Source organism: Dyadobacter frigoris, from assembly GCF_005280585.1.
Lineage (GTDB): Bacteria > Bacteroidota > Bacteroidia > Cytophagales > Spirosomataceae > Dyadobacter > Dyadobacter frigoris.
In genome coordinates this window covers 519042-749727 of sequence record NZ_SZVO01000002.1, presented here as the reverse complement: position 1 = coordinate 749727, position 230686 = coordinate 519042, and the positions used below count along the sequence as shown (strand labels likewise).

The 230686-nt window shown below is 39.7% G+C and carries 188 protein-coding genes, 1 tRNA gene, 2 pseudogenes and 1 riboswitch (2 of these 192 only partly in view); of the genes and pseudogenes, 91 read left to right on the top strand and 100 right to left on the bottom strand.

Going from position 1 to position 230686, the window contains the following annotated elements; genetic code table 11:
- Positions 1 to 1875: the 3' portion of an ATP-binding response regulator gene (locus tag FDK13_RS06815; RefSeq protein WP_137339219.1), read on the top strand. 270 nt of this gene lie to the left of the window's left edge; 1875 of the gene's 2145 nt are visible here — the last part of the coding sequence; the start codon falls outside the window, past its left edge; it ends in the stop codon at positions 1873 to 1875.
- A gap of 80 nt (positions 1876 to 1955) precedes the next feature.
- Positions 1956 to 4745: a DUF5686 and carboxypeptidase regulatory-like domain-containing protein gene (locus FDK13_RS06810; RefSeq protein WP_137339218.1), complete on the top strand. Its 2790-nt coding sequence runs from the start codon at positions 1956 to 1958 to the stop codon at positions 4743 to 4745.
- Between the two features lie 30 nt (positions 4746 to 4775).
- On the opposite strand, the gene FDK13_RS06805 is transcribed toward FDK13_RS06810, so the two are convergent.
- From FDK13_RS06805 to hxlB, 4 genes are all read right to left on the bottom strand, one after another.
- Positions 4776 to 5897: an ATP-binding protein gene (locus FDK13_RS06805; protein ID WP_137339217.1), complete on the bottom strand. Its 1122-nt coding sequence runs from the start codon at positions 5895 to 5897 to the stop codon at positions 4776 to 4778.
- A gap of 96 nt (positions 5898 to 5993) precedes the next feature.
- Positions 5994 to 6203 carry an alkylphosphonate utilization protein gene (locus FDK13_RS06800; protein ID WP_137339216.1) on the bottom strand — a complete coding sequence of 70 codons (210 nt, stop codon included), beginning with the start codon at positions 6201 to 6203 and terminating at the stop codon, positions 5994 to 5996.
- Between the two features lie 174 nt (positions 6204 to 6377).
- Positions 6378 to 7007: a 3-hexulose-6-phosphate synthase gene (gene hxlA / locus FDK13_RS06795; protein ID WP_137339215.1), complete on the bottom strand. Its 630-nt coding sequence runs from the start codon at positions 7005 to 7007 to the stop codon at positions 6378 to 6380.
- Positions 7008 to 7053: 46 nt separating this feature from the next.
- Positions 7054 to 7638, bottom strand: coding sequence for a 6-phospho-3-hexuloisomerase (gene hxlB, locus FDK13_RS06790; protein ID WP_137339214.1), 585 nt, complete (start codon positions 7636 to 7638; stop codon positions 7054 to 7056).
- A 246-nt stretch (positions 7639 to 7884) separates the two neighbouring features.
- Between hxlB and FDK13_RS06785 the strand changes: the two genes are divergently transcribed.
- Positions 7885 to 8745 carry a helix-turn-helix domain-containing protein gene (locus FDK13_RS06785; RefSeq protein WP_137339213.1) on the top strand — a complete coding sequence of 287 codons (861 nt, stop codon included), beginning with the start codon at positions 7885 to 7887 and terminating at the stop codon, positions 8743 to 8745.
- 4 nt (positions 8746 to 8749) lie between these two features.
- Here the strand turns inward: FDK13_RS06785 and FDK13_RS06780 are convergent, their stop codons facing one another.
- The 5 genes from FDK13_RS06780 to FDK13_RS06760 all read right to left on the bottom strand — a co-directional run bounded on the left by FDK13_RS06780 (position 8750) and on the right by FDK13_RS06760 (position 14773).
- A complete protein-coding gene (locus FDK13_RS06780; RefSeq protein WP_137339212.1) occupies positions 8750 to 9088 on the bottom strand; it encodes a DUF6984 family protein in 339 nt (112 codons plus the stop codon).
- Between the two features lie 15 nt (positions 9089 to 9103).
- Positions 9104 to 10141 carry a hypothetical protein gene (locus tag FDK13_RS06775; RefSeq protein WP_137339211.1) on the bottom strand — a complete coding sequence of 346 codons (1038 nt, stop codon included), beginning with the start codon at positions 10139 to 10141 and terminating at the stop codon, positions 9104 to 9106.
- A gap of 218 nt (positions 10142 to 10359) precedes the next feature.
- The gene (locus FDK13_RS06770; RefSeq protein WP_229215926.1) at positions 10360 to 10602 is read right to left on the bottom strand and encodes a type II toxin-antitoxin system HicA family toxin; all 243 of its coding nucleotides are present in this window, start codon (positions 10600 to 10602) and stop codon (positions 10360 to 10362) included.
- Between the two features lie 30 nt (positions 10603 to 10632).
- Entirely contained in the window at positions 10633 to 10860 is a 228-nt protein-coding gene (locus FDK13_RS06765; protein ID WP_220417323.1) for a type II toxin-antitoxin system HicB family antitoxin, read from the bottom strand.
- 496 nt (positions 10861 to 11356) lie between these two features.
- On the bottom strand, positions 11357 to 14773 hold the full coding sequence (locus FDK13_RS06760) for a HEAT repeat domain-containing protein (protein WP_137339209.1): 3417 nt from the start codon (positions 14771 to 14773) through the stop codon (positions 11357 to 11359).
- Positions 14774 to 15031: 258 nt separating this feature from the next.
- On the opposite strand from FDK13_RS06760, the gene FDK13_RS06755 reads away from it, so the two are divergent.
- Positions 15032 to 15775, top strand: coding sequence for a class I SAM-dependent methyltransferase (locus FDK13_RS06755; protein ID WP_137339208.1), 744 nt, complete (start codon positions 15032 to 15034; stop codon positions 15773 to 15775).
- Between the two features lie 3 nt (positions 15776 to 15778).
- On the opposite strand, the gene FDK13_RS06750 is transcribed toward FDK13_RS06755, so the two are convergent.
- From FDK13_RS06750 to FDK13_RS06725, 6 genes are all read right to left on the bottom strand, one after another.
- Positions 15779 to 16291, bottom strand: a complete 513-nt coding sequence (locus FDK13_RS06750) for a DUF6691 family protein (protein ID WP_170982731.1) — start codon at positions 16289 to 16291, stop codon at positions 15779 to 15781.
- Positions 16292 to 16321: 30 nt separating this feature from the next.
- Entirely contained in the window at positions 16322 to 16897 is a 576-nt protein-coding gene (locus tag FDK13_RS06745) for a YeeE/YedE family protein (RefSeq protein WP_137339207.1), read from the bottom strand.
- 274 nt (positions 16898 to 17171) lie between these two features.
- Positions 17172 to 18554: an MBL fold metallo-hydrolase gene (locus FDK13_RS06740; RefSeq protein WP_137339304.1), complete on the bottom strand. Its 1383-nt coding sequence runs from the start codon at positions 18552 to 18554 to the stop codon at positions 17172 to 17174.
- 140 nt (positions 18555 to 18694) lie between these two features.
- Entirely contained in the window at positions 18695 to 19546 is an 852-nt protein-coding gene (locus FDK13_RS06735; RefSeq protein WP_229215925.1) for a sulfite exporter TauE/SafE family protein, read from the bottom strand.
- Positions 19547 to 19561: 15 nt separating this feature from the next.
- Entirely contained in the window at positions 19562 to 20209 is a 648-nt protein-coding gene (locus FDK13_RS06730; protein WP_137339206.1) for a Crp/Fnr family transcriptional regulator, read from the bottom strand.
- Positions 20210 to 20358: 149 nt separating this feature from the next.
- Positions 20359 to 21744, bottom strand: coding sequence for an MATE family efflux transporter (locus tag FDK13_RS06725; protein WP_137339205.1), 1386 nt, complete (start codon positions 21742 to 21744; stop codon positions 20359 to 20361).
- 343 nt (positions 21745 to 22087) lie between these two features.
- On the opposite strand from FDK13_RS06725, the gene hflX reads away from it, so the two are divergent.
- The 3 genes from hflX to FDK13_RS06710 all read left to right on the top strand — a co-directional run bounded on the left by hflX (position 22088) and on the right by FDK13_RS06710 (position 23982).
- Positions 22088 to 23338: a GTPase HflX gene (gene hflX, locus FDK13_RS06720; protein ID WP_137339204.1), complete on the top strand. Its 1251-nt coding sequence runs from the start codon at positions 22088 to 22090 to the stop codon at positions 23336 to 23338.
- A 78-nt stretch (positions 23339 to 23416) separates the two neighbouring features.
- A tRNA-Arg gene (locus tag FDK13_RS06715) sits at positions 23417 to 23488 on the top strand.
- Positions 23489 to 23691: 203 nt separating this feature from the next.
- Positions 23692 to 23982, top strand: coding sequence for a P-loop NTPase family protein (locus FDK13_RS06710; protein ID WP_137339203.1), 291 nt, complete (start codon positions 23692 to 23694; stop codon positions 23980 to 23982).
- 228 nt (positions 23983 to 24210) lie between these two features.
- Here FDK13_RS06710 and FDK13_RS06705 read toward each other — a convergent pair whose 3' ends face one another.
- A complete protein-coding gene (locus tag FDK13_RS06705) occupies positions 24211 to 24957 on the bottom strand; it encodes a LytR/AlgR family response regulator transcription factor (protein WP_137339202.1) in 747 nt (248 codons plus the stop codon).
- An 11-nt stretch (positions 24958 to 24968) separates the two neighbouring features.
- Positions 24969 to 26582, bottom strand: coding sequence for a sensor histidine kinase (locus FDK13_RS06700; protein WP_170982730.1), 1614 nt, complete (start codon positions 26580 to 26582; stop codon positions 24969 to 24971).
- A gap of 278 nt (positions 26583 to 26860) precedes the next feature.
- Here FDK13_RS06700 and FDK13_RS06695 point away from each other — a divergent pair, with 278 nt between their 5' ends.
- The 3 genes from FDK13_RS06695 (at position 26861) to FDK13_RS06685 (ending at position 30395) form a co-directional block, all read left to right on the top strand.
- A complete protein-coding gene (locus FDK13_RS06695) occupies positions 26861 to 27127 on the top strand; it encodes a hypothetical protein (protein WP_137339200.1) in 267 nt (88 codons plus the stop codon).
- Between the two features lie 53 nt (positions 27128 to 27180).
- The gene (locus FDK13_RS06690) at positions 27181 to 27381 is read left to right on the top strand and encodes a hypothetical protein (protein ID WP_137339199.1); all 201 of its coding nucleotides are present in this window, start codon (positions 27181 to 27183) and stop codon (positions 27379 to 27381) included.
- A 590-nt stretch (positions 27382 to 27971) separates the two neighbouring features.
- On the top strand, positions 27972 to 30395 hold the full coding sequence (locus FDK13_RS06685; protein WP_137339198.1) for an ABC transporter permease: 2424 nt from the start codon (positions 27972 to 27974) through the stop codon (positions 30393 to 30395).
- 738 nt (positions 30396 to 31133) lie between these two features.
- On the opposite strand, the gene FDK13_RS06680 is transcribed toward FDK13_RS06685, so the two are convergent.
- Both FDK13_RS06680 and FDK13_RS06675 read right to left on the bottom strand, forming a co-directional pair.
- Positions 31134 to 31892: an SDR family NAD(P)-dependent oxidoreductase gene (locus tag FDK13_RS06680; RefSeq protein ID WP_137339197.1), complete on the bottom strand. Its 759-nt coding sequence runs from the start codon at positions 31890 to 31892 to the stop codon at positions 31134 to 31136.
- A 112-nt stretch (positions 31893 to 32004) separates the two neighbouring features.
- Complete coding sequence (locus FDK13_RS06675) at positions 32005 to 32628, bottom strand: NADPH-dependent F420 reductase (protein WP_137339196.1); 624 nt, start codon at positions 32626 to 32628, stop codon at positions 32005 to 32007.
- A gap of 105 nt (positions 32629 to 32733) precedes the next feature.
- Here FDK13_RS06675 and FDK13_RS06670 point away from each other — a divergent pair, with 105 nt between their 5' ends.
- Complete coding sequence (locus FDK13_RS06670; RefSeq protein WP_137339195.1) at positions 32734 to 33114, top strand: winged helix-turn-helix transcriptional regulator; 381 nt, start codon at positions 32734 to 32736, stop codon at positions 33112 to 33114.
- Positions 33115 to 33683: 569 nt separating this feature from the next.
- The gene (locus FDK13_RS06655; protein WP_137339194.1) at positions 33684 to 34127 is read left to right on the top strand and encodes a carboxypeptidase-like regulatory domain-containing protein; all 444 of its coding nucleotides are present in this window, start codon (positions 33684 to 33686) and stop codon (positions 34125 to 34127) included.
- 329 nt (positions 34128 to 34456) lie between these two features.
- Here the strand turns inward: FDK13_RS06655 and FDK13_RS06650 are convergent, their stop codons facing one another.
- Both FDK13_RS06650 and FDK13_RS06645 read right to left on the bottom strand, forming a co-directional pair.
- Entirely contained in the window at positions 34457 to 35125 is a 669-nt protein-coding gene (locus tag FDK13_RS06650) for a hypothetical protein (protein ID WP_137339193.1), read from the bottom strand.
- Positions 35126 to 35229: 104 nt separating this feature from the next.
- Positions 35230 to 36306: a hypothetical protein gene (locus FDK13_RS06645; protein WP_137339192.1), complete on the bottom strand. Its 1077-nt coding sequence runs from the start codon at positions 36304 to 36306 to the stop codon at positions 35230 to 35232.
- Between the two features lie 410 nt (positions 36307 to 36716).
- On the opposite strand from FDK13_RS06645, the gene FDK13_RS36885 reads away from it, so the two are divergent.
- From FDK13_RS36885 to FDK13_RS06630, 4 genes are all read left to right on the top strand, one after another.
- Complete coding sequence (locus FDK13_RS36885) at positions 36717 to 37034, top strand: DUF3885 domain-containing protein (protein ID WP_445438710.1); 318 nt, start codon at positions 36717 to 36719, stop codon at positions 37032 to 37034.
- Between the two features lie 89 nt (positions 37035 to 37123).
- The gene (locus tag FDK13_RS06640) at positions 37124 to 37306 is read left to right on the top strand and encodes a DUF2442 domain-containing protein (RefSeq protein ID WP_137339191.1); all 183 of its coding nucleotides are present in this window, start codon (positions 37124 to 37126) and stop codon (positions 37304 to 37306) included.
- Positions 37307 to 38273: 967 nt separating this feature from the next.
- On the top strand, positions 38274 to 39080 hold the full coding sequence (locus FDK13_RS06635) for a hypothetical protein (protein WP_137339190.1): 807 nt from the start codon (positions 38274 to 38276) through the stop codon (positions 39078 to 39080).
- A 10-nt stretch (positions 39081 to 39090) separates the two neighbouring features.
- On the top strand, positions 39091 to 40635 hold the full coding sequence (locus FDK13_RS06630) for a hypothetical protein (RefSeq protein ID WP_137339189.1): 1545 nt from the start codon (positions 39091 to 39093) through the stop codon (positions 40633 to 40635).
- Positions 40636 to 40907: 272 nt separating this feature from the next.
- Here FDK13_RS06630 and FDK13_RS06625 read toward each other — a convergent pair whose 3' ends face one another.
- Entirely contained in the window at positions 40908 to 41327 is a 420-nt protein-coding gene (locus tag FDK13_RS06625; protein WP_137339188.1) for a hypothetical protein, read from the bottom strand.
- 193 nt (positions 41328 to 41520) lie between these two features.
- Positions 41521 to 42522 carry a zinc-dependent alcohol dehydrogenase family protein gene (locus tag FDK13_RS06620; protein WP_137339187.1) on the bottom strand — a complete coding sequence of 334 codons (1002 nt, stop codon included), beginning with the start codon at positions 42520 to 42522 and terminating at the stop codon, positions 41521 to 41523.
- A gap of 92 nt (positions 42523 to 42614) precedes the next feature.
- On the opposite strand from FDK13_RS06620, the gene FDK13_RS06615 reads away from it, so the two are divergent.
- From FDK13_RS06615 to FDK13_RS06570, 9 genes are all read left to right on the top strand, one after another.
- Entirely contained in the window at positions 42615 to 43445 is an 831-nt protein-coding gene (locus FDK13_RS06615; RefSeq protein ID WP_137339186.1) for an AraC family transcriptional regulator, read from the top strand.
- Positions 43446 to 43538: 93 nt separating this feature from the next.
- Positions 43539 to 43760 carry a type II toxin-antitoxin system HicB family antitoxin gene (locus FDK13_RS06610; RefSeq protein ID WP_137339185.1) on the top strand — a complete coding sequence of 74 codons (222 nt, stop codon included), beginning with the start codon at positions 43539 to 43541 and terminating at the stop codon, positions 43758 to 43760.
- Positions 43761 to 44047: 287 nt separating this feature from the next.
- Positions 44048 to 44614, top strand: a complete 567-nt coding sequence (locus tag FDK13_RS06600; RefSeq protein ID WP_137339184.1) for a hypothetical protein — start codon at positions 44048 to 44050, stop codon at positions 44612 to 44614.
- A 98-nt stretch (positions 44615 to 44712) separates the two neighbouring features.
- Positions 44713 to 45576, top strand: coding sequence for a hypothetical protein (locus tag FDK13_RS06595; RefSeq protein ID WP_137339183.1), 864 nt, complete (start codon positions 44713 to 44715; stop codon positions 45574 to 45576).
- Between the two features lie 96 nt (positions 45577 to 45672).
- Positions 45673 to 46458, top strand: coding sequence for a 3'(2'),5'-bisphosphate nucleotidase CysQ (gene cysQ / locus FDK13_RS06590; RefSeq protein ID WP_137339182.1), 786 nt, complete (start codon positions 45673 to 45675; stop codon positions 46456 to 46458).
- Positions 46459 to 46516: 58 nt separating this feature from the next.
- Positions 46517 to 47587 carry a DUF3500 domain-containing protein gene (locus tag FDK13_RS06585; protein WP_229215924.1) on the top strand — a complete coding sequence of 357 codons (1071 nt, stop codon included), beginning with the start codon at positions 46517 to 46519 and terminating at the stop codon, positions 47585 to 47587.
- A gap of 29 nt (positions 47588 to 47616) precedes the next feature.
- Positions 47617 to 49260: an alpha-glucan family phosphorylase gene (gene glgP / locus FDK13_RS06580; protein WP_170982729.1), complete on the top strand. Its 1644-nt coding sequence runs from the start codon at positions 47617 to 47619 to the stop codon at positions 49258 to 49260.
- A 173-nt stretch (positions 49261 to 49433) separates the two neighbouring features.
- On the top strand, positions 49434 to 50105 hold the full coding sequence (locus tag FDK13_RS06575) for a hypothetical protein (RefSeq protein ID WP_137339181.1): 672 nt from the start codon (positions 49434 to 49436) through the stop codon (positions 50103 to 50105).
- A 157-nt stretch (positions 50106 to 50262) separates the two neighbouring features.
- Positions 50263 to 51339, top strand: a complete 1077-nt coding sequence (locus FDK13_RS06570) for an isoaspartyl peptidase/L-asparaginase family protein (protein ID WP_137339180.1) — start codon at positions 50263 to 50265, stop codon at positions 51337 to 51339.
- An 88-nt stretch (positions 51340 to 51427) separates the two neighbouring features.
- Here the strand turns inward: FDK13_RS06570 and FDK13_RS06565 are convergent, their stop codons facing one another.
- The 4 genes from FDK13_RS06565 to FDK13_RS06550 all read right to left on the bottom strand — a co-directional run bounded on the left by FDK13_RS06565 (position 51428) and on the right by FDK13_RS06550 (position 55483).
- Complete coding sequence (locus FDK13_RS06565) at positions 51428 to 52369, bottom strand: SDR family oxidoreductase (RefSeq protein ID WP_137339179.1); 942 nt, start codon at positions 52367 to 52369, stop codon at positions 51428 to 51430.
- A gap of 197 nt (positions 52370 to 52566) precedes the next feature.
- Complete coding sequence (locus tag FDK13_RS06560) at positions 52567 to 53274, bottom strand: peptidylprolyl isomerase (protein WP_137339299.1); 708 nt, start codon at positions 53272 to 53274, stop codon at positions 52567 to 52569.
- Positions 53275 to 53280: 6 nt separating this feature from the next.
- Positions 53281 to 53874, bottom strand: a complete 594-nt coding sequence (locus FDK13_RS06555) for a hypothetical protein (protein ID WP_137339178.1) — start codon at positions 53872 to 53874, stop codon at positions 53281 to 53283.
- Between the two features lie 184 nt (positions 53875 to 54058).
- Positions 54059 to 55483, bottom strand: a complete 1425-nt coding sequence (locus FDK13_RS06550; protein WP_137339177.1) for a POTRA domain-containing protein — start codon at positions 55481 to 55483, stop codon at positions 54059 to 54061.
- 243 nt (positions 55484 to 55726) lie between these two features.
- On the opposite strand from FDK13_RS06550, the gene FDK13_RS06545 reads away from it, so the two are divergent.
- The 8 genes from FDK13_RS06545 (at position 55727) to FDK13_RS06510 (ending at position 71472) form a co-directional block, all read left to right on the top strand.
- Positions 55727 to 55933 (top strand): hypothetical protein, encoded by a 207-nt coding sequence (locus FDK13_RS06545; RefSeq protein ID WP_137339176.1) that lies wholly within the window; start codon positions 55727 to 55729, stop codon positions 55931 to 55933.
- A 96-nt stretch (positions 55934 to 56029) separates the two neighbouring features.
- On the top strand, positions 56030 to 59404 hold the full coding sequence (locus FDK13_RS06540) for a SusC/RagA family TonB-linked outer membrane protein (protein ID WP_137339175.1): 3375 nt from the start codon (positions 56030 to 56032) through the stop codon (positions 59402 to 59404).
- Positions 59405 to 59428: 24 nt separating this feature from the next.
- Positions 59429 to 61087 (top strand): SusD/RagB family nutrient-binding outer membrane lipoprotein, encoded by a 1659-nt coding sequence (locus FDK13_RS06535; protein ID WP_137339174.1) that lies wholly within the window; start codon positions 59429 to 59431, stop codon positions 61085 to 61087.
- 581 nt (positions 61088 to 61668) lie between these two features.
- Positions 61669 to 65127 (top strand): SusC/RagA family TonB-linked outer membrane protein, encoded by a 3459-nt coding sequence (locus tag FDK13_RS06530; RefSeq protein ID WP_137339173.1) that lies wholly within the window; start codon positions 61669 to 61671, stop codon positions 65125 to 65127.
- A gap of 22 nt (positions 65128 to 65149) precedes the next feature.
- The gene (locus FDK13_RS06525; protein ID WP_137339298.1) at positions 65150 to 66790 is read left to right on the top strand and encodes a SusD/RagB family nutrient-binding outer membrane lipoprotein; all 1641 of its coding nucleotides are present in this window, start codon (positions 65150 to 65152) and stop codon (positions 66788 to 66790) included.
- Between the two features lie 108 nt (positions 66791 to 66898).
- Positions 66899 to 68203 carry a hypothetical protein gene (locus FDK13_RS06520; protein ID WP_137339297.1) on the top strand — a complete coding sequence of 435 codons (1305 nt, stop codon included), beginning with the start codon at positions 66899 to 66901 and terminating at the stop codon, positions 68201 to 68203.
- A gap of 32 nt (positions 68204 to 68235) precedes the next feature.
- Positions 68236 to 69597, top strand: a complete 1362-nt coding sequence (locus FDK13_RS06515) for a PhoPQ-activated pathogenicity-related family protein (protein ID WP_137339172.1) — start codon at positions 68236 to 68238, stop codon at positions 69595 to 69597.
- Between the two features lie 87 nt (positions 69598 to 69684).
- Positions 69685 to 71472, top strand: coding sequence for a purple acid phosphatase family protein (locus FDK13_RS06510; protein ID WP_137339171.1), 1788 nt, complete (start codon positions 69685 to 69687; stop codon positions 71470 to 71472).
- Between the two features lie 14 nt (positions 71473 to 71486).
- On the opposite strand, the gene FDK13_RS06505 is transcribed toward FDK13_RS06510, so the two are convergent.
- The 7 genes from FDK13_RS06505 to FDK13_RS06475 form a co-directional block, all read right to left on the bottom strand.
- Positions 71487 to 72275, bottom strand: a complete 789-nt coding sequence (locus tag FDK13_RS06505) for a peptidase (protein WP_137339170.1) — start codon at positions 72273 to 72275, stop codon at positions 71487 to 71489.
- Between the two features lie 49 nt (positions 72276 to 72324).
- Positions 72325 to 72885 carry a methyltransferase family protein gene (locus tag FDK13_RS06500; RefSeq protein WP_137339169.1) on the bottom strand — a complete coding sequence of 187 codons (561 nt, stop codon included), beginning with the start codon at positions 72883 to 72885 and terminating at the stop codon, positions 72325 to 72327.
- 125 nt (positions 72886 to 73010) lie between these two features.
- The gene (locus FDK13_RS06495) at positions 73011 to 73346 is read right to left on the bottom strand and encodes a HepT-like ribonuclease domain-containing protein (protein ID WP_137339168.1); all 336 of its coding nucleotides are present in this window, start codon (positions 73344 to 73346) and stop codon (positions 73011 to 73013) included.
- Positions 73339 to 73629 carry a nucleotidyltransferase family protein gene (locus tag FDK13_RS06490; protein ID WP_137339167.1) on the bottom strand — a complete coding sequence of 97 codons (291 nt, stop codon included), beginning with the start codon at positions 73627 to 73629 and terminating at the stop codon, positions 73339 to 73341. The genes FDK13_RS06495 and FDK13_RS06490 overlap by 8 nt, the downstream gene beginning before the upstream one ends.
- Before the next feature lie 159 nt (positions 73630 to 73788).
- The gene (locus FDK13_RS06485; protein WP_137339166.1) at positions 73789 to 74241 is read right to left on the bottom strand and encodes a GNAT family N-acetyltransferase; all 453 of its coding nucleotides are present in this window, start codon (positions 74239 to 74241) and stop codon (positions 73789 to 73791) included.
- An 8-nt stretch (positions 74242 to 74249) separates the two neighbouring features.
- Positions 74250 to 74780, bottom strand: coding sequence for a GNAT family N-acetyltransferase (locus FDK13_RS06480; RefSeq protein WP_170982728.1), 531 nt, complete (start codon positions 74778 to 74780; stop codon positions 74250 to 74252).
- Between the two features lie 90 nt (positions 74781 to 74870).
- Entirely contained in the window at positions 74871 to 76157 is a 1287-nt protein-coding gene (locus FDK13_RS06475; protein WP_137339165.1) for a hypothetical protein, read from the bottom strand.
- A 155-nt stretch (positions 76158 to 76312) separates the two neighbouring features.
- On the opposite strand from FDK13_RS06475, the gene FDK13_RS06470 reads away from it, so the two are divergent.
- Positions 76313 to 77536 carry a DegT/DnrJ/EryC1/StrS family aminotransferase gene (locus FDK13_RS06470; protein ID WP_137339164.1) on the top strand — a complete coding sequence of 408 codons (1224 nt, stop codon included), beginning with the start codon at positions 76313 to 76315 and terminating at the stop codon, positions 77534 to 77536.
- Between the two features lie 3 nt (positions 77537 to 77539).
- On the opposite strand, the gene FDK13_RS06465 is transcribed toward FDK13_RS06470, so the two are convergent.
- The 3 genes from FDK13_RS06465 to FDK13_RS06455 form a co-directional block, all read right to left on the bottom strand.
- Entirely contained in the window at positions 77540 to 77974 is a 435-nt protein-coding gene (locus FDK13_RS06465; RefSeq protein WP_137339163.1) for a putative toxin-antitoxin system toxin component, PIN family, read from the bottom strand.
- Positions 77964 to 78185 carry a type II toxin-antitoxin system VapB15 family antitoxin gene (vap15, locus tag FDK13_RS06460; RefSeq protein ID WP_137339162.1) on the bottom strand — a complete coding sequence of 74 codons (222 nt, stop codon included), beginning with the start codon at positions 78183 to 78185 and terminating at the stop codon, positions 77964 to 77966. The genes FDK13_RS06465 and vap15 overlap by 11 nt, the downstream gene beginning before the upstream one ends.
- A gap of 64 nt (positions 78186 to 78249) precedes the next feature.
- Positions 78250 to 84222 carry an alpha-2-macroglobulin family protein gene (locus FDK13_RS06455; RefSeq protein ID WP_170982727.1) on the bottom strand — a complete coding sequence of 1991 codons (5973 nt, stop codon included), beginning with the start codon at positions 84220 to 84222 and terminating at the stop codon, positions 78250 to 78252.
- A 362-nt stretch (positions 84223 to 84584) separates the two neighbouring features.
- Here FDK13_RS06455 and FDK13_RS06450 point away from each other — a divergent pair, with 362 nt between their 5' ends.
- The gene (locus tag FDK13_RS06450; RefSeq protein WP_137339160.1) at positions 84585 to 85655 is read left to right on the top strand and encodes an efflux RND transporter periplasmic adaptor subunit; all 1071 of its coding nucleotides are present in this window, start codon (positions 84585 to 84587) and stop codon (positions 85653 to 85655) included.
- Positions 85656 to 85710: 55 nt separating this feature from the next.
- On the top strand, positions 85711 to 88824 hold the full coding sequence (locus FDK13_RS06445) for an efflux RND transporter permease subunit (RefSeq protein ID WP_137339159.1): 3114 nt from the start codon (positions 85711 to 85713) through the stop codon (positions 88822 to 88824).
- A 6-nt stretch (positions 88825 to 88830) separates the two neighbouring features.
- On the opposite strand, the gene FDK13_RS06440 is transcribed toward FDK13_RS06445, so the two are convergent.
- The 6 genes from FDK13_RS06440 to FDK13_RS06415 form a co-directional block, all read right to left on the bottom strand.
- Positions 88831 to 89229 (bottom strand): putative toxin-antitoxin system toxin component, PIN family, encoded by a 399-nt coding sequence (locus FDK13_RS06440; protein WP_137339158.1) that lies wholly within the window; start codon positions 89227 to 89229, stop codon positions 88831 to 88833.
- Complete coding sequence (locus tag FDK13_RS06435) at positions 89226 to 89456, bottom strand: DUF8507 family protein (RefSeq protein ID WP_137339157.1); 231 nt, start codon at positions 89454 to 89456, stop codon at positions 89226 to 89228. The genes FDK13_RS06440 and FDK13_RS06435 overlap by 4 nt, the downstream gene beginning before the upstream one ends.
- 49 nt (positions 89457 to 89505) lie before the next feature.
- Positions 89506 to 90609 (bottom strand): fatty acid desaturase family protein, encoded by a 1104-nt coding sequence (locus FDK13_RS06430; RefSeq protein WP_137339156.1) that lies wholly within the window; start codon positions 90607 to 90609, stop codon positions 89506 to 89508.
- A gap of 226 nt (positions 90610 to 90835) precedes the next feature.
- Complete coding sequence (gene metK, locus FDK13_RS06425) at positions 90836 to 92116, bottom strand: methionine adenosyltransferase (RefSeq protein ID WP_137339155.1); 1281 nt, start codon at positions 92114 to 92116, stop codon at positions 90836 to 90838.
- Between the two features lie 237 nt (positions 92117 to 92353).
- Positions 92354 to 93232 (bottom strand): lipoyl synthase, encoded by an 879-nt coding sequence (lipA, locus tag FDK13_RS06420; protein WP_137339154.1) that lies wholly within the window; start codon positions 93230 to 93232, stop codon positions 92354 to 92356.
- Between the two features lie 72 nt (positions 93233 to 93304).
- Entirely contained in the window at positions 93305 to 94069 is a 765-nt protein-coding gene (locus tag FDK13_RS06415) for a hypothetical protein (protein ID WP_137339153.1), read from the bottom strand.
- 282 nt (positions 94070 to 94351) lie between these two features.
- On the opposite strand from FDK13_RS06415, the gene FDK13_RS06410 reads away from it, so the two are divergent.
- Positions 94352 to 95626, top strand: coding sequence for a 3-deoxy-D-manno-octulosonic acid transferase (locus FDK13_RS06410; protein WP_137339152.1), 1275 nt, complete (start codon positions 94352 to 94354; stop codon positions 95624 to 95626).
- Between the two features lie 53 nt (positions 95627 to 95679).
- Here the strand turns inward: FDK13_RS06410 and FDK13_RS06405 are convergent, their stop codons facing one another.
- The gene (locus tag FDK13_RS06405; RefSeq protein WP_137339151.1) at positions 95680 to 96903 is read right to left on the bottom strand and encodes an ROK family transcriptional regulator; all 1224 of its coding nucleotides are present in this window, start codon (positions 96901 to 96903) and stop codon (positions 95680 to 95682) included.
- Between the two features lie 292 nt (positions 96904 to 97195).
- Here FDK13_RS06405 and rsgA point away from each other — a divergent pair, with 292 nt between their 5' ends.
- Together rsgA and mce are read left to right on the top strand one after the other, a co-directional pair.
- Positions 97196 to 98131: a ribosome small subunit-dependent GTPase A gene (gene rsgA, locus FDK13_RS06400; RefSeq protein WP_137339150.1), complete on the top strand. Its 936-nt coding sequence runs from the start codon at positions 97196 to 97198 to the stop codon at positions 98129 to 98131.
- 24 nt (positions 98132 to 98155) lie between these two features.
- Positions 98156 to 98569, top strand: coding sequence for a methylmalonyl-CoA epimerase (mce, locus tag FDK13_RS06395; protein ID WP_137339149.1), 414 nt, complete (start codon positions 98156 to 98158; stop codon positions 98567 to 98569).
- Between the two features lie 36 nt (positions 98570 to 98605).
- Here mce and tamL read toward each other — a convergent pair whose 3' ends face one another.
- From tamL to FDK13_RS06380, 3 genes are all read right to left on the bottom strand, one after another.
- Positions 98606 to 101059: a translocation and assembly module lipoprotein TamL gene (gene tamL, locus FDK13_RS06390; protein ID WP_137339148.1), complete on the bottom strand. Its 2454-nt coding sequence runs from the start codon at positions 101057 to 101059 to the stop codon at positions 98606 to 98608.
- On the bottom strand, positions 101049 to 105980 hold the full coding sequence (locus tag FDK13_RS06385; protein WP_137339147.1) for a translocation/assembly module TamB domain-containing protein: 4932 nt from the start codon (positions 105978 to 105980) through the stop codon (positions 101049 to 101051). Before FDK13_RS06385 ends, tamL begins: the two co-directional genes overlap by 11 nt.
- Before the next feature lie 140 nt (positions 105981 to 106120).
- Positions 106121 to 106837 carry a hypothetical protein gene (locus FDK13_RS06380; RefSeq protein WP_137339146.1) on the bottom strand — a complete coding sequence of 239 codons (717 nt, stop codon included), beginning with the start codon at positions 106835 to 106837 and terminating at the stop codon, positions 106121 to 106123.
- A gap of 11 nt (positions 106838 to 106848) precedes the next feature.
- Between FDK13_RS06380 and FDK13_RS06375 the strand changes: the two genes are divergently transcribed.
- On the top strand, positions 106849 to 107154 hold the full coding sequence (locus FDK13_RS06375; RefSeq protein ID WP_137339145.1) for a hypothetical protein: 306 nt from the start codon (positions 106849 to 106851) through the stop codon (positions 107152 to 107154).
- Positions 107155 to 107173: 19 nt separating this feature from the next.
- Here FDK13_RS06375 and FDK13_RS06370 read toward each other — a convergent pair whose 3' ends face one another.
- A complete protein-coding gene (locus tag FDK13_RS06370) occupies positions 107174 to 109603 on the bottom strand; it encodes a TonB-dependent receptor (protein WP_229215923.1) in 2430 nt (809 codons plus the stop codon).
- 239 nt (positions 109604 to 109842) lie between these two features.
- Here FDK13_RS06370 and FDK13_RS06365 point away from each other — a divergent pair, with 239 nt between their 5' ends.
- Together FDK13_RS06365 and FDK13_RS06360 are read left to right on the top strand one after the other, a co-directional pair.
- Positions 109843 to 111471: a beta-N-acetylhexosaminidase gene (locus FDK13_RS06365; RefSeq protein WP_137339144.1), complete on the top strand. Its 1629-nt coding sequence runs from the start codon at positions 109843 to 109845 to the stop codon at positions 111469 to 111471.
- Positions 111472 to 111561: 90 nt separating this feature from the next.
- Positions 111562 to 111786 carry a hypothetical protein gene (locus tag FDK13_RS06360; RefSeq protein ID WP_137339143.1) on the top strand — a complete coding sequence of 75 codons (225 nt, stop codon included), beginning with the start codon at positions 111562 to 111564 and terminating at the stop codon, positions 111784 to 111786.
- A 133-nt stretch (positions 111787 to 111919) separates the two neighbouring features.
- On the opposite strand, the gene FDK13_RS06355 is transcribed toward FDK13_RS06360, so the two are convergent.
- On the bottom strand, positions 111920 to 112576 hold the full coding sequence (locus tag FDK13_RS06355) for a tetratricopeptide repeat protein (RefSeq protein ID WP_137339142.1): 657 nt from the start codon (positions 112574 to 112576) through the stop codon (positions 111920 to 111922).
- A 190-nt stretch (positions 112577 to 112766) separates the two neighbouring features.
- Here FDK13_RS06355 and FDK13_RS06350 point away from each other — a divergent pair, with 190 nt between their 5' ends.
- The 7 genes from FDK13_RS06350 (at position 112767) to FDK13_RS06320 (ending at position 121958) form a co-directional block, all read left to right on the top strand.
- Positions 112767 to 113798: a quinone-dependent dihydroorotate dehydrogenase gene (locus FDK13_RS06350; RefSeq protein WP_137339141.1), complete on the top strand. Its 1032-nt coding sequence runs from the start codon at positions 112767 to 112769 to the stop codon at positions 113796 to 113798.
- A gap of 65 nt (positions 113799 to 113863) precedes the next feature.
- Positions 113864 to 116425 carry an FtsK/SpoIIIE family DNA translocase gene (locus FDK13_RS06345; RefSeq protein ID WP_137339140.1) on the top strand — a complete coding sequence of 854 codons (2562 nt, stop codon included), beginning with the start codon at positions 113864 to 113866 and terminating at the stop codon, positions 116423 to 116425.
- A 192-nt stretch (positions 116426 to 116617) separates the two neighbouring features.
- Positions 116618 to 117862, top strand: a complete 1245-nt coding sequence (locus tag FDK13_RS06340) for an alpha/beta hydrolase family protein (protein WP_137339139.1) — start codon at positions 116618 to 116620, stop codon at positions 117860 to 117862.
- Between the two features lie 36 nt (positions 117863 to 117898).
- Positions 117899 to 119149 (top strand): L-fucose:H+ symporter permease, encoded by a 1251-nt coding sequence (fucP, locus tag FDK13_RS06335; protein WP_137339138.1) that lies wholly within the window; start codon positions 117899 to 117901, stop codon positions 119147 to 119149.
- 6 nt (positions 119150 to 119155) lie between these two features.
- A complete protein-coding gene (locus FDK13_RS06330) occupies positions 119156 to 120055 on the top strand; it encodes an ROK family protein (RefSeq protein WP_137339137.1) in 900 nt (299 codons plus the stop codon).
- A 176-nt stretch (positions 120056 to 120231) separates the two neighbouring features.
- Positions 120232 to 120882 (top strand): outer membrane lipoprotein periplasmic chaperone LolA1, encoded by a 651-nt coding sequence (gene lolA1 / locus FDK13_RS06325; protein ID WP_137339136.1) that lies wholly within the window; start codon positions 120232 to 120234, stop codon positions 120880 to 120882.
- Positions 120883 to 121124: 242 nt separating this feature from the next.
- Positions 121125 to 121958, top strand: coding sequence for a mechanosensitive ion channel family protein (locus FDK13_RS06320; protein ID WP_229215922.1), 834 nt, complete (start codon positions 121125 to 121127; stop codon positions 121956 to 121958).
- Positions 121959 to 122325: 367 nt separating this feature from the next.
- Here FDK13_RS06320 and ahcY read toward each other — a convergent pair whose 3' ends face one another.
- The 5 genes and pseudogenes from ahcY to FDK13_RS06295 all read right to left on the bottom strand — a co-directional run bounded on the left by ahcY (position 122326) and on the right by FDK13_RS06295 (position 127503).
- On the bottom strand, positions 122326 to 123642 hold the full coding sequence (ahcY, locus tag FDK13_RS06315) for an adenosylhomocysteinase (protein WP_137339134.1): 1317 nt from the start codon (positions 123640 to 123642) through the stop codon (positions 122326 to 122328).
- A 370-nt stretch (positions 123643 to 124012) separates the two neighbouring features.
- Entirely contained in the window at positions 124013 to 124603 is a 591-nt protein-coding gene (locus FDK13_RS06310; protein ID WP_137339133.1) for a carboxymuconolactone decarboxylase family protein, read from the bottom strand.
- Positions 124604 to 124691: 88 nt separating this feature from the next.
- Entirely contained in the window at positions 124692 to 125243 is a 552-nt protein-coding gene (locus tag FDK13_RS06305; RefSeq protein ID WP_090332927.1) for a peroxiredoxin, read from the bottom strand.
- Positions 125244 to 125471: 228 nt separating this feature from the next.
- Positions 125472 to 125920: pseudogene (locus tag FDK13_RS36565) on the bottom strand (PIN domain-containing protein).
- 275 nt (positions 125921 to 126195) lie between these two features.
- The gene (locus tag FDK13_RS06295; RefSeq protein WP_137339132.1) at positions 126196 to 127503 is read right to left on the bottom strand and encodes a UDP-N-acetylmuramoyl-tripeptide--D-alanyl-D-alanine ligase; all 1308 of its coding nucleotides are present in this window, start codon (positions 127501 to 127503) and stop codon (positions 126196 to 126198) included.
- Positions 127504 to 127640: 137 nt separating this feature from the next.
- Between FDK13_RS06295 and FDK13_RS06290 the strand changes: the two genes are divergently transcribed.
- The 10 genes from FDK13_RS06290 to FDK13_RS36490 all read left to right on the top strand — a co-directional run bounded on the left by FDK13_RS06290 (position 127641) and on the right by FDK13_RS36490 (position 139496).
- Positions 127641 to 129866 (top strand): T9SS type A sorting domain-containing protein, encoded by a 2226-nt coding sequence (locus FDK13_RS06290; RefSeq protein ID WP_137339131.1) that lies wholly within the window; start codon positions 127641 to 127643, stop codon positions 129864 to 129866.
- Between the two features lie 271 nt (positions 129867 to 130137).
- Complete coding sequence (rhaT, locus tag FDK13_RS06285; RefSeq protein ID WP_137339130.1) at positions 130138 to 131220, top strand: L-rhamnose/proton symporter RhaT; 1083 nt, start codon at positions 130138 to 130140, stop codon at positions 131218 to 131220.
- A 14-nt stretch (positions 131221 to 131234) separates the two neighbouring features.
- Positions 131235 to 132488, top strand: coding sequence for a DUF6786 family protein (locus FDK13_RS06280; RefSeq protein ID WP_137339129.1), 1254 nt, complete (start codon positions 131235 to 131237; stop codon positions 132486 to 132488).
- A 48-nt stretch (positions 132489 to 132536) separates the two neighbouring features.
- Entirely contained in the window at positions 132537 to 133706 is a 1170-nt protein-coding gene (locus tag FDK13_RS06275; protein WP_137339128.1) for an FG-GAP repeat domain-containing protein, read from the top strand.
- Positions 133707 to 133745: 39 nt separating this feature from the next.
- Entirely contained in the window at positions 133746 to 134591 is an 846-nt protein-coding gene (locus tag FDK13_RS06270) for a sugar phosphate isomerase/epimerase family protein (RefSeq protein ID WP_137339127.1), read from the top strand.
- Positions 134592 to 134682: 91 nt separating this feature from the next.
- A riboswitch (SAM riboswitch) is annotated at positions 134683 to 134775 on the top strand.
- Between the two features lie 159 nt (positions 134776 to 134934).
- Complete coding sequence (locus FDK13_RS06265) at positions 134935 to 136179, top strand: peroxiredoxin family protein (protein ID WP_137339126.1); 1245 nt, start codon at positions 134935 to 134937, stop codon at positions 136177 to 136179.
- A 45-nt stretch (positions 136180 to 136224) separates the two neighbouring features.
- Complete coding sequence (locus FDK13_RS06260) at positions 136225 to 137415, top strand: cysteine desulfurase family protein (RefSeq protein ID WP_137339125.1); 1191 nt, start codon at positions 136225 to 136227, stop codon at positions 137413 to 137415.
- A 205-nt stretch (positions 137416 to 137620) separates the two neighbouring features.
- On the top strand, positions 137621 to 137899 hold the full coding sequence (locus FDK13_RS06255; RefSeq protein WP_137339124.1) for a hypothetical protein: 279 nt from the start codon (positions 137621 to 137623) through the stop codon (positions 137897 to 137899).
- Positions 137900 to 138078: 179 nt separating this feature from the next.
- Positions 138079 to 138579, top strand: a complete 501-nt coding sequence (locus FDK13_RS06250) for a GNAT family N-acetyltransferase (RefSeq protein ID WP_137339123.1) — start codon at positions 138079 to 138081, stop codon at positions 138577 to 138579.
- The gene (locus FDK13_RS36490) at positions 138576 to 139496 is read left to right on the top strand and encodes a bifunctional helix-turn-helix transcriptional regulator/GNAT family N-acetyltransferase (protein ID WP_220417322.1); all 921 of its coding nucleotides are present in this window, start codon (positions 138576 to 138578) and stop codon (positions 139494 to 139496) included. The genes FDK13_RS06250 and FDK13_RS36490 overlap by 4 nt, the downstream gene beginning before the upstream one ends.
- 70 nt (positions 139497 to 139566) lie before the next feature.
- Here FDK13_RS36490 and FDK13_RS06235 read toward each other — a convergent pair whose 3' ends face one another.
- Positions 139567 to 142491 (bottom strand): TonB-dependent receptor, encoded by a 2925-nt coding sequence (locus tag FDK13_RS06235; RefSeq protein ID WP_137339122.1) that lies wholly within the window; start codon positions 142489 to 142491, stop codon positions 139567 to 139569.
- 570 nt (positions 142492 to 143061) lie between these two features.
- Between FDK13_RS06235 and FDK13_RS06230 the strand changes: the two genes are divergently transcribed.
- Positions 143062 to 145083, top strand: coding sequence for a tetratricopeptide repeat-containing sensor histidine kinase (locus FDK13_RS06230; protein ID WP_170982726.1), 2022 nt, complete (start codon positions 143062 to 143064; stop codon positions 145081 to 145083).
- Between the two features lie 79 nt (positions 145084 to 145162).
- Here the strand turns inward: FDK13_RS06230 and FDK13_RS06225 are convergent, their stop codons facing one another.
- The 3 genes from FDK13_RS06225 to FDK13_RS06215 all read right to left on the bottom strand — a co-directional run bounded on the left by FDK13_RS06225 (position 145163) and on the right by FDK13_RS06215 (position 150488).
- On the bottom strand, positions 145163 to 146692 hold the full coding sequence (locus tag FDK13_RS06225) for a malate:quinone oxidoreductase (RefSeq protein WP_137339120.1): 1530 nt from the start codon (positions 146690 to 146692) through the stop codon (positions 145163 to 145165).
- A 301-nt stretch (positions 146693 to 146993) separates the two neighbouring features.
- The gene (locus FDK13_RS06220; RefSeq protein ID WP_137339119.1) at positions 146994 to 149492 is read right to left on the bottom strand and encodes a T9SS type A sorting domain-containing protein; all 2499 of its coding nucleotides are present in this window, start codon (positions 149490 to 149492) and stop codon (positions 146994 to 146996) included.
- A gap of 180 nt (positions 149493 to 149672) precedes the next feature.
- A complete protein-coding gene (locus tag FDK13_RS06215) occupies positions 149673 to 150488 on the bottom strand; it encodes a hypothetical protein (RefSeq protein ID WP_137339118.1) in 816 nt (271 codons plus the stop codon).
- A gap of 694 nt (positions 150489 to 151182) precedes the next feature.
- Between FDK13_RS06215 and FDK13_RS06210 the strand changes: the two genes are divergently transcribed.
- The gene (locus tag FDK13_RS06210; protein WP_137339117.1) at positions 151183 to 152415 is read left to right on the top strand and encodes a sensor histidine kinase; all 1233 of its coding nucleotides are present in this window, start codon (positions 151183 to 151185) and stop codon (positions 152413 to 152415) included.
- 17 nt (positions 152416 to 152432) lie between these two features.
- Entirely contained in the window at positions 152433 to 153068 is a 636-nt protein-coding gene (locus FDK13_RS06205; protein WP_229215921.1) for a response regulator transcription factor, read from the top strand.
- Between the two features lie 151 nt (positions 153069 to 153219).
- On the opposite strand, the gene acpP is transcribed toward FDK13_RS06205, so the two are convergent.
- Positions 153220 to 153453 (bottom strand): acyl carrier protein, encoded by a 234-nt coding sequence (gene acpP / locus FDK13_RS06200; protein ID WP_137339115.1) that lies wholly within the window; start codon positions 153451 to 153453, stop codon positions 153220 to 153222.
- Positions 153454 to 154152: 699 nt separating this feature from the next.
- Here acpP and FDK13_RS06195 point away from each other — a divergent pair.
- The 4 genes from FDK13_RS06195 to porU2 (FDK13_RS06180) all read left to right on the top strand — a co-directional run bounded on the left by FDK13_RS06195 (position 154153) and on the right by porU2 (FDK13_RS06180) (position 164180).
- The gene (locus FDK13_RS06195) at positions 154153 to 155205 is read left to right on the top strand and encodes an autotransporter outer membrane beta-barrel domain-containing protein (RefSeq protein ID WP_137339114.1); all 1053 of its coding nucleotides are present in this window, start codon (positions 154153 to 154155) and stop codon (positions 155203 to 155205) included.
- 37 nt (positions 155206 to 155242) lie between these two features.
- Positions 155243 to 157339: a S8 family serine peptidase gene (locus FDK13_RS06190; RefSeq protein WP_137339113.1), complete on the top strand. Its 2097-nt coding sequence runs from the start codon at positions 155243 to 155245 to the stop codon at positions 157337 to 157339.
- A gap of 414 nt (positions 157340 to 157753) precedes the next feature.
- A complete protein-coding gene (gene porU2, locus FDK13_RS06185; protein WP_137339112.1) occupies positions 157754 to 160744 on the top strand; it encodes a putative type IX secretion system sortase PorU2 in 2991 nt (996 codons plus the stop codon).
- Between the two features lie 115 nt (positions 160745 to 160859).
- On the top strand, positions 160860 to 164180 hold the full coding sequence (gene porU2 / locus FDK13_RS06180) for a putative type IX secretion system sortase PorU2 (protein ID WP_170982725.1): 3321 nt from the start codon (positions 160860 to 160862) through the stop codon (positions 164178 to 164180).
- A 4-nt stretch (positions 164181 to 164184) separates the two neighbouring features.
- Here the strand turns inward: porU2 (FDK13_RS06180) and FDK13_RS06175 are convergent, their stop codons facing one another.
- From FDK13_RS06175 to gcvT, 9 genes are all read right to left on the bottom strand, one after another.
- Positions 164185 to 166131 (bottom strand): asparagine synthase-related protein, encoded by a 1947-nt coding sequence (locus FDK13_RS06175; protein WP_137339110.1) that lies wholly within the window; start codon positions 166129 to 166131, stop codon positions 164185 to 164187.
- A gap of 69 nt (positions 166132 to 166200) precedes the next feature.
- Positions 166201 to 166344, bottom strand: coding sequence for a lasso RiPP family leader peptide-containing protein (locus FDK13_RS06170; RefSeq protein WP_137339109.1), 144 nt, complete (start codon positions 166342 to 166344; stop codon positions 166201 to 166203).
- A gap of 132 nt (positions 166345 to 166476) precedes the next feature.
- Positions 166477 to 167211 (bottom strand): hypothetical protein, encoded by a 735-nt coding sequence (locus FDK13_RS06165; protein ID WP_229215920.1) that lies wholly within the window; start codon positions 167209 to 167211, stop codon positions 166477 to 166479.
- Between the two features lie 33 nt (positions 167212 to 167244).
- Positions 167245 to 167991, bottom strand: coding sequence for a hypothetical protein (locus FDK13_RS06160; protein WP_137339108.1), 747 nt, complete (start codon positions 167989 to 167991; stop codon positions 167245 to 167247).
- Between the two features lie 64 nt (positions 167992 to 168055).
- On the bottom strand, positions 168056 to 168694 hold the full coding sequence (locus tag FDK13_RS06155; protein WP_137339107.1) for a uridine kinase family protein: 639 nt from the start codon (positions 168692 to 168694) through the stop codon (positions 168056 to 168058).
- 74 nt (positions 168695 to 168768) lie between these two features.
- Positions 168769 to 170574, bottom strand: coding sequence for a PorZ beta-propeller-like domain-containing protein (locus tag FDK13_RS06150; RefSeq protein ID WP_137339106.1), 1806 nt, complete (start codon positions 170572 to 170574; stop codon positions 168769 to 168771).
- Positions 170575 to 170603: 29 nt separating this feature from the next.
- The gene (locus FDK13_RS06145; RefSeq protein WP_137339105.1) at positions 170604 to 172481 is read right to left on the bottom strand and encodes a hypothetical protein; all 1878 of its coding nucleotides are present in this window, start codon (positions 172479 to 172481) and stop codon (positions 170604 to 170606) included.
- 43 nt (positions 172482 to 172524) lie between these two features.
- Complete coding sequence (locus FDK13_RS06140; protein WP_137339104.1) at positions 172525 to 173235, bottom strand: 2-phosphosulfolactate phosphatase; 711 nt, start codon at positions 173233 to 173235, stop codon at positions 172525 to 172527.
- 91 nt (positions 173236 to 173326) lie between these two features.
- Complete coding sequence (gcvT, locus tag FDK13_RS06135; protein WP_137339103.1) at positions 173327 to 174409, bottom strand: glycine cleavage system aminomethyltransferase GcvT; 1083 nt, start codon at positions 174407 to 174409, stop codon at positions 173327 to 173329.
- Between the two features lie 162 nt (positions 174410 to 174571).
- Here gcvT and FDK13_RS06130 point away from each other — a divergent pair, with 162 nt between their 5' ends.
- Positions 174572 to 175741, top strand: coding sequence for an FG-GAP repeat domain-containing protein (locus FDK13_RS06130; protein ID WP_137339102.1), 1170 nt, complete (start codon positions 174572 to 174574; stop codon positions 175739 to 175741).
- A 22-nt stretch (positions 175742 to 175763) separates the two neighbouring features.
- Here FDK13_RS06130 and FDK13_RS06125 read toward each other — a convergent pair whose 3' ends face one another.
- The 5 genes from FDK13_RS06125 to panD form a co-directional block, all read right to left on the bottom strand.
- On the bottom strand, positions 175764 to 176150 hold the full coding sequence (locus FDK13_RS06125) for a DUF5618 family protein (RefSeq protein ID WP_137339101.1): 387 nt from the start codon (positions 176148 to 176150) through the stop codon (positions 175764 to 175766).
- Between the two features lie 134 nt (positions 176151 to 176284).
- A complete protein-coding gene (locus FDK13_RS06120) occupies positions 176285 to 176965 on the bottom strand; it encodes a zinc metallopeptidase (protein ID WP_137339100.1) in 681 nt (226 codons plus the stop codon).
- A 96-nt stretch (positions 176966 to 177061) separates the two neighbouring features.
- Positions 177062 to 177547, bottom strand: a complete 486-nt coding sequence (gene rfaE2 / locus FDK13_RS06115) for a D-glycero-beta-D-manno-heptose 1-phosphate adenylyltransferase (RefSeq protein WP_137339099.1) — start codon at positions 177545 to 177547, stop codon at positions 177062 to 177064.
- Between the two features lie 35 nt (positions 177548 to 177582).
- The gene (locus tag FDK13_RS06110; protein WP_137339098.1) at positions 177583 to 178617 is read right to left on the bottom strand and encodes a lysylphosphatidylglycerol synthase transmembrane domain-containing protein; all 1035 of its coding nucleotides are present in this window, start codon (positions 178615 to 178617) and stop codon (positions 177583 to 177585) included.
- A gap of 48 nt (positions 178618 to 178665) precedes the next feature.
- On the bottom strand, positions 178666 to 179016 hold the full coding sequence (gene panD, locus FDK13_RS06105) for an aspartate 1-decarboxylase (RefSeq protein ID WP_137339097.1): 351 nt from the start codon (positions 179014 to 179016) through the stop codon (positions 178666 to 178668).
- 328 nt (positions 179017 to 179344) lie between these two features.
- On the opposite strand from panD, the gene FDK13_RS06100 reads away from it, so the two are divergent.
- Positions 179345 to 180817 carry a Gfo/Idh/MocA family protein gene (locus FDK13_RS06100; RefSeq protein ID WP_137339096.1) on the top strand — a complete coding sequence of 491 codons (1473 nt, stop codon included), beginning with the start codon at positions 179345 to 179347 and terminating at the stop codon, positions 180815 to 180817.
- Between the two features lie 66 nt (positions 180818 to 180883).
- Here FDK13_RS06100 and panC read toward each other — a convergent pair whose 3' ends face one another.
- Complete coding sequence (panC, locus tag FDK13_RS06095; protein ID WP_137339095.1) at positions 180884 to 181726, bottom strand: pantoate--beta-alanine ligase; 843 nt, start codon at positions 181724 to 181726, stop codon at positions 180884 to 180886.
- Positions 181727 to 181954: 228 nt separating this feature from the next.
- Between panC and FDK13_RS06090 the strand changes: the two genes are divergently transcribed.
- Positions 181955 to 182761, top strand: coding sequence for a glycogen/starch synthase (locus tag FDK13_RS06090; RefSeq protein WP_137339094.1), 807 nt, complete (start codon positions 181955 to 181957; stop codon positions 182759 to 182761).
- 308 nt (positions 182762 to 183069) lie between these two features.
- Positions 183070 to 184908 carry a glutamine--fructose-6-phosphate transaminase (isomerizing) gene (glmS, locus tag FDK13_RS06085; RefSeq protein ID WP_137339093.1) on the top strand — a complete coding sequence of 613 codons (1839 nt, stop codon included), beginning with the start codon at positions 183070 to 183072 and terminating at the stop codon, positions 184906 to 184908.
- 988 nt (positions 184909 to 185896) lie between these two features.
- Here glmS and FDK13_RS06080 read toward each other — a convergent pair.
- From FDK13_RS06080 to FDK13_RS06070, 3 genes are all read right to left on the bottom strand, one after another.
- Entirely contained in the window at positions 185897 to 186646 is a 750-nt protein-coding gene (locus FDK13_RS06080) for an SDR family oxidoreductase (protein ID WP_137339092.1), read from the bottom strand.
- Positions 186647 to 187292: 646 nt separating this feature from the next.
- Positions 187293 to 187529, bottom strand: coding sequence for a hypothetical protein (locus FDK13_RS06075; RefSeq protein ID WP_137339091.1), 237 nt, complete (start codon positions 187527 to 187529; stop codon positions 187293 to 187295).
- 95 nt (positions 187530 to 187624) lie between these two features.
- Positions 187625 to 188827: an acetyltransferase domain-containing protein gene (locus FDK13_RS06070; RefSeq protein ID WP_137339090.1), complete on the bottom strand. Its 1203-nt coding sequence runs from the start codon at positions 188825 to 188827 to the stop codon at positions 187625 to 187627.
- Between the two features lie 108 nt (positions 188828 to 188935).
- On the opposite strand from FDK13_RS06070, the gene FDK13_RS06065 reads away from it, so the two are divergent.
- Positions 188936 to 189367 carry a winged helix-turn-helix transcriptional regulator gene (locus tag FDK13_RS06065; protein WP_137339089.1) on the top strand — a complete coding sequence of 144 codons (432 nt, stop codon included), beginning with the start codon at positions 188936 to 188938 and terminating at the stop codon, positions 189365 to 189367.
- An 84-nt stretch (positions 189368 to 189451) separates the two neighbouring features.
- Here the strand turns inward: FDK13_RS06065 and FDK13_RS06060 are convergent, their stop codons facing one another.
- Positions 189452 to 189583, bottom strand: a complete 132-nt coding sequence (locus FDK13_RS06060; protein ID WP_170982724.1) for a winged helix-turn-helix transcriptional regulator — start codon at positions 189581 to 189583, stop codon at positions 189452 to 189454.
- Between the two features lie 385 nt (positions 189584 to 189968).
- Positions 189969 to 190946, bottom strand: a complete 978-nt coding sequence (locus FDK13_RS06055; RefSeq protein ID WP_137339087.1) for an alpha/beta hydrolase — start codon at positions 190944 to 190946, stop codon at positions 189969 to 189971.
- 959 nt (positions 190947 to 191905) lie between these two features.
- On the opposite strand from FDK13_RS06055, the gene FDK13_RS06050 reads away from it, so the two are divergent.
- Together FDK13_RS06050 and FDK13_RS06045 are read left to right on the top strand one after the other, a co-directional pair.
- Positions 191906 to 192379, top strand: a complete 474-nt coding sequence (locus FDK13_RS06050; protein WP_137339086.1) for a DinB family protein — start codon at positions 191906 to 191908, stop codon at positions 192377 to 192379.
- A 143-nt stretch (positions 192380 to 192522) separates the two neighbouring features.
- A complete protein-coding gene (locus FDK13_RS06045; RefSeq protein ID WP_137339085.1) occupies positions 192523 to 193995 on the top strand; it encodes a transposase in 1473 nt (490 codons plus the stop codon).
- 149 nt (positions 193996 to 194144) lie between these two features.
- Here FDK13_RS06045 and FDK13_RS06040 read toward each other — a convergent pair whose 3' ends face one another.
- The 7 genes from FDK13_RS06040 to FDK13_RS06010 form a co-directional block, all read right to left on the bottom strand.
- Entirely contained in the window at positions 194145 to 194741 is a 597-nt protein-coding gene (locus FDK13_RS06040) for a TetR/AcrR family transcriptional regulator (protein ID WP_137339084.1), read from the bottom strand.
- A 161-nt stretch (positions 194742 to 194902) separates the two neighbouring features.
- The gene (locus FDK13_RS06035) at positions 194903 to 195130 is read right to left on the bottom strand and encodes a hypothetical protein (RefSeq protein ID WP_137339083.1); all 228 of its coding nucleotides are present in this window, start codon (positions 195128 to 195130) and stop codon (positions 194903 to 194905) included.
- Positions 195066 to 195200: a TetR family transcriptional regulator gene (locus tag FDK13_RS36485; protein WP_310588125.1), complete on the bottom strand. Its 135-nt coding sequence runs from the start codon at positions 195198 to 195200 to the stop codon at positions 195066 to 195068. The genes FDK13_RS06035 and FDK13_RS36485 overlap by 65 nt, the downstream gene beginning before the upstream one ends.
- Before the next feature lie 118 nt (positions 195201 to 195318).
- A complete protein-coding gene (locus FDK13_RS06025) occupies positions 195319 to 195924 on the bottom strand; it encodes a TetR/AcrR family transcriptional regulator (protein WP_137339082.1) in 606 nt (201 codons plus the stop codon).
- Between the two features lie 550 nt (positions 195925 to 196474).
- Positions 196475 to 197041, bottom strand: a complete 567-nt coding sequence (locus tag FDK13_RS06020) for a hypothetical protein (protein WP_137339081.1) — start codon at positions 197039 to 197041, stop codon at positions 196475 to 196477.
- 189 nt (positions 197042 to 197230) lie between these two features.
- A complete protein-coding gene (locus tag FDK13_RS06015; protein ID WP_137339080.1) occupies positions 197231 to 197968 on the bottom strand; it encodes an SDR family oxidoreductase in 738 nt (245 codons plus the stop codon).
- A 192-nt stretch (positions 197969 to 198160) separates the two neighbouring features.
- Entirely contained in the window at positions 198161 to 198751 is a 591-nt protein-coding gene (locus FDK13_RS06010; protein WP_137339079.1) for a TetR/AcrR family transcriptional regulator, read from the bottom strand.
- A gap of 771 nt (positions 198752 to 199522) precedes the next feature.
- Between FDK13_RS06010 and FDK13_RS06005 the strand changes: the two genes are divergently transcribed.
- The 7 genes from FDK13_RS06005 to FDK13_RS36560 all read left to right on the top strand — a co-directional run bounded on the left by FDK13_RS06005 (position 199523) and on the right by FDK13_RS36560 (position 203028).
- On the top strand, positions 199523 to 199756 hold the full coding sequence (locus tag FDK13_RS06005) for a UDP-3-O-acyl-N-acetylglucosamine deacetylase (RefSeq protein WP_137339078.1): 234 nt from the start codon (positions 199523 to 199525) through the stop codon (positions 199754 to 199756).
- A 28-nt stretch (positions 199757 to 199784) separates the two neighbouring features.
- Positions 199785 to 200204 carry a hypothetical protein gene (locus FDK13_RS06000; protein WP_137339077.1) on the top strand — a complete coding sequence of 140 codons (420 nt, stop codon included), beginning with the start codon at positions 199785 to 199787 and terminating at the stop codon, positions 200202 to 200204.
- Positions 200201 to 200509, top strand: coding sequence for an IS66 family insertion sequence element accessory protein TnpA (gene tnpA / locus FDK13_RS05995; protein ID WP_137339076.1), 309 nt, complete (start codon positions 200201 to 200203; stop codon positions 200507 to 200509). The genes FDK13_RS06000 and tnpA overlap by 4 nt, the downstream gene beginning before the upstream one ends.
- A 1-nt stretch (position 200510) precedes the next feature.
- Positions 200511 to 200852: an IS66 family insertion sequence element accessory protein TnpB gene (gene tnpB, locus FDK13_RS05990; protein ID WP_137339075.1), complete on the top strand. Its 342-nt coding sequence runs from the start codon at positions 200511 to 200513 to the stop codon at positions 200850 to 200852.
- Between the two features lie 80 nt (positions 200853 to 200932).
- On the top strand, positions 200933 to 201955 hold the full coding sequence (gene tnpC, locus FDK13_RS05985; RefSeq protein WP_137339074.1) for an IS66 family transposase: 1023 nt from the start codon (positions 200933 to 200935) through the stop codon (positions 201953 to 201955).
- Between the two features lie 76 nt (positions 201956 to 202031).
- Positions 202032 to 202487, top strand: a complete 456-nt coding sequence (locus FDK13_RS36380; protein WP_137339073.1) for an IS66 family transposase — start codon at positions 202032 to 202034, stop codon at positions 202485 to 202487.
- 58 nt (positions 202488 to 202545) lie between these two features.
- Complete coding sequence (locus FDK13_RS36560; RefSeq protein WP_137339072.1) at positions 202546 to 203028, top strand: helix-turn-helix domain-containing protein; 483 nt, start codon at positions 202546 to 202548, stop codon at positions 203026 to 203028.
- Positions 203029 to 203219: 191 nt separating this feature from the next.
- Here FDK13_RS36560 and FDK13_RS05970 read toward each other — a convergent pair whose 3' ends face one another.
- Positions 203220 to 203486 carry an alpha/beta hydrolase fold domain-containing protein gene (locus FDK13_RS05970; RefSeq protein WP_310588124.1) on the bottom strand — a complete coding sequence of 89 codons (267 nt, stop codon included), beginning with the start codon at positions 203484 to 203486 and terminating at the stop codon, positions 203220 to 203222.
- A gap of 514 nt (positions 203487 to 204000) precedes the next feature.
- Positions 204001 to 204189 (bottom strand): annotated as a pseudogene (locus FDK13_RS36555) (IS3 family transposase); the annotation flags it as partial.
- A gap of 509 nt (positions 204190 to 204698) precedes the next feature.
- On the opposite strand from FDK13_RS36555, the gene FDK13_RS05960 reads away from it, so the two are divergent.
- The 4 genes from FDK13_RS05960 to FDK13_RS05945 all read left to right on the top strand — a co-directional run bounded on the left by FDK13_RS05960 (position 204699) and on the right by FDK13_RS05945 (position 207747).
- Positions 204699 to 205268, top strand: coding sequence for an IS110 family transposase (locus FDK13_RS05960; protein WP_137339071.1), 570 nt, complete (start codon positions 204699 to 204701; stop codon positions 205266 to 205268).
- 24 nt (positions 205269 to 205292) lie between these two features.
- Positions 205293 to 205760: a transposase gene (locus FDK13_RS05955; RefSeq protein WP_170982721.1), complete on the top strand. Its 468-nt coding sequence runs from the start codon at positions 205293 to 205295 to the stop codon at positions 205758 to 205760.
- 824 nt (positions 205761 to 206584) lie between these two features.
- On the top strand, positions 206585 to 206884 hold the full coding sequence (locus tag FDK13_RS05950) for a transposase (RefSeq protein ID WP_137339069.1): 300 nt from the start codon (positions 206585 to 206587) through the stop codon (positions 206882 to 206884).
- Complete coding sequence (locus FDK13_RS05945) at positions 206881 to 207747, top strand: IS3 family transposase (protein WP_229215934.1); 867 nt, start codon at positions 206881 to 206883, stop codon at positions 207745 to 207747. Before FDK13_RS05950 ends, FDK13_RS05945 begins: the two co-directional genes overlap by 4 nt.
- A gap of 181 nt (positions 207748 to 207928) precedes the next feature.
- Here the strand turns inward: FDK13_RS05945 and FDK13_RS05940 are convergent, their stop codons facing one another.
- The 7 genes from FDK13_RS05940 to FDK13_RS05910 all read right to left on the bottom strand — a co-directional run bounded on the left by FDK13_RS05940 (position 207929) and on the right by FDK13_RS05910 (position 221013).
- A complete protein-coding gene (locus tag FDK13_RS05940) occupies positions 207929 to 210721 on the bottom strand; it encodes a glycosyl hydrolase (protein ID WP_229215919.1) in 2793 nt (930 codons plus the stop codon).
- A gap of 177 nt (positions 210722 to 210898) precedes the next feature.
- Entirely contained in the window at positions 210899 to 211903 is a 1005-nt protein-coding gene (locus FDK13_RS05935; RefSeq protein WP_137339066.1) for a Gfo/Idh/MocA family protein, read from the bottom strand.
- A 95-nt stretch (positions 211904 to 211998) separates the two neighbouring features.
- Positions 211999 to 213786 (bottom strand): hypothetical protein, encoded by a 1788-nt coding sequence (locus FDK13_RS05930; protein WP_137339065.1) that lies wholly within the window; start codon positions 213784 to 213786, stop codon positions 211999 to 212001.
- A gap of 132 nt (positions 213787 to 213918) precedes the next feature.
- Positions 213919 to 215556 (bottom strand): RagB/SusD family nutrient uptake outer membrane protein, encoded by a 1638-nt coding sequence (locus FDK13_RS05925; protein WP_137339064.1) that lies wholly within the window; start codon positions 215554 to 215556, stop codon positions 213919 to 213921.
- Positions 215557 to 215565: 9 nt separating this feature from the next.
- Positions 215566 to 218898, bottom strand: a complete 3333-nt coding sequence (locus FDK13_RS05920) for a TonB-dependent receptor (protein WP_170982720.1) — start codon at positions 218896 to 218898, stop codon at positions 215566 to 215568.
- 243 nt (positions 218899 to 219141) lie between these two features.
- On the bottom strand, positions 219142 to 220344 hold the full coding sequence (locus tag FDK13_RS05915) for a FecR family protein (protein ID WP_137339062.1): 1203 nt from the start codon (positions 220342 to 220344) through the stop codon (positions 219142 to 219144).
- Between the two features lie 96 nt (positions 220345 to 220440).
- The gene (locus FDK13_RS05910; RefSeq protein WP_137339061.1) at positions 220441 to 221013 is read right to left on the bottom strand and encodes an RNA polymerase sigma factor; all 573 of its coding nucleotides are present in this window, start codon (positions 221011 to 221013) and stop codon (positions 220441 to 220443) included.
- A 321-nt stretch (positions 221014 to 221334) separates the two neighbouring features.
- Between FDK13_RS05910 and FDK13_RS05905 the strand changes: the two genes are divergently transcribed.
- Together FDK13_RS05905 and FDK13_RS35315 are read left to right on the top strand one after the other, a co-directional pair.
- Entirely contained in the window at positions 221335 to 221619 is a 285-nt protein-coding gene (locus FDK13_RS05905; RefSeq protein WP_137339060.1) for a YtxH domain-containing protein, read from the top strand.
- 36 nt (positions 221620 to 221655) lie between these two features.
- Complete coding sequence (locus tag FDK13_RS35315) at positions 221656 to 221808, top strand: hypothetical protein (RefSeq protein WP_170982719.1); 153 nt, start codon at positions 221656 to 221658, stop codon at positions 221806 to 221808.
- 142 nt (positions 221809 to 221950) lie between these two features.
- On the opposite strand, the gene FDK13_RS05900 is transcribed toward FDK13_RS35315, so the two are convergent.
- The 4 genes from FDK13_RS05900 to FDK13_RS05885 form a co-directional block, all read right to left on the bottom strand.
- Positions 221951 to 222358: a lipoyl protein ligase domain-containing protein gene (locus FDK13_RS05900; protein WP_137339059.1), complete on the bottom strand. Its 408-nt coding sequence runs from the start codon at positions 222356 to 222358 to the stop codon at positions 221951 to 221953.
- 48 nt (positions 222359 to 222406) lie between these two features.
- Positions 222407 to 222724, bottom strand: coding sequence for a hypothetical protein (locus tag FDK13_RS05895; protein WP_137339058.1), 318 nt, complete (start codon positions 222722 to 222724; stop codon positions 222407 to 222409).
- Positions 222725 to 223373: 649 nt separating this feature from the next.
- A complete protein-coding gene (locus tag FDK13_RS05890) occupies positions 223374 to 224639 on the bottom strand; it encodes a glutamate-5-semialdehyde dehydrogenase (protein WP_137339057.1) in 1266 nt (421 codons plus the stop codon).
- Between the two features lie 187 nt (positions 224640 to 224826).
- The gene (locus FDK13_RS05885; protein ID WP_310589947.1) at positions 224827 to 225078 is read right to left on the bottom strand and encodes a thioredoxin family protein; all 252 of its coding nucleotides are present in this window, start codon (positions 225076 to 225078) and stop codon (positions 224827 to 224829) included.
- 330 nt (positions 225079 to 225408) lie between these two features.
- On the opposite strand from FDK13_RS05885, the gene FDK13_RS05880 reads away from it, so the two are divergent.
- The 5 genes from FDK13_RS05880 to FDK13_RS05860 all read left to right on the top strand — a co-directional run bounded on the left by FDK13_RS05880 (position 225409) and on the right by FDK13_RS05860 (position 229597).
- Complete coding sequence (locus FDK13_RS05880) at positions 225409 to 226299, top strand: helix-turn-helix domain-containing protein (RefSeq protein WP_137339055.1); 891 nt, start codon at positions 225409 to 225411, stop codon at positions 226297 to 226299.
- A gap of 9 nt (positions 226300 to 226308) precedes the next feature.
- Positions 226309 to 227067 (top strand): SDR family NAD(P)-dependent oxidoreductase, encoded by a 759-nt coding sequence (locus FDK13_RS05875; RefSeq protein ID WP_137339054.1) that lies wholly within the window; start codon positions 226309 to 226311, stop codon positions 227065 to 227067.
- Positions 227068 to 227369: 302 nt separating this feature from the next.
- Entirely contained in the window at positions 227370 to 227978 is a 609-nt protein-coding gene (locus tag FDK13_RS05870) for a Crp/Fnr family transcriptional regulator (protein WP_137339053.1), read from the top strand.
- 651 nt (positions 227979 to 228629) lie between these two features.
- The gene (locus FDK13_RS05865; protein ID WP_137339052.1) at positions 228630 to 229190 is read left to right on the top strand and encodes a YeeE/YedE family protein; all 561 of its coding nucleotides are present in this window, start codon (positions 228630 to 228632) and stop codon (positions 229188 to 229190) included.
- A complete protein-coding gene (locus FDK13_RS05860) occupies positions 229187 to 229597 on the top strand; it encodes a DUF6691 family protein (RefSeq protein ID WP_229215918.1) in 411 nt (136 codons plus the stop codon). Before FDK13_RS05865 ends, FDK13_RS05860 begins: the two co-directional genes overlap by 4 nt.
- A gap of 282 nt (positions 229598 to 229879) precedes the next feature.
- Here FDK13_RS05860 and FDK13_RS05855 read toward each other — a convergent pair whose 3' ends face one another.
- Positions 229880 to 230686: the 3' portion of an MsnO8 family LLM class oxidoreductase gene (locus tag FDK13_RS05855; RefSeq protein ID WP_137339050.1), read on the bottom strand. The gene runs 198 nt beyond the window's last position; only the last 807 of its 1005 coding nucleotides appear in the window; its start codon lies off the right edge, out of view; it ends in the stop codon at positions 229880 to 229882.

Here is a 230686-nt window from a genome sequence, read left to right as displayed (position 1 = left end):
AAAACGGTTTCCTCAATTCTGGATGATTTTCAGGAAGAGAAGAAAAAGCAATCTTTTTTTAATAATTTATATCTCCCGCAACTTCTTGAAAATAAACAGATAAAAAATGAGGAATTTATCTATTTAAGGAAAATGGTTGATGATCTTATGCTGTTTCGTCCGGAACAGGAACAACCGGAAGTAAAGGTCACAATTCCGGTCGCCAAACCTTATATCGTCAAAACAACGACAAAGGTTGCCAAATCAGATTCCGTCACAATTGTTCCAAGGAAGAAAAATAAGAAATTATGGAGAAGACTGGTAGAGGCTGTTTCCAATAAAACTGCGGACAGCAGCGAGGTCAAAATTGCAGCTTTGCACACCACTACGACTTTTGCGGATTCTCTTGCATTAAATTCAAAAAAACGGGAAGTGATAAGTGTCTCGGTGCATGACAATTCTCTTGCAAAGGCGAGACACGAACTTAACCAGGCAGAACTCGAATTGCTGGTGATCAACAATCGAATTTTTTCTAATCTTCAATCGGCTTTAAAAGCGTTGAAAACGGAAGAAATTAAAGATGTTGAAACGTTGAGAAATTCGATATTGGTCCAGACATCCGACAACATGACGGAGCTCGATCAGTTGTGGTGGGGAAATGTCGCGATTGTGCTGATCCTGACGCTTATGATTCTGTGGAACATTTTGAGACTATATAAAAGCGAAAAGAAGATTCTTGAATACAGTATTTTGACCGTTGAATCGGCCAGGAAAAAAGGAGAATTTTTGTCACATGTGTCGCATGAAATTCGTACTCCTTTAAACTCAATTATTGGATTTTCACGCCAGATCGATTTTGAAAAACCAAAAGAAGATTTGCAAATGAAAATCAATGCGATTAAAAATTCCTCAGACGTACTGCTTATGCTGGTGAACGAGATCCTGGATTTCTCAAAATTTGAAAGTGGTAAAATAAAGCTTGTTGATCATAAGTTTTACCCGCTTGAAATGCTTGAAAATATAACCGGTATGTTGTCCGTGCTGGCTGTAAACAAGGAAATTCTGTTGCATAAGCAATTTGAAATCGACCAAAGTTTAATGCTTAGCGGCGATGATTTTCGCCTGAAACAGGTGGTTATCAATCTTATTACCAATGCAATAAAATTTACCCCGCAGAAAGGCGAAGTTCATATTTGGGCCAGCTTTGATAAGGTTAATGATCATCAGGGAACTTTGAAAATTTCTGTAACCGATTCTGGCGTGGGAATTGAGGATAAAAATTTGAAATTAATTTTTGAAGATTTTACCCAAATTGAATCCGCAGACGAACGGAACAGACAGCAGGGAACGGGTCTTGGATTACCAATTTGTAAGAGAATTGTCGATTTGTTTCAAGGAACTATCGGCGTACAAAGTGAACTTGGGAAAGGCTCTGTTTTTAAAATTGAAATTCCACTAGCTATGGCAGTTGAAAAAATAAAGGCTGAGGAAGACAGTGGCCTGACCGGTATCGGCAAACTTTTGAGAGATAAGAAGGTATTGATGGTTGATGATATCAAAATAAATCTATTGCTGCTGGGTAGAATTATGGATAAAAATGCAATTCGTTATGATCTGGCATCGGATGGAGAAGAAGCGTATCATTTATTCAACACAACGGATTACGACTTGATCATCACGGATGTTCAAATGCCTAAAATGGATGGCCTGCAACTAACAAAACTGGTTAGAAATGATAGTAATCTTTTGAAATCCGGAATCCCGATTATCGGCTATACCGGAAACGTCGCCGACGATGACCGCTCGCATTACCTGCGTATGGGGATGAATGATCTGTTGGGGAAACCGTTTACGGAAAGTGATCTTGTTGAAGTTCTTGAGAAAGTAATTTCATAATTATTTTTATATTCACGCAACTTGTTCTCTCAGTGGAACATCTTCTCAAAAGCCGTGAAAATATAATTAAAATTACTTCTATGCGCAATCGCTCTATTCTGATCATTTTTCTATTTTTTTCAATACTTCATCAGGTCGGTGCCCAAACCGGAACAGGTGTAAAAGGAATTATCAAAACCCAGAAAGGAGAACCTTTGCCATTTGCCGCTATCGTCGTAAAGGGAACTGAAATCAGCACCATTTCGAATGAAGAGGGGAAATATCAGCTCGATCTGAAGCCAGGTTATTACGAAGTTATTTTCCAATACTTAGGTTTTAAAACTGGTCAGAGATCATTAACCATTGAAAATAAAATGGAAACATTTGACCTGACGATGGAAGAACAGGCTTATAATCTGGGCGAAGTCAGGATTGGGAATAAGGGTGAAGATCCCGCATATACGATCATGAGGCGGGCCATCGCGAAAAGTCGTTATCATTTTTTACAGGTCGAAAGTTACACGGCCAAAGCGTATTCAAAATCGTCTTTCGTCATCACAGACTTACCGCTTGAATTTCTTTACAAAAAAGAATTGAAGGAAATTGAAAAAGAATCAAACTTCAAAAAAGGCGTTCCGATATTAAATGAAAGCGTTTCGGAAGTAACTTTTCGTCAGCCAAATTCCTACAAACAGCGTGTTATTGCAGCCCGAAACAGCCAGGATAATAATTTCGCAAATGCTAATCAATATTTCCTGACGAGTTTTTATCAGCCCGAAGTTGTGAAAGCAGTTTCGCCATTATCGCCGCGCGCTTTTGCTTATTATAAGTTTGAATATGAAGGAAGTTTCCGGGAAAATGGTGTTGAGATTAACAAAATAAAAGTCACGCCGCGTTCCTATGGCGAAGGCGTTTACAAGGGAACAATTTATATCACGGAAAATCTTTGGAGTATTTATAGCCTGAATCTGCAAACGGTTAATACGGGTTTTAATATTGAAATCAAACAGGTTTATAGTCCTGTACAAGGTGTTTGGATGCCTACAAATCAGCAGTTTCATGTGAATGGCGGGATTTACGGAATCAAAGGAAAAGGAGATCTGGTCATCTCTCAGACTTTTTCAAAGTTGAAAGTTAATCCTGCTTTTCAGGCTGATATTGTTGTGGTTGACGGGAAAAAAGAAAAGGAAGAAGCTAAGAAAGTCGGGCTGTCCAACCGTGAAATTAAAACCCAAAAACTGGAAGAAGTAGTTAGTAAACAGAAAGAATTTTCAGCGAAGAATCTGAAAAAGCTTATGAAGGAATATGAAAAACAGGATCTAAAAAAGAAGGAAGAAAAGGGCGAAGATATTGATCTGAATTTTACCAGAAACGATTCAACTTCTGTTGATTCTATGGCAAACAGAAGAAGTATGGCTTTCTGGGATTCAATCCGCTCCGTGCCGCTGACTATTGCGGAGGTGAAAAGTTATACTCGTTTGGACAGTCTGGTCATTATTAAAGAAGGAACTCAGGAGCAACGCGATAGCCTTAAAGTTTCCAAAGCAGATACGACAAAAAAGAAAAGTGGGGGAGGTTTTGGAAATTCAATTGGTGATATTTTTACCGGTCATACATTCCGTTTGGGCAAGAAAAGTCCGTGGCAGCTGGAATACGTGAGTCCACTTTACGGCTTGCAGGTTAATACAGTTGAAGGTTGGGTTTTGAACGGTGGAGGATTGAAATTGAGGTATAGGAAAGGTGCTCAACCCAAAAAGAATTCGGATGAAATTCATATATCCAACAATGGGGTTAAAAGAATTACGGTACTGGATCAAGGAACATGGACGTTTAGCGGACTGACGCGTTATTCCTTTGCACGGGAAAAATTATTTGCAACGGGAGGTGTGGATTATGCCTGGAAAAGGAATCTGCTTAATTTTTCGGGAGGAAAAACGGTATCGCAATTCAATCCGGAAAATCCGATGCATCCGATTTTGAACAGTTTGACAACTCTATTTCTGGAAAGGAATTTTATCAAAATCTATGAAAAGAATTTCGTTCGTCTTGATTTTAAAACAAACCAAAAAAATGAACATTTCGAGTTAAAAGCGAATGTTGAATATGCGGATCGCCAACCACTTTCGAACCTGGGAAAAACAAATCCATATCGCTGGATTGACTGGAATAAACGTTCTTTTACGTCAAATGATCCCTTTAATTCGGAATTGACAAATGATTCTGAAACGGCTACTGTTAATATGCAGCCACATCAGGCTTTGACTGTTGGTTTATCTGCGTATTACAAACCATGGCAGAAATATAAAATCAGAAAAGGAAAAACTACTTTTTATGACGATGACTCACCTAAACTTTCTGCTACTTACCGGAAAGGAATAAAAAATGCTTTTGGCAGCGACGTCGATTTTGATTTTGTACAGGTCGGAATTTCTCACGGATTTGATATTGGTATTCGCAGCAAGCTAAGTTATAAAGTGGCTGCAGGAGCATTTTTGAATGATAATGCAGTTCAGTTTCCAGATTTTCAACATTTTGCGGGGAATCAGTTTTTCTTCCAATATGGTGATCCGGTCGGGACTTTCAGGATGCTTGATTATTACCGGTACAGTACTTCCAAACGTTTTGTGGAAGCGCACGCATTGGCTGAATTACGCAAGTTTTTACTAACGCAAATTACCTGGTTCAGGGTGTTGGGAATTAAAGAAAATTTCTTCGCACATTATCTCGCAACGCCTGATTCAAACAATTATGGAGAATTGGGTTATGCCCTGGATGTCGGTATCCGCTTCCCGTTCCGTGTTGAAGTAGCCAACAGTTTTGAAGGTTTTAAATACAAACACACCGTTTTCCGGATTGGAACGACTATGAATTTTTCTTTGGGGAAGAAGTAGAAGTTTGATTTTGAAGAATTCGTTTTAATATCATAAAATGAATTCTTCAAAATTTTCTTTATGAATCACTTTAAACTCGCTACCTGGATAAGCATTTGAAAAGGTTTTGGAAAAAGAAGTTTTAGCATTTGGGTTCCATTTGAATTCGTAGGCCTTAAGTTTTCCATCAGAATCTTCTATGTAATCAATTTCAACCTGGTCCTTTGTGCGCCAGTAATAAGAATTCGCCCAAATTCCTTTATAATTTATAAATTTAATACGCTCGGAAATTATAAAATTCTCCCATAGAGCACCTATATCGGTTCTAAGTTCAGGTTGGCTGAAATTGGCTATGAGTGCATTGCGAATTCCATTGTCATAGAAGTAAATCTTTCGACTGCTTTTGAGCTCATTACGGAGGTTTCGGTTAAAAGTACTTAAACGAAATATTACAAAAACCTGCTCTAATAAATTGATGTATTTTTCTACCGTTTTGTTGTCCAACCCGCAAATTTGCCCTAATTCATTATAAGACACCTGCGAGCCCACCTGAAAAGCCAGCGCTTGTAATAACTTAAGAAGTCTGTCTGGTTTTTGGATATTTTCCCACATTAAAATATCCTTATATAAATAACTATCAGTAAGCTGTTTGAGGATTTCTTTTTCAGTACCGGGATGATTAACTATATCCGGGTAATATCCATAGATAAGTCGCTGTGGAAGCAGCCGCTTTTCTTCCAGCAGACCATGCTGCGTGACCATTTCACCAAAAGAAATTGGAAACATTTTATATTCCCATTTGCGACCGGTTAAAGGTTCGTTGACCTTATTTGCCAGTTCAAAAGCAGAACTCCCCGTTGCAATCAGCTGAATATCTTTGATATTATCAGGTATCAATTTTAGTTTCAAACCGATGTCGGAAATTCGTTGTGCTTCATCAATAATAATATTTCGATTATTACCGATGATACTTTTCAGTCGTGAAGAGGTTGTATTTTCGAAAAGAGCTTGTACATCAGGTTCGTCTCCGTTGAGCCAAAGCGTATCACCTGAGTTTTTGAATAAGGTTTTTAACAAAGTTGTTTTTCCAACTTGACGAGCGCCAAGAAGTATAATGGCTTTACCATCGTGCAATTTTGTTTTAATTTGTTCTTCAAGAATCCGCTTGATCATATATCCAATGAAAATTAAATATACAACTTTTTGGGAATGGATTCCTAAAAAGAGTTAACTTTTCAGGAATCCATTCCCAAAAAGTTAACTTTCTATTTACATTTTTTGCACAAACATCGTTTTCAAAACCATCACAGTTCTTTCCACTTTACCTTCAATTTCTTCTACGTCGTCAGTCAAACGAATATTTTTTACAACGGTTCCTCTTTTCAATGTGGTCGACGAACCCTTTACTTTTAAATCCTTAATCAGTTTTACAGAATCGCCTTCTGTAAGCAGCGTTCCATTACCATCTTTAACTTCCATGAATTTTTTTTTACTATTCGAATATTGCTCAATCTGCCGCAAAGGTAGAGAAAAGGACTAAGATTGATGGGTTTAGCTTTATTGTTAGGCAAAAACTGACGAAGATCATAAGTCGTAAAAACGCAAAAAAGCTGCTCCCGGATTGGGAACAGCTTTTTATCAAGACCTAAAATATTAAGCGTCTAGTGCTTCACGAAGTTCTTTCGCCGCTGCCGCCGGATCAGCCGCGCCATAAATAGCAGCACCTGCGACGGCAACTTTAACGCCGGAAGCTTTCACCGCAGCGATATTGCTCAACTTAACGCCACCAGCGATTGAAACCGGAACGCCTGCACGAGAAGCTTCGTCAATCAAAACCTGGATAGAATATCCTGGCTGCGCTTGTTCGTCCAAACCTGCGTGTAATTCAACAAATTCAACGCCCAAAGCGATAACTTCCTGAGCACGTTTCACGCGATCCAAAACGCCGATTGTATCTACTACAACGCCTTTCCCATGTTTCTTAGCAGATTTTACCGCGCCGATAATCGTTGCGTCACCTGTTGCTCCAAGGATTGTGATCAAGTCTGCCCCTGCGCCAAAAGCCATATCTGCTTCCAGTTCACCTGCGTCAGCTGTTTTGAAATCAGCGAAAACCAGTTTGTCCGGAAATGCTTTTTTCATCGCTGTAATCACGGCCAAACCTTCACTTTTGATCAAAGGTGTACCCAATTCAATGATATCAATATAAGGAGCAACCTTTGTTGCCAGTGCAATTGCGTCTTCTGTTGTTAATAAGTCTATTGCGACTTGTAATTTAACCATGATTGTATTGATTATTTAATGTAAGTTGTTGGTATTCAATGTAATATTATTCCAGATTGGCATGGCGTTTCCAAAGTTCTTCCGCCGCTGTTCCGTCCAGTTTCCATAAAGTCTGGATCACAGCGTCGGTGAGAAGTAATACAGATTGTTCGAATAAACTTCCTGCATATTGCTTGGAAATACTGCCGCCGTGATCTTGTTTTTGAGCAGCCGGAAGAATAGCCACATGGCTTGATAAGTTGGCCAATTGTGAATCCAGTGTTGTTGAAATCGTAATGACTTTCGCATGTGCCGAAACTGCTTTTTCTGCTGCTTTGACAATACTGCTGGTTGTACCTGAACCCGATCCAGCGATTAGCAAATCGTTTTTTCTGATCGCAGGCGTTGTCGTTTCGCCTACTACAAAAACCGTAAAACCCAAATGCATTAACCGCATCGCCGCTGCTTTTAAGGTTAATCCCGTTCTTCCTGCACCGACAATAAAAATCCGTTCAGCATTTTGAATAAAAGGAACCATATCGGCGATCTGACCAAAATCAATCTGATTTGCCAGCTTCTGATTTTCTTCCAGAATCATAGTCAGATTCGATCGAATATCAGTTGCTAAATCAATATTTATAGCTGTACTCATTGTTCAATTTTACTTTTCACTAAATGATAGTAATAAATCCTCTTTCATTATGTTAAAGAAAATCCTGTAAATCAAGGTCACAAAAGTACCTGCGATAAGTTGCGAAGACGTTATACAATCAGCGCGATATGTTGGACTATTTGCTAACGAATGATTTATCGATTGTAGAATTTGCTAATTTTGGTGTCTAATTCGGAATATGGTATCAAAGGATGAGAATTCCGAAGACGAGTAAAGTTGAAAGAAATGGAAGAAACCAAGCTAAGCGTTGAATTAAATAAAACGCTGATCTATATAAGAAATCTGGACAATTGTCCGCCAAGTTATCTCAATGATCCCAGCAGAAAGGAATTCTTTGAGATCGTTTGGCTTAAAAATGAAAACGCCCTTCACACAGTAAAAGGGGATGAATTATTAAAGGGAGACTGGATTTATCTGATTCCTCCTTACCGCGTACATCAGCTTAACAAAGCAGGCAAAAAGGGTATTTTGTTATCCTTCAAAAGAGATATTCTGGATGACGATGTAAAAGAATTTTTGCTGGATGTTTTCAAGATTTTCAACATTCAGGGAGAGTTTTCCTGTCTGCAGATCAGTGATGAAACGGCTGAGCAATTGGGAAAAGTGTATCAACTACTGGAAGAAGAATATCAGCGGGAAAATAATAGCCTTGTGATTATTAAAGCATTGTTGAAAGTATTTTTGCTTCAACTGGTTCGTATTAAAGAGCATAATTTTACCGTGCAGGATATTAACCAAAAACGGGTTTATGAATTTATGGTACTGCTTGAAATGAATTATCAGCAGGTAAGAAATACAGATTTTTATGCAGGGAAACTGGGGATCAGCTCGAAACGTTTAAATCAGATTTTAAAAGAAAAGTTGGATAAAACGGGCATGCAGTTAATTCACGACAGAATTATTTTAGAAGCAAAACGCCAGATTATCCATAGCGAAAATACAATTAAAGAAATTTCTTATGATCTGGGTTTTACGGACCGACCTTATTTCAGCCGCTTTTTTAAACAACATACAGGTTTGTCACCGGAACAATTTCAGAATGAAGCGAAGGCGCATATCGTTACCAAATTCAATACTTTATTCTGAGCAGCTACACATTACCTCTCAGAATAATTTTATCCGGCGTGGGATATTCCAGAAGTTTAGTGAAATCAACTTTCCAAAAATCAAGATCCAGTAAATGACCCTTCTCGTCTTTGGTTAACGTGATAACAACCGGAGTTTCGTCAGAATCGACATATTCAACCTGTATTAAGTCGCCGACGTAAGCGGAAACATCACCACCCAGACTGATACTTCCCATTTTTCCATCTTCATACTCGTCCACATATTCATCAACGGGATATTCTTCCGGATTTAGATTTAATTCTTTCAACAGAAATTCAATCAAATCTTTCTCATTCTGCCGGATTATTCTCTTCTCTCTCATTTTGCAATTTCAATATCAGGCTAACTTTTTATCCTTGTTTCTCCACTGTTCTGCTTTCTTCCCAACAAACCAGAAAGAGACCGCAAGTATAGCAAAGAAAATCCCTTTGTTGGTCCGGTCCCAGAAATATTCGAAGTAGCGGGTATAAATATTCAGTAGAAAAAATATAAGACAAGTATCTCTTAAAACATCATTTTTGACCTGAAACGCATAAGCGGTAAGTGCTCCCAAAACGACCGTATAACCAACAGCCCAATACCAAAGTGTTCCCTGTCGAATGACCGTCCAACGGCTCAGATCATCATAATTTCCAAAAATGGAAAGTGTCCAGGCAGCCAGAAGAAAAAGGAACAGACCGATGGAATAGGTGACCGGCGTAAAGGATTTGAGTAAACTTATTTTATCAACAACCCATGAAAGTGACCAGATGACAAATCCGAAAATAGTCATGTTTAACGGATAATTCATTCCTGCAAAACGCCAGTTGCCGCCTGTCCAAAAGTATGTCTGTGCACCCCACCAACCTGCAATTGTCAAAAGCATAACCGTCCATAAAAGCTGAGAATTCAGGTAAGCTGCGCTGATGAAATAAGCGACGGCTGCTATCAATAATGGTCTGGCATAATTGCCTTCGAAATAAGCGAAACTACGTGTCCAATATGCAATGGCGATGGCTACGCTTAAAATAATGGTGATTGTATATGTTTCGTTGCTGGCCTTTGCGGTCGGGTATTTTAGTTTCCTTCTTTTTGCTAAAACAATGAAAGCGACGGCTAAAAATGAAAATCCTATTCCGACAATGGTTTCTGAAAAACCCCATTTATTGCGCAACAATTCAATCCACTTTTCATCAATAACCAACGCGCCAAAAGCCAACAAACCGCAGGAGACCGCTGAAATAAAGGCATACCAGGTTATCGTATCCACGTTGGAATTACGAAGCTGATAGCTGTTGCGTAAATTCTCCGCAAGTTCCGGCGTGATCTTATTTGTTTCCTGCCAGAACTGAATTGCGTTGTTGAGAATAGTTGCGTCTTTCTTTTCTAATTCCATTAGTTGGTGATGAGGTTTACTTCAAAGCGTATTGTTCTTATTGAAATAGTGTTTTCAAATATACCTTTTTTAATTTTTTATTATCAATATCGTGCCTGTTGGAATGGGTTTGGTTTTATCTGAAATGGGATGGGTTGAAATAAAAAGAGAAGTCAACTTTTCAAAAGTTGACTTCTCTTGGGTACGCTCTTGACACAGTTAACGAAATGTTTATACACTTAGTTATTGAATAACAGTTTTTCAAGATATAGTTTGGATATTTCTAAATGATCCGCGATACTTTTAAGTATTTTATTAACAGTTCCTTCTCTCAAAGGTTTGTGATTTGGAATGGTTTCTGAATGAGCTCCATTCCGATTTGTTCTAATTCTTATGTGGCTTCCATTCTGGCGGACAGCGACATATCCAAATTGAGCAAGCCTTTTAATAAGGTCTTGCCCTGTTAAATTTTTAGGGATCATTATGTAGTGTGTGTAAATTCGAAGAAAATTCTAAATAACAAATACTTCGTCCTTTATAAAATGAAGGCGTACAGTTTTTGGCATATCCTCGGAATTCTCAAAGTGACATTCCAAAGCCTCCCTAATCATAGATTTAAGTTCTTCGATATTATCTCCCTCAGTTATAATTTGCTCATTATCATTAACTTTGGCTTCTGCAACAAAGCCCCCATCTTCTTCCTGTTCAACTATAAAAACTATTTCCTGCATATTTCTCATGTGTGAATGTATAATCAAATATACATTTTTAATGGCTTACTTTCAATAGTGTTGTTTGGCGGGACGCTATGCGATTTTATAGTAAGGGAAGAGCTGCAAATAAAATGAGGCTGTATCAAAAGTCTAATCTTCGATTTATAAGCGAAATTTTGTTTTGCTCAGTACAGGCTACGATTATTCCCCGTGCTTTGTGGTATAACAAAATTATCTGGCACTTGGGTTTTTACCACAAAGATTCACTAAGTTTTACACGAAGGGCACTAAGTGTAAAAAATATCACGTTGTATTTCCATTATTCTCGGAAAAATTAAAATACAAAGACAACCTTTGTACCTCTTTGTGTAAAACCGCGCGGCGTCCGCTTTGGGCGCTTTGTGTTTATTTTTTACCGCAGCACACATAGTTTTATTCAGAAACACCGAGCCAAATGTTATGTTATCAGATGTAATTTACTTTTTGATACAGCCTCTCGGGTATGCTCAAATATTTAAACCATCTATTTCAACCCAGACAAAAATTCAACAACATCCCGAACTTCTCTTTTGGACATAATTGAACCCATCGGAGGCATACTGGAAGGAACATTATCACGTTTTGCAATTCTTGCTACTGGTATTTTCAAAGGCTCAGCTTCGGAAGTTTTTAGTACCAGCTCATGCGTGTTTTCTTCCATAAGAATCCCCGCGGCTGTTTGTCCGTCTTTCAACGTTAACACCACCATTCCAAATCCAGGAGATAATCTTGCACTTGGCTCGATTAACGCTTGCAGGATTTGTTCTCTTGTCAGGGTTGAACCAATTTTGGAAAGTGATGGTCCAACTGCACCGCCTTGTCCACCGACGGAATGACAACGCGTACATTCAGCTTGTGAGCTCGTCATGAAATATCTGCGTCCCAGCATTGCATTTCCACCATAAAGTGATTCCTGATAATCTGCAACGGTTGTTCCGGTAGAGCGCATGGGAGCCATTTTGGCAATTAATATGCTTGATTTTGTAGAATCAACAGCTTCGCCAAGATCCAGCGCCAAAGTGTTTGGTAAATCTTTCGATGCCATTTTACTGATCAAGCCATCAAAAATTGTTTCGGTTTTGGCAACTGGTAATCCACCTAAAACGCGTAACATTTGCTGTTGCTCCTTGATACTTCCTTTCTCAAAAATCGTCTTGGAAATATCTGAAAGTGTTTCTTTTGACATGTTTACGCTGCTCACCAAAGCCAAAGCGGAGGTGCGGACGTCAGCATCCGGATCGGTCATACCTTTTTTCATAACCGTTTCCATTTCTGAATATTTCAGATCATGCAAAGCAGTTAACATAGCCGCTCTTACTTTTGGATCCTTGTTATTATCAAGGATTTTAGCCAGCGTGGCATTGTTATCAGAAATTCCCAGTTGACTTACCATTTGAGATGTTGCGATCAGAATGGCGGCATCGTCCTCTTGTAATAAAGTACTGATCTGAGGTTTTATTTTTGACTTTACAATTTCAGGATTTCTGGTAATTACTCCCCGGTAACGACCGTCAACACGATCCAGCACCGATGGATTGGCCCAACTTCCCAATGTCGCCAATGCTTCTGCTCTCAATTCGTTACTAACGTCTTTTCTTTTTGCAAAAGCAATCAGATTATCCAATTGCTCATCACCGCCCACGCGTAACGATGCGTTGATAGCGCGACGTAACAAAGGCTCCGAAGTAAATCTTTTCTCTTTCAAAATTGCTGCCAAAGCAGGTAAAGCCGGTTCGATAGACAAATCATCATTGATCGCACGAGCAGCTTCGGTTACAATATATTCGTCTTTATCTTGTAAAAACAAACTTACTTTATCGCTGCTCAACCGGCGTAGTACCAGAACCGCAGCAATGCGAAGAGATTTGTCAGGATTGTTAGCTAAGGCAACAATTGGTTCCACTTCGCCGATACGGGAAAGCGCCAAAACTGCCGCATGTCTCAAATAAAGATCTTCGTCTTTATTCGTTTTGATCATGTCAAGCAAGGCCGTAACCGCTTGTTTTTCCTTGATGCGGCCTAATGCATGTGCGCCGAAAAACTTAACACGGGGATTTTTGTCTGTTAACAAAGGAATTAATAACGGACCAGCTTCTGCAATTTTTGCATCGCCCAAAACTTTTGCAGCTTGGGCAACTATTTCTGAGTCTGAGTCTTTTAATAACGTAAATAAGGTATTAGCATACGCTTTGTCCTGCCTGGCTAATTGCCCAATGCCCCAGATTCCATGAATGCGTGCCAATTGACTTCCGGTTGCTGTAATCGCTTTGTTTAATTCCACAGCGCCTTTTGCACCACGCGAAGCTAATTCAAACTGTGCTTTCAAACGGATACGCATGTCCTGATTGGAAAGCAAAGTGTATAACATCGACTCGGGCTGTTTGGTATAATCCAGCTGCATCAAACGTTTTGTTTCAAGTCTTAATGCTTTCAGATCGTTTTTGCTGTCCGTCACATCCAGTCTCCAAACACGACCGTAGTTTTTGGTATCCCAGCCATTGATCCAGTCAGCCACGTAAAGTGCGCCATCCGGACCGAAGCGAATACCGGTTGGCAGAATACCATTCAGAATATTTTTTTCTCCGTCCAAAACGAATGAAGCACCTTTTGGTTTTAAGCCAAACGACCAGATTGGCGAACGAGCCGGGTTGCCGACAAATTCAACCAGGAAAAACTTGTTTTTCCATTCCGATCCCAAAGCTGTTCCCGGATTGTACTGCATTCCCGTTGGACCGTTGTGGAAATTCTGGATGGGAGGGATGATGTAAGCCGCCTGACCTTCCCAATGCGGAACGTATAACTTTTCATCCATCCAGACTTTATAGCTGTTGTTCTTTGGATCAGTATATTTTCCGTACTGCCAGTTGGAGCGCCAGCCAGCGTCAGAACCTTCAACCACGTGAACCAGACGTTCGCTTTCGCCAGGGTGGTCGCCGTCGTTATCAGAACTTATCAGGTTACCATATTCGTCAAAAACAAACTCATGCGTATTTCTCAAACCGCCTGCAAATACTTCGAAATCAGTTCCGTCCGGATTTGATCTTGCGATAATTCCTTCATTAGGACGTTTGAAATTCTCGCCTTCTTTGGTTGTAATGTTGGCTCCTATATCGCCAATGTTCCAATAGATTTTCCCATCCGGTCCTTCAATCGGATTCGACATACCGTGACCGCCAAATCCAATATGTACACCATAACCATGACTGATGGATGTTTTCTGATCCAAAATTCCATCACCATTGGTATCTTTCAGTCTCCATACATCCGGAGCAATAGCTATAAAAGTATCCTGTGCCCGAACCAGCAAACCTCCGGCTACGTCAGAAACTTCTTCAAAAAAATCGCTCAAAATCCGCATGGAAACGTCGGCGATACCGTCATTGTCGGTGTCTTCCAAACGCCATACTTCATCTTTTTCAACGGTAAGATCTTTCCAGTCGTGGGAACCATCGCCGTTCAAATCTTTAAGCCATTCGTTCTCCTTACTTTTTGCAGGATCAAATGTGCTGCGTAAAAACGCGCGACGATCTTCAACGGATTGTAGAGCAATTGAAGGCGTCATCCAGTTACGGTGACCGCGAATATCAAACTCTGAGTTTTTTTGTCTGTTCGTTCTGTTAAGATAAACCCTTCCCTTATCATCAATGGAAATGGCAACCGGATCAGGAGCCAGGGAATCTGATGCCCAAAGGTCAAGTTTTAATCCGTCAGCCAGTTTAATAACCGTATTATCCCGGATTTCCTTGGCTCGTGCTTTTCCAGTGGCGGCATCTTCCTTAATCACCATCGGTTTGCTGGAAATTTTGGTGGTTGAAGGAGTCATTTTCATACAGGAAACGACCACAATTGCAGTAAATGCCAGTATCGGAAGTGGTTTTCGTAAAAAGTTTTTAGGGGTCATCAGGTTGAATAACTGTTTGGTATGGAATGACGTCTTAGCCTTAAAAGACTAAATGTATATCGAAAAAGAGTTAAGAGGAAGAAATTCATATTTTTTACTGCTAAAAATCATTTAAACGCAGAGTTAGCGGAGTTTTTCGCAGAGTACGGTGAGTTTTTTTTAACTAATAAAATGAAACTCTCTAAACTCAGCGTATAACTCCCCAAACTCTGCGTTTAAAAATTAACTATTTTTGCGGAAATTAAATCGTTTAAGACATTGGCCTGGTATCATACATATTTTGAAGGTTTGCCGCAGAAGGCATGGAAGTTAAATCAGGACGAAGAATATACAGAATTTGAGGTCGATTTTTTACGTGATACGCTTGATTTAAAAGAGGGAAACAAAGTCCTGGATGTGATGGCTGGCTACGGTCGCCATGCTTTGCCGCTTGCCGATCAGGGAATGGAGCTTACCTGCGTTGATTTATCGACAGAATATTGTGAGGAATTACAAAAGATATCCGAGCAGGAAAATTTGCCTGTGGATGTGATTTGTGAAGATATTCTGGCGGTTGCATTTGGGGCCGGATCATTTGATGCTGCTTACTGTTTTGGAAATAGTTTCAGCTTTTTCCCTCGGGAGGATATGCAGAAATTTTTGCAAAAGATTTCTGATCTGTTAATTCCGGGAGGCCAGTTTGCTATTCATACAGAGAATCTTGCGGAAAGTATTTTCCCTAATTATCAGATTAGGAACTGGATGCCGGTTGAAGGAGATATCGTTTATCTTGCTCAAAATGAATATTTTCCCGAAGAAGGTTATATCGAAGCTGAGCAGACATTTATTTCAGGAACAGAAAAAGTTACTCATATTGTTCGCCAGCATATTTACACTCTGGCAGAGCTTGGTTTTATGTTCCAATCTGCCGGACTAAAAGTCGTTGGCGCTTTTGGAAATCTGGAAGCGGATCCTTTTATGTTAGGTGATGAACAGCTTTATCTGGTTGCCCGAAAATTTTAAAAATCAATGCGGGAGTCTGGAACGTAATAAACCATAAGTCCAGGTTCCTGCAATGGCGCTCAAAAGCGTAATTATTACAACCAGAAATCCACTTCCAATTTGTGCAAATAATGGCCCGGGACAAGCACCCGTAATTGCCCAGCCTAAGCCAAACAAAAATCCTCCGTAAATTTGTCCTTTGTTAAATTGTTTTGGAGGAATACTTACTTCTTCACCGCTGATAGTTTTGATATTAAATCGTTTAATGATTTGTAAAGAAATCAAACCCACTGCAACAGCCGATCCGATTACGCCATACATGTGGAAGGAATCTAACCGGAACATTTCCTGAATCCTGAACCAGGAAACGATTTCGGCTTTTACAAAAACGATTCCGAAAAATACACCGACGATCAGGTATTTTAAATTGCCGGTAAAACTTTCCGTTTTCGACTGCTGATTTGTACCGTCAAAACTATCCTCATTTTTATCTAAAAGCTCAATTTCCGAAGCAGAGCTATTTTTAATTGTTGCCATAAGTGGTAAATTAATTTCGTTGGTAAATATTTATCTGACCATGTCTAACAACCAGGGCAGCAAAATCCAGGTTGAAAAGAAGCCGCCAACCATAAAAAATATCGTGGCCACCAGTGAAGGCCATTGCAAATTGGCAAGTCCCATAATAGCATGTCCGGATGTGCAGCCACCTGCGTAACGGGTTCCAAATCCAACCAGAAATCCTCCTAAAACGAAGAAAATAAGTCCTTTTAAAGAGAGGATATTTTCAACAGAGAAGATATCAGCAGGCATTAAACCTGAAAAATCGGTAATGCCCAATTGCGTTAAACTGGCTTTTGTAGATTCCGCAACAATCAGAGAATCGGGATTTGTAAGGAGATAAGTAGCAACAAAACCACCCAATGTTATTCCTGCTACGAAGAATAAATTCCAGGCTTCCTTTTTCCAGTCATATTTGAAAAAAGAAATATTTGCCGGAATAACGGCGGCACAGATATGGCGCAAAGAAGAGGAAATACCGAAAGATTTATTGCCTAGTAAAAGCAAAACGGGAACTGTAAAACCAATAATCGGACCGGCAACGTACCAGGGCCAGGGTTTGCGGATGAGTTCGAAGATTTCCATATAAATGTTGTATGATGTTAATACCTTTTCTTGTTTTCGAGATTTAATCAAACCTACATATTAACAGGAGGCTCCTATGGGAGCCGGACATGTATTTTCGTCTTGGATACTATAAACAGGAAGCCCTTACCGGGCTGAATTTATAGAAATTTCTTAGTAATCAGCCCGATACGGGCTTCCTGTTTATAGAAATTATGGTTGAATAAGGATTGTCCGGCTCCTTAGGAGCCTCCTGTTCTGGCTACGAATTTGTTGAAACTCAATAATGTCAAAACTAATGCATAACCACTTTCGTCTTCTGAATCGCTCCAAAACCACCTTCAATATTCACCACATCATCAAATCCTCTCGATTTTAAAATGGAAGCAGCAATCATGGAACGGTAACCACCTGCACAATGCACGTAAAGTGTTTCATTTTTTGATAACGTTGTCATACTTTCATTGATCGTATCCAAAGGAATATTTTCTGCTCCATCAACATGTCCGGCTTCAAATTCATCCGGTTTTCTTACATCAACGACTTTAATATTTCCTTGTTTATATTGTTTTGCAAATTCTTCAGCAGGAAGTGACGTGATCGTATCAACTTCTTTTCCTGATTTTTGCCAAACATCAAATCCGCCATTTAAATAACCGATTGCGTAGTCATAACCAACTCTTGCCAGGCGTGTTACCACTTCTTCTTCACGCCCCGGATCGGTTACCAATAATATATTTTGCTTCAAATCCGGAATAAGCGCGCCAACCCAGGGAGCAAATCCACCGTCAATTCCGATGTTTATGGAATTTGGTATAAAACCCTTTGCAAAATCCTCCGGTTTTCGGGTATCCAAAATTAAGGCGCCGGTTTGATTGGCTTTTGTTTCAAATGCTTCCGGTGATAATGCGTGATCGCCTCGTTCCAAAACATCATCAATACTTTCATAACCATCGCGGTTCATTTTTACATTTTCCGGGAAATATTGAGGAGGTTCAGTTAATCCTGCTGTCACCTCTTTGATGAATTCCGCCTTCGTCATATCCGCACGAAGCGCATAATTGAATCTTTTCTGATTTCCCAGAGAATCGCTGGTTTCCTTACTCATACTTTTTCCACAAGCCGAACCAGCGCCGTGAGCCGGATAAACGGTTATGTCGTCAGGCAAAGTCATTATTTTTGAACGCAAACTATCGAACAGAATTCCGGCAAGATCGTCTCTTGTAATATCCCCATTCTGCGCCAGATCCGGCCTCCCTACATCACCGATAAAAAGGGTGTCACCACTAAAAAGTGCTATTTCTTTTCCGTTTTGGTCAGATAATAAATAACAGGAAGATTCCATCGTATGGCCCGGCGTATGCAGGACTTTTATCGTTATATCTCCTAATTTGAAGACTTCACTATCCACTGCAATATGCGCTTTAAAACCTGTGTTTGCCTTTGGCCCGTAAACAATTTCTGCTCCGGTTTTTTCTGCCAAATCAATATGGCCAGACACAAAATCGGCGTGAAAGTGAGTTTCAAAAACGTATTTAATCTTCACATTTGCCTTGGCCGCTTTTTCAATATAAGGCGCTACTTCACGCAAAGGATCAATTACTGCCGCTTCGCCATTGGAAGAAATAAAATAAGCTCCCTGAGCCAGACAGCCAGTATATATTTGTTCGATCTTCATCATAATAGTTCTGTTTTAAGGAAATCCTGATTAGAATCCCTCCTGGTTGTTTTTTACTAATACTCAAAATTCGAATAAAAGTTGATAGGAGTGGGTGATATTAGTCACATTGGAATGAAAAAATCCCGGACTTTACCACCTTAAAAAAGTAACTCTCTCAGGATAATATAAATTCCAATACAAAGGACAAACCATCCAAAGGAATTCTTCAGAGTAGCTGCAGAAAACTTTATGGACAAATAATTTCCGGCAAAAAAGCCAGAAACGGATAATGTAGTTATTTTTAATAGTAGGTTCCAGTCTGGATTTGCTGTAGATAATCCTGCAAAAAATCCGATCATGGATTGCACTCCAATAATGAGCAGGGATGTGCCAATGGCCTTTTTCATTGGAATCTTGTTCAATATGGTCAGTAAAGGAATAATCAGAAATCCTCCGCCTGCACCTGAAATTCCGGAAATCGTACCAACAGAAATTGCCTCGCAAAAAATTAATCCTAAATGTTTTTGCGGGTCACTTTTTATATTTTTCTCAACTTTTTCTTTTCTGAAAATCATTAATAAAGAAGCCGCGATCATGACGATCGCAAAAAATAACATGATCATTAACCGTCTTAAAATGATTACCGAATTAAATAAAATAATCTCTTCCGGAATCGCAGGCAGAATTACTTTTCTTGCAAAAATTACTGCCATAGCAGAAGGAATACCAAAAAGCAAAGCCATTTTAAAATCAATGGATTTTTCCCGATGCAAAGGAATAACACCAATCAAACTGGTAATGCCGACGATGAACAAAGAATATTCCGTTGCGTTTAACGGACTTACTGAGAATAAATAAACCAGAATCGGAACTGTCAGAATGGATCCTCCTCCTCCAATCATTCCTAACGATAAGCCTGCCAATATAGATGCCAGATAGCCAATAATCTCCATTTTTATTTCAATGATTTTGACAAATCTCGGCAGAGAAACGGTGTAAGTCTGTGACAAATATCACTGGCATAATTAATTTAACCATAAAATCGAATTTCTGTTGAGCTTAACCTTTTTATCAAGCTCCATTTTTTTTAATAAACGTGAAATAACCTCACGTGAAGAATTTAGATCCTGTGCAATTTCCTGATGTGTGATAGTAAGTTCGTTGCTTCCTTTTTGTTTAACCTGATTTTCGAGATAAAATTCCAGGCGCTCATCCATTCCTTTGAAAATGACATGGTCAAGCAAAAGCAGTAATTCATCAAACCGGTCGCGGTAGTTTTCCAAAACAAAATAATACCAGCTTTTGTAATTTTTCATCAGGTCATCAATGACAGGCACAGGAATCAAAATGGCCACTGTATCTTCAACGGCTTTGCCCAGAACCTGGCTTGTTTCCTGTTTTGCAGCACAAATGATGGATAAAGCACAAGCTTGTCCGGGATTTAGATGATAGATAAAAGCCTCTTCTCCATCCTCACCTTCACGATAAAGTTTAATAAGACCTTCTGCGATTAGTACCGTATGTTTAAAATATTGCCCCTGACGCATGATCAATTCCCCGGCGGGAAAATGTTTCAAAAGAGCAACTTCTTCAATTTTTTCTTTTAAAGCAGGTTCAAAAAAAGAGAAATGGGTATCGATGTATTGACGGATTTTTAAAGAATCTGAGGACATAGAAAATTGTTATATTGTTACTTCGGCAGTCGGCTATCAGCTTTCAGATGGTTTGCGCAGAAACTCAATGTTCATAAACCAGTTCAGGTATTCAACTGAATGATTAATAACTTTGTTCAATTTCATGATCTGAAAGCCGAAAGCCGGGGTTATATTTTCACCGTTTTCCATTTTCCCATTCTAAACCGCCAGATTCCCAGCAAAGCCAGAATAGATTCGGCAACGGGTACTGAAATAAATACGCCGATGGGACCGAGTGCAAAAAATATGGAAAGGAGATAAGCCAACGGAATTTCAATCAGCCAGAAACAGATCAGGTTTAAGATGGTTGGTGTTTTGGTATCGCCTGCACCGTTTAGTGATTGGATGATGACCATTCCGTAAGCATAAAAACCATAACCAAGACATAAAACCCGCAAAGCCAGTTTTCCGGTATGGATCACTTCAACATTTGGGCTGAACCAGCCAATGATTGTTTCGGCTCCTGCAAACATGAAAACGGAAAGTCCGACGAGGAAAAATAAATTATAAGATGCGCATTTCCATACTGATATTTCTGCACGTTCAGGTTTTTCTGCACCCAGGTTTTGTCCAACCAAAGTCGCAGCGGCATTGGCCAAACCCCAAGCCGGTAATAGGGTAAACATGATCACGCGAATTGCAATGGTGTAACCAGCCACGACATCGCTGCCAAATTCCGCCAGAATTCTGGTGAGGAAAATCCAGCTTGCGGAAGATACCAAAAACTGCCCTGTTCCGCCAGCGGCTACCTTTACCATACTAACTATTGTTTCTTTGTGCGGTTTCAAATCGGCCCAGGCAAATGCCAGCGCTTTGTTGACGCGGGTTAAAGAATATAATTGATAACCAACACCAATCGAACGGCCCAATGCGGTAGCAATGGCGGCACCTGCAACACCGAAAGCAGGAATAATTCCAAAGCCAAAGATCAGCGTCGGCCCTAAGATCATGTTTAATCCATTTGCGATGATCAACGAACGCATCGCAGTTGCAGCTGCACCGGCTCCACGCAAAGCACCACTTAGCGAATAAAGTAAAATGACAACTGGTGCACTGAGGAACTGGATTTGTGCAAAAATCGTCCCGGTTTCAATCACCTTTGGATCTGCTCCCATAATGCTTAATACATCACCGGCAAAAATAAAACCGGCTACGGCGATTGGTAAGGAAATTCCGAGCGAAATCAGTATAACCTGTCCTATTGCCACGCGCGCCTGTGCCATGTTCCCTTCGCCTATACGTCTGGCAATGGTTGCAGTTGCAGCCGTGCTAAGTCCTATCGCGACAGAATAAACCAGGGTAATGACCGATTCGGTAAGCCCAACGGTTGCTACCGCTTCAATACTTACTTTGGAAACAAAAAATATATCGACAACAGCAAAAAGGGATTCCATGACCATTTCCATGATCATGGGGACAGAAAGAAGGAAAATTGCCCGGTTGATGCTGCCATCCGTAAAACTTTCTTCGGACCCGCTTAAGGCCTGACGAAGTAGTTGAAACCACTTTTTCATGTATAAAAAGTAAAATTCTGATTAATAATAGAATATCCGCGTTTCGGAAACGCAGTATGAAATCCTGTAAAAGGATCAAAAAAGACGGAGTGGTTTAATTAACCGAGGATGAACACCAACATAGGCTTAGAGCGATTTTTCCAAAGATACAAAACTGTTTTTTGAATATTCAAATAAAAAACTGGAATACTATTTGGGGAAGTCGTAACTTCATGCCGTTTGAACCTGAACTTTTGAGGTTCGTAATCCGTTTTCAATTTACCCTTTGAGTAAAAAAAGGGATGCTTTTGCCACTGGGATAGCTCAGGAATGTGTGAAAGCCTGAACAAAAAATGTATCCTGAATGATCGATAAAAGTAAATTATTTTCAACTGCTGTTCAGCAGGAAACAGCTGTGCTGGTAGCTGTAAGTACACAAAAACAAACCACGGCAAAAACAAAAGAATACCTGGAAGAGCTGGACTTTCTGGCGGCGACTCTTGGTGTGAAAACATTGCACAAATTCACCCAGAACCTGGAAAGGGCTGATATTAAAACCTATGTAGGAAAAGGAAAGCTTGAAGAAATAAATACCTTCATTACGGCGAATCCGGTTGACATGGTTATTTTTGATGATGATCTTTCGCCTTCACAAGTACGTAACCTGGAAGTTGTATTTAAAGATATAAAAGTACTTGACAGAAGTCTTCTGATCCTGGATATTTTCGCGATGCGTGCTAAAACGGCACAATCAAAATTGCAGGTCGAACTTGCCCAGTACCAATATATGTACCCACGATTGACCCGGCTTTGGACTCACTTAAGTCGCCAGTCAGGGGCGGGTGTCGGTATGCGTGGTCCTGGTGAAACGGAACTTGAAACGGATAGACGTATTGTAAAAGACAGAATTGCGTTTTTGCAGGAAAAGCTTGAAAAAGTGGATCGCCAAAGCATGACAAGACGTAAGGAACGCGACCGTCTGGTGCGTGTTGCGATTGTGGGCTATACCAACGTGGGAAAATCAACGCTGATGCAGGCATTGTCCAAATCAGATGTTTTTGCAGAAAACAAGCTTTTTGCCACGGTAGATTCTACGGTACGGAAAGTGAATATGGAGAACATTCCTTTTCTTTTGACTGATACAGTCGGTTTTATCAGGAAATTGCCAACAACATTAATTGAGTCCTTTAAATCGACACTGGATGAAGTTCGTGAAGCTGATATTTTGCTGCATGTAGTTGACATTTCACATGAATCTTTTGAAGAACATCTGGAAGTTGTGAACAATACATTGGTGGAAATTGGCGCGGCGGATAAGCAGACGATTCTTGTTTTCAACAAAATTGACTTGTACAAACCAGCACCAAAGGCCGAAGAATGGGATGATGAAGGAAATATGGTTCCCGAAGAAGCTTTCACAGAAAGCGTCCTGGATCAGTTGAAGAAAAGCTACATAGCGCATAAAGCAGATCAGGTTATATTTATTTCTGCTGCCAAAAAGGAAAATATGGAAGAGTTGCGCAATACGCTATTTGCCGCGGTAAAAGCAAAACACTTCGCGATTTATCCAAATTGGCTTGATTTGGGATATTCTGCCGTACAATCAGAAGAATAATCACTTGTAATTGAATCGGATTTTTGCCAATTTTGCACCCCGATTGGTATTCATAGGAATATGGATACCAATTTGTTTGACTGCGTAGTTCAACGGATAGAATAGGAGTTTCCTAAACTCTAGATATGGGTTCGATTCCCGTCGCGGTCACAAAGTGTTTTTAAGTGGATGTAAATCTTAGATTTACATCCACTTTTTTGTTGAGAGACTAAGTATTTATCTTAGGATTTCGGGACTTTTTTAGGCTGTTAGGTTGATGGGTCTGTGGGGACACAGACCAAGGATTAGAAGAGAATAGAACAGCTATTGAAACTAATAAAGGATGAAGAGGCAATGTTTTTCTTTCGGATGAAATGTTTAAAGGGACCAACTCTGAGGATCGTCATAGAGGTGGGTTCTCATTAATTAAACAATTAAAGGATCTTAATGCCTTTGGAATTATTTCAACCCACGATTTGGAGTTAGTAAAATTGGCGGGAAGGTGCCATATTGTTAATAACCGCAGTTTTAATAGCGAGATTCAAGAAGGAGAAATGATTTTTAATTATGGTTTAGCAGAAGGTATATGTAATGACTTTAATGCAAGCGAATTAATGAGGAGAAGTGGGATTAACATTATTTTTACTATGGAAGAAGGGCGGTAACAATCCAAAAAATAATGACTGAATTTGGTTAATGGTTAACCGTAGATGACGTCCCGGTAATATAGCGCAACTCCTTTGGGAAAGTGTAAAGTAAAATCAGGACAACACACATGAAAAAATTGATAAAAATAAAAAAGTAAATGTACGTCGTGACCATGCAAAAGAAAAGATGCAGAAGTACGGCCGGCCAATTAAAAGAACTGGCAAAAAATAAGGAGAACATTCCCCTTATTTTTTGTTCATCATATTCTCTTCCAAAAGTTTAAAGAATTTTTCCCGATACGTTTCTCCCAACGGGACAGCCGTGTTTTTATTTAAGAAAATCTGATTTCCTTCTACATATTCTACTTGGTTTAAAGCAATAATGTACGACCGGTGAATGCGTGTAAAATAACTTTCAGACAAATATTCTTCCACCTCTTTCATCGTTGAAAGAGTTACCAGTCTTCCTGTTTTTGTGTAAATGCTGACGTAATTCCCCAAGCCTTCAATGTATAAAATATCATCAAAGCGGACTTTCATAATTTTGCTGTCGACCTTAATAAATACGTAATCCGAAGCAGTCACCGTCGGTACCGTTGCGACTGTAACGGGCAAAACCGAAGTCTCTTCTTTTGTCGTTAAAGCATCTTTTGCCTTCTGAACCGCTCTCAGGAAACGGTCAAATGGTACTGGTTTCAGTAAATAATCAACGACATCAAGCTCATATCCTTCCAGTGCATATTGACTGTAAGCCGTGGTAAGAATCACCTTGGCTCGCCCACGAAGGAGTTTTATAAATTCCAGACCGGAAAGCTCCGGCATATGGATATCCAGAAAAATAAGGTCAACGGGCTGTGTGTAAATTATTTCCAGTGCCTGAATTGGGTCGAGATAAGCGCCTGTTAATTCAAGAAATGGGGTTTTAGCAATATAATTTGTAAGAACATTGAGTGCTGCTTGTTCATCGTCAATTATCAGACAGCGTAAATTCATATTTTCAAAATTTAAAGAATAATGGTTAGTTCAGAAGCGTAAAATTCCGAATCATTCTGTATGGAAAGTATGTGTTTTCCAGGATATCCAAGCGCCAGCCTTCGTTTAATATTTTCAATTCCAATGCCAGTGGAATCTTCCTTTGGGCCGCTTCTTATTTTATTTTTCACAAAAAATACAAGCTTTTCCGAGTCCACTTTCAAATGGATTTGCAACGGAAATTCCTCCTGGTGCAGTTCTCCATATTTAAAGGCATTCTCAACAAAAGTGATCAAAAGCAACGGCATTATCCTGCGTATCTGTACTTGTCCCTGAACGCTAAAATCAATTTGCAGGTAATTCGAGAAACGGAGCTGGTTAAATTCTATGAAGTTATATAAATGTTCAATCTCGTCGACCAGTGAAACTTTCGCCTCATCGTTATTCTCCTGCAAACCATAACGCATCATTTTAGAAAGAAGCATGGTTGCACGCGCCAAATCATCCGATAGGGACAGGGATTGGGAATATAGAAAATTCAGGCTATTAAACAGAAAATGAGGATTGATCTGATATTTCAGCGATTGTAATCTGGCATCCAAAACCTCTTTTTCCAGCACTTTTTGTTTCAGCATTTCCTTCTGCCTACTTTCGGCCAGGTCCCGAAGGTCTTGCTGGTATTGTTCAGATTTTCTGGCATAACCATAAATAAAACTGATCAGCAAAATCACCAGGTCCCAGGAATTGGCAATACTCGCAACTCTTCCGAAAGCTCTACCCAATTTATATGCCGATGACTTTCCATCGGTTGGTATGGTTTGGAAAACATCAACTCCATTTAAAATAGAAGGCAGCCCAAAACCTTTTGTCAAAAGGAAAAACCAGATGATCTTAACGACGACCAAAATAACCCAAAGCGCCAGACTGCTTAGTAAGGCCAGGACAATCTTATTTTTTATCAATAAGCTGAAACTGGTTTTCAGGTTGATGTAAAAGAATATTACCGATGGTAAAACCATCAATAACGTTGTGCTCCATACAATGGGTTTGCCAGAAAAAATATTTGAAAATATCGTCAGAAAAAGCCAAAGCACCCAGCCCAGTACCAGCCAAACCATGTGTAGCCAGGAAAGGCTATACTTTTCGTTTTTCCACCAGCGGTCAAGTCTGAGCAGCCAGTGATTACGTCTGTGGTAATTTGCTATAATAACGTATAGCAGTAAAGTGAAGGGATTGACAACCATCATACCCATAATATAATCCCTGTTCATGGTAGAATCCCTATGCATGACGGATTTCTTGCCAGTACCCAATACCTCACCAACGTGAGCTGCCGATGCGCTATACTCACTTTCAGAAATGGTAAGTTTTGCCACCAAAAATGAGGAGGCTGAAAATAACAGTACGCCTGCAACAAAAAGTGCCCCGAACTTAATCCTTGAAATATGAAGACGCCGCACAGGAACAAGTACATGATAGGCAAAAAGATAAAGGGCCCAGTTTAAAAGCATGGTAACAGGCAGACCGATCGCATTCCATTGAGAAAAATATCCGGTGTAATCCCAGGCGCTAATTATAATGGCCGCCGTAAGAACGCCGAGGATAACACCTGTTTTGCTATTGGCAGGTAAAAGTTTGTTTATCATTCTATTAAAAATAGTTCGGCTTAAATGTAACATCGGTACTGTTAAGCCCTTAATTTTTATGACCAATACCTCAACTTAAATGACGAAGCCCGAAATCTGATTTAGAATCAGCCTAAACCTACTGCAAACGGCTTTACAGTATACTTTTCATCTTTCGTCATCCGATTAACCAGGTTGGTCACAACAAATTTCAACTGCACTTTTCATCCCACACCTTTGCAATGTCATCACGGACAACGATTCAAACAAATAATTATCATATAAACTTTTCAATCCCTATGAAAACTGCTTTAAAATTCTCTGCTCTGGTTCTTGTTTCTTTCCTTTTTGCCAGCTGTGCAGAAAAAGAAATCAATCCCGAATCTGTTTATTACTACCAATCTCCTGAATCTCCGTCCGGCAAACCAGGCGCAGGTAATGTTTTGGATATCGATTTGAAAATTACAGCACCGAGACACAAGGCCATGATCGGTCAGAATGGAAGTGTAAGTAGAAGTACTGAAAGAACACCAGACGATGAATCAGAGAATACACTAAACCAATAACAACACAGATTCCTCAAATTAAATCATTATCAACTCCCAAAAATTTGCAAATCATGTTATATATTCTATTTGTCATCAGTCTTTGTTTTGTTGTAATGGGTAAAAACTTCTTTTTTAAGATTTCAGATACCAACATATCCAAAACCTTAACCTGGGTGGGATCTCTCGGACTTGGTTTTATCATCGGGACCCAGTTTTATAACCACTTTACGGATTTCCTGTCAGGATATAATGAAGCCCGCAGTATGAAATAGAGGAAATAAATATTCAAGAGAACATGGTTGAAGCGCTAAGCGTTTCAACCATGTTCTTTTTGTAAAAAGAGCCGCATGGTCTTTTACGCGGTCCGCCGCGCGGTATTTTGGAAATGGTAAGGGGGGAACCGTTTATTCTCTCTAGATGAAGCAGGCCAGCTCTTTTATCAGACCGCATCCAGTTCGTCGGAGCATGAAGTACCCTATATAATCGATGGGTTGATGCACAACCGGGTCATCCACTCTGCCGCTCATTCCACGGCACCGGCCGCCCGGAGATACCGGTGGCTTTTCTGAAATCATATTTGCCATTACCGCCTTGCTCTGAATAGCTTTCAGGCCGCGGCTGGCCAAAATACATGAACACAATTACCTTCGATAGACGCGGTCACGACTTACCATGAATTAGGATATCAGGTCAAACCTGACTCAAAAATCAACTTCGAGTTTGTTATAGAGCATTGGGTGGAGATTTTTCATTGAATTAACTAATCAGTTAGTTTTTAAACTAACAAATAAGTTATACATTTAGCCCGTAGTAATTAGGAAAGGACTCAAATTCATTATCTGATCATTCATTCACGTTGGCTATGATACGGAATTACATCACAGTTGCCTGGCGTAATCTGCTGAAATATAAGGCTATTTCGTTCATCATGATTTTTGGATTAGCCTCTGGTATAGCTGCTTTCCTGTTAATTGCCCAGTACGTATTCTCTGAGTTTAGCTATGATGAATTCCATACCAATTCCGGTAACATCTATCGCATCCTACTGGATGATTACAAACAGGGCGTTCTGACCAATAGCAGTGCGGTCAGCTACCACGCTGAAGCTCCGGCCATAAAGGAAACCTTTCCTGAGGTAGAAAATTTCGTTCGGCTCCACCAGGCAGACGGCATGATCAGTTACCGGAAACCTACGGGCGAACTGGTCAGCTATCACGAGAAAAAAGCATTCTATGCCGACTCTTCTTTATTCAATGTATTTTCATTCCCGTTGCTAAAAGGTTCTGCCAATCAGGTGTTACGCCGACCTGAGTCGGTTGTGATTTCAGAAACGATGGCGCAAAAATATTTTGGTCAGGAAAATCCGATTGGCAAAACGCTTCAGTTAAGTACAGATTGGCAGGGAGGTGACTACGTAGTGGAAGGCATATTTGCTGATATTCCGGCAAATAGTCATATCCATTTCGATTTTGTTTTTTCCATCCGGAATCTGCTAAAAAATCAGCAGTTTGCCACTGGTGGCTGGTACTGGACTAATTTTTATACGTATCTGCTCCTGAAACCGGGCACCTCGCCAAAAGTATTGGAGGGCCGACTGTCCGGTATTATCGAAAAGCATATTGGTAAGCAACTGAAGAAATATAAGATCAGACAAACGTTCGTTTTACAACCCCTTCGTGCCATTCACTTATATTCCCAAACGGCCACAGAAGTCGAAGCAAACGGGAAAATTGTTATCGTTTATGTACTCATCCTCATTGCTTTACTGATTCTGGCTATTGGCTGGCTTAATTATATCAACCTATCCGCGGCGAGAGGTATTGAACGGGCAAAAGAAGTAGGACTCCGCAAAGCACTGGGGTCTGAAAAGGGACAATTGATGCAACAGTTTTTTGTTGAATCTCTGGGTATTAATCTGTTATCTGTCTTAATTGGATTTGGTCTTTTTTTACTGGCGCACATCATCTTTAAGGACTGGATTCAGGCTACCAATGGCTTTTCCATGGGTCAGAAACCCCTGTTTTGGATCGTATCCTTAACGGTAGTTTGTCTGGGGTTCTTTCTTTCCGGATTTTATCCCGCTTTTATCCTTTCCTCGTTCAAACCAATTGCCATTTTAAAAGGGTATTTGCCTAAACAAGCCGGTGGCGAATCGTTCCGTAAAACCTTAGTGGTGTTTCAGTTTACAGTTTCAATTTTCCTGATCATTGCCACGCTGGTCATTAATCAGCAGCTTAATTTCATGCAGAAGCAGGATTTAGGGATGAACATCGACCAGAAGCTCATCATTAAAGCCCCCAAATTGTTTCGAACGGATAGCTTTACCAATGACATTCGCTTTTTTAAGGATCGGATGCTAGCACAGACGGGTATACAGCAGATAACGACTTCCTCCGAAGTTCCGGGGCAGGAAATTTTCTGGACGGACGAATTGCAACGGTTCCATGAGGCTGCCGCCGATTATAAACTGTGCAGCATGTTGGCTGTTGACGAAGATTTTATTCCGACGTACAAAATCAAGTTGTTGGCGGGACGAAACTTCAATAAAGACTTAGTACTTGATAACGACGCGGTTATCATAAACAAAAGCGCGTTAAAGGCTTTTGGTTTCGCAACCGCCGAACAGGCACTCAATCAGGAAATTGGCAATGTACTACCCAAAAAGATTATCGGCGTCGTAAATGACTTCCATCAGCAATCCCTTAAAACGTCAAATCGTTCTATTATTTTTCAGCATATTCCCTGGAATAGCAGCTTTCTGACGATTGAGTTACGTAGCAATAATATACGGCAATCAATAGCGGTGCTCCAAAAAGCCTATCAGGAAGCCTTTCCTGGCAATGCGTTTGAGTTCTTTTTCTTAGATGATCATTTTCGGCAACAGTACGAATCGGATGAACGGGTAGCCACTTTGTTCAGTTGGTTCGCACTTGTAGCGATTAGTATTGCCTGTTTAGGTCTTTTGGGGCTAGCCATGTTCACGGCTAAAAATCGCATAAAGGAAATTGGTATTCGAAAAGTGCTCGGAGCCAGCGTTGGAAGTGTTGTCATGTTATTATCCAGGGATTTTCTTAAGCCAGTTGGTCTGGCTATGCTACTAGCGTCCCCCCTTGCCTGGTACGCTATGACTTGGTGGTTACAGGACTTTGCTTATAAAACTGACATCAAGTGGTGGACATTTGTGGCAGCAGGTGGGCTGGCTATAGGAATTGCCCTGGCAACCGTAAGTTTTCAAAGTGTCAAAGCCGCGTTGATGAATCCCGTCAAGAGCTTACGTAGCGAATAAGTTTGGGGTTTCCTTATGTTACCCTCGTTTAGATGGTTAAAGTTCATCACATAAAATGGTGGTTTTGAGAGACTTGATATGAGATCCATTGTTTTAAGAAATTAGCGTTTTGAGAGATGAATCTTTTTTGATGATTGTCAAGTCACCGCGGTCAGTTATTCATATACGCTTCAGCTGCTATAACGCAAAACCGATGTTAATAACACAGGCTTTTGTCGTTGGTTTAGTTTGTCAGTTAAACGTATTGTCCGAAAATTAAAAAGCCACGGATAACTGGTGTGAGGGCACTGAAAAAGCTACTCATTTATGAGTAATCCTTTAAAACGGATCAAGTAGAACCTGTTTTTACTTGATCCGTTTTTTATTTAAAAAAACTCTTAATTGGTTGATTAGGTTATCAATAAATTATCCATGCTTTGAAAATTAAGGAATTTACGGTTACTTTTTGTTTGTGGATACCTACGGGACTAGTTTAATCATTCTCTTCAGATTTACTGTAAAAATTGCCAATGCTCCCTTCATTTGCATATTTGTAATTCCGTAAGATATTGCCCGCCCATAGCCCGTTTTTTAATTAGAATTCCTAAAAGACTTTTTCAGTGCTCTCAACTGGTGTATCTGTGGCTTTTTGAGTTAAGAGTAGTGGTTATTGCTGATTTAGTTTAATGCGCAGTTGGTAGTACCACCGTCAACCAATAATTCCAACCCATTGTTCTTCATATTTTTGGGTGGATGGACTTAAAAGCCATACATACCACCCGAAACCGAAATTTGCTCGCCCGTAATCCAGGCTGCATCATCCGAAGCAAGAAATACGGCAGCTTTCGCAATATCTTCGGGCTGGCCCCTGCGACCAAGCGGGGTATTGGCAATAAACATTTTTTCATACTCACTACCGGCAGTTACACCTGCACTAGTTGCCCCCTCGGTTTCCGTAGCGCCCGGCAAAATCGAGTTGATACGAACGTTTTTTGCGCCCAATTCTTTCGATAAAGAAATGGTTATGGCATCTAATGCTGCTTTAGTTGCAGAGTACAAAGAGACTCCCGCCATCGGCGATTTGCTTGCACCCGAACTAATGTTGATGATATTGCCGCCCTTATCGCCAAACAGTTTTAAAGATGCCTGGATAGTAAGTATAGGACCCAAAACATTGACGTTGAAATGCTGATGAAAAGCTTCTGCCGATGCCTGTTCAACAGGTAAAAATTGCTGATAAACCGCGTTGTTGACCAAAATATCCAACGTGCCGAAAGTCTTCTTTGTTTCTTCAAAAAGCCTGGTTACATCGACTTCATTCGATACATCGGCCTGTACCGCAATGGCTATGCCGCCATTGTCGGTTATCTCCTTAACCACGCTATCTGCGCCTTCTTTACTTGAAGCATAATTTACAACAACCTTTGCGCCTTCGTGGGCCAAGTATTTCGCGATAGATGCACCTATTCCTTTTGAAGCACCGGTAACGATCGCTACTTTGTTTTTTAATTTACTCATTACGTTTATTAATTAGTGGTTGAGCGACAAACTCAGTTTAGTCGCTTTAATTAACCTGTGGTTCTCTTTGTCCACCAGGCAGAATCGCATTGAAATTTGCGATCACGATTCATCAGTCGAATTTGACCAAGTCTTTAAAGATCAGTTGACCCCAGTTTTTTCCGCGCGCCTGCACAAGCAGTCCGCCTTCCGAAAGCCCGCCAAGTTGGACGGGTGAAAAACCGAGATTGTCCGCCAGCGCACTAATCTGCGTTGCTGCGTCGTCATCGTCACTTGCCAGGAACACGACTCGCCTGCCACCCTGTACGGCCGGATCTTGTTCAAGGACGGCAGCGCCCAAATGGTTGAAGCCCTTAACCAGTTTTCCACCCGTAAAGGCCTGCGCGACGACCCTACCGGAAGGCTGCCCTCCCAGCTGCTCAGGGGACACGCCGTAAGCATTGGTCACATCGACGATGGTCTTCCCCTGCCAGGTGGGCAGCGCCTTCGCGACATCCGGGTGCGCGTCAAAACGCACTGCTAAAAAGATGATGTCTGCCTTAACGGCTTCCGTGAGTGTGGTGGGAATAATCGTGGGACCGATTGTGGCCGCATCGGATGCAAAGCGTTCCGGGGCGCGCGTTGTTGCAACGGATACCTCGATGCCTTTGCGGGCAAACGCTTTGGCCAGGGCCTGGCCGATCTTGCCGAAGCCAATTATTGCGTAGCTCCCTTCTTTTTTTTCTGATTTACTCATTTTTTAGCTACTTTTACATTTGTTTCACAAAGGAACTATCAATAGTTTATTTTTGAAACTATAATATTTTATTCTGGTTACTTGTAGGTAACTACAAATTTGAATATGAAAGACGACAGATTTTGCAATTCGAATTGCCCATTTACGAGAGCTATTGGCACCATTGGTAATAAATGGAAGCCGATCATTATAAATGTACTTGGAACCCGTACCCTGCGTTTTGGTCAGTTAGATGCCATCGTACCCCACATTTCAAGGAAAGTACTGACCGAACAGTTAAAAGAGTTGGAAGAAGATGGCTTATTGGAACGATTGGCCTTTAAGGAACTACCACCAAGGGTAGACTATAAGTTGTCTGAAAAAGGCTTAGCTTTTTTGCCAATTTTAGAAAATATAAAAGAATGGAATTTAAAATATGAAGTGGCTCTAATCCCCAAAGAGACTGATTACAAATGGAGTAAACGTCCCACAGACTGCTTGCCCTAAAAGACCGGAACTGGCCTATTACCAGTTATCTAAAGAAGGGGAAACCGGTAGCTGTTTATTACGAAACAGGTTTTGAGAATCTGTCTCATTTTTCTTCTGGTTTTTAAGAAAACGGGTCATGCTCCAACAGACTCATCAAGTGAACCGTAGTGGGGGATTTTACCCTGTTAAGATTTCGTATACAGCAGAAGCCTATGCCGACACGTTAACACCCATCATCTACGCCATGAAGGATTGGGGTTTAACCTATCGCAACAAAATTTCAGCGCAGCGCACTATGCGGGTGTGTTTGGTCGGTCTTTTATAACGTCGATTTCAAGTCCGAGAAAACGGAGGTTTTCGTTTAGTCTTGTTTTAATTCTATCACACCTTAGCTGTTTTTCCCGCTCTTTTGAAATTTCACGATTACTTTCATCTAAAATGACGTTCATTAATCTCTGACAGTTTTAATTTTCAAAATCAGAAACTGTTATGAAATTTTGCGTTCTTAGATATCTTGCCATTCGTTATAATTCTGCAATAGTAATCGTTATATCAATAGTTTTACAACTAACTTAAATTCAACGACAGTGAGAAATTTGTATATTTCAATCAAACGACCATTCATTAAAAAATCCCTCATAGCATTTGCATCAATATGCATCTCATTTGTAAGTTTCAAATGCTCTGACAAAGGAGATAATTTAACAACTATTTATGGCACTGTTACAGATCAAAATGGCAACTCTGTTGATAGTATATATCTACTTGTTAATGGAGCAATATTTACAAGGTATGATGAACTAAAAACAGTCTATACCGATTCTGCTGGGAAATATGAGTTATTGGTTGACCCACCTAAAAAATATTCGATCCTAACTGTAAACATCCCATTTTATTATATTGAAAATCCCAAATTCACGGTTCTTTATAAGGGGTTTAAAGTTAAAAAAGATAACGTAGGAACAAACGAATGCTGCTATGTCACGATAGGAGAAAAAACCAACTACGATTTTCAATTAATACCAAGATAAAGGGGCTTTGTAATAATACATTTCGTATCAAGTATAGGAGATTAAATCTCTTAAAGTTTCTGGAAATTTAACCTTCTTGTTAATGAGACCTCCTTACAATTATCTGAGACATGATATCTCTTGTGACAACAAATATCTTTTTGGCATCCTTATTATTGGTTCCAGTTGTTTTCCCTTTTTGATCGTATAAGTCGCCTGCCATCATCCCATCAGGATCAATGAAACGGATTGAATTGTTGTAAGTATATGAAGATCATCTTCTCGAAATTTCGCTTAAACGGTAGTTTCTATAAGACAAAAAAAGATTTCAATGTTTGTACAATTAAAATTTACTTTTTCAACCATTGACCATATTTGTAAAATTCATCCCCGATTTTCATCGAGTTAAAATCAACCGAAGAAGCAAAAATCCCATTAAAAACTGTATTGAAATTTCCGGTATCATAATACACCTCCAACCCCTCAATGTTTTGGCTATAAATGTCATAGGGAACAAACTTGTAACCGGGAAATTGCCTCTCAATATTGTTCTCCAAAAAAATAAAATTCTCTTTATACTCGCTTCCCGGAGATATTATAAGATAAGTTGGTTTCTGGAATGTCATCCAGTCTACGGTCACTGTATTTTTATCCATTCCGACAATGGTATAAAACGGTCCTAACACACTAATATAAAAATGAAGTTCTTTGGTACGTTTGTGGTTTTCATGCGTAAACGTTTCAAATTCAAGGTAACCACTATAAGAAGGCGCTTGTCCGTAAGTAGTATCCTCTATCTTCTTGCCAATATTGCTTTCCAATTCGAGTAAAAAATCAGTAAACTTTTTGTATTCACCTCCTTCAGAAAATTTTTTAGTGAGCAAATGCCCTAGTTCGATTAATCCGGGATAGGAAGAGAAAAAACCAGTTTCGTCCTTTTTGATGCTTAATGGGTAATTGCGTTTTATACAATCATAAATTTCCCAAAAATCGAATTTATTTGAATTAAAATAAAACATAGAATAAAGTTTAAAAAGAAAATCCGTTGTAAATTAATTACAAAACGGATTTTCTTTAAATTATTTACAATTTATTTAGACAGAAAATAACCAACGGTCAAATATTAGCCTAAAAAATAATTACCAAATAAATTCATTTGCTCTTCACGCTTATTTCTCGTGCTATTCAAGCAGTAATAGTTTCCAGTATTCGTCACCGTATTTTGACACCCCCCACTTGGAACAAACGATGCGCCTTGGTCAAATGAACGTAGTCCCTCTGTAATGTAAGATATTAATCTTGCCCTAATCTGGTTATGCTGGTATTCAATTGTACCATTGTTCAAAGCAATTTCAATCCTCTGACGTGCATTATTATACGCGTATGCAAACATTATACCGATCTGCTCATTAGTTCTTCCGTGAGTAGGGATTGTTACACAAGATGTAAAAAAATCTACATTGATAATTTGTTCAGTGCTAAAGTTTATGGCAGTAAGTCCTAATCCAGTTACGTTAGAGGATTTTGCAGCACCTGTTGTTGTCCAATTGGTTGGAGGGCATAATTTGCCTACATAGGGAAGTGGTGTCCCGCCTTCACCACCAGCGGGAGGCAAAGAGCCTATTCCTGAAGAAATGTCCTCACCAATAGTTCCATATCCAGTATTAGTTCCAAAGTCGAATGTTGGTACTTGTCCACCTTCACAAACAACATCCGTATGCATATACGAACAAACCTGATTAGTACACGAATACCAATCGACATAGGTACACATTTCGGTAGTTATTCTTGATTTACTATCTCCCTCAGAGAGAGTAATCTCGGTCACCTTATTATCACGGGTCACCTTGTAGCCTCGAATAAATTCACCTACGAGACTTTCGAATATTAGTAGACCTGAGTATCGTTCAAATTTAGTTGCCGTTAAATATTCTATGTCAGGTAATTTTGTCATGACTTCAAAATTGTACCCGGAATTAGTTTTAGTTGCAATAATATAGCTTGCATTACTATATGAAATTTTGGAGCTATCTGGCAGCTTAGCTGTAAATTCCTCCTTTAAATTGAATGGAATTACTAATCTTTCGATACCGTCAACTTGGACTTTTTTAACTGTTTTCCAAAAAACCTTTTTGTCTGCAACTCGTCTTTTCCAATCATTGGATTCTTTTCTGAGGCTTGTTTCATTTTTTAATGCCAAGGTTTCGTATGCGCTTCTTGCATCTTCGACATTTGGTGATTCTTTGGAAACATCTTGAATTAAATTTTTAGATGGCTCTTGATTTACTGTCGGATCTTAACATGAAACTATCAACTGGAAGGTAAAAAACACCGCAAAAATGTTTCTAATTAGTTTTGTTTTCATTTTAGAGAGATGTTTTTTTTTGTAATAATAATTTTACGTACGTATAGAACAAATATTACAATTGTTGTGAAAAGAAAAACCAATGGTTACATATTCCAAAATTTAGAAAATTTCATTAACGGTCAATTTTAATTACCGTTAATGAAATACATCGTAATTACTAACTAATCAGATAGTTTGCAAGATGAGAAAAGCACCGCTTGGCAATCCGGTAAATTATAAGCTGATGAAAAGAAAATGTTGCGATCACAGAGAAACTACTAGTCGTTGCAATTCTCAAACAACAGAAAGAAGCTTTTGATGATGCAGAAATTCTATACATCAAGTACGAGAATTATTCCTTGGGCAAGATTTTTCCGTTGGTACAGATGATCGCAGGGTTTGATCTTGGGTTTAAAAACACAATTAATATTTTATCTTATTTCTTGTCTTTTCAAAATCAACCTTTGTTGTTGAACTTATATGATGATCGAGGAATGGAATTATTAGCTCACGATGAACAACTGATTAATTCGGTTGGCGGCAAATTTGCTGATTATGTACTTCGGAGGGAAGCTGAATAATTAATCAAAAATTAAAGTGAGCTAGCCAGAACAGAAAATTTTGTCTCACAAAACGATGGAAAATGAGATAGCAAAAGTTTGGCTTCAGAATGGAGAAATATTTATTCAAACCGTATCTTGTGAAGAGAAGCCACTCTTTAAGTTGGTTTCCAAAATTACTTAATGCTTCTGATGAAGAAAGAGAAAATTTCGAATTGTCACTTTTCGGGATTCACTGGGAAAAGATTGATGAAGATTTAAGTTTTGAAGGTTTCTTTTCATTCTCGAAATAACAAGCGTAAAACATTCTCAAAAAGCCAACACATTGTTTTTTCGAATATTCCCTTAGGACGTGTTTCTTCTATTAACCAAGCGGTTTGATACTAAATTGCTACCGAGTGGTGAAATGAAATTTAAATTGTGTAGTACAGAGATTTATGCATTCCCGTATCGGTCACAAGGTCAGGCTTATTGTCTGGCCTTTTTTTATTTAAAACGGATAGGAGTTTCCTAAACTCGCGATATGGCCGGGTGGCCGGTGCCATTCAATTCCCGTCGCAGCGGTCACAACCATAGTCGTTGCTTTCCAGGTTGCCGATGAGGTTTCCTAATGAATTTATATTTTATTTCTTGTGACTAAAATGGAAAAGAAAAGTCTATAAAGAGGCAAAAGTCCATAGGTTAAATAGTTCAAAAAGGATCGGGGTTTCTCTAATCCTTTTTCGTGTTTGGATCAGGTCTATTAACAAAGTGAAGTCTTATTAAGCTTGATACGTCCCTGTTTGCCGGATGAAATTCTCTTTTTTAATATACGGCATTTTATTCAGGTCTTGCCGGGTTATAAACTCTTGATTTATATTCATATCAATTAGTTGATTACTAATTAATTGATCATCGAATTGGCTGCGATTTAAGCTTGTACTCAGATATGTCCTGCAATATCATAATGCACTCCGATTGGATTTAAACTAATCATAAACCATCGCCTTGTCTGTAGATCAACCATCTATATTAAAGGACTCAAAACGGAAAAAGGGCACCGAAACAGATCTGTTCCGGTACTTCTGGATTTACTGGTTTTCAAGGTCTGTTTCTGTTACCTATCCATCCATTAAATACGACTAACCAATTGATGAATTCGCTGAATTGTGAAACAATGCCGGACGACTGACATCGGGAGTACACGTGCTCAGCTCCCTTATTAAATGTTAAGCACCCCATAAGCTGAAAAGGGAAAAGAGTAGGCAAAAAAATAAGATTATGGCACTAGAATTAGAAATTCGGGATGGATCTCCCTGGTACTTAAGTCCTGATGTTTGGGTGGTTTCAGACCCTGCAGACGTGACTGAAAGTATGCCTGTTGCAGGTACCCCATGTTATTTAATGGCAAAAGTCCGAAATAATGGCCGGGATGCTGCCACTAATGCAACTGTCCGTTTTTATTGGGCAAATCCCTCAATAGGAGTTACCAGAAATACCGCTACACTGATTGGTCAGGCATTCGTGAGCCTGGCTGCCAATGATTTACAGGATGTATTATGCTTAACAGCATGGGTGCCTGAGTTTCTTAATGAGGGGCATGAGTGTATCCTGGCTGAGGCATTTCATAGCACCGATCCTTTACCGTTATCGACGGATTTTAATGTTTCAACCGATAGGCATGTCGCTCAGCGAAATTTATCAGTCCTGCTTGCTATGAATGGTATGTTTCATTTAAATTTTGAAATGCATAACAGTCTGCGAAAAGAACAACATTTTACAGCACTGATTAACCAGGTGCCGGTAGAAAAAGTTATGCACCACTTCCCAATGCTGGTAGAAAAGTATAAGCTCAAAGGGCGAAAAGAAGGGAAACTAGTCAAGGCCGCATTTACCGATACCAAATGTGCTGACGCGGACTTTAAGGAACACTCAGGGAATAAAGATAGCTTCAAATTAGGTCCATTTGGTAAGCAGAAAATGGCGATTACCGGAAAGATCGAAGGAGATTTTGCATTTGTACAGATAACGCAGCGTGCAGAAAAAAATGAAACGGGTGGATTGGGATTTTTAATTATCAACCAGTAATAAAACTATTATGATACCTATTACAGTTCAAAACAGGCCGTTTTCATCAGATTACATTACAGGGTTAATGTTACCTGATGGTATTTTTGAAGCTACACTGGGCAGGCAGCAATTAAATGCATATTTTAGTAACACCGGAGCTTCTACTCAGACAAATCTGAAAATCTATGTTGAAAGTACTTCACATCCGGGGATTATTATTACACCGTCTACGCATACAGTCGGCTCGCTGCTTGCAGGAGCATCATCCCTGCAAAGTTGGGAAGTAAATGTTGGCAATGCACCTGCGGGTAAGCACTATATCAGTTTTATTGCAGAAAATGCTTCCGGGCGATCTAGAATTATTAAACGCATTTTTATCACGAAAGTGTCGTTTAATGAGGCGAGTAATTCATTTTCTGCTGAAACACCGGAAGGGATTATAACAGTTACTATTAATGAACTTTGGACGTCGAAAGATGAATATGATAATTGTGATTGTAAAAAAGGAGGAAGAAAGTATAGTGAAAAAGCCATTTCCCAAACGATTATCAATGACGCTTTAAGTGCCTTGAAAAAGCTGGATATTAATGATTTTAAGGACTGTCCGCCGCAAACCCTATTAATCAAAAATATTAGTGCAGGCATTGTTTATAGTCCTGGCTTTACCGGTCAATATGGTGAGTTACCATATCAGGATCCCTGGTGGAAAACCCTTTTGGCAATATTGGCCGCCATTTTGTTTATTGCAGCTTTTGTTGTGGCAGCAGCTTTTGGAGTGGTAGTAACAGGTGGGGGAGCCGGTATCGCGATTTCAGCTGTCATTACGTGTTGTTCTGTTCCTTTCTTTGCAGCAGTGGGACTCGCCGTAGGAGCTCTTACAAGTGCTATATTATCGTCTGCTCTTGATAGCAGAGACCCATTCAGAAGAGGCCAGGATAATACGTTACCAGGCGCAGGTGAATTAACAATTGGTGAAGCACTAGAGTTTGAGATTGATTACATTGAACCTATTCAACTGGGAAAACCATATAAAATTGGAACGAAATGGAATTATTCAAGAATAACCAAAGATTCATCAGCCGTTGAACGTAGTTATAGTTATGAAGTTGCTGAAACGAATAGCAACATTCATGTACTCTCTAAATATGAGATTGATGCGCCTGATGTGGTTAAAGTCTACCTTCAAAAAGAAAAGCCATTTATTGTTCGGGCAAAATTTTATGATGAAAATGAAAAGTTGTTAAGAGGGCCGCAACTTTTTGTCAAGTGTTTTTTACAAAGAAAGTCCGATAATAAAATTATTTCCTTCATGCTTGAAGATAGCGGAAATGGCCCGGACGAAAAAGCCTCCGAGGGAACCTATACCGGAATCCATTATTTTTCACGACTGGATGATGGATATTGGAGGATGTACGTTATCGCTCAGGACGTAAATTATGCGGATGAAGATATGGCTCCTGATGACGCTGCCCAAATTATTGGAGGACAAGTACTAACACATCAATTAGAGGTTAATTATTCAGGTGGGACCTGTCCACTTGTGCCAGACGGAGAAGTTCACGTCATTGGTTAATCAACAGGAATGTACTGATTATATATTATCTTACTACTTCTTTTCAGGATCAATTCCTTAGAAAGCTTTCTAAGGAATTGATCCTGAAAATGTATTACTCAAAAACAGTTCTGTTTTTTTAAAGGGAAAAAAACCGGATTTAGTTAGAGTGCCATCGGCACGACCGACATTGTAGCCACGGAATTTATTCCGTGGGCAAATGATAACAAGTTATCAAAAATGCCATCGGCACGACCGATTTATAAATCAATTATTTTGTAAAAAAAACTCATTCAATCTTTATGTAATTCCGGATCAACACACTGCATTAACTTAATTCCTGAAATTTCTCTTGAATGAATCTCAGCATCAACCGGCCCTTTAAAATCCAGAACCGACAGCTTATTTTCACCTCGATAAATAAAAGAAACCGTTAAACAGGGTTGCCCGAGGTTAAAGGTTTTCGCTCCGGTTTCCGGATATGCTGCTATTAATTTTTCCAAAATCTCCTCGTTTACGAATTCCAGACATTTCAATATAAACTGGTCATATTCTCCGTCCCAGTTTAAATAAAGGAGGTAAGAATAATCATCCTTTATTTTAAAGTAAAAGTTAAATCGTCGGTGCTGGGCAAAATCACCGGAAAGTTGCAGTTCAGAAGATTCCGGAAAGTATGATTTTATCTCCTCACGTAAATAATCTATTGCGTTCATACTAGTAAGTTATTGTTTGTTCCGGTATTTGTCAATTATAACAAATATATTAATTGGGTATTGTATTTTCGAAGAATTATTAATATTAAAATTGAAAATATACAAAATTAAGGAAATTTTAATTTTGGTATGTGATAAAACCGGAAAATCCTCCGACTGAAATATCGAAGGATTTTCAATTATGGAAAAATTATTAAATTTCAATGACAACTTTTCCACTCGTCGTTCTATTTTCAATGGCTTGGTAAGCCACTTCGATGGTTTCTAATGTAAAAGTTTTAGGATCTAAAGTAGGCTTCAAAAGTCCGTTTTCGGCTAATCGGGTTGCTTCTTTTAAAATTTCTCCGTGATGTTTCCGGCCTTTTCCCGAGAGGAGAGGTAATAGCGTGAACACACCCGAATACGTTGCGCCGCGGAAAGATAGCGGAGCCAAACTGTGACTGCCCCAGCCCAGAATACTTACAACATGTCCTGTATAAACTTTCACTGCCTGAAATGATGCATCAAGCGTTGTTCCGCCCAGTGTATCAAAAATAATATCAAAACCTTCTCCTTTCGTGTGATTGTCAACATAGTCGGAAACGGTTTCAGTTTGATAATCAATCGCAGTAGCTCCAAGCTTATTTAAAATTGATTTCTGACTTTCGGAACCGGTAGCAAACACTTGGGCGCCAAAAGATTTTGCTATTTGTATAGCGATATGTCCCACGCCGCCTGCGCCGCCATGAATTAAAACGCTTTGAGCCGTGCCTACTTTTGCACGATCAACCAAGCCTTCCCAGGCTGTAATAAATGCTAATGGCAACGATGCTGCTTCTTTCATAGTCAGGTTTTTGGGTTTGATCGCCAGAAGATCCGGGTCTACGGAAGCGTATTCTGCCAAAGATCCCTGCACACCACCGATACCGCCTGTCAATCCATATACTTCATCTCCGGCTTTAAAGTTTTCAACATTTCGGCCGACTTTAACTACAATTCCCGCCATGTCCACACCGGGAATAGCTGGTAATTTTACTTTGGCGTGTCCTGCATTTCCTGATTTTATTTTCAGGTCAAGCGGGTTTATTCCGCTTGCTTTTATTTGTACCAAAACCTGATAATCGTCAACTGTTGGGATGCCGATTTCTTTTAAAATGTATGGAGCACCAAATTGTTCTAACACAAGTGCTTTCATATTTCTGGCTGAATTTTCCATGATTATTTTTATTTAAATTGACAGGACAAATTTTGCCGTTTTTATAAGTTAAAAAGGTGTAATTTTACATACCAAAGTTGTACATTTTTGTCATGAAGAAAGATGTCTTACATGAGCCATTTGAGCTGATCCTGAAAGAATTTCTGGATGTTTGTCCGCGTGGCGAACATGCTCACAGTTTTTTTGAAATTATTTACGTGGTTGCCGGGACTGGAATCCAATCCATAAATACGACTGAATTTGCTTATAAACCCGGACATCTGTTTTTAATTGCGCCAGAAGATTCCCATCGTTTTGATATAAAAACGCCGACGCAGTTTTTCTTCATCCGTTTCAATGATATTTATGTGCAGGCGAAAGAAACCGGTCCGTTGCAGCGGATGGAAATGATCTTGAAAAATGCCAGTCATGAACCGGGCTGTGCTTTAAAAAACGATGCGGATAAAAAGGTAGTCAGGTCTATTATGGAAGCGCTGATTGCGGAGCATGACAAAAAGGATTTGTATCATAAGGAGCTCATTTCTCAATATATCAATACGTTGCTGGTGATCATCGCCAGAAATATTATGGTTAGTCTTCCTTCTCAGATTGATGAACAAAGTGATAGCAAAGCAATAAAAATTCTCCAATATGTTCAGGCAAATATTTATAATCCGGAATTTTTGAAAGGTGAACATATCAGCCAGAAATTCGGAATCTCGGAAGCTTACATCGGCCGGTATTTCCAAAAACACATGAATGAGACGTTGCAGCAATTTGTTATGAACTACAAATTAAAGCTGATCGAAAACCGCCTGCAACATACGGATATGCAGATCACCGAAATCGCGAATGAATTTGGATTTACGGATAAGAGTCATTTAAATCGGATTTTTAAGAAGTATGTTGGGGTTAGTCCGGGGGAGTTTAGGGGAAAAAATTAATTAATGTTAAGAACTGATATTTTTAAAGATATTACTTTAAATTAAATTTAACTTTATCATATTTAACTACATATCAGCATCTGTTTTCTCATTATGAAATTAACAATATCAATCGTTAAAGGCGACGGAAAATTTATTGGTTCAATAAAGGAGATTCCTGCTGTCATTACTGAGGGCAGTTCAAAGCAAGAAGTTATGGAGAATTTAAAAGATGCATTAGAATTGTATCTGGAAGATCTAAAAGAGGAAGAAGATCCTGGTGATATTATTGAGAGAGAACGGTTAATTTTCTCTTATGTCGATCAAGAGGAATAAACTGATCCAACATTTAAACAAACATTCTTGCTATTTGCGCAGACATGGCGCAAAGCATGATATTTATATAAATGAAGCCAAAGGTATAACTACGTGTGTTCCCTGACATTCTGCGCTAGATTATGGGTTTTGCAAAACTATATGCAAATAACTAGAAATTGAGGAGATATAATTTCATTTATTTTCCAATAAGTCTTACACTTCTTCTGAACCCCAAAACCCCCATTTTACGTTAAATACCTACGCAGCCAAAACCATCTGCAAGCACTATTCAACGATTAAAAAATATGCAGGAGATTGAGCCATATTATAATTGGGAGAAGCATTATGTTGCCAGTCGGGATCGGAGGTCGCCGTTTTATGGCAGGACTTACAATCTTGATTATTACGAAAATGCAATTTATGGTTATTACATTCATCCGCTTTGGGATGAAATAGGTTCGGAGACACTTTATGTCAAAATCCTTTTCGCGGATTACAACAAACATTTTGCCATCATCGAACTTATGGGTGAGTGGAATGATGCGCTGCACAACGATATCATGTACCTGAAAAGACAGGTCGTTGAGCCGTTGATCGATGAGGGGATTAACCAGTTTATCCTGATGGGCGAGAATATTTTGAATTTTCATGGCAGCGAGGACGACTATTATGCCGAGTGGTTTGACGATGTAGAAGACGGCTGGATAGCGGCTGTGAATTTCAGGGACCATGTGGAAGAGGAATGGAAACGCTACCGGCTGGATTATTACCTGAACTTCGGCGGGACTTTACATATAGAGAATTGGCGTACGCTTCAGCCGGATATCTTTTATGAAATTGTTAAAAAATTGATCATTAGAAGGTTATCATAGTAAAAAGGTTTGCGTTTGTTTGCAACGTTCGGAACTCCTTTGTAGCTTACGCATTCAACCTTTTCTAACTTATTCAATCCAAACCAACACCCACAGTTATGGCAGCTAATGAAGAACCAACACCATCCGAAGGATCATTGGATAAAAAAATTGAAGACATCAAAGCAAAATCAACCGAATTGAAAGACGAAACTGCTGACGGCGTGGAGGAGATTGGAGAGGATGTGAAAGATGCAGCAAAATTGAAAGTGGAGGAAACAGCGGAGGAAAAGATAGCGGAAGTGAAAGCTGAAGCGGGTGATAAAGTCGAGGAAATAAAAGCTGCCGCCGAAGAAAAAGCAGAAGATGCGAAAGAAGTTGTTGCCGAGGTAAAAGAAGATGTATCAGCATCAGCCGAAGCTTATAAAGAAGTGGCAGAGGAAAAAATAGAAGAAGTGAAAACGGAATTGGCAGACGCTAAAATTGAAGCCTCTGACAAAGCCGAAGAACTGGCTGCCGAAGCGGGTGAGAAAGTAACAGAAGTCCAGGAAAAAGCGGAAGAAGTGAAATCCGGTTTTTCTGCCAAAGTAGAGCAATTGCAGAATGAAGTAGAATTGAATATTGCAGCTGGAAAAGTTAAGGCTGAGGAAGTTATTTCTGAGTTGCAGGGCCGGGCTGGTGCTTTGAAAGAAGAAGCTGCCGGTAAATTTGAAGACCTGAAAGAGGAAGCAGCTGAAAAGTTCGCTGATTTGAAAGAGGATGCGTCTGAAAAATTTGAAGATGCCAAAGTGATAGCTGCTGAGAAATATGAGGATGCAAAAGAAATTGCATCAGAAAAACTGGCGGAAGCGCAGGTAAAAGCGGCGGAATTAAAAGCAAAAGCGGAAGTTGAAATTGAAGAACTGAAAGTGGCGGCTTCTGAAAAATATGAAGAAACAAAAACGAAAGCCAAAGGTTTCTGGGCCAGGTTGTTTGGTAAATAAAAGATATTTTATTTGAAAGGATGCCTGTCTGAATTCTTTTCGGGCAGGCATTTTTTATTATATTCCTGAACTGAAATTTTTGAAACACATTACACTATGACACCAGATATCAATAAGTTGCTTGAAATAGCCAAAGACGCCGGAAAGGTTGTTCTGGACATTTATTACGATGCAGAGAAGTCGGAAGAGGTTGAATATAAGGCCGATCATTCGCCTTTGACATTGGCTGATCAGGCTTCTAATAATTTGATTGTATCGAGACTGGAAGTTTTAACGCCGGATATACCGATCATGTCCGAGGAAGAAATTCATGTTTCTTACGATGAACGTAAAAACTGGGAATACTTCTGGTGCGTGGATCCATTGGATGGAACGAAGGAATTTATTAACCGAAATGGCGAGTTTACGATTAATATAGCGCTCATTCACAATCGGGTACCGGTTTTAGGAATTATTTATATTCCTGTTACGGATACGATGTATTACGCAAATCAGGAAACGGGTGGATGGAAAATTGATTCTGACGGAATTAAAACGGCTTTGAAAGTTGATAAAAACAGTACCGACTGGATTTCTGTCGGAAGCCGCTCACATGCGGCGCCGGAAGAAACTGAGGTTTTGGCAAGATATCCGGTTGTGAAGAAAATCGCCATTGGCAGCTCTCTTAAATTTTGTCTGCTTGCCGAAGGTCTGGCGCATATTTATTTTCGTCAAAATCCGACGATGGAATGGGACACCGCTGCGGGACAGGCGATACTTACGTTGAGCGGAGGACAAATGACAACGTTAAATGGGGAGCCGTTTTTGTACAATAAGGTTTCGCTGGTAAACGGAAGTTTTATCTCCGGGGCGCAGTATGTCACGCTGCACGACGGAGAATAAAAGCAGTATATTCAATAGTCAGGGTTTCTTTTGTTTGAACTACAAAACATCAGAAACCATGAGATTTTTCAAACTGTGTTACAGGCTTAACTACTTTATTTTTCTTCCGGGTTTATTTTATAACCAGGCTTTTGCAGATTCGAAAGACAAACTGCTTTCAGAGAAAATGGTTGTCGTGGTAAATGAATTTGTAAAAGCACTGGACGCCGGACAAGTGAAAGAAGCCTGTGTTTCTTTTGAAGATACCATCCGGTTTGACTGGCATTATGTCCCAAGAACACGGAAAGGCCTGACGCTGAAAAATATGAATGAAACGCAGCGGGCGAAAGCTTTTGAAATGGTAAAGTTGGTCATGAGTGCGAATGGCTATCAAAAAACGATGGATATCGTTGATCTGGAAAATGTGCTGCGCGTGGTTGAAAAGCGCACTTCTAACGATACTTATCGTGATCCTGAAAATTATTCCTTCATGGTTTTTGGTACTCCGGATTTAAAACAACCCTGGGGATGGCGGATGGAGGGGCACCATGTTTCATTGCAATTTACTTCTGTTAATGGCGTCATTACATTTACGCCCGGTTTTATGGGTTCCAATCCGGGCAAGGTTTTAGCAGATGTTCCACAAAAGGGAAAGCGCATTTTGAAGGATGAACAGGATATTGCTTTTCAGTTACTTCATTCATTTTCAGATACTCAGAGGCAGAAAGTAATTTTATCGGAAAAGGCGCCCTGGGAAATCTTGTCTTTAAACAATCGCAGTAATTTGGTTGTGGTAAAGGCAGAAGGAATGGCGATGAAAGATATGACAACGGCTCAAAAAACTCTTTTTCAAGAGTTGATCGCTGTTTATCTGAATCGGTATCATGTGACTTTGAAAGATCAGCAAATGGTTAAATTGACAAAATCGGGGCTTGATGGCATACATTTTGCTTGGATGGGTAATGTGGATCCGGAAATAAAAGAAGGAGCGGGGTTTTATTATCGGATTCAGGGGCCGACAATCCTCATCGAATTTGATAATACGCAAAACAACGCAAACCATATTCACACCGTCGTGCGGGATCTGACCAACGATTTCGGCGAAGATTTACTTCGTTTGCATTATGAAAAAATGCACGCGAAGCCTTAGAAAATTTCTTTCATTTAAATTAGTGTTCAATGAATCAGCCATTTTCTGTGCCCTTTCAACATCCGTTCACACCGGATAAAAATTATACAAAATCAGTTGCATACTTTTCCATGGAATTTGCCCTCGATCAGGCTTTAAAATCTTATTCGGGAGGATTGGGTTTTCTGGCAGGCTCACATATGAAAAGCGTATATGCCCTCCGTCAGAATTTAATAGGTGTAGGAATGCTTTGGAAATACGGATATTACGACCAGGGACGCAAACGGGATAACAGCATGGAACCGCAGTTTCATGAAAAAATATATCACTTTTTAACCGATACCGGAATCAATTTCCAGATTCCAATTTTGGGGAAACAGGTTTGGGTTCGCGCCTATTACCTATCTCCGGAAGTTTTTAAAACGGCTCCCATGTTTTTCCTGACCACGGATGTAGATGGAAATGATGAAGAAATGCGGGCAATTTCTTATTCGCTATACGATTCGGACGTGACTATGAAAGTGGCTCAATGTATGGTGTTAGGAATAGGTGGAGCTAAATTGCTCGACGAATTAAAATACCAGCCGGACATTTACCATTTAAATGAAGCACATGCAGTTTCCGCGGCATTTTATCTATACCAGAAATATAAAAAACTGCCTGAATTAAAGAAGCGATTGGTTTTTACTACCCATACGCCGGAAGAAGCGGGAAATGAAAAACATGACATCAGTTTCCTGGAAAATTTAGGTTTTTTCTCAGGATTGAAAATGGATGTGGTCAGAAAAATTACCGGCATTAAGGATAATATTTTTAATCATTCGCTTGCTGCTTTACGTTTAAGTAAAAAAGCAAATGGTGTTTCAAAACTGCATGGAGAAGTTTCGCGTCAAATGTGGAAAAGCTATCCGGGAATTTGTGAAATAACACATATTACCAACGCTCAGAATAATACCTATTGGGTGGATGAGACGCTGGAAAAGGCAAGAATTAAAAAAGATTCAAAAGCGATTTCGGGTAGAAAAAAAGAACTTAAAAGTGTTCTTTTCAAAACGGTTGCGGATCAATGCGGGAAGATATTTGATCCGAATGTATTGACAATCGTTTGGGCCCGCAGATTTGCAGCTTACAAACGTCCGGATATTTTGACCTGGGATGTTGAGCGTTTTAAGAAGTTGCTTGACAATACCGATATGCCAATCCAGATTATCTGGGCGGGGAAACCGTATCCAAAAGATGAAGGTGCGATTAGTACATTCAACCATCTTTTTTACCTTAGTCACTATTTTGACAACATGGCGGTATTAACAGGTTATGAACTGGCGCTTTCCAAATTGTTAAAGGATGGTTCTGATGTTTGGCTGAACACACCGGTTGTAACCCGTGAAGCATCCGGAACCAGCGGGATGACTGCGGCAATGAATGCTTCCATCAACTTATCCACTTACGATGGCTGGATTTGTGAATTTGCAAAGGATGGAGAAAATTCTTTTATCGTGCCTGTGGCCGAAGGGGATGATATTAACAAGACTGATTGTGACAATTTCTTCGATTTGATTGAAAATAAAGTATTACCAACTTATTATAAGAATCAGAAGGAGTGGCAGCGGATCACTTTAAATAGCATGAATGATGTGAATGAGCCATTCAATTCTGATCGAATGGCTCGGGAGTATTATGAGAAGCTGTATTAAGATCCGGGTTTAAGGTTTCACGTAGTTAGGTAAGGAAAAGGGCAAAGGGTGCAGAGTTTAATCTTTGCGTTCTTTGCCCTTTTCCTTTTATTCAAATATGGAATAAATTATAATTATTTAAAGATAATGTGTAATATTAAAATTGATTGTACACGTCTAAATTTATGCTTCATATGAAGGAATATTCTTTTGAATACACTGATCAGAAATTCCTGATCATTCTGGTAGGAATTTTTTTAATTATGCTGACAGGACCAATACTTTTCTTAGGTTCGTTTATTCCTGTCGCAGGCGGATGGCTAGGTATAGGCATTGCCATTGGAGCTCCTTTTTTGGTGTTTGCACTCAATAAACGAAAACTAAATAAACAAGTTACGGCTTATTTATATGATACTTCTGTGCAATTGGATTTTGGGGATTATTCACAGCAAATTGATTTTAATAGCTTGAAATCGTATCAAATTGAAGATTACAACGGCATAACACTCCGATTGAAATTATCAAATAATAAAAAGATTGAGCTTACGGCAAGTAGCGGGTTCAGTGGATTTTTGCCAATGAAAATATTTTGCCAGGCTTTGGAGCAAAAAATCATTTTGAGTAATCGTAACAACTTTTCTCATGTGACGCGTATAACATCGGCCTTTGAAAACAAATGGATACTTGTGCTGATGATTACTTTAACTGCTATTTTTGTAATTGGTATAATAAATTCCTCTTTCAAAGATAAATTGTTTACGCCATCGCTTTATACATCCCTTGCCATCTTTGTCGGAATGTGGTTTACATATTTCCGGGCGAGACAAAAAAAGCGAAGACAGGAGCTTAATGCCAGCGAGAGTTAGTTATTTAAATTTCACGCAAAGGTGTAAAGGTAAAAAATGCAAAGGGCGCAGAGATTTAAAACTTTGCGGCCTTTGCGAAAACCTTTTTTGCTTTGCGTGAAAAAATAGCCGATACTTTCTAAATTTGAGCAAGTCAAATCCAAACCAATTCACTTCTATGAAATTCATTTCTTCAATACTTCTTTTCTTTTTTATATTTCAAACTTCTTTCGCCCAGGATTATTCTGGCAAAATCACACTTGTCATTCACGGCGGAGCAGGAACAATTACCCGTGCCAACATGACGCCTGAAAAAGAAAAAGCATACCGCGAAGTTCTGAATATTGCTTTACAAAAAGGTTATGCCGTTTTGAAACAAGGCGGAACTAGTGAAAAAGCGGTGGAAGCAGCGATTATGGTTATGGAAGATTCGCCGCTTTTCAATGCCGGCAAAGGAGCCGTTTTCACAAACGAAGGCAAAAATGAAATGGATGCGGCGATTATGGATGGCAAAACCTTAAAAGCAGGTGCTATTGCTGGTGTTACGACAATCAAAAATCCGATTCGTGGAGCAATTGCCGTGATGGAAAAATCTCCGCATGTATTGATGGCGGGAAAAGGAGCAGATTTATTTGCCAAAGAACAAGGTTTGGAAATCGTTGATCCATCTTATTTCTACACCGAAGCACGTTACAAAGCCTTGTTAAAAGCAAAAGAAGAAGAAAAAATTGAGCTTGATCATACAGAAAACATTAAAAAAGAAATTCAGAAAAAACCGAAAACCGGTTTTGTAAAAGACGAAGATCTGATTTTTACAGAAGGCAAGAAATATGGAACGGTCGGATGTGTGGCTTTGGATAAGTTTGGAAACTTAACAGCCGGTACATCAACAGGCGGCATGACCAACAAAAGATATGGACGTATCGGCGATGCACCAATCATTGGAGCAGGAACCTATGCGAACAATAATACCTGTGCAGTTTCAGCCACTGGTCACGGTGAGTTTTTTATTCGATCTGTGGTAGCTTATGATATTTCTGCTTTGATGGATTACAAAGGTATGTCTGTAAAAGATGCAGCGGATGAGGTTGTTATGAAAAAACTTGTGGAACGTGGCGGAGAAGGCGGCGTGATTGCGCTTGACAGAAATGGAAATTTTGCGATGCCTTTCAACAGTGAAGGAATGTACCGCGGTTATATTAAAGCTGATGGGAAAAGTGAAGTGATGATCTACAAAGACGAAGTCAAGAAATAACAAACGTTCGCCCCGATTTGCAATCGGGGCGGTTATGGTTTAGCGTTTGTAACGCGAATACAAAAATCAAACACAAAAATAAATCCCACTACTTAATCTGGCTTGCCAGCAAAGCAATCCCCTCAACAAAACTATGCGGTTTATAACCCAAAACCGATTCAGATTTTGTCAGATCAAATCCGGTTCTTGGCGGACGGCGAGCTGGTTGTGAAAATCCTGAACTATCCGTTTGAGAAATCAGTGATTTGTCCAGTTTGAAATAATCAGCAGTAATAATTGCCATTTCATATGGCGTGTAAAGTTCTTTTCCGGAAATATTAAATATCCCTTCTGCCTTTTGATCCGCGATTAAAAAGCAACCTGTCGCCAGGTCTTCCGCCAATGTCGGTGTGCGGAACTGGTCGGTTACTACTTTAATATTTTTACCTTCTTCAAGCGATTTTTTTACCCAAAGAATAATATTGCTGCGGCTCATGTCATGAGCAATGCCATAAACCAACACCGTGCGTGCAATGGCCCATTTTATATCAGAATGGATTACAGCTTTTTCAGCGGCATATTTGCTCCATCCATAAAAACTGACCGGATTTGGTTCTGCATCTTCTTTGTAAGGACCGGCAGCTCCATCGAATATAAAATCCGTAGAAACATGAACCAGGAAAACATCATGTCTTTTACAGGATGAAACCAGATATTCTACTGCATTGACATTCTGCTTCCAGCAAGCATCTTTCTCCGCTTCACACTGATCCACATTTGTCATAGCAGCCGTATGAATGATTACCTCAGGTTTTGTCAGCGCAATAACCGCTTCAACCTGCGCAGGATCTATTATGTCCATAGCGTGGTAAACATAGCCGTCATGAAATGGCAAACGATTTTCCCCGCGTGCCGTTGCAATAGTTTCGATAGAAGAATCTTTGATTAATAACTCAATCAATTTTTGTCCCAGAAGGCCGTTTGAACCGGTGATCAAAAAACGTTTTTTTGTTGTTGCCGAAGTAGAAATATCTTGTGAAGTAACCGTCATATCTGGATTGTAAGTGCTTGTTTGTAAGTATTATGGCTAAAATATATCTGTTTTTCATGACGAAGTGATATATGATTCTATCAAGTTTAGACGAAAAAGGGCAGATTTGTCACACAAAAAAGTCGCCGAAGATCTCTTAAAGGGACATCGGCGACTTGGAAATTTATCTATTAACCGGCACATTTGAATTATTGCTTTCAGCCTTCAAATGCGTAGCCATATTTTCTGGTAATTTTTTTCTTCCTCATCTTCTTAACGGAAACCTTCATTCTGATATCTTTATCGGGCCGGTCACGGTCATCTTTTGGTTGAATACTGATTTTATCAACAATGTCAATTCCATCAATAACCTGTCCAAAAACGGTATAAGCTCCGTCCAAATGTGGTGTTCCGCCTTCGGTTTCGTAAACCTTTCTTTGGGAATCTGTCAATTTTCTTGCCGCGCGGGCCGCTTGTTTGTCAAGATCAGATTTGTTCCATTTTTTGCCTTCAACAATATAGAACTGACATCCGCTTGATTCTTTTTTCGGGTTATTATCTCTCGCCGCTGCCAAAGCACCTCTGCGGTGAAAAAGTTTAGGGCTGATTTCCGCCGGGATTTTATATCCGTTATCACCTTTTCCCAATACTTCATCCGGTTTTGCATTACGGGAATTAGGATCACCGCCCTGAATCATAAAATCCTTGATAATCCGGTGAAAAAGCAAATCATTATAGAATTTGTCTTTGGAAAGTTTGATGAAATTTTCCTTATGTTTCGGTGTTTCATCAAATAAAATAAGACGCATCTTACCGAAATCAGTTGTAATCGTTACAAGATAATCTCTCTTTGATTTTTTTTGCGCAAAAGTATTAAATGCCGACAGGCAGAAAACTGTCAGCAAAATCAGGCGGTTAATTTTCATCATAAATTATTTAGCAGCAAGTACATTTTTATCCGGCGTAAACTGGAATTTCAGTCCATAATCTTTTCCTTCTGATACATCTTCCATACTTACGTGGATAGAGTTTTTGTTCCAGGTCACTGTTTTGCCGTTTTCTTTTGGAGCCTGATACGTTTCAGTGAAATAGCTTTTTCCTGCATTCCACAATTGTTTTGTAGCATCCGGGCTGTTCAAATAAACGTCGACGGTAATTTTGTTAACCTTTTTATCAGCCGTTAAGAAATACTGGACATCAATTGTTTCAAGTTTTTCCGTTTCCAAAGTATAACCGACATGATCGGCTACGTCTTCAAACATTTCAAAATTTTCAGTCGCTTTTACTTTCGATAAAGGATCTCCAAAAACAATGCCACGGAATGTCCCGGCAGGAGAATCTCCAATCACTTTTTCCAACAGAGCGGATTGGTCGCTGTTCAGTTCTTCGTGAGCAGGAGGAGTTATTGTTGTTGAATCGGTTACCTCAGCATCTTTTTCCTGACTGGTTTTTGTTTTGCAATTTTCCAACGTAAGTGCAAGAAGCACAATTGCCAAAAGGTTTCTAAGTAGTGTAAAGTGTTTCATTTTTTGCTTAAAGAAATATATACCGCAAATCTAACTATTATCAATTTCTTTTTTTTAACGTCATTTTAATTATCCGCTAAATATATTTTTAATATCTGAAAAAAACCGGGATTCTTAACCGGGACGGTAAAAAAGTGTGCCTTTATTGGAAGAAGAGGACTGGGGAATGTTTTCCGGTTCTGTACTAAAACTCCCGGCCAATGCTGAAAAAGAAACGGCGGTCTCCTTTTGCGTTGAAGGTTTGGTTGAAGCGCGCTACAATATTATAAAAGGTAACAACGTCCAGCCCGAGGCCGCCTCCATAAATGCCCTTATTACCAAGCGAGGTATTGCTAAACTGCGGATAATAATTTTTAACATAACCCGCGTCTGCAAAAGAATTGATATAAACGGCCAGCGGAAGGGTATTAAACTGGCGGATCGGAACCCAGGAGAAATGTTTTTGGGTTGAAAACAATTTGTATTTCAATTCATTTTTTATCAGGGCATAATCTTGTCCATCCACCACATACAATTCATAACCCCGCACCAGATCATTGCGATACCCCATACCGACAGTTTGTAAATATGGTTGTTTTTTAGGGACTGAAAAGCGTCCGCGAATTCCGGAATTTGCAAACCACCTGCCTCCTAAGGAAAAATATTGCTTGAAAGAACCGTAAACAAAAGCCTGATTGATTTCGTCAGAAGGTAAAAGCCCGATTTTGGAAAACTGGATTCCTCCGACTCTTCCGCGTAAGGCATATTGATAATTATCCCGTTTATCGTAGCTATAAGAATAGGTTAGCTGGAAATAAGTTTGCCGTGTTCTTCCTTTCAGAAAATAATTGGGATTTAATGCTGCAATCGTATCCCTTATCGATGTTCCGCTCCAACGCAGATCCAGCGAGTGGAAAGTGTAATATTTATTTCTCCGCGTTAAGGTCAGGAAGGTGTAAAACCGTTTTTTATTGATGTCTTCACTATTAAAATAATCCAGTTTATCTCTCCAGGTGCGGAAAGCCATTGTTTTATTGATTGAATAGGACGCGCCGACCGTGATTCCGGTTTTTTGGGCTTTATCGATATAGGGCAGGGAATATGAAACTTCAAATTTGGGAATAAAACCAAACTCCGCAACCAGCCGGAGCTTATCCGCACGGCCGGTAACATTTCCGTAACTCATATAAATACCATAAATAGTCCGGCTGAAATCCCGGTTCCTGTCATACCACCATTCATTAAAATTCCGGTCAGCGAGCTGGAAAACGGGCGTGGCTATAAAATACCAGCGCTCTTTTACCACAATCCGGATATCAGTCCTTACAGAATCTTCATTAGGTCTCAGAAGTAGTTCTGCCACAACAAATAAATTGGTATTAATCACCTTGCGCCGGTCGATTTCCAACGTTTCAGCCAGTCTGTCCTGACGGATTGTATCTCCGGATTTGATAGCCATTTCCCGCAGAATGATACGGTCCATCGTACGGTGGTTTCCTTCAACGGTGATATTTCCAATGATTACAGATGGCGTTTCATCTGCCGGAAGAACCTGGGCATAGGCCGGTCCGGCGAAAAGAAGGAATAAAAATAAAAAGTAAAAATTAAGTTCGCGTATTGTTTCCTTCATTCTTCTCTGCCCGTGTTTCAGTTTGAAACGATTTTTTGATTATAACCGTATGATTTACTTTCTCAAAATTACGCTTAAATCGGTTGGGATGTTGATATCAGGGTAAATAAACTGAATTGCCAGTAAAAAATACTGACTATTTCCACTGTTAACGAAAAGTTAACTTTTAAAAAAAAGAGGTTACAATAATAGTCTCTTCCTTCGGGCTTACAGTATCATACAACAACTAACCAGCTAATAAAAATGACACATTCCCGGGCTGAAAATTTGATCAACAAACTGATCGCAAACAAGATTTCAGGGGAAGAATTGGGTGAACTGCTGGAAGGTGTGAAAAATGAAGAAGAACAGCAAAAGTATTCCGATGCTCTTGAAATTTATTTCGACCGTCTCCTGAAAGAAAATGCAGGAAACCAGGAACTCAAAAATCAGGAGAAAACTAACCCGTGAAATTGTAATGAAAAACCAGTTAAAAAATCAATGCTTATTAAAAAACTCTATTAACCCTTTTATGCTTGTCTTTGTCCAATTATTATTCTAAAAGTTATGAATTCAAACTCTATTGCTCAGCGTGTGCTCAGACGATTATTTCTCCTGGTCCTTGTGGCCGGAGTTGGTATGTCGGCAGCCAGCGCACAAAATGTAGTTACAGGTAAGGTTACGTCCAAAGATGATGGCACTATAATGCCCGGGGTAAACATTATCCTGAAAGGCACACAGACAGGAACGACAACCACTGCAAACGGTACATATTCCATTGAGGTTTCCGGCGCCAATCCGGTTCTGGTATTTTCTTTTGTGGGATACAATCAGGAAGATGTTCCTGTCAATGGCCGCAGTACACTGGATTTTGTAATTACGCCAAGTGCTGAAAATTTGAAGGAAGTGGTTGTAACCGCCCTTGGCATTAGCCGTGAGAAAAAATCCCTTGCTTATTCTGTCGCTGAAGTTAAAAGCGAGGATCTTGTGAAGGCGTCTAACCCAAGTTTGATGAAATCACTGGATGGTAAAGTGAGCGGTGTGAATTTTACCAATTTGAGCAGTGATCCAACATCCTCGGTACTGGTTAATATTCGTGGAACAAGTACAATGCCAACCACGAGCCAAGGAGGAACGAACGTTTCATTGAACTCACAACCATTATATGTTATTGATGGTATTCAGGTAGGATCTCAATCTACGACTAATAAGGACGGTGTCGATTTTGGTAACATTCTTTCTCAGTTAAACCCGAACGATATCGCCTCTGTAACAATCCTGAAAGGTGGTAGCGCAGGTGCCTTGTACGGAGCTGAAGGTGGAAATGGTGTTGTGATGATCACAACAAAATCTGGTAGAGGTGGCAGAAAAGGGCTTGGTGTTTCTTATTCAACTTCTTTTTCTCAGGAAAAAGCTTATCAGTTTATCCAGGAGCAAAACCAATATGGCCAGGGCGAAAGAGCCAATGAATGGCAATATGATAATACTGATACCTGGGGTCCAAAACTGGATGGATCATTCTCGGCAGATTACTGGGATGTGAAAAATAAAAAATGGGCGAATGGTCCAATGACCTCTTCTAATGAAAACAGAGTGCAGGCCTATCTTCAGACGGGACATACATGGAACAATAGCGTAGCTGTTACCGGAAACTCGGACAGAGGTTCTTTCCGTTTGGGTATTTCAAATATGACGAACGTTGGTGTAATGCCAAACACAAAAACGGAGCAAAAATCTTTTACTTTGAACACAGATTATAATCTAAACAAAAAGTTAAAAGTATCCGTTAGTTCAAGCTACATTCATACTTATTCTCCGAACAAACAAAATACCACGGGTTCGAATAGTGTGTTGAACAATTTGCTTTTCAATTTGCCAACAAATTTGCAGCCATTATCCGATATGAAAGACTATTGGCTGACGGGTTTTGAAGGTGTCAAACAAAACGGTTCAATTATGAAAGATAACGGTGTGGACGTTGCCAATGATAACCCATGGTATACGACCTATGAAAAACTTCACCGTTTTACACGTGATAATTTCTTTGGAAAAATTCAGTTGAACTGGCAGCTTTCGGACAATTTCTCTCTTTTGGCAAGAACAGGGATGGAAAATGTGAAAGAAGCTTATGAGATGAGACAATCATGGGGTGCCAAAGGGGACGCTTTTGGCGGATACGTTACAGGAAATAATACCAGCATTGAAGCAAACTCGGATGTAATTCTTACTTACAACAAGAATTTTGGCAGACTTTCTGTCAATGCTTCTGCTGGTGGAAATTATCGTTTTAACAACACAACTAGTTCTGAAATTACAGGAGGCGATCTGAACTCCCCGGGATTATTCTCTGTGGCGAACATAAAATCAGGAACGCTTACTACTGCCGGGGAAAATAACTGGCCTTTCAGAACAACAAAATCTCAAAGTCTTTATGCAATGGCTACGGTAGGCTGGGATGATAAATTCTTCCTGGACGTAACCGGACGTAATGACTGGAAAGGTATTTTGCCAGAAGAAAAAATCCATTATTTCTATCCGTCAGCATCTTTGAGCTGGGTAGCTTCTGAATCTTTCCATTTTCCGGAAGTGTTTACTTTGGTAAAACCTCGTATCAACATTGCTGATGTGGGTAATGGTTTGGTAAAACAACGATCTGTTGATACCTACACGTACGATGCAAGTCCATGGGGATCTGCAAATACGGTAAGTTTGACAAGCTCACTGGTTGATCCTAACCTGAAAGCGCAGCATTCGATTACCAAAGAAGCTGGGATTGATCTGTGGTTGTTCAAGGGGCGCGTGAAATTTGATGGAACCTATTTTATCAAAACACAAAAAGATCAGATTGGTAATATAGCATTGGTACCGGGCACGGGTTATACAGGTTTACTGACCAATATTGGTGATGTAACCAACAAAGGATTTGAGGCAGGATTGAATTTGACTCCTATCAAAACAAAGGATTTCTCCTGGGATATTTCTACAAGTTTTACACATTACAAAGCGAAGATTACAAAATTGTCTGATCAATTTGCTCCAAACGGATATGTGTTTGCTGACTACGATGGTAAAACCAGAGTGAAAATCGCAAAAGGGGAAGAAATTGGAAATGTTTACGAGCAAAATCCGATCATGAGGGTTAAGGAAGGTCAGTACAAAGGTATGATGTTGCTGGATTCAGAAGAAGGAAAAGTGCAGCAGTCATCTGATGAAAGAGATCGTCAAAAACTGGCCAATTTTAATCCTGACTTTATTTTGGGTATAAACACAACGTTGCGTTACAAACAATTCAGCCTGGGGATTGTGGGAAGTTTGAGAAAAGGAGGGAAATATATTTCTGTAAACCAGCAATATCTTGAATCGAATGGTAGAGCAGAAACGACCCTAGGCTCTGGGCCCAACAATCCATACTGGGTAGGTGGCCGCGATGCGGCAAATGGCGGACTTCCATGGCCAGCAGTTGGTGCAAGTTCAATTGCGGCGATCAACGCCAATAATGATGGGAAACGTTCTTCATCGGTTCAGGATGCAAGTTACGTGAAAGGGGTTTTTGTTAATCCTAACCATACCGGTGATGCAGTTACAGATGCTGATTATATGGTAAATGGCGCTGATCTTAATAATACGTTCTACGATTTCCCTTACAATGGCTACGGCGATATCATCTGGAACTTTGCATCGACAAGAACATATAGCGCTACGAACTTTAAGCTGAGAGAATTATCATTTGCGTACTCCGTACCTGCTACGGTTACCAAAAAATATTTCCTTAACAACCTGATGTTGTCTGTTTATGGCAGAAACCTTTTCCAATGGAATGCTTCCGGCCGTCACGAGGATCCTGAATCTGCATTCTCAGGAGTTGGAACAAGTCAGGGAATTTTAAGAGCAACGTTGCCGAGCATCCGCTCTTACGGATTCAAGGTTTCGGTTGATTTTTAATTAATAACGTTCATTCAGAGAATTATGAAATCTATATTAAAAGTATTTTTAGTAACCACATTGATAGGATTTACTTCCTGTAGTGAGGACGAGTTGCGAACAGCTGATACATTGCAGCAGAAAGATGCCGTGGAGTCGGTTAATGACCCTTATTTACTGGCTTCTATTATCAAGAGAACCTCGCTTTTTTATCAGAAAATGGGTTTTGATACCAGAAAACTTCCGGCCGCTGTACAGCATATGGAAAGTAATTATCAAAGTTCCGACAATTACTATGACGGTTTTAAACTGGCTACTACGGATATGTATGATGCCATGGATATTCTTAAACTGATCGACGGTTCGATTACGCTTGCGCAAAAACGTGGTTCAAAGACGCATGAAGGGATTTTCAAAACATTCCGCGTGTTATTATTCTCTTTCATGACCGATTTTTACGGGGACGTGTATTATTCAGAGGCATTAAAAGCGAGAGAAGGTATTTTGTATCCTAAATATGATAAGGAGCAAGATATTTATACTGGTCTGCTGTCGGAACTGGATGCTGCGGGGACGTTAATTTCGGGTGGAACGGAAGAAGTTTCTACGTCTTATGACTTGATGTTTGCCGGTGACAAAACTAAATGGCAGAAATTTGCCAATTCTGTAAAATTGAGACTGTTAATGCGCGCATCTAATAAGTTAACAGATGCAGGTGCAAAAATTTCGGCTATTGCTGGTAACGTTTTGTCAGAATCTACGGAAAATGCATCGATCGCTTACATCGGAACAACAGGAGACGTTGGAAGTACGCCTGGTAATTCCTGGACGGGCGGTACCGTGAACTGGGGTTCTGTTGACGAATTTAACAAAAGAAGACCTTGTAAAACGTTGGTAGACAAACTTGCTGACCTAAGCGATCCACGGGCAGCCATCTGGTTTGCTCCTGTTGAAAGACCCTGGACGAGTGACAAAAGTCTTAATGGTGTTACGTTTTCAACAACGGATCCAAACGGTTACACTTATTCTTCAACCTGGGAATATATCGACCGTTCGAAAGCTGAGATTGCTGCATTGGCAACGAAGGATATCCTTTTGGATTCCAATAAAGTATACGTTGGCTTTGTAGCAGGTATGCAGGCCGACTGGAAAAATGGAAATGCCCATTACAATACAGCGGACGGTGGCGTAGTTGGAAATTTTAAAGTATCCAAGTTCTCTACCTTGTTCAGACAAAATAAAAGCCCTTTGCTTAAAGCACAGATCATGAACAGTGATGAAGTTCAGTTTTTGCTGGCAGAAGCCGCTGCAAAAGGATTAATCACCGGAAGTGCTGATACCTACTACCGCAAAGGAATTACAAATTCATTGCTCCGCTGGGGGGTTCCTCAGGCAACGATAACGACGTATCTGGCACAAAGCAAAATTGCTTTGCCAACCGATAAATCGGGGCAGCTTGCAAAAATCGCTGAGCAGAAATGGATTTCTTTGTTCCTTGTATCCTCAGAAGCTTACCTTGATTTACGTCGCACCAAATTGCCCGATATTTTCAAAAATGGCCGTTTAGGTAATTATACATTCCCGCTTCGTTACCGCTATCCTGGTAATGAACTTGGACAAAACAGAGACGCTTACGATCTTGGTGTATCGACTTTGTCGCCAGCCGTAGATGATCAGTTCTCTAAAATCTGGCTGCTGCAATAAGTGTCAGGTGTGCCGGAGTCTTGGCCAGAGACGTTTGTTGTCGGGGTTTGTCAGGAAATGGTCATTTGATTGTCAAGGATTGTTCCGAAAATGGCTGATTTTGATAATTGAATAGTAAAAAAATAAGAGTGTAATCCGGAAATGTGCTGAATTGTTATTTCAACCGTTTCCGGATTTTTTTAGGTCTTTTTAACCGTTTACTAAATTATTAGTTTTTTAGTTTTCCGGTAATAGTCCATTCATAGCGTTTCAAAGTAATATCAATGTTTCTTTCCTGCTAATTTCTGACGGGCTGATAATTCGTAATCGGATAGTTATTTCTTTCAAATTAGTATGCATACATAACAAATTCTTAACACAGAAAAATTTGATAATCGGATAGGTCATTTCTGATTATTTAAATAAAAGACTGACAGGTTTAGTCCCGGGCTTTCGCTTCATATTTATCAGGATACAATTTTAATTATCTAAACATTAGTCTATGGAAAAAGCCCTTTTACACTTTTTACGAAATAACCCAATCAAAAATTAGCAATCATTTACCCTTACGTCATGCTACTTAATTAAACCATCGAAAAATTATGAGATCAAATTTTATCAATTTTTATCTGCGGGTTTTTAAACGTCTGCTGATACTCGTAGCGCTGAGTCTCCCGTTTGGCCAAGTGGTCAGGGCCGGAGCTTTTGCGGGAAGCCTGAATGGGAATCCGGAAAAAAAGGCGGACAGAACGATCACCGGGAAGGTTTCCGGCCAGGATGGTGCAAGTATGCCGGGTGTCAACGTCGTATTGAAAGGTACTCAGCGGGGAACCAGTACAAACGCAGCCGGACAATATTCAATTGATGTGACAGGTGATAATCCTGTGCTGGTTTTTTCCTTTGTTGGTTATCTGTTGCAGGAGGTTCAGGTAAATAACCGCAGCGTTGTTGACGTTTCGTTGATTGCCAATACAGAAAATCTTAATGAGGTAACCGTAACGGCCTTAGGTATCAAACGCGAAGATAAGTCGCTGGGATATTCAGTAGGAAAAGTGGACGGTAAGGAATTCAACCGTGTTTCACAGGAAAACGTACTAAATGCTATGGCTGGAAAAGTGGCGGGTGTTGCCATCAGTTCTACCGGTGCAACGGGTTCTTCGGTGAGTATGGTTATCCGTGGTGCAAAATCTTTGAGTAATGATAATCAGCCTTTATTTGTAGTAGATGGAGTTCCGATTGCCAATACCTTAAATAACGTAACCGAGATTGGAACCGATAACAAAGTGGATTATGGCAATGCACTTTCCAGCATTAACCCGGATGATATTGAAAATGTTTCTATCCTGAAAGGCCCGAGTGCAGCCGCACTTTATGGTTCAAGAGCAGGAAATGGTGTTGTTTTGATCACAACAAAAAGTGGTTCAAAAGTAAAGAAAATGACGGTTACCCTTACTTCAAATACCGTTTTTGATAAACCATATAAATATTTGAAATGGCAGACAGAATTCGGATCGGGCCAATATTCAGCCATTCCAACTTCTATTACAAACAATCCATACAGTAATCCTTTTGGAAAACTGGTGGATGAAAGTATTACAGCAACTTATGGAGCAGCACTGGATAAAGGTTATGAAGCTGTACAATGGAACAGTCCTATCGGAGCAGACGGAAAACAGATTGCCATGCCGCTGGTTTCGCATAAAAACAACGTTAAGAATTTTGTACAAACTGGTATTACAACAACAAACGGTGTATCCATTTCCAACAGCACGGATATGGTAACGTATCGTTTGTCCTACGCCAATATGACAAACCGTGGTATTATTCCAAATTCAGATTTGTTCAGAAATAGTTTAAGCCTGAACACATCGGTTAAGGTTAGCCAGAAAGTGAGAGTGAGCAGTAATTTGGATTTTAGTCGTAACAATTCTAATAACCGCCCTGCCGGAAACAGAGGAACAAATCCACTTCAATGGGCTTACGGAGTTTCGCCGCATACGGATATCCGTGATTTGAAAGATTACTGGCTGCCGGGACAAGAAGGTTTGCAGCAACGCTCTCAATATAAAGGCGTTTTCAACAATCCTTATTTCCTTGCAAACGAGGTGAAAAACAGTTTTGTAAGAGACCGCGTTTTTGGAAATGTAAAAGCAGAATGGCAGATTACACCAGAATTGAGCATTTTTGGACGTTATTCTCTTGATACATATCAGGAAAAAAGACAAACAACAATTGCTAATAGTTATACCTCTGAGCCAAATGGAGCCTATGGTTTGACCAATATCGCAACGTTTGAAAGCAATACGGATTTCCTTGCCACCTATCATAAAACACTGAAAAGTTTCGCATTCTCAATATCTGCGGGTGCAAATGACAGAAATCAGAATGGCTCTACTGTGGCCAATTCTTCTACCAATGGTACGGGCCTGATTGTTCCGGGCGTTTTCACAATTCAGAATATTTTACCTGCAAACCTCACTTATAACAGCAGTTCTTACAAAAGATCAGTTTACAGTGCTTACGCATTGGCCAATTTGAGCTACAAGGAAATGGTGTATCTTGATATAACAGCCAGAAATGACTGGACAAGTACATTACCGGCCGCCAACAATTCTTATTTTTACCCTTCGGCATCTTTGAGTCTTTTGATCAATGAAATGATTCCGATGACGGATAAGATCAATATGCTGAAAATTAGAGGAGGTGTCGCACAAGTTGGTAATGATGCGAATCCTTATTCATTGTTAAGCACGCTGGGCAATGCCGGAACCTGGAATGGTGTTCCAAGACTTACTGTGCCCGGTAATCTTTTCAACCTGAACCTGAAACCGGAAATTTCTACCTCTTATGAAGTAGGAGCAGACCTGAATATGTTCCAGAACAGGTTACGTTTCGGTGCGACCTATTATATGGCCGAAAATAAAAACCAGATTTTAAGCACGAAACTACCTCCATCATCGGGTTATACCACAAAAAGTATCAACGCCGGACTTTTAGAAAGTAAAGGTATAGAATTGACTTTGGGCGGAACGCCTCTAAATAAAAACGGATGGCGCCTGGATGTCAATGCTAACCTTAGCAGGAACCGTACCACAATTAAAAGATTGTCGGATGACCTGCCGTATTTTACCTTATGGACAGATGCAAAAGGTGGTGCCTGGACTTATGTTGGCGAACAGGTTGGGGATATTTACGATGCGCAGGTTGTAACGGTAACAGACAAAACTTCGCCTTACTATGGTTATCCGATTCTGGATAAAACCGGTAAATGGCAGTCTGTGGATGCGATTAATACAAAAAATAAAATTGGCAATTTCAATCCTAAATTCACACTTGGCGGCCAGGTTTCACTTGCGTATAAGGGATTCAGTTTAAATATGACGTTTGACTGGCGTAATGGTGGAAGTTTTGTTTCACAAACCTATCGTTACGGTGAAGAAGATGGTCATTCACAACTTTTTTATGACAAGCTGATCAATCCAAACGGGCTGAGCGGTGATGCATTAAGAGATCACCTGGTAGCAAATCAGGAAAAACAGATCAAAATTAACGGAAACGTATTTCCACTTGTAGGAGGTCCAACACCGGATTATGGAAGTTTTCCGGTTAATTATAGCGGCATTCCTCTTCCTCATGGTGGAGTTTTCATTCCAGGTGTTATTGCGACAGGTTATGATGCAGCAGGAAATCCTACTGGCTATAAGGAAAATCTGGGTGGAACCGGAACACAATTTCTGCCACTAGCGGGCGCCACAACCTGGTCGTTCACACGTCCATTTACCTATGATGCTTCTTTTGTCAAATTGAGAGAAATATCGTTCGGATATGATCTGCCTGTGAATTTTGCGAAAAAGATTGGTATGCAAAGTGCCAATTTCTCGGTTTACAGCAGAAATATTATTCTTTGGACAAAAGCCAAAATTAACATTGATCCTGAAACAGCTTTTCAGGTTGAATCCGGTACACAAGGTTCTGGAAGCCAGTTTAAACAGGGAATTGAAAGATACAATGTTACGCCCTGGGTTATTCCTGTTGGATTTAAGCTTGGTTTAACTTTTTAAAAACGGTTCAAATTGATTCATGATGAAGACTACATATATAAAATCAATCGTACTGATGGTGTCAGTATTTCTTGCCTCTTCCTGTAAAGATTTAACGGAGGTGAACAAGAACCCAAACGGCGTGGACCCCACTTCGGCCAACCCAAATCTGGTACTTTCTACAGTGCTTACTGAAACCGGAAAACAGCTTGTAAGCCTGAATTATGACCAGATCATTGGCGGCCTGATGCAGCATACGCAAAAGGATGGATGGAGCGGTGATCACAACGATTACGACTGGGGGCAAACCAATACATGGAGCGGCTGGTATGCCATTCTTACCAATAACCAATATGTTTATGATCGCGCTGTGGAATTAAATTTTCCGCTGCAACAAGGCGTATCGCTGGTCATGAAGTCAATGGTTTTTGGTCTGATCACCGATCTTTGGGGCAATGCTCCCTATTCACATGCTTTAAAGGCATCGTTGGGTGGTTCTGAAAATATATTTCCGGCTTTTGACAGTCAGGAAGATATATACACCGGAATACTGGCAGATCTTGACAAAGCAAATACGCTTTTGTCAAAATCCAAAGCGGAATATAATAGCACGATCGCTACTCCGGATGTATATTATGCAGGTGATCCTGCCAAATGGAGAAAACTTGCCAATTCTTTGGCACTGAGATATTACATGCGGATTTCTGATAAAAAACCTGAGGTTGCCAAAGCCGGAATTGAGAAAATTGTTGGTAACGCAACACAATATCCAATCATGAATGTTGCGGCTGACGATGCAACAATGGGTTTTGCCGGAAACAGCAGCGCGGATTCATGGCCGGCCAACACAAGAGATGATGCAAGCGAAAGTAATTACAGAAGAATAAAAATGTGTAATACTTTGGTAAAAGCAATGCTTGGCGTAAATGATCCGCGCCTGGGTGTCTGGGCAAATAAAGTGCAGATTCCACTGGTTATCGATCCAACACTACCTGCGAAATCAGATGTAATTAAAAACGGAAAACGTTATTTGTCACCGGATAAAGTAGCCGGCATTCCAATCGATACCAATCAGAATTATGTTGGTTTGCCTGTTTCACTTTTATCGGGAGCAAGTTACAACATGAGCCCAACCGCTGCACAAGGTGCTGACAATCCGCATGTTTCCTGGTTAAATACGATGTATAAAGCCCCAAAAGGTGATTTGCTGAAAGCAAGATTAATGTCGGCTGCAGAGGTCCATTTTATTCTGGCCGAGGCTGCGCAAAAAGGATGGGCAGCCGGTGATGCGGAAACGCACTACAAAGCGGCGATTCAGGCTTCGTTTACAGCCTGGGGACTGGCAAGTTCTTATGCCGCTTACGTAGCACAGCCTGGCGTTGCATATAACAAAACACAGAAACAGATCATTGAGCAAAAATGGATTGCAAGCTGGACAGCCGCAAGTGAAGCCTGGTTTGATTATAAAAGAACGGGTTATCCTGTACTTCAAACCGGTCCACAGGGCAAAAGAGCTGTACTTCCGGTCAGGTTTTATTATATGCTTGATGAGAGAAATCTTAATAAAGCAAACGCTGACGATGCGATCAATAAGCTGGAATCAACAACTTATTCTGCGGCGGATGGGAAAAACAGTGCATGGTCAAAGCCGTGGGTAATTCAGGGTGCAGGCAAACCTTGGTAGAAATAATAGCAAAGGAATAGTACGGTGAGGTTTTAATCTGAGTATAACCTTTGGTGAATGTAAATAGAGGGCAGTGACGAGCTGCCCTCATTATTATTAAAGTTGATGATGAGAAAAGCATTTTTGATTTATCTGAGCCTTATTTTTCTAACAGTTTCGAGCTGTTTTGCCCAAAGTTTTAAGGCAGCAGGTGCCGTCAGAATCATTACGCCAAATCCGCTTTTGCCAGTTTTGGGAGGTATTGGAACACCAAAAAAATCAACCGAAAAAAATGGTGATCTGTTTGCCCGGGTTTTAGTTTTGGAAAAAGGTGCAACCCGAATTGCCATAGTCAATGTGGATAATCTGGGTTGGCCGGCTGCTTTGGGGAATAAATCCAGAGCGTTGATTAAAGGTATCGCTCCTGAAAATGTTTTGATAGGCGCTACGCATACTCATAGCGGGCCGGATGCTTATGCTTTTCCAAATGAAAAAGGTGAAACTTTTGCCGATTTGAATTATCTGGATTGGTGTACAAAACAGATCGCCGATGCAGTGAATGAAGCCGTCAAAAATCTGGAACCGGCTTCTTTGAAAATTGCAGTAGGAGAGGCAAAAGGGAAAATTGCTTATAATTATTATGCTGATCAGCTTTATGATCCGCGTTGCGGAGTCATTCAGGCGATTTCAAATTCAGGGAAAAACAAAGGAAAAGTTATTGCGACGTTGGTCAATTATGCAATTCACCCGGAAGTCATTGGCTCGGGAAGAGGGATTTTAAGTCCCGATCTCTGCGGGCCACTTTATGAAAGAATAGAATCTCAAACGGGTGGCATCGCTCTTTTTATGAATGGCGCGCAAGGGGGAATGGTCACAGCTGATAACCGGACGGAGGATAAAAAAGAAGCAAATAACTGGCAGGAATGCAAACGTATCGGTGAACTGCTGGCCGATGAGGCATTGCGAATTGTTAACACAGCAGAAATTCAGCAGAATCCCTCACTTTATTGTACTTCAAGAAAAATTGAATTTCCGGTGGATTCTGAGATTATGCGATACATTCTTAAAAATTCTCCTATCAAAAATGAAATGTCTGGTCCGAATAAAGTTTCAACACAACTGAATCTTTTGAACATCGGAACCGCCCAGATTTTAACGATTCCCGGGGAAGCACTTCCTAACATTGGCTATTATGTAAAACGGAAAATGAATACAAAATTACCATTTCTGTTTGGGTTGACGAATGACGCTTTTGGTTATATGCTGACAAAAGTAGATTTCAACAGTTTCAAGCGTTACGAGTATGTAAGCAGAACAAGCCTGGGAGAAATGACAGGCGAAATTTATATTGAACAAGCACTGAAACTGATTTCAGAAAGTCCTAAGCCGGAAGGTTTTGACACGAATATTGTACAAAGTAATGCTAACAAATAATTTTTAATTCAATAAACAAAACCTTCTGCGCAATGAGAAAGAATAGATTTGGTTTGGCCCTGAAAATACTTTTTATCCAATTAATTTTTACGTTTACCGTACAGGCACAAAAAGCAATAACACCGGAAACTGCCCTTCAAAGTTATCTTGACAATGGAGATAAATCATTAAAATGGGAATTGAAAGATACCTATACGCAAAATGATGTCACTTTTTATAATCTTCTTGTAACGTCGCAAAAGTGGCGTGAGTTTACGTGGACGCATCAAATGACAATCATGGTGCCGAAGGATAATAAATTTGACGGGGCATTGCTGTTCATAACCGGCGGATCCAATAAAGATGAACTTCCGAATTGGAATAATAAAAAAGATGACGATTTACTGGTAACACTTGGCGGGGTTGCCAAATCCAATAATGCTATTGTTACCTTATTAAAACAAACGCCAAACCAGCCATTTTTTGGAGATTTGACAGAGGATGCGTTGATTTCTTATACGCTGCATAATTTCAAAAAGGATAAGGATTATAGCTGGCCGTTACTTTTCCCAATGGTAAAAAGTGCTGTGCGCGCTATGGATGTTGTTCAGGAATTTTCAAAACAAAAACTGAAACATGAAGTAAATCGCTTTGTCGTTTCCGGCGCTTCAAAACGTGGCTGGACAACCTGGCTTACGGGCGCTAATGACAAACGGGTAGTTGCAATTGCCCCAATGGTAATTGACATTCTGAATATGCCTGTGAGCCTTGAATACCAGATAAAATCCTGGGGTGATTACAGCATCCAGATCGAGGATTATGTAAAACTTGGCATTCCGCAAAACAGTAAAACGCCGGATGGTGCGGCTATCACAACCATGATCGATCCGTATTCCTACCGTGCAAAACTGACGATGCCGAAATTAATTATCATGGGGACAAACGATGAATATTGGGTGGTGGATAATATTAAAAATTATCTGAAAGATATTCCGGGGAATAATATGCTGCACTATGTTCCGAATGCAGGCCACAACCTTGGCGGTGGAAAACAGGCTATGGAGGCTTTGAGCGCTTTTTTTGGTAATACGATGACAAAAAGCCCTTATCCGGTTTGCGAATGGAAAGAAACTGCGGATAAAAAGGGTGTAAATATTGCTGTAAAAGCCTCCGCGGATCCTTTGGTGGACGTAATTCTCTGGTCGGCGGACTCAAAAGACCAGGATATCAGAGACGATAAATGGACGAGTAAAAGTCTGGGTATCAAAAACAAAGCAAAAATTAATGTAAATCAGGCATTTCCCCCAAGTGGTTTCCGAGCATTTTATGTTGATTTGAAATACAAGGATGCTAATGGTGGTACATACACGGAAAGTACACGCGTTTTCCTTACTAATGATAAAGCAGTATTGTAATTTTTGGAAGTGAAAATACAGTAACAGCATCGTTTTTTAACGATGCTGTTACTTTTTTGATTATTAAACTAAACTTACCTTTTCGTTATGAAATCTCCTTTTACTCTTAAAAATATTGTTTTTTGCCTGCTGCTTTCTTTTATTTTTTTGTCATGCAAAAATGAAAAATCAACCGAACCCGGTACGGTAAAAACGGTAATAGATGAAGCCGTTACCAGGCTTTACAAAAATCTGAAACCTGCCCAGCTGGACACGATTTCGGAAAAATATATTATGACTTTTTTGAAAAAAGATGAGCTTCATACGCTGGCGACAAAGTTCTGGACTTTTGATGTAAACGTTCCGGTGACGGTTTCATTAATGAGAGATTCAGAACAGAAAGTAATACCATTCTGGATCGAAGAAAGCGGATTTAAAAAGACAGAAATGTTTGTCAAAAATGAAAGCTATACTTACGAAGTCTGGCAGAAAAATTTCGATGCTGGGAAAATTGAATTAGGTATTAACGGTTTTGATAAAAACCGGCCTGTCTATTTTATCAGCGTAGGCCCGCAGAAAAAAGGCGATGATTTAAAAATTACAAATATATTGCCTTCGGAATTTCCATTGATGACGATGAAAAAGGGCGGCTTTACGTACCACGACTGGGATAGTCTGATTTTGACAGAAATGCCGGAATCTCTGGTTGGACAAAAACTTTTTACAACTGTCCGTGGAAGAGCAAGAGAAGCCCATTTGGTGGGAGCGTTCAGAAAAACGTTGTTCCCTTCTTCCCAAAATCCTGACCAGATTATGCTGACATGGAGTGATGGTCCTAAAACATCGGTGAATGTTCAATGGAGAACGAATATGGAAGCGAAAGATGGCGTTGTGAAATATTGGAAGGATAAGTCTGCTGATACTTTGACATCAACCGCTACTGTATTTAAAATGGAAGACAGATTGCTGCAAAATGATCGTTATGTTAACCGTTTTACTGCAAAACTTACAGGTTTGAAATCGGGAACAAAATATCAGTATGTCGTGGGCTCGAAAACGGGAGAATGGTCAATTCCAGCAAGCTTTAAAACAGAATCACCTGTTAATGAAGGCTTTTCATTTATCTGGTTTGGAGATACGCACAAATCGCCGATCTGGGGAGATATGGCGCAGAAGGCTTTAAAACGACATCCTGAAATTTCCTTTTTTGACATCGCCGGAGATCTTGTCAGTACCGGTTTGAACCGTGATGAATGGGATGAATTATGGCAGTATTCAGGTGGCGTATTTCGTCAAAAACCTTTGATGCCCGTTCCTGGAAATCATGACAGCCAGGACGGATTAGGCGCGGGCATGTATCAGGAAATGTTCAGTTTACCCGAGAATGGCCCGAAAGGTTTGCCAAAAGAAATGACTTATGCTTTCAATTATCAGGATGCTTTATTTTTGATGATTGACGCGACACTTTCTGTGCCGGCTCAAAGTGCCTGGGTTGAAGAAAAGCTTAAAACCTCAAAGGCAAAATGGAAGTTTGTTTTCTTCCATTTTCCGCCTTACAATTTTGTTGAACCCTATGATGAAATCCGAAAAGAGTGGGGGACATTGTTCGACAAATATCATGTGGATATGGTCATGAATGGGCATATGCACTATTATTTGAGAACAAAACCGATGAATAACGGTAAGGAAATGAAATCTCCGGCGGAAGGTACTATTTACACCATGTCAATCAGTATTCCGGGCAAACAGGAAGAATGGCTTCCGGAAGATTACGCCGTAGTCCGCTATAAAGACGGGCCACTTTATCAGCATATTTCAATGAAGGGAAATACGCTGATTTATAAATGTTTTGATCCGGCAGGAAATGTGAAAGATGAATTTAAGATTGTAAAATAGGTCTTAGTCTATAATTACTTTATTCCATATCGTTGATAGTCTGAAAAATAGATTACTATTTTTTTGTTATTGCTGAAATATGGGTAAAATAGTTGATACTGACCATTTTCTGCCGAAAATTTTATGTCCTTGCTACCTTTTTCAAAAACTTTGTAGAGATATTCCCGCTCTTCCTTTGTCGTCGCCTGAATGTATGTCATTCTGGATGGAGGCAAGGTATCGTTGACCGGCTGGAAATTTCTAAATCCAAGCAAAACTCTTGAATTATCTATGGAATCTGAAACGATGACAGTAATGCTCGGGAAATTTTTATCGGTCTTCGACAACAAATCCAGTATGTGCTCGGTTTCCATAATCCATTTTTTATCAAAGGAATAATTAACAAGTTTATCCGCTTTTTTTGAGTTGTCATTAATAATCGACTGTGCAGATTGTATCAAAAGTTTTTCCTTGTTTTCTGAAGTTAAATAGTCCCCGAAAAACAATAGTCCCAAAATGACTGGAAAGGTAAGTGCCAAGAGCCATTTCAGTTGTTTTGAGGCTGTTTTTGTGGGATTGATTTCGTCCAGATTATGTTTTTCAGCAATTCTTGTAAGGTTGAACATCAGATTGGTGATCAACGCTCCAAACATTAACGCCAAAATTCCAATTATACTGGTGAAGAATGTTTCGGTTATTTTCTCCCGGAAGAGTTTCAGTCCAAAAACCTGGTACGAAATAAAAATGAAGACCCAATAAATTAAGAGGGTGATGGCGATAGTGCCGATGATGTTGCTTAGTCTTACCAGCGTTTTGGGATTCATTGTGTGTGTAATTTACTTGCGAAATAAAAAGGATTGAAATAGATAATTTTTAATAAATAAAAGGAATAATTCCTCTTGTACTTTTCTTATAATCAAGATATTCAGAACCAAACTGGCCAATCAATATTTTCTCTTCAATTTTGATACGAAAAATAAAAACTGTCATCACTGAAACCACGATTAAAATCAATCCTGGCCAGGTGTTAATGGAAATTCCAAAACCTATAAAAGATATCAGCGAAGCGAAATAGGAGGGATGGCGTAAATATTTATACAAACCGTCTTTTTTAAGTTTATGGTCTTCCCGGATCGTTACATCTACTGTAAAATATTTCCCCAGAGACAACACAGCAGCGATTCTCAGTATAATACCCAGGAAAATAATTCCTAATCCGATATAGCGAATCATGGTATTGGGATAAATAGGGAAGTAGTATTTAATTGAAATGTAAACGGCTAAAACAATGGCAGCAACCACCGTAATCCAGATAATAAGCAAGGAGTTTTTATCCGCGTTTTGCTTGTCCGTACTTTTAGAACGTAACAACCGGTTCAGTAAAGTCTCAGACAAAAACCAGATAATGTAAATAGCAGTAAAAGCGGGGTTCATGAGATCAGGCCGAGTAAGTGTTGGTAACTTGCTTTTAAATCCTAATTTATGGTAAAGAATTAATTAATTTTTAGATAGGTAGTACTAGTACCTCTAAGTAATTTTCGTAAAAGCTTTTTAATTTATCAGATATCTATCTGTTCTAACCGGAATATTAGATTTGGCAGGAAAAAACTCTTCACTTCCCATACAATGGAGTAGTCTATTCCAAAATAATCATGTACAATTCTATTTCTAAAACCCCTGATTCTGTGCCAATCTATGGAAGAGTGCTGATCTTTGAAATCTTCGGATAACCTGTTTGCAGCTTCGCCAATTATTTCAAAATTTCTTATAACTGCATCAACTGTTTTACTGTCATTAATAAACTCGTCAAAGGACAGTTCCTTAGTATATTGAAGAATTTTATTTCCGCTTTCAATAATATCTTCAATAAGAAGAGCTGGTTGCCTTTTAGACATATACTATTTCAGATTCTATGGCGCTGAAATATTTTGGTTTAATACCCTTTTTTGAAACCAGATCAACAGGTTTATTAAGTTCTTTTTCGATAAAATCGGCAAGATCGACGAATTCAATGCCAATTGGTTTGCTGAAATCAACGATAATATCAATGTCACTGGAAGCGTTAAAGTCATTTCTGACAATGGATCCAAAAAGGCCGATCGAGCTAACATTGAATTTCCTTATTAACTCAGGTTTGAGTTTGCTCAGAATTTGTTTTATGTGCGTAAGTTCCTTCATATAACAAATATAGCGATTCTAAAAGATCGATTTCAATATGATATTAGCATTGATCAGAAAATTTAAATTACCCTATCGGTTATCCAAACTCCACCTTAACTAAAATATCGAAAATTTTTTATCCCATTATAGGAAAGCATTTAAAAAAATACTAATTGTTTATAGTTCTGCTGCTTTGTTACCAAGCCATTTTCCATAAGTCATTTCAAATCTGATCTGGCTTGTTCCGTATTTTCCGGTTTCTGTCCAGCCACTTTTTCTGTAAAAGTGATCAGCCCTGGTTCCGGGAGTGGTACTGAGCCATACGGCATCGGTTTTTTTTGAAAAATACCAGTCCAGCATCATGTCGTGAAGCTGTCTTCCAATCCCTTGTTTTTCAAATTCAGGTTTCAAAAAAAGAGCCCAGATGTTATTTTCCTGCAAATCTGCAATGGCAAATCCAACAATATCATTGTCAACTTCACAAACCCATCCTTTTCCCCTTACCGTTAGATATTCAATACAATCTTTGTCTGTTACAAGGCTGGGATCAGATAAAATATTTTCATTAACGGCGTGCCTGACAATCTGGATTTGCGGAATATCATCCGTTTTGGCTTCTCTGAAAATCATATAGCTTATTATTTAATAACAGGCAGTTTCATCATGATATCAGTTTGTATATCACTTCCAAGTGTAAAACTATGTTTGTCAAATGGAATAAACCCGTTCTTTTCATAAAATTTTATGGCTTTCTCATTTTTCTCCCAAACACCAAGCCATATGTATTTCAGGCCATGATTTTTGGCAATTTTTAATGTTTCACCGAAAAGAAATTGCCCTGCTCTTTGGCCATGAAATTCCTGCAATACGTAAATTCTTTCTATTTCCAGGGCATCGTTGTCCTTTAACTCGGTTTGTGCATTTCCAAAATTGATTTTGAGATAACCGATTGGTGTATCGTTCAGTTTTGCGAAATAGAAAGCTGAACCCGGATTGGCAATTTCTTTGATAAGTTTCTCGTCTGTGAAGCCGGAATGCAGATAATGCTGGATGTTTTCTTCTGTGTTGACCGGAGCAAAAGTTTCCAGAAAAGTTTGTTTGCTCAGTTCTTGTAATTCTCCGAGATCGGAAGAAATAACCTTTACTAACTCGATTTTTGTAATGTCCATTATTGATCTGATATTATTATGCTATTCAATCAGGAATATACATAATCAAAATATCAGATCAAATAGTGAGGACTTATGGCACTAAACGTTTCATTCAAACCGGTTATGTGCGCCTTTTAATTCTCCATGAGAACTAATCGCAACAACTACGATCAAGGCAATAAAGGCTAATAAAAAAATAAAATTAATAGCCCAGCGGCTAAAATTCAAGCCTCTATTGGTAAAACCAGGCTGAAATTTTCCAATAAAAAATCCGATTATCAGTACGTTGATAATGTAAAGATATTGCTCAATTCTGTACAAACTCATGAACGCGCAGGTGATCAGAATGCTGTAAATAGTATACAATCCCAAATGCCCAAGGAAAAACCGGTTCGCTTCCTGATAACCGATGGTGATCGTATTTTCTTTATTTTTGAAATAAAGAATGTAAAGCCAATAGCCGGAAGTTATTATTATCAACAGTAACGCTACCCATTGAACGGATTTGGTTATTCCTGTGGCATCTGCTAGGGGCGCAAAACTTTGAATTGTTTCAACCAGCCGCTTGGTTTCAAAGGATTGATCCCAAACGAAAAAGGGAATTATCAAGGTTAATATCAGAAGCGGAGCAATGAGTTTATTCCGCTTCGTTTTTATTTCGGTAACAGGCCATTCGGAAGTGAAAGTCCCGTAAGCCATTCCCAAGCCACCGAAAAATCCGATAGAATATTCCATCACATTCCAGAAGTTGAATTTAATCTCCGAAACGTGGCCCATAATTTGTAAAAAGTTACCAAAAGCAAATCCAAAACCAGCCCCAAATCCGGCAAAAATGGCCACCCGAATAGCCGAATATTGTTTTTGACGAATCATATACCAAAACATGGCAATGGTCATTCCAAGGCATGTTGCCCAATATTCACCGCGCGGAGGCGTCATGAGCCATCCAAATTCTTCGACTAACAAATAGTAAAAAATGATTCCGCCAATAGTCATTTCAACGATTAAATTGTACCATTTTACGGGTTTTTCATTGCTGTCACCAAGAGCGATTCCAAACAGACCGCCTCCAAGCAAACCAAATAATCCGCCAATAATAAATAGCATTAACAGACCGTAATATGCATTTCCAAATTCAGTACTTCGTCCATAACCTACTACAAGTCCATAACTTGCCATTCCGGCGACTCCCCAACCCGCTGCGGACGCAAGTGCGAGTTGAAAAATTTTGGCATACCAATCCTGCCTTTTGGCCAGTAAAACAATGCTTATTGCGCCAAAACTTCCCGCCCAAGCCGCTCCTTGTTCATGTCCAAACTGGCCACGAATGGCCCAGGCGGTGGCTAATGACATGGCTGCAATGAAAATACCGGGTAGGAGTTTTTGATTTTTCATGGAGGAAATGACGGGTTTAGGGTTATAGAAATATTACTGTATAATATCAAAAACAGGCTATGTTCCCGTAGCGAATTTGGAGTAAATAGTCTTAATTACAATTTCCAAAGTATGTGATAGAGAGATATCAATTTAGAAATTATACCAAATCGGGGATGAGCCAACTATTAGCAATTGACGGTGGAGAAAAATCTGTAAAACGTAACTTCCCCTGGCCAATTTTTGACGAACAGGAAGTACAGGTTGTGTCGGAGGTTATATCCAGCGGAAAGTGGGGGAATCCTGATTGTGGTGACGAGGTTGAAAAATTTGAAAAAGAATTTGCAGCTTTTTGCGGTAGTAAATATGCTGTGAGTTGTGTGAACGGTTCTGTCTCGCTTCGATTGGCTTTGATTGCCTGTGGTGTAAAACCGGGCGACGAGGTGATCGTACCACCCTATACGTTTATTGCCACCGCCTCGACAGTGATTGAATGTAATTGTGTTCCGGTTTTTGTTGATATCCATCCGGACACGTATAATCTTGATCCCGCTAAAATTGAAGCGGCGATCACTTCGCGTACCAAGGCTATTATTCCGGTTCATTTTGGCGGTTTGGCCTGTGATATGGATGCGATCCTGGATATTGCCAAAAGACATAATTTACGTGTGATCGAAGATGCCGCTCACGCACATGGTGCGGAATATAAAGGGAAAAAACTGGGGTCAATAGGTGACGCTGGCAGTTTTAGTTTTCAATCATCCAAAAACCTGACGGCTGGTGAAGGAGGAATTGTGGTAACTGACGATGATGATTTATATGCGATAATGAATTCTCTGCGCAATGTTGGGCGTATTGAAGGCGGACAATGGTACGACCATTACAATCCCGGTTGTAATTACCGGATCACGCAAATGCAGGCAGTTTTGCTGTCACAACAATTAAAACGATTACCAAGCCAAACGGAAAAAAGGAATAAGAACGGGCTGTACCTGACTGAATTATTTGAAAATATTGAAGGAATATTGCCCTTGGTGCGAAGTGAAGAAATCACGATGCATTGTTATCACATTTATATTTTCAAATACGATGCCTCTAAATTTGGAGATATACCAAAGGATAAATTTGTAGAAATGCTTGCTGCCGAAGGCGTTCCATGTTTCAAAGGTTATCCACATCCTTTGTACAAACAACCGCTTTTTCAAAACAAAAATTTTATGTGTTACGCGATTCCCGAAACTGTGGATTATACTGATGTAATTTGTCCGGTTGCTGAGGCAGCCTGTACTACCGAAGCGGTATGGATTTTACAAAATGGAATGCTGGGGGAACGGGAGGATATGGAAGGGTTTGTAGATGCGGTTTTGAAGATTCAGAGGGCTGTGGTATTAAAGATTTGAGATTCAGTTTTGTATTTCTCTTCCATTCATCACTTCTTCGAACTTTGCGGGAGTTAGTATAACGGCAGTTTTAAAAGGATTATGCTCAAACAAATCTTTGTCGCCCGTTACCAGATAGTCAGCCTTAGAAAAATCGATTAGATCCAGAAGGAAATTATCCTTTGGATCTCGGTTTATAAAATGTTTTGGTTCGATTTCGACTTGCTCAGCAATTATTTCCCAAAGCTCAATTAGCTCATTAGCATTTTCTTTCGGGAAATATTTTTTCAATTTTTCTCGTCTGGTAACGTCCCTGATTTCTCTTAAAAGTTGCTGTGTAACAATAATAATGAGCTCTCCGGAAATAATATATTTCTTGATAGTGGAAAAGCGTTTACCGATAAGAAAACTTATCCAAACATTAGTGTCAAAAATGACTCTAATGCTTTTAGCTTTCATATATCTGTTGTCTTACAATTTCAGATTCTTCGTTAATTGTATCCAGACTAAGTTCGTCAGTTTCAACGGTTCCAAGTAATTTTGAAAGCTTGGATTCAATGGCGTCTTTTTCAAGTTCTTTTGAAAGCAATGCTTTTTCATTCACTGGTAGTTGTTTTACCATAGCAAGCACCTGATCAAGGGTTATATCTACCTCTAATAGCGATTTCATAACTTTTTAGATTTTATCAAATTTGCAAATAAATGTCAGTTTATCAAGGTATTACAGTTAGATTTTACCGCCCAACCCCAACCCGTATCCCTTCACTATGTCCTGAAAATCCCGGGGCATACATACATTCAATATTTGTAATTCCATTGGCAAAATTCCCGTCGTGTGTCACAAAAAGCGGGTACTCAAAAACGTAAGTTCCTCTTCTTAAATGATCAAAAAAGAAATCGGTGCTGGCATCTCTTGTGCTTTGATAATAGCCCAATCCTCCCTGCCATTGATAGCCGCTTAGCACATTTACGGGTTCAAAAGCAGCAGCACGCAGATCTTTCATGTGAACATATTCCATGTCACGATCGGCTCGAAGTTCGATGCGCACGTTTATTTTATCTCCAACATGAAGTTTGTCGCCATCTTTCACGAGCGTAAGCACCGGACCTTTATCCGAGTTTTTTTCTATGAAAAGCTTTTTAGACAATTTCAACGAAGTTTCTGCGGATGTTACTTTATCAATATTTTCAAAATATTGCCAGTAAACGGCGCCCCAGCCGGGAAGGTTGGATGACGAATTTGTGTTCATATCAACTTTCACATTTCCCATTTCAGGTTTCACTTTTGCTCCGTCAATAATCGTCTTGAAATATCCTGTTCCCGCTTCTTGTTTCTGATCGGATGATTTCAAACTCAATTCTCCCAGATTTAAAGTAACCGAAGATTCTTGGTTTAAAATGTCAGATCCTTGTAAAAGCAACGCATAACAGGCTTCCGCAGTTGCTTTGGTACTTTCCCAATTATTGGTTTGTTTGTTTTTCAACAACCAGGTTTTTAAGTCATTTACAGTTTTGGTGTCGTTGGTTATTTCCTGAAAAGCTTCAATTAACAACGCTTGTCTTTCGATAGGAGCCTCGTACCACCACCAGCCTTGCTGATTACTTTTCCAGTACATTCCTGTTTCTTCATTCGTGATCGCTGTTTCTTTTAACGATTTTAAAATGGCTTTCGGAATTTCTTTTTCATTGGTTCTGTAAAGTGCCAGAGCCGTAAGTCCCTGGATATATTTGGATTGTGCCAGCCAGGAAAATTTTGCCCGTTCGCGGAAATAATTCCAGGCTTTTTGAGATGTTTTTGGTATTTCAATTTCAGGAAAAAAGCTGCGCATGTACAGGTATTGAATAGCGCTTGGGCTAGCCGAAACTTTGTTTAAATCAGCTTTCTCTTTTACCAGTAAATCGTAATCTTCTTTTATTTTTTGATCAAGAAACTGAATGCTTTTACGTATCAGCCTTTCCATCTTTTCATCTGGTTTTTTATTCTGGGTATTTACTTTTCTCAGATGACCCATCCCCGACAAAATATACTGCGTCATATACCGATCATCTGGTCCACCTTTAAACCAGCTGAAAGCACCATTGGTATTTTGCATTTGTTCAAGTTTTGCAAAATTGGATTGCAGCTCATTGCTGATCTTGTTCAAGTCAAATAACAAAGCAATATTTTTCTTTTGCTGACTCTCCGTTTTCGCTGACAGCACCCAGGGTGTTTCTTCCAATAAAATGGATTTCAACTCCCGGTTTTTTTGCAGATTGCTAAGCAGCGTCGTTGTATCTTCTGTCCGCCAGGTTTCAAAAACTTTGGAAATAGGTGGCGACAAACTGACAATATTCGCCGCAAGTGCATTTGCATAATACCGGTTCCAGATCTGTTCCGCACAATCAAAACGGCTTTCCGCAAGATATGGTAATGCCTGCACTGCATACCACGCCGGATTTATTGTAAACTCAGCAGTAAGCGATTGGTTGGTTAATGTTTTGGAATTTCCTGAATTAATCAGTTTTTCAAATTTGTAATCCTTACTTACATTTCCTCTGATCGATAATGGAAGTGTTTCTATAACTAAAATCCTATTGCTAAGAACCGGCAAAAAGTTTTCTTCACCATCTGAGTAAGCGCCAGATTTTGCGATGATCCGCCATGTCAATGTTTTGGTGAAATTTTCGGGTACTTCAATCTGGAATTGTAATGTTTTACTTTCTTTACCTTTTAAAATAAACGATTGTGTAAGCGAAGTATTCTTAAAAATATCATCGACTGATTTATTCGTTTCTGTATCAAATAATTGGAAGGTAATCGTTCCGCTAAGTTCTTTCTCCGAAAGATTTACAACTTTTGAACTGAAAGAAATTTTATCTCCTTCCCGCAAAAAACGTGGTGCATTTGGTTGAACCATCAGATCTTTCTGGGTTACAATTTCCTTTGAGCTGTATCCCAAAGCCAGTTCTTTTGTATGCGCCAGTGCCTGAAATTTCCAGCGTGTCAGTGCTTCCGGCATGGTGAATGAAAATTCAATTTCTCCTTTTTCGTCAGTAAGTAAATCCGGGAAGAAAAAAGCGGTTTCATTGAAATTTTTACGAATGTTATTAATCTCAAGTTTGGTTTTTTCATTTTCCGATGCCTGGTCAGGTGCTGCCTGCATAGGAGCTACGCTGCCTTTCATTTGACGACCGTAACCCAACATAGGTGCCTGATTTACTGAACGTCCTCCCACCATTATTTTATCAGCAACTACCGCTTCCTTCCTCTCCACTCTTGAACCTTTGCTCAGAAAATTTACTCTGTTGTAGAAACTTTCCCACATAAAAGCGTCGTATCTCTTATCCAGTGTTTTACCGGAGGTAGAATAATCATACTTCACATTCGCACTTTCAAATGAGAAATTTTGATAACTGTTCCATGGTTGTAAACCGGCAAACATCTTCCAAATAGCAGGTTTATTCCATTTGTGTGGATAAAACTGATCAAGCGAAGCGTCATACATACTGGCCAGCATTTCGGCTGCAACCTTTTCCTTTTTAAAACCTGAAAGTTTTACCTTCCATTTTTCCTGACTGCCCGGTAAGGTATTGTCCCGGAAAGAAACGTATTCAATTTTTAGATCTTTATTAGTCCAGGGCACCTGTATAACGTCGCTGAAAGAATAAATTCTGTTGTGTTTTATAAATAGAAAATCAACACCATAACCGCCACGGTCACTTTCGGTAGCCGAGAAATCTAAAATTCGTTTTTCATCATTTAATGGAAAAAATGTAAATGTTTTGGCTTTATTTTCATTCCGGTTGGAACTGCTGATTACAAAAATATTTTCTGCTGAGGTGCCAATTTCAATCGTCGTCTTTTCCCCAGGCTCAATGGATTTGCTACTTTTTGTTGACAAATATTCCGCGCGATTGATTTTATTCTTATCAGGATCTGTTAACTCAATATATTTTAAATCCTTCACTTGTTCACCGGATTTATCGACGGTGCTAATTTCAATTTTGTAAAAACCAGGTAGGAATTTGGTTTCGGAAAGTTCGAAAGGTTTGTCCTTAACCAGTTTTTCCGTTTTTTCAAAAGCTACATTTTCTTCCGGCCAGCTTTCCTGATCAGATTCATTGTCATATTCATCATTTGGGAAAAGTGAAATGAATTCTGTTTTTGGCATAATAAATAAGTCCGGACGTTGCCACAATCGTTTTTTAAGTAGACGTGTTTCAGGTTTAAGTCGGGTGATTTTTACTTTTACATCAGATGTGCTAAACTCACCATTCATATTTTCAATTTGAATAGCGAGATTTTTTAAACTGTCTGCCTGAATTTTTTCCGGAACATCCGTTGTTAACATGATCGACTTATAACCCACAGAAACTGTCGTTTCACCACTTCTAGTCTCACCATTGTTATCTGTAATATCTGCATAAATAGTATAGTCAAAAACCGGCTCCGATTTTTTATTTATTTTCAAATCCGGAATGGCATGAAAGAAAATTAGAAATTTCCCTGACTGATCCGTTTTGGATTCCCTGTGAGAAATTTCCATGGGTTGTGCTGGCTCAAACCAGCGTTTGGATAACCATGGATAAATAAATCTGGCGTTTCTAACAACCCGGTACGAAACTTTGGCCCCGTCAATGGCATTTCCTGCATAGGCAATCGCAGTTCCAGCTATCTGAATGGAATCGTTTAATTGATATGTAGCTTTAAGGGTATCGTAAGCGACAGAGAATTTCGGCCTCTTGTATTCTTCTACATGAATAGACAAATTCATACGGTCGTCAACATAAATGAAAAATTCTCCGTTTAACGAATTCTGAGGTAATTGGAATTTTCCTGAAAAACTACCGTAATCATTGACATGCGCAATTATTTTTTCAATTTCTTCTCCATTTGTATTTTTTAAAACAACCGGGATGTCAGAATCTTTATCCAACCGGCTCAGAAGTGAATCACCTTTTGAAACAATTCCCTTGTAATAAATTACTTGTCCGGGGCGGTAAATACTGCGGTCTGTAAAAAGGTATGTCTGTCGTTTAATCGGGGCATTGAAATTCGGCCGGCGGTAATAAGTGTAAGCCTGAGATTGTTGGAAAAGTTTATCTTTTTCGTACGTTATTTCCAGTAATTCTGTAACAAGATTATCGGGTTCAATATTCTTTTTTCTAGTAAAATAACCATAGAAGTCGGTTAAGAATAAAGTACTATTCAACTTTAAATAACCGTCAATAGAACGATCGTAGCGAGTCTCCCAAATTCGGACTTTGGCTTGGGAAAGTGGCTGCCCAGTTTCACGGTTCAGGACAAAAAAGTTGTCACCCTTTTGTACGTAACTTATATTAGACACATAAAATAATCGGGTACCAATAATGGTTTTTGGATTTTCAAAATCAGGATTGTCTGCTGCTATTAGAAAATATTCACCGATAGGCAAAGCGTCAACCTTGATTTCAAGACTATGCTCCTGATAATCTTTTGTATCGGGCAAGTTTTGTTCCCAGGTTCGGATGGGCGAAGCGAGATTTAAGGCATGCAAGTTTTCAGGAGTAAGTCCTTTTTGCATTTTAACCCGGATTTCATCCGTAGCACTAATAATCCGGAGGTAAAGTTTTGTGGTATTTTTATATTCCAGGCGCACAAGAAATGGTTTTCCGGGAATGGTTACCGTCTCGGTCATGTATTGAAGACTTTTATGCTGAATCGTTTGCAATAAATTATAAGCATTAACCCCACCTTCCGTTTTCGGATTTTGTTTGATGATCTTCTCGCAAATTTCTACTGCTTTTACTTTTTCAAAGCGATTCGTTGTGTCCTTATTTGCGTTATAATAATCACTTTTTTTGTTATGCCATTCAGCGATTAAATACCACGCCTGTGCAGCCGCTGGCGTATTTTGGTACTGATTCGCCACATGATTAACCGACATGAAATACAATTCGTCACTATCCGGATGTACAGATTTTTGCTTTACATATTGCAAACGCTGCAAATCTATATCGATGAGTGCATCAGCGGTTTTGTCATTGACATGGAAAGCAATTAACTTTTGATACAATTTCAATGCATAAAATTCCAGTGACGTGGTATCCTTTGTTTCAAATTTCCTGTAAATAAAATCTGTTGCGGGATCATATGCCGAAGCGCTGTTTATTTCGAAAGAATAAGCCGGTTTTTTAATATTTCTTTCGTCCGAAGAAAAATATACCAAAGCTTCCTGCGCTAATAAATCGTATAAAGTCGGGCGTAATTTTCGGACGTTTCCTTTGGTAATAATGACATTGTAACCTTCGAGTGAAGTTTGTTTTAATAATTTTTCCTGACTAATGGAATGCAGATATAAGGTTGATATCTTTTCATGAAAATCGTCCGTCGTCCAGGTACTGATATCCTCTTTTATGAATTCTTTGGTAGCCGTCCGGTCATAAAGCTGCCAGCGTATTTGCTGATAATATTGATAATACTTTTTTGCCAGCAAACTAGTCAATATTGATTTTGCAGGTTCTTTATTGGTATTAATTTCTTTTTCCAGTTCTGTTATGGAATTAATCTCTGCGTTTTCCTGATTCTGACTTTGCAGGTCAATCATATAAATCACAGCCTTGATGACCTGGGCTTCCTGATTTTCTTTTTTTGCAAGCTGATATATTTTTTTTACTTCTGTCAAAGCGGATTGAGACAAACCCTTGTCGGCATAGTTCTTCACACTTTTCCACTGAGCTTCGTACATTTTATTCAGATTTTGACTTCTGACGTTTTTATTGAAAAAACATAAAAAAATGATAAAACTGAATAAGAGAGGGGAGGTTGAAAATTTCATAATTTGTGTGATGAATTTGATAATTTCTTCTTCAACGATTTTCGTTACAATTCGGTATCCTATGAAATGTAATGAAAAGTAAAATCAGTTTTAACAGTATTTATCTGAAAGAAATCATTTTTAATAAATAACGGTCACATATATTAATCTGTTGAGAAAGTAAAAAAGTAAGCCATTGTCCCTTTGTGCAATATGAAGTATCTTTAAATTGCTATTTTACGGAAATATAATTTTTATATATACAAATTGCACAGAATTTAGTTTTATCCTCTATGCGTACAGTAATTTTAATCGGTACTATTATTATCGTCCTTGTTCTTGGGAAAATTTATGTTTTTCCAAAGTCTGAAAGTGAAAAATCCGGTGGTTCGGGAAGTGGGGGAAAAGGGGAAGGGAAATCGGCCGGATCAGGGGCGATTCCAGTGAATGTTTATGTGGTTGGCATGGAAACGATCGACAATCAAATATTCGCATCAGGAACTGTATTGCCAAATGAAGAAGTAAATCTGATGGCGGAAATTTCAGGTCGTCTTGTCAAACTGAATATAAAGGAAGGTTCGTATGTTACAAAAGGGCAATTGATCGCTAAAATAAATGATCGCGAGCTTAAAGCACAATTGCAAAAAGTGGAGTTCAATCAGGATCTTGCCCGTAAAATAGAACTTCGCCAGCAAAAACTTTTGAAAGTTGAAGCCATCAATCTGGAAGAATATGACGTCACTTCCAATAATATCAGAGTTCTCGATGCTGAAAAGGAAGTCATTGAGTCTCAGCTTGAAAAAACAGAAATTCGCGCTCCTTTCAGCGGCAGGATCGGATTGAAAAACATTAGTGAAGGTGCATATATGGCCCCGGGTACGTCCATCGTTACCATGATTCAAAGCAATCCGATCAAGATTGATTTTACGGTTCCCGAAAAATACACTTCCAATATTCATGTCGGCAGCGCAATTACATTTAATCTTGATGGTGATGTTTTCAACTATTCGGCAAAAGTTATTGCGCTGGAACCAAAAGTGGATGAAAATCTTAGAACGCTGCGTATCCGTGCCATTGCGGAAAATCCATCCGGAAAATTTGTTCCGGGTATGTTTGTCAAAGTGAAAGCAGCGCTGGCCGCCAATCACAAAGCGGTAATGATTCCGACGGAAGCCATTGTGCCGGTTTTGAAAGGGAAAAAGGTTTTTATTGTGAAAAATGGAAAAGCTACGGAAGCGATGGTGACGACGGGGTTACGGACGGAAAAGAAAATCCAGGTTCTGGATGGATTGCAGCAGGGCGATTCCCTGATTACTTCGGGTATTATGGCCATTAAGCCAAATTCTCTGGTTAAGGTAAATTGATTTTCGGCATTTTAAGACTTACTGCGGTATCAGCCGCTCCTAATATTTATTTTCTATGAGTATTTCAACGCTCTCCATCAAGCGGCCGGTTTTAGCCATTGTGATGAACCTTCTCATCATTTTATTTGGTTTTCTCGGGTATAAGTTTTTGGGTATGAGGGAATTTCCGTCTATTGACCCGCCGGTGGTTTCTATCCGGACAAGTTATACCGGTGCAAATGCCGATATCATTGAATCCCAGATTACGGAACCGCTGGAAAAACAGCTGAATAGTATTGAAGGGATAAAATCGATTAATTCTACCAGCAGCCAGGGCACGAGCCAGATCACCGTTGAGTTTGACATTGGTGTGGATATGGAACGTGCCGCGAATGATGTTCGCGATAAAGTGGGTTCTGCATCACGGACTTTGCCGCTGGATATTGACGGGCCACCTGTTGTTGCGAAAGCTGATGCAAACTCGGAACCGATTATCGTACTTACGTTTAAAAGCAGTACCCGTTCGCATCTGGAGGTGAGTGATTATGCTGAAAACGTAATTGCCCAACGTCTTCAAACGATTGAAGGTGTGAGTGAGATCCGGATATTTGGTCAGAAAAAATATGCGATGCGGATCTGGATGGATCCGGTGAAAATGGCTTCATTAGGTGTGACAACGCAGGATGTAAAATCTGCTTTGGATAAAGAAAATATAGAATTGCCAAGCGGGAAACTGGCTGGTGATAATACCGAATTGACGGTAAAAACAGTGGGTCGTTTTAAAACGGAAGATGACTTTAACGAAATGATCGTTAAAAATACAACGACGCAAACAATCCATTTAAAAGATATTGGTTACGCGCAACTTGGTCCGGAAAATGAGGAAACTATTTTGCGGCTGGATAATGTACCGATGATCGGTCTGGCGATTTCTCCGATGCCGGGTGCAAACTACATCAATATTTCAGAAGAAGTAAACAAGCGGCTGATCGAGATTAAAAAGGAACTTCCAAAAGATTACGAACTGGGTACGCTGATTGACAATACCATTTTTGTAGAGCGTTCAATAGAAGAAGTTGGAGAAACTTTACTGATCGCGATAGTACTTGTAGTAATCATTATTTATCTGTTTTTCCGCGACTGGCTTATCGCATTCCGGCCTTTAATTGATATTCCGGTTTCCCTGATCGGTACTTTTTTCGTGATGTATATCATGGGATTTTCGATCAATGTATTAACGTTACTTGCGATTGTTTTGGCAACGGGTTTGGTTGTGGATGATGGGATTGTCGTCACTGAGAATATTTTTAAGAAGATAGAGGAGGGCATGCCGCCGATTGAAGCGGCGATTAAGGGTTCTAACGAAATTATTTTTGCTGTACTTTCTACCTCGATAACACTGGCTGCGGTATTCCTTCCTGTGATTTTTATGCAGGGATTTGTCGGGAAGCTTTTCCGGGAATTCGGGATTGTGATTTCGGCTGCGGTACTTATTTCTGCTTTTGTTTCGCTGACGCTGACACCGATGCTTAATGCTTATCTGGTACGAAAAACACATAAGAAGAGCTGGTTTTATGAAAAGACCGAGCCTTTCTTTGAAAGTTTGACAAACAATTATGGGCAAGCCTTAAACTCATTTTTGAAGGTGAGATGGGTTGCTATCCCGCTGATTTGTTTGACTTTGGGAATGATCTGGTTTTTTGGAAAAGATCTGAAATCAGAATTAGCACCTTTGGACGACCGGAACTGGTTCCGTTTGCAGGTTACAGCTCCAGAGGGATCTTCTTTTGAATTTACCGATAATTATGTTCAAAATATTGGACAGATGCTGATGGATTCAATGCCTGGAAGAAAAGGTTTGATGCTGATTACTTCACCCGGAAATTCAGGCTTAGGAGCTGCCAATACCGGCAGCGGAAGAATTGCACTTACGGATAGAATGCAACGTAAGGAAACACAGCAGGAAATAGCAGATTATATCACCAAACAATTGAAACGTTATCCGGATGCCAAATCCTTCATCGTTCAGCAGCAAACCATTGCGGTGGATTCAAAAGGCGGACTTCCTGTACAATATGTAATACAGGCGCCTGATTTTGAAAAACTGCGCGAATATCTTCCCAAATTTATGGAAGAGGCTTCGAACGACCCGACTTTCGCTATTACAGATGTCAACCTGAAATTCAGTAAGCCGGAATTGCAAATTGTGATAGATCGGGAAAAAGCAAAATCATTAGGAATCTCCGTTCAGGATGTGGCACAAACGATGCAGTTTGCTTTTGCTGGCCAGCGTTTTGGTTATTTCACAATGAATGGTCGCCAGTATCAGGTTATAGGCCAGTACGATAGGGCGAACCGCGATGAACCGCTGGATTTGAAAAGTATGTTTGTGAGAAGTAGTAACGGAAGTTTGATCCAGCTTGATAACATTGTAAAAACCGTAGAAGAAAGCAGTCCGCCGCAACTTTTCCATTTTAACCGTTATATGAGCGCGACTGTTCAGGCTTCCTTAGCTCCGGGCAAAACCATTGGAGACGGGATTGCTGCGATGGACAGGATTCGCGATAAACTAAAAGATGAAGCGATTCAAACTTCACTAAGTGGTTCTTCACGGGATTATGCGGAAAGTTCTTCAAATACGATGTTCTCGTTTTTCCTTGCTCTGGTATTGATCTACTTTATTTTGGCAGCACAGTTTGAAAGCTTTATCGATCCGTTTATTATCATGATCACTGTACCGTTGGCGATCGGCGGCGCGGTATTCTCTCTTTGGTATTTCAATCAAACGCTAAACATTTTCAGCCAGATCGGTATGATTATGCTGATTGGATTGGTAACCAAAAATGGTATTCTGATCGTTGAATTTGCAAATCAGTTAAGAGAAACCGGACTTGGTATTAAAGAGGCGGCTTTGGAAGCAGCAACGCTTCGTTTTCGACCTATTTTAATGACGAGTTTAGCGACAATTCTGGGGGCATTACCCATTGCTATGGCACTTGGTTCCGCTGGTAGGAGCCGGATGTCTATGGGGATTGTGATTATGGGTGGTTTACTTTTCTCACTGGTTCTGACACTTTACGTGATTCCAGCAATGTATACTTTCCTTTCAAGAGAGAAGGATTTTGACAAAATGAAAATGATAGAAAAGATTGCCAGGGAAAGCGAAATTGATGAGCAGGCACATGTGTAGGTGAGATTAAAACTTAAAGTCGACTAACTTTATGCAATTTACAGCAGGAAAAGGTATCGACTTTAGGATTTTGAAATGATGATCATTCGTAATGATTACGTCTGCATTGGAAGCAACATATGCATCTACGAATTTGTTATCATCAGGATCTCTGTCAATTAATAGCCAATTGAAAGAAATAGGATTTATTTTGATAACATTCGGAAGGTTAACAAGAACTTTAAGAATTAGGTCTGCATAATCCGCGGAGTAGAAACGAGCTAATAACTCCTCGTATTCGGCTAGTATTTCGGTTGTAACCACCCATTCTAGTTCGCCTGCTAAAAGAGCGTCATAAATCCAACGGAAAGATGATTTTTTGGGGACAACTACGAGGAGACAATTTGTATCTAAGACTACTCTCATGAATTAAGAGAGTCTGAAGAAGGTGTTGGATTAAGGATACCAAGCATTTTCTCTTCACTAAATCCTTTTTGTTCCCAAATTCCATCCATAAGCTTGTCAGCTTTTTCAGCATAGAATCGGGCAATCATACGTTGGATTTCTATCGTTTCTTCATTTGAAACGTCACGTTCGCTAAAAAATCGAAGCAGGTGTAATTGGATATCAGAAAGTTTTTGTGAATGAGCCATAAAAGTATGTTTTAATGGAACAATACTTAAAGTTACTAATTATCAAATACTAAACCAATTCAAAGCCGGAAGTCCTGGTCCCCATCTGTCTCAGCATCCTGACGTGTGATCCAAGTGCATTAATAAAATCAGATTTTGCATTATAATCCAATCCAAATTCCTTAGCTGTCTCGCGTACAATCGGAGAGAGAGCGTGATAGTGAATGTGCGATATAGAAGGAAATAAATGATGCTCAATTTGGTAGTCCAGCCCGCCAATATACCAGGAAAGAAATCTGTTTTTACCGGCAAAATTTGAAGTAGTTTGTAACTGATGAACCGCCCAGGCATTTTCAATACTTCCGGCATTATCCGGAATTGGCTGATCCGTTCCTTCAACGACGTGAGCCATTTGAAAAACAGTACTCAAAATAAGTCCTGCCGTACAATGCATAGCCATAAAACCGATTGCCCATTCACCAAAAGTGATAGAAGTAAAAGCGAGCGGAAGTACACAAATGAAGAGAACATAAGCCATTTTACTTACAACCAAACGAATCAATTCCTTTCTTGGATAAGGTTTTGTCATCCCCGATTTTGACATTTCATTGAACAATGAAATTTCTTTGAAATCTTTCCATAAAAATGAAATTGTCATCAAACTATATAGGAAGAAAGCATAAATGTGCTGGAAGCGATGGATATATTTTTGTTTTTCCTGATAGGATAAGCGCAGCAGAAATTTTCCTGTAATATCTTCGTCAACCTCGTGTATATTGGTATATGTATGGTGAAGCCTGTTGTGCTGAACTTCCCAATTGTAGGCATTTCCTCCCAAAAGATAAATGGAGCCGCCAAAGATCTTATTCAGAATATTAGAAGTTGCTAAAGAACCATGAATGGCATCATGCATCACGGACATGCCCACGCCAGCTATTCCTACGCCCATAATGACGGATAAACCCAACATGGTAAGGTCATTGAAAGAACCGGAAAGAATTAATATATAAGGAATAACATACAGGCTCAGCATAAAAAAAGCCTTATAAATTATTTTGTTACCTCCTGTTTTGGACAGCTCGTTTTCAGAAAAATAAAGATCAACTCTTTGTCTTAGTGTGGGAAAGAAAGTGGATTTTTCTTTGTTAACAAATTTGATTTTCTGATGCTGCATAAAGGGTTAATTGGTCAAGCCATAAAGAAGAATAATTTTTATCCGGCTCTACAACAACGAATGGAAGGTCTGATTATTAGTCAAAAATACGCAATTAATCTGCATTCAGGAGAATTGTTCTAAATAATTCAGATAATTAATAGTAAAGTAACATGGAGATTGAACTTTTGAAAGCAAAAAAGGCCGACAGAGTTGCCGGCCTTTTTCTATATAAATAACGTTTTGCTTAAAGAGCAAAAGCTTCTTTGATTTGATCTACAAAGTCAAGTTTTTCCCACGTAAACAGTTCAACCTCAACTTCTTTTTCTTCTCCATTAGCGCTTCTGAAAGTCTTTTTAACGATTTCGTTTTTACGACCCATATGACCATACGCAGCAGTTTCTGAATAAATCGGGTTACGAAGTTTCAAACGTTGCTCGATTGCATAAGGACGCAAATCAAAGATCTTTTCAATTTTCGAAGCGATTTCTCCGTCATGACCAGCAACTTTCGAAGTTCCATAAGTATTGATGTACAAACCACATGGCTGAGCAACACCGATCGCGTAAGAAACCTGAACAAGTACTTCGTCGCAAAGTCCGGCGGCTACCATGTTTTTTGCAATATGGCGTGTTGCGTATGCCGCAGAACGGTCAACTTTGGAAGGATCCTTTCCAGAGAAAGCACCACCACCGTGAGCACCTTTCCCGCCGTAGGTATCCACAATAATTTTACGGCCAGTAAGACCGGTATCACCATGCGGTCCACCAATTACAAATTTTCCTGTCGGGTTGATATGGAAAGTAATATGATCAGTGAATAGTTTTTGCAATGACTCGGTCAATTTTGCTTTAACACGAGGAATTACAATCGTAATAATGTCTTTTTTGATTTTAGCAAGCATTGTCGCTTCTTCATCAAAATCATCATGTTGTGTTGAAACAACAATAGTATCAATACGCAATGGAACGTTTTCATCACTGTATTCAATCGTTACCTGAGATTTTGCATCAGGACGAAGGTATGGAATCAGTTCAGGCTCGTTGTTGCGGATATATGACATTTCCTGAAGAATCTTATGCGCAAGATCCAAAGCAAGAGGCATATAGTTGTCAGTTTCACGTGTTGCATAACCGAACATCATTCCCTGGTCACCTGCTCCTTGTGCATTTGCTTTTTCTTCAAAAGATTCCGTTGCAACAGCACGATCAATACCCTGGTTAATATCAGCACTCTGATCATGGATCGCTGATAATATTCCGCATGAGTTCGCTTCAAACATGTACTCACTTTTTGTATATCCAATTCTGCGGATTACTTCACGGGTGATTTTTTGTACATCAAGGTAAGTATTCGTTTTTACTTCTCCTGCCAATACTACTTGTCCTGTTGTAACCAAAGTTTCACAGGCAACTTTACTGTTTGTATCCCAGGCTAAAAAATTATCAATCAGTGCATCTGAAATCTGGTCAGCTACTTTATCGGGATGTCCTTCAGATACGGACTCCGAGGTAAATAGATATGGCATAGTATGTACTAGGTTTTATGTAATTCTTTAATTTATAATGATAATAACCGTACTCCGATTTGAGCAACAAAATTGAATTTTTTTAAGACATTAACCAAATATTACGCATGGAAAAATCGATAAGTTGTCCATATTAAACAAATTTTAAGAATATAGTTTTGAAACGTTATCAAATAATGAAGCCTGATTTCGCGTCGGGCGAAATCAGGCTTCATTATTTCTATACTAAACTAAAAATTAAATAGGCACATTCACATGACGTTCAGCATGGTAGCTTGAACGTACCAACGGGCCTGATTCAACATATTTTAATCCACGTTTTAAGCCTTCTTCTCTGTAATTGTCAAACATCGCAGGAGTAATCCATTCAATCACTTCATGATGCATTTTGGTTGGCTGTAAATATTGTCCCAAAGTCAAAATGTCTAGTCCATGAGCAACAAGATCATCTATCGCTTTGTGCACTTCATCCTGCGTTTCTCCCAAACCAAGCATTATACCAGATTTTGTACGCTGACCAAATTCCTTAGTCCTTTTAATTTGTTCCAGACTGCGTTGGTATTTCGCCTGCGGCCTTACTGAACGATACAAACGTTCAACCGTTTCCATATTGTGAGAAACGACTTCCTGTCCTGCTTCAATCATGTGGATCAGCGCATCCCAGTTATTTTTAACATCAGGGATCAAAGTTTCAATAGTCGTTTCCGGCGTATTTTCTTTCACCTGACGTACCGTTTGATACCAGATTTCAGCACCACGGTCTTTCAGCTCATCCCGGTTTACAGAAGTAATAACGGCATGTTTTACCCCCATCAGTTTAATTGCTTCTGCCACACGGCGCGGCTCATCTGCATCATATTCATTAGGGCGGCCTGTCGCTACGGCACAAAAACTACAACTACGCGTACAAACATTTCCCAAAATCATAAAAGTAGCAGTACCAGCTCCCCAGCATTCACCCATATTCGGGCAGCTACCGCTCTCACAAATTGTATGTAATTTATAATTGTCAACCAACTGGCGAACCTTGCGAAATTCAGGTCCTGCCGGAAGTTTTACTCTTAGCCAATCCGGGCGTTTTTTGCGTTCGGAAGGTATCACTGGAAGTTCAATCATGATTTCTAATCAAAGTCAATAACCATCAGAAGGTGTCAGCAACCGATGTAAATATTATATAAATTTAACGACTTATTTTTTGCTGCCAAAATAGAGTGTGATGTAACCGGATGTGTAGACGCTTTTATTCTCTGCGTAACCCATAATTTCAATCTTACGGGTAAATCCTTCTGCTAAAAATCCAATTTCAACACCAGTCACATTTTCTCTGAATGCGCTAAGTTCAAAACTTAACGCAGCTTTTACATGTAAACCAGGTACTACTTTACTTTGTCCAAAACCTGAGAAAAAACTGCCCACACCTACAAAATTTTCATAAGGATCTACCGTGGAATTTGGATCGATTTTAACTGGTACCGTTTGCACCCTTCCTCCTGAAATCTGTTTCTGGATCATGTATGGTTTTTCAAAACCTATCGAAGGCCCCGCCGCAACAATAGCGCTGATTGAAATTCCTTCGTCGTCATGTCTGTTGAAAAGTGCGAGTTCGCGACCATATTCAGGTCTTAAAACAAACAGGTAATTTTCTTTTCCAAAAGTAAAACGGGCACCTGTATTAAAACTCTGGGCTTGTTCTTTCGGGTGTTTTACATTCACAAGTTCCACTGCCAGATAGCGGTACTGGTTTTTGCCAAAAAGTGTTGAAGACATCAGGTTTGATTTCCGAAATACCGCTCCTCCCAAAATCCCGGAGTTGGTGTTTGTTGTTAAACCGAAAGAAGTGAAGGACTTGTAAACTTCTTCGGAATCATCTGCCTTAGCCTTGCGCTGGGCATATATATCCGTGGATAAAGTAACCAGAATACAGATCGAAAGTAAAATTTTTACACGAATCATATTTACGCGAATATATCTCTTGATGATATTATTTAATGTGCGAATGGGAAGTGAAATTACGAAATATAATTATATCCACCTGTATCCGGATTTCACATTAACGGTTTTTTGTACATTTATGTTCTTTAAACGAAAAAAGAATAAAAAACGGCTGTTTAAGTAACGATTTATTTAAGGAATTTTCGTTTCGGAATTGTAAGTTAAGATAGCGAATTTTCGTGGTAATCATGACATTTTTATCGAAGTAAATATTAAATTTTCATTTCAGTTATCCCGCTTATTTTGTCAGAATTCCTATATCAGCAGGCGATGAATGCCTTTTCCGGAGCCATGAAAATGGCAACTTTGTTTAGTCCTAAAATTAAACTGGGCGTTGAAGGCCGTAAGGGACTGATTGAAAAGTTAAAAGCTGTTTTGCCGGGATTAATAGAGACTCGTCCCGTTGTATGGTTTCATGCAGCTTCTTTGGGTGAATTTGAGCAAGGGAGGCCTGTTATGGAACAATTTCGTAAGGAATTCCCCGATTATTTTATCCTTCTTACGTTCTTTTCTCCATCCGGATATGAGATCAGGAAGAATTATTCAGGCGCCGACTATGTATGTTATATGCCGCTTGATACAGCTAAAAATGCAAGGGATTTTGTTGAAATTATAAAACCCGAAATCACGTTTTTTATCAAATACGAATTCTGGTATAATCATCTTGCTGTTTTAAAAAATAGCGGATCCCGTATACTTTCGTTTTCAACAATTTTTCGACCCGATCAGATTTTCTTTAAAACCTATGGAGGTTTTTATAGAAAAATGCTTCGCTATTTTGACCATTTATTTGTTCAAAATGAAGAATCTCTGAAACTGATGCACCAAATTAATATTTCTGCCTGTTCGCTGGCGGGGGATACCCGGTTTGATCGTGTAAGAAGTATTGCATCAAGTGTTCGGCAATTACCTGAAATTGAGTCATTTTTGCATAATTTTCCTTGTCTCGTAGCAGGTTCGGTTTGGGAGGCTGATATGGTTGAATTAATTCCGGCTTTAAATCAGGCTGAACAACCGTTAAAAGCGATCATTGCACCACATGAAATTGAAAAAAATCAGATGGAAAACTGGCGAAAATCCCTGAGTGGGAAATCGATGCTTTATTCAGAATATAAAAAACTTTTCGACGCTTTCGCTGAAATTCAGCCTTTTGATTATCTGATTATTGATAACATCGGAATGCTTTCATCATTATACCGATACAGTGACATAGCTTATATTGGCGGTTCCTTTGGCTCAGGATTACATAACATTCTGGAAGCAGCTACTTTTGGAGTTCCCATTCTTTTTGGGAATAAAAAGTATCAGAAATTTCAGGAAGCTTTGGATTTAATTGAAGAAGGAAGTGCGAAAGCAGCGTCCGATACGAATGAAATTAAACTTTACCTGACTGAGTGGATAAACGAACCTGCAAAGCGTAAAATCCTGGGTGTAATCAGTGAAAATTATGTGGCATCGCAGACAGGGGCAACAGAACTTGTCATGAAAAAGGTAAGAGATATTCTGGGCAGCAAATAAGAAAAGGGGGTTAAGAGCGAATCAATTCATCTTCTTAACCCCTTTTATGATTTTCAAGAAAATTCCTTCACAATTAGATGCTCAAATAAGTGAGCTTGTGTACCAAGTAATCGTGCTTTTGGACCCAATTTGGAAATGTGCAGGGATAAAGTATTTTTAAAGTCTGACAAACAATATTTATTGATAGCCTGCTCAATCGGATTGGAAATAAACGGACCAGCTTCTGCCAGCAATCCACCGACAATAATCACCTCAGGATTAAATAAATGGACTGCTGTGGCTAATCCTTTTCCTAATTCTGTTCCAACGGTACTTAACAGATCGATCGAAAATTCATCTCCCGCGTGAACGGCTTCTATAATGTGGCTCGTTTCCAGAAGGTCCAGATTACCATCTACAATTTGTGATAAAATCGTAGCGCGACCATTTTTGATTCCTTCTTTCGCCTGGCGTATCAAAGCGAGCGCAGACGTAATGGTATCAAGACAACCGATTTTTCCGCAATGACAAAGCAGTCCGTCGGGTTTTACCTGAATATGGCCTAATTCTCCTGCAAATCCGGAAGCACCATTAAAAACTTCTCCATTTAGCAAGATACCAAGACCAACACCCCAGTCAATATTGATCGTTAAAACCTGTGACTTATTTACGGCATAACCAAAACGGTGCTCACCAATCGTCGTTGCTTTTGTATCATTAAAAAGACAAACCGGTAAATTAAAATGCTTTTTTAAGTAAGCTACCAACGGAACACCGGGTGGTGTCAAATTCAAATATGTCAGGTTAACACCTTGTGTTGAATTTATCAAACCAGGCATTGAAACGCCAATTCCCCATAATTTTGAATAGGGAATGTCATGGAATTTTAAAAAAATATCGGTTTCCTTAAAAAGTTCTTCAAGAAAGGTAGATGAATCGTCCAGTTTTATATCCACCTTGCGCTTCACAATGATCTGATTGTGAAGATCAAAAATAACAAGGTGCGTATCATGGCGGTTAATATCCATGATCAGATTCAAATATTTTTTGCTGTTTAAGCCATATAAAACAGGAGGACGGCCCGCTCTTGCCGGACCTGTGCCGGTTTCTGTGATCCAGCCCTCACGCATCAGTTCATTAACGATACCGGTTGCGGAAGGTATACTGGCGTGAAACAAACGGGCCATTTTATTAATGGAAGTATCACCAGATTGGTAGAGTTCTAGTAATAAATTACTTCTGAGGCGGTTTTTTCTAATATCGATAACGGAGTTTGGCTCTTCAACAGCGGAATTCATAGCATATTTTGAAATGTGGTAGTAAGGTTCAAAGACGATTACCAGCCAATAATGGGTGAAGTCGCGGGACTAATATATAAAAAAATATACGAAAACACCGAATTTTATTAAAAAAACTTAATATATCATTCGGAATATATTTTAATATTATACCATTATTGAAGAAGAAAGGCCAATTAACGAGAAAAACTACTTGATTAAAAGTAAAGCTTTTAGAATTATTTATTCTTTGCACTAATCAAGCCTGAAAGTTCTGTTATATTCGTTATTGCATTCATATTAAATAGTTGGAATGGAGTTTGAAAAAGGATTGGTGATTCGCTCGACAGGATCCTGGTATGAAGTCAGGGATGATCGGGACGGACACATTTGGCAGTGCCGGTTGAAAGGCAAATTTAAAACGATGGGATTGAAAGTTACAAATCCCATTGCAGTAGGAGATTTTGTGCGTTTTGAAATTGAGGATGAAAATGAAAATTCAGGTATTATATACGAAATTCTTCCCAGGATAAATTATGTAGTTCGTGCGTCTGTACATAAAACGGCGCATTCACATTTAATTGCAGCGAATGTTGATCAGGCGATTTTAATTGCCACATTGGTTTTTCCAAGAACTTCCCTTGGATTTATTGACAGATTTCTGGTAGCGATCGAGTCTTTCCGGATTCCTGGTGTTATTATTTTTAACAAACAGGATTTGTTAAATGATGAGATCAAGGAATTTCAGACAGAACTCATGGATTTATATACCAGCCTGGGTTATACCTGTTTGGCTACAACGGCGGTTACGGGCGAAGGTTTGGAAGATTTTAGTCAGCTTTTACGTGGAAAAGTTTCACTTTTATCCGGGCATTCTGGTGTTGGGAAATCTACTTTGGTCAATACAATAGCACCGACGCTGGATATTAAAACACAGGAAGTTTCAACTTTTGCCAATAAAGGAGTTCATACAACGACTTTCGCAGAAATGTTTGAACTGGAACCAGGAACATTTATTATAGATTCTCCCGGAATTAAGGAACTTGGGCTGGCGGACATGAAACCGGAAGAAATCAGTCATTATTTCCCCGAAATGCGTATTAGATTAAATGAATGCCGTTTCAATAATTGCCAGCATATCAATGAGCCGGGCTGTGCCATAAAAGATGCGGTGAGTGCAGGTGAAATTGCTTTCAGCCGTTATGAGAGTTATTTAAGTATGGTTGGGGGAGGAGATAACCGCCGATAAGTAAATCCATTATTTCTGAAAAGCATGAAGAACGTTGAACATATCGGAATTGCTGTCAGGGATCTTGAAGCTGCTGAGAAATTGTTTGGTACTTTGTTCAACACGCAGCCTTATAAAAGAGAAGCCGTAGCATCTGAATTTGTTGAAACTTCTTTTTTTCAGATCAATCAGACAAAAATCGAATTGCTGGAAGCTACAAATTCCGATAGTGCTATTGCTAAATTTATCGAGAAAAAAGGAGAAGGATTTCATCATATCGCTTTTGAAGTGGAGGATATTTTATCCGAAATGGAACGATTGAAAAGTGAAGGTTTCATTTTGTTGAATGATAAACCAAAAAAGGGTGCAGACAATAAGTTAGTCTGTTTCCTGCATCCGAAAGGAACGAATGGAATGTTGATCGAGCTTTGCCAGGAAATCAAAAAGCCGCATCTGTGAGAATCCGGCTTTTTGATTTTATAATTTACTATTAGGTTAGAACGGAAGTCCTACGGCAATATTGAGCACTAAATTTTCCTTACGCCATGTTTTGTTTCCAAAATTAATCTCGTTAAATACCCATGGATTTTTATATTTAACCGGCGCACTTGGATCTAAAGGAGCGTTTGGATCTACATCCACAGGTGTGACCGTATACCATGGTTTTCTAAATGGAGTAGCCAGATCCAGACGGAAAATAAGGAAGGAGAAATCGAGCCGTAAACCGATTCCGCCACCTACGGCTAACTGATTCAGGAAATTCTTTTTGAAAACTGACTCGGCTCCGAAACCGTCCAGAGCATTACCACGATAAGACCATATATTCCCGGCATCGACAAAAATCGCACCGCCAATAATATCTGTAAATTTCATCCTGACTTCAGAATTGGCTTCCAGTCGGATATCACCGAAAGATTTATAGCCAAAAAGCCGGACAGAGGCCGTATCCTGGTTATAGGCGCCAGGCCCAAGTGCTCTGGCCCTGAAGGCCCGGAGTCCGGTGCTTCCTCCTGCAAAATATTGTTTAAATTGAGGAAGCTGCATCGTCCGTGAATTGCCAAATGGAATTCCCACGCCTGCCAGAATTCGGTTTGCCCATTTAATTTTTGAATTAATGGTTCTGTAATAACGAACATCGCCATCAAATTTAGCAAACTGTAAGATAGGTACGCCAAATAATTCCTTTGGTGCATTTGCAGAAGTATCTCCTTTACTTTTCTTACCAAATAAACTGAGCAAGTTTCCTCCATAGTCGATCCCACCCGACATTACAAACTGATTTTTGCTGAAAGGCCTCTGCTTTGGCCGGAAAGAAACGGAATAATTAGATCCCATGATCAAATATTTGGTTTCAATAAGTTTTATATAACGATCTACTTCCAATGGGCTTAAACTTTGACTAAAAATAATATTGCTATACGTTGTTGAATTAATATTTGTCGGTTCAATAAAGTTGAGCGCAATAGGTGTTAGGGTATGTTCCAGACGTGCGCTTTTGCTCCAGACATAAGAATAATCAAAACGTATGGATCTGGTTGTATAAAAATCTTTTTGAATTCTGTTCTCGTAAGTTAAAGCCAGAATCGTTTTGGGTAAAAGCTGACTTTTTTCTGGTCGGATTTTTACAAATGGAATTATAAATCGGGGAATTGATAAACTCGCTATGGCACCATACCTTACAAATTCATTACCTACTCTTCCTGGGTTTTCTACCCTGTTGCCTCCAAGCTGAATATCAAAACCGAAATAGGGGCTCAATGTTAATATTTCTCCGCCTCTGAAAAAATTCCGGTTTTTCAGGTTGAATCTTAAATCAGAACCACCCAGATTGTTAGATTTTGTACTGGCACTTAAGACCGTTTGAAGTGATTTTTTCTTTAACGGAGAAAGATTATAGTAGACATCCAGCATTGCAGAATCTGACCTTGGAACGAGTTCAAAGCTATTTTTGACAAACTTGAAATTCTGGAAATTAACAAGTCGTGTTACGGAAAGATCCTGCGCTGTATTGGTGTATAAAATACCTCTCCGAAAGGCGATGGCGTCATAAAATATCCTGCGTTTGTAAAGTTTTCCTGGATCGTTGATCGTTATTCCCCGGCGAAGTGGTCCCTTATTCACTGCACTATCAGCGCTTTTATCGGCATTCGTACCAGTGTTAACATAAATCCGGTTGATATAATATTGCTTTAAAGCAGTCTGAGCAGTCTCTTTTTTTACTTCAACATAAAGGTTTACCTGCTGCGGAGCCATGGTTGAATCCTGTCGGCCAATGGTTGAGTCCACTCTCACAATAAGATAATCAGGGTTGAAATAATAGTACCCTTTTCCTTTAAGCAATTGCTCAATGCGCAACCGTTCAGATGTAACCACTTCAAGTCTTATTGGATCTCCTTTTCTGAGATACGAATCTTTCTTTGCCCGAACCAGATCTTTGTTAAATTGTGCACTGTCGGAAACTACAAAGTTGACCTCATTGATAAAATACCGGGGCATTACATACGCCTCATAATCGGCAGTAGCAGTTTTTTTCTTTATGTTATAATTCAGCTTTCCCTTCGCCGACGATTTATAATAACCTTCATTATCCATGAAACCAACCATGTTGGCTGCATTGATATCCACAATTCTCTGGTTGGCATAAACAGGCGGCTGTCCCAGTTTCTTGCGGAACCAGCTACGTATACCACCCTCATCTTTTGGTGTGCCGATCCAGTAATAAAACCATACTTTCCATGGGAATCCCAAGATTGTTTTATTTGGCGGGGGCTTTATAATCGCTTCCAGATTCGTTGCCAGATCGGCCACTTTGGGCTTGGTAAGGGTATCCGGAGTCACTTTTACACTATTCCCGACGTACAGGCTTTGGCCAGCCGGGACGTACTTTCTTACCGAGCAGCTGCCCAGCAGGATACATATCACTAAGATGGCTAAAGTATTAATTCTCATTTTTTTGCTTTTGAAAAATTTCACGGAACAAATCGTAGTCGGCCGTTATAATAAAACTCACACCTGTTTCAATAATAAATCCTTCCAGAATAGACTGATACTGGTTTTTTCTAAATCCCCGGAAGAGATATCTTCCGTCCTTGCTAAGGGAGTAATCCAGCGCGATATTGTCAAATACCTCGGATGAACTTGGCGTTTGAGATTTACTTTCCAGTTCAAAGTTTTTTCCAACTGAAATTTTTAGTCTGTCGTTCAGGAAAGCTTTGCTTAAACCAACATTTAAATCAGTTCTTGAACCTGACGTCTGGTCGGTTGATGAATTAAGATTCAAATCCAGATTAACTCCTTTGACCAGGTCTCCGGCGAGGTTGTTCAACTGATCACTAATCAACTGGCTAACACTTTGACGTGCAATTTGTTCGGCACTTGAACCGATATTAAAGCCTGAAGAAGTCTGATCGGTTATGAACTTATTTGTGATCAAAAGGGCAAAGGCCTGTTTGTTCATTTCGGAAGGACTCTGTTTCATATCGTTCCAAAATGTCAGATTCATAAGATCATTTTTGAAACTTTCAGGAGCCTCAGTTCCAGGTTCTACGTTGAAGGTAATGTTAGGTGTAGAAAGATTTCCTGTAATGATAATCTGGACTTCGATTGGAATTTTTCTTTCGCCTTTGTAATTATTATCAATCGATCCGGGATCAACCATAACCGGATAAACGGCAGTAATATTTAGGTCCGCTTTCATCGGATCTCCCGTCCAGATCAGGTTGCTTCCTTTGCGGATTTCAAAATTTCTCTTTAATATTTGCAGTGTTAAATCATAGGAACCTTGCGTCAGATCATAAGCTCCGATCAGGTATAATTGTCCGTTAGGAGAAATACCGGTGTTTAGCTTCGCATTTCCTTTCAGTTTGATATTGTCACCATTCAGTTCGTCAATGACTACCGTAAATTGAGATTTGTCATCGACATCAATATCCAACGAAATTTGAGAAGCAAAATCAACAACGATTTGTTTGGCAGCTTCTAACGAATCAACTTTTTCGACTTTTGCCAATTCGCTCATATCGACAAATTCAATCACACCTTTACTTGCATCACCCGCTTCGGTAGCATTGTTGGACATCACAACTGTAACATTACTTTCCGGGTCCAGTTTTACATTACCATCCACAATTGAGTTGCTGCCTCTCCCTTTTACCGTCAGTTTTGCGTCAATAATTGCTTTCCCATAGAAAAGATCATTTTCTTTTTGGGTTGAACTTAGTACTGTAAAGTTTTTCGCGTCAATTTTAAGGTCATATCTCACGTCGGGAATCGTTGCAATATTGATGTTACCGTTAACTTTCAATTGTTGTTTCAAAGAATCCGCAACAATGAAATTATTGAAATTTATATCCTGACCGTTAAAATTGATTTTTTGGTTGGTCAAAGAATATCTGGCGCCAAGCTGGGTAACATTGAAAGCAACATCATCAAAGTTGATAGCACCATTTAGCTTCGGACTATCCGTTGAACCTGTAATCTTTGCCTGTCCTGAAAGATTCCCGGTAGCGCGTTTAAGTTGTCCAAAACTAAAAGCCTCAACCGTTTCTGCTCCGAATTTTTTCAAATCCAAAGTGAAATCCAAAGGATTTTCCTCTTTTATACGATAAGCTCCATAAAGGCGCATGTCGTTTTTATCGCTTAATAAAGTCATTCCAACCCGTATTCTGTCTTCGGTTTCATTGGTTGAACGAATGGCCAGATTACCGACAGGGATTTTCATCAAGGCAAGATTGTTAATCGACAACTGACCTGTATAAACCGGAGAAACCATATAATTACTCAATAGAATCTTACCGCTTAAAGTACCGGAAGCCATTGTTGAATCGCGGGTGGCAAGTGCCACAAACTGGCCGATAGAAATACTGTCAGCAGTTATATCCAACGGACTATTTGGCGCATCAGTCGAAGAGTTGATCGTGAGAGATTGATAGTCGCTACGAATAACAAAATTTTTAACCAAAACACTATCAGGTGCGTATTGCACATAACCTTCGCTATCAGTTGCCCATTTTTTGTAATCAATTAATAACCCTTCACGTAAACGTAACTGATAACGATTGTCAACCAGTGCGAGATCTCCGTTAATTCCATGACGATCGGTATTTACCGAATCTTTCACCATGAAATTAAACTTCACATCATTTTTAGCAATATCCGTTTTAAGCGAAGCATTCTGAACTCGGAAACCGCCTGTTTGAACACTACCAACGTAGGCATTCATCACTGCTTTTTCCTTTACACTGCTCAAATTAACGAGTACCTTCTCAGTATGGATGCTGTCATATTCTACCAAGGGAATGCTAAGGTTAGCAATGACCGTAGAATCCTGTTGATTGTTTAATTCGGCGTGAAGAACAACCGGTTTTAGTTCCGTTAGTTGTGGAGCAAATATTTTGAAAAGCGGATGATCCATAAGGGCCGCGTCCAAAGTGAAATTAGTTGGTTTGGTAACAGGCTTGTAGGTAAGGCCTGGAACTGCGAAATGTTTGCTGGTCTCCGTTAAAATCGCATCTGCAATTTCTGTGTAAACAAATTTTCCTTCCAGCTTCGCGTTCAAAAACGGTGATTTTATCGTTGCTCTTTTATTGTCGGCCGTATCAGTCAATAGTACCGTCATATCAGAAATACTGACCGGCCTTTTGTGATGCGTTAACAAAAGATCAGTGACAGCGATTGTTCCCAGCGGATTTTCCGGATTGGTAGACGGCATGTCTATTTTAATATTTCCTTTAACCTTTAGAGAATCATTATAAAGATGAAGAGCCGTTAAATCCATATGATCAATCTGCGCTTCACCTTTCACGCTTGGAAATTCTTTTGAAAGATCCGCTTGTCCGCTCAAAGAAATACCGATATTCTCGTCTTTCATGTTGGCCTCAAGATTTGCCAGTCCATGGTCTATATCACCTTTTAGTGTCAGGTTATTGTAGACGTAGCCTTGTATATCAGCACTTTGGATCGTTCCGTTCAGCCGCGCTTTCATTTTGGATGGCGTGTAGCCAATCCCTGCTAATTGCGTTGAAAGTGTTAATTTTCCTAATTGCTGTGAAGGCTGTTTCAGCATTTTACCCATATCAAAATCGGTAAAGCTTAACATGCCGTCATATTTGGCTTTGATACTATCTGTGATATTTTGAAGGTTTCCGGTAAATGTACCGTTACCAAAAGAAGTGTTGATGTTGGTGGTCAGTGTAAGGTTCGTCATAGAGCCGTTCACTTTCCCGGTGATTTTTATTGTTTCAGGAAGCTCAATACCGGAAGGTAAGGCGCTGTCCGGAAGCATTTTCATTAAGTCAGTTTTTGTAAAAGACAATTCGTTAATCGTCATATCGGCCGATAATTTATCAGCATCAGGCAACCCGCGAATTCGTCCATCCAAACTTAAAACCGTTCCGTCAAGCATACTGAAACGCGCTTTTGAAATCAGCATATCATCCACAGATCCCGTAACGAGGCCGGAGCCTTTTACAACGCCATTTGGCTCTTTATCGAAGGGCGGTGTTTTTTCAAGATCGGGCACTAGCAATAAAATATCAGAGAAAGCAAGATGTGTATCCTTCAGATTCAGACGGATTTTAACCTTGTTTAAATTTTTGGTAAGATCATCGATATTGTTGTAACGTAAAGTCAATTCATCTCTGAGAAGTGTTTTCGGTGTTTGAAAATAAAGTTTTCGCAGATAGGTTTGTTTGGCACCATAGCCAAAATCCGTTCGAAGTGCCAATACTTTAAATCCACTTTTATCTTCAAAAGAGCTCTTTGTTAATTTTCCGGTAATGTTATCGGCTGAGAAAAGAAAATCCTTTAAGTCAACATTTAATTTCTTCACATTTAAATGCGCGTAGTCAAGGCCTTTTGCGATTGGTTTTGAATTGAAATCGTCGTAGCGCAAACCTGTATTGACTACTTTAATATCTTTTACAACCGCAAACCAGCCTGGAGTTTCCGTGGTATCTGGTTTGGCAGCCGGCGGACTGGTTTTAGAAGTTGCTTTTTTAGCAAATTCAGCATAAGCCGTCATGTTTTCAATAAGTACACTTTCAACATTTACGCGTTGACTTCCCATGTAAATGCTGTTGATCTTACCTTTCAAAGTACCGACCGTAATACCATTGTTTAAGCCGGAAGTTTCATCCGTGAAAACCCAGTTGAACTTTGATATGTCCACGTTCCCAAGTTTCAAATCCAGTGAATCGGCAGGATTTGAAGGCGTAACGAGCGTATCAACAACCAGGGCTTTGTACATCCGAAGTTTTGCTGCGCTGTTATAAAGTGCAATTTTGGTCGGGTGGTATTGGGAAAGTGTTGGGTTGAATTTATCAAATGAAACGTAAGCAGAATCGATGTTTGCGTCCGCATCAGTTCCGATAACCGCATCTTTGTATGACAGCCGGACTTGTTTCAAAAGTATTTTGTCCAAACGCATTTCCAAAGGTTTGGAGGTAGTATCAACGGGAGCCGCAGGATCGGTACTGGCAAATGCGTCAACGATAAACTGGAAGTTGAAAACAGTGTCCGGCAAGGTCCGGTGAATATTGGCAACTGCGCCTTCCAGTTCAATTTTATTAATCCCAACATTTCCTTTGATCAGCGAATACATGTCCATATCAACACGCAGCATTTTTCCTGAAACCAAAGTGTCACCCTTTTGATCCGCAAAATAAACGCCTTCCAACACAATCCAATCGGGAATGTCGAATCGTATTTTTTCTACATTAAGTTTGGTTTTTAATTTTTTGCGCAAATAATCATTTGCTTGTGTAGTCAGAAAGTTTTGACCGGCAGGCGTTTGGATACCCCATATTAACACACCAATCAGAATTAAAACTGTCAGTATTATTATTGCCAATACTTTTAGTGCTTTCTTCATTCTTTAAAGTTATTCCATCCATTTCAACGAAGCAGGATGGGTGAAGTTTTCTTAATGACTGGTTTTACAATCACATGAGTAGTACATTATCTGTCAATACAGAACAATATACTACTCATGGCATTATCTACAAATAATAATTAGCGTTTGAATAATTCAGGGCTAACAGCATCATTAATTGATATGGAAGATGTAACGCTCAGCGGTTTTTTATCAACATTGTTTATTTCAACAAGTTTGGCAGGATAAAGCAATCCAAAAGCTGATTTGGTATATCCGGAGAAGTCTGTTACTGTTTCTACACCTGCAAGTGTTTCTTTCTGGCGGGTAAGCAAACCTGTTTTTGCATCGAAATACAAATTATATTTCACTCCTTTTCCCTGCAATTCAACCTGGTTAGTAGCTACGCCATTTATTGTTTCAGTGCCAACAGTAGTTGCAATAAATCCGCGGTTTTGGTAATCTATGAAAGGAACCAGATTTTCGTACATTTCATATTTCATGGCGTCTTTTTCTGCCTGACTCAGATCTTTTACATCCACCTTATTTCCAAGTGGCACTTTAACCCATGCATCAGCACCTTTCATCGTATACACAAAGGCGCGGTTCATAATGGTTTTAGACTTGTATACCGAGTTGTCGGCCATGGAAACAGCTACGCTGGATGTGTAAGGCGTCGTGGTGGCCGAAGTGTAGCTTCGTTTAAGACTATATGTTTTTATATTTTGCCAAAGTGCTTTCCCACCAGTTGCTTTGTAATAATTATCAAAAATAGTGTCAGCAGGAATTCTGGTTTGGGCAAAAATTGATGCAGAAGCTAAAAATATAGCAAGTGAAATTCCGATGAATCTTTTCATTTGAACGGGTTGTGTTAAGTTATAAATATGTTACGGCTATTATCTATATAAGTAACCTGAAATTCCAAAAATATTGGACTGATTATCTTGTTTATACTGATAAAAGTAAAAATACCATATTTATTGCAGCAAGTGGCAAAAACCGTTCCAGTGCCTTGCGTACTTTAAATTTTGAACGTATCGGGGATATATGTTTGGTCGGGATTTATTCTTTCGCGACAATAACAAATGCCGAAGCAAAAATGGATGGCCTTTATTTTGTTGAAACAAAAAATAAGGGAAGAAAGAGTATTATTCTCTTCTTCCCTTATTATTAGTTACTTATGATTTTAAAGATCAGGATTCGTCTCCACTCATGGATATTTTTCCAAACCGGTATTGAAATGTCAGATTAACCAAACGGTTTGTTTGCTGCCATAAAGAATTTTGCAGATAGGTATCAGTAGCAAGCTGACTTTTGTAGGCGCGGGAGAGAAAAATGTCCTGAATATTAAAAGAAAGTGTTGCTTTTTTTTCCATTAAATCTTTTCTTATTCCCATGTTTGCCACAAAAACGCCTTGACGTGTACCCTGTGCAATCGCTCTCGGACCTTCATAATTAACATAAGCCGAAGCTTTAAAATCAAGAGGCAGCGATACAAAAGCATTCAGGTTTCCTGAATAACTCCATGTACGGTTATCAATATTAGCCAGCGCCGAAACGACTTCACTTCTGAAAAATCTGCCGCTGCCATTGATCTTTAAAATATCACCGAATTTTTGTGAAAAGTCAGTTTCAAATCCATAATTAAGCTCTTTTCCAATGTTGTCATATTGTGTAAGTGAAATTCCTTCCGCGTTGATTGTTCTTAAACGCGTAATGGCATTATTCGAATAATCCATAAAAAGTGATGGTCCCCATCCGCCATTTTCTTCATAATTGGAGTAAGCCATTTCTGCTTTGTGCGTAAATTCCGGACGAAGATTTGGATTTCCTGTCTGGATATTTTTTGGATCAGAAACGTCAGTGTAAGGATTAAGCCAATCAGCTTCCGGACGCTGAACGCGCCGGCTGTAATTTAATTTAATCAGGGAATTGTCATCCAGTTTTCTGCTTATTGCCAATGACGGAGAAAGTGTCAGGAAATTAACCGAGAAATCTCTTCCGGCGCTAATCTGATCAATTTCCTGGTCAGAATCCGTTAACCTCAAACCTGCACGTAAACCCCAGAGATCTGTTTTCTGGGAGAAGTTCATGTATCCGGTATAAATAGAATTTTTATACCCGAAGACATTGCTGATCGTATTATTAAATTCAAAATTTCCTGACTCAGCATTCAGCAGATAAAAATTATTGGTGTTATCATTCGTATTGAAACGCGTACGGAAACCCACTTCAAATGTAGCTTTCGTAGTAATAGGTAAGGTGAAATCCGTATTCAGGAAAAGCGCTTTGCTTTTTCCTGTCCGCATGTTTTGCTGATATTTTGATAAGCTATCCACATCATCAACCTGATCATACATCGAATTATTTGTAGATTGGCCCTCAGAATAATTTGCGGTAAAAGTCAACAGCTCATCTTTTTTGCTGAACTTCCGGCGGTAGTCGAAACTTGTACTCAAATTATTTCCATTGCCTTTGCTTTGGTTAATTCTGTCAAAATGATCGAGTACCTGGCCTGTTAAAAGTGCAGAATTATTAACTAAATCGCTTTTCGTTTTACTTTGATCACGGGAGTAATTTACGCTAAGTTCAACGCTGTTCTTATCGTTGATATCGTAATTGGCCCCAAAGCGGCCAAAAAGATTTTTATTCTTATTATTTCCCGTTCCGCGCTGTTCCAGTCGGGATGGTTCATCTCCCAGAAAGTTATCGCGGTTTAATCTTCGTTTCCAGAACATGTTGCGGTTTTGCCCATTAACGGAAGCATTTAAACCCAGTTTTCCGGCCCGGTAACTAATATTTCCGGATGCATTATTATTGTTTTTCAAACCAAGACTTGTCCGTGCACCGCCGTTAAGTCCGCGTATCTTATTCTTTTTTGTAATAATATCAATAACACCGGAAGCACCATCGCCTTCGTATTTTGCAGAAGGTGTGGTAGAAACGTCAATACGCTCAATCAGCTCAGCCGGAAAAGATTGCAAGACCGTAGGAAGATCGCTGCCATAAAGCGTTGAAGGTTTTCCATCAATCAAAACGATAACATTTCCTTTTCCCCGAACCTGCGGATTCCCGTTTTCATCCAGCGAAACAGAAGGGAGTTTTGTCAAAAGGTCACTGGCATTGCTGCTGCTCGCAAGCATATCCTTTCCGATTGTGATCATCTTTTTGTCAATATCTTCCACGATCATCGCTTTCTCGCCTCTGATCACAACTTCATTCAGTTTTTGAGAAGATACAATAATAGAAAGCGTTCCCAAATCTGTGATATTGGATTCCGTAGCGACGCTGATGTTTGGGACAAAAAGGGTTTCGTAACCCATGTTTGTTATCCGGAGAATGTAATTTCCGGGTTTTACATCGGGAATTGTAAAAACACCTTTTTCGTCTGTGATAGCACCGCTTGTTACCGTAGAATCTTTTGCCAGTAAAATAGCCACTGTGGCAAAACTAACAGCCTCATTTTTTGGAGCTTCAATTACTTTTCCAATGAGTTTTCCGCCATCCGGCGCACGTTTCGAAAACCGCTTAGAAGCGAAAGTTTGGAAGGAAATGTTTGTGAAAACCAGCGTCATAAATAGAAATGCCGGAAGTCGTTGAGTAAGGGGAAAGTTCTTAAACATTATATTTTTTAAAGTTATCAGGGGTAGGAATTGTTTGTATGCTAAATTCTTAAAAGGTACTAACTGCCTGAAATATACTTGTTAAAGCGAATGGCAGGCTAAAATTATCAACGGTAATATTTTGTTTTTAATTGCACAAAATTATAAAAAAAGTAAGATCACTAGTATTTTAATTGGCAGTTGAATTAACTTGCATAGTTTTTAAATTATTTTAATAAAGAATTCTTAAATCTGACAAAATGAAACGCTTTCTTTTAACAGTACTCTGTTCCTTATGGTTCTGTACAACCTGGGCACAGCCCAATATCATTCCAAAGCCAACTCAGATGCTTGTTGCAAAAGGAGAATGGACGCTTGGGGCAAAATCTAAAATCGGAGCTCCGGCTGATGCAAAATGGACAAAAGTTGCAGAAATGCTCGCTGGTCAAATCAACAAAGCCAGTGGATATTCTCTAAAAACCGTAAAAGGAAAGGGTGATATTTCATTGGTTTTATCTTCAGACGCAAGTTTGGGAGAAGAAGGTTATCGATTATTGTCAACGCCAAAAGGTGTAACAATCCAGGCGCAGACTGCAAAAGGAGCTTTTTACGGAATGCAGTCTTTATTGCAGCTTTTGCCTGTTGAGGTTTTCAGTCCGAAAGTTGTTAGCAACGTAAAATGGGTTGTTCCTTATGTTACGATTAAAGATGTTCCGCGTTATTCTTACCGTGGATTGATGCTGGATGTTGGCCGTCATTTTATGCCTGCTGAATTTGTTAAAAAGTATATCGACTTGATCGCTTTACACAAACAAAACCAGTTTCACTGGCATTTGACTGACGATCAGGGATGGAGAATTGAGATCAAAAAATATCCTGAATTGACAACAATTGGTTCGAAACGTAAGGAAACGATGAAGGGGCATTACAGCGACCAAAAATATGACGGGACTCCTTATGGCGGTTTTTATACGCAGGCAGAAATCAAAGATGTGTTGAAATATGCCGAGGATCGTTTTGTGAATGTAATCCCTGAAATTGAATTGCCAGGTCACGCTTTGGCAGCTTTAACAGCTTATCCTAAACTTGGAAATAATCCTGACAAAATTTATGAAGTTGGAACGAAATGGGGTGTTTATGATGACGTTTTCATGCCTCGTGAAGAAACATTTAAATTCCTGGAAGATGTTTTAACGGAGGTCATTGATCTTTTCCCAAGTAAATATATCCACATTGGTGGAGACGAGTGCCCGAAAACGCAGTGGAAAGAAAGTCGTTTTGCGCAGGATCTTATTAAAAAGGAAAACCTTAAAGACGAGCATGGTTTACAAAGTTATGTGATCAAACGCATTGATAAATTTGTGACCTCAAAAGGCCGTCGTATCATTGGATGGGATGAAATCCTGGAAGGCGGGCTTTCGCCTAATGCTACGGTAATGAGCTGGAGAGGAACGGAAGGAGGAATTGCTGCTGCCAAAGAAGAGCATGATGTGATTATGACACCAAATAATTTTGTGTACCTGGATCACTATCAGGCGGATGCCAAAACGCAGCCGATCGCAATCGGAGGATTTACGGATCTTGCAGAATCGTATTCATACGATCCGACACCAAAAGAATTGACTGCGGAACAGTCAAAACACATTTTGGGTGTTCAGGGCAACGTGTGGACAGAATATATGACGACATCAGATTATGTTGAATACATGGTGTTCCCTCGCGGAATTGCCATTGCCGAAACAGGCTGGACTGCTGCTGACAAAAAAGATTTTGCTGATTTCAGCAAACGTTTGGAAATACACAAAAAACGTCTGGATTATTTAGGCGTTAACTATTTCGGCGCTCCGATCAATGATAAATTCCAGTACAATTGGTCTGCTAAAAAGTAAGGCTTAAAGGTTTTATATTGAAAAGGCATCCTGCTTGTTGGGATGCCTTTTTTGTTATATTTACGTAATCACACTATTAAAACAGCAGATATGAAAAAGAAAAAGTTTTCCAAGGTTTTTAAGACTTTTCAGGAGCTTAACGAATATAACCTTTGGGAAAAGGAAAATAAGATCCTTCAAGAGCGATTTGAAAATTTTTTTATAATGCTTGCTGAGAAAAGGAAATTGTTTCCGAAAGTTGATGATTGGGAAAGAACTAAGTCAGGAAAAAGAAAAATTAAAATTTATACGCCTGATTGGATGAAAGAACGGTAATTTTTTAGAGAGGTTGTGAATATTTATCAAATTTAAGCCCTTATGGAATATAATTCCATAATCATCTTATCAAATAGAAAGTGAAAGAAAATAATACTTTGAAATTTTTTTTTCGAAATATTAATGCAATAACTTAACTTATCGGCAGGTTCCAGCCCCTTACGATAACTGCTTTTCCTTCATGTTTACCCGGAACTAAGATAATTTTCTTAAAGCCTTCAGTTAAAACCACTTGTTCCGCTGCGGTCACGTTATAAGCAATGCAATTTAAGGAGCCATCTTTTTCAATAAACAATTGTAAGAAAAGCCTGCCTCCCTTGAAATTTTTTGGATTGATCCTAGTCTTCTTAAATTGTTGCATGATCTGTTTTTCTAAAACCGGATTAAGCCTCCCAGATTTTACTATTATATCTTCACGTTTATCTCCATTAATGACAAGTGGTTTTTCATCTACGTAATCAACCAGCATGGTATCATAATAAGCAATTTTTTCATGCAATTCTTGCGTTAATACTTTTGCTGCCTCACGGTCGTTCAATTGTACTGCCTTTTGTAATAAAACAATAGCCTCCTCTCTTTTATTTAAGTTTAGCTTTACATAGGCTAAATTGAAAATAATGTCTTTATTTTTCCTGTCAGTTTCTAAAAGTGATTGAAAACAGCTTTCGGCCTTATTCAAATTATTGGATTTTACATAGGTAAGGCACTCTTCAAATTTTTCATTTTGGTTCTGTGAGAAAGATGTAAATGAAGAAAGGATCAGTAATGCGATAAAAATAATTTTTTTCATGAACGAAGATTAAAAAAAGAAAGGCTGTTAACAAATTTATAAAAGTTACATGATTTGCCGCTGTTATTTTTTATATGTTTTTGACTAAGACAAGATGTTTTTTTATTTTGAATAATTAATTCTGTGTCCTTCCAAAAATAAAAAACCCACACCGTTCCTCCCTTCCCCCCAAACATTCTATTTTTGCAGAATGTATAAATATATCCTTTTACCGATCTTCTTCCGGTTCGATGCCGAGCGTATTCATTACTTTGTTTGTGAAATGCTGCAAATCGCTTTTAAAATTCCTGGTGTTCCGGCTTTGCTAAGAAGTTTGTACACATTTGAACATCCTGATCTGGTGCAGGAAGTAGCAGGTTTGCGCTTTCGGAATCCGATTGGTCTGGCTGCTGGTTTTGATAAAAATGCAGAAATGGTCGATCAGCTCGAAGCTTTGGGTTTTGGTTATATTGAAATTGGAACGGTTACGCCGCGCCCTCAGCCCGGAAATGATAAACCACGTCTTTTTCGTGTGAAGGAGGATAAAGGACTTATTAACCGGATGGGTTTTAACAACAAAGGTGCAGCTGTTGCGGCTGCAAAACTACGTTATCGTAAATCAAAAATTCTGGTTGGTGGAAATATTGGTAAAAATAAAGACACGCCAAATGAGCAGGCGCTTAGCGATTACATCATTTGTTTCAATGAATTATTTGATGTTGTTGATTATTTTGTAGTGAATGTAAGCTCGCCAAACACGCCGGGATTGCGTGATTTGCAGGAAAAAGGACCTTTGACAGAAATCCTTCGCGAGCTGCAAATTCGTAATAAACAAAGACCAAATCCAAAACCAATATTTTTGAAAATTGCTCCGGATTTGACTTTCAGTCAGTTGGACGATATTATTGATATTGTGAAAGAAACCGGAATTGCCGGCGTTATTGCTACAAATACTACGATAAGTCGTGCGGATTTAAAAACTTCAAAAGAATCGCTGGATATTATTGGTGCGGGCGGGCTAAGCGGACAACCATTGAAATACCGGGCTACTGAGGTAATTCGTTATCTTTGCGACAGATCAGGAAATGCGTTTCCGGTTATCGGGGTTGGGGGAATAGCTTCCCCGGCGGATGCCCTGGAAAAACGGAATGCCGGCGCAAGTCTGCTGCAAATTTACACCAGCTTCATTTATGAAGGCCCTGGCTTGGTTAAGAAAATCTGCAAGGCAATGGTGGCAAAATAATAGACGGCCTGATTGAAAAAACAGAAAGCACTTCATACATTCATAAAAAATAAGCACCGGGATAAATGTCTGTAAATAAGCTGAGAGGAAACACACAACGAACGAGGACAGAAGAAGAAAGTGTAAGACCCCGGTTCAGATTATCTCTGGATTGGGACAGTATATTTTCAAGCCCGAAAAGTACATTGGCCTGGGGGATTTTTTTCCTTTTGGCCGGGATTATTTTAGAAGTATCGTTTATATCCTATATCGTTACCGGATTAGCCGACCAAAGTATTATTGATGCTTTGGGGCAGGAATCTATTCGTGATGCCGGTCGGCAGACGCGAAATTTTTTAGGCGTGCTTGGTGCTACATTTTCACATATTTTTGTTTACCGGTGGTTTGGAGTCGGTGCGTTATTACTTCCTTTTGTTCCGATTCTGGCCGGGTGGAAAATTGCTTTTGGTAAAGAATTGCTCCCGCTTACACGTGCTACACAAGAAGTTATTTTCTACACGCTTTGGGTGAGTGTGCTGATGGGCTACATTGTGCTGATGAGCAATTCAGAAAATACGATGAGTTTTGCTTCGGGCGGTTTTGGCTACATGGTTAATGTCTGGCTTTTTGACTGGCTTAAATGGGGAAGTATTATACCAATTTTCTTTGCCTTGTTTGTCTTTGCGGTGTACTTCTATGATGCCAAAACATTGGTTGAAAACTGGCAGCGCAAGCCCGAAAAAGAAGAAACGGTTGTTAACGAGGCGGAAGTTCCTGACCAAAATGTAAGTTCAGACATCCCTGATGTTGAAATGGAAATTCAGAAGCAGCCCGTAAAGCAGCCTGAATATGTTTCCGTGGCTAATGACACCTATGACGACGATATCATCATTCCGCGAGTTGTCGAACCTGAAAAAGAAGAGAAACAGAACGGCGTCCATGTACTGGAAGTTTTAAATAAGGAAGAATTTGTAAAACCAGCTGCAATTGTCAGTCCGCCAGTTGTACCTGTACCTGCGACGGATCTTGAACTGGAACTTGAAGTTTCCAGTGAAACGCTTTTGCCAAGAGAAATACGTGAGGTCGTTGATGATGAAGATGTTAACGCTTCTATTCTGCGTGAATTCGGGCAATATGATCCGATGCTGGATTTGCCTTCTTACCAATTTCCGACCTATAATTTGCTGAGTGATGTCATTGACAATCAGCATGAAAAGGTAACACAGGAAGAACTAGAAAGTAACAAAACCAAGATTGTCGAAACCCTTGGAAGTTACGGGATCAATATTTCGAAAATCAAGGCAACCATCGGGCCGACGGTTACGCTGTATGAAATTATTCCGGAAGCTGGTGTAAGGATTTCCAAAATCAAGAATCTTGAAGGTGATATTGCACTAAGTTTGGCGGCTCTCGGGATTCGTATTATTGCGCCTATGCCAGGCCGTGGAACGATTGGTATCGAGGTTCCGAACAAAAATCGGGAAACCGTTTTCATTCGTTCGGTTTTGATGAACGAGCGTTTTCAGAAGTCGACATACGATTTGCCAATTGTCCTGGGGAAAACCATTTCCAATGAAATTCACATTGCAGATTTGGCCAAAATGCCCCATTTACTCATGGCCGGAGCCACCGGACAAGGAAAGTCTGTTGGGCTAAATGTTATCCTGGCATCTTTGATTTACAAAAAGCATCCGGCAGAATTAAAGTTTGTTCTTGTCGATCCTAAAAAAGTAGAATTAACGCTTTTCAACAAACTGGAAAGACACTTTTTGGCAAAATTGCCTAATGCGGACGAAGCGATTATTACTGACACCAAAAAGGTAATTTTTACCCTGAATTCATTGTGTATTGAAATGGATTCACGTTATGATCTTTTGAAAGAAGCTTCTGTAAGAAATCTGAAAGAATACAATACCAAGTTTGCGCAGAGACGACTGAGTCCTGAAAAAGGCCACAAATTTTTGCCCTATATTGTTTTGGTTATTGATGAGCTTGCGGATTTGATGATGACGGCTGGAAAAGAAGTGGAAACACCGATTGCCCGTTTGGCTCAGCTTGCTCGTGCGGTAGGAATTCACCTGGTAGTTGCCACACAGCGGCCATCTGTAAAGGTTATTACCGGTTTGATCAAGGCCAATTTCCCGGCACGTTTATCTTTCCGGGTAACGTCCAGTATTGATTCAAGGACGATTCTTGATATGGGCGGTGCTGAACAATTGGTTGGACAAGGAGATATGCTTCTGGCGATTAATTCAGAAGTAATTCGTTTGCAATGTCCTTTCATTGATACAAGAGAAATTGAAGATGTCTGTGAATTTATCGGTTCTCAACGTGGCTATGACGAAGCTTACGCCTTGCCAGAATACGAAGGCGACGAAAACTCTGAATCCAGAAGTGAAGTAAATACCGATGATTTTGACCAACTGCTTCCAGAGGCAGCACGACTGATCATTACACATCAGCAAGGAAGTACTTCTTTGATACAGCGAAAAATGAAGCTGGGTTACAACCGTGCCGGCCGGATTATGGACCAGCTGGAATTAATCGGTGTCGTTGGCCCATTTACAGGCAGTAAAGCAAGAGACGTTATGTTCCATGATTTAAGCCAGCTGGATGACCATCTAAGATCGATGGGAATTAGCGGATAATTTGACATTCAAGATAGGTAAATGACTTTTGATATATGTTGGTTTAACCTTCATGCATCAAAAGTCATTTTTTTTGTACTAACTGTCAATATTAAATTTTACAACATGGAAAGAGTAATATCAGTAAACTATCACCATTGTATACTTTTGAACGGATAGCCTTATACCGTATTCCTAACCGATAAATCCTTAATGAAAAGTAAATTCTGGTTGTCTTTTTTTTTATTTTCAGTAAGTTTTTTGTCTTATGGCCAAAATGAAGATTCAAATATCCCTGATCCACTAACATTTGATAATGGTACCAAAGTTACTTCTGTAAAACAATGGAATGCGCGAAGGGAAGAATTACTTCAAACTTTTCGGAATGAGATGTACGGCACATCTCCTGGTCGGCCGAAAGACATGCGCTTTGAAGTTTTTGATAACGACAAAAATGCATTAGGCGGAAAAGCTACCCGAAAACAGGTGACTGTTCACATCAAGGAAAATGGCAAAGAGGCCAAATTTGACATTCTTATCTACATCCCGAACAAGGCCAAACATCCCGTTCCTGCCATTATTGGAATTAATTTTATCGGAAACCAGGCAATCAACTCCGATCCCGGAATAAAACTAACCGAAGCCTGGGTTGAAAACAGCAAAATATTTCCCTGTGCAATTAACGGAAAAGCGACTGACGCCTGCCGTGGTGTGAACGCAAGTCAGTGGCAGGTGGACAGTATCATTGATGCAGGTTTTGCTCTGGCCACGATTTACCGGGAAGAAATTGCCTCGGATCGTAAGGAAGAATATTTTCAAACGGGTGTTCATGTTTTATATCCTGAACTTCAAAATCGTGACGATAATTTTAGTACCGTTGCTGCCTGGGCGTGGGCTTTGAGCCGTGGAATGGATTATCTGGAAACGGATAAAGATATTAATGCAAAAAAAGTTGCAGTTTTTGGTTTTTCGAGATTGGGAAAAGCTGCACTTTGGGCTGGTGCTAATGACACTCGTTTTGCCATGGTAATCAGTAACGAATCCGGTGCCGGCGGAGCGAAATTATTCCACCGCGGGATAGGTGAAAATATCCGAAGATTAAACACAGTTTTTCCACATTGGTATGCTAAAAGTTTCAGAAAATACATGGATAAAGACACCTTACTGCCGTTCGATCAGCATCTTATCATTGATTTGATCGCGCCTCGCCCTGTGTACATTGCCAGTTCGGAAGGGGATAAGAATTCTGACCCCGAGGGTGAATTTGCTTCAGCAAAAGAAGCGGATAAGCTCTATCGTTTTTTGAAAACTGACGGACTGCCGGTAAAAGAAATACCTGCCTTAAACAAGTCTGTAATGGGGCAAATCGGCTACCATATCCGGACCGGCGGGCATGACGTGACAAGTTTTGATTGGCAACAGTTTCTAATTTTCTCTAACTTACGCCTCCAAAAATAAAAACATCTAAACAACTAATCTTACAATAAATAAAAAATGAGCTCAATTTCTTCGCCTGGTAAGGAAATAACTAAGGCCAAATTTACAGAAAGCCGATTTCTTGTCACCATGATTTTCGTAACGTCGCTCTTCATGTTATGGGGAATAGCGATCACAATGGGTGATGTTTTGAACAAACATTTTCAGCATACTTTAAGTCTTACCAAAACACAATCTGCTTTTGTTCAATTTGCCATCTTTGGAGCTTATTTTGTAATGGGGATTCCGGCAGGTTTATTCATGAAACGTTTTGGGTATAAAAACGGAGTATTGCTTGGACTTTCTCTTTTTGCCACGGGTTCTTTTTTGTTTGTCCCTGCGGCAAATGCCGGTTCATTTACACTTTTCGGACTTGCATTATTTATTCTTGGTTGCGGCCTTTCTACGCTTGAAACGGTTGCGCATCCATTTGTAGCTTCTCTGGGTGATCAGCGTACAAGTGATCAGCGTATCAACTTTGCTCAGGCTTTTAATGCATTAGGCGCAATTCTGGGACCTGCCATTGGTTCGTACTTTTTATTAAGAAATAATGTTGAAGGAAGTACAGATTTAACTTCTGTTAAGGTTTTATATATCGTTATCGGCAGTGTTATTGCCGGAATAGCAGTTTGCTTTTCTTTTGTAAAAGTACCGCCTTTAACCGATCCTCATGTTGAGGCTCTGGATCCTGATGCAGTCAATATTGATATAAAACCAGGTAAAAAACTGATTGAGCACAAGCATTTTGTATGGGCAGTAATTGCTCAGTTTTTTAATGTAGCGGCACAATCGGGAACCTGGGCGTTTTTCATCAATTACGGTCATGAGAAAATGGGCTTTACGGATGAAGTTGCCGGTAATTATATGGTTCTTTTTATGGCCATGTTATTGGTTGGCCGTTTTGTAGGAACATTTTTAATGCGCTACATAAAACCACATACGCTGCTGGCAATTTTTGCAACCGGCAATGCGGTTATGTGTTTGATCATCACGCAAAGTTTGGGCTGGCCTTCGTTTATAGCGCTGCTGATGCTCAATTTCTTCATGAGTATTATGTTTCCAACCATTTTTAGTCTTGGATTAAAAAATCTTGGTTCACACACACAGCAAGCTTCTTCATTCATTTCTATGGGTGTTGTAGGTGGTGCTCTTTTCCCGTTTGCTATGGGAATGTTGGCAGAGCAAAATGTAGCGACGGCATATTACCTGCCGATCATCTGCTATTTTGTGATATTTTTGTTTGGTTATAAATTTTACAAAGTTCGATAGTATTTAATGAAACTCTGGGGAATAGATTTAGGAGGCACAAAAATAGAATGTGCTGTATTGGATTCAGAAAACGATTTAGCGGTAGTTATCCGCAAAAGGCTGCCAACGGAATCGGATAAGGGATATGAGCATATTTTATCCCAAATAAAAAAGTTGATTGATTTAGTGTCTGAGGAAATAGGAGAGAAACCAGCCAAAGTTGGTTTTGCAACTCCGGGTGTTTCTGAACCGGATACCAATCTGATGAAAAACTCAAATACGACTTGTCTGAATGGTAAGCCGATGCAGAAAGACCTGGAAGACATTCTTGGAATCCCTGTTAAACTTGCCAACGATGCCAACTCTTTTGCGCTTGCAGAAGCACTGATGGGAGCCGGAAAAGACTATCCGGAAGCCGAAGTTGTTTTTGGCGTGATCATGGGAACCGGTGTTGGTGGCGGATTGGTTGTCAACAAAAAGATTATCGGCGGGCATCATGGCATCGGCGGTGAATGGGGACATAATATTCTGGAAGAAAATGGAGAACCTTGTTATTGCGGTAAAAAGGGATGTGTTGAGCAGGTTATTTCCGGCCCGGCATTGGAAAGATTTTACCAGCAGCAAAGCGGTGAAAAATTATCTTTGAAAACAATCCTGGAAAGATATCAGGCAGGTACTGATCTTCACGCAGCAGCAGCGATTGATCGCTTGCTTGAATATTATGGCCGTGCCATTTCTACATTGATTAATGTCCTTGATCCTGGTTTGATTGTTATTGGCGGAGGTGTAGGTAATATTGATCTATTGTATACCGAAGGATACGAAAGAATCAAAAAATATATTTTCAATAACGGTGTAATCACAACGCCTATCCTGAAACCAAGTTTGGGAGATAGTGCTGGAGTTTTTGGGGCAGCGTTGCTATAAAATAATTGTAATATAAAAGTCCTGACTGTGTTGTCCTACGCCGCAAAGCGCTGACAATGCAGCCAGGACTTTGTTTGTTATTTTAAACCTTCATCCCACAACTTTGTCTAAATTCGCGTACCGTATAAACCTGGCATACTTTTTAGAGAAACTAGTTTAGAATTAAATTAATAATTATGAAAAGATTAAGAATAATCTCATTTGTGCTTTCCACCATTGTATTTTCAACAACTTTGTTAACAACGGTACAAGCCCAGGGAGATAAAAAATCGACTGCTATTTTGGATGCGATGAGCAATAAGTATCAGAAAATAAAATCTTTTAAAGCTATTTTTACTTATACGCCCGATGGAGGAAAGTCTCTGAAAGGTGACGCCACAGTGAAAGGCACAAAATTTCGTCTGAAAATGGCAGGACAGGAAATTTTCAATGATGGTAAGTTGATGGCTACGTATATCAAGGAAACAAATGAAGTGAATCTTCAGGATTTTGATCCTTCGGCTGGTGGTGATCTTGACCCAACAAGAATTTATTCTGCTTATAAAAAAGGATTCAAATATGCTTTTTTGCAGGAAAGGAAAGAAGGGGCGCAGACGTTTGATGTGGTTGAGTTAACTTCAACAGGTAAAAATAGTCAGGTTGATAAAGTTCAGATTCAGGTCAATAAGGCTGATAATTCAATTAACAGCTGGAAAATATTCCAAAAGAACGGGCAGAAAGTGACGTATAAAGTGGAACAGTTTCAGCCAGATGTGGCTGTCGCCGACAATTTTTTCACTTTCAACGCAAAACAATTTCCAGGTGTTGAAGTGGTGGATTTAAGATAATCCCTGCCTTCAAATTCACAGAATAGATTTTTAACGGGAGAATAGAGCTGGAGAGTTCTATTCTCTTTTTTTTGCTATTCAAAAAAGAATACAATTAATTAATTTTTCAAAAACGGAAAGCATCGTGCAACATTTGTAGCGTAACTTTGTTTTAAGTTAATAGTACAGGTGACGGGGAGTTTTTCTCTGAATCCTTAAATTTTTGAGTATAGTACATGTTATTTCTTCAAATTTCGAAAATAGTGAACCCGATTTTCTCAAAATTGGACAAATGGTTTGACCTCGGTATAGGATTCGTACCGAACATAATTATTGCTATTTTATTGTTGGTGATATTTCGTTATTTGGCAGGATATGGTGGTCGTTTGATGTCAAAGGGTTTAAGCAGAGCGTCTCATAATGAAGCTTTGGTCAGCCTTATTTCTTCACTGACCCGCATTATCATCATTACAACCGGTTTGTTTTTTGCGCTGGGAATTCTGGGGCTTGACAAAACCGTTACGTCGTTAGTTGCCGGTGCAGGAGTGTTGGCATTAGCAGTCGGTTTTGCGTTTCAGGATTTAACTACCAATTTCATTTCAGGCGCTTTTATAGCAATACAGCGTCCGATTAAAGTGGGAGATATTATTGAAACAAATGGTTTTACAGGCAAAGTAAAGTCTATTAACCTCCGTTCAGTAATCATTGATAATCTTGCCGGACAGCAAATTGAAATTCCAAGCAAGGATATTTTCCAAAAGCCGATCACCAATTTTACATATTCCGGCGAAAGACGTGTGCAGGTTGAATGCGGGATTTCATTCACAGAAGATCTTGTGCTGATTGAAAAAATAAGCCTTCAGGCCATTCAGTCGCTAGGGTTCCTAAGCTCTACCCGGCAGGTTGATTTTAGTTATACCAAATTTGGTACAAGCACCATTGATTTTCAAGTACAGTTTTGGATCGATCAGATGAAAATAGGCCCGGGATCAGCAAAAAGTGAAGCAATTAAAGCGTTGAAAACTACTTTTGATATTCATGGAATTTCGATTCCAATTCGTGCTGCGGAAGTTGTAGGGGAGGTTAAAAAGGAATAATCAGAGGATTTTTGATTGGAAATAAGAAATATCCCAAGCAGGATTATATCACCCTACGCGGGTCGCCCTTTCAGGGTTTTCCCCTGATCAGTATCTGGTATTTCCATAATAATATCATTCCTTCGGGATTTTAGCTAAATAGATAGCTTTTGATGATAAGAAATTTAGGAAATGGTTTCTGCGTATAATTGCAGTATAATAATCCCAAAGGGATGGCATTATTATAGAAATGCCAGATACCGATTCGAGGAAAAACCCTGAAAGGGTGACATAATAACTTCTCAAACTCACTCTGATTTAAATCAAAAATCCCGGCCCAGGAAAAATTTCCGAGCCGGGATTTAAAACTAAAAACTAATACCTAAAATTAATATCTGTAAGTATCGGCTTTGTAAGGACCTTCAGTTGGAACACCGATGTAAGCAGCCTGCTCGTCAGAAAGCGTTTCAAGTTTTGCACCAACGTGAGCAAGGTGGAAAGCAGCTACTTTTTCATCCAAAGATTTTGGAAGAACGTAAACCTTTTTCTCGTAAGCAGCCGTGTTGGTCCAAAGTTCGATCTGAGCAAGAGTCTGGTTTGAGAATGAGCATGACATCACGAAAGATGGGTGACCCATTGCACAACCCAAGTTAACCAAACGACCTTCTGCTAGAATGATAATATCTTTTCCTTCAACAGAATAAATATCAACCTGTGGTTTGATCTGAGATTTTGATGCGCCATAGGTTCCGTTCAACCAAGCCATATCGATTTCGTTATCGAAGTGACCGATGTTACAAACAACCGCTTTGTCACGCATTTTAAGAAAATGACGATCTGTGATGATCTTGTAGTTTCCAGTTGCAGTTACAAAGATATTAGCGCGAGTTGCAGCCTCATCCATAGTTACCACTTCGAAACCATCCATTGCAGCCTGAAGCGCGCAGATTGGATCGATCTCAGTAACTAAAACACGGCATCCTGCTCCACGAAGAGATTCAGCAGAACCTTTTCCTACATCACCATAACCTGCTACTACGGCAACTTTACCGGCAAGCATCAAGTCAGTTGCACGACGGATTGAATCTACAAGAGATTCGCGGCAACCGTATTTGTTATCAAATTTAGATTTAGTAACCGAGTCATTTACGTTGATTGCAGGCAAATGAAGCGTACCATTTTTAAGACGATCGTATAGACGAAGAACACCCGTTGTAGTTTCTTCCGAAAGACCTTTAATACCTTCGATCAATTCAGGGAACTGGTCAAATACCATGTTGGTAAGGTCACCACCGTCATCAAGGATCATGTTCAATGGCTTGCGATCTTCACCGAAGAAAAGAGTTTGTTCGATACACCAGTTGAATTCTTCCTCGTTCATACCTTTCCACGCGTAAACAGGAATACCCGCCGCTGCGATTGCCGCCGCTGCGTGATCTTGTGTAGAGAAAATGTTACATGATGACCAGGTAACTTCTGCACCCAAAGCTGTAAGTGTTTCGATCAAGACAGCAGTCTGGATCGTCATGTGAAGACAACCAGCAACACGTGCACCTTTCAAAGGTTGTGATGGTCCGTATTCAGCGCGGATTGACATAAGTCCAGGCATTTCAGCCTCTGCCAATGTAATTTCTTTGCGACCCCATTCGGCCAGCGTTATGTCTTTAACCTTGTAAGGAATGTACGTTTCTGTTGACGTTGCCATTTTCTATTTAGATTTTGTTGTCAATTTAATAATACAAAATTAAGTAGAAAAACCATCAGGATTAATATTTGTAGATGTTTATTGGGGTTTTGATTTAAAAATCAGATATTCTATCTATAAACGGAGTAGATTAATAAATTTTGAAGCAATTGAAGGGGTTTCAGCCTGAAAGTGTAGATATTTTGTCTAGTGACTTGAAAAAATCGTTAAAATCTGGTTGTCCGGGCTTTTAGGAATCCTGTTACGGAATTTGTTAATTACATTGATAATCAGACAAATATTCCGTTTGAAAAAAAAGTAAAGCGTCGCCTTTCGAGCAACGCTTCTATATATAAAACATCAACCGGCTTGCGCCAAATTGACAGTAAAATTAAATAAGAACGGTAAAACTTTTAAAAATCGCACCGATGCGGACTGCGTCAAAAATGCGGGCCTGAGTCCCGCCATGATTTAATACCGACTGTTCATGAGAAGTTACGCACATTTCACAACCATTAAGTGCTGAAACAACAAGGCTCAACAATTCAAAAAATTCTTTGCCAAGCACAGGATTAACCATAATGCTCATTTTAATTCCGGCAGGAGCGTTGTTGTAAAATTCCTTGTCCATAAAGTGTCTGAAACGATAGAATACGTTATTGGCATTCATCAAAGACACACAGGCAGTCACTTCTGCAAGTTCTTTTTCGTCGGCACTTTCTGCGATAGCAAGTTCTTCGATAGCAGAAATAAGCGCGGTATTTTTCTCATTAATAGCAACGGAAAGAGCAATTAACAAAGCTTCTTTACGGTTGATGTTTTGAGATTTTAAAACGTTACCGATATTGATTTTCAAATCTTTAAGGTAACGGTGATCTAATGCTGCCAGCTTGTTGATTAGCACGCTTTCAAATTCGGCAGGCAAATTGATTTCTTTATACAGAGAATCTTTCGTATTCCCTGTGGCTGCAAATGGATACATTTTAGTAGGATTGGAGGTGGAGAAAAATGAGCCAGGTTTTGTTTACCTGGCTCATTTTCTTGAATTTGACTTAACTTATATTTTGAAATTAAGCTAATGTAGCTTCTCCTTTAACCCAGTTGCAAGGGCAAAGTTCGTCAGTTTGCAAAGCATCTAATACACGAAGAACTTCGTCAACATTACGTCCAACTGAAAGATCATTGATACATACCCAACGAATGATTCCTTGTGGATCAACGATGTAAGTTGCGCGGTAAGCGATTTTTTCGTTGGCTTCAAGAATTCCTAGTTCTTCTGCAAGAGACTTAGAAGTATCAGCAAGCATAGGGAATTGAAGATCACGAAGATCATCATGGTTTTTTCTCCATGCCAAGTGAACATTTTCGCTGTCTGTTGAAGCACCGATAAGGATTGCATCACGATCAGCAAAATCAGAAGTTTTTTTGTTGAATTCAGCAATTTCAGTAGGACAAACAAAAGTGAAATCTTTTGGCCACCAGAACATTACCATCCATTTTTCAGCGTTGATATGATCTTCAGAAGTGATATCGTAAAATTCATTTCCTTTTTCAAGAGAAACTACCGAGATTTTTTTGAATTCAGGGAATTTTGATCCAACGGATACAATTGTATTTTTCATTGTTGTTACTGTTTCTTTGGTTTGTACTATTTCTGGTTACAAAACTAGTCACAACAGTAACCCAAGGCAAGATTTACCATGGTACAATTCAAAGTAATGCTTGAATTAAATAAATGAATTTATGTTTTCTATTGAAAAAGTGGTGTCTATAAATTTTGTCTATATATCTATAAATTTGTACTATATAATTATCTTAATAAATTAAGTAATTATACTATATTAAGAAAGTTATTCAGAATTTTGAATATCTAACTTTTCGTAAAGTTCTTGTGTACTTATTAATCGATTGAATCCGCGACTTTTTAAATGAGAAGACAACTGTTTATCTCCGGTCCAGAGTAAACCGTTTTTTTGCAGGGTTAGCGCTACAAATGCGATATCATTACTGTCTACGCCGGAAGTAAGCCGATCAGCTTCAATCCAGAATTCTTCTTCAATGATAGATTTATTTATAAAATCAACCTGTTTGATGATTTCATAGAAAAGTGCAGTCGTTTTTCTTCTGTTAGTTTGGAAAATTTTAAAATTTTGGGCTGATGCTTGAACATTTCAGCAATCGTATAGTAGCAGCTGATACGATTTATTTCAGGTAGGGGACTAAAAAGAATTTCGGCTATTTTATTATTGGGAGAAATGCAGGCACTGAATAATATGTTGGTATCAATGATGATAATCATCTTATAAAACGGCTACGATTCAGATTCTACCAATTTTTATTGGCTTCCCGTGCAAGTTCCGAAGCCTGCTCTTCCGTCCCTTTATTTTCGGAAACGATTTCCAAGACGTTGATATAATCAATCAGTTTTGGACAGCGCTCATATTGATTGAACTGCTGGCTTTAATGATAATATCCTGATTTTGACGTTCAATGATCATAATTTTCTTTTTATCAAATATACTAAGAAAAACCAATGCTGTCAAAACCAGGTGAATTCGTTTTTTTGTCTAAAAACTACTGCGCCATCACACTCAACACCGACTCCAAAGCCATTCCTCTTGAACCTTTGATTAGAATCAACGTTTCATGCTGCGGGTTGTCCATCACCCAGTTATGCAACGAGAATTTATCAGGAAAATAGTAAGCTTTCGGTAATGCTGGTAAAGCTGCCTGCATGTGTTTTCCTGTAAGAATGACCAGGTCAAACTTCGCATCCGCCACCAGTTTACCTAATGCTAAATGTTCTTCCTCAGAAGCATCTCCAAGCTCAAACATATCGCCCAGAATGACCATTTTATGCTTGGCTTCCATGTTAGCAAAGTTGGTAATTGCCGCGGCCATGGAAGATGGATTTGCATTATACGCATCCATAATGACCGTATTGCTTCCGCGTTTTACAATTTGAGAGCGGTTATTATCCGGCTGATAATTAGCCACTGCTTCGTAAGCATCGTCGTCGGTTACGCCAAAATGATTTCCAACAGCTATTGCTGCGCACATGTTATCAAAATTATATTGTCCCGGGATATGTGTGGTAACGATTTTTCCTTTATTTCCTTCAAAAGTAACGACCGGACTTTCCTGAATTAATTTTGGATTTACCGGACTGCTTTCTGTACAATAAAAAACAATTTCACCAAATGCACGTCGCTTGCTGACCATTTCCATGACGGGCTCATTTTCCACATTGACGAAAACGGTTCCTTTCTTTTTCGATAAGTAATCCAAAAGTTCGCCTTTGCCTTTTAGAATTCCCTTAATACCACCAAAACCTTCCAAATGTGCCTTCCCGATATTGGTGATCAAACCATGCGTAGGCTGCGCGATGCTGCTCAGTAATGCAATTTCTTCCTGATGATTTGCGCCCATTTCTACAACCGCCATTTCGTATTTTGCCGCATCAATAGCGAGTAATGTTAAAGGTACGCCTATGTGGTTATTAAGATTTCCTTTCGTTGCGTAGGTTTTGTATTTCATGGATAAAACTTTGGAAATCAATTCCTTGGTAGTTGTTTTTCCGTTTGATCCGGTCAGGGCAATTACAGGAAAAGTAAAAGTTTTTCGGTGATGCCTTGCCAAATCCTGAAGAGCTGTCAATACATTTTCAACCAATAAAAATTTACTATCCGCTGCCACATCCGGATTATCGACAACCGCATAAGCCGCTCCTTTTTTTAGTGCCTCGGCTGCATATGTATTGCCATCGAAATTATCTCCTTTTAAAGCAAAAAAGATACAGCCCGGCGTGATTTGGCGTGTATCTGTGCTGATTGCATGGCCTTTAAGGTAAATGTCGTAAAGCTGTTCAAGAGAGGTATGCATATAAATGATCTGACTTTGTAAAATCTATAAATAAAGTTTGAAGGTTCCGCTCAATCAAATGCTTTGTAATTTCGTTACGTTTACGAGCTTAATGTTGGCCGGATTGACTGACAAAATTAATAGATTATTATTCAACGATGCGTACGAAATTTACCTGCCTCTTATTCTTTATATTTTTTACATTCTTTCTTTCGGAAAGCCATGCACAGCAATCATGGTTTAAACTGGACACGGTGACGGTACTTTCGTCTGGCGGAAAGGCCTTGTTAAATCCATGGGCGGGCGGTTTGAATGCTTCTCAGATTACCAAAATGGATCTGAACGGAGATGGAACGGAAGATTTGGTGGTTTTTGAAAGAACAAGTGGTGATTTGTCAACCTTTTTGGCTTCAACCGATCCGACAAATGCTCAGAAAAAAGTCTATCTCCATGCGCCTTCCTATGAATATCTTTTTCCGAAAATCGATAACTGGCTGATATTAAATGATTATAATGGTGACGGTCTGAAAGATCTTTTCACTTATACTGCGCTGGGAATTACGGTTTACAAGCAAGTAAAAAACGGTTCGACCTGGTCATGGCAACTGGCAAAAGATGCGTTATATACGGATGGATTATCAGGAAATGTAAACCTTCAGGTATCGAGCCAGGATATTCCGGGCATTACGGATATTGACGGTGACGGCGATCTGGACGTGATCACTTTTGATTATTCAGGTGTTTACATTGAGCTGCACCAGAACATGAGCATAGAGCGTTATGGTATTCCGGATAGTTTGGTGTACAAAAGAAATGGAGTTTGCTGGGGAAATTTTCACAAGGGTGACGGTGAAGATTTTGTGCTTGGCGAGGATTGTGGTGTGGTTGGTAATCCTGATGCAAATCGTATTTTACACCAGGGAAACTCAATTATGCTTCACGATTTGGATGGTGATGGAAAAAAAGATCTACTGGTAGGGCACATCAGTAATGACCATATGTCTTTTTTGAAAAATACAGGCGAAAACCTGATTGCCAGTTTTTCAAGTTTTACACATATTTATCCGCCTGCCGAGCCAATCGTTTTCTATATTTTTCCATCTGCTTATTATGAAGATGTTGATTTTGATGGCGTAAAAGATTTGATCGCAGCGCCAAATGTGTCTAATAATGATGGGAATCTGATGGATTTTAAATCGTCCAACTGGTATTATCACAATGCCGGTACGAGCGAAAATGCAAATTTTAAACTGGTACAAAAAAATTTCCTTCAGGATCAGATGCTGGACGTTGGGGAAAATGCAACGCCGTCTTTTTATGATATTGATGGTGATGGCGATCTTGACATGATTGTTGGAACGGGCGGGACGCGTGACGGAAACAATTTCAGGGGACAATTATGGCTTTTGAAAAATACCGGAACTAAGCAAGCTCCGGCTTTCGAAATTTCTTCGGATAATTATCTGAATATTCCTGCAGTGCTGGATATGTACAATTTGAAAACCCAGTGGGCAGATTTCAACGGCGACGGCGTTCCGGATCTGGGATTTGCCGGTACAACGATCAAAGGCCTGGAATACCGTTATATTCCGAATAAAGGAGGATTAAATGAGCCGGCACAATTAAATGTTGCCGATATGCTCACGATCACGATGCCCGTTGAATCGCAGATTACGGATTATCCTTATTTCTATGATACTGATGGTGATGGTGATCTGGATCTGGTTGTTGGGAAACCGCAGGGAAATATCAGTTATTATCAAAATACGGGAACAAACAAACTTCCGGTTTTATCACTTGTTACCGAAACGTTCGCAGGAATTACGCTAAATTATGAAGGCAGAAATGTTCAGTTGTCCGTTGCCGATGTGGACCTTGATGGAAAGCCGGACCTGGTGACCGTAGATTTTTCGGGAAAATTGAAAATATTTCACTCTGCCGACTGGGGAAAATGGACTCAGCGTGAAAGCCTTTTGATTGATCACAATGGCCTGGGGACAGATCCTCTTTTTGGCGGATATTTATACGCTACCGTCGCTGATTACAATGGTGACGGAAAGCCGGATGTTGCCATTGGGAATAGTACCGGAGGAATCCGTCTTCTTCAAAATATTTTACCTATCAGCATAACGCCAGTAGAGCCGCCGGTTGAGCAAAGTGTAAAAGTGTATCCGAATCCGGCCGGGGAATACATTAAAGTGCTCTCCACAGAAAATGCTTCGTTAACCGTTTTTAATGTAGCAGGCCAGGCCATTCAATCCAATATTATGGTAAGAGCAAATGTTGAAAAGGAAATTGTTACGGCAAAATGGACACCGGGCCTTTATGTTTTTGAACTTCAAACCAGCCGTTCACGGATTACCAAGAAAATCGTAATTCGTTGATTTCGTCCGGAAACCGGAAATTGCTATGTTAAATTATTACCAAAAAAATAGCTGAAAATTATAAAATTGCTCGTGAAAGAGTAAATACCAGCACTCAATTACTTAGGAGGTAGTGTCCATAGAATTATTTAATTTATAATTCAAAAAGACGTATTTCGAGCAGTACGGTACAGGATGCGCTATCTCTGTACCTATGGCAACTTACGGGTTAAATGCATAGCTGGTCATTTGCCGGATATCTTAACCACTGATCATTAAACCCTAAAACCTCATGCAGGCACTTCTTGGTGTACTTTTTCATTTTATTGGCGGTTTTGCTTCCGGCAGTTTTTATATCCCTTACAAAAAAGTTAAAGGTTGGGCGTGGGAAACTTACTGGATCGTAGGTGGATTGTTTTCCTGGTTGATCGTTCCGCCGCTTGCTGCTTATCTTACCATTCCGGGTTATACAGAAATTATCGCGCATACAAATGGCGGCGTTTTATTTCTGACCTACTTTTTTGGTGTGCTTTGGGGAATTGGTGGTTTGACTTACGGTCTCGGTGTGAGATATTTGGGTGTATCGCTGGGTAGTTCTATTATCCTGGGTTTATGTTCAGTTTTTGGTGCGTTGATTCCATCCGTTTATTATGAATTTAATCCGAAAACCGGTAAAGATTCCATTTCTGATCTTATCAATAGTAATTGGGGACAAATGGTTTTGCTTGGGTTACTGGTCTGCGTGATTGGTATTATTATCTGCGGAAAAGCCGGTGCAATGAAAGACAATGACCTGAAAAAAAGCGGCATTATTTCAGAAAGTAATACTGAATTTAAGATTGGATTAGGGCTGACCGTTTCCATTATTTCAGGTGTATTGAGCGCTTGTTTTGCCTTTGGAATTGATGCAGGAAAAGTGATGGCAGAAGAAGCAAATGCCACTTGGCAGGCCGCAAATCCGGGACAGGGAAATTTTCTTTTCCAGAATAATGTAACCTATATTGTGATTTTACTCGGCGGTTTGACCACCAATTTTATATGGTGTATGCTCCTGAATGCACGTAACAAAACTTTCAATAACTATACCGACAAAAGTACGCCGCTTCTTTCAAACTATGTTTTTTCTGCACTTGCCGGTACAACCTGGTTTCTTCAGTTTTTCTTTTATGGTATGGGAGAAAGTAAACTGGGAAATGGAGCAAGTTCGTGGATTCTGCATATGGCCTTTATCATTTTAATTGCCAATACTTGGGGTTTGGTTTTAAATGAATGGAAAGGTGTTGCCAAAAAAACGCTGACAACCATTGTAGCGGGGATTCTGGTTATTGTCTTGTCCGTTTTGATCGTGGGTTACGGTAATTATTTGCATGAATAATCTGGTCTTGTGAAATGATCCTGACAAATAAAATTTCAATTTATATCATTATTGTGCTGACGGCCATGGCTTGTCAGGAGAAAAAAAATAAGCAGGAAAATAGCGTGGAAGAAAATACAGCAAGCCAGGAAGGTACCTTTGGGTATGACCTGGCTTTTTTGAAAAAATATAAACAGGTTATCGTTTTAAAATCTCCGGATGATGAGAAATCCCAGGCGATTGTTGTAGCAGATTATCAGGGAAGAGTGATGACGAGTACAGCTTCCGGGGATTCAGGAAACAGTTATGGCTGGTTAAATTATGCGTTGATCAAAAGTGGTGAAAATAAGCCTCATTTCAACGCTTTGGGAGGTGAAGACCGATTCTGGTTTTCTCCCGAAGGCGGGCAGTTTTCCGTTTATTTCAAAAAAGGAAAATCATTTGTTTACGAAAACTGGCAAACGCCGGCCGTAATTGATTCTGAGCCGTTTGATGTTGTTTCGTCTGATTCTTCGTCGGTTAGATTCAAGAAGAAAACTACGCTTGAAAATAATATCGGAACCAAGTTTGACGTAATAATTGAACGTCAGGTTAAAATGATCAGCAAATCTGAAATCAAAACTCGGCTTTTTGTTCAGGATTTTGATAAGATAAAAACCACTGGTTATACTTCTGAAAATGCGGTAACAAATCTTGGTGAAGACTGGAAACGGGAAACGGGCGCATTGGGAATCTGGATTTTGGGGATGTTCAAACCGTCGCCAAAAACGACGATTGTTGCCCCTTTTTCAAAAAGCAATTCAGAAAAACCATTACTGACTTCCAATTATTTTGGAAATATTCCTGATGATCGGTTGATAGTAAAAGATTCCGCCGTGTTTTTGAAAGCGGATGGAAAATTCAGAAGTAAAATTGGTTTATCGCCAAAATCTGCCAGAAATATTGCCGGAAGTTATGATGCCGAAAAAGGTATTTTGACGATCATTCTGTATGATTTAGACCCGAAAGGGGAATATCTCAAATCAACCTGGGAATTACATAAGGACCCTTTTGGAGGAGATGCGCTCAATGCTTACAACGACGGACCGCTGGAAGATGGTTCTCAAATGGGACCGTTTTATGAGCTGGAATCGAATTCAAACGTTTTATTACTAAAGAAAAATGAAAAGCTGATCCATCGTCATAGCACCTTTCACTTTGAGGGAGAAAAATCAGATTTAAACAAAATAGCAAAAACAGTTTTAGGCGTTGATCTTGAATCAATTGAAAATGCATTTTCGTTAAAGTAATTTTAGTACCACACCGCAATATTCCTGACCACTTAATCACCTGAAAACATGAAATATATCAAGTACGCTCAATTATTTTGTTTTGCACAGGTTTTGCTGGCAGGAAGTTTTGTAGCCGAGGCACAAAAGAAAGTTTCCAGCGGAGTTTTCAAAAAATATGAAGTCACACCTGATTTCATAGCCGAAGGTGCCGCTATTGGTGATGTAAATAAAGACGGTAAAAAAGATATTCTTGCCGGCGCTTACTGGTTTGAAGCCCCGAACTGGACGAAACATGAGATCATGCCTGTAAAAGCTTTTTCATGGAAAGATGGATACAGTGATTCATTTCTGGATTTCAGTTCAGATGTTAATCAGGACGGTTGGGTTGATTTAATCCGGATTGATATTGCCGGAAATCCGGCGGTTTGGTATGAAAATCCTAAAAATAAAACCGGACATTGGGTCGCTAGAATAATTCATCCGTCGATCGGAAATGAGTCGCCGGTTTTTGTTGATATTGACGGAGACGGCCGCTTAGATTTACTGGCTAATGATCCTCAGAAAAAACAGGTGATCTGGCTTAGTCCGCCAAGGAAGAAGGGCGATACAGAATGGGAGAATAATATTATCAGCGGCGATGAAAAAATAGCCACAGATAAATATACCCACGGTCTGGGTTATGGTGATATCAATGGCGATGGGAAACCGGATGTTTTGGTAAAAGATGGCTGGTGGGAAGGAACGGCTGATCCCAAAAAACCGAACTGGAAATTTCACCCGGCCAATTTGAGCCAGGATTGTGCACAAATGTATGTTTACGATGTCAATCAGGATGGCTTAAATGATGTGATCAGTTCCTCGGCGCATAACTATGGAATCTGGTGGCATGAGCAGGGGAAGGACGGATCGTGGACTGAGCATGAAATCGCCAGGGACTTTTCTCAATCGCACGGACTAGGTTTTAAAGATTTAAATGGTGACGGATTTCCTGATCTGGTTACAGGAAAACGCTGGTATGCACATAACGGAGGTGATCCGGGAGCAGAGGACGCGGCCGTGACCTATTGGTATGAATTCAAACCCGGAAAAACACCAACCTGGATTACGCATAAAGTTGATAGCGAGGCTGGAGGTGGTCTGCATGTTGAAATAGAAGATATGAATAAGGACGGCCTGCCTGATTTTGTAATCGGAAATAAAAAAGGAGTTCATTATTTTGAACAGCAAAAGAAATAATTTCCTCCTACCTTTAATATACACTTCAATTCTATATTCATGAAATTCGGTATCAATACCTATTTATTTTCCTCTCCTTTTACCAATGAGAGCATAAGCTTTTTTCCAAAGTTTAAAGAATGGGGTTTTGATTTTGTGGAAATTGCTGTGGAGGATCCTGCCAATATTGATCCTGTTTTGATTAAAAAAGCGTTGGATAATAACGGTTTGGAGTGCCGTTCGGTATGTGCTGCGACTGGTCCGGGCAGAGACTTGCGCGGCAATCGGAAGGAGCAGGTTGTGGCTTTGGAATATATTAAACAACTGATCGATATAGCGCCGGTTTTAGGAAGTTCATTGGTTGCCGGGCCCATTTATTCTGCGGTTGGCAGAGCGGATCTTGTTCCTGAAAGTGAAAAAACACAACAATGGATTACTGTGGTGAAAAATCTTCAGACACTTTGTGCTGATGCTGAAAAAGCAAATATTAAACTGGCGATTGAACCGCTAAACAGATACGAAACTGATTTGATCAATACCTGTGAACAGGCTTTGAATCTGATCAAGGACGTAGGAAGTGATGCACTTCGGATTCATCTGGATGCTTTTCATATGAATATTGAAGAAAAGGATCCTGCTCTGGCGATCCTAAAAGCGGGGAGCAAATTAGCACTTTTACATGCGTCCGGCAGTGACAGAGGAACACCCGGAGGCGATCAGATTAATTGGGAAAGAATTTTTGTAGCGCTGGATAAAATCGATTATGCCGGTGATATCGTCATTGAGTCATTTACACCCGATGTTAAAATTATAGCCAAAGCAGCCTCAATTTGGCGAAAAGTAGAACCTTCAAAAGAATCAATAGCAGTAGACGGACTCAAATTTCTTCGCTCCTTAAACCTCTAAATCGAGATTCAAATTAATCTTTTTGAAAAAAATAAAAGATAATTCTTGCACAGGAAAAAAATATAACACAACTTTGTCTATCAAATTAGTAGATTTATAAAGAACGAAGGGAGAGGTTAGGCTCAATGATCTTCTGGCAACCTATGACTAATAAGGTGCCCCAACCTAATTCTAATGATAAATCTTTAGAATCCACTGAATACAAATTGTTGCCTGAGATATAACATGGAGGGAAATTTATTGTCGTTACTCTGAAAAAAGAGTGATTTAATTGAATTTTTAACTTATCTATCTAGTTAACTGGTAGAGATTATATACTGTACATTATTGAGTTCAAACTCCTATGAAAATCAATCGTTTATTATTGACAATTTTTTTGACAGCTGCGGTTGTCATTTCAGCTCAGGCACAGAGCAAGCAGATTAAAGAAGGTATCTGGCGTGGCGTTTTCAAAGTAGGAGAAACAGACGTTCCTTTTAATTTTGAAGTGAAAAAGAAAGATGGAAATCAACTGGTATTGACGGCCATTAACGGAGATCGCCGGGATGATTTTAACGCAAAATATTTCTCATCAGATTCGTTGCAGGTGACGATGAATACTTTTGAAGCCGCATTTTTTGCAAAGATAGAAAATGACGGAAGTCTGACCGGCATTCATAAAAGCCTTGTTCCCGGTGTAAACAGAGCAATTCCTTTTACGGCTCAGCCTAATAAAAATTACCGTTTTGTAGAACCAGGTAAGGAAATTAAGCCAAGTGCAACTATTACAGGAAAATGGCTGGTGAAAATCCAGTCGGATAAACCTGTTGCAGATCGCGTTGCAGTTTTTGAGCAAAAGGGAAATAAATTGAATGGTATCATTTTGTCAATTACCGGTGATAGCCGCGAATTGCAGGGAAATGTTCAGGGAGATGAATTTCTACTTTCCGGTTTTACAGGATCAGGTCCTTCTTATGTTACCGGAAAAATTATTGACGGAAAATCGATTGAAGGCGCCATCGGTTTCGGTCCGAATGCTACAAAATTCTCAGGCGTAAAAGATGACAACGCAGCGCTTGCAGATGCCTATTCGCTTACTTTCTTAAAACCGGGTTATGAAAAACTTGATTTTACTTTCCCGGATCTTAATGGAAAACAGGTTTCGTTAAGCGACGAGAAATACAAAGGAAAGGTGGTAGTTATTGAATTAATGGGAACCTGGTGCCCGAATTGTATCGATCAGGTTTCGTTCATGGCTCCGTGGTATAAAGAAAATAAAAGCAAAGGTGTCGAGATAATCGGTTTGGCTTTTGAGGCAAAAGATGATTATGAATTTGCAAAACGCACTTTGACAAAATTGAAAACCCGCTACGACGTGCAGTACGACTTACTTTTTGCCGGTAAAAGTGATAAAAATGAAGTTGCTCAAAAACTCGTTGCGCTCAAAGAATTCATCGCATTTCCAACGACAATTATCGTTGGTCGTGATGGAAAAGTGAAAGAAATCCATACCGGATTTTCGGGAAAAGGTACCGGACAATTTTATGATGAATATGTCAAAAAATGGAATACAGATCTTGCGAAACTGATCGCTGAGCCGTTACCGTAACTGCTTTCTTCTATTAAAAACAGATAACAAACTAAAAACCAAATTATGGAAATTTATTGTGATAGCGCTGCAACGACGGCCATTGATCCTGAGGTGATTGAAGCAATTTTGCCTTATTTGACTACCAATTTTGGAAATCCTTCATCCAGTCATTGGGCAGGGCGGAAAGTCCGGGAAATGATTGACAATGCCAGAAATACAATTGCGAAACTATTGGGAGTAACGGCAGAGGAAATATTTTTCGTTTCGGGTGCTACGGAAGCCAACAATCTTGCTTTGTCGGAATCGATCAGGGAATATGAGTTGACGCACGCAATCACAAGTAAAATTGAACATAAAGCGGTTTTGCAGCCTTTATTAAAGCATGAAAGAGAAGGTGATATCGAAATCAGTTATGTGAAACTTGATAAAAAAGGGAATGTAGATATTGAACATCTTGAACATTTGCTGGATGCAAATCCGCAATCGCTGATCAGTTTGATGCACGCAAATAACGAAATTGGAAATATTACTGATATCGAAGCGATCAGTAAACTTGCGGAAAAATATAATGCGATTTTCCATACCGATACAACCCAAACAATTGGCAAGGTAAAAATTGATCTAAAAGAATTTCCGGTTGATTTTCTGGTTGGATCCGCACATAAATTTCACGGTCCGAAGGGCGTTGGATTTATTTATATCAACAAAAGACACAAACTAAAACCGCAGATTTTAGGAGGTGCACAGGAAAAAGGACAAAGAGGAGGGACAGAAAATGCAATTGGTATTGCAGGCCTGGCCAAAGCGCTTGAAATTTCCTACCGCGATTTTGACAGTATTCATGAAAAAACAACAACACTCAAACAACGATTAATTTCCCAGCTTGAAAACAGTGGAATTCCTGAAATCGGGTTTAATGGTGAAAGTAAATCTTCGAGCCAAAGCCTGAGTTCTATCGTGAATATCTCTTTCCCTTGTTTGCAGTCGGGGAGTTTGGTCAATAGCCTGGATACTTTCGGTATAGCGGTATCCGGTGGCAGTGCCTGTTCCAATTTAGGCAATGGCGGTTCGCACGTTATCTCGGCTATTCAGGATGAAGAAAACAAGGAAAATGTCCGTTTTTCTTTTAGTAAATTCAATACAACAGAAGAGATTGACCAGATTGTCAACACGATAGCAAAAATCTACGAGGCTGATAATAATACAGTAGAGGAATCAATTGATGCTCAGAAATCTTTTACCTGGGCTCTATAATGGTGGCCAGGTAAAATTTAATGCTGCCAGATTCTTCTCATATTCACTGTTTTAGTTAATTAATATTATTTTTTTTTCTAAAATGGTGAATATCCAATTTCCAAGTTTGATTGATTTAATAATTTTCTTACATTGTACGGAGGTATTTGTTTAAGTATGAGTGCAATAGTGTTTCCAATTACTATGACGATAAACATGATTCCCAATGAAAAACACCTACCAGATTAAAATTGCATATCGCAAAAATCTTAGTCTTCATAAAATAACTTCTCTGATCGAATCGGTGAAAGGTGTGAGAATCAAACATCTTAACCTGATCAGCAAAGGAAAAAGCTTTGTCGGTGTACTCGCACTTGAAGTTTCTCAAATGATCGATCTTGATTCGGTTGTTACACTGATCCGTTCAAACCGTGACGTATCCAACGTTGAAAAGATAAATCCAAATCATTTATCTGTTTCAGGCGATCTTTATTATTCGCTTTGATTATTTCCGACATTCAGGAAGTGAATCTTTCTAACTTGTTTCTGTTTTTATCTGCTTCTTGATTATACTTAAAACCTCAATTTTTATTAGTTTCATAGTAGCCCTTTTATCAGAAATAATTTAATTGTTTTTGTTATTATGTAGCTGACTACATATATTTGTATGTAAATATAAAATATATGACAAATCAACTTCAAATCTCCCAAATTGGAAATACACATTCCGCACAGGTTATTGATTTAATTCTTCCTATTCAACAAATTGAATTTGGCGTCCCTATTACTTTGAAAGATCAGCCGGATTTATTGGATATTGAAAATAATTATCATGCAACCGGAGGTAATTTCTGGGGCGCGATTTATGATGAAAAAGTGATTGGTACTATCGCTTTAATAGGAATAGGAAATGGGCAAGGCGTAATCCGGAAGATGTTTGTAAACAAAGATTTCCGAGGGAAAGAATTTGGTCTTGCCCAACAGCTGCTTGAGAATCTGATAGACTACTGCAAGTCGGAAAATATTGCAGATCTTTATTTGGGAACTGTGGATATATTGAAGGCTGCAATACGTTTTTATGAAAGAAACAATTTTGTAAAAATTGAAAAGAAAAACTTGCCGGCTGCTTTCCCGATTATGTCTGCCGACAATGTTTTTTATCATTTAGAGATTGCAAAGTTATGATGAACAGCATCGATCAATCCGGAATTCTTGCCATTTCGACGCGTTTACAGCGTATCAGTGATCGTTTTAGAAAAGACGGATTACAGATTTATAAAGAAAATGGCATTGAATTTGAGCCTAAATGGTTTCCGGTTATTTATACTTTACAGCAAAAAAACGCTCTTAGTATCGGTGAACTTGCTGCTGAAATTGGTTACGCGCATCCGTCCACAATCAGTTTATTGAAAGAATTGGAAAAGGAAAAACTGATTATTTCGACAAAAGATAAAACAGATGATCGCAGAAGACTGATTTCGTTGACATCAAAAGGTGAGGTATTGATTGGCAAAATGAAACCGGTTTGGGAAATTATGGTTGCCGCCATGACAGAACTGACCGATACCACCAACAATATCATGCTGGCCATTAACGAAGTGGAAGCGGCATTTAAAAAGAAAAGTTTTTTGGAAAGAGCGCTGACCATTATGGATGATAACAAAGACGGAAAAGTATCAGAAAATAAAATTGAAGTATCAAAAATAACAAATCCAGAAGATCTGAAAACGGCATTTGCTATCAGGCGCCAGGTTTTTGTGATAGATCAAAATGTGGATGCTGCGGCAGAAGAAGACGGTAATGATATAGCGAGGCATTATCTGGCAAAAGTAAATGACCTGCCGGCCGGGACTGCAAGATGGAGAAAAACCAAAGATGGATACAAATTGGAACGTTTCGCTGTACTGAATGCTTACCGGGGAAGCGGCGTGGGCGGTGCGTTGGTGCAGGCATTGCTATCGGATTTGCCGGAAGGTGCGCGGGCCTATCTTCATGCACAGGTAAGGGCCGCTAAATTTTACGAAAAAAACGGATTTTCAAAGTTCGGGGATTTGTTTGTTGAACAAAATATTGAGCATGTGAAAATGGAGTTGTTTAAATAAAACTGGCGGTTAGCTCATCAGTTTTAACTGATCAGACTAACCGCCAATTGCTGACAGCTACGTGCTCCTTTTAATGATTCAGCAAACCGTCAAAAGTAATTGCCACATAATACAGACCACCAAGTGTTGGCCCGCCTGCATATTGAATATAATTGTTATTGAAAATATCACTTCCGCCAACTTTTACAGTTCCTTTAATAGTTGGCACTTTGTATGTTACCTGCGCATCAAAAGTATGGATCGCACGAACGTAACCATTAACCAAAGGACTTTCCCAAAGGAATTTTTTCTGCCATCTGTGCACAACACTGAAACCCAGATTTTTAGTTATCTGACGGTTCCCAAACTGGATATTTGTTGTCCATTCCGGTGTGTTAAATCCGGTTACGAAAATATCTGCGGTTGCGTTTGATTTGATTTTGTTAAAGCTGGTGTTTCCGGAAACTGTAAAACCTTTGTAGAAATTGTAAGTAACACCTAATGCCGAACCGTAGTTGGTATATTTGTTTTTAGCATTGGTATAAACGCGGTACCGATCCTGTGAATCTCTGTTGGCATCAAGCATGGCCAAAACTGCCGCATCAGAACCAACAGTTTGTCCGTGAGGAACATCCACTTGAACTTGTCCAAGGAATCCGTCGTAAGTATTGGTATAAGCATCAAAATCCAGTACCAAAGTATTATTCAGGAAAACACTTTTATATCCGAATTCGTAAGAGTGAATTCCTTCCGGGCGACCTTTGTCAAGTTGCGCTTTAACCAATAAATTTCTGTTAGCCAAGGCTGCATCGTTACGGGTTGCACCAGCCGCAACGGCTGTATTAACTGCTGCGTTAAATATAACACCGGAAGCGCGGGTGTAACTATTGTCAAGATATCCCAATCCTTCGTTGATATAAGGAAGGCTTCCCACACGTTTTACACGACCATTATTTACATAAGACAATGCTTCAAACAATCCTGGGAAACGATATCCCTGCTGATACGTAAAACGGAAATTGTTGCTTTTGTCGGGAGAATAAACGGCCGCTACACGAGGCGTCAGAATTGGTTTGAATTCCGGGTTATAATCAAAACGTAGTGAGCCGAATATTTTTAGCTTATCTGCAAAGAAGGTTTTAGTCAGCTGGGTGAAAGCTCCGATTTTTTTATAAGCAATATTTTTACCAAAACTGCCGTCCTCCAAAGGTTTTCCACGGTCGGCAATCGGGCGGGAAAAATCTACGAAACTATTTCCATCCGGCGTAATTTCGTATAAACGGGCATCACCGCCAATCAGCATATCAAAAGCTTTGGTATATTTCGAAAGATCCCACTGACCTTCCACATGATATAAATGACTTTTCTGCACCAATGCTGCCCCACCTGAAACCGGTGCGTCAGGAATCGCAGCAGATTTTATATCCCAGTTATTAATTCCGATAATAAGCGCCTTTTGGTCATTAAATGCCTTGGTTCCCGGAACAGCGCGGTTGGCATCAGCAACGCCGCGTGCATAAGCTGTGGCTGCTGCCAGGTTTGCGTCAGTTAACCCACCGCCATTATTTACTCCATATTGATTGAGAGCTGTTTTGTAGGCTGCGCCCCAAACGGTTGCATTTCCGCCTGTGGAAAGGTCCATGTTATCCGCAAGTGGTTTTACATTATAAGAATCACCGGAATTTTCAGAAGAAGTGTAAGCGCGAACCAAAAAGTCAGCTCCCTTTAATTCAACTTTATGGTTCTGGATGATCACATTGTCAAGCTGGATTTTATTTCCCCGTTGGAAAACACCATCCATTTTACCGATCCGGTAGCTATAAGAAAGTTCTGCCTTGTCGCTGATACGATAATGTACAGCGGCGTCAAATTTAAGGTTATCCACATTCGGGTTTACCAAATCTCTCTCCCAATAACCCGTGCGGGCTACATTCAAAGTCTGGTTTGGTTTGCCATTAATGTTCAAACCACTTACTGAAACGGTATTACTTCCGGCAAGCACATCATCACCATATTTATTCCAGCCATCGAATGCAGCATTATTCGCTCCGTTCAAAGCAGAAAATGATGGATTCGCACTTTTCAGGTTATTCGGATTTTGATCCAAACGTGTATCTGCCAGCCAGTCTGTTCCGCGCATATAGCTGAAATTGACTTTGAATGCGAATTTGTTATTGAATGCTTTTGCGTAACGTATGGCGGTTTCCGTCAGTATACTTGCATCCCGGCCGGTGCCGCCGACGTGGTTAACTCCCGTTTTCTGATAAACACTTAATCCCTGGTAAAAGAATGGGCTTTTTGTCAATAAATTGGACATTCCGTTAATGGCATTCAACCCATAAAGTGCCGAGGCTGCACCTGGCGTAATTTCCACACTGGCAATATCCAGTTCCGTAGGCCCGATTGCATTTCCAAGCGGAACACCCAAAGTTGCCGCCTGCATGTCAATACCATCAACGAGCTGCATAAAGCGATAGTTACTAGGAATATTAAATCCGCGTGTATTTGGTATTTTAAAAGTAAGACTTGATGTGGTCATCTGCACGCCTTTAACATTTTCCAGCGCATCATAAAAAGAAGGCGATGGCGAATCCCGGATAGCGCGAATGTCCAGTTTGGCAATAGCAACGGGTGATTTAAGGATGCTTTCTTCAACACGTGAAGCAGTCACAACAATTTCCTGTGCAAGCTGGGTTTGTGTTACAAGTTCAATATTAATATTGGAACCAGGATTTTGCACTTCAAATTCCTGAGTTTTAAACCCTATGCTGGAAATGACCAAAGTGAAAGGATATTTTGCTTTTGAGCGCAATTTAAAACTTCCGTCATTATCGGTTATGGTTCCTGCCACAGTTCCTTTTATCAGCACACTGACGCCTGGAAGCGTGGTTTTATCATCTTTGTCGATGATTTTTCCGGATATTTCAATGAAATTATTTCCCTGACCGAAGGTTAAAAGTGGAAATGCTAAAAGTGTAATGAGTGTAATCTTTTTTAGGAGTAACAATGGTTTCATGTAATTGGGGTAATTTTTATATTCTCTATCGATTTAGTAGACAAAAGTAATTCAGTTTTTGTTAAGTTCAAATTTTAATAAAAAATTATAACGATTTTAAGTAGCTGCTAAAAATATTTAGCAGTTGGTAAATTCAGATGCTAAATATTTTAATTTATATAATTTACTGTTAATGAGCTATTTAATATTAAATCAATAATCATTAAATAAAATTTTTCGGACAACATATCTAAAATCAAAATAATAAATATTTTAAATAAATTAAACAGGTACACTGGACCATCCATATTTACATAGTTCTGAAAAACAGGAAGTTATTAACAGAGCTGGCTAATTTTTAAGCATAAGAATTGTTGATTAAATTCGTGGCAGAACTTTTTAATGTACTGTTAATGAAGTAATTTTAAGTTTTAACAATCAAATCGTATTTTTTTACAAAGGGCTTATACTCAGCGGTACAAAATGATAAAATTTTATCTCTTCATATCTATTTTGATGATTAATAGGAGAGGTAATTTTATTCTGGCTGCACTGTCATTATTTTGTTTGTGCTCCTGTGGGAATTCAGATTTGAAAAAAGCAGATCACACCGCTTATGTAGATATGATCCGCGAGCAGGCCAAGCGTATGATGGATAAAGGAGAGAAAGAAAAAGCATTGGCTTTCTTTGACTCGGCCTATCAGGTTATTGATGACCCCGGAATTGGTGATGAAATCAGGAAATACAGTTTTAAAGGCCAGGACTATTATCCCAAAACAAGAGATAATTACAAAGGCATTGCGTGGCTTGACAGTATATTTCTTATTTTATCTACCGAAGAATTAAATAAAAAGTATATCAGGGAATACTCAACGGCTCTATTCCAAAAGGGCGATCTGCTTTTTAATATCAAGCGTTATAATGATGCTTACCAGTTTTATTACCGCGGAAAAATAATTGCGCAAACCATAATGGATCCGTGCGCGGTGAGTGAATATACTTACCGGCTCGGTATGGTAAGTTACAAACAGGCCAAGTATTCTGAGGCCATAAATAATTTTAAGCAGTGTTTTGAAGACGCCGCTTACTGTATAAAGGATTTCCGGAATTTTGCCTCTCGTCAGGAATTACTTGCTAATATTGCTTTAAGTTACAGCAAGTATAATATGACAGACAGCTCGCTGAATTATAGCAATAAGGCGCTGGCTTTTCTCCGTGAAGAAGGGAAGAAATTTCCCGATCGAAAGGATTATATCGAAATGGCGCAAGCTGTGGTTTATGGAAATCAGGCAGGAGAATATTATAAAAAAGGTGATACGCTTTCTGCGGAGAAATTGTTAAAGAGAAGCATCGCCACAAACCGGAAGAAAGGCTTTGATATTCCCGATTCTCAGATTTCGATGATTAAACTGGGAGAGTTGTATATTGAAAAACGGCGATTTAATGAAACGCACGAAATTACTGAACAGTTAAGGGCTTCACTTGATTCCAGTGATAATTTGTATGCTGAAATCGGCCTGAATAAGCTGAATTGGAAATATTATGACAAAATAGGAAAACCTGAACTGGCGTATATTTCTTTGCAGCAATACATGTTTTTGAAAGATTCCCTGGACCGAGAAAATAAAAAACTGGTCAGCGCGGATGTAAACAGGGAATTTCAAAGTATTGAACAGCAGTATAATTATACGCTGTTAAGCAAGGAAAATGATCTGAAAAAGAATTATTTGTACGTAACGCTGCTTTTTTCACTTATGGCACTGGCAATTTTATTATTGTTGCTGCAAAACTGGAAAAGCTCTAAACTGAATGTGGCTGCACTTACAAACCTGAACAAGCAAATTACATTTCAGAATAAACAGCTGGAACAAACACTGGACGATCTTCGGCAGAGCAATAAGGATAAAGACAGGATTTTAAAAGTGGTTGCCCACGATTTGAGAAACCCGCTTGGCGCTATTTCTTCTATATCTTCCCTTTTACTTGAAGAGGTTGACTTTTCAGAGGAACATATGGAGTTTGCCAAATTGATGAAAACATCAAGCCTGCATTCCATTGAAATGATTAATGATCTGCTGGCGGCTAATTTTAATTATCGCCCGGAGGAAATGAAAAAGGATGTTGTGGATATGCGGGTTCTGCTTCATGAATGCGTTGAACAATTAAAATTCAAGGCCGATGAAAAGGATCAGAAAGTGAATCTGGAAATAGGGGCAGATGTGCTGGTTTTGGCCGATAAAGAAAAAATATGGAGGGTTTTGAGCAATCTGATTGTCAATGCCATAAAGTTTAGCCGGCCGGGATCTGCTATATATGTGAAATTAGTGGAGAGGGATCACAAGATGGAACTGTCGGTTGAAGATCAGGGAATAGGAATCCCGGACGAATTAAAAGACAAGATCTTTGATGCATTCACAGATGCCAAAAGAAGAGGGACTTCCGGGGAGCAGCCGTTTGGATTGGGTCTTTCTATTTCAAAGCAGATTATTGAGGCCCATGGCGGTAAAATATGGTTTGAAAGTGATATGGATAAGGGTACCACTTTTTACGTGGAATTACCGGCGGCCGAAGAAAAATCTGCTTTTGCAATATCTTCTTCCCTGACAATTTAATTTTGTTGTAGGTATATAAACAGCAAAAGCGGATTATATTCACAATCCGCTTTTGATTTTATAGTTTTAACGAAATTCCCTACGCCAGGATTTCTTCCTCTTTTCTTGAAGGATTCAGTTGTAAAACCTGGGTAGTCCAGGCACGGGTTTTGGCCGCAAGCCTGACATCTTTCGCTAATGAATTTCCAAAAGAAGGAATTAGTTTTTGAAGCTGCTGTTTCCATTCCGCAGTAGCTGCCTGATCTTTGAAACAGCGATGGATCAGTTCAAGCATAATAGAAACCGAAGTAGATGCGCCCGGAGAAGCACCCAGCAATGCCGCCAGCGAACCATCAGCTGCTGTCACCATTTCGGTCCCAAATTCCAGCACACCGCCTTCTTTTTTATCTTTTTTGATAACCTGTACACGCTGACCTGCTTTTTCAAGTTCCCAGTCTTCCATACGGGCTTGTGGCATATAATCTTTCAAAGCCGCAAGTCTGTCTTCTGGTGATTGCCTTACCTGATCAATCAGATATTTGGTCAACGGTATGTTATGGATACCGGCGGCCAGCATTGGCTTAATATTATTGAATTTGATTGAACGCGGAAGATCAAGATAAGATCCGTTTTTCAGGAATTTTGTTGAAAAACCTGCATACGGACCAAACAACAATGCTTTCTTTCCGTCGATTACACGAGTGTCCAAATGCGGAACCGACATTGGCGGAGAACCAACAGCGGCTTTTCCGTAAACTTTTGCCTGATGCCGTTCAATAATTTCAGGATTGTTACAAACCAGCCATTGGCCGCTTACCGGAAACCCGCCAAATCCTTTTCCTTCAGGTATGCCGGATTTTTCCAAAAGTGGCAAAGAGCCGCCACCAGCTCCTATAAATACAAAAGGAGTGCGTAATTTTTGTGTTTTGCGGGTTGCTAAATCTTTAACCGCAATCGTCCATGAACCATCCGATTCGTGTTTGAAATCGTCAACTTCGTGATTCAAATAAAGGTTTACACCTTCCTGAGTTTCCAGATAATTAAATATGGTTCTGGTTAAAGCGCCAAAATTTACATCTGTACCAAGATCCATACGTGTCGCAGCAACGACCTCTTGCGGATCTCTTCCGTCCATAATCAGAGGAACCCAGTTTTCGATTTCGGTGGGATTATCCGAATACTTCATCCCTTCAAACAAATGATGTTTTGTCAAAGCTTCGAAACGTTTTTTCAGATAATCGACATTATTCTCGCCCCAAACAAAACTCATATGAGGTATGTGACGAATGAATTCTTCCGGCGCCTCAGCGATTTTATTTTCTACCAGATATGACCAGAATTCTTTTGATACTTCAAATGATTCAGCAATTTTAATTGCTTTGTCAATTTCCACGGAGCCGTCTTCTTTTTGCGGTGTATAGTTCAATTCACAAAAGGCAGAATGTCCGGTTCCGGCGTTGTTCCATGCATCAGAACTTTCAGCAGTAACCCTATCCAGTCTCTCAAAAATAGAGATTGTAAAAGCGGGATTTAACTTTTTAAGTAAAATCCCCAGCGTTGCACTCATAATACCGGCTCCAATCAGCACGACATCGGGAGTAATTGATTTTATAGACTTTTTGGTACGCATTGTGTAAGAAAGAATTATAGTTCATTAGGCCATCAGCCCGGAAAAATCCAAAATCTCTATAATGAACAATAGTGCTTGTAATAATTGTTTCCAAAATAAGCCAATTGAAAAAATAAATTGACCTTTAAAGTAAAAGTTCTTATTATCGATCAATAAAAACCTTGCTTCGTACCATTTATTTTGTTGTTCGTAAGTTTTTTTATTTATTAAATAAAAAAATAAAAAATGTTGCCAGAGCGAATCCGACAACATTTTTTATTTTTCAGTTCATTATGTAACCAAATATGTACCAAATCGGCACTTACTTTTTGACAATTTTAAAAGCTTCTTTATTTACCCGGATTACATATAAACCGGCCGGGAATTTACTCATATCCAGATGTAAGGAATTCGTTTTCACTACATTGGATTGAAGTTTGACCCCAAGAGAATTTATTATTTCAACTGAGTTTATTTCAATTTCAGATTGGATGTCTAAATAGTCAGAAACGGGATTTGGAAAGACTTGAACCGATATTTTATCACTCATTTTCACACTTATCACGCGGCTGTATTGGTAAGATCCGTCCATATCAACCTGCTTTAAACGATAATAATAGATCCCCGCCGACAAGGAAACATCCTGATAATTGTAACGTTTGGAGGATACTGAGTTTCCTGCTGCAAGCTGTCTTTTAACAGTTTGAAAATGAATTGCGTCTGTGCTGCGTTCCAACTCAAAATAAGCTGAATTGGTCTCCGCACTTGTTTCCCATTGCAGTGAGGCTGCGGTGCCGTCAGGATTTCCTTTGAAATATGTCAAAGTAACGGGTAGTGCGGTATTGGCTGCAACCAGGAAAAACCCTCCTGTACTGGTCATATCGAAACTAACTTCCCAACTATTTAATACTGTATTCCAGGTAACGGATGCGGGGGTTATTTCGGTACGGCTACCGGTATAACTGTTTTGAGCAGCGGTATTATTGGATGAGCTGCCACTAAACTGTATGACGCGCAAATTGTTTTTTCCGCTTTGGTCGGTTGGGTTGCTGGGGATATCGGTGCTGCTTACTAAATTAAATGCGTCAAAATCACTCTGAGAGAAAAATAAGGTTAGCCTTGAAGCCGGATTACTGGCTGCTGCATTCAATTTTATATCAAAATGCCTTTGTACGTAAGGCGAATTTTGATAGGATTGAACGGAGCCGTCTATATACGCTTTTGCGGTTATGGTTTCATTTATCAGCGCAGAATTTGCAGCGGGAACGATTTTGGCAAGAATCCGGCAATCGTTGATAAGCAGGTTATTAACATTGTTGGTGATAATTTGCTGACTTATATCCAAATTCCCGGCAATGGAAGCAGGAGAGACGCTTAGTGGAACCCGGATTCTTGGAGAAAAAACTACATTATTAAATGTATCAGTGGTTTTAAGCTGATAATCGCCTGAACCAATAGTCCATAGTTGACTGCTCGAAACACTGGTATTACAATTGTCACTGGAAAGCCAGTCATATGTTTTCAAACCCGAAGGAGCCAGGAAAGTAACATTTGCTGTTTCTGTCCTGGCAACCGAAACACTTGGCGGGGGCGCAGCAGGATATGGTGTGGAATTTTTGAAAAAATCAGCGTCCATTTTTTCTGTCCACCATCCGGCTAAATGCAAAAGTCCTGTTCCTGTAAAGTGAACCTGGTCAATATTACGATACGTGGAGTCATAGTAATTATCGGTTTCCGGTCCGGGAAATACGCCTTCCATTTTGTAATTTAAATCACTGCCATGGCTTCCCAGGCCTATAATATCATTTTGAGCATCAATAACTGGCTGCCAGGTACGTGTATCTCCATTGACATTATAACGTGACACTCTCGACACAACCCAGGCCAGATTGCTTTTTCCGGACAAATCCCGGGTAGCTTTGATCACATCCCTGATATCGGACAAATAATCCTGGCTTGTGCGGTTTACCATGTTGTCTGTTTCGCCCTGATGCCACAAAACGGCCCGGACACCCAGCTGGGCAATGTAATTATTCAGTGTAATCCGTAAATGGCCAAAGGGTAATCCGGCGGGAAACGGAAAGCCAAAATCACTGATTGTTATATCATTTTCAGGAATGGATTCCTTCCAGTTTCTAACGCCTGTGCTGGACCAGCCGGCATTGAAGATCATAACCGGAACCTGTATTTTTTTAACCAGACTATCGCCAAAAGCACCCCAGCACCATGCATAATTTCCAAACGGAGAGGTTTTTGTGATATCATCAAGATGGACATATTCCGGACATGGCAACTGGATTAGTGAATAAGGCGCTATGGAGGGGATATTATTGGCGTCATAATTTTGAAAATTGATGCTGCTGACTCTATCATCAGTTGCACCCGGACCATTTTCGTGGCCGTCCCCACCGGTTGCATTTGATTGGCCGGCTACCACAAAAACTTCGCCAACGCCCACACGTTCAACAGTAGTGGTTACGCTTTCTGCATTATCAACAATAACCCTTACTTCCAGTTTGTACCAACCACCGGTAACGGACATGGATCCGTAAAAATTGCCACTCCGTGGATTTTCCTGAACTGTTGCCCAACCACCTCCCGCGGGAGCAGCTGTGCCCTGGCCTATTTCTCTTGGAACAAAACGAGCTTCAACCCGGTCAGCACAACCGGCAAAATAACCTGCAATGACAACAGAAGCCTGGTTGGAGTTATCGCGTTGGAAAACGACACGGTTGGAGGGGTAGGTAACGGTGATTTGCCCCAGGCAAATTTTAGAAAATAGGATTAAAAAAATAAAAATTTGTAGAGAAAGTTTTCTCATAGTGTGGGATTACGACGTTATGATAAAGAGAGGTGTAAAACTGAAATATTCTAAAAATCTAAAATTTAGGACAAAACTAAGATACTTTTAGCTAATTTAAAAATACAGAAGCATCAAATTACTAAACGGCCGGATAATGATTCTTAATAAACTGATTTTTAATAATTTGTAAATAACTAGTTACTTGTAAGATGTTAACATAGTATTGGGAGCTGATGGAAAAGACGTACAACCTTTTTCCATGACATTGGCATGACCATAACCACCGGCAGAAGCGGAAATGATCCGGATATCTGATGACGGTCCCGGACAAATAATCAGGTTTGGGCTGTTGGTTAAGGATTGAGGTAGCTCCGCAAAGCCGGCCTGGCTTAGTTTGGCTATGCCTGTTGGGACATAAATTCTGTTTCCATAATTATTAACAAGATTCACAACGTTGGTGAGAGAGTTGGGTCCCAGGAGTATTTTTCCGTTTTTGGAATCCAATATTAATGTTCCAATGTCTGTTGTTCCGTTGTTAATAAAGATGGATTTTTTGCCGCCGAAATTAAATTTAGCCGAGCCCCAGTTTATTTTCGAACCCGGACCTGCGTTGGCTATGTAATTGCGATTATGATTTAATGAAACATTTCCGGTAAATGTGACTGATCCATAATTAATTAAAGATGAGTTTCCATTGAATTCAAATGAGGGCAACATGGCAGATCCCTTTTTGGCAACAAGAATGTTACCTTTCAGGATTGTCAATTTTTTAATTTTTACTTTTCCGGTAATCACTAAGGTACCTCCGTCAATGGTTAGCTCATTCAGGATTCCGGTGCCCGAAAAACACCTTGTTTGGCCTTTTGTCAGTGTTGTATTATCGGAAACGGGTTCGTAATCCCTTTCAGAAAAATCACTGACAGGTAATTTCTGATGTTGTGAAATTCCGGAAAACGGATAAAAAAGGCATGAAAGTAAAAGAAGAATGTTACTTCTGGTGTAAAAATATTTCATAGACTGTTGAGTTAGAAGATGATTAAGAAACTTGTTAAGAGCCCTTTATGCAAATCTGTTCTTCAACTGGTCAGGTATTGAATACGATAAAATATTTGTTGGAGGAATTGTGTAACTACTAACAGCAGCGGGAGCTGGCAGAACTTTAAAACCTGACTTTGTTTTTAAAGTACTGACAGATTGGTGAAAACTTTCTAAATATTTAGAAAGTTTCACAAAAGTGAAATTGTAAAATTGATCCATGAATTTTTGAGTAAGGAGGGTATTTGAAATCTTTGCAATTATACCATTTGATTTTATTAAATCCAATGAAAATCAAAATGTTACAGTGTGTGAATAGATGAAAAATTATAGTGTCAAACTGCTTTTTTTCTTAACGATCAGGTTTTATATAAGCTGGCAGCCTTTACACCACCAGCCATTTTTATTTGCCTTATTTGCAAGGCTGATAGAGGAGGATTTCTTTGTTGGCAACAATACCCGGCCGATATCAATAATTTTGTTGATATATTAAACAGGAATGTCATTTAGAATTTATTCGAAGCAGTTTATTTTGTTTGCTTATTAAGATCAAAATTAGAAGCATAATTTAAGGTAATCAATCACCCATTTTGGGGGATTTTGTAGTATTAATATTATATAAACACCAAATTGATATGAAGCGGTTTAATTTTAAAGTGTCGACAATATTCGTATGATACCCGAAAAGCTGATTAATTATTTTTTGACATCCGAGCTGCGAAACAAATTGCATCCGGAATATGATCAGGTACGCACAATTGTCAGTGGTTCCATCGTAGCTACGACGTTGCTGCTTATCTTGCCGTTGCCTCTGTTTTTTTTTCCGCCGCCTCTTATAGGTTATTATGCGCTGGCCGGCCTTGGAATATGCACTTTATTTTGTCTCAAATTTTATGGCATTTACTGGCCTCCGTTAATTCTTGCATTGCTGACAAGTTACGTGGTGATTATTAACGATACACTGGAAACAGGTGCCATTGATTCTCCGGCTGTTACTACCTTATATCTTTTGTTGCTGACTGGTTTTTGGTTTAACAGGAAAATCGGGCTTTTTATGATCGCTTTAAATATCCTGGCAATAATCTTTATATTTTATTCTGTTCCGGAGGCGGATGGCGAAAATTTATATGCTGTTGTCTCCCACATCGTTCTGACGATTTTTTTTGGGGCTTTCTTCTGGTTCGTACAAGAACAACACGATGCTGCACGTTTACAGATCAGAGAACAGCAGCACATTCGTATTGATTTGCTCGACAGGGCCGTGAAGGACCGTACACAGCAATTGTCAACAATGAGGCAAAACCTGGCAAGTGATTTTCACGACGAAACGGGTAATATGTTGTCGGCCATTACCCGGCAGGCTGCTATCCTGAAACTGAAATTAAAGGACGAGCCCACTGTTCTTTCAGTGGTTGATAATATTATAATGAACAGTGATCAGTTATACGCTTCCAGCCGGGATTTTCTGTGGAGTGTCAATAACAACAGCGATGATCCCCACGAGCTTTTTGCATATCTGACTTCATTTGGACAAGTGTTTTATAACCAGTTTGATATTGCTTTTTCTGTTAAATCGACAATTAATGATGTCGTAGAATTGGCTCAATTACAGGCATTTGCATCCCGTCATATTATTTTTATTTTTAAAGAAGCCATGACAAATGTTGCCAGGCATTCAGGTGCGGGGGAAGTACTTTTAGAAATGGTAGTCTTTCAGGAATATGTTTCCATTTCATTGCAGGATGATGGCTCATGGAAAGAGCCCAAAGATGGGCAGCCGCATAACGGGCTGCATAACATGAAAAAGCGAAGTAAAGAAAATGATTTCAAATTTAAGGTGTATGGCAGCTCGCAAGGAACTCGTCTGCAAATAGAGGCTCCCGTACATTTTACAACAGTAGAGTAATGATAGAACGGTTAATAATGAAAAAACGGATAATAATTGTTGAGGATAATATTTCTATCCGAGAAGGTTTCAGGGCAGTGCTGGAAACCATTGAAAAATACGAAGTGATGAATTTATACAGCAATGTTGAAGAGGCTCTGGAACATCTGGATCAGGATTTGCCCGATATTGTTTTGATGGATATCGAACTTCCCGGAATGGATGGAATTGCTGGTACAACCAGAATTAAAAAGCAGTATCCGGATTGTATCGTTTTGATTATCACAGTTTTGGAGGATAGCGAAAAAGTCTTTCGTTCTCTTTGTGCGGGAGCAGGCGGTTATATTGTTAAAAATTCCAATATTTCTGAAATTGTACAAAATATAGACGAGGCGCTGGCCGGCGGAGCGCCTATGAGCTTGTCTATTGCAAGAATGGTTGTGCAATCTTTCCAGCAACAACAGAACTCCCCGCTGACCGAACGAGAGACAGAAGTATTACAAGGTATAGCCGAAGGAAAAAGCTATTCCAAAATAGCGCTGGATTTGTATGTAAGTAAGGAAACGATTAGAAGTCACATCAAAAATATTTACCGGAAACTTGAAGTTTCAAGCAAGGCGGATGCAATAAAAGTAGCAAATTCGAACAAATGGGTGACGGGAAGAGCGTTGTAAGCCAAGGTAATTTTACATCCCATGCCTGACAATAAACAACATATTTATTGTCAGGTTTTGTCAGGAGATAGTCATTCAATTGTAAAATCTGTAAGACTTATTTCGCAAAGACTAAGTCCTGTAGATTACTCAGATTAATGTATATAATTTATCAGGCAGGAATAGCCTGACGTTCTTCAAGATATTCAACCAGACTTTTTACAGTCACAATCTTGGCATAGTCATCATCCGGAATAGCAATATTAAATTCCTGTTCCAGCTGCATCATCAGATCAACAGTATCCAGGCTGTCAAAGCCAAGATCTTTCATAAAATTGGCATTGTCAGACACCGCACTTTTATCGATGCCGAAGTTATTCAAGATTTTAATAATACGTTCTTTCATGCTCTGGCTAATATATAAGATTTACAATTTTTAAAGTATTTCATTTCGGGATAAACGAAATTTACGTAGAAATAGTACCATTAAATAATGCAAAACGTTCCGTTACTAACACATTTTTTATATTTGTCTCATTATTAAATTGTTATCTTATATTAAAATATTTTAATATGGTTTCGGTATTGGGGGTTGAAATTGGATTAGTGATGTTGTAGGGATATGTTTCCTGTACCATTGACAAACTAAATAAATGTAATTATATTGATTCGGATATTAAAAGGACAATGGTCGAAGCCAAATTACTGCTTCCGATCCTGACTATTTAATTCGACATAAACTCGGAATATATTTTATTCAAATTTGTCATAATACTTGTGTACAAAGTTTTGAAATAGTAGCTTGCCTGTCAATTCTCAACTTATCAAATTCTTCTTTTGATTTAACCGGTGATTATTTCACGGGCATAGGTGTGTTTAATTTTTTGCATATCTACACCTGGGAATGACGTTCCGTAAATCATATTGTTAGCCTGGCAGCATACCCGAAATGTGCAGCAGAAGAACAATGTCTCATTTTCAAATTTTCCTGGTATATCCAAGTATAAAGAAAAGATCCGTGATCCGGCAGTCCGGTGATCCGGCAATCTGGCGGCCCCCGAAAAGCCTTAACAGAGTAGGGATACTATTTATTTACATTCATAAAATGAAACACGGTTATTTACAACTCAAAAGAAATGCGTTTTTATTTCTTGCTGCCTCTGCCTTATTAGGCGAGGTCAGTGCACAAAGTGATTCTTTGAGGTCAGCGCGGACGGAGGGTACGCAGTCTATTAATGGTACGGTTACTTATGATGGGACTGGGGCGGGGACGGTTGGTAATTACGGGACTTTTTTAGGGTACAACGCCGGACAGGTTAATACTGCATCTGATAATTCTTTCTTTGGGGCCTACAGTGGAGCCCTTAACACAACGGGATATTACAATGTATTTATTGGTCGTAGCGCTGGGAAGAATAATACTACGGGTAACCAGCAAGTTTTTTTAGGAGTTAGTGCCGGATATTCTAGTACAACTGGAACATGGAATACCTTTATTGGAAGTGCAGCAGGATTTAGTAATACATCTGGTGTTGGTAATACACACATAGGTAATGTAAGTGGTTACAATAATTCTACAGGTCAAAATAATACATTTGTTGGGAATGGTAGTGGATTCAACAACATAAGTGGTAGCTCAAATGTATTTTTGGGCAATCGAGCTGGGAAAGATGAATTAGGTAGCAACAAACTCTATATTTCAAATTCAGAAACTTCAAATCCATTAATTTATGGAGATTTCTCTTCCAGTAGGCTAGTTCTAAATGGAAAAGTAGGTATTTCAACTTCGACATTTCCAGCAACAATTGGCGGAGTGGATATCAATGCTTACCAATTATTTGTGAAAGGGGGTATTTTGAGTGATGAAGTTCGAGTGCGCACTGGTTGGGCTGATTATGTTTTTGATGAGAACTATAGTCTTAAGTCTCTTAGTTACTTGGAAGATTATATTTTAAGAAATGGTCATTTGCCTAATGTCCCTTCAGCAAAGGAGGTTGAGAAGCAGGGCTTGAGTTTGGGTGAAATTGCAAAGGTACAACAAGAGAAAATTGAAGAATTAACTCTTTACCTAATCAAGCAAAATAAGCAATTGGAGGAACAGGGAAGGCAAATAACGGAACTTACAAAGACAGTCAATGTATTAGTTATCAAGAAGTAACGAACTATGTAAGTTTTATATTTAATGCTATTCTTATATGAACATATTAAAATATTATGTACTGACATCGTTGTTATTCCTTTCCACTTGTAGTTATTCTCAAACTTTCATGGAAGGTCAAAAAATTATGGGTAAAAGCGATGTGTTAAAACTCAAATTGTTGAGTACAAGACATAAAGAAAATTATAATAGAGCACTAACTTTTGCTAAGAAGAGGGGATGGGATCTCCGTAAATTGTCAAAGGATGGAGTTGTTATGATATTTTATGGAATGACAGACAATTTTCAACCTATCTATGTTGAATCATTGAACAGGAACTCAGGGATCACGTCAAGAGCTAATACCTTATATTCAGGTGGGAGCCTAGGTTTAAGCGTGCATGGAGAAAGTATGACAGCCGGTGTATGGGACGTCGGGGCATTACGAGTTAATCATGAGGCTTATGAAAACAGAGTAATCCAAATGGATAATTTAGGATCAGCTGCAGTCTATTATGATCACCCTACACATGTTGCGGGTACAATAGCTGCATCAGATAAATTTTTAAACGGTATTGTTCGCGGCATGGCGTATAAATCAAATGTTCATGGATATGATGTTGGTGGAGATCTTGGTGAAGTTGCAAATGAGGCAGCCGGCGGACTGCTTTTATCTAATCATTCTTACGGAGCGTCTGAAGGGAGCATGTATTATGGGGCCAGTAATTTTGATGAAGTTATGTACAAGGCCCCCTTTTATTTATCCGTCTGGGCCTGTGGTAACGGCGGAGGACCAATAGATAAAATTAATCCTAACGCAACGGTTAAAAATGGGCTTGCTGTTGGATCAGTTCACAAAGTACTTAATTACTTGGGACCTTCCTCTGTGATTGCGTCTACATTCAGTAGCAGAGGACCATCAGATGACGGTAGAGTCAAGCCAGATATAGTAGCAATGGGGGATACCGTTTTTTCGACTATAGTTGGTGTTGGAGGAACTTATGGTCCTGGGTATGGGGGGTTAAGTGGAACCTCTATGTCTGCTCCATCTGTTACAGGAACTTTATTGTTGCTACAACAACATTATGCCAACGTCAACAGTAATTTCATGCGTGCATCCACATTAAAAGGTCTTGCACTCCACACAGCAGATGAAGCCGGTTTATATCCCGGGCCAGACATTACCTTTGGCTGGGGATTGATTAATGCGGAAAAAGCTGCCAACGCAATTACCAACAATGGTGGTGTTTCCTATATTTCGGAAGATTCGCTGGCAACCGGAGGATTGTATACAAGAGAACTCGTAGCTTCTGGCTCAGAGCCGCTTGTGGCAACGATTTGCTGGACAGATTTACCCGGGAGCCCTACGGCAATTGACAATGACCCCACGCCCAAATTGGTAAACGATTTAGATCTGAGACTCAGCGCGAATGGAACGACATACTATCCGTGGAAACTGGATCTTTCCAATGTTACCGGCCCGGCGATTCAAGGAGATAATAACCGTGATAATATTGAAAAGATAGAAATTCCAAATCCAGTTGCCGGCCAAGTTTATACGCTTCGTGTCAATCACAAGGGCACACTGGCTGATAACGGACAACGCTTTTCAGTGATTATTACAGGCTTGGAAGAATGTGTAGTTAACCGAAATATTGCTTCTTCCGTGAATACCATATCGGTCGATCATCAGCAGGCCTCATCAACCATTTTGGCTACCAATACTGTAAATACAGGTGCGGAGGCAGTTTATCATGCCGGCGATCAGGTTTTGATGACGGATGGGTTTACGGCGGTGAACGGGTCGGTATATCGGGCTTATATTGAGGCATGTTCGGATGACTACGCCGCCAGAAAGGGTGCCGTTGAGCGGCCGGTGGTTACCTATAATATTCCGACCCCTGATAAGGAGATTACACTTACAGACGATGCCGTTTATCCAAATCCTGGAAATGGAATCTTCAATGTTAAAGTAGCCGGCCTTCATGAAGGGACGGTTAGGGTGATTAATCTCAATGGAAATGAATTTTTTAATAAGAAGTTCAAAGACCAGCAGGAGCTGAATATTGACATTAAAAATGAGACTCCTGGTATGTATATCATTCGGGTCGTTTCAGGAAGTAAGGTTTACACTAAAACAATTATGAAGTTTTAGATGATAACCCTGGGCGGTGTGACTACCGAGAAAATTACATCGTCCAGGGTCTTAAAATATTGCCTGAATTGGTTCGTTTAAATAACAGCTTATAAAGGCCAAATAACTTCGAAAATAGGTATGTGCTGTATCATCTCAAATTTTGGAAAGTAATAAATTCCCTCTCCGTTACTTTTTCCATGGCAACCGTCACAAGCCATACCCATCAAGGACTTACACTATGAATCAGAGGTGAGGGATTAATATTTTAATAATTTGTATGAATGTTTAAGTTGTTGTAATTTTATGAGGATTTTATTATGATTGTATATTTTGGGTAAGACTTCATAACATAGTCTATTAGTCAATTCAAAGTTTTCAATTTTCTAAAATTCAGGCAATAATAAATATCGTAACTATAATTTAATTAGCACTATGCACAAAAAATTTACTTTACAGGTGAGAGCGGTTACTATGGTATTCGCTTTTATTTTTTTAGTTGGCGCAAAAGTCCTGGCTCAGGATTTAACTCCTTGGACCAATGGTAATTATGGTCAGGAATGGATAGATTATTCTAAAAAATATGTTCGTATCGGTGTTCCGGCAAATGGGATTTACAGCCTGAAAGTTAATTTGTTGCCTTCTGATTTCCCGGTTAACGACCCTTCAAAATTTCAGCTTTGGCATAGAGGTCAGGAAGTAGCTATTATTAGTGCTGATGCTACTGAAATTGTTTTTTATGGTGAAAAAAATGACGGTGTATCGGATGGATTAACTTATCGTCCAGGTCCTGAGGCGAGAATGAATACGTTTGTTAGCATGTATTCTGATGAGGGATCTTATTTTTTGACCATTGCTCCTTCACCTTTAAGATTGAGTTCTGTAAGTGGTGTTTCATCGGGTACAATTTCTGCTGAACCTAATCATTTACAAACAGACAGTTACTTCTTTAGTAACCAGTTTAGCTATATTACAAATGGAGTAGGGTCTGTTTTCAATAATAGTTTTTTTGAAAGCTTCGAGGCTTATACTGGCAACACAACTTACGGAGCAAATGCAATTGCTTTCGGAGGAGTTTCGACACCAAAAAATCAGGACAATGCCCTGGCACTTAAAAATTGGGACACAAATTCCTCTACTAAACCATCCTTGGAGGTTTTGGTAAATGGATTGTATCAAGGAGCACATTCTATTCAGGTTTTGGTGGGCTTAACAAGTGCTGATGCAGATCTTAAAAATCTTGCTACCATTTCATTTTCAGGCCTTGGTAGTGAAAAAAGGACTGTTGCACTTAATTTGAACGAACATCTAGCTAGTAATGGAGCAGGTTTTTTCAGAGTTAATTCAAATACTTCGAGTCCTGATGACTGGTTTGGTTTAAGTTATTATTCAATTACATACCCTCAGTTGACAGATCTTGGTGGAGCAGCTTCGGTTTTGTTCAACTTTTTGCCGACATCAAGTGCGTCGAGACGTATTTCTATAAAAAATGCATCATCTAACACTGAGGTTTATGATCTTTCAAATCCATTGAATCCTGTTAAAATCATTAATGGAATTTTGAGTGATAATACGCTAACTGTGGATATAAATGGAGTAGCAAATAAAGCTTTTAAACTGTTTGTAATTGATGCTTCTCAAAAGAAGCAGATCGCATCAGCAAATATTTATCCAGTTAGTTTCTCCCCAGTTTTTGGAGCTACGGATGCCACACCGACAACTGTTAATGGCGCAGTAAACCCTTCTGCTTATGACTATTTGATTGTTACCAATGACAAGTTGCAAGACGTTGCAAAAACATATGCTTCTGATTATAGAAGTACTACAAATGGAGGGAGTTATAAAACACTGGTTGTTAATATTCGCAAGATATATGATGAATTTAATTATGGGGAGCCGAGTCCTCTTGCCATCCGTCGTTTTGTAAACTATATGCTAAAAGACGGAATTCGTACAAAGCATAATCTTTTATTAATTGGACACTCGGTTTCCTGGCCATCTCCTGGAAGGTTATTAAAGGAAATGAATGGTGAAGTGCCGACTTTTGGAGATCCGGGCTCTGATGTTTTGCTCGTTGCTGGACTAAAGGGAGCTAATATTGATGTTCCGGCTATTCCAGTAGGACGTATCAGTGCATTTCAGCCAGCAGAAGTTACCACCTACATGGGTAAAGTTGATCTTTATGAGCACGAAACTAGTGTGGCGTGGAGAAAGAAAGTACTTCATCTGGTTGGAGGAGACGAGGTTTCACAGGTTGAAGAATTTGAGAATATTTTTACTGACGTCAGTTCCTATGTTACTTCTTTGGATGCATCGAGGTCTATAAAAACATATAGTAACAATCCGCCTCCCGGAGTTTCTCCTCCTCCTGTTCAACTAGCACCAATCACTACCGATGTTGGAGATGGCGTTGGTATGATTTCTTATTACGGACACGGGAATCAAGTTGCCACTTTGTTAGATATGCAGTATATTTCGAAAGCGGTCAATCCATCCTATCCGGCTACAAAAAAGTATCCTTTTGTATATTTTAATGGATGCGGAGTTGGTAATATTTACTCTAGTCGCTTAACTCCTACTTTAGCAACGGACTGGTTGCTAACTCCAGACAAAGGTGCCATTGCCATTATTGCAAATTCATATAAAAGCTTTGTAACACCTACAAAAATATATCTTGATTATTTGTACAAGGAAATATTCCTAAAAACGGATACTAACCGCAGAACAATTGGGCAAATTTTAAAGGATGTAGCAAATATTACGATTACCGGGTCGGCGAATGGGAGAGTTACCGCAGCAAATGCTTACGATATCGCAAATATTCATCAAACTACTCTTTTTGGAGATCCTGCTCTTAGGGTTCTTAATACATCAGGAGCATTACCTGTCGAACTTATTAGTTTCACTGCAGGTCTTTATACCAACAATGAAATCAAACTTGATTGGAAAACCGCATCAGAAAAAAATAACAGCCATTATGTTGTAGAGCGCAGTTATAATGCCAAAGTATTTGAAGAGATAGGATATTTAGAAGGGAAAGGAGACTTTTCGTCAGAAACCTCCTATACTTTTATCGACAAGGCACCTAACGCAGGAACAAATTACTATCGTTTAAAACAAGTTGATAAGGGAGATGCTGAAACTGGAATTTCTGGGCAGGCAACTTATTCAAAAATTGTCTCAGTAAAACTCCCTGATACTGATGAAGTAATACTATATCCGAATCCGGCATCTACTTTCGTAAGTATAGCACTTAATGTTCCGACAGGTTTAGATTCATGGACATTGTTTGACATGAGCGGAAAAGTTCTTCAAAAGGGCACTTCTAAAAGTGTTTCTTTGGATAAGCTTTCTACGGGCAGCTATATAATTAAAATATATACTGTGAATGGAGATTCGTATCATAGAACTGTATTGAAAAAATAACTCCTTGTTGAAGCTGTTTGAAAAACTTGTTTGACCAATTGGTATGCTAAATTTTCTTAAGAACATTTGTTTATATTTCGTTTACAATACCCGTTTGCATTTACTCGTTGGGCTAATGTCCTTGACGACGGTTTGTTTCGCTCAGTGGAACGATAACTACGGCAATGAATGGATCGACTACAGTAAATCTTACGTTCGTATTGCTGTATCAAAGTCAGGTATTCAAAAAGTAGCATTGGCATCGCTTCCTGGTGACTTCCCGAAAAGTGATCCAACGAAACTTCAGTTGTGGCACCGTGGTAAAGAAGTCCCCTTAATGGGGGCTTCTTCTACTGAAATAATATTTTATGGAGAAAATAATGACGGCTCATCAGATTCATTGGTTTTTCGTCCATCCAGTGCTAGGTTAAATCCTTATATCAGTTTATACTCTAATGAGGGATCTTATTTTTTGACAACAAGCAACAGCCCCAAGCGAGTTGTTACAGTCGATGGAAGCATTCTTTCAGGCGTAGCGGAGCCCTTCCATATCCAAAAAGAAGTTATCACATTTTCAGATCAGTTTGCTTTTACGAGTTATGGTGTTGATAATCTTTTGAATAACAGTTATTATGAGTCTTCAAATTCCTGGACAGGGGCAACCTTGATGGGAGCCAATGATACTACAGGAATCCATTCTCTAGAAAAGACTTTTCAACTCAAAAATTTGTTTATATCACCATCCTTCAAACCTGTTTTAGAGGTGATGGTAAATGGTCTTAATTCAGGATCACATGATGTCAGGATATCAGTAGGGAAAAGCATTAACGATCAGGATCTTACAGAAATAGCGTCAATTCCTTTTGCAGGTTACGCGGGAAAAAAAGTCTCTGTTGAATTAAATTCAAATGCAATGCTATCAGCTGATGGTACAGGTGTGATGCGGGTTAAATCAGTCTCAAAAAGTTCTCTGGATTGGTTTGGTTTAACCTATTATGTGTTAACTTATCCACAACTGGTTGATATGAATGGAAATTTATCTTCGGTATTTAATTTTCCAGCCAGTTCTAATAATCTTAGTAGGATTAGTATAGCAAATGTGCCAACGAATTCTGAGATTTACAATATCACTGACGGATATAATCCCATACGTATAACCGGAAAGAGATCAGGATCAGCATTAGAAGTACTAGTTCCTAGGAAAAGTGGGCAGGCTCTTAAACTATTTGTAATATCTTCAGATCAAATTATTACAGTTTCATCTGTTGACATTCATAATGTTAAACTTAATCCTGTTTTTGCTTATCCAAGCTTTCAATCGGGTAGCGAGTTAACAAGGGCTGGAACCTATGATTATCTTATGGTAACAAATGATAACTTAGAATCTGCTTCAGTGCAATATTCCCAATACAGAAGCTCAACAAGAGGAGGAGATCACAAAACATTTCTTGTAAATATCAGGACAATTTATGACGAGTTTAATTTTGGGGAACCTAGTCCGATTGCTATCAGGCGTTTTGTCAATTATATGTTGAAAGATGGGATTCGACCAACTAAACATAATTTGTTACTTATGGGGCATTCGGTATCTTGGCCAACGAGAGTGGTTAAAGAAATGCAGGGTGAGGTGCCTACATTTGGGGATCCAGGATCGGATGTATTATTGGTTGAAGGATTACAAGGATCCCCCCGGGAGATTGCTGCTATTCCTGTTGGCCGTATCAATGCTTTTACGCCCGCAGAGGTCTTGACTTATCTCTCAAAAGTCGATGAATATGAGCATAATACCGAAAATGGGTGGAAGAAGAATATTCTTCATTTAACAGGGGGGCATTCCGCGGATGAAGTGGTTCAATTAAAGAATTTGTTAACTCCACTGGTTCCTCTGGTAGAAAATGGAGTGGTGGGGGGAGAAGTCCGTGCTTTCGTGAGACAAAATGGATCACCTGATGTTGAAAAGGTTAATATTACGCCGGATGTAAATAGTGGTGTAGGTATGATCACTTATTTTGGTCATGGTTCACAAACTATTACGGATTTGGATATGGGCTATGCTTCGGACGCAACACGAAATTATCAGAATACGGGAAAGTATCCTTTGATGTATTTTAACGGATGTGGGGTTGGTAATATTTTCGTGAGCAGGTTGACACATACATTGTCTTCGGATTGGATGTTGGCTCCCAATAAGGGAGCGATAGTGATAATAGCCAATTCTTACCGAAGTTATATTTCATCCTCCAAACGTCATTTAGATGCAATCTATGGTCAGATTTTTTCGGAGAATGAAAATAGAAGCATTGGTCAGATGCTCAACAAGGTTGCGGAGAAAATCATGAATTCTAATCCCGATTCTTACGACATTGCGAACGTGCACCAATCTTTGATCCAGGGCGACCCTGCATTGATTCTTGTCAGGGCAGCATATCCGGATTATAAAGTTGATCCAGATGAATCAATATTTTTATATTCTGAGTCACCGGACCAGAATATTGGGAAATCGTCAAAACTTAAGACAGGTGTAATTATTTCAAATAGCGGCCGCTATATTAAAGATCAAAAGATTATAATTCGATTGAAGTATTTTTTTACCGATGGATCTAGCGAAATTAAATTGGAAAATTTCACAGCCATGTCTTCTAAGGACACTTTGTTTCTTTCGTATGCCAAAAGCAAAATATTGAGCCGTATTGATGTAGTAATAGATCCTGACAAAGTCCTAACAGAGTCAGATAATAGTAACAACCATGCGCAGTTAGATGTGGATTGGGGTGTGGCACAGGAGCAAACTTTTTACCCTACCGAAAGGTTAAAGGATATAATTCCTCCTATACTACAGGTATCTTTCAACGGAAGGTTCATTATGAATGAAGAGGTTGTTTCGCCAAATCCCGTTATTATGCTAAGGTTGGAAGATGACCGGTTCATTTCCAATGATACAACATTAATGGATATTTATATCAAACCTTGTTTTGATGATAATTGTAGTTATAAAAAAATATCTTACTCTGGCGAGGTAAACCTCATCTCTATTTCTGATAAGGTTCTTGAACTTCAGTATTATTCGACGAGTTTGACTTCGGGGGATTTTCAATTGTTAATCAATGTCAGAGATGCTTCAGGCAATACTTCGGTTCAGCCCTATTCTATTCGCTTCAAGATCGCAGAAATTACCGATAGTAAGGTAAAGGTGATCAATAGCCCCAATCCTGCCACTTCTTATGTGAAATTTCAGTCTTCTTCTTTGAATCCCACCGTTTTGGCATCAATTCAATGCACTATTTATGATTTGAAAGGTACTATTTATGATAAAATAGAAATAATTCCCCAGGCAGTGACTGAATGGTTTTGGATCCCTAAATCTGCGGTATCAGGCCTGTATATATATAAGGTTTTATTTAATCACACAGACGGCTCAAAAGAAGAGGTAAATGGGAAGATTGCCTTGATGAGATAATTTTTTATTTCAAACTATAGAGCCAGACAGCTAGAAAAATGGTACGATTAACAAAAAACGTCATCAAATGTTGAGTGCCTGAGTGCTGCTCTTTTCTTTGGAGTATCCTAACTGCGAGAAAAAACTTTTTCTTATCTACATGATCCCAAACAGGGCTTGAATCTACTAAAAAGTCTCTACCCTGATCAAAGAGTCGAAGTGCTGAATCTTTCGCATAAGTATTGAAAATAGCCTTGTCTGCTCTTGTTCGTACGCTTTCTGGCAGTATACCTTCCATAGCCTTTCGAAGATGGGCACGCCCTATTCCATTTCCGAATTTAATTAGTTGGGGGACGGCCAAGCAGAGTTCATATAAGTTTGGATCGTAAAAGGGGTGTCTAATACTGAAATCATAGTGCCTGGCTAAGGCAAAATATTCCTCGTTGATTCGGATTGATTGTGTGAATAAAATTGAGTCGGTAAATTCGGCATTTTTATCGTCTATAAAGCGCGTGGTTTCCGAAATGCTCGGATTTCCTTCTCTAATCTCCTGATAAGTGTATTTTTGAATTGAGTTAGGAGACGAACTGATTTTTTTTTGTAATATGTATATTAGGGCTTCGATTCCTGCTCCGACTGATTTTGTTCGTTTAATGTTAAAAACGTTATCAGCTACTGCAATGAGTTTGATATATTGTTTAAAGGATAGATTTTTTAAACAATATATCAATCGCTTGTAGAAAAAATTTTGGTAAATAAGCTGCTCTTTGGTTATATCGGTTAAGCCATTCCAGTTTTGATCAAGAGAATAGAAATTATTATTTCTTGCAAGGTTTGACAATTCAATCTTTAAGCGTAGCCAATTTTCTGCTCGGAATAAGGAATTGAGGAAATCATTTCCTTTACCTACAACACTATCTCCATCATGTCCGGTGAGTAGGATATCGCAATTTGACTCCTTTGCATTTTGTATAAGTCCACCTTGGAAGGTGGGGCTAAGCGCCATTTGTTCAGGCTGTCCGTAAAGTTCGGTATGGCGTATTAAAGTATCAATGTCATTAAGAGATGGGATGATGATATGATGACTAGCATTTATTTTTTCGGCAACCTCCAACGAAAAGTGTTTTTCGTTGGCCATTGGTGAATGAGTCTCTGAATAAAAGACGTGAAATTCGGAGTCAGGTTTTATTAATCGGGCCACAGTGCTAACCGAAGAAGAATCAAGACCTCCGCTAAGTTGCGCACCTATAATATTTTTTCCATCAAGACATCTCTGAACGGATTTGCTAAATAAATGCTTAAATTCCTCTCCATACTCATTAAGAGAATTTATATGATCCCATTTTGTGGGATTGTAACGCATATAAATTTCATTTTTCAATTCGTTTGAAGTAAAAACTATTTTTTGTCCAGGAATGATGCTACTAATATGATTAAAAAAAGTATTGGCGCCATACGGTACTCCTTCTTTCGTTAAAGAAAGATAGTTCCAAATGGTTACTGAATTAACAGAAATTATTGATTTAATTTCTTGTATTTGTAAGAGTGACTTAATGTCTGCAGCGAATGCAGTAAATTGGTTGGGGACATGTATGTAAAACAGTGGAACGAGGCCAAACGCACTCCTAGCGATTTCCAGATGACCATTCTGCTCATTGTATAGTATTGCAGTTGAGATAGGAAAATTCTTGTCACAAATGAGATCATTAAAATGATCTATGTTTTCGATAGATGTGATACTTGGTTTTAAAACATTCCCATAATGTACATCCTTGTAATCTAGAGTATTTTGGAAGGGTTGTTTTCCATCTTTTGAATGAAAGAACAAAAAGGTATTTGAAGATTCTCGATCTAAAAAGCTCTTTTCTATAATAACATGACCTTTGCTATAAATAAGTCCAATTTGATTTGACTTAATAACAGGCCTATTTAAAGGAATTTGGTCAAATCTGAAAATGCCTCTGAAGCTCATGGTAAAAAAATACACTTAGCGTTAAGTTGACACTAAGTGTATTTCTGGTTCTTTTGATTAGAATCACTCTTAAGGAATGATTGTAACAAATCCGCTACCATCCGTACTTGTGCTACCTTTCAATTCTCTTGTCAATTTACTTACCTTCCCAATTTCATTCAAAACCGGCTTCTTATACGATTTTTTCGTCTGTGTAGAGTGCATTCTAGTCATTTGAGTGTTGTTTTAATGTGTTTACGATATATCCGATGTAAAATTAATTGGATTTTTTTAATTTCCAAATTTGAAAGTCAAAGAAATAAAACTGAAAAGGCATGGTAATCAAAAAACGCTTATAAAATAGACCTACATAGGCCCGTATTCGATAATTTTTCGTGTTTTTTTAGAGCCTGAATCAATGATTCCCTTTCCGATACAATCCGCCGTTGCCTGGCAGTATTCATAGGATGTTTGTTCATCATAAATAAGTCCAACGCCAATAGCAAAACGTTTCAAGCCAAGATCGTAGTCAATGACGGAGGTAGTATCGCTCCTCTCAACCAGGGTCAGTGACTTATCAAATGATAATGTGCCTAATTTAAAAGGCTGATTGATGTCTTGATAATGATAATCTTCCGCATCCAGGGTATTATACATATTTCCGTTCCAGGTGATTTTGGAATCTATTGGGAAAACAAGTGGGACCAGACTTTGGTTATCAATATTGAATATCAGCTTATCAGGAAATTGGTTTATACTATATTCTTTTGTTTTTACCCAATAATCAGATGCTGTGTTTCGCGATGAACGGGCTACAATGTAAGTTGAACTTCCATCTGAATTGACAGTTACGCTGCTAATTTCATCCTTTTCCTGATAAGCCTTAATAACGGGATTGGCTTGTCCGGACGAGTATACCGCTTCGTTTACATTGTAAATCATGTAATAACCTACGGTCAAAGGAAAATAATCGTAGGAATTGACTGGATCTGTAGAGCTGTCATTGCATGATTGAATTGCTGCTAATGGAATGAGATAGAGGAATAATTTAACTAAACTCCAACTCGATCTTCTGTTTCTGGTAAAATTATAACGGGTCATTAAATTTATAATTTGTGTGCTGGTAAGATGAGATTAATTTTTTGAGTATTCAACAAGTCTTTTAATTCTTCTCTTTCCGGAACTTATGACTTTATAGCCTGATAGTTCTCCGTTTATTTGCAAATAATCAAAGTCTGCTTGTTGATCCAGAATCAAACCTACTCCATTTGCATAATGTTTGGATGCAAAATTATATTTAGTAAGGCCGGATGTATCAACACGCTCCACAACTTTTAATGTCTTTTCAAAGTTAGATAATCCTGTATCGAAAGATTCACCAACGTTTTCATACTTGAAGTTGTATCCGTAACGGTTGTCGGTTGTATTCAAATTTAAATACATGTACCCATTCCAATTTAAGCTTTTATCGATGGGGAATATCATTGGGACAATTGATTCGTTATCGATATTTTGGATAATTTTGTCTGGATATTGATCAAGATTATATTGTTTCACCTTTTGCCAATAACTATTAGAATTATTTCTCCGGGAGGTTGAAATAAGATAAATCGGAATTCCCACAGAATTTGTACTTACAGAATTTATCTCATCTTTTTCTTGCCAATTACTTATAACCGGATCTTTTTGTCCGGCCGAATATACAACCTCTGTTATTTCATAAATAGAAAATTGTCCTATTTTCAAGGGATAATAATTATAAGGATTTATCGGCTCGGTTTTATCATTGTGACATGACTGTAATGTGTTGATTATTAATAATAAAACAATTGGGAGAATTTTTGTATTAATTGTTTTTAACCAATGTGAGTAAATTGTCATTTTCCATTATTAAGATAAACATACAGCAAAAAATGATTAATTCCGATGTACGGTAACTGGATGCTTACTCCCGCTCCTCCAGCTTCTTCCTCAAAAACCCAACCAATACATCCAGCCCGGTATCAAAACGCGTGTTGTTATTAATTATCATATCAGCTTCTGATCTTAGAGGCAAAATGTATTTGTCATATGTTGGCGCAACGTGATGTTCCCAGCGGTAAAGAACATCGTCAAGGTCATAACCCCGTTCGTTATTGTCACGAATAATTCGTCGCTTTATTTTAACGTGTTCTTTCGCGTCTACAAAAATTTTGAGATCGATAAGACGGGCGATATCTGGAAAATATAATACAAAAATACCTTCTACAATAATAATTGGCCGTGGCTCAAAAACAAGTATTTCAGGTTTGATCAACGGATTGTTGAAGGTATATTCTTTTTGATGCACTTCGCGGCCTGCACGTAGTACAGCAATATGTTCTGCAAAAAGATGGTGATCGATTGTTTCGGGAAGGTCAAAATTTTCGACACCGTTTTCATCACGTGGTATTTCATGAATCGGGCGGTAATAGTTGTCCTGTGAAATCCGGCAGACGTCTTCCGGCTTGAAGGAATCGATCAGACATTTCATGAAAAAAGTTTTGCCAGATGCGCTTCCGCCTGTTATACCAATAATGAAAGGTGGTTTTTCGTGGGGTGTCATTTTTTTGTTTTTGATATCTTATCAGTTACAAAGGTATATTTCTGATTTAGATATTTGTTTATGATTAGGTTGTTCTAATTAATAACTGCCAGTTTCCCAGCCATTTTTTCGCTTCTGTCTGAAGACACAATGATAATCAAATAAATTCCTCCCCGGACTCTTTTTCCAGTATAATCATTTAAATCCCAGGATGCTGTGCCGCCCTGTGAGCGGGTTTCATAAACGAGCCGACCGGAAAGATCTGTAAATTTAACCGTTGAATTGTCCATAAGACCTTTAACGCCGAGGACACCATCGAAATTTGGTCTGACAGGATTTGGGAAAACGGTAATTGTCGATAAATTTTCATTGGGCGTACTTGCATCGCTTCGGTAAGAAACCATTCCGTTTGGCGTATCAACGAAGAGTAATCCTGTTGCTCCTTCAAAATTTAAGGCAGATATCTTGCTTGAAGGTAATGGACTATCTGACGCTGTAAATTGTTTTATAAGTTCGGTTCCATCCGCTGTGAATTGAAACAATCCGTTATCAGTCCCGATCCATTTCCGGTTGCCCGGCTCCACTGAAATGGCATTAGATCTTTCACTGGAAAACAGTTTTCGTTGTCCGTAAACGGGCAATATTGCGTTAACAGCTGATCCGGATAAAATATCATCCGGAATAAAATATCCGACTCCACGCTCACTGGCAAACCAGATATAACCGTCGGTGTCAATGGTCAAACTATGAACTAAGGAAGATGGCAATCCGCCGTTTCCAATGGATGTGGAAAGGATTCGCTGTTTATTGGTTTGAATATTTTTTATAGAAATTCCACCGCCAAGATAATCCGGTAATCTCGACCAGGCCAATCCGTTTAAATCGATAATGGTAGAATCCGTTCGTGGAGATATTGTGGTGTCTGCATCCGCGGGACTATAAGAACGAAATGCTCCGTCTTTATTACTTAATAATCCTTGCTTTGAATCTGCGCTCCAAAAATAGGAATTGACGCGCAAAGATTCCTGAAGAGCATTGAAAATCGGATTTTGATACACGTCAGTTTTATTTTGATTTAAAACCAGGATGCGGTCCGAAAGCGTTACCAGATTGTTTTTGTCAGAGAATGAATAAGTTTGACTGGTGGATTCGTAGATCAATTCCCATGGAGCATTGTTCCTTTTATAAACTCCATGTCCTGAAAATCCGGCATTTATATTTCCATTTTGATAAGATACTGAAATGGCTTTATAAGGCGTTGGGACGATTTTCCAGTTCGCAAAATATTGTTTGTTGACTGTCGAACTTAACGATGTGGACAGGAGTCCCTGAGATGTAGCTGCAAATAAAGAATCACTACTAAAAGTGATATCAGTTACGGAAACTTCCAGACCGCCTGGCCCGATGTAACGATAGGTTTCTTCAATTTTACGAAGTTTTGGATCAAGTACAATAATTCCGAAATTGGTACTTAAATATACTTTATTATTCTGAAAGGAAATTTTGGAGATTTGTTTATTTGCGGGTAAATCAGAAGCGTCCGCCAGGAAAGGCCAGTTAATGATTTGATCAGGTTCTAAATTCTTGTTGAGATATAACAGATCAAGATTACCGCTTCGATAGGCAAGAATGATAAGATTTTCGGTGGAATCATAAGCCATACTGCTTATGCCCACTTCACTCAAACCATTCGCTTTTGAGTAATTTGAAATCTCGTCATTGGCTGGATCTATACGGAAAAGTCCATTGTAGGAAGAACAAAAAATTTTGTTCCGGACTTTCAGAATATGTTTTGCCGAGCGGTAACTAAAATGCGATTCCCAAGTCCCTAATGGAACATTTTGCGCATGAACTGCACTGGTTAACATCCCCCAAAGTAAAAGCAGTGTAAAGTTGCGCATCGTTTCGCTTTTACTTCGGGGTTGAAAAATTATTTATCAACAGTTACGATTGCCGATCCTGTACCAATCCCTGTACCACAGCCACTTTTCAATGAACTGATGGTATATTCTGTCGTTGCTGCCGGTGTTACCGTTATTAAATATGGATTCAGGAATGTTCCGTTGACAGCAGTGCCGTCGGATAATGTAAATGACCACGGCGGTAATCCGTTTTTGAATTTCAACTGAATCCGGGTTGATCGTCCGGAAGCAATAAATGCCTTACCTGTTACTTCTCCAATGGCTTTGTTATTTGGAATTACTTTGATTTCTTCCACTTTGCTTGATACGGCCGGAGAAGAAGAAATAATTCTAATTTTTTGAGCACGGATTGTATCTCCCTGAGAAACCGCAGGCGTTACTTTTGCTGTAAAAGTGGTTGCGGTTACCGTGGTTGGTAAATCAACAAATCTCCCGTTTTTATCCGTGACCTGTACCACAAAACGGTTGGTTGCAGAATAACGTCCGACGGTTTTATATGGAATTTCAATGCTGCTACCTAAACAAACGATAGACTGCGGCAGTTTTTCCATTGTGATACTCGCCGGAGGCGTTGTAACGGAAATTTTTGCACGGCCAGAGAATTTCCCAACGCCGCAAAGTCCACCGGCAGAGGTGATCTGGAAATTTGTATCGTAATAAGGTTTCACCGTGATTTTATGCGGAGAATCCATAATGTTGTTTTCGTATGTTCCATCCGATAAAAGGACAAACCATGGTCCGCCTCCATCAAAACGTACCGACAAATCACCCGAACCGTTTTCCGGTAAATGCAGAGAATCTCTTTGTAAAGTAGCAACCGTTGGTGCCACAATCGTAATATTGGCAATTTGACTTACCAGATATGGCGCGGAAGAAGTTACACGAAGACGATAATCTCCCGGTTTATAAGTTGACGGAATCTGCGTAGCGATATAACCCGTTGTATCCGGCGTTGATATGGTTTTAAAATTGCCTGAATGATCGGCAATCTGTACGACAAATTTATTTCCTGATTTGAATTTACCTGTTGCGCTAAACGGGACCTGAAAGGGAATGCTGGTACAAACCCGCACCAGTTTATCAACTTCTTTCAATTCAAGTTTTGGTTCCGGATTATCATCTACGTTAATAATCGGTTCCCCTGAACTCACTCCGCTTCCGCAAGCATTGGACACGCCAATAATCCGGTATGCTTTAACATGTGATGGCTTTACAGTCATGTAATAGGGATTGGACATCGTTTGCACCGTGGTACTATCAGAAAGCCTGAACGACCATGGTGCGCTTCCCTGCAAATTCACACGCAGCTGCGCATCTTTTCCGGGCATGATCCGGATCGCCTGGGTTCCGTCGATCACTTCAATTCTTGCTGTCGGCGTTTGCAGCAAACGAATAGGCACCTCCTGACTTTTAATAACGGGAATGGTACTTAAAATCTGCAATTTGTAAACTTCTCCTCCAATTTTATAGGAAGGAATTACAGCGCGCAAAGGACCTTTTTTGGATGGTAAGGAAATAGGAATTGATTTTCCGGTTGGATCAATAATGTGTACAATAAAGTTATTGTCTTCATCAAAAGGACCTTCGGTTACGAAAGGAAGTGTTATTGTCGTTCCCGGACAAACTTGCATGTACGACAAATCGTCCGCGATAATTTTGTAGGAATAAACGGTATCACCGGCGGCTTTGGCTGCTTTTATTACTTGTTCTTCCGCTTCTTTTTCCGACAATGTATCAGCAACTACCGGCTTTAATTTTTTACCTTTTTTTTCTACCGGATTTGTCAACGTGGTATCCGACTGTGGTTCCGAAGGGATTTCCTGAGCATGAACCCATGTTATGCTTAACAGCAATCCAAGAAAAGAAATGATGAAGAATTTTGACATGTATAATTGTTGAAACTTATTTATTACAAAAATATTGAACCGGCTAGTTCATTGCAACCAGCGTTGTTCCTCTCAATACCGGAACTACATCATAAAGATCTGTCTGTAAGCAATATGCGATATCTTTATGAATACCCAAACGCTGCAATCTCCTTACGTGCGAAGAGTTGGAAACCGATGCAAGCAAGTTTTCCCGGCTTTGGTTATAAAGTCTTTGTGCCATCAACGTACCGTCTTCTCTTAGCATAAACTGATCTTTTAAAGCCTCGGCCAAAGCACCTGCAAACAAAGTATCTTCCAGATTCGGTCTTCCTTTCCAGCCTGCACAAAGTACGAGCACGTCGTATTGTTCAGACTTCAAATGATTCGCCAGTGCGCCAAGATTTAAGAAAGCACCAACCATTACTTTTACGGCAGATGCTCTTGCTTTTGCAATGGATAACGTTCCGTTGGTCGTTGTCATTGCAATTTCAGATCCAATTAATCGCTCGTTCATGTAACTGAACGGAGAATTATCCAGATCAAATCCTTCTACTTTATGCGCATCACGTTCTGCGGCGGCAATAAATCCTCTGTCTTGTAAAAGTTTACATTCTTCAATGGTTGCCACAGGTGTTATACTTTTCACGCCATAAGCAAGGCCGGTAACCATGCAGGAAGTGGCACGGAAAATATCGGCTACGACTACGATTGAATTGTCAAGTTTATGTAAATGCAGTAAATCAGGAGTAAGGCAAACATCAAGGTGTTTCATACAAATCGACTAAACAGAATTTTTGGTATTAAGATTTTGAGACAAAAATAGATTCCCGAATTGACTTTTCAATTCGGGAAAAGATAGCATGTCAGCCTTTTACAAAAGGTAATTTGACAACTTTTGCTTTCAAAAGGCGGTCTCTCACCTTAACGAAAATCTCTGTTTCCGGTTTGCTGTATGCAGTTGGGACATAACCTAAACCAATTCCTTTTTGTAAAGTTGGAGATTGTGTTCCGGATGTTACGTCACCCAGTTTATTTCCTTCGGCATCGCAAAGTTCGTAATGGCCGCGCGGAATTCCACGGTCGATCATTTCAAAGCCAACCAGTTTATTTTTCAAACCAGCTTCTTTCTGACTTTTTAAACCGTCGGAATTGATAAAATCTTTTGTGAATTTGGTGACCCAGCCAAGGCCGGCTTCTAATGGAGAAGTTTTATCGTCAATATCATTTCCGTATAAACAAAAGCCTTTTTCAAGGCGCAAAGTATCACGTGCGCCAAGTCCGACGGGTTGTATATTGAATTCTTTACCAGCTTCGAAAATGGCATCCCACATCTTATGGGCATCTTCATTTTTGATATAAATCTCAAAACCGCCTGCGCCTGTATAGCCTGTTGCCGAAATAATGACATCTTCAATTTCTGCCATTTTGCCAACCTGGAATGTGTAGTAATCCATTACAGATAAATCAACACTTGTCAATTTTTGTAATGTTGCCGTAGCATTTGGTCCCTGGACGGCTAAAAGACATAATTCATCAGAAAGGTTCTTCATTTCAACACCTTCCGTATTATGGCTCTGAATCCAGTTCCAGTCTTTTTCTATGTTGGAAGCATTTACAACCAACATATATTCTTCTGCATTGTAACGGTAAACAAGTAAATCATCAACCACACCGCCATCTGCATTTGGCAAATAGCTGTATTGTACTTTTCCATCAAACAGCGCCGAGGCATCGTTGGACGTTACTTTTTGTATCAAATCCAGTGCTCCCGGACCTTTAACACTAAATTCCCCCATGTGTGAAACATCGAAAACACCTACGTTATTGCGAACCGTATGATGCTCTTCCATATCAGAAGAATAGCGCACTGGCATCTCAAAACCTGCAAAGGGTACTATTTTGGCACCTAACTGAACGTGGACCTGGTGTAGGGGAACGGTTTTCATAAAATGGTTTTTGGTTCTCTGTAAACTACAAAAGTATGAAAAGCAGACCAAAGCGACGCAAAAATGTATGTTTTGAAATGCAACGGGTAATATTTTTGAAGTATATTGTGAAAAAGTAGGCTTTATGGCCTGTCCCAGGCATTGAAATTGAAAAAATAATCTATGAAAAAACAAATATTATCCTTCGTTATCATTTTACTTTTCCATTTTAAATCCAACAGTCAGACGGCTACATTTAAAGGAGAAGCAATTGACGATGAAATCAGCATTGGTTATGGGGTGACGACTGGGGATGTGGATGGTGATGGAAAACCAGATATTTTGCTGGCGGATAAAAAAGAAATTGTCTGGTATAAAAATCCGGGAGAAAAATCTGCGAAATGGATACGTTTTGTCATTGCAAAAGATTTGACGGAACAGGATAATGTATGTATTGCCGCACGGGATATCGATGGAGATGGAAAAGTAGAAATCGCAGTAGGTGCGCAATGGAATCCCTCTGAAACAAAAAGTACCAAACAATCGGGAGCTGTATTTTACTTATCTCCAACAGAAGATAGAACCCAACTTTGGGAACCCGTGCGTTTACATCACGAGGTTACAATCCACAGAATGCAATGGGTGAAAAGAGAAGATAATACTTTTCAGCTGATCGTTTTGCCGCTGCATGGAGAAGGAAATGTGAATGGAGTAGGAGCGGGCGTGAATATGATTGCCTTCGATGTGCCTGAAAATCGTAAAGGTTTGTGGGGTTATAATCTGATTGAAACAAACATGCATATGACGCATAATTTTCAGCCGATGGAAGTTCCTGGACGATTTGTAGGTTTGGCCGTAGCAAGTAAAGAAGGTGTGCAGGTATTTTTAAATGGCGTGGATGGATGGGCGCCTTCGGGAAACTGGATGGTTCCGGGCCAGGGAGTAGGAGAGATCAGAATGGGAAGTTTGGGTAAAAATCAGCTTTTTTCAGCAACGGTTGAGCCTATGCATGGAAATTCCCTGGTAGTGTATTCAAAAGATAACAGAACCGTTTTGACTGATAAAATGAAAGAAGGACACGCATTAGCCTGTGCAGATTTCTTCGGGCAAGGCCGCGATCAGATCGTTGTCGGCTGGCGAAATCCAAATGTTGCCGATCAAATGGGGGTAAGAATGTTTGTGGGAATGGATGCCGAAGGAAAAAAATGGCAGGAATATTCGCTGGATGATAAAATAAAAATAGCTTGTGAAGATTTAACAACAGGAGATCTTGATGGAGACGGAGATCTGGATGTTGTCGCTTCCGGGCGTTCGACGCATAATGTTGTGATTTATTGGAATCAGCGGAAATAAGTTTTGGCCTAAATAAGGGAAGTTAATTTTTGAAATTCTGAGTTCTAGTTTCTGTCCAGTTAATAATATTTTCAGCTTCTTTTAAGCCAATTGCGGCAACTTTGGTATTGCCAGCTCCTTCATAACCCATGGCCAAATGAAGGATTTCGTAGACACCTGCAAAGGATTTTGTAATCTTTCTATCCATAGTGGATAACTCTGACTGGTACCATTCTACACTCTTTCTTGTTGACTTTTTCTTATTACCCAACATGCTATCCAAAGCTAATAACACACCAGTGTAGGCTGTATGACCAGCCATTTTTACGTATTTTTTATCCTGATAATACCCATCTTCCTTTTTTGCCTTTTCACTTAATATCTCTCTGGCATTAGCTAAATGGCGGCGCGCTTCTGATATTGAATCCATTGATTACTTTATTGTTTACAGGATTTTAATTTTATAGTTGATGTAGTAAAACAAATATAATCAAACAAAAAAGAGAAGTCAACTTTTTGAAAGCTGACTTCTCTCAATATTCAAACTTTGATTAAAAAATCAAATTAATCTCTTCTGCCCATCAAAATGCTCACGTAATAAAGCAAAGTGGCTAATGAACCGATTGCTGCTACAAGATATGTTCTTGCTGCCCATTTCAAAGCGTCAGCGGCCATTACGTATTCTCTTTCATTAACAACTCTGTTTTGCTGTATCCATGCAAGAGCTCTGTTACTTGCATCGTATTCAACAGGAAGTGTAATAAAACTAAACAAGGTAGTTACTGCAAATAAGGCTACACCGATGGTTAATGGAAGAGGCGTAGTGTTCAATAACAAAATACCTCCTAAAATTACCCACTGCATATAACGGGACGAAATACTTAAAAACGGTACCATTTTGGAACGGAATTGCAGCCATTTGTAAGCCGTAGCATGCTGAACAGCGTGACCGCATTCGTGGGATGCAACTGCTGCTGCTGATACACTGCGTCCGTGAAATACATCAGGACTCAGGTTTACTGTTTTGTCTTCCGGATTATAATGGTCGGTCAGTTGCCCTTCAACAGAAACAACCCGAACGTCATAAATTCCACTATCTCTAAGCATTTTCTCAGCGATCTCACGGCCGCTCATTCCATTGCTTAGTCCAACTTGTGAATATTCTTCAAACTTACTTTTCAACCGCCATTGCACGTATAGGCTAATGGCCATGACAAGTATACCAATTACATATGCACCCATCATATCTTTGTCTCTTTTAGATTTGTTATGAAAAATTAAAATTTCAACACTTAAACGGAGCGTTTGATATTAGTCACTTATGTAAAAAATATCTGTATCTCAATATCCTTGTTTAATCTTCTCGATCACTGCCGAAGTCGAATATCCTTTAACAAGTGCTATCGTTTTTACCTCTCCTCCATTAGCAAGAACAAAATCCGCGCCAGCGATATTTTCTACTGTATAATCGTCACCTTTTACCAAAATGTCAGGTTTTAAGGCTTCAATCAGCTCACTTGGCGTAGGTTCGTCGAACAAAATGACAGCATCCACAAATGACAACGCTGACATCAAACGAGCCCGCGCGTACTCATTTACAACCGGACGAAGCGGACCTTTTAACCGGCTTACGGATGCATCGGTATTAAGTCCCAACACCAGTCTTCCCCCCAAAGCGTGTGCTTTTTCCAGGTAATCAATATGTCCTAAATGTACAATATCAAAACAGCCATTGGTAAAAACAACTTTCTGGCCAGCTCTTTGCCAATCCTCAATCAGCGTTTTTGCCTCTTCGATGCGTACGATTTTACTTTCTGTCGGATTCATTCTCAAATAATATTTTGGTTGTAGGAAAAGATGATTTAATTATTGGTAACTGCTGCAACCGGTTCGTCGGTTGTTTTATTCTGAACTAGTACGAACAAAAATGCAAAAGCGCCTATTACCAGCATAAATAACATTTGCGTACCATGAATAAAAGTTGCCAAAGTAATACCATCTTTTTGTGTCAAACCATACAAAACCATTACACTTCCTACCAGTAAATGATAGGCCCCGATTCCGCCCTGCGTAGGTGCTGTCATACCAATGGCTCCAACGACAAGCAAGGTTAAACCTGCCAGCATACCAAGTTCAGAAGTTTCAGGAATACAGAAGAAAAGAACATAGGAAACCAGATAATAAAAAACCCAGATCATCGCTGTACTCAGAAAAAACAAACCCGGATTCTTTAATTTTCTAACACTCAGCAAACCTTCGAGCATACCTTGTAAAAAGCCGACGATCTTTTGAATAACCGCATTCTGCATCAGCTTTTCCCTAAGAGAACTACTGCGCAGAATAACAATAACAGCGATAATTCCTGCTAAAAAGATAAGGCCCCCAATAATCAGGAAAAGATTTGGACCGGCCGCAGGCTTTCCGCCGCCTGAAATTTTACTTTGAAATATATCAGTAAAAAAACTGCTGAGACGATCAAATTCCAAAATAAAATTTAATCCGATAAGTCCTAAAAGAATGATCACATCGAAAATCCTCTCGGCCACTACCGTTCCAAAACTCAGATTTACAGGAATTTTTTCAAGTCTGTAAAGCGTTCCGCAGCGGGTTACTTCTCCCATTCTTGGAACAATATAATTGGCAAAATAGCCCGTCAGTACAGAAACAGTACTGTTTAATAAACCAGGCTTATACCCAAGCGGCTCCATCAGCATGCCCCAACGCCAGGCTCTGGTAATGTGCGCACATATTAAGAGTACACAAGAAAGTGCGATCCAACGCCAATCGGCCTGAGCGAATCTTTTAAGCATATCGTCAAGGTTGATATCCTTAAAAACGAACCAGATCAAACCGCCCGCCAGTCCCAGCGAGATAATATAGCGAAGTGCGCTTTTCATTTTAATAAATTTCGTTTGTGAGTAATAAGACAATCGTCAGCGGAAAGCCTAAGCTACAAGCTGATTGTTATGGTCAGGGAAAACAACCATCGGTTTGAAAGATTTGGCCTCTTCCGGTGTCATGCTTGCGTAAGAAATAATGATAACGATATCGCCAATCTGTACCTTCCTTGCCGCAGCGCCGTTGAGGCAGATCATTCCGGTTTTGCGTTCTCCTTTAATGACATAAGTAACAAAACGCTCTCCATTATTATTATTAACAATGTGAACCTGTTCATTTTCAAGTAATCCGGCAGCATCCATCAAGTCTTCATCGATTGTGATACTTCCTACGTAATTTAATTCTGCCTGAGTCACCTTAACACGGTGAATCTTCGACTTCATGATTGTTATTTGCATTACTCAGCTAGATGAGTGAAATTTTATTGTGAATGCGTGGAAATTCCGCAAAGTTAAAGGAATTATACACAGCCTTCAAAACATAACCGTCTTATGGGTAGTTCCAATTTTGAATAGTATTCAAATACTGCATATGGCCGCGCATTTTACCACAAGGATATTTCGGAGCCGGAGATTTTTATAAGAAATGGTAATGTTGAAATAATAGGAAAGAATAGTACTATATAGTCGAACGTTGGTATATTTAAGCGCTGATTGTTTTCATTCAGTAAGAATTAGTCCAACTACGCTTTTGACTATTATTAATCTTATTTAAGACCAAAACCCGATGAGTACAGAGAATAAACCAAGCGGCGTGACCCGTCGTGACTTTCTTCAGAAAACTACCGCGGCGGCAGTGGGAAGTTTTTTTATCGTTCCAAGGAACGTGCTGGGTAAAGGATTTATCGCTCCGAGTGATAAATTGAATATTGCCGGTATTGGTGTTGGCGGTAAAGGATTTTCGGATACCAACAACGCTTGGAACAAGGGCGCAGAAAATCTGGTAGCACTTTGTGATGTTGACTGGAACCAGGCAAAAAAGAATTTTGATCTCCATCCGGATGCCAAGAAATATAAAGATTTCAGACGCATGTTTGATGAAATGGGCAAGGATATAGATGCAGTAACCGTTTCCACCACGGATCATATGCACGCGATCATTGCGATGGCGGCCATGCAAAGAGGAAAACACGTGTATGTGCAAAAACCTCTGACGCATGATATTTATGAAGCGCGTATGCTTACAGAAGCTGCCAGAAAATATAAGGTCGTGACCCAGATGGGAAATCAGGGTGCTTCCAATCCGGCGCAAAATCAAATGAAGGAATGGTTTAATAAAGGTCTGATTGGTAATGTCCATGAAGCGCACGTTTGGACAAACCGTCCGGTGTGGCCGCAGGGTATTCCTGTTCCGACTGCTAAAATGCCAACTCCGGAAGGACTTGACTGGGATTTATGGGTTGGTTCTGCGCCTTGGGTTGACTATAACCCGGCATGGCATCCATTCAAATGGCGTGGATGGTGGAACTTCGGAACGGGTGCTTTGGGAGATATGGGGTGTCACCTGATTGACCCCGCTTTCAGAACATTAGGACTTGGTTATCCAACAGAACTTGAATGTAGTGTTGGAACTGTATTTATTAAGGACTGGGACGCTGAGTATATTCCTGAGGGTTGTCCGCCTTCGGCAAGGGTTCAGCTGAAATTTCCGGCCAATAAAGTTAATAAATCAGAAGTTACGCTTACATGGCATGATGGTGGATTACGTCCTTTCCATCCAGACCTGATTCCTGCAAATGACCCGCTTGGAGAGCCAGATAGCAGCAATGGTGTTTTGCTGATCGGAGAAAAAGGCGTTATGACTTGCGGAACCTATGGTAAGGCGCCAAAAGTTTATTTGAAAAACGGTACGAAACTGGAATATAAGGAAGGTGATTTTGGAAACAAATACACACCAATGCCGGAATTCGGTCACCATGTTGCCTGGTCTGATGCTTGTAAAGCTGGTTTCCAAAGCAAAGAACACAAAGCATTGACTTCTTCTTTCGATTACTCAGGCCCGCTTACTGAAACGGTAATTATGGGTAACCTGGGTATTCGCAGTTATAACCTTCGCCAGGCCAAAGCGGATGGGAAAGGTTTTGACTTCCCTGGACGTAAGAAATTGTTATGGGATGGTACCAATATGAAAGTTACCAACTTTGACGAAGCGAATCAGTTTGTGAAACGCACATATCGCGGAGACTGGAAATTGGAATAGAATCAATTTTGCTATAAAACAGAAAAAGCCTCGGAAGAGGCTTTTTCTGTTTTATAGCAAACCGGATTAAAAAACGATATTATCAATCAACCGGACTGACCCTAAAAATGTAGCGATACAAAGCGCCGTTGTAGCGGTAGAACCAATAGTATGTATAGATTGTAAAGTCCGGATATTGACAACTTCAAAATAATCGAGTTCGAAGCCGGCAAGTACCAGAAATTCGCGCTGTACGGCTTCTTTTGTTTCTTCTATATCATTTCCTCCCAAAATCTTTTCTTTCGCATCCAGCAGAATCTTGTAGATAATCGGTGCATGTGCTCTTTCTGCGTCGTTCAGTCTCCTGTTTCTTGACGACATAGCCAGGCCGTCATTTTCTCTTACTGTTGGACAAACAATTAATTCAAGATTGAAGGACAGATCCGCTACCAGACGTTTTACCACGGTAACCTGCTGTAAGTCCTTTTGACCAAAATAAGCTTTATGAGGCTGAACAATATTAAACAGTTTGGAAACTACGATTCCCACACCGTTAAAATGACCTGGCCTTGAAGCACCTTCCATTACCGTTTCAAGTAATCCGAAATTCATTGTCAGCATTGTTGGCTCCGGATACATTTCGTCCACTGTGGGTGCGAAAACGGCTGAGCAGCCTGCACTTTCCAACATAGCACAATCTTCTTCCAGGGTCCTTGGGTATTTAGCCAGGTCCTCCGGGTTGTTAAACTGCGTGGGATTTACAAAAATACTGCAAACAGTGATGTCATTCTGAAAAGAAGCAGTTTGAATAAGCGATATATGTCCTTCATGCAGCGCACCCATGGTTGGGATAAGTCCAATGCTTTTATTTTGGAGGCGTTGAACAGAAAGGAAATTTTTTAGGCTATGAATTGAAGTAAAAACTTCCATGAAAGGTATTTATAGATTAGAAGACGCCGGATTCGTTACAAACTGACTTTTTTCAGGTTTGTTGGTAAATAGATGAATTCCGGCCTTTTCATGGGGGTTTCTAAAATATTTGGCATAAATACGGCCAAACTCTGCGCAATATTACAATTAGTTTTTAATTTCTATTGAAATCCCGGTTTTTTTTATGTAATTTTGCAAAACTTTTTTTCACAAACTGCTAAATATCTAATGGACAAACTACGAATTTTGTATGTAGCCAGTGAAATCAATCCTTTTCTCCAAACCACAGATGTCGCGGATTATGTAAGAAGACTACCGCAGGCAATGCAGGAACGTGGGGCAGAAATCAGGATTTTGGTACCTCGATTTGGTCTAATCAATGAGCGTAAAAACAGGCTTCACGAAGTAGTTCGATTGTCAGGAATTAATATTACGGTTGGCGATGAAGAAAAGCCGCTTATTATCAAGGTAGCTTCCATTCCAAACGCCAAATTACAAGTTTATTTTATAGATAACGATGACTATTTTCACCGTAAATCTGTATTCTTTGATAAAGAGAATAACTTTTACGATGATAACGACGAGCGTGCTATTTTCTTTTGCAAAGGTGTACTTGAAACTGTGAAAAAACTTGGATGGGCACCGGACGTTGTACATTGCAACGACTGGATGACTGCTTTAATTCCAATGTACCTTAAAACTACGTATCGTAACGATCCAATGTTTAAGGATACAAAAAGTGTATTTACAGTACATAACAACGCTTTTGATTATAAATTTGATGCGGATTTGATGAGCAAAGCAAAAGCAATTGATGTTAGTGACGAAGCGCTTTCGCATCTTCATTCGGCGGATTTTGAAGGTTTTGTAAAAATCGGATGTGCTTATGCTGATGCCGTTGTTAAAGCAGAAGAACATTGCAGCGACAGCCTTAACCAGATTTTCAACGATGCACCAAAGCGTGTTGAGTTGGACGAGGAAGACGAAAAATTCTCTGAATCTTATTACAATCTGTATACAGATTTGATGAGCTAAAATAGAAAAAATGAATTGAGAGATGGCGACCAGATTCTGGCCGCCATTTTTTTTTGTGTCTTATATTTTTTATTTCAGTAAATGAAAACCCGGTATGCAGGTAAACTTCATAAACGTCACGGAATCTTCCTATCTTGATTTTTTAATATTTTTTAAGATATAAATCATTCATAATGAATATCATAGTGTGTGTTCGAGCACTCAATGAAAATTGGATAATTTATAGGATTTAGTTTGTTATCCAATTCTGGTTCTTATTAATTTGTACTTAGTACTATACATACATCCCAAATAAATTTAGAGAAAATATGTGCGGAATTGTTGCTTATGTAGGAAGCAGAGAGGCCTACCCATTAATTATCAAAGGTCTGAAACGTCTGGAATATCGTGGTTATGATAGTTCCGGGGTTGCATTAATGGAAGATTCAGAATTGAATATTTATAAGAAAAAGGGAAAGGTAACTGATCTTGAAAGCCAATTGAATGGCAAGCAATTGAAATCAACCATCGGAATAGGGCACACGCGTTGGGCTACGCATGGTGAGCCCAATGATGTAAATGCGCATCCGCATTTTTCAAATGATCATAAGCTGGCCATTATTCACAATGGTATTATTGAAAATTACGCTTCGATCAAGCAAAATCTTGTAAAAAAAGGACACGTTTTTCATAGTGCTACCGACACGGAAGTACTGATTCATTTTATTGAAGATGTTCAGAAGGAAACGGGAGCGTCACTGGAAGAAGCTGTCAGACTTGCGCTTTTGGAAGTTGTTGGTGCATATGCTATTGTGGTGATGTCAGTGGATTTTCCGGATCAGCTAATTGCTGCAAGAAAAGGAAGTCCATTAGTAATCGGAATTGGAGAAGATGAGTTTTTCTTTGCTTCGGATGCTACACCGATTATTGAATATACAAAAGATGTTGTTTATCTGGATGATTACGAAGTTGCGATCATTCGTGATGGCAAACTTAGTATCCAGAATCTTGATAATACACAGAAAGTTCCTTATATCCAGAAACTTGAAATGGAACTGGAAACCATAGAAAAAGGTGGTTATGACCATTTCATGATTAAAGAAATCTTTGAGCAGCCACGCTCCATTGCAGATAGTATGCGTGGCAGGTTAAGAGCTTCTGATGCACATTTACAGCTTGGAGGCCTGGCAGATTATATCGATGAATTAGCAGCTGCCGAAAGAATAGTAATTGTTGGCTGCGGAACTTCCTGGCACGCCGGATTAGTTGCAGAGTATCTTTTTGAAGAACTGGCAAGAATTAATGTGGAAGTAGAGTACGCTTCTGAATTCCGTTACAGAAATCCGGTTATCAAGAAAAATGATATAGTAATAGCCATTTCCCAGTCCGGTGAAACGGCTGATACGCTGGCTGCAATTGAACTGGCAAAATCCAAAGGAGCCACTATTTTTGGGGTTTGCAATGTCGTTGGTTCGTCGATTGCACGCGCTACACATGCAGGTGCCTACACACACGCAGGGCCTGAAATTGGAGTAGCAAGTACAAAAGCATTTACAGCCCAGGTAACGGTTTTGACATTAATCGCCATTGCGGTTGCAAAAAGAAAAGGTACTATTTCAGAAGAAACGTATCAGCAGCTCTTGAATGAACTGGAAGGGATTCCGGCTAAAGTCGAAAAGGTTTTTGAAAATGCTGCCAAGATCAAAGAGATCGCTTTCATTTTCACGTATGTCCGGAATTTTATTTATCTCGGACGCGGATTGAATTTTCCGGTTGCTTTGGAAGGAGCACTGAAATTAAAAGAAATCTCTTATATCCATGCAGAAGGATATCCCGCAGCGGAAATGAAACATGGCCCGATTGCTTTAATTGATGAAGATATGCCAGTTGTTTTTCTGGCTACAAAAGATGGGTCTTATGAAAAAATAGTTTCCAATATTCAGGAGGTAAAAGCACGTAAAGGTCGTGTTATTGCTATTGTTACAGAAGGTGATACGTTAATTCCGGGGATGGTCGATTTTGTGATTGAAGTACCCGAAGTTCATGAAATACTAACGCCGCTGGTTTCGGTTATTCCTTTGCAATTACTTTCTTATTACATCGCGGTAATGCGTGGAAGAAATGTTGATCAGCCTAGAAATCTTGCCAAATCGGTGACGGTAGAGTAGGGATCTTCTTTGGAGATGAAAAGCACTGTCAATGAAAGTGGATGGGCGCCTTAGCGGGAAATTCTATCCACTCCACAAGTTTTGGGCTTGATCCGCTAAATGTTTGGCACAAAAATCCGGGCATAAAAAAAGGAGTTACGAAAATATCGTAACTCCTTGACAGTGATGTACCCCTCCCCGAACATTTGTCGAACCAATTTCTGGATGATTTACAGAAATTATCTAAGTTAGTTTTGCCTGGATGTGGAGAATTTAGACGGGGTGACCAACAGATTTTGTAGTAGTGTGGAGAATTCGGAGCCATTAATCACCTCAATTCGGAAATTGATGACAGGTAGTTTCGGTGGGAGTTGACCAGTTTAAGTAAATGATTGATAATAATTTAGCCCATGGTCAGTAATACTCAGGTGATGGTCAATCTGCCACGGAATCATATGGTCAACGCGTCCGAATTCTCCACATTATAAAAGAAACGGGCGGCTTTATTTTAAGCGCCAGGAGCTGATTGAATATGTTGAGCAGGGCAAACAGATTGCACACAAATACGAGGCAAGCAGACGGTGAGCGGTATTTTGATCTTCAACTTTCCGGGCACACGTATGTGGTTTAGTTTTTTTCTTGAAATCTGGCAATTAAAAAATTGTGTCGCTATCATGTAGTCTGTTCACTATTTTGAGTTTGCGTCCCGCACTTATATAACATAACAACAAGACTGTGACTCTTCACAGGTGGATGTTCACTAAGAGAAGTGTGGTTTATAGAATTTAAGTGATCCCGTTAAAATGAGATAACCTTTCAGATTAACACATTTCAACGGGAGATTAATAACGTATTGTCCAAATTCACCAAAGAAGGCCTAAATTTATTTCTGGACTTGTTTTTCAACATAGAAGACACCCTCTTTACGATTATTTACCCAAAATACCTGATGGTAAGGGTACGGTCTGAACATAAGTCTCGTTCGCAACCCCGCCAGCATTCGCACAGTTTAAACTTCTTCTTCCTGATTCATCAATTTGAACGCTTCTGCATAGGTTGCCGCACGTGACAAATGGTAAATTGCGGCAGTGTTACCTGTAAGAATTTCATAAGTATCGTTCTCCAATCCTTTCAATAAGGAGTCTGCTACTTCGGAAGGTGGGATACCATTCTCACCACCAATTTCAGTCGAAAACTCTGTATCGACCAGAGGCGGCATGAGTTCAAAGACTTTGATTGACGTGTTTTTGCTTAAAGCCAAGCGAAGTGATTGGGTGTATGAATGCAAGGCGGCTTTGCTGGCGCTATACGTAGGGATGCTACCTGCGGGTACCAGGGCTACCGTAGAACTAACATTTACAATGGCCGCATCATCACTTTGAAGCAGTAGAGGCAAAAGTTCATCTATCAGGCGCATAGCAGAAAAGACGTTTGTTGTAAATTCTTCCGTAGCTCTTGTAGCTGTGCTGGCATCTATGGCAAGTTTGTAAGTGTGGGCGTTGCCGGCGTTATTGATAAGTATATCCAATCCTCCTAAATTTTCAAGATGGGATCTTAACCTTACCGCATCTTCGGGCCTGGTAATATCGCTTACGATGTAACTCACATTATTCAACTGTTCTGCTGCCTTTTGAAGCCTGCTTTCCGAACGGCCCGTAATGATCACACGGTTACCTTTTGCAATTAATTGTTTGGCTATTTCGAAGCCGATTCCTGAACCACCACCGGTAATCAGGATTATTTTGTTGGAGACATTCATTGCTCGTTTTTTAATTTGACACTTTAAGTTGGCGTAAGAAAATTGGATCTACAACATACCAATTGGTATTTTATTTTTCATTAATTTTACTGTTTTTGGTTTGTTTTAGGCGCTTTACACATCGTTTAAATACATATTATATGTATTTAATAAATACCTATCGGTATCTGTAAGGTCAAAAAAATGTCTCGGAAAGAGGGCTTAAAGTAATCTGTTTTCATGTAAATAGCTACTGGCGGCTTTATGATGAACATTTTTTTTACTAAAAAAACAAAGTAGACAAATTAATCTACCTGTTTTATAACTTTGTGCATGATCATTTCATCTGCTAGGTTAGTGGGAGATTGAACTCTGCTGAGCAGGGTTTTGATATTCAACTTACTCATCGTTTTGTGCGTTACTGAGTTCTTGTCCATCGTTGGAATTAAGAGTTAGTATATTCAATGATGGTAGCAAGTAGCACCTATTCGGTCATCTACAGAATTTTACACCGTACTTATTTAGGGTCTTGCCTATTTAGTATATAAGTCAACAATTCTTCCCGAGATTTCAGACATTTTAATTGATGTTGGGGTGTTTAAGTTGTTTTATCAAATTTTTTTGCGAGACCCTTATCCCAGATAACCATACATGGCCAGTATCAGGACTAGCCATTTGTTTGTAAAATCTTTCGCCATACTTCCTCCTTGTCGGCTAAAATTTTTAAAACGGTATCAATTTTTAAATTTGAAAGCCACTGCTCGACCCGTTCGGCATTCTCGCCATTTGCAGCTATCCAGTTTTCCACTTCATTTTTCGTAATAGCAGGACAATCATCTGAAAAATACAAAGCTAATACTTCCTTTTTTATGTCGTTGGCCATAGCATGTTTACATTGAATCATTTAAATATTTTAAAAGGACTGGTAAGCAAATCTGCTAATACCAGCAAGCCTAATGAAGCTTACAACTATATGTAATGTCTATGTTAAAAAAACTCTTACAAATATTTCAGCCACCAATAAGAATGTGACTGTTTAAATTTTCCATACCAGCGGCAGGCAAAATATAGCGTTGCTATTAATACCGCCCACACGAAATAAGCTCGAACCAGGTTTGGTTCATAAGCTGAGGGCCAGTCTTCTTTTGAGGAAAAGAATAGATTAACTGAATACCCAAATTTTACCGACATCCATAGCATGGCACTGGCATTAATTAGCGGTATATGTAAGAGATAGAAGAAGAGTGGCACCTTACCAAATACAAGAAAGAAATCGATAACCCTACCGCGTACATTTTCAAACAATGCTAATAGCAGGCACGCTCCACCCAATGTGATGCTTAAATAAAGTAGAGATGGAGGATATTTGCTAATACTAATAAATGACAAAAGGGTATAAAGTATTCCTTTCTGCTGAATGACCCAAGGGTTCGGATCTCCGTACATGTTGGATGCACGCAAAAGGATATAGAAAATGATTAAGGCAAAGCCCATAATAAAAAGCCGTCGCTTGCGAAGGTCAGGGGCAAGCGTAAATAACGAGCCCGCCAAATAGCCTGCAATCATGACTGCCACCCACGGTATAAGAGGATAAGCAGCAAATAGGGGGGGTAAGCCTTCTGAAAGGGGCAAAAATTGAACTGGCCTGTGCAGAAAAATCCATCCAAGATTCTCTACTGTTACTTGTTTAGGCTCGATATATATTAATAACTGGTGGCCAGCTATAAGTATGACCGTAAGTGAAGTAAGCAGCCATCGCGGTAACCAGATCAGACCAGCCATGCACAGCATTGACCATCCAATGACCCAGATAACCTGTATGAAAATGACATCGTAGCTAAATTGCCAGAAAAAGCCAACAACTGCCAGTTCGAGAAAGATCATCCACGCTCCGCGTTTTAATAAAAATATACTCGCTGTTCTTAAATCACCCTGCTGCTGTTTGTATAACAAAATACTTACACCGGTCAAAAAAACAAAGATAGGTGCGCAAAAATGCGTAATCCATCTTGTCATGAATAAGGCGATGGAAGCTTGTGAGACATCATCTGCACGGTACGGGGTAGCACTCCAAAAATCCCGGACATGGTCAAGAGCCATTAAGATAATAATCAAGCCACGTAAGGCATCGATGGATGTAATGCGCCCGGATCTTGAAGTCACCTCAGCCGCTGCAGTATGTTTGTAGAGCGTATTTTGCATAGATTATAGCTGGAAATATCTTATGTTTGTATTTCAGTAGTTCTTGTGAAGTGCAAGAGCAAATCTATTATAAGTTATTGCAAAATGCAATAACTATCTGTTTTTATTATGAAAATTATTAATTCAAGATCAGATTGTCCAATCAGCTATTCGCTTGATATTTTTGGAGATAAATGGACTTTACTCATCCTTCGGGATATGATGCTAAGTGAAAAAAGGTCCTTTAGTGACTTTTTGAATTCCCCGGAAGGAATTGCATCAAATATTTTGGTCGATCGTCTGAATATTCTTCATAACCAGGGATTTGTGACGAAGGAAGCGTCATTGCTCAACAAATCTAAATTTCTTTATACACTCACAGAAAAAGCGATTGATCTGGTTCCGGTTGTGATAGATCTGATCGAATGGGGAGAAAAATACAATTCAAAACGAGAACCCAAATCAATACTGACTAAAGTAGTCAAGAATAAGGCAAGAGCGATCAAAGAAATTCAGGAAAACCTAAGAAAGAAAACAGGGCAACAAGAGGTTTCAAAGTAGTAATTTCCCTATACAAGGAATGAAATTGCAATCAGTCTGTTGAATTTCGAGGTTCATCATTTTTTGGTGATGATTTCTGCCTCATTACTCCATGCTTTCAATAATATCTTTTATGCTAACGCCGTAGGGTGTCAATTCATAAACAACGGTAACCGGCCTGGTGTCATAACAGAGTAGTTCATTCATTTCAAGATCCAGTAGTTCTTGCGATAGCATTTTGAGCAAATACCACTCACTCTGCATTGGAGTTCCATAAAATGGGTTTCGCCAAAATATAGCAAAGTCAGGGTTTTAATTTACCGATCACAATTATATCATGGTTTCTTACCAGATGCAACTATTTTTTTAGCAATGCGTCCAGCTTTTTTCTCGTTTTTATATCAGCTTTAAGCAGAAGGGCTTTTTGAAAACAGGAAATTGCTGCGGTTTTGTTTTTCTGGCTGCTGTAATAATCACCCAAACTATCATAAGCCCCATAACTGTTGGGATAAATTAGTTACGTTTAGTTTATATAAGCCGAGCGCTTTTTCAGGCATACTGCTTCCGGATGCGGAATTAGCGTAATTGTTGACCAGGCTTTCTGATGGTAATACCTGGAAACCTATGCGCTTAGATACCTCCAGGTAATGATGAGTAAAAGCTGGGCAATATCTGTATGGTCATGAGGGTTGAAAAAGCTGGCTATCCAGCCAGAGGGCATGGTATAGAAATCAAATATGAAATGCAGACCGTCGTAAACGGTTATTAAAGGGGCACTCATGTGCGGTTCTGTTGGATAAAACCGATAGTTAAAGTGCAAACCATTCTCCTTGTTTTTCTGAAAGGCATCTTTGAATAGGAAAATGGAGCGCGTATGAAATGTAGCCATGCAAGTATCATTGCGCAGTGCTAATGTATCAATGTCCGACCGCATGTTATTGGCGATTCCCAGAAAGACACTGATATCTTTAAAACTTTTTTGTTCAAGCTTTTGCTCCGCATGTTCCAAAAATTTACGGTTATCCCACCACATACTTGGGTCGATCATGATATAGCTGTTAAATAACTTGGTGTGATTGATTAAGACATTAGAAGTCGCTAGTCCACCCAAGGAATGCCCAATTAAAATCCTGAAGGGTAACGTAGGGTATTGGGCATCAATGTAAGGTATCATTTCTTTTTCTATAAAAGCCGTAAACTTTTCTCCTCCGCCCGTTTTGGTGCCTGGTGGAAATCTCCCATAGGTAAGGAAGTCAGATTTTGTTGGCGTAAAATCCAGCTCCCTGTCCGTATTAAGAATACCGACCACGATGACTTCGGGAAATTCTGTATTGCCGTTTCGGATGCTCAATTGTTTAGCCATAGCGCTGACGGTTGCAAAATTTGCATCACCATCAAGAACATAAATTACCGGGTAATGTGCCTTGGCAAACTGATGTTCGTAGTAACTTGTGGGTAGGGATACCCATACAGTACGCTTTTCTTTTAGAATTTTAGAATTAATTTGATTGACCGAACCGATGGACAGTTGGTTATTGACCACCTTTTGTGCCCTGACCGTAGTCGCAAAAAGGATGAACAAGCATATAAATATTTTCATTTTTGAAGTATGTTTACGCGTTTAGAAGGTTGCGAATCTGGCCACCGCAAGTACGCCAGATTTAAAATTGTAATACGATCAAAACCCGCACTCTATGTATAGCGGCACACGGATGATTCAGGTAAGTAAAACGCTGTACATAATCCAGCCTTACTATTTTAAAAATGGGTTACACCAATACTTACTTCGGTATGAGGGGTCGTCATTTAAAGCATAGATAATTGGGATAACCATTTCATGGGTTAACCAGCAGGGAACGTTGTTATTATAGATTTTAATATCCTGGTATATTTTGTTGAAAATTGATTTTAAGCCTTCGTTGTCGACAAAGCTCTTGTTGTATTCAATCTGCTTGCTGCCGAGGATGATTTCCTTTTTGGAGTATGGAAATTTCCGTAAATAATTATCAACTAAGTTTTCCTCCGTATGTAGCGGCAATATATATTTTGCCGCCGATCTCAGTAGAGTCCATCTTCTTAAACAGAAACTGGTAGTTTTTAAAGATTCGTTTGTTCTTAAATTTTCAGATTGATGACTCCGAAAAAACAACATATTTTCCTACTGGTGATATTTCGCGTAAGCATAGCTTTCAAGCCTGTTTTGTCATCAGTAATTTTTTCGCTGATAACTGTGATATTCCGGGCGTTGACGCTGTTAAACGAGAACATCATAAAACCTGAAAATTAGTTGATCAGGCAAAGTTAAGATATATACCTTTCGGTATTTATTTATATAGATCATTTATTTTGTTGTGACATTGGAATGTTCAACTTTAATTATTATAGTAATATGGTAAATGGCCTCTTTTTCATAGGCTTAAAAGTTTGGCATTTTGCTCAAATTCAAAGTATCAAGCGATTTAAGGTTCTGGTATATACCGAAAGGTATTTGTATATTTGTAACAATTTAGCGTAAAACAATTCAAGTTTGGTTTTAAAGTCTGTTGATTACGGTTCAATATGGAAAAAATCGCCCCTTATATTTTGCGAAACCGCAGATATATTCTTAGTGTAGTTCGGAATTTGACTACGGAACAAATAAATGATGTGCCTCGTGGCTTTAACAATAGCATCATTTGGAATATCGGCCACATGACGGCAGTACAATTGGAAATGTATTACCTGATGACAGGTAACGCACTTAAAGTTGAGGAAAAATACCATGTAAATTTTAGAATCGGTACCCACCCGTTTTGGGTTGAGGAAGCTGAGATTGCCGTGGTGAAACATTTATATCTTCAGGCAGTTGGCCAGTTAGACGAGGATTATCGGGCGGGACTGTTCAAAAATTATGATGCTCTTGCAAGTCCGCATCCGAATGCATCTGCACTTTCTGACATCACGACTCATTTCCTTTTTCATGAAGGCCTGCATTTTAACAACATTATGTCTTTACGAAGAATTATTCTGATGGGTGAGGTCCCGATCAGGTAAGGACTCCGGATACTAACTTCTCTAGTTTTAAACCCTAACTCCGCATTTTTTTAACCCTTCTATTAAAAAATGTACAAAATATAGCATTCAGTTTAATTTTTGAGTTTTTTTGATTAAATTTAGACAACCTAAATAAGTTGTCTATGTATTTACCAGACTGGGTTCTTCCGTTTAAGGAACCCAAAACAGAAATCAAATTGATTAACGGTTGCTACTATAAATATGAAGTACGCTACCAATACAACAAGGAAAAAAAGAGGACCGATAAGGTAACCGTACGTCTTTTGGGAAAAATAACCCAAGACTACGGATTTATTGCTTCGGATAAGGATTTGATCCGTCGCCAGGCATCACAGCTTCCTAAGGTCGACATCAAGACTTATGGCGTCTACCATTTGTTTTCCGAGCTGTTGTCTGAGGAAATAAAGTCGCTGCAAGCCGTGTTCCGGGCTGATATCATTGAAAGGCTACTTTCCTTTTCCCTAATGCGATGGGCTTACCAATCGCCTATTAAAAGGGCGGCCAATTATCATATTCATGATTTCTGTTCAGAACACTGGAGTGCCAATACCATAAATGATAAACAGATATCGGCAGCTTTGAAATTTGTTGGAGAAAACCGGGAGGCACTTGTAGACTGGATGAAAGCACAGGTGGGCGTCAGCGCTGCTGACGGTAATAAATTTGTGATGATGGATTCAACACATGTCTCTACGGTATCAGAACAACTTGGCATCAATGTTAAAGGATACAATCCTGACCATGATTTTGACAAACAGGTACGGCTCATGTATATGTTTTCCGCAGAACTTAAGCAACCTGTCTACTATCGGCTGATCAATGGAAATATTACCGACATCACCTCAATGTCTCTTTGTGTGAAGGAAATGGCCATTAAAGATGTCGTCTTCATTGCAGATAAAGGCTTTTACAGTAAAACAAATATAGAACAACTCGCAGCAAACCAGCTGCAATACATCATTCCACTACGTAGAAACAACGGCCTGATTGATTTCTCACCTTTATTGAAAGCCAATTTCAAAAAAGAGATCAAAAATTATTTTGAATATCAAAACAGAATAATCTGGTATTACCAATATGAAAAAGAAGATATAATATTGGTGACTTTTTTAGACGAGAAACTAAAAGTAAAAGAAGAAAGCGATTATCTATTACGTACAAAATCACAACCCGAGGCTTACACAGAGGAAAAATTTTATGACAGGATGCACGGATTTGGCACTTTGACCCTGGTCTATCAAATGACCGGCCAGCAAACCCCGCAGCAGCTATATCAAGCCTACAAACAACGCAATGAAATAGAAATCATGTTTGACAGCTATAAAAATTTCCTGAATGCAGACAAAATGTACATGCAGGACCGACACGTACTGGAAGGATGGATAATGGCCAATTTTATAGCAATGATTGCCTACTACAAACTTTACTGTCGACTAAAGACAGCGAAGATGTTATCCACATATTCCCCCAAAGACATTATAGAACTTTCCAAATCCATTTACCAAATCAAAATAAAAGGAACATGGCACAGATCTGAAATGACCATTAAGGCAAAAACACTTTTTAACAAAATTGGTATAGACTACCTAAATTGAGCGGAGTTAGGGTTTAAAGTAGTGAGATTAATAATCTAAGTTGTACGATAAAAGTAAGAAGAGGTTTGCATTTATACCAATCGGTATATGTTTAGCCCTGAGGAACGATAGTCATTTTTTTCTAAAAAGTCAATCTGGTTAGTACTTCGCTAAACGAAGTTTTCCACCATGGATTTGGCAGTATCCAGAATGGCAGCCTGCACATCATTCTGCTTCATTGTCCGGCCGAGCAATACTGATCCCTCAATGATCGCGATCAACGAAAACGCCATTTTATCGGGATCTATACCCGTTCTGAATTCTCCATTTTCAACTCCCTTGGTTATTAGATCGGCCAGCACTTTTTTCCAGGTCATAAAACCATAAGATGCCTTTTTTCGCAAGCCTTCATGTGTATCGTCAGCCTCAATGGCTGTGTTTTGCAATGGACAACCGCCCGGAAGCCTGGTATCCGCGTTTTTGGCATAATAAGCATCGATATGAGCCAGGATCTTGTTCTTGATCGTTTTCTCCCGGGCCATTAAAGCATCGATACTTTTTTGGCTAACAGCCAGGTTGTATTCAAATACAGAAACTGCTATATCTTCCTTATTTTTAAAATTACCGTATATGCCACCCTTTGTCAGCTTCGTAGCTGCCGTCAGATCGCTTAAGGTCGTGCCATTATAACCTTTCTTGTTAAACAGTTCCGCCGTAGTTTCAATGATCCTGCGGCGGGTTTCTTCAGATCGTGGGACAAAATTCATAATGCAAATATACACCCTTAAATTACCTTTAGGTATATCCAATCCACACAATTTTGAGTAACTTACATTAATCTTGCAAATCGGCGTTCAGTCAGTTCTTAACTACGCTACTTACTAAGAGTTGCTTATCCGTCCGGGCCCGGTAGGAGTAAATAGATTGATCACGTCATTTTTCTTGCTTTTGTTTCGATGACCCGGGTCAGCAGTTCCACGGTTTCCAGTACCAGTTCAAAACTATCCCACTGGCCTGCGACTTTGGAGATCATCATTCCCTCCTCAATTAGCGCGATGTTGGGAAGTGCCAGTTTTCGTGCATGGACACCTTCAACAAATTCTCTGGATCGGATGCCCTGCTGAATCTTTGTTTTCGAAATTACCGTAAATCCCACCCTTTATTAGCCCGATAGCTTCCATCAGATCCGACAGGAGTGTACCAGCAAATCCCTTTTTATTGAATATTGGTGCAGTCCTTTCGATAATGAAGTTTCTTGTCCTTAGGCCAGTCTTTATAATAAAAATATAACAATTTGTATATCAATACTTGCATTTATTGGTAAAAATGACATTCATTTGGTTTCTATTCATACCTTAAATTATAGGTTAGTAATTCCTTTCGAAGGCTATCGACCAACTGGTGCATGGGAAGGTTGGACTGGACGATACTACAATAAGCAATAGCACCCTGAATAGTGCAGCACATCTTGAGGGAATAATTTTCAATAGAGAGATCAGCCGATAATTCGCCCGACAGAACCCCGCTGCTTAATATCTCGTTGAACATGCGGGAATAGTTTAATAATACTTTTTTTATTTTTTCTTGAATGGTGGCTGTAAATTCATCGGCGCTTAAACTAAGGTTGAGAATGGGGTTGCCTCCCTGAATGAATGGGCTAAGCGGATTGCGATTCAGTTCCAGAAATGCAAAGATCTTACCAACAGCACTTTTTTCCCTGTTAATTGCCATAGTTATATGACGGGTAAGTTCATTCAGGAGATAATCTGTACATGCATAGACCAGGTCTTCTTTATTTGTAAATTGGCTGTAAAGGCTTCCTCGGTGAACCCCGGATGCCTTTAGGATATCATCAACTGAAGTACCTGCTATACCATTGATGTTAAAAAGGTATGCCGCGTTTTTTAACAGTTGTTGCCTGGTTCGTTCGCCCTTACTTAAATGATCCATAAATCCGCTCTTTTAATTTTAATCAAATTATTAATACCCATGTACCAGGCGCCTGAAAATCAATTGAATCTCAAACATCAGTTCATTGTCGGGGTTATGCATTTCATACCTTCCCATATCAAAATCGGACGCGTTCACTACAAACCTGTTCGGATTGGTCCCAATGAAGAATTACATCGGATATTTAGCGCTGTCGAAATAATGGCGGGAAAGAAATAATACATTTTGACTGATATCATTAACATTAATTGTTTCCGATTCTAAATACAGCATAAAATCAAGCGTTTCGAAATTTTTGTTGGCCAGTAATATTCCGCTGGGGTTCGATGGATAACTGGGACCCGGTATTTATGGATGACCTGGCAAAAAAGAACGGTGATCGTTTTGAATAACAAGTCGTTAGTCTCACGAATGGGGGCACCACCAGATAGTTTTGCAGCAGAGGCATCGGAGTTCCTTGACTGGTAAGTTGTAAATCATGCCCAAGGATGCTTTGCTCTTGTTTAATCGTTCTTTTGAAACAATTAACCACGGTCAGGGATCTGGATAACTATTTTCTAAGGAGCGGGATCTGTAGGTTAGTTGGGCGGTTTTCTTCTTTGTCAAACCCCCTGCCATCTACATTCCTTGCACCCCAGAACATCATATCGGAGTTAATATAAATTAAATCATATTCCTTGAAAATGTCTCCGTTTTGGAGTCCAAATGGTGGAAATGCTTTACCTAATATGCTTTGCCCGACATTTTGTTTCCAGCTATCAAATCCGGAGGTATATTGATTCATTGCGTCGGCGAAAGATTGATGGAGTGGTGTTACTTCATATTCAATGTCGGCAATGAAATCAACTTTTTGAGCGCCGGGTGCGATCGGGTGATCACCTTGCCAGCTCATGTGTCCCTTGATATACATTCGGCCAAGCGGGATACTGCCGTATGGATCTACAAAATTGATCACTGTCAATTCAAAGGTGTCGTCAGGCAGATAAGTAAATTCTCTGGTCAGGTAAAATGGTTTAATGCTTTCACCGGGTGTTGCCAGGCTGCTTGGACGGATCTCTGGCGCTATGCTCGCCCATTTACTGTCCGATATTAATTGTTTTATGTCTTTAATATTCATTTTTTAACCCGGATCCTGGTGATAAATTTTGAGTAAAAGGTTTAATAAATCGAAAAACAGGGAGAATTGAAAATCCTGCTCGGCAGTAAGCGAATGGAATTTTACATGTGACAAAATATAGTTTTAGTATATTTTGTCACATGTAAAATCATTTAGTTATCGTTTATTGCTTAATCTAACCTTATAGGATTAAGAGATACCGTTTAAGGTATTAAACGCCGCTTCTGGTGATTGTTTGTTAACGTTGTAAAAATGATCTGCAAATCCAATTCGGATTTCAAATTGGTCTTCTTTGAATCCTTTTATGATAGCATCTGCGACCTCTGCGGGAGCCATTTTATCGGTAGGGATATTTTTAGTGAAATCTGTGTCCACAAGTGGAGGCAGAACTTCAAATACCTTAACTTCAGATTTCGCCAGCGATAACCGAAGCAACCTGGTGTAAGATTGTAAAGCTGCCTTACTGGCACTATAGGTCGGCATGATAGCCCAAGGCACGATTGCAACGACTGAAGTAACGTTAACTACGGCTGCTTCCGGCTGGCTTTTCAGCACAGGCAAAAGTTTTTCAGTTAATCGGATCGGTGCCAGGTAATTAATTTCCATTTCTTTCCGGGCTCCTTCATAGGCATTTGAATGCTCATCTAAGGAAAACTGATGGGCACTTCCCGAATTATTGATCAGGATGTTCAGGTCAGGAAATGAAGTTTTAACTTGTTCTACGAGCGCGTCTACTTCACTTTCAATGGTGATATCGCAACGGATCACTGTTGCATTTTCAAGTTCTGAGGCCGCTGAAATCAATTTTTCGAGGTTCCTGCCTACAATGATGATCTTGTTTTCAGGTGCTGAAAGTTTCTTTGCTACTTCAAGTCCTATACCAGAACCACCGCCGGTGATCAGAATCGTGTTGTTTAGTGTTTCCATGTTCTAATGTTTTGTTTTTATTGTTTTTTATTTATTTGATGTTAATTATTCATTGATTACTGATGCAGCTCTGTTTATTAAATATACTATTTAGTATATTTAAATTTAAAAAATGACCTTTTTCTACTGATTTCATCGCTTCAGCATGCACCCTAAAAATGTACTATTTAGTATATTTTGATACGAAAAAAATTACTTTTTTTCATACCTTTCCAGTTCGTCCTTCAAACTTTTGATCAGCCCCTGCATTGGTGCATTGGTATTCAGAACCCGGCACATGACGATCCCCCCTTCAACAGCGGAAAAGATTTTGAAGGCCATTACTTCCGGATCAAGATTGTCCGCAAATTCTCCATTTTCTATGCCTCCTTTCAGGATCTTTGCAAAACCTTCCTGAGAGAAGCTCACCATCCTACTCACTTTTTTCTTGATTGGCGCATGGTTGTCATCGGCTTCTACAGCCATATTAAAAATCGGACAACCGCCATCTATATAGGTATTTAAAGGTAATTTATTAAAATCGAGGTAGGCAAAAATCTTGCCCTTGGCCGTCTTTTTTTTCGACATAGCCTGGGCTATCCCATCGGCAATTTTGTTCAAAAGATAATCCGCAGTTTGAAGTGATAAGTCCTCCTTATTTTCAAAGTGACTATAGAGCGCTCCCTTTGTAACCCCGGCAGCCCGTGTAACATCATCAATGGCAGTTCCATTAATGCCTTTGGCATTATAAATTAGTCCTGCTTTCTCAAGGATCAATTGTTTGGTTTTTTCTGCTTTAGTCATTGTCATCTAAATGTGTTACAAAAATATACTAAAAAGTATATTTTGCAAAATAAATATTAAATAAATATTCAAACATGCTTTTTTAGTTGAGTGAAATGTCCTGAACTCGAAGTCAGTACAATACCGGATCTGGCAGGTAACTGCTATCATTGCCAAGAATAAATACTATTCTGTTCGCAGGAAAAATAATTCCGAAGAACTCCCGGTATTAGCACACAAACTGTACAGCCGGCGCGACTCCCAAGACATTAGAAAAATAATTATGCTTCCGCAAAAGGCCACTGATAAAAAAAATAAATCTGCCGCATGTTACGCGCCACAAACGCGAAAAACTTACAGCCAGTTTTTGCCATCTTCCTCTCAGATGTCATCAATTCGAGCCGGGGGGCCAGGCAATGTAGATCCAAGTCGCGTATGCTTTAAATAAATGAACTGTGATTCATACCCTTTAATACTCCAGAGGTCGCAGGTAAAGTTTATCTGTGCAGTGAGACCGTGTAACACATTCCATTTTTCCAACCGTCGTGAGCCGAAGGTGCACAATTGAGTAATTTTTTTTCTGCATACTTAATTATATGATTTTGAATTATGAAACTAAAATAGCACATTATATATATTAATTGGTATATATAATATCTCCGTAAGGTAATAGAGCAGTGTTTTAATGACTGTTTTAGAGTTGCCAATCGAATTGATCAAACATGAATTTGCAATATACCGATAGGTATATTAAATTTACTTGTCCTTAGTTTTTAATTTATCTGCCGGCATTTGAATTGGACAATTCTGCCTGCCAACGGCACAATGTTTATGATCATTATTACCTATCAACAAACGATCAATTCACCAATTATGATCAGTGGTGTTGGACTGCATTCAGGAAAAAAGACTTTTTTCTGTTTTATAGCTGCTCCGCTTAATTATGGCATCAAGTTCAGAAAAACAGATTCGGCCGGGCAACCCGTCATTGCTAATCTGGCAGCATCTATTAAACAGCTTTATTAACATAAATATCTTTTTGTACTCGGCAACAATGGAACATTTTAAGCAATTCTCCATGAAGGAAATCGGTTATCTGGAGTTCCGGGGAGAGCTACCGGAAAAAGTAGGCCGACGGAATTTATCGGATTTTATTAAGATCGTATTTCTAAAATCAGGCACAGCGGTCATAGATTTCAAAACTTATGAGATAAAACAAGACACATTATTCTTCATCAATCCAGATCAGTACTTTCATTTCGATGAGAACTGTTCAGGATCAGCAATTTATTACAACAGGGATTTTTATTGTGTAGAAATCCATGATGCAGAAGTAGCCTGCGATGGCATCCTGTTTCATAACGTTTATAGAATTCCGGTTGTGGGCTTAGCAAAGGAAGATTCAATTGAAAGTATCCGTCCGATAAACACCATATTTGAACGGATTTGGATATTAGGTAATCTTGTCTCATGAAAAATGAGACAGAAAAAATGCGTGAGCTGTACGATCAGTGGCAAACGCAAGGCATAAGCAAACAGGCTTTTTGCAATCGGAATGGTTTGGGATACCATAAATTCAATTACTGGGTTAAAAAGTTCCGCCGCAAGAACTCCGCTCCCGTTGTATCGATCGGTGGGTTCAGTCAGATACCGGTTCAACAACCGGATTTAATTGAGCAAAACCAACAGGCGCTGGCGGCCATTACTTTTCCATCTGGAGCGCGTATAGAGCTGTTCGGATCTCTCGACGCTTCATTCATAAAGAAGCTCATTCTTTAATATGCTGGCTTTATCTCACAGCTGCCGGTACTTTTTATACCGGAGTCCAACCGACATGCGCTTCGGTATTTACAGCCTGGCTGGCCTTGTCCGAAATGAACTGGGCTTTGATCCGTCAAGTGGTGATGTTTTTGTTTTTCTTAGTAAACGACTTAAGCAGATCCGGCTTTTACAATGGGATCGGGACGGTTTTGCGATGTATATCAAAAAACTGGAACAAGGCACTTTTGAATGGCCAAAAGGCAAAGATATACCCATCACCAGTCAGCAGTTGACACTTCTTTTACAGGGTGTAATGCTAGATTCAGTTCGCCTTAGAAAACGCTATCAGCATGCAAATTAGGGCAATTAAACATGTAAAAAAAGCTATTAAAAGTGCCATATAACGTTGTGTAGCTAGTTTTTATATCTTATCTTCGGATTATGGAGGATACAGCGACAGACTATAAATTGCTTTATGAAAACGCACTTGCTGCGCATAAAAAAGTGGTCGCTGAGAAAGATGAACAGATCCAGGCCCTGAACTTTGAGCTTGATAAATACAAGCGGTATATATTTGGCAAGAAGAACGAGAAACTGGCCAGCTTACACACAGATATAAACCAGATCGACCTGTTTGAACTGGGAGCCGACCAGCAACAACAAGAAGAACTTTCACAGCAAGCCGCAGACGTTGTAAAGGAAAAAGCTCCCGCTAAAAAACGTGAAAAGGGAACGGGGAGAATGCTGCTCTCTGAGAACTTACGCCGTGAGATCATCATCATTGAACCTGCCGAAGACGTTACCGGCTGTACTATAATCGGAGAAGAGGTCACTGAGGTATTGGACCTTATTCCTGCTGAGTTTTTTGTGAAGCGCTATATCCGTTACAAATATACCCGTGCAAATGGTGAGGGTATCATAACCGCATCACTTCCAGACCGTGTAATTGATAAAGGTATTCCTTCCGAAGCGGTCATCGCTCAAATGGTTGTTGATCGCGCGGCGAACCGTAAATATGTATTTGGTCTTCCCCTTCACCGGCAGATTGACAAATACAGACGGTTAGGAGTAAATGTTCCCGCTTCAACTGCTTCTGACTGGATCATGAAAGGGTGGCAGCATCTGGCTCCTTTATGGGAGCTCTTAAAACTGCTGGTTCTCAACCAGAAGTATTTACAATTGGACGAGTCCCCTTTAAAAGTGCTTGATCGAGACCATAAAAATGGGATCCATCAGGGCTACATGTGGATATATAATGCTCCCTGTGATAAGCTTACGTTGTTTGATTACCGGAAAGGTCGCGACCAAAGTGGCCCTAAGCAGATGTTGGAGGGATATGCTGGTATACTTCAGGTTGATGGGTACTCGGTCTACGAAAAGCTTTTTGGCAATCATCCTGACATTCTGCTGGTCTATTGCATGGCCCATTCCCGCCGTAACCGCGGCGGCGGACCGCTTCGTTGACGCTCTTAAATATGATAAAGAAAGATCGACTTATGTGCTTGAACGCATGCAGCTACTCTAAGCTCTCGAACAACAAATGCGCCAGCAGCAACTGGATTGGGAGCAAAAAACAAAATTAAGACAGGAAAAGTCAGTTCCGGTCCTTTTGGAATTAAAGGAGTGGATGACCCAGCAGCTGCCGCTGGTAATCCCGAAAAGCCCGTTGGGTCAGGCCATTGCTTACAGCTTGCCCCGCTGGGAAGGCCTGAGTGCGTATGCGTTACACGGCCAGATTGAAATTGATAATAACCTCGCTGAGAACGTAATTAGACCCCTTGCAATTGGACGAAAATCATTTTTGTTCGCAGGCTCTCACCAAGCCGCCGAGATGACTGCTGCTATGTATTCCTTTATGGCAACATGCAAGAAAAATGGCGTTGACGAGCAAGAATGGCTCAAAGATGTCTTCGAAAGGATCCAGTCACACAAACAAAAAGACCTTTATCAACTGCTACCAAACAACTGGGAGAAGTTCCGAAATCTCGAAAATTAAGCCAGGGTTACATTTCCCAAATTAGCAAGACGTGTTTTGTCGGAGCGATACAATTGAAATGCAACGGGTAATCGAAGCAATTAAAAGTGAGTTCGAGACAGATCAGAGTTCAATGGAGGATATGCTACGGGTGTTACTCAAACAACTCATCATTAGTTCCACCCGGATATGGAAAAGAAAACATGCCGGGACGGATGAAGGCTCAAGATATGATTTTGAATTCTCGAGATACTTTAGTCAATTGGTAGAAGGCAATTATAGGAAACTTCATACGGTTTCTGAGTATGCTAATATCCTTAACATCACCCCAAAAACTTTAAACAGAAGGATTACGCACGTAAGTGAAAAAAGCTCTAACGAAGTCATCAAAGATCGCATTATACTGGAGGGGAAACGTTTGTTAGTACATACTCGATACAGTGTAAAGGAAATTGGGGATAAGCTGGGTTACGATGATACTTCCTATTTTATCAGAATGTTCTCTGCTCATGCGCAAAGTTCACCCCAGCAATTCAGGCAACTCTACCAACATAGTGAATAAAAAAAGCCGCCATTACTGGCGGCTTTTCTATCAAAACAGACACGATCATGAAAAATTCTCTGCCTTGACTGAAATTGGCCGATAATTTGTGTTGTACTAACCGGGCAATTGTCTTTTGCACATGTCACAATCCTTGAGAATTCGTCTTGGATTAAACCAGGTATTTTTGCTTTGAATTATTATCGGACCAATTACTTTTTTAAAGCTGCTTTGATCTGACCGGCTGCTTCATGAATTGAGCTGCGAACTCCGGGAACAGTTGCAAGAGGGTTAAGCAATCCCCAGTCATGGATCATACCGTTGTACCTTGTGTTGGTTGTTGGAACTCCGGCTTGATCTAGTTTACGGGCATAAGCTTCGCCTTCGTCTCTTAATACGTCATTTTCGGCAGTTTGTATCAGTGCTGGTGGCAGGCCATGTAACTCTTCAATCGTTGCGCGCAGCGGAGATGCATAGATTCGAACTTGTTCTGTATCTATCTATTATTCAATAACTTATATTTAACAGAAAAGTCTGATCACCGAATTGCTCACCACGATTTAACTGGCTGCCAATCTTGTATTAAATTTACTACATCCTTGAATAAAATCAAATTTTTAGGCCAGCAATTTAGTTCAATACAAGTGAGCTCCGCACAAATATTGCTTTAATTCTTAAATTGTTTCAACTGTATATCCCTTAATAATACGGCCAAGTACAATTACTACAATGGTCTCATCAAGGTAAAAAGGCAACAGCCTTCGATCTCCTAGTAATATCAATACAGCAACGAATAAAGAACTATTACGAGCAACGTTTTGAGTGAAGCAGGTCTTGAAGGACTGCAGGGAAGCACTGCTACCAATCAGAAAATAATTCGCCAAGTTATTCAGATTTGCGACATCCGTTACACTCCATTGTTGTGCAGGAGTAGAGGGAACACGATTATTACATTTTACTGCATTGGAATTGCTACAATAAAGAAGACAATTGTTAAGCCGCAGTTTTCTGCATATTTAAAAGTTCTTCAAATTCTTTTGGTGACATGTATTTGAGGGCAGAAGGTAGCCTTTGTTTATTATACCGCAGCGGCGGCCGCCAGGTTTCAATAGATTCGAAGACGACTACCGCTGCTTGTTGCTTATTGATAAACTTATTTTGATAAACACATTCTGCTTTTAAAGTTTTAAAAAATCTCTACAACCGCATTATCCCAACAATTGCCTTTAAGACCGCCAGGGCGGCACCGATGAAACAAATGCTCTCTTTACAAGCAGCTACTTCTAATTTGCCACTTGAATAAATATTGCTAACATAGCCCTAAACCAACAGCATCTCGGGATAATAACTGGATGAACCAGTTTTATAATACGCCGCATTGAGCGGCTCTAAATTGATCTTACTGATTACCTCACTGACCAAACGGCAAGCATGGTCTTTGGGATCAACTGTCTAAACTTGGGGCTAAGAGCATCAACTGCTGTTGATGATAAGGTATGAAAGCAGGTTGCCTGTTACCCATTTTTCTTATTTGCTTATACCTAAAGATAATCAATTCCGAAAGAAGAAACAAACCAATAAATGCAAAAAAAGACTATCCTTTTGAGTTTGTATGTTTGAAAAGAAAAGCTTCGGATTAAGTTTCACAGTAACTTTAAGTTGACAGAAGTGATAACAAAAACCCGAAGCTCATGGAAACTAATTTAAGGAATTTTAGTGGAGAATCCATTTATGTGGGGATCGATTCTCATTTGAAGAGTTGGAAGGTAACGGTGATGTCCGATGAAATGGAACTGCGTAACTTTACCCAAGAGCCAGACAGTAAAAAGCTTTCTTTGTTTTTACAAAGAAATTATCCCGGTGCAAATTTCAAATGTGTCTACGAAGCAGGATTTGCAGGTTTCAACGCCCAAAGAGAACTAAGTTCTCAGGGGATCAACTGTATGGTTATCCACCCCGCCGACGTGCCAACCACGGACAAGGAAAAACGCCAAAAGAGTGATAGAATTGATAGTAGGAAACTTGTCAGAGGTTTAAAGAACAGAGATTTTAGGCCTCTATACGTGCCCGATTTACAGCAGCAACAGGACAGGTCACTACTGAGAACTTACGACAAAATTATCCGTGATGCGACCCGTGTGAAGAACCGGATAAAGTTTTTTCTGATGTTCTTCGGCCTGAGTATCCCTGGTGAGTTCCAGGGAAAGAACTGGACAAAGGAATTTATTAATTGGCTGGAAAAGCTTAACCCTGGTGGCTAGGGTAATTTAAGCCTTCGGGTACTTTTGGACGAATACCAAATGCTGTCTATCCAGACACTTTTATTACGCAAACAAATTAAAGAATTATCACAACAAGCGAGATATAAAGAGAATCCTGAATTGTTAAAGAGCATTCCAGGGATTGGTACTTTGACCTCCATGATCCTTTTGACAGAGATCGGGGATGTTAACCGTTTCGCTGGTCTAAATGAGTTGTCTGCATATTTTGGCCTGATCCCTAACTGCCATGATAGCGGCGAAATAAAACGGGTGGGACGCAATACCAAGAGAGGAAATGAGTATCTGAAATATATCCTTGTCGAGGTTTCGTGGATGTCCATCAGGTATGATTCGTCTCTGCTTCTGACTTACAAATCCGCTGTCAGAAAGATGGATAGCAATAAAGCAATCATCAAAGTTGCGCGAAAGCTGCTCAACCGGGTCAGATTCGTACTTAAAAACAAAAAGCCATATCAAGTAAATATGGCCTGACACAAGCATAGTCTATTAAACCATTATGCGGGTCAACGCTTGGGGCTGTCTGTGACGCTATCATGTAAGCTGTTCACTATTTTGAGTTTGCGTCCCGCATTTATATAGCATAATAACAAAACTGTGACTCTTTATAAAAAGATGTTCACTAAGAGAAGTGTGGTTTATAGAATTTAAGTGGTCCCGTTAAAATGAGATAACCTTTCAGGTTAACACATTTCAACGGGAGGTTATTAAATATTGCCAAAATTCGAGAAAGTGGTATCAAATTTAATCTCAGACTTGTTTTTCAACATAGAAGACAGCCCTTCTGTGATCCCGCTGGGATCACATGTGGTACACATTAGCAACGCATTATCAGGTACTTCAAACTCAAGCAGGTGACTGAATTGGTGACCGATTGGAATGACTTAGTTCGATCAGATTTGATTCACCCTCCATAGCAAATATACATATTTTCTTTTGAGAACCCACACAGATTGCTACGTACAAGTTACTGTTTCAAGCTTTAAGTTTATAGTCAACAAAATGGTAATTTAGCACCAGAAACGGGGCAGTTTGCCTTAACATAATTAACATAAGCGCTTAGCGTTCCTTGCCGAAAGATCTTTAAAATTAAGTTACTAGAAAGCACATAATACTCGCTTCAACAGGCTTTTACTTACACAATATAACAATTTAGCTAACCATAATACCACGATATACAATTAGATAGATAATTAGATAGATAATTACGGTCAATCCGCGTAAATAAATTTATTGGCGTTGCTACATTTGTTTGGAGGCAGAAATAGGCAGATTTAATTTTTAAACTAAATTTGACTATGAGAAAACGACGAGTGTTTGACGAATCTTTCAAAAAGATGGCAGTGGAACTTTCAGAAGCTAAAGGTTCGGTAAGTGCAGCAGCAGCTGAGCTCGGGCTAGATGCGGGGCGTATCAGTAAATGGCGCGCTAGTTTTAATAAACCTGATTTTCGAGAAAAAGTTGACGGTTTGACAGAGGAACAAAAACGTATCCGGCAATTAGAAAGAGAGCTCCGAGAAGTGAAACTTGAGCACGAAATCTTAAAAAAGGCGGTACGCATCTTTTCCAGGGGCGAACGGAACGGTTCCGATTTATAAAAGCTAATCAAGGAATTTATCCGGTGGCAAAGATGTGTAAAGTGCTCAACGAAAGTGTGAGTAGCTATTATCATTGGTTAAAAGATCCAATTGGTAAACGTCAACAGGGACACCAAGAATTATCTCTTCATATCCGTGAAGTTTATGAAGAAAACAAAGGATGCTACGGTAGTCCGCGCGTTACAGCGGAATTGCAGGCAAAAGGTTTCCAGATATCACGCCCACGAGTAGCCAGAGTAATGAGAAAAATTGGTCTGAAAAGTATTGTCCGGAAGAAATATCGCATAAAAACTACTGATAGTAACCATGCTTGTCAAGTGTCTGAAAATTATCTTAATAGAGATTTTACAGCAGAGAACCTTGGTGAAAAATGGGTATCAGATCTAACGTATATCAAGACTGGAGAAGGCTGGGTTTATCTCACAGCAATACTAGATCTTGCAAATCGTAAAGTAGTGGGTTGGGCACTGAGTGACACAATGAAAGCGGAAGACACGAGCGTAGCTGCTTTGAAAATGGCTTTTAAGAATTACCCAGTAAAAAAGCCGATGTTGTTCCATTCAGACAGGGGAATTCAATACGCGTGCAACGAGTTCCGTAAGCAGCTGATTGGTTTACCTATCACCCAGAGTATGAGTCGAAGAGGTGACTGCTGGGATAATGCACCAGCTGAGAGTTTTTTCAAGACGCTGAAAACAGAAATGGTTTATCATAAAGAATTTAAAAGTAAACAAGAGGCAAAATTGGCAATTTTTGAATTTATTGAGGTGTGGTACAACAGAAAGAGAAGACACTCATCTCTAGGATATTTGAGTCCTCTGGCTTTCGAAGAAAAGCTGCTAAACGAAAAAAATGTAGCTTAACGTCCCAAATCGATGAAGTAGAATCAAACCTTATCTCTAACTGGGATGCTATGGCACCCCAGTTAGAGATAAGGTCCAAGGGGTTTGGGGAATGGAAGAGTCCCCATATTAGATAAAATCTTTTGCCTAATAAATTCCTCCAATAAAAGGTTGCAATTCCATTATCGGTTTTCGAAGACACTTATAGCGTCCCCTTTAACAACCTTACCGGCCCCAATAAACCGGCTGGCAAAACCTGCCATTTGTCCTGAATTTTAATATTGGTTTTGGTAAAACGTTTTTCCTGCGGCACGCCACGGTCGCCGACCAAACGATTTCGCCAGGTATTGACCACTTCTACTTTCAGATCATTATTTTTTTCTTTTAAAATACCCGAAACAGAAACGCGGAGCGGAGGAGCCCAAAGAATTCCCAGATCTTTGCCATTTAAAATTACCTTGGTGATTCCGATGTCTTTTACAACTCCCAAATCCAGATAAGCATTGCCAGCGACTAACTTTGCATCTGCATCAAAGGATTTGCTGTACACTGCCTTTCCCGAATAGAATCTGATGCCATCTTCATTGCGGTCCGACCAGCTGGTTAATTCGTTGAAAACTACCTTTGCCGGCGCACCCCATTTCGGATCAAATGCCACTTCCCAGGATCCGTGTAATGTCGTTTCGGTTTCAAAAAGTACATCATTTGATGTTGCTTCTCCCCTTTTATCTTTTGCGATTTCATCTTTAAAAACAACAAAAATAGAACCATAAGGATCAAATTCCAGCGGAATGTAGGTTTTCCCGTCTTGCTGGTAAAATGATGCGGCTGATTTGGTCTCACCGGTTACCGCGTTCCAGAGCTCGGGCTGTTTGCCTGTAATCCTGAATGCTGCCGTGATTTTGGATGCATTCCTGTTTTGGCTGCTTAGGAAGTAAAAATCCTTTTCTCCGTCTGTTCTGTGGATATAGTCATAAGTGCTGCCTGATTCCTTTTTTATAATTTCCATGTCAAAATCAACCCAATCTGATCGTAAAAACTCCGATGCTGTTTTCCCCCAGACAACACGCCCGGAACCCACTTTGCGTACTCCGGAAATTTCAGTGCTGCTTCCCCATAATTCATCGGCTGCTTTTTTGAGTATTTGCTCACTTGCAGGATATTTTACCAGGCTGGCCGTTGTTGTTGGTTTTAAGCCAATCACGGTTGCACCAGCTTTTACCAAATCCTGAATCTTTTGCATTGCTGCCAGCGAAAGTGTTTTATGATCCGGCAGTGAAAGCACCCGGTAAGAAACACCATGCGGCAATACCAGCACACCGTTTTTTACTTCCAAAGCCAGCAGACGGTCTTCGTTGATCAGATCATAATCAAAACCGGGCAGGGCTTTGGCAGGATCATCCTCTTTGTATCTTCCCAAATTCGGAGCATGGTCCCCATAATAATACAGCACATCGGCTACCGAAGTGCCATTCTGGTGTATATAATGGCAGCGGGTCAGATATTGAATAAAGGCAATCGACTCATCCCACCAGGTAACATTGGTATTAAAATGCGTTCCGGCAAAATATTCCTGACCGGGCAATCCCATGGCTTTTGGCGAGGAAGTAAATGTATGCAGGTAAACCAGGTTCAATCCGGCGCAAAATTCATGATCAGCGCTCGGTTTCATATCGGCCCACATGACGTCATTCCAATGCGGACCTACCGTAGTAAAGGATTCTGCACCTACGAGTTTTTTATTGTAAATCTTGGCTGCACTTGCGGCCTGTTTGACAAAAAAACGGTCGACGGGTCTTGCCCTATGCGGCGATGGAGACCAGAATTCGCTCATCATAATATCGCTGTATCCATAATTTTTCAAGCCGTCGAACGGACCAGCATGCGGCCCGGCGGATTCCGGCTGAATACCGATATTAAATTCACGTGCCCTTTTGGAGAACGTGCCATAATGCTTTTCTGCGATCAGATCGCCCAGCGTTTTTCTCAAATCAGATAGAAAACGGTTGCTCACGTCACGGTTTTCAATGATTTTTCCTGCCAAAACAGGCAGATAAGGAATCGGATCGTAACCACGGTGTTTGATAAATTCCTTTTCAAAACCTTCCGTCCAGTTGATTCCTCCAGCTTCAAAACTGTCGGTCTGCAAATATTTTAACGTTTTTCCCGCCATCGGCCCAATTGCTTTAAGCAAAGGTTCTACGTTGGTATCCCAGTAACGGTTGAAATTCTTTTCACTCAAATAGTCAATGACATGCCCCTGCCACTCCCCGCTTGATGTTGAAACTTCTGCATCGGTGGGCGTATACCCGATCCGCAGAATTGTCCATTCTCCAACAGGTGCTTTCCAGTTGAGTTTACCATTTTTGAAGTATTTTGTGATATTGATCACCTGCTTTAGAGTCGCATCTTCTTCTTCGTTTACATTGGCAATATCGGTCAGCAAAGAGCGCGTATCCGGAGCCGAGCCGCCCACTTCTTTTTTGGCCGCTTTGTTTTCAAAATTCGATATGGGAGCTCGATTGGGGAATGATTTAAATGGAATTGCCAGTATGGCTATATCCCGATAATAATTAAATCTTGATTTTGGCGACGGCAGTTCGGCCTGGACATTCGATGATCCCTTAACCTGAATTTGTGAAAAAACAACCTGTTTGGCGGTTTCGGCAGGCGTAATATCCGGCCCGCCTAAATTCCAGCCGCTTTGAATGCTTAAGGACATCACCAACCCGAGCCGGTCAGCTTCCTTTATTGCGTGCACATACAGCTCGGTCCAGGCGGGTGATCCAAACATCGGCCCTTGCGGAACAGGACCGTTCCCAGCCTGGTCGGCTCCGTTGGCATCAAAAATACACGCACCGCTAAATCCCTTCGCCTTCATTTCCTGAAGATCTCTTGTAATGGTTTCTTTATCAATGTTTCCATTAAGCCACCACCACCAGCAGCGAATTCCGTATTCAGAAGGAGGATTTTTAAATACAGCACTTTCTATCATGGCTGTACTTTTTTGCGCAAATATTTGGCTTGACAAAAGCAAAAAGCATACAAAAAACGGCAAACGACTCAATAAGCTAAACATTTTAATGGGATTTCTATCCGGCTTAATTCAACCTATACGCGATGGCGAATTTGAGAAACAGCCGAAACAATGAGAATTTATATAAAAGCAATGCTATTTCTTACGCGCCTTAACCAACACGGTTTCCAGTAAAATACTTTTTCCACCCTGACGCTTGCTTTCATCTGCCGCTTCCATGAACGTGAAGATTTCAATTGTCTCTTCGGGCGTAACCGGCATTGCTCCTGATTTAAAATAGTCTATAATTTTTACCAGCAAAGGCTCATATCCTCCGTATGGCCCAAGCACCAAGTTGCCGTCGGTTGTAAAAACAGTTCCGCCATAGTTATTTTTCCCTGACCTGGTTCCCCTGACGGTGCCAATGCGGCCATCTTCCCAAACTCCGACAATAATGTCCGTGTCTTTCGTGGTGACTCTGCTTACGCTTTTACAGCCCATTCCCATCACCGTGTATAACGCTTCAACGCCATGAATCCCATACCAGTAGAAATCTACATGATGCTTTTCATAAGGTGCCGGGCTGAATGTGTCGGCGCCCACCACCTTACTTTTGTCTATGCTTTCAATGCCTTTGATGTAGCGTAATGAGGAAGCTGAAAAAATCGGCAAACTATATTTTTTTGCGGCATCATATATAGCCATTGCATCTGAAAGCGAAGCGGCGACAGGCTTGTCGATAAACATTCTTTTTCCGGCTTTCAATACTTCCGTTGCCTGTTCCAAATGAAGCGTACCATCATTTGTTTCCAACAAAATCACATCCACTTTGGTCAGTAGTTCTTTTATGGAACCCGTTATTTCCACACCCAGCTTTTTCACTTCTTCAATGTATTCGGGAATGCGTTTTGCGCTGGATTCAATATCCTTGCTTCCGTACGGATATGCAGCCGTGATGCGATAGCCGCCATATTCGGGCTTCGGCTCAGCTGCATTGAGTGCCTTTGTGAAAGCAATGCTGTGAGAGGTGTCCAGGCCGATCATGCCAACTCTTTTACCTTCCTGTATTGCGGCTTTTACTGGCATTATATCCAGCAAACTAAGGCTTACCCCTGAAATTGCAGTGGACTGAATAAATTTTCTACGGCTTATGAAATTCATTTTTATCGTTTTTGGGAATAATCAGAAATTACTTGAATGCAACTTGCGCTAACATTAAATTTTTTGGTGTAAAATTTCCTTTTTGACAATAGCTGTCAGGGAATTTGCTCTATTTCTTTCGTCAAGATGTCGCTGGCTACTCCATTTTTTTCAAAAGCATGCATAATGGCATAGATAGCTCCGTTCCAACCCTGATTAATTTTACCCGGCTTGCCGCTTACTGTATTAAGATGCTCATAATAAGCCCCTTCTCTTTTGAAATCAATAGTACCTCTCCAAATCAACAATTCAGCAGCTCCGGGTATATGCCGTACGTAAGCATTGATTAAAAACAACATGTCGTACAAATAATACGAACCGCCATTGGCGTAATCCCCGACAGGTATTTTGGCATGCGGGGAAACGAAACCAGGTATGTCAAACTTTTCAGAGGGCACATAACTGCCATCCGGCATGCATACAATCTTAAATCCGTGATCTGTTTTGGCTACTGAAGACACTTTCATGAAATGGCTGGCGACTTGTTCTTTTTCCAAAAGCGGAGAATTAAAAAGAAGCATATGCAGCAAATCCCCGATTGTAGCATCTACGGCAACAATATCTTTTTTCTGTTCGCTGATCGGGAAATAGCCGCCTTCCTTATAAAAAATATTACGGTAGGCTGCAGCAGCATCCTGCCATTTGACCGAAGGCCTAAGACCTAGTTCACTGGCAGCGTGCAGCGCAACAGCCAACAGTCCCTGATTGTAAGATATCACGTCATCATCTTCAAACATACACAGGTCAAACCAGCTCTTGAAATTCTTTCTGTTTTCAGGGTCATCGCTTGAAATGGCCTTGTAGCGTGCACCAGACACCCGTTTTTCAATATATTCAAGATTTTTACGGGCTGCGTTTAAATCCGGTGTACCGCCTTTTTTCTTTAGTCGGTATGCCCAAATCAAAACGATTAGCTGCCTCTCCGCACCGGTGGGCATACTCTGCGCTTCGTGCAGATAACTTTGCTGCTCCATTTCAGGTGAAAGAACCATTGTCTGCCAGAAAGAATCCCGGGTGTATTGCTTATTGCAATAATCAATGCCGGCAACAACCCAATATTTGCTGTTTGCAATCTCGTTTGTTCGGTAAAGCATATAGTTGGATGCAAAAGCGGTAGCACCAAATTTGGTACTGATACTTCCCCACCTTTCCGAGATTGCTTTGAATATATCCTGGCGCATTGCGGACAAGCTCCCGGTTTTGCTGCGCATGATCAGTCCGTTAAATTCAATTTGTTTTCCTTGCGCTACAATTGGATAAAATGATTTGACAATGACGGATTTGTCTACCTTATTACCAGGCGTTTGCCCGTTATCTCCGCCGCCGATATACATCTTGCGCTGATCAGGATTAAAATATTGCGTAGTAAAATTGTTGTAGAAGGCAGGCGCATCACTTATAGCAGCGAAGGTTGAATCTCCGGAATTTACAGCGATCATCGGGATGCTCTGCCTGGGCAAAGATCTGAAAAAATAGTTAGTCGGGTCATGAACACTTTGACGGTATATTTCCTGATTTAGAACAGGTCCGTTAAAATTCATTGCCGTTCCTTTTTTATATTCGAATTCCAGGGCAAGAAACAAACTGTCTGTTGATGTAGAGCTGGCTTTCACTTCATAATACAGATAATCGCCTTTGGGTTGTAAAATAATTTGAAATTGAAAACTGTCAATATTTTTGTTTAGGATCGTTTTCTCAACAGGCCAGTCGGATAGGCTTGCAATGGTTATGGATTTGTTAGCCTGAATTGCTTTAAAGTGATACACAACCTGAGCGCAATTATCATGGCTTGTAAAAGCAAAAGAAAGTAAGACTACGATTGTTAGAAGTTTTCTTGGAAGCATTTTAATATTAATTAATCATAACCTGCCTAATAGCCGTACACTTCGTGCAAAATCTTTGCTTCTTGAAGTGTACAGTTTTCGGAACCGACATAGCCGGTCCCGAAAAAAGAATCTGTAAAACGTTTAAACAAATCAGTTATAACCCGGATTTTGCGCCATTTTTACCGCAGAATTTAACTGGATTGCATCAAGAGGAATAGGTAAAAGAACATTAAAATCCTTCATGGTTGGTCCGGTTTGAGGATTGTATTTAACCGTTCTGTCAAAAAGTTTCCCCACCCGGTTTAACGTAATTCTTCTTTCCTCTTCCAGGAATAATTCCCTTGCGCGCTCGTCAAGTATATAATCCATCGTCACTGCTGCCGCTGTCACTGGTTCAGCCTTTGAACGGCTTCTCAATTTATTGATATCATCAGCCGCCAATTGCAAATCCCCTTTTTTCATGTACGCTTCTGCTCTCAGCAAATAGGTTTCCGCCAGACGCATTTTATAAAAATCGGTGTAAGTTCTTCCGGTGGTTAATCCCGCTTCGTAAACGCCTTCCATTTTTCGCCACTGAGGTACCAGATACGAAATAGTATCAATGGGCACTTTATCATTGGGACTGTAAGAAATGGTTTTCCCAAACCATTTTGAAGCCGGATTGTTTCCTGTGTAAACCCTTAGAATGTTATATTTGGAATTTCGGATATCATTTTTATCTTTCCAGATCGTGTAACGCATGAAGCTTGTGGTAGCACACCAGCCAACACCTCTGCCAACCGTATCAATCACAACCATCGGATTGGGATTGGTTACACCTTCTGTAGGCTGAGGATCTGCAATGCTGAAATAATTAGCGCCCCAGCACCTAAGCATGTGGTTGCCTCTTGCTCCATAATCACTTCCTCCGCCGGTGGTAATGTATTCATATTGAAGCGCCCATATTGTTTCTAAGTTCGCAGCCAGATTGACGTTTTTGAACCGGAAAAGATCCCGGAACACATCCGATGCCTCATTGGCATAGTTACCAAACCGCTGTGTCATAAGCGAATATCCACCACTAATAACTTTGGTTGCACTGGCAATGGCTGACTCGTTATCGCCCAACTGAAGATAAACTGCGGTTAAAAGATGGTTTGCCGCTCCCTTGGTGATTCTTCCCGGCGCTGCTTCGGCACCTCTGGCGGGAAGCCATTGTGCTGCAAACTCCAAATCCAACTTTACACTTTGCAAAACCTCGATTTTGGGCGTCCTGACAAAATCATATTTAGGAGCCGAATAGAATTCTGTAACAAGCGGAACATCTCCAAACAGGTTCACCAGGCTGTAATGCGCATATGCCCTGAAAAACTTTGCCTCAGCAATAGCAGCGTTTTTTTTAGCTTCGGAGGAGAACATACCGGCGTTCTCCTCCGCTTTTTGAATGATCAGATTTGCTTTTGGCAAGAAACCTGTGTAGTACGTATTCCAGAAAAACGACGGGATCGCGTGCTGCGAATTCATCTGAGTGTAGTCGTAAACAGACTGGTCGGCCAGGTAGCTTCCGAGGCGTCCCTCATCAGTACCCACAATTTTCATGTAGTAATAAGGATTGTCGTTACCCGATATTTCGTCACGTGCCACCTTGTGCAATGCCGCTATGGCAGCATCGAATGCACTGGCGGAACTAAATGCATTTTCAGGACTAAGTTTATCCACAGGCACTTCATCAAGAGCACTTTCACTGCATGATGAGAATAAAAGGGTTGCTATCAAAAGGAATGATAGCAGTATATATCTGATTTTCATGATTCCTGATTAAAAAGTAAGATTTAGACCTGCAACAAAAGTTCTGATGATCGGATAACCTCCACGAACCTGAGATTGGGTGTAAGCATTTAAGGTAGTTGTCATCGCCTCAGGATCCCATCCTGACCATGGGGTAAACATGAAAGGATTTTTCGAACTGACATATAAATTCAGACGGTCGACCGAGATTTTTTGAAGAAGAGATTTTGGGAGCTGATAGCTTAAAGTAATGTCCTGAATCCTGATGTAATTGGTTTTTTCATAAAATCTCAATCCACTTAGTCCACTTGAATATGTCAATGAAGGACGTTTGGCGTTACGGTTGTCAGGCGTCCACCAGCCACCATCAATGTCAATCATATTGACCGCCGGATTGGTGCCGATTTCCATATAAATTGGATTGATCAGCTGATTTTCGGAAATTGATCCTTGTGCGGTGTTAACAAAAGCGGATAAAGTAAAGTCCTTGTAACGGAACTCATTACGCAAACCCGCCCGCCATTTCGGTTCTGTCTGTCCAAGAATTTTGCGATCGCTCGCATCAATGACACCATTTCCGTCCTGATCGACAACGCGCATGTCCCCAGCCTTGAAACCAGTAGGAATTTCATCGCCAATCTGCCACACTCCGTTAAATTCGTAATTATAAACCGAAGTAATATTTTTGCCAATAAACAAATTGCTCGTTGGTATATCCGTTTTATCACGCAGACTCAGGATTTTATTTTTATTATAAGAAAAATTGCCATTCACTGTCCATCCAAAATCGGCCGACCTGATCACATTGTAAGCAAGTGTAACTTCCACGCCCCGGTTACTCATTGAGGCAAGGTTAGAATTGATCACAGTAAAACCATTGGAAGGTGCCAGCAATTGCTGATAAAGCAGATCTGAGGTTTTCCGGTCATAATAATCCAGCGTTAATGACACTTTATTTTTCAGAAGTGTCATATCAATTCCCAGATCCAGCTGCTTGGTTGATTCCCAATGCAGATCCGAATTGGGCATTGTTGAAGGATAAATCGTAACCGTTGGCACGCCGCCATCGCCAAACACATAGTTTGATGTCAGGATCTGAGACAAAGTAGCATACGGACTCACACCCTGATTTCCAATTTTTCCATAAGATGCTCTTGCTTTAAGGAAGTCAAGCCAAGGAACGTTTTTTAGAAATTTCTCTTCTGATGCTACCCAGGCCAAAGCAGCCGAGGGAAAATTTCCATATTTTTCATTTGCTCCAAAGGCTGAATAACCATCTCTTCTGATGGTAGCAGTTACCAGATACTTGGCCAGATAACCGTAATTCATCCGGAACATGGCACCCTGATTTACAAATTTGTTTGTAATGTCCGTGTTGGTCTGCGTTGCACCTAAGCTTAGCTGGTTGAAACCCAATGCCATGTTAAAGAAATTGGAAGCCGTTGAAGTATTGTTGGTACGGTTGTCGTTTTGTTTGGTAACCACCGCAGTAAGCGCGAGCGAATGCTCCCCGTTTGCCCCAAGCTGAACTTTGTAATCAAGCTGGTTTTCTACAAGCTGCGTATTGAGATCACTTCTTAACCGGCTGCCGGTTGCATTAGCTGAACTTGGCTTGGAGTTTGCCGGAAAAAACGGATCCAGAATTCCCAGCGGATAAGTAAAATTTTCAACTTTTGCGTAGCTTAATGTTGAGCCGTAGCGAATATTATAAGTTAAGCCCTTAATGAATGGTATTTCAACTTTGGCATATACAACTCCGTTGAAAGACGTTGAAATACTCGAGTTAGGATTTAAGGCATAAACCAGCGGATTAGAAATAGTCGTGTAAGGATATGCAGGAAAAGTAGCAAGTGAGCCATCTTCATTATATATTTTGCCCCATGGGCTCATCCATTGCGCATAAAAGGTATTGGCTGGTGTGCCTGAATTATTTCTTCTGCTAAAAGCGCTGTTTAAACCCACAGTAAGCCATTTATTCAGATTAGCTTCCAGGTTTGCCCTTAAATTAATCCTTTTAAAATTGTCATTAACCACAACGCCCTTTTGCTTTGTTAAAGCACCTGACATGTAATAATTCAGTTTATCGGTTTTCTGGGCAACGCTTAATTCAATATTTTGAGAAGGCGCATCCTGCTTGATAATATCCTGATTATTAATTGATTTTCCGGCAAGGTATTGCTCCGCTTCATAGGACGACAGATAACTGGAAATATTACTCATCGAATATTTTGAAGGAGTCCAAACACCACCGGTTTTGTAACTTTCGTCATTCAGACGTTTGTAGTCAAGCAATTTTTCAAGATACCTTTCCGGTGTTAGCAATTTGACCTCATTGATGTAGTCAGAGACGCCATAATAAGACGAGAAACTAAATTTTGGTTTATCTGATGCTCCTCTTTTTGTAGTGATCAGGATTACGCCGCTTGCTGCCCGAGACCCATAAATAGCCAGTGCGCTTGCATCTTTTAACACTTCCAGGCTTCCGATATCGCTGGGAGAAATATCAGAAAGATTTCCAGAGAAAATAATTCCGTCAAGTACAATTAAAGGCTGCTGCAAAGTAGAAATGGAGGCTATACCACGCAAATACATGCTTCCTGAATCACCAGGGCGCTGTCCGGGCGTAACACTAAGCCCGGCAACGCTTCCGCTCAATGCCTGCGTAATGTTGGTATTAGGCACATCTTCCACCTTTTTAAAATCTACTGACGCAATGGATCCTGTAAGTGTAGCGCGCGTTTGACTGCCATAACCTACTACAACTACCTCCTGCAAAGCTTTGATATCCACATGAAGAACGATGTTTAATTTTGTTTGCTTGCCAACCCGAATTTCCTGGGAAACATAACCTACAAAAGAGAAAACCAATACCGCATTTTCATCGGCAAATTCAAGGTTGAATTTGCCCGATTCGTCGGTGGTAGTTCCTGCCTGGCTGCCTTTTAACAAAACGGTTACGCCCGGCAATGCCTCTCCTTTATCGTCAGCAACGGTTCCCGAAATCCTGAAAAGCAGGGATGGCTCCGGGTCCGCCGGTTCTTCTCTTATTGGAATTACGGTTGTATCTTTCACCTGCCTTTTAACGACGATGATGTTGTCAACAATTGAGTAAACAAGTGACTGGTCTTTCACAACCTGATCCATGATCTCACTGACCGTGGTGTTCTTCAAATCTACTGTCACTTTGCGCGTTTTTCTGATGATCTTATTATCATAAAAAAACTTATATCCGCTCTGCTGTTCTATGCTACGGAAAACGGTTGAAAGCGGCACATTTTGCATGGACAATGCCAGCTTCTGGGAATACCCGGAAGCCGAAACGTGAAGACAGGCAATCGTAAGTAGAAAAAACGTTAATTTCATCACAAAAATTATTCTGAAAAAGAAACGATTTCGAGTATACGTATCTTTCCCATGTAAAAATATTTGCATACTTTTGGGTGGTTTGGGTTAATAACTGTTTTACAAAGCAATGTTGTTTTTCCGCGTTATGCGGATCAATAAACTACTATCCCAATCTGTTGCCGCTTTGGGTCGCATCCGAAGCGGCTTTTTTATGGATAAGTAGAAAAATACTCTTCTCCTTTATCTCTCCATAGGCAAAGCTTAATCGTTAATAATGATTTTTTTTCCTTCAATCCTGAAATGCACGCCGCCAAGTTCCAGTACTTTCAGAACTTTTGTCAGATTAGCACTCCTTTCGATTTGCCCTACAAACTCGTAATCTTTGACCGGACCTTCATAAACGACTTCCACATCATACCAGCGGGATATTTGTCGCATTAATTCCTGTAGACTGATATTGTCAAATTTAAAATAACCGTTCTTCCAGGAGATTACGTTTTCAGTATCGACCTCTTGAATACTGATTTTACTTGCTTGCAGATCAGTACTCTGGCTCAACTGTGCCTGCTGACCTGGTTTTAAAATTGCTTCAACATTTTTACTGCCTGACAGTTTCACTTTCACACTTCCTTCCAACAAAGTTGTTTTTACAAATTCCTCATCCTCATAGCCATTGACATTAAAATGGGTTCCCAGCACCTGTACCTGCTGATTTTCAGTGTCAACAAAAAAAGATTTACCGTCTTGTTTTTTTACCTCAAAATAGGCTTCTCCATTCAAACTGACATGCCGTTCTGGTGACGTAAAACGCGTAGGATAATGAAGTGACGAAGCCGCGTTAAGCCATACTTCTGTACCGTCTGGCAAGATAACCCGATATTGGCCGCCATTTGGAGTCTTAATTTCATTGTAAGTAACTGGCTCATTTTCAGAATGATTACTAACCGTTTGGTATACTAATTGTCCGTCAGAAGTTTTTCTTACAATAATTCCGGATTGTTTTGCAAGTTCTCCATTGCCCGCATCATCCAGATTTATTACCGATCCGTCGGCCAGTGTAAGTGTTGCACGACTGCCTCCGGGAGAGATAATTTTGTTAGTACTTATCTCACTCTTTTTATGGAAAGTAAGTTTTGTATAAAGATAAAAAACAAGAAAAGTTGCTGCCAGAACAACACAGGCAACTCTGAGATAAGCAGACCAGTGAAGGATACTTTTAGCCGGACTATGCATTTGTGCTTTCAAGCGTTCCAAAGAAGATTCTGCGTCGTAAGCCTGCATTTTTACCATCATACTGTTGCGATAATCCGCATCCAGTAAATCGGTATAAAGTTTTTCATTGCCCGGCAATTCTGCCCTCCATTGCAATAATTCCTGCTCTTCCGTATCAGAAAGAGTTCCATTAATTTGCCTTGAAATCAAATGAATGATCCGGTCTGCCCTAAGTATTTCTTGTCCCGCCATATTTTTGCTGTACCTGACTGCAAAACGACATGAGGTTTAATTAGTACCAACTGAGATGAAAAAATATTTAATATTTTTTAAAACAAACAGACTGCATTAGTAAAAAATGCCAAAGATTGTTAAAGCCAGCAGCGCATCGTCCGATAATTTCTCGCGTAGTAACTGTAAACCGCGACCTTTATGGTTTTTGACCGTTTGCTGTGAAAGGCCAAGCTGTAACGCAATCTCATCGTTACTGAAACCGTCGATATAACCCAGCGTGATTACCTTGTGGCATTGAGAAGGCAGATCATTAATGGCTCTGTATATTTCCGCAATGACTTCGATCCGTATCATTTCCTGCAAGCAAGAATCTTCGCTGTCGTCAGGCAAAGCAGCGGAATTGAATTGCCTTTCTTCTTCCCTTTTAGATGTTTTAAGCAAATCCAGGCAGGCATTTTTGGTAGCACGGTAAAAGTAGGCACGTAAATGTCCATGGTCCTGAAATTGCTGGCGCTTGTTCCACAATTTGAGAAACTGGTTTTCAACAATATCCTCGGACGCAAACCTTCCCACATAACTTTCTGCAAACACACACAAGGGAGCGAAATAACTCCTGTATATGGCTTCAAAAGTTTCCTGATCGCCCATATTGACGGATACGGAGGTGTTATTTTGGTCAGTTGCCATTATAAAATAGTCAAATTAGCCGAAGAATTACATGTAACGCTTTGCTTTCTAAAAACAACGTTAACGTTACCGTTCTTCGAATCTAAGTTAAGTATATTTTATAAAATTATTACATTTTGAGAAAGATGAATCACATAATCTTAATACGCCAGATGGTTTAATGAACAAAGAATAAGCGAATGTGTTTTAATTTTGTCCAAGTATCAGTTGCTGCAGTGATAAGCGTCAGGTTTTTCTTTAACCATAGAAATTATCTTTGATACATAAAAAAAGCTATAATCTGGCAACAGAAAACCAAGTGATTAATCTCAATATTTTTAAATGATGAAAACAGGAAAAGTAATTTTAAGCGTCGCACTTGCTGTCGCGGCTGGTGTAGCGATCGGCGTTTTGTTTGCGCCAGAAAAAGGCAGCAGGACCAGAAGAAAGATTCGCGAGCAAGGTGAAGATTATCTCCAGGATCTGGAAGACCTGAAAAACGAATATGAAAGGTCAATATCCAACTTTAAAAGTAAAGTAGATTCCTTATATCATGAAGTCGAAAACAAAATAACCGGGCGACCTGTTAATTCCCCAAAAAGCCAACAGTCTCAAGTAATTGATTAAAATATTTCATTATTAACTTCATTAAAAACCAATAATATGAACGCACATATCACTTCGTTTTTCAAACATGTCAGATCTGTCTCTCAGTGGTACAGGTCTGACCCTAAAAAAATAAATGCACCAGATCCCTCTGCCGGATTTGATGCATTTATGACAAAAGTTAAAAACAATTCCCGAAGGATCAAATGAATATTAATATCGAAATCAGGTGAAATTATGACGTTCAAAGCAGCCAATGACCTAATCGCAATTGTTATGCCTATGCATTTTATGAAGGCCGAAATAATTTTTATCAGTCAGGCGTCCAATTCACAGGAAATTCATGTTCCCATCATGCCCTGTGGCAGACCACGTTATGAGGTTTCGTGTAGAAATTATCAAGATCAAGGATTGGATAACATACCAGTTGTCCTGGGCCGTGATAAGTGATATCACCGCCACGGTTTATAGGATAAAAAACGGCTCTTTTTTTCTTTAATCCCTGATTATCCAGCAATAAGTGATTCGCGCTGCCAGTTCTACCCAGGGTGAAGACGTGAGAATGCTCGCAAAAAATCAAATAATTAGGCGTTTCAACCGGAATAGCTTTTATGGAAAGGTCGCCTGGTGCGACAGGCGCGAGACTCCGCAAATCTCTTTTGAGCTTTATGACGGAGGCGAAAATATCTTCTTGTATTTCCCAGGCGGCTTTATAGTCGATCATTCCCCAATCCTGATAAAAAACTTTTGTATTCTGCATGACTACTACGTATTTTGTATGTCTTTAAAGACTATAAACGGTCTTGTTTTAGTACACTTCGGATGTTGTTACACAATGTATCGTATCGGGTAGTACATGCATATTTGCATCGTCTGAGCCTCCGCGGTTTAAAAAAATCAGTGAAATCGGACCATGCACGGCGGACCAGTATGCATAGTATTTACATTCTGCCACAAAATCACCACTGGCCGAAGTGGGGCAAGACGTCATAGATAATGGGAGAAACGATTGCGGCGATTCTGACTGACCCCAATTAATAGGATAGGCCTGGAAGGATGTTCCAATATCAACATCAATTGGTAAAACTCCTTTTCCGCGAAATCGAAGTTCCAGTAGGCCAGCCACATTTTTACCAATTTCTCACTGCGATCTTTCGCTGCCTTTTTCATTTCCTTCAGCAAATTGAGAAAACAGAGCCCGGTAAGTTCTATCAGCAAGGCATCTTTGCTATCGAAATATTCATAGATCATAAGTGGCAGAATATTCAATTTCTTCAGTGTTCTTGACCGTGCTTAGTCACAGGCGACGATACCTGCGTAGCTGCCTTTACTAAAATTGCTGGAATGTTGCGCGGCTACTGCCTTAACTGCGTCGAATTTTAAATTCATTTTTTTTCTGGGATTTTAAGGCTGAGTTTTTACTACGTCCTATTTGCTGAAGTGATCACAAATCTCCCAGCAACTGACCACGGTAGCTCCAGTGTTTTTCGCTATTCTAACCACACCTAAACTATAATCGAAATAACCATGGGAAACCAATATGTAATTAGCCTGGATTTCAAAGACAGTAATGAACGTAATAGGTTTATTTCATTTTTATAAAATTTTACTAGTGCTGGCAGTAGCATTTCTCCTGTGCTCATGAAAAGGGTAGGAGCATTCTTAAAAAAACAGCGGTCGTCAGTTAGCGTTAAGTCGACCTGAAATTAAAAAAGGATCGAATTGAGCCCGGAAAACTTCCATACCGCAGGTTTCTGGTATTATATATTTTATGATCATGTACGAATTTGCCCCTCGCCATTGACCAGCCATTTATAACTGGTAAGCTCCTGAAGGCCCATAGGGCCGCTTGCATGAAGCTTTTGTGTACTGATTCCCACCTCAGCACCTAATCCGAATTGAGCCCCGTCTGTAAAGCCAGTGGCAGCATTTACATAGACAACTGCCGCATCAACCTGTGTTTGAAAATACCGGGCAGTTGTTTGATTCTCGGTCACTATCGCTTCGCTGTTCCGCGCGGTAAAATAATTGATGTGTTCAACCGCCTGCTCAACATCTTCAACTAAATTGATGGTCATACCGTAGGAAAGGTATTCTGTTGCATTGCTCGTTTCTTCCAGATCTAAAAGCAGGTGTTCGGGGTAAAACAGCCGTAACGTTGCTGCTGCTTCCGGAGCGCAATATAGAAGGACATTGAAAGGGATAAGTTTATTGACCAGCGCAGGCAGATCAGTCAAACGGCTTTTGTGAATTAAAAGACTGTCAAGTGAATTGCAGGCACTTACCTTTCGGGTTTTGGAATTCAGAATAAGGTCCGATCCCTTTTGCGTATCACCGTCTTTATCAAAATATAAGTGCACTACGCCAGCTCCCGTTTCTATAACAGGTACTCGGGAATTTACCTTCACAAAGTCGATAAGTTCTCTACCGCCTCTTGGAATAATCACATCTACAAATTGGCTCGCATTTAGTAATTCAGAGGTTGCACTTCTTTCAGTTGGAAGCAGTTGTACAAAACCGGTGTCAATGTTGAATTGAGCTAATGCCTTTAAAATCAGGAAAAATAACAACTGATTGGAATGCGCTGCGTCACTGGCGCCTTTCAGTATACAACCATTTCCGGATTTTAAGCACAGGGCGAATACATCGATTGTAACATTTGGCCTTGCCTCATAAATAAATCCGATTACTCCTATTGGGATTGTGATCTTTGAAAGTCGCAGCCCGTTATCCAGAACTGATTCTGAAAATTGCCTTGCGAGAGGCGATGGGAGTGAGGCTATTTTCAAAAGGTCTGATGCCATACTTTCTATCCGGGCTTTGGTTAGTCTGAGACGGTCATATTTAGGATCGCTGCTATTCATTAGGTCAAGATCCAACCGATTTGCCGCCAGTATTCGTGGGCTTTGGGCTACAAGGGACTTTGCAAGTTCCTCCAGTACCTGGCCGACCAGCAAAGGGTCAAGATTAGCAATGTGACGGGATGCCTTTTTTACATTGTCAAACAAGGTGCGATACGGTGTGCTTAATGGAGAACTCATAATAAATGTCAATTCAATAAAACAAGAAAAGTAAGATGATTCCGGAGATGCCAGGAATTAAGGATATATTGATAATTACGGGGGCAACCTTATACTTAATTATCTCATGTCTTCGGTTGTCCTGGTATTCTCAGGCCAGCGGTTTAACCAACTTGCCTGCCACAACAGATTTTGGCACAGATCCAATTTAGTTGTCGACAATCGCGCCGTTCTTACAATAAAGAAGTGCCGGGGTATTGGGGATTTCATATGGACCAGATATAGCCGGATTCTGATCTACATCAACTTTTCCAACGATCGCCCGGCCATCATAATCCGGGCTGATTTCCTCAACTAAACGTCCAGCCATCTTACATGGCACGGACCAATATACCGAAAAGTCTATCAAAACAGGCTTGTCAGAATTGAGTACCAATTCGTCAAAATTTGTATCTGTCATTACAAATGCCATTTTTCTACAATTGAAATTAACAACAAATAAAAAACAAATATACCAATTGGTATATAATATTTTTGATTACTTTCGATTTTATTATTTTTCCTCGCCGAAGACTATGATGCTTGCTAACCGTAGAAAAAGGTTTCTCCATGGTGGTAAGAACTTCTGGTGACAGGTTTGTTAGTTGCAATTCCCGTTGCCCGGGAAATTAGCGTTAGTAATCTGGTGATTTGTGTTAACACCCGGGCAGGCTTGCGAGCTACTTTTGCATAGGAACAATTAAAAAACATATTTATCAAGAGCACTTCCATATCAAACTTGCAAGCAAACGTGAAACATTTCAAATCATTGAGTGATATGCACAGGGACAACGGTTTTCTTCCGCCGGAGCACCCCATGCTGAGTTTAGTACGGATCACGCCTGATCTGGTTTTAAATTTTAAAGAATTCACCTGCGATTTTTATATGATCGGCCTAAAGGATGTGAAAGCAGGACACTGGCTTTATGGCCGTACAAAATTTGACCACGATAAAGGCTCTATGGTGTTCTGGAAGCCGCGGCAGATCATTGAGATCAAAAACCTGGAATTTGAAGAAGACGGCTTTATCCTCCTTTTTCATGAAGATTTCCTTTTGGGGAATTCATTGCAAGGGGAAATCCAGCAATATTCATTTTTCGACTATGAAACTAATGAGGCCTTGCACCTATCGCCCAAAGAAGAAAAGGTAATGCGGGCGCTTTACGAATCCATCGCATCAGAATACGCGAATAATCAGGATGAGTATAGCAAAGATATCATTCTGGCCAATGTAAATTCCCTGCTCAGGTATTCCGAACGTTTCTACAAGAGACAGTTCATCAACAGAAAAAATCTGACTGGAAAAACCGTTACGGCTTTCACCAAATCTCTTGAAAAGTATATTAATGAAGATCGTTTAACTAAGGATGGCTTACCCTCGGTAGCAGAAATGGCTGCACAGCTCCATATGTCGCCCCGTTATCTGAGTAATCTGCTCAAAATCGAGACAGGCAAAACGACACAGGAGTTGATTCACATCGCGCTAATTGCCGTGGCTAAAAATAAATTAAGGACAGGAAACGAAAATGTATCAGAGATTGCCTTTGCGCTGGGTTTTGAAAACCTTTCATATTTCGCCAAACTCTTTAAAAAAGAAACGGGATCGTCACCTAAAGACTTTAAAAATCACTTGTTAAATTAAAAGACCATCATGAAGAAAATATTGATAACCGGTGCCAGCAGCGGTATCGGTCTGGAAACTGCTAAATTACTGGCGGCTAAAAATTATCAGCTGACACTGGTGGCCAGAAACGAAGAAAAATTAAAGGAGGCCATTACGGGTTTGCACGGTAAGGGGCACCATTATCTCGTTGCCGACCTGAACAAAAAAGAAGATATTGAAAGGATCGGTGTGCTTTTCGAACGGGAACATTTTGATGTTCTGATCAACAATGCAGGAACCGGTCTTTATGGAAAATTTACCGATCTGCCACTGGATGGTCAAATAGGAACAATGTTTTTAAACATGGGAGCACTGGTTATGCTGTCATATGCGTACTTGAAAAACGCGAGAAAGGGTGATGCTTTGGTAAACATCGGATCAATTTTAGCACATTCGTCATTTCCAGGCGGCGCCGTTTACGCCGGGACCAAAAGTTTTGTAGCCAATTTTTCTGAATCGCTTTGGTATGAATATAAAGAGCGGGACATCTACGTGATGGGTTTCAACCCGGGTGCTGCAAAATCTGATTTTCATCAACACGCCGGCAGCTCCACAGGATCATTTCCGGAATTTGTACTTTCAACCACTGAGCAAGTGGCAAGTGAGCTCGTCAATGCATTAGAAGCCCGCGAAAAACCTAGGGTAGTTCAAGGCTGGAAGAACCGGTTCATGTTATTTGGGTTTAAATTCCTTAATAGAGCAAAAGCTATTGGTGTTATGGGCAAAATCAGTCCGGGTATGCAATAAGATAAGTATGAGCCACCTGTTCCCTGGATGAACTTATCAGAAGGATGGACAGAGGAAATTTTGACCTTGTGGCAGTCGGCCGGCCGCTTTTGGCACATCCAAACCGGGTGATGAAAGTTCAGGACGGAAGACATCAGGATTTAAGGGGCCCTTACAAAAGATGACCTTACTTTCCTGAGTATTGCTTAAACGGCAAACTGAAAACCATCTATCACTTTGGCTTCTCGACATAGATGCTCTCATCACTATTTGCCAATGGTAAATGGTCTTTTATTCATTGGTAAGTATCATAACTTTATTAAATGAAACTATTCGGAGCAATATTAGAAAAAGAACTGCGCAGTAATAGTCAACTCAAAACGCTGCCAGCCGAAACGGTGCTGATGAATTCCAATAGTTATATCAGAGCAATTCCCGTGGTGCTCTCAGGTAGTATGCGGGTTATTCGTCAGGATGAAGACGGCCGGGAAATTTTGCTTTACTATATAAAACCTGGTGAAAGCTGTATCATGTCATTTTTGGCGGGTATTCACCAGGACACCAGTAAGGTTAAACTGGTAGTTGAGGAAGATTCCGATGTGTTAATGCTGCCTATTGCTAAAGCCAGTGAATGGATTAAAGTTTATCCTGAGTGGGCCGACTTCATTTTTAAGCTTTATCACCAGCGTTTCGAAGAATTGCTGGACGTGATAAATGCCGTAGCGTTCCAAAAATTAGATGAGCGTATAGTTACTTTGCTTAAAAGAAAAGCCAGCGTTTATGGTTCAATAGAATTCAACATTACCCATCAGCAGCTGGCAGAAGAATTGGGGACTACTCGCGAAGTGATTTCCCGACTGTTAAAACAAATGGAAAAACAGCAATTAATTAATCTTTCAAGAAACAAGATAACTTTAAACACCCCTTTGTAACATAAGTCACCAAATCATCACTTTAAGGCCGGTACATTTGTCATCTAATCAAAGAAGAAGTGGAAATAGCGGGATACCTGGGCAGTTGTATTAATCGGTTTATCTGTTAGATCTTATTAGTAGTGGCGGTTCTATTATTGCCGTTCTATTTTTGGTGTACTTTCTTCATTAATAACGGTATTTATTATACGCAAATGGATAATGCCCGATGTGCCGCATCATCTGTTAAACATTGGATCTTTTGAGCTCACCATATCATTATTATTAATGTTTGTTTTCGTTGTGCTGATGTTGGTCGCTTCCATTTCTATGATCGGAAGGGAAAGAAAATTTCTGCTCCCGGAAATGCATTTGAATTATAAAAAATAGTTGCTAAAAGTATTTCACTGGTTTACAAATGAAAAAAGCGGTAGGAACTTTCTTAATGGTCATGGGCATTAGCCGGCTGTTAGGCGTAACAGCTAATATAAGCCGGCATGCCGCTTTAAATTATTGCTTAGTAATACTTTTTTCTGCATTTGCCATGCAGGGAATAATTGCGGGAAGCTATCTAATCTAATACATTGCCGACGCAAAATTAAAGCCGGCTTTTGGTTGCTTCTTACGCTAAATGGACGTTTTTATTCTGATCAACACTTTTTACTAATTAATATGGATGTAATCAAACAACCTTGGCCATGGTATGTGGCTGGTCCGCTGATCGGACTTATCGTGCCCACTTTATTGCTTTTCGGTAACAAAACTTTTGGTGTCTCCGGGGCGCTTCGCCAGGTATGCGCTGCGTGTATTCCGGCAAATATTTCTTTTTTTAAATACGATTGGAAAAAGGAAAGCTGGAATCTTTATTTTGTTACAGGAATTATTATCGGCGGCTTTATAGCAACCTACCTGATCTCAACCCCTGGGCTGGTTAATATTAATCCGCGCACAACAGCACTCTTACAGCAAGAAGGAGTGAAAGATTTCAGCGGATTGTTGCCTCAGGATATTTTCAGTTTTAGTCAACTTTTCACTTTGCGGGGATTTGTATTTATCGTTTTGGGGGGCTTCCTTGTTGGCTTTGGAACCCGTTACGCCGGGGGCTGTACCTCGGGTCACGCCATCATGGGAATATCTTCTTTGCAATGGCCTTCATTAGTGGCCACCTGTTGTTTTATGATGGGCGGCTTTATAATGACCTGGTTCATTTTACCCTATTTATTAAAGTTATGAAAAACATAAAATTCTTAATGGTAGGTTTACTATTCGGCATTATTCTGGTCAAATCAGAGGCGATCTCCTGGTTTCGGATACAGGAAATGTTTCGCTTTCAGTCATTTCATATGTATGGTATAATTGGTAGCGCAATCTTCGTTGGTATTATTTCCGTCCAAATTATCAAGCGTTTTAAAGTAAAGACACTATATAATGAGCTGGTTGTGATCCCCGTAAAAACCTTTCATTGGGGTAATGTCTATGGCGGGTTAATATTTGGATTAGGGTGGGCGATCACTGGTGCTTGTCCTGGTCCATTATTCGCGGAGATAGGTAGCGGTTTTTTTGTTATTCTAGTCACGTTGCTGAGCGCTATAGCCGGAACGTGGCTATATGGTTTTATGAAAGAAAAATTACCCCATTGATGATAAGGATTAATACTAGTAGATCCATCAAGGGACATCGGGCCATATTAGCTTACGCTAAAATAAATGACGTTGAAATTATCGGTATAATTGCAATGCATCCGCACGCAGATTTTGTAAGTGGGCATTTGGAATTGTACAAGACAACGGAGCCATTATCTACTGTTCAAAATTAGTTGGAGCTCTTTATCCAGATCAAACTTTTGACGAAGGAGATGCGATCCATTTGTGCCAAAACATTTTCCGTTTGCTGCTGAACTAAATAGAAAAGGTTACTTTAAGCTAAAGTAAAGCTGACAGTAATTCATAAGAATGGAGCCGTGCCTCCTGGTCTGTCATCATATCCTGAATTACAAATTCGTTAATATTAAGGTCTTTGGAAAGGTAGTAAAAGCGTTCGGCAACTTGTTCAAAAGTGCCGGCGATGTATCTGGGCGGAACACCGGTACCTTTTATGTATGGTTGAATTCTGGGTAAATATCCAAGAATTTTAACCGCTTCATTAGGCGCAGGCAAAAGGAAATTATACTGCCTCGTGCGCAGGTAATGGTAAGCAAGTTCCACCGAGGCCAACTGAATAAGAGCCTCTTCTTCGGTATCGGCGCACACTACATGAATTCCAAGGCGGGCTTCCGGTTCCCGGAGGCCAATAATACTATCTGATGGAGCAAAGTTAGCGCGGTAGTTATCAATTACTAAACGCGTCACATCGGGATTGAAAAAGGCCGCATGGATGTAACGAAGACCAAGTCGTCCAGCATTAGTTGAACTCCAAGAGCTAGTACCAGACAAATGGATTTCTGGTCTTGAAGCAATCGTATGGATAGGTATATTGGAGAAGGCAACCTCCAGACTAAAGGAATTTTCCATCCAATGCATTAATTCATTAAGCTGTTCATCAGAGTTAGCCAGAAAACCCCTGGAACGATCCTGTTGCAAAGCGAGGTCAATCACCTGACCTGTGGTTGCTCGTCCAATGCCGAGGTCGATACGGCCAGGATAGAGTTCGTTGAGCGTACAAAATGTTTCTGCCACTTTGTAAGCGCTGTAGTGGTTCAATAATACGGAGCCGGAACCTACACGGATCTT

Bases quoted from the DNA above. Each gene is read 5' to 3' on its own strand.
- FDK13_RS06810 (WP_137339218.1), top strand. From the start codon at position 1,956: ATGCGCAATCGCTCTATTCTGATCATTTTTCTATTTTTTTCAATACTT.
- FDK13_RS06805 (WP_137339217.1), bottom strand. From the start codon at position 5,897: ATGATCAAGCGGATTCTTGAAGAACAAATTAAAACAAAATTGCACGAT.
- FDK13_RS06800 (WP_137339216.1), bottom strand. From the start codon at position 6,203: ATGGAAGTTAAAGATGGTAATGGAACGCTGCTTACAGAAGGCGATTCT.
- hxlA (WP_137339215.1), bottom strand. From the start codon at position 7,007: ATGGTTAAATTACAAGTCGCAATAGACTTATTAACAACAGAAGACGCA.
- hxlB (WP_137339214.1), bottom strand. From the start codon at position 7,638: ATGAGTACAGCTATAAATATTGATTTAGCAACTGATATTCGATCGAAT.
- FDK13_RS06785 (WP_137339213.1), top strand. From the start codon at position 7,885: ATGGAAGAAACCAAGCTAAGCGTTGAATTAAATAAAACGCTGATCTAT.
- FDK13_RS06780 (WP_137339212.1), bottom strand. From the start codon at position 9,088: ATGAGAGAGAAGAGAATAATCCGGCAGAATGAGAAAGATTTGATTGAA.
- FDK13_RS06775 (WP_137339211.1), bottom strand. From the start codon at position 10,141: ATGGAATTAGAAAAGAAAGACGCAACTATTCTCAACAACGCAATTCAG.
- FDK13_RS06770 (WP_229215926.1), bottom strand. From the start codon at position 10,602: ATGATCCCTAAAAATTTAACAGGGCAAGACCTTATTAAAAGGCTTGCT.
- FDK13_RS06765 (WP_220417323.1), bottom strand. From the start codon at position 10,860: ATGAGAAATATGCAGGAAATAGTTTTTATAGTTGAACAGGAAGAAGAT.
- FDK13_RS06760 (WP_137339209.1), bottom strand. From the start codon at position 14,773: ATGACCCCTAAAAACTTTTTACGAAAACCACTTCCGATACTGGCATTT.
- FDK13_RS06750 (WP_170982731.1), bottom strand. From the start codon at position 16,291: ATGGCAACAATTAAAAATAGCTCTGCTTCGGAAATTGAGCTTTTAGAT.
- FDK13_RS06745 (WP_137339207.1), bottom strand. From the start codon at position 16,897: ATGGAAATCTTCGAACTCATCCGCAAACCCTGGCCCTGGTACGTTGCC.
- FDK13_RS06740 (WP_137339304.1), bottom strand. From the start codon at position 18,554: ATGAAGATCGAACAAATATATACTGGCTGTCTGGCTCAGGGAGCTTAT.
- FDK13_RS06730 (WP_137339206.1), bottom strand. From the start codon at position 20,209: ATGTCCTCAGATTCTTTAAAAATCCGTCAATACATCGATACCCATTTC.
- FDK13_RS06725 (WP_137339205.1), bottom strand. From the start codon at position 21,744: ATGAAAAAGTGGTTTCAACTACTTCGTCAGGCCTTAAGCGGGTCCGAA.
- hflX (WP_137339204.1), top strand. From the start codon at position 22,088: ATGATCGATAAAAGTAAATTATTTTCAACTGCTGTTCAGCAGGAAACA.
- FDK13_RS06710 (WP_137339203.1), top strand. From the start codon at position 23,692: ATGTTTAAAGGGACCAACTCTGAGGATCGTCATAGAGGTGGGTTCTCA.
- FDK13_RS06705 (WP_137339202.1), bottom strand. From the start codon at position 24,957: ATGAATTTACGCTGTCTGATAATTGACGATGAACAAGCAGCACTCAAT.
- FDK13_RS06700 (WP_170982730.1), bottom strand. From the start codon at position 26,582: ATGATAAACAAACTTTTACCTGCCAATAGCAAAACAGGTGTTATCCTC.
- FDK13_RS06695 (WP_137339200.1), top strand. From the start codon at position 26,861: ATGAAAACTGCTTTAAAATTCTCTGCTCTGGTTCTTGTTTCTTTCCTT.
- FDK13_RS06690 (WP_137339199.1), top strand. From the start codon at position 27,181: ATGTTATATATTCTATTTGTCATCAGTCTTTGTTTTGTTGTAATGGGT.
- FDK13_RS06685 (WP_137339198.1), top strand. From the start codon at position 27,972: ATGATACGGAATTACATCACAGTTGCCTGGCGTAATCTGCTGAAATAT.
- FDK13_RS06680 (WP_137339197.1), bottom strand. From the start codon at position 31,892: ATGAGTAAATTAAAAAACAAAGTAGCGATCGTTACCGGTGCTTCAAAA.
- FDK13_RS06675 (WP_137339196.1), bottom strand. From the start codon at position 32,628: ATGAGTAAATCAGAAAAAAAAGAAGGGAGCTACGCAATAATTGGCTTC.
- FDK13_RS06670 (WP_137339195.1), top strand. From the start codon at position 32,734: ATGAAAGACGACAGATTTTGCAATTCGAATTGCCCATTTACGAGAGCT.
- FDK13_RS06650 (WP_137339193.1), bottom strand. From the start codon at position 35,125: ATGTTTTATTTTAATTCAAATAAATTCGATTTTTGGGAAATTTATGAT.
- FDK13_RS06640 (WP_137339191.1), top strand. From the start codon at position 37,124: ATGGAGAAATATTTATTCAAACCGTATCTTGTGAAGAGAAGCCACTCT.
- FDK13_RS06635 (WP_137339190.1), top strand. From the start codon at position 38,274: ATGGCACTAGAATTAGAAATTCGGGATGGATCTCCCTGGTACTTAAGT.
- FDK13_RS06630 (WP_137339189.1), top strand. From the start codon at position 39,091: ATGATACCTATTACAGTTCAAAACAGGCCGTTTTCATCAGATTACATT.
- FDK13_RS06625 (WP_137339188.1), bottom strand. From the start codon at position 41,327: ATGAACGCAATAGATTATTTACGTGAGGAGATAAAATCATACTTTCCG.
- FDK13_RS06620 (WP_137339187.1), bottom strand. From the start codon at position 42,522: ATGGAAAATTCAGCCAGAAATATGAAAGCACTTGTGTTAGAACAATTT.
- FDK13_RS06615 (WP_137339186.1), top strand. From the start codon at position 42,615: ATGAAGAAAGATGTCTTACATGAGCCATTTGAGCTGATCCTGAAAGAA.
- FDK13_RS06610 (WP_137339185.1), top strand. From the start codon at position 43,539: ATGAAATTAACAATATCAATCGTTAAAGGCGACGGAAAATTTATTGGT.
- FDK13_RS06600 (WP_137339184.1), top strand. From the start codon at position 44,048: ATGCAGGAGATTGAGCCATATTATAATTGGGAGAAGCATTATGTTGCC.
- FDK13_RS06595 (WP_137339183.1), top strand. From the start codon at position 44,713: ATGGCAGCTAATGAAGAACCAACACCATCCGAAGGATCATTGGATAAA.
- cysQ (WP_137339182.1), top strand. From the start codon at position 45,673: ATGACACCAGATATCAATAAGTTGCTTGAAATAGCCAAAGACGCCGGA.
- FDK13_RS06585 (WP_229215924.1), top strand. From the start codon at position 46,517: ATGAGATTTTTCAAACTGTGTTACAGGCTTAACTACTTTATTTTTCTT.
- glgP (WP_170982729.1), top strand. From the start codon at position 47,617: ATGAATCAGCCATTTTCTGTGCCCTTTCAACATCCGTTCACACCGGAT.
- FDK13_RS06575 (WP_137339181.1), top strand. From the start codon at position 49,434: ATGAAGGAATATTCTTTTGAATACACTGATCAGAAATTCCTGATCATT.
- FDK13_RS06570 (WP_137339180.1), top strand. From the start codon at position 50,263: ATGAAATTCATTTCTTCAATACTTCTTTTCTTTTTTATATTTCAAACT.
- FDK13_RS06565 (WP_137339179.1), bottom strand. From the start codon at position 52,369: ATGACGGTTACTTCACAAGATATTTCTACTTCGGCAACAACAAAAAAA.
- FDK13_RS06560 (WP_137339299.1), bottom strand. From the start codon at position 53,274: ATGAAAATTAACCGCCTGATTTTGCTGACAGTTTTCTGCCTGTCGGCA.
- FDK13_RS06555 (WP_137339178.1), bottom strand. From the start codon at position 53,874: ATGAAACACTTTACACTACTTAGAAACCTTTTGGCAATTGTGCTTCTT.
- FDK13_RS06550 (WP_137339177.1), bottom strand. From the start codon at position 55,483: ATGAAGGAAACAATACGCGAACTTAATTTTTACTTTTTATTTTTATTC.
- FDK13_RS06545 (WP_137339176.1), top strand. From the start codon at position 55,727: ATGACACATTCCCGGGCTGAAAATTTGATCAACAAACTGATCGCAAAC.
- FDK13_RS06540 (WP_137339175.1), top strand. From the start codon at position 56,030: ATGAATTCAAACTCTATTGCTCAGCGTGTGCTCAGACGATTATTTCTC.
- FDK13_RS06535 (WP_137339174.1), top strand. From the start codon at position 59,429: ATGAAATCTATATTAAAAGTATTTTTAGTAACCACATTGATAGGATTT.
- FDK13_RS06530 (WP_137339173.1), top strand. From the start codon at position 61,669: ATGAGATCAAATTTTATCAATTTTTATCTGCGGGTTTTTAAACGTCTG.
- FDK13_RS06525 (WP_137339298.1), top strand. From the start codon at position 65,150: ATGAAGACTACATATATAAAATCAATCGTACTGATGGTGTCAGTATTT.
- FDK13_RS06520 (WP_137339297.1), top strand. From the start codon at position 66,899: ATGAGAAAAGCATTTTTGATTTATCTGAGCCTTATTTTTCTAACAGTT.
- FDK13_RS06515 (WP_137339172.1), top strand. From the start codon at position 68,236: ATGAGAAAGAATAGATTTGGTTTGGCCCTGAAAATACTTTTTATCCAA.
- FDK13_RS06510 (WP_137339171.1), top strand. From the start codon at position 69,685: ATGAAATCTCCTTTTACTCTTAAAAATATTGTTTTTTGCCTGCTGCTT.
- FDK13_RS06505 (WP_137339170.1), bottom strand. From the start codon at position 72,275: ATGAATCCCAAAACGCTGGTAAGACTAAGCAACATCATCGGCACTATC.
- FDK13_RS06500 (WP_137339169.1), bottom strand. From the start codon at position 72,885: ATGAACCCCGCTTTTACTGCTATTTACATTATCTGGTTTTTGTCTGAG.
- FDK13_RS06495 (WP_137339168.1), bottom strand. From the start codon at position 73,346: ATGTCTAAAAGGCAACCAGCTCTTCTTATTGAAGATATTATTGAAAGC.
- FDK13_RS06490 (WP_137339167.1), bottom strand. From the start codon at position 73,629: ATGAAGGAACTTACGCACATAAAACAAATTCTGAGCAAACTCAAACCT.
- FDK13_RS06485 (WP_137339166.1), bottom strand. From the start codon at position 74,241: ATGATTTTCAGAGAAGCCAAAACGGATGATATTCCGCAAATCCAGATT.
- FDK13_RS06480 (WP_170982728.1), bottom strand. From the start codon at position 74,780: ATGGACATTACAAAAATCGAGTTAGTAAAGGTTATTTCTTCCGATCTC.
- FDK13_RS06475 (WP_137339165.1), bottom strand. From the start codon at position 76,157: ATGAAAAATCAAAAACTCCTACCCGGTATTTTCATTGCAGCCATGTCA.
- FDK13_RS06470 (WP_137339164.1), top strand. From the start codon at position 76,313: ATGAGCCAACTATTAGCAATTGACGGTGGAGAAAAATCTGTAAAACGT.
- FDK13_RS06465 (WP_137339163.1), bottom strand. From the start codon at position 77,974: ATGAAAGCTAAAAGCATTAGAGTCATTTTTGACACTAATGTTTGGATA.
- vap15 (WP_137339162.1), bottom strand. From the start codon at position 78,185: ATGAAATCGCTATTAGAGGTAGATATAACCCTTGATCAGGTGCTTGCT.
- FDK13_RS06455 (WP_170982727.1), bottom strand. From the start codon at position 84,222: ATGTACGAAGCTCAGTGGAAAAGTGTGAAGAACTATGCCGACAAGGGT.
- FDK13_RS06450 (WP_137339160.1), top strand. From the start codon at position 84,585: ATGCGTACAGTAATTTTAATCGGTACTATTATTATCGTCCTTGTTCTT.
- FDK13_RS06445 (WP_137339159.1), top strand. From the start codon at position 85,711: ATGAGTATTTCAACGCTCTCCATCAAGCGGCCGGTTTTAGCCATTGTG.
- FDK13_RS06440 (WP_137339158.1), bottom strand. From the start codon at position 89,229: ATGAGAGTAGTCTTAGATACAAATTGTCTCCTCGTAGTTGTCCCCAAA.
- FDK13_RS06435 (WP_137339157.1), bottom strand. From the start codon at position 89,456: ATGGCTCATTCACAAAAACTTTCTGATATCCAATTACACCTGCTTCGA.
- FDK13_RS06430 (WP_137339156.1), bottom strand. From the start codon at position 90,609: ATGCAGCATCAGAAAATCAAATTTGTTAACAAAGAAAAATCCACTTTC.
- metK (WP_137339155.1), bottom strand. From the start codon at position 92,116: ATGCCATATCTATTTACCTCGGAGTCCGTATCTGAAGGACATCCCGAT.
- lipA (WP_137339154.1), bottom strand. From the start codon at position 93,232: ATGATTGAACTTCCAGTGATACCTTCCGAACGCAAAAAACGCCCGGAT.
- FDK13_RS06415 (WP_137339153.1), bottom strand. From the start codon at position 94,069: ATGATTCGTGTAAAAATTTTACTTTCGATCTGTATTCTGGTTACTTTA.
- FDK13_RS06405 (WP_137339151.1), bottom strand. From the start codon at position 96,903: ATGAATTCCGCTGTTGAAGAGCCAAACTCCGTTATCGATATTAGAAAA.
- rsgA (WP_137339150.1), top strand. From the start codon at position 97,196: ATGGAGTTTGAAAAAGGATTGGTGATTCGCTCGACAGGATCCTGGTAT.
- mce (WP_137339149.1), top strand. From the start codon at position 98,156: ATGAAGAACGTTGAACATATCGGAATTGCTGTCAGGGATCTTGAAGCT.
- tamL (WP_137339148.1), bottom strand. From the start codon at position 101,059: ATGAGAATTAATACTTTAGCCATCTTAGTGATATGTATCCTGCTGGGC.
- FDK13_RS06385 (WP_137339147.1), bottom strand. From the start codon at position 105,980: ATGAAGAAAGCACTAAAAGTATTGGCAATAATAATACTGACAGTTTTA.
- FDK13_RS06380 (WP_137339146.1), bottom strand. From the start codon at position 106,837: ATGAAAAGATTCATCGGAATTTCACTTGCTATATTTTTAGCTTCTGCA.
- FDK13_RS06370 (WP_229215923.1), bottom strand. From the start codon at position 109,603: ATGTTTAAGAACTTTCCCCTTACTCAACGACTTCCGGCATTTCTATTT.
- FDK13_RS06365 (WP_137339144.1), top strand. From the start codon at position 109,843: ATGAAACGCTTTCTTTTAACAGTACTCTGTTCCTTATGGTTCTGTACA.
- FDK13_RS06360 (WP_137339143.1), top strand. From the start codon at position 111,562: ATGAAAAAGAAAAAGTTTTCCAAGGTTTTTAAGACTTTTCAGGAGCTT.
- FDK13_RS06355 (WP_137339142.1), bottom strand. From the start codon at position 112,576: ATGAAAAAAATTATTTTTATCGCATTACTGATCCTTTCTTCATTTACA.
- FDK13_RS06350 (WP_137339141.1), top strand. From the start codon at position 112,767: ATGTATAAATATATCCTTTTACCGATCTTCTTCCGGTTCGATGCCGAG.
- FDK13_RS06345 (WP_137339140.1), top strand. From the start codon at position 113,864: ATGTCTGTAAATAAGCTGAGAGGAAACACACAACGAACGAGGACAGAA.
- FDK13_RS06340 (WP_137339139.1), top strand. From the start codon at position 116,618: ATGAAAAGTAAATTCTGGTTGTCTTTTTTTTTATTTTCAGTAAGTTTT.
- fucP (WP_137339138.1), top strand. From the start codon at position 117,899: ATGAGCTCAATTTCTTCGCCTGGTAAGGAAATAACTAAGGCCAAATTT.
- FDK13_RS06330 (WP_137339137.1), top strand. From the start codon at position 119,156: ATGAAACTCTGGGGAATAGATTTAGGAGGCACAAAAATAGAATGTGCT.
- lolA1 (WP_137339136.1), top strand. From the start codon at position 120,232: ATGAAAAGATTAAGAATAATCTCATTTGTGCTTTCCACCATTGTATTT.
- ahcY (WP_137339134.1), bottom strand. From the start codon at position 123,642: ATGGCAACGTCAACAGAAACGTACATTCCTTACAAGGTTAAAGACATA.
- FDK13_RS06310 (WP_137339133.1), bottom strand. From the start codon at position 124,603: ATGTATCCATTTGCAGCCACAGGGAATACGAAAGATTCTCTGTATAAA.
- FDK13_RS06305 (WP_090332927.1), bottom strand. From the start codon at position 125,243: ATGAAAAATACAATTGTATCCGTTGGATCAAAATTCCCTGAATTCAAA.
- FDK13_RS06295 (WP_137339132.1), bottom strand. From the start codon at position 127,503: ATGCATACCTCTCTTGAACAGCTTTACGACATTTACCTTAAAGGCCAT.
- FDK13_RS06290 (WP_137339131.1), top strand. From the start codon at position 127,641: ATGCGTACGAAATTTACCTGCCTCTTATTCTTTATATTTTTTACATTC.
- rhaT (WP_137339130.1), top strand. From the start codon at position 130,138: ATGCAGGCACTTCTTGGTGTACTTTTTCATTTTATTGGCGGTTTTGCT.
- FDK13_RS06280 (WP_137339129.1), top strand. From the start codon at position 131,235: ATGATCCTGACAAATAAAATTTCAATTTATATCATTATTGTGCTGACG.
- FDK13_RS06275 (WP_137339128.1), top strand. From the start codon at position 132,537: ATGAAATATATCAAGTACGCTCAATTATTTTGTTTTGCACAGGTTTTG.
- FDK13_RS06270 (WP_137339127.1), top strand. From the start codon at position 133,746: ATGAAATTCGGTATCAATACCTATTTATTTTCCTCTCCTTTTACCAAT.
- FDK13_RS06265 (WP_137339126.1), top strand. From the start codon at position 134,935: ATGAAAATCAATCGTTTATTATTGACAATTTTTTTGACAGCTGCGGTT.
- FDK13_RS06260 (WP_137339125.1), top strand. From the start codon at position 136,225: ATGGAAATTTATTGTGATAGCGCTGCAACGACGGCCATTGATCCTGAG.
- FDK13_RS06255 (WP_137339124.1), top strand. From the start codon at position 137,621: ATGAAAAACACCTACCAGATTAAAATTGCATATCGCAAAAATCTTAGT.
- FDK13_RS06250 (WP_137339123.1), top strand. From the start codon at position 138,079: ATGACAAATCAACTTCAAATCTCCCAAATTGGAAATACACATTCCGCA.
- FDK13_RS36490 (WP_220417322.1), top strand. From the start codon at position 138,576: ATGATGAACAGCATCGATCAATCCGGAATTCTTGCCATTTCGACGCGT.
- FDK13_RS06235 (WP_137339122.1), bottom strand. From the start codon at position 142,491: ATGAAACCATTGTTACTCCTAAAAAAGATTACACTCATTACACTTTTA.
- FDK13_RS06225 (WP_137339120.1), bottom strand. From the start codon at position 146,692: ATGCGTACCAAAAAGTCTATAAAATCAATTACTCCCGATGTCGTGCTG.
- FDK13_RS06220 (WP_137339119.1), bottom strand. From the start codon at position 149,492: ATGAGAAAACTTTCTCTACAAATTTTTATTTTTTTAATCCTATTTTCT.
- FDK13_RS06215 (WP_137339118.1), bottom strand. From the start codon at position 150,488: ATGAAATATTTTTACACCAGAAGTAACATTCTTCTTTTACTTTCATGC.
- FDK13_RS06210 (WP_137339117.1), top strand. From the start codon at position 151,183: ATGATACCCGAAAAGCTGATTAATTATTTTTTGACATCCGAGCTGCGA.
- FDK13_RS06205 (WP_229215921.1), top strand. From the start codon at position 152,433: ATGAAAAAACGGATAATAATTGTTGAGGATAATATTTCTATCCGAGAA.
- acpP (WP_137339115.1), bottom strand. From the start codon at position 153,453: ATGAAAGAACGTATTATTAAAATCTTGAATAACTTCGGCATCGATAAA.
- FDK13_RS06195 (WP_137339114.1), top strand. From the start codon at position 154,153: ATGAAACACGGTTATTTACAACTCAAAAGAAATGCGTTTTTATTTCTT.
- FDK13_RS06190 (WP_137339113.1), top strand. From the start codon at position 155,243: ATGAACATATTAAAATATTATGTACTGACATCGTTGTTATTCCTTTCC.
- porU2 (WP_137339112.1), top strand. From the start codon at position 157,754: ATGCACAAAAAATTTACTTTACAGGTGAGAGCGGTTACTATGGTATTC.
- porU2 (WP_170982725.1), top strand. From the start codon at position 160,860: ATGTCCTTGACGACGGTTTGTTTCGCTCAGTGGAACGATAACTACGGC.
- FDK13_RS06175 (WP_137339110.1), bottom strand. From the start codon at position 166,131: ATGAGCTTCAGAGGCATTTTCAGATTTGACCAAATTCCTTTAAATAGG.
- FDK13_RS06170 (WP_137339109.1), bottom strand. From the start codon at position 166,344: ATGACTAGAATGCACTCTACACAGACGAAAAAATCGTATAAGAAGCCG.
- FDK13_RS06165 (WP_229215920.1), bottom strand. From the start codon at position 167,211: ATGACCCGTTATAATTTTACCAGAAACAGAAGATCGAGTTGGAGTTTA.
- FDK13_RS06160 (WP_137339108.1), bottom strand. From the start codon at position 167,991: ATGACAATTTACTCACATTGGTTAAAAACAATTAATACAAAAATTCTC.
- FDK13_RS06155 (WP_137339107.1), bottom strand. From the start codon at position 168,694: ATGACACCCCACGAAAAACCACCTTTCATTATTGGTATAACAGGCGGA.
- FDK13_RS06150 (WP_137339106.1), bottom strand. From the start codon at position 170,574: ATGCGCAACTTTACACTGCTTTTACTTTGGGGGATGTTAACCAGTGCA.
- FDK13_RS06145 (WP_137339105.1), bottom strand. From the start codon at position 172,481: ATGTCAAAATTCTTCATCATTTCTTTTCTTGGATTGCTGTTAAGCATA.
- FDK13_RS06140 (WP_137339104.1), bottom strand. From the start codon at position 173,235: ATGAAACACCTTGATGTTTGCCTTACTCCTGATTTACTGCATTTACAT.
- gcvT (WP_137339103.1), bottom strand. From the start codon at position 174,409: ATGAAAACCGTTCCCCTACACCAGGTCCACGTTCAGTTAGGTGCCAAA.
- FDK13_RS06130 (WP_137339102.1), top strand. From the start codon at position 174,572: ATGAAAAAACAAATATTATCCTTCGTTATCATTTTACTTTTCCATTTT.
- FDK13_RS06125 (WP_137339101.1), bottom strand. From the start codon at position 176,150: ATGGATTCAATATCAGAAGCGCGCCGCCATTTAGCTAATGCCAGAGAG.
- FDK13_RS06120 (WP_137339100.1), bottom strand. From the start codon at position 176,965: ATGATGGGTGCATATGTAATTGGTATACTTGTCATGGCCATTAGCCTA.
- rfaE2 (WP_137339099.1), bottom strand. From the start codon at position 177,547: ATGAATCCGACAGAAAGTAAAATCGTACGCATCGAAGAGGCAAAAACG.
- FDK13_RS06110 (WP_137339098.1), bottom strand. From the start codon at position 178,617: ATGAAAAGCGCACTTCGCTATATTATCTCGCTGGGACTGGCGGGCGGT.
- panD (WP_137339097.1), bottom strand. From the start codon at position 179,016: ATGCAAATAACAATCATGAAGTCGAAGATTCACCGTGTTAAGGTGACT.
- FDK13_RS06100 (WP_137339096.1), top strand. From the start codon at position 179,345: ATGAGTACAGAGAATAAACCAAGCGGCGTGACCCGTCGTGACTTTCTT.
- panC (WP_137339095.1), bottom strand. From the start codon at position 181,726: ATGGAAGTTTTTACTTCAATTCATAGCCTAAAAAATTTCCTTTCTGTT.
- FDK13_RS06090 (WP_137339094.1), top strand. From the start codon at position 181,955: ATGGACAAACTACGAATTTTGTATGTAGCCAGTGAAATCAATCCTTTT.
- glmS (WP_137339093.1), top strand. From the start codon at position 183,070: ATGTGCGGAATTGTTGCTTATGTAGGAAGCAGAGAGGCCTACCCATTA.
- FDK13_RS06080 (WP_137339092.1), bottom strand. From the start codon at position 186,646: ATGAATGTCTCCAACAAAATAATCCTGATTACCGGTGGTGGTTCAGGA.
- FDK13_RS06075 (WP_137339091.1), bottom strand. From the start codon at position 187,529: ATGATTCAATGTAAACATGCTATGGCCAACGACATAAAAAAGGAAGTA.
- FDK13_RS06070 (WP_137339090.1), bottom strand. From the start codon at position 188,827: ATGCAAAATACGCTCTACAAACATACTGCAGCGGCTGAGGTGACTTCA.
- FDK13_RS06065 (WP_137339089.1), top strand. From the start codon at position 188,936: ATGAAAATTATTAATTCAAGATCAGATTGTCCAATCAGCTATTCGCTT.
- FDK13_RS06060 (WP_170982724.1), bottom strand. From the start codon at position 189,583: ATGCTATCGCAAGAACTACTGGATCTTGAAATGAATGAACTACTCTGT.
- FDK13_RS06055 (WP_137339087.1), bottom strand. From the start codon at position 190,946: ATGAAAATATTTATATGCTTGTTCATCCTTTTTGCGACTACGGTCAGG.
- FDK13_RS06050 (WP_137339086.1), top strand. From the start codon at position 191,906: ATGGAAAAAATCGCCCCTTATATTTTGCGAAACCGCAGATATATTCTT.
- FDK13_RS06045 (WP_137339085.1), top strand. From the start codon at position 192,523: ATGTATTTACCAGACTGGGTTCTTCCGTTTAAGGAACCCAAAACAGAA.
- FDK13_RS06040 (WP_137339084.1), bottom strand. From the start codon at position 194,741: ATGAATTTTGTCCCACGATCTGAAGAAACCCGCCGCAGGATCATTGAA.
- FDK13_RS06025 (WP_137339082.1), bottom strand. From the start codon at position 195,924: ATGGATCATTTAAGTAAGGGCGAACGAACCAGGCAACAACTGTTAAAA.
- FDK13_RS06020 (WP_137339081.1), bottom strand. From the start codon at position 197,041: ATGAATATTAAAGACATAAAACAATTAATATCGGACAGTAAATGGGCG.
- FDK13_RS06015 (WP_137339080.1), bottom strand. From the start codon at position 197,968: ATGGAAACACTAAACAACACGATTCTGATCACCGGCGGTGGTTCTGGT.
- FDK13_RS06010 (WP_137339079.1), bottom strand. From the start codon at position 198,751: ATGACTAAAGCAGAAAAAACCAAACAATTGATCCTTGAGAAAGCAGGA.
- FDK13_RS06000 (WP_137339077.1), top strand. From the start codon at position 199,785: ATGGAACATTTTAAGCAATTCTCCATGAAGGAAATCGGTTATCTGGAG.
- tnpA (WP_137339076.1), top strand. From the start codon at position 200,201: ATGAAAAATGAGACAGAAAAAATGCGTGAGCTGTACGATCAGTGGCAA.
- tnpB (WP_137339075.1), top strand. From the start codon at position 200,511: ATGCTGGCTTTATCTCACAGCTGCCGGTACTTTTTATACCGGAGTCCA.
- tnpC (WP_137339074.1), top strand. From the start codon at position 200,933: ATGGAGGATACAGCGACAGACTATAAATTGCTTTATGAAAACGCACTT.
- FDK13_RS36380 (WP_137339073.1), top strand. From the start codon at position 202,032: ATGCGCCAGCAGCAACTGGATTGGGAGCAAAAAACAAAATTAAGACAG.
- FDK13_RS36560 (WP_137339072.1), top strand. From the start codon at position 202,546: ATGCAACGGGTAATCGAAGCAATTAAAAGTGAGTTCGAGACAGATCAG.
- FDK13_RS05960 (WP_137339071.1), top strand. From the start codon at position 204,699: ATGGAAACTAATTTAAGGAATTTTAGTGGAGAATCCATTTATGTGGGG.
- FDK13_RS05950 (WP_137339069.1), top strand. From the start codon at position 206,585: ATGAGAAAACGACGAGTGTTTGACGAATCTTTCAAAAAGATGGCAGTG.
- FDK13_RS05940 (WP_229215919.1), bottom strand. From the start codon at position 210,721: ATGATAGAAAGTGCTGTATTTAAAAATCCTCCTTCTGAATACGGAATT.
- FDK13_RS05935 (WP_137339066.1), bottom strand. From the start codon at position 211,903: ATGAATTTCATAAGCCGTAGAAAATTTATTCAGTCCACTGCAATTTCA.
- FDK13_RS05930 (WP_137339065.1), bottom strand. From the start codon at position 213,786: ATGCTTCCAAGAAAACTTCTAACAATCGTAGTCTTACTTTCTTTTGCT.
- FDK13_RS05925 (WP_137339064.1), bottom strand. From the start codon at position 215,556: ATGAAAATCAGATATATACTGCTATCATTCCTTTTGATAGCAACCCTT.
- FDK13_RS05920 (WP_170982720.1), bottom strand. From the start codon at position 218,898: ATGAAATTAACGTTTTTTCTACTTACGATTGCCTGTCTTCACGTTTCG.
- FDK13_RS05915 (WP_137339062.1), bottom strand. From the start codon at position 220,344: ATGGCGGGACAAGAAATACTTAGGGCAGACCGGATCATTCATTTGATT.
- FDK13_RS05910 (WP_137339061.1), bottom strand. From the start codon at position 221,013: ATGGCAACTGACCAAAATAACACCTCCGTATCCGTCAATATGGGCGAT.
- FDK13_RS05905 (WP_137339060.1), top strand. From the start codon at position 221,335: ATGATGAAAACAGGAAAAGTAATTTTAAGCGTCGCACTTGCTGTCGCG.
- FDK13_RS35315 (WP_170982719.1), top strand. From the start codon at position 221,656: ATGAACGCACATATCACTTCGTTTTTCAAACATGTCAGATCTGTCTCT.
- FDK13_RS05900 (WP_137339059.1), bottom strand. From the start codon at position 222,358: ATGCAGAATACAAAAGTTTTTTATCAGGATTGGGGAATGATCGACTAT.
- FDK13_RS05890 (WP_137339057.1), bottom strand. From the start codon at position 224,639: ATGAGTTCTCCATTAAGCACACCGTATCGCACCTTGTTTGACAATGTA.
- FDK13_RS05885 (WP_310589947.1), bottom strand. From the start codon at position 225,078: ATGACAGATACAAATTTTGACGAATTGGTACTCAATTCTGACAAGCCT.
- FDK13_RS05875 (WP_137339054.1), top strand. From the start codon at position 226,309: ATGAAGAAAATATTGATAACCGGTGCCAGCAGCGGTATCGGTCTGGAA.
- FDK13_RS05870 (WP_137339053.1), top strand. From the start codon at position 227,370: ATGAAACTATTCGGAGCAATATTAGAAAAAGAACTGCGCAGTAATAGT.
- FDK13_RS05865 (WP_137339052.1), top strand. From the start codon at position 228,630: ATGGATGTAATCAAACAACCTTGGCCATGGTATGTGGCTGGTCCGCTG.
- FDK13_RS05860 (WP_229215918.1), top strand. From the start codon at position 229,187: ATGAAAAACATAAAATTCTTAATGGTAGGTTTACTATTCGGCATTATT.